This window comes from Sphingopyxis chilensis (genome assembly GCF_035930445.1).
Classification (GTDB): Bacteria; Pseudomonadota; Alphaproteobacteria; order Sphingomonadales; family Sphingomonadaceae; genus Sphingopyxis; species Sphingopyxis chilensis.
This window is the reverse complement of the sequence record NZ_CP142394.1, coordinates 3,559,555-3,781,924: the sequence shown is the minus strand read 5'-3', so window position 1 is coordinate 3,781,924 and position 222,370 is coordinate 3,559,555. Positions and strand designations below refer to the sequence as shown.

The following is a 222,370-nucleotide window of genomic DNA, read 5'->3' as shown; positions in this document are numbered from 1 at the left end:
ATGGAGGCGATGAAGCTGCTGCTCGAAGGCGCGACGCCGGCGCAGGTCGACAAGGTGCATGTCGAGTTCGGGATGCCGATGGGGCCGTTCCAGATGAGCGACCTTGCCGGCGTCGACATCGGCTGGCACCGCGACCCCAACCGCATCGAAAGCATCCGCGATGCGCTCGCCGCCGAAGGCCGCTGGGGCCAGAAGAAGCAGGCGGGCTTTTACGACTATGACGAAAAGCGCACGCCGAGCGAAAGCCCGCGCGTTGCCGAGATCATCGAGGAATTCCGCCAAAAGGCGGGGGTCGAGAAGCGCGAGATCACCGATCAGGAGATCATCGAGCGCACCCTCTATCCGATGGTCAACGAAGGCGCGCTGATCCTCGCCGAAGGCAAGGCGCAGCGCGCGAGCGACATCGATGTCGTGTGGATCTATGGCTATGGCTGGCCGGTCTATCGTGGCGGCCCGATGTTCTGGGCGGGGCTGGAAGGCACCGACAAGATCGTCGCGGCGCTCGAGAAACATGGTTTCGAAATCGCGCCGTTGCTGAAAGAGAAAGCGGAAGCGAAGTCGGGCTTCTAAGCCCCGTCCGCTTACGAAAAGCAGGCCGTCTGTCCCAGCGCGGGGCAGGCGGCCTTTCTTTTGCTTCGCGACCGCCACAGGTGCAACCGGAAACTTGCGATTCAGGGTTAAAGCGGTGGCAACACCCGCCGTTACGGCAGAATATGAACGCCATGTCCCTCCTCGCCGTCCTCCTGCTTTCCGGCAGCGTGCCGGCATCGGCCCCGGTGGCGGCGCCGAAGGCGACGGCGGTCGGGATTGCGCGGGCGCGCATCCTGTCGCCCGCCGAGGTGCGGCGCTTCGGGGACCGGATCGAGGTCAGGACCGGCGAGCGCAAGGCCCCGACGCAGGTGCATCGCACCGAACGCAGCGATGGCGGCGAGACGGCGGACTTTTACTGAACCCGATCCCCGTTGGATGAGGGCGTTAGCCCTGCAACGTCTTGATGATCGCCGAAAAGTCGCGGCCGTCCTTGTCGGCCTCGACAAAGGCTTCGTAGAGTTCGCGTGCCTTCGATCCCATCGGGACGTCGGCATCGACGCTCGCCGCCGCTTCCATCGCGAGGCGGAGATCCTTGAGCATCAGCGCCGCGGCGAAGCCGCCCTTGTAATCATTGTCGGCAGGCGTCGTCGGGCCGACGCCGGGGAGCGGCGCGTAGCTGGTCAGCGACCAGCATTGCCCCGACGACACGCTGGCGATGTCGAAAAATTTCTGCGGGTCGAGCCCGAGTTTCTGCGCGAGCGCGAGCGTCTCGCACGTCGCGACCATCGAGGCGCCGAGCAGCATGTTGTTGCAGATCTTCGCCGCCTGCCCCGCGCCCGCGTCGCCGGCGTGGATCACCGCCTTGCCCATTTTCGCAAGGATCGGTTCGGCGCGCGCGAAGCCCTCGTCGGTGCCGCCGACCATGAACGTCAGCGTGCCGGCATTGGCGGCGGCGATGCCGCCCGACACGGGCGCGTCGACGGCGACGAGGCCCGCGTTAGCGGCGGCTTCGATATTACTCCGCGCCGTCGCGACATCAATTGTTGAGCAATCGAGCAGGAGGGTGCCGTCGGCGGCGTGCGGGAAGACGTCGGCTTCATAGACCGACGCGACATGCTTGCCCGCGGGGAGCATCGTGACAACGGCTTCGGCGCCGGTGACGGCTTCCGCAGCGGAGGCAGCGCGCGAACAGCCCGCTTCGACGGCGCGCGCGAACGCCTCTTCGCTGAGGTCGAAGGCGCGGACCTCATGCCCTGCCTTCGCGAGGTTCGCGGCCATCCCGCCGCCCATATTGCCGAGTCCGATAAAAGCGATTTTCATGTCACCGTCCCTTCCAAACGCCTTCGCGCTTCTCGATGAAGGCAGCCATGCCTTCGGCCTTGTCCTCGGTCGCGGCGAGGATCTGGAACAGGCGGCGTTCGTAGATGAGGCCCTGGTCGAGTGTGGTTTCGAACGCGGCGTTGACCATATCCTTGTTCACCATCGCGGCCATCGGCGGCATCGACGCAATCGTCGTCGCGGTCTTGACCGCTTCGTCGACCAGCGTCGCATGTTCGACGACGCGCGCGACGAGGCCTGAGCGTTCGGCCTCCGCGGCATCCATCATCCGGCCGGTCAGGCACATTTCCATCGCCTTCGCCTTGCCGACCGCGCGCGTCAGCCGCTGCGACCCACCCATGCCAGGCGCGACGCCAAGCTTGATTTCGGGCTGGCCGAATTTCGCCTTGTCCGATGCGATGATGAAATCGGCCATCATCGCAAGTTCGCAGCCGCCGCCGAGCGCGAAGCCGTTCACCGCGGCGATCCACGGCTTGCGGACCTTTTTCACGAAGTCGCTCGTCCATTTCGAGAAAAAATCCTCAAGGTAGAAATCGGACGCGGGCTTGTCGGCCATTTCCTTGATGTCGGCGCCCGCGGCGAACGCCTTGTCGCCCGCGCCGGTGAGGACGGCGCAGCGCTGGCCGGGGTCGGCCTCGAAGGCGGCGAAGGCGGCGATCAGGTCGTCGAGAACGCCCGAATTGAGCGCGTTCAGCGCCTGTGGGCGGTTGAGCGTCACGAGCGTGACGGCGCCGCGCGTTTCGACGAGAAGGGTTTCGTAGGTCATTCGGCAATCTCCGGATTATCGTCATGCCGGACTTGATCCGGCATCCATCTCGCAGCGAGGCTATGGGCCCCGGATCAAGTCCGGGGTGACGAAGGATGGGCGGTAAAGTTCAGGTTAGAGGGGTCCATTTCTCATTCTCGGGCAGCGGCGCGAAGATCGCGTCGATCCAGTCTTCGGTCACCGCTTCGGGTTTGGCCGGATCCCATTTCGGGCTGTTGTCCTTGTCGATAATCAGGGCGCGGACGCCTTCGATGAAATCGTGCATCTGAACGACGCGGCTGCCGATCGCATATTCCTGGCGCATCTGCTCGGCGAAGTCGTGCATCTCGCCGCCCTCCTTGAGCTGGCGGAGCGCGACCTTGCACGTCTGCGGGCTTTTGGTGCGCAGCGTCGCGAGCTCCTTTTCGGCCCATTCGCCGCCGTCGGCTTCGAGCGCGGCGAGGATCTCCTCATAGGTGTCGCTCGCGAACAGGCGGTTGATCCGTTCGATATGCTGGGTGATCGCGGCGGGCGGCGCGGTAACCGACAATTCGCCCAGGATGCCGCCGATACGGGTCGGATCGACCGCGATGCGCGCCTTCGCCTCGGCGAGCTTTTCGGACGGGAGGTAATGGGTGGCGAGGCCGAGCGCCAAGCACTCCGCCCCGTCGAGCCGCGCGCCGGTGAGCGCGAGATAGGCGCCGACGCGGCCTTCGAGGCGCGGCAGGTACCAGCCGCCGCCGACGTCGGGGAACAGACCGATCCCCGTCTCGGGCATCGCGAAGCGCGTATGTTCGGTCGCGACGCGATATTTCGCCGGTTGCGAAATGCCGACCCCGCCGCCCATGGTGATGCCGTCCATGAAGGCGACGACCGGCTTGGGGTAAGTGAAGAGCAGGTGGTTGAGGCGGTATTCGGTGTGGAAGAACAGGCGTGCTTCCTTCCCGTCCTTCGCGCCGCTCTCCGCAAGCATGCGGATGTCGCCGCCAGCGCAGAAGCCGCGGCCTTCGCTATGATCGATGATCACCGCCTCGACCGCAGCGTTGCCCTGCCACTTCAGCAGCGCGTCGATCATCGCTTCGCACATGGCGAGGTTGAGCGCGTGGATCGCCTTGGGGCGGTTGAGCGCAATGTGCCCGACGCGGACGTCGGTCGAAATCAAAACATCGTCCGTCATTGGCGCAGCAGGTCCCTTCCGACGATCATCCGCATCACCTGGTTGGTGCCTTCGAGGATCGAATGGACGCGCAGGTCGCGCCAGAAACGCTCGATCGGATAATCTTTCAGATAGCCGTAGCCGCCGAACAGTTGCAGCGCGTCGTTGACGATCTTGCTGCCGCTGTCGGTCGCGAGCCGTTTCGCCATCGCCGAAAAGCGCGACTTGTCGGGGGCGTTCGCGGTGACCTTTGCTGCGGCCATGTAGAGCAGAGCGCGCGCGGCTTCGAGGTCGGTCGCCATGTCGGCGAGCATGAACTGGGTGTTCTGGAAATCGGCGATCGGCTGCCCGAACTGCTGGCGGTCCTTGGTGTAAGCGATTGCCTCGTCGAGGCAGCGCTGCGCGCCGCCCAGCGAGCAGGCGCCGATATTGAGACGGCCGCCGTCGAGCCCCGCCATCGCGAAGCGGAAGCCGTCGCCCTCGGCGCCGACGAGATTTTCGACCGGCACGCGGCAATCCTCGAAGATCACCTGCGCGGTGGGGGAAGCGTTCCAGCCGAGCTTTTTCTCGGGCGCGCCGAAGCTGAGGCCCGGCGTGTCCTTTTCGACGACGAGGCAGCTGATTCCCTTGGACTTTTCTTCGGACGTACGGACCATGCAGACATAGATGTCGTTGTAGCCCGCGCCCGAGATGAACTGTTTGGTGCCGTTGAGCACATAATGGTCGCCGTCGCGTTTTGCCGACGCCTTGAGCGCCGCGGCGTCGGACCCCGAGCCGGGTTCGGTGAGGCAATAGCTCGCGATCTTCTCCATGCTGACAAGCTCGGGCAGGAAGCGCGCCTTGATCTCCGCGCCGCCGAAGCGGTCGATCATCCAGGTCGCCATATTGTGGATCGAGATATAGGCGCTGGTCGCGGGGCAGCCATAGGCCATCGCCTCCATGATCAGCGCCGCCTCCATCCGGCCAAGCCCGATGCCGCCCGATTCCTCGGCGACATAAATCGCGCCGAAACCCAGCTCGCCCGCCGCCTTCCATACGTCGACGGGATAATGATTTTTTTCGTCCCATTCGGCCGCGAAGGGCGTGATGCGGTCGGCGGTGAATTTGCGCGCCATGTCCTGGATGGCGAGCTGGTCATCGGTAAGCTGGAACTGGTCGGTCATGGTCATTTCTCTAGAATCGCCTCCGCTTCGATTTCGACTTTCCACTCGGGGCGGATCAGCGCCGGGATGACGAGCATCGTCGCCGCCGGGCGGATATCGCCGAACACCGCGCCGTGGGCGCGGCCGACGAGGTCGGCGTCGGCCGCGTCGGTGATATACATGCGCGTGCGGACGACATCGACGAAGCTGCCGCCGAGCGCTTCGAGCGCCTCGCCGATGATCGTCAGGCAACGCGCCGCCTGTACCCCCGCATCGCCGGGAGTCGAGCTTCCATCGGGCTCGATCGGCGCGCAGCCGGCGACGTCGATGCGGCTGCCCACCCGAACCGCGCGGCTGTAGGCATAGACGGGTTCGAACGGGGAGGCCGAGCTATGATTGCGCCGGCTGGAATCAGCCACAAGTGACCTGCGTGATCTTGTAAGCGTCGTCGTACATGATGTTCACGCGGTCCTGACGATAGTCCATCGTCATCGCCGAGCGCGGCGGGCCCCAGCGAAGCGTGCGGGCACCCGATGCCTTGAGAATCGTACCGCCGAGCTCGGGGGTCGCGGTCTGCCCGACATAGGATTGCACCGCTTCCACCTTGCACGTCATTTCGGCTTCGGGCGGCGGCGGGGCCGATTCGACGGGGGGCCGCTCCTGCGTACAGGCGGCGAGGGGCAGGACGGCGGCGATTGCGAGCAGGCGAAAGTCCATCGTAAATCTCCCTTTCGAAAATATTATCCGGCGCAGCGCGTATAGCGCATCGCGTCCGCGGCGGCACCCTCACCCGAATCGCGGCGCACGAGCGTCTTGCCGCCGTCGGCGAGGTCGAGTTGCATCCGGCGATCCCATTCCTCGCCCTCGCCGCTGAACTTGTAATCGGCGACGATGCTGCCCGTGTCGCTTGCCTGAACGCGCGCGAGTTCGCCGTGCGATTCGAAGAAGCGCAGATTGGTCGCGTCGATCGTCAGCGCGGTCAGGTCGGTGCCCCGTCGTGCGGCGCAATCGGCGGCCTTGAGCGCCCAGCGGCCACGGATCGCGGGCGGGATTGTCTTGCCGTCGACCTTGTCGCCGGCTTCGGCCGTTGCCGGCGCCTTGACCTCGGCGTCCGCCTCGGGCGTTTCGGCGGGCGCCGGACGCTCGGCCTTTTGCAGCGGGCCGACATTCGAGCTGGCTTCGGGGCCCGATTCGTCGTCCTGACCGCCGCTGCACGCGGCAAGCAGCAAAAGCGCCGCAGGCATTGTCCATCGCATCATCGTCATTCTCCTTCGTGGGAGAAATGTTCGACCGGGCGCACTGGTTTCACTGGCGCGCCCGGTGAGCCCGTCAGCCCATCGTCGGGATGACGAAAGCGTTGCCGGCGTCGCCAGCCCCACCCACCCCGTCGGGCCAGCGCTGGGTGATCGTCTTGACCTTGGTCCAGAATTTCACGCCTTCCATGCCATGCTGGTTGGTGTCGCCGAACGCCGAGCGCTTCCAGCCGCCGAAGCTGTGATAGGCGACCGGCACCGGGATCGGCACGTTGATCCCGACCATGCCGACCTGCACGCGCGCGGCAAACTCGCGCGCGGCGTGGCCGTTGCGCGTGAAGATCGCGACCCCGTTGCCATATTGGTGCTTGCTGGGCAGTTCGAGCGCGGTTTCGAAATCGGGGGCGCGGACGATCTGGAGCACGGGGCCGAAGATTTCTTCCTTGTAGCTTTCCATGTCGGGGGTGACGTGGTCGAACAGGGTCGGGCCGACGAAAAAGCCCTTTTCGTGGCCCTGCAAGGTGAAGCCGCGGCCGTCGACGACGAGCTCGGCGCCTTCGTCGGCGCATTTGGCGATCCAGCCTTCGACCTTTTCCTTGTGCGCCTCTGTCACCACGGGGCCGTAATGCGCCTCGGCATCGGTCGACACGCCGACGCGCAGCGCCTCGATCGCCGGGATCAGCTTTTCGCGCAGGCGGTTGGCCGTGTCCTCGCCCACGGGGACGACGACGGGCAGCGCCATGCAGCGTTCGCCCGCCGAGCCGAAGGCGGCGCCGGTGAGGTCGTTCACGACCTGATCGAGATCGGCGTCGGGCATGACGATGCCGTGGTTCTTCGCGCCGCCCATCGCCTGCACGCGCTTGCCGTTCGCGACGCCGCGGTTGTAGACATCATGCGCGATGTCCGACGAGCCGACAAAGCTGACCGCGCCGATGTCGGGATGGTCGAGGATCGCGTCGACCATTTCCTTGTCGCCGTGGACGGTCTGGAAAATGCCCTCGGGCATACCTGCCTCAAGAAACAGTTCCGACAGCCGCACCGGCACCGACGGGTCGCGCTCGCTGGGCTTCAAAATGAAGGCGTTGCCCGTCGCGGTCGCGACGCCGCCCATCCACAGCGGGATCATCGCCGGGAAGTTGAACGGGGTGATGCCGGCGCCGATGCCGATCGGCTGGCGCATCGAATAGACGTCGATGCCGGGGCCGGCGCCCTGCGTATATTCGCCCTTCAGCACATGCGGGATGCCGCAGCAGAATTCGATGACTTCGAGGCCGCGCTGGATGTCGCCCTTTGAATCGGCGATCACCTTGCCATGTTCGGACGAGAGCATTTCGGCGAGCTGGTTCATATTCGCTTCGACGAGGCGCTTGAATTCGAACATCACGCGCGCGCGGCGCTGCGGATTGGTGGCGGCCCAGGCAGGCTGCGCGGCCTTGGCGGCAGCGACGGCGCGGTCGAGCAGCACACGGTCGCCGAGCGCGACCTGCGCCTGCACGCCGCCATTGTTCGGGTCGAAGACGTCGCCCTGGCGGGCGCTGCCGCCGGCACCGCCGACGATGTGATGGTCGATCTGTCGCATGTCCGAGTCTCCCGTAAAATCTTGCCGATGCAACAGCCCAACCGGCGGCCGATGGCAAGGGATAGACTTGCAGTCCGATACTGCATATTTGCAGCTTATGGACTGGGACAAGCTGCAATATTTCCTGTTCGTCGCACGCCACGGCTCGCTTGCGCGCGCCGGGGCGGCGCTCCACGTCGACGCAACGACGGTGAGCCGCCAGATCAGCACGCTCGAAACCGCGCTCCAGCAGACGCTCTTCGAACGCGCGACGACGGGTTTCGTTCTGACTGCGGCAGGCCGGGCGCTCGTTCCGCACGCCGAAGCGATGGCCGCAGCGGCGGCGCGCATCCACAAGGCTTCCGAAGGCGGGTCGGCGCTGTCGGGGCAGCTCCGCGTCAGCGTGTCCGAAGGCTTCGGCAACAGCTTCATCGCGCCGCGCCTCGCGGGTTTCGTGGCGGCGCACCCGGAGCTCGAGATCGACCTGGTCGCCTCGTCGGGTTTCCTCAATCCGTCGCGGCGCGAGGCCGATATGGCGGTGCTGCTCGCGCGCCCGCGCAAGGGCCCGCTGATCACGCGCAAACTGTCCGATTACAGCCTCGGCATCTACGCGCCCGCCGACCGCCCCGACTGGCACCAAGCGGTCGCCGCCGCGCCGCTGTCGCGCACCGGTATCCCGGTGATCGGCTATATGCCCGACATCCTCTACGCCCCCGAACTCGACTATCTGGGCGAGATCGAGCCGGGGCTTCGCGCGACGGTGCGCTCGTCGTCGATCCTCGCGCAGCGGCGGATGATCGCGGGCGGAGCGGGGGTCGGCGTGCTGCCCTGCTTCCTTGCGAGCGGCGATCCGGCGCTGGTGCGCGTGCGGGGCGAACAGACGGTCGCGCGTGCCTTCTGGCTCGCGCTCCACCGCGACGTCGCGCCGCAGCCGCGGATAAGGGCGTTCATCGACTGGCTCGACACCGAGGTGCGCGAGAGCCGGGGGCTGCTGGTTCCGACCTAGGCCGGCCGCCACTCCGACGCGATCAGACCATCTTCGCCGAACAGTTTTGCCATCGTATCCGGACCCGCCGCCGCTTCGCGTAGCTTGTCGGCGAGCGGATCGTCGATCGGGTGATCGCTGCGCAGGAAGGCGATCCATGCCGCGATCGCGGATTCGAGCGAGGAGCACCGCGCCCCGCGTTGCTGATGCCACGCCAGCGTCTCGAGCCAGCGCTGCGGGATCTTCTGACTGCCGTCCATCGCGATCTGGACCAGCCGATGGTTCAGCGCGGGATTGGCGAAGCGGTCGAGCAGCGCATCGGCATAGGCAGCGAGGTCCTGTCCCGGCGCCGCCGCGATCGTCGGCGCGGCCTCGGCGCGCATCAGCCGCTCGATCACCGGACGAACATCGGCGTCGGCGATCGCCTGATGGACATAGTCATGCCCCTTTCCAAGCCCGATATAGGCAAGTGCCGAATGCGCGCCGTTGAGCATCCTGAGCTTGGCGGTCTCATAGGGGGCGACGTCCGCGACAAGTTCGGCCCCGACATTTTCCCAGCGCGGGCGCGGGCCGGCGAAATCATCCTCGATCACCCACTGGCTGAAGCCTTCGGTGACCACCGCCCCGTCGTCGCGCGCACCGAGAGTGGCCTCGATGGCGGCACGGTCGGCGTCGGTCGTCGCGGGGACGATGCGGTCGATCATCGTCGAGGGAGCGCGGCATTCGCTGTCGAACCACCCAAGCACATCGGAATATTCGGCGGCGAGATACTGGCGCATCAGCGCCTTCAGCGCCGCGCCATTGCCGGCGAGATTGTCGCAGCTGAGCAGCGTCAGCCCGCCAAGCCCCGCTGCCTTGCGCGCGGCAAGTCCGGCGCCGACAAAGCGATAGAGGCTCGGCGCACCACGCGCGGCGGCGAGATCGAGCGTGCCATCGGCGCCGCGGAGATAACCCTTCTCGGTAACCGTGAAGCTCACGATATGCGTCGTCGGCGCGGCGATGGCGTCGATGACCGCCTGCGCGTCGTCGGCCGCGACGAGCACATGTCGCACCGCACCGACCACGCGCAGCCGCGTCCCGGCCGCGCGACGCGTCGCGACGGTGTAGAGCCCGCCTTGCGGGTTCAGCTGCGCCGCGACGCCGCCCGAGCGGAGCGACACGCCGATGATGCCCCAGTCGCGATCGCCCGCGTTCATCGCGTCGTCGGTGTAGACCGCCTGATGCGCGCGGTGAAAGGCGCCGATGCCGATATGGACGATGCCGGCCGCCTGGACGGCGCGGTCGTAGTCCGGCGCCTGCACCGACGCCGGGAGTGCCGTATCGGGGCCGAGCCTCACAGCTTGTACGCCGCCTTCGCGAGATTGTAGCTGAGGTCGGCCGCGAGCTCCGCCGCCTCCCATTCCTCGAGTCTGTGCTCGGCAACGAGCTGCGCGAGGAAGCCGCAATCGATACGCCGCGCGACATCGTGGCGCGCCGGGATCGACAGGAAGGCGCGGGTGTCGTCGTTGAAGCCGACCGTGTTGTAGAAGCCTGCGGTCTCGGTCATCTGGTTCCTGAAGCGGCGCATCCCTTCGGGGCTGTCGTGGAACCACCACGCCGGGCCGAGCTTCAGCGCCGGATAATGACCCGCAAGCGGCGCCAACTCTCTCGCGTAGCTCGTCTCGTCGAGGGTGAAGAGGATGATCGTCAGCGCGGCTTCGTTGCCATATTTGCCGAGGAGCGGACGCAGCGCGTGGACATAGTCGGTCGCCATCGGAATATCGGCGCCCTTGTCGCGGCCATAGTTCGCGAACAACCACGGATTGTGATTGCGGAACGCGCCGGGGTGGATCTGCATGACGAGACCGTCATCAAGGCTCATCCCCGCCATTACCGTCAGCATATGCGCGCGGAACAGCTCGGCATCGGCGGCGCTGACATCGGCGCCGGTGACGCGCGCGAACAGCGCCTCGGCCTCGGCCTCGGACAGGTTGGCGGTCGCCGCGGTCGGATGGCCGTGATCGGTCGAGGTCGCGCCCATTTCGGCGAAGAAGGCGCGGCGATTGCGGTGCGCGGCGAGATAGCCCGCATAGCTGAACGCATCCTCGCCCGAGAGGTCGGAGAAGCGCTGGAGGTTGCCCTGAAAGCCCTCGAACTCGGGATCGACCACGGGGTCGGGGCGATAGGCGGTGATGACACGGCCCGCCCATTCGCCGCTGGCGTTGGCGGCGCGGATGACGGCATGATGTTCGAGCGTGTCGAGCGGGCTTTCGGTCGTCGCGATCACCTCGATCCCGAAGCGGTCGAACAGCGCGCGCGGGCGGAAGGCGTCGGTCGCCAGCGCCTCGGTGATCCGGTCGTAATAGAGGTCCGACGTCTCGGCCGAAAATTGCACGTCGAAGCCGAAGGCCTCGGCGAACACCCAGTCCATCCACATGCGGCTCGGCGTGCCGCGGAAGAGATGGTAGTTCCAGGCGAACAGCCGCCAGCTTTCACGCGGATCGGCTTGCCCGTCGCGGATGCCGAGCGCGTCGAGGGATATGCCCTGCGAATAGAGCATCCGGAACACATAATGGTCGGGGTGGAGCAGCAGCTCCGCCGCATTGCCGAAAGGCGCGTTGCCCGCGAACCAGCTCGGGTCGGTGTGCCCGTGCGGGCTGACGATCGGGAGATTCGCGACCTCCGCATAGAGCCGGCGCGCGATGTCGCGCTGCGCCGGATCGGACGGAAAGAGGCGGTCGGGGGAGAGGCGCAGCGGGCGCGGCATGGAGCTATTTTCCGCTTTCCACGCTGACCGGCTCGAGGCGCGGGCTCAGGATATGGACCGCGAGCACCGCGAGGAAATAGACGGTCGTGCAGGCCGCGAAGATGACCGTGTAATTGCCCCCCGTCGCGTCGAGCACGAGCCCGGTCGACTTCGCCATGATCATGCCGCCGACCCCGCCCATGAAGCCGCCGAGCCCGATCACCGAGCCGACCGCGCGTTTGGGGAACATGTCGGGCGGGATCGACAGGATCGTCGACGAAAAGGCCTGGTGCCCGGCGAGCGCGATGCCGATCAGCACGACCGCGAGCCACATATTGGCAAGGCCCGTGACGAACAGCAGGGGCAGCACGCAAAGGCCCGCGCCAATCATCGTGACCTTGCGCGCGAAATTGACGCTGTGGCCCGACTGGATCAGCTTCGACGACACCCAGCCGCCGAAGATGCTGCCGACGTCGGAGAGCAGATACATGATGATCATTGGCAGCAGCACGATCTTCAAGTCGACGTCATAGGTGGTGCTGAAATATTTGGGCAGCCAGAAGAGCATCAGGAACCACACCGGGTCGGTCAGGAATTTGGCGATCGCAAAGGCCCAGGCCTCGCGCTTGGTGACGATCTTGCTCCAGCCGATGCGCTCGATCTTTTCGGGCGGATCATGTTCGATCCACGCGAGCTCGGCCTCGCTGACCTTCCCGCTTTCGCGCGGGTTGCTGTAGAGCCAGAGCCAGAGGAGCAGGAGCAGGAGGCCGAAAGCGCCGGTGTAGATGAAGGTTTCGCGCCAGTCGAAGCCCAGCACGCGCATGCACAAGGCGACCGTCGGCGCGGTGAGGATAACGCCGATCGTCGTCGCGCTGTTGACCCAGCCGATCGCGTAGGAGCGTTCCTTTTGCGGGAACCATTCGCTCGACGCGCGGACGACCGACGGAAAATGCCCCGCCTCGCCGACGCCGAGGATGACGCGCGCGAGCATGAAGGAGACGACCGACGAGGCGAAACCATGCGCGACATGGCCGATCGTCCAGATCGCAATGGCGATTCCGTAGCCGATCTTGGGACCGAAGCGGTCGATCAGCCAGCCCATGAGCAGGAAGCCCAGCGCATAGGCGAACTGGAAGGCGGTGACGATGTTGCCATAGTCGTTCTCGGTCCACTTCAGCTCGTCGCCGAGCGTCGGCGCGAGCAGGCCGAGCATGGTGCGGTCGATATAATTGACCGTGGTAGCGGCGAACAGCACCGCGACGATCAGCCAGCGGTAGCGCCCCGACCGAGGCACCGGCGCCGCCGTCCCTCCGTCCGCGAATGCCTGTGCCATAATCCTCTCCTGTTGTTGGCTTAATAGCCTTTGATCGAGCAGCCGACGCGGATTTTTCCGTCGAAGATTGCTTCGGCACGCTGGCCCGGCCTGATTTCATGAATACCGGTGATCGCACCGGCGGACACCCATGTTCCGGGTGGAATAGCTATGCCGCGCGCGCGCAGGATTTCGATCAGGAACAGCGCCGAGCCGAAGGGGCCGTCGAGCATCGCTTCCATCGTCGCGGCGCCGACCGGCGCGCCGTCGATGGACATTGCCACGGGCATGCGGATGAGGTCGGCGTTCTGCCAATCGGCGATCGGCGGGCCGAGGACCAGCCCCTTGTTGTTGCCATAGTCCGACGCGGTGACCGCGGGACCGTGGCGATTGATCTCGGGAAAGGGCGAACTCGCGATTTCGATTCCCGTGCGGACGTCGGCGATGCAGCCGCGCACACTGTCGATATCATAGGCGCGCGTACCGACGTCGCCGAAGCAGAGCAGCACCTCGGCCTCGGCCGCGGCAAAGCCGGCAGCATAGACCGGCATCTCCGGCCGGTGGGCAACGCCATCGACGATTTCATCGGCGAAGATGGGGCCGGTCAGGCGGTTGCCGCCATAGCGATCGACAAGTTCGGGGGCGATTCGCCCGACCTTCCATCCGCCGATGCGGCGGCCGTCGAACGCGATCGCACGATCCTGGATCGCATAGGCCTCTGCCATCGTCTGCGGCATCGCGCCGGGATAGATGGTAAGCGGTGTCTTTCCCGCACGCGCGTCGATCAGGGCACGCGCCACATTCTCTTGATCGCTTGTCGCCAGCATCTTTCTCATTTCCCTCTCACGCGATGAGGTGTAAGAGACACCGGTGTCAAAGGCAAGCGAATATCGGATGTATGACAAATCTCTTCACCGCGCCGGACGCTGAGCGGCGATGACCGGCGAGAATGGAATCGAGGCGGTGCGGGTCCATGGCGCCGACAATGTCGCGACCGCGATTGCCGACATCGCGGCGGGAAGCATCCTGTCCGCCGACGGCCGCCTTCGGGCCGCGGCCGCGGTTGGACGCGGGCACAAGATCGCGCTCGCGCCGATCGCGCGCGGCGCGGCGGTGATCAAATATGGCTTTCCGATCGGCATCGCGACCGCCGACATCGCTCCCGGCGAGCATGTCCACAGCCACAATCTGGCGACCGCGCTCACCAGCGAGGGCGACTATCGCTATGTCCCGGGCGCATCCGACACGAAGCCCGAGGCCCCGCCGGCGTGGACTTTTCGCGGCTATGTCCGATCCGACGGACGCGTCGGGACGCGCAACGAAATCTGGATCCTGCCGACCGTCGGCTGCGTCGGCAACCTCGCCGCGCGCGTTGCAAGAATCGCCGGCGAACGCCATGCGGGACGCGTCGATGGCGTCCACGCTTTCAAACACCCCTTCGGCTGTTCGCAGCTTGGCGACGATCTCGGTCACACGCGCGCGCTACTCGCGGCGCTCGCGCAGCATCCCAATGCCGGCGGGGTGTTGATCGTCGGGCTCGGATGCGAAAGCAACCAGCTCGGCGCGCTGCTCGACCTGATCCCGGACGAGCGCCGCGCGCATATTCGGACCCTGTCGGCGCAGGCGGTCGAGGATGACGAAGCCGCCTGCCTCGCGCTGGTCGACGAGCTGGCCCAGCGGTGCGCCGACCAGCCGCGCAGCGAGGTGCCGCTCGCAAAGCTGGTGCTCGGCGTCAAATGCGGTGGCTCCGACGGCCTCTCGGGCCTCACCGCCAACCCGCTCGTCGGGCGCATGGCCGATGCCGTGGCGGCGGCAGGCGGCAAGGTGGTGCTGACCGAAATACCCGAAATTTTCGGCGCCGAGCAGCTGCTGATGGACCGCGCGGTATCGCGCGACGTGTTCGACGACACCGTCGCGCTCGTTCGCGATTTCAAGAATTATTTCGTTCGCCACGGCGAACCGGTGAGCGAGAATCCCTCGCCGGGCAATGTCGCGGGCGGGATCACGACTCTCGAGGAAAAATCGCTCGGCGCGGTGCAGAAGGGCGGCAAGGTGCCGCTCGTCGATGTCCGGCGCTATGGCGGCGAAGCCATGCTGCCCGGCCTGACCTTGCTCGAGGCGCCGGGCAATGATGCCGTCTCTTCGACCGCGCTGACCGCGGCGGGCGCGACGATTATCCTGTTCACCACCGGCCGCGGCACGCCGCTCGGCTTTCCGGCGCCGACGCTCAAGATCGCCTCCAACAGCGCGCTGGCGCAGCGCAAGGCGGGGTGGATCGACTTCGATGCGGGACAGGTGCTCGTCGCAGGTTTCGATGCTGCGTCGGGCGCGCTGCTCGACCTCATCGCCGCCACCGCCTCGGGCGGAGCGACGAAGGCCGAAGCCAATGAGGAGCGCGATATCGCGATCTGGAAGTCGGGTGTGACGCTTTAATCGAGCGCCCTGAAGGTGAAGTTGCGGAAGCGCGCCTCGCCCTGCCCCGCCGAATAGAGGCCGGGGCGCAGCATCAGGAAGCCGCCGCGCACATTATGGTGATATCCCGACACCTCCATGCCGCGGTCGAAGCGAACCCATGTCTTTCCGCCGTCGCCGCTGGTGTCATAGGTGACGATATGGCGGTCGTTGGTGACACGCATCCGCATCCGCGTCCCATGCGGGTTGGCGGGCCGTGCGCGTTCGATGCCATATTGGTGGGTGACGAACCGCGCGCCATCGAAGCCGAGCCCGCAATAAAGCTTTTCGTCGTAGAAGAGGATGAGCCCTGCCGTGCCGCCCGGCGCGATCTCGATATCGCATTCGAACCGGTACGCCTGGTCGCCGGCGATCAGCAGCAGCGGCGAGGAATCGACCGGCGCCGTGCCGCGCGCTTTCAGAATGAGCGCCCCATCCTCGACGTGCGCGCGACCGGCTTCGTCCGGCGCCGGCTTGAAGAAATTCCATTTCGCGCCGAGCGCGAGGCCCGCGAAATCGTCCGACAGCGCCATGCCGTGCGGCCCTGCGACCGTGCCGCCTTTCGGTTTCGCGATCGGCCGCGACAGGTCGCCGCCTTTCATGCGCAGCCAGCCGTCATCGGTCCATTCTACGGGATCGAGCAAAGCCTGCCGCCCGAGCGTCCAGTAACCATTCTCATAGCCGTGATAGACGCTCCACCAGTCGCCCGCCGGTCCTTCGACGAGCGTCGCATGGCCGCGCGACCACCATTTTTCCACCGCCGATCTGGTGCGGACGAGCGGATTGGCGGGGCAATTTTCCCATGGACCGTGGATCGATTTCGACCGCGCCGCGATCACCATATGGCCCGTTGGCGGCCCCGCCGTGCCGCCGACCGCGGTGATCATGTAATAATAATCGCCGCGCCGCGTGATCTTCGGCCCTTCGGGCGCGAAGCCTTCGACAACCCAGTCGGAAGGATAGCGCCACGGATCATAGACATGCTCGGGCTCGCCGATGCGTTCGAGGCCATCGTCCGAGAGCCTTACCCTGTCGCCGCCCGACAGGAACAGCCAGCGCGAGCCGTCCTCGCCGACCGCATGGCCGGGGTCGATATGGTCGGGCAGCTTCAGGTCGATCGGTTCGCTCCACGGACCCTCGATCCGGTCGGCCCAGATCACCCAGCTCGTGTTCGGGCCCTTGGTCGGAATGTAGAGATAGAAGCGGCCCCCGTGCTTGCACAGTTCGGGTGCCCATACCGACCCGATATTCTTGCGTAGCGCGGGGCCGATCGGGCGCCAGTTCACCAGGTCGCGCGAATGCCAGATGACCAGACCCGGATAGCTGTCGAAGGTCGAAAAGGTCATATAATAGTCGGCGCCATCCTTCAGGATCGACGGATCGGGATGGTCGCCCGCCATGATCGGATTGAGGAAGCGCCCGTCGCCGAGGTCGGCCTTGCGCTGGCCGTCGAAGCCCTTCGCCCCCGCCGGCGCGGGGCCGGAGCGAGCCGGCGCTGCCGGTGCCCTTGCCAAGGCGGCGGGGGCACCGAAGCCCGAGAAACCTGTCCCCAGCAGCCCGGCTCCGGCCAGCTTGAGCATGTCGCGGCGATCGGTCACCTCTTTCTCCTGAAAAAAGAAAGGCCCGGTTCCCTGAAGACGGAACCGGGCCCCACCGGGACGAACCCTTCGCGTCAGATCTTGAACCGCGCCCCGAACAGGAAGGTGCGGCCGTAGTGGTTGTTCTCGTAATTGCGCTCGGCGAAAATATCGTTGAAGCGATAGCGATAATCGTCGGTCAGATTGGTGCCCTCGATCGACAGTTCGAGCTGCTCGGTCACCTGATAGCGGATCGAGGCATCGACGTTGAACGAGCTGCCATAGCCTTCGAAGATATTGTTGTTGCCGCTGGTGCTGTCGTTGTAGCCGCTGCGCCACGCCGCAGAGGTGCGGATCGAGAATTTGCCGTCGTCATAATAGACGGTGGCGTTCCACGCACGCTTGGCGAGCCCGAGCAGCGGCTGGGTATAGGTGTCCGCGGGTTGCGCTTCGAGCCGGTTGTCAGTCGGATCATAGGCCAGCGGACCGGGGACGGTGTAATCGACATCGCTCTTCACGAAGGTCGCGTTGCCGAGCACGCCGAAGTGGCGCAGCGAGTCCGAGAAGACCGAGAAGGGCAGCTGCAACGACAGTTCCACGCCCTTCAAATTGGCCCCCGGCCCGTTACCGGTCGTTCGATATTCGAATTCCCGGTTGGGATCGGCGCCGTCAACAACCGCAATATATGCCGGCGTTCCGGGCGTGAGCGGCGGCAACGGCACGGGGCTCGATGCGAAAGTGCCCTGGGTAGAGGTCCCGAGCGGGAAGCTCTCGATATCCTTCGCGAACAGCGCGACCGACGCAAGGGCGCCCGGCGCGAAATACCATTCGGCCGCGAGATCGAAGGTCGTTGCCCGATATGGTTCGATAAAGGGATTGCCCGTCGTGACGCGGAAGTTGAATTGATCGACCGACGCGCTGGGCGACAGCGTGCCCAGTGTCGGGCGCGTCATCACCTTCGCGATCGCTCCGCGCAGGATGATGGTCTCGGTCGGGTGGAGATTCACGTTGAACGACGGCAGCCAGTCGTCATAGCTGCGTTTGACGGTAACGAACGAGCCCCCGGTGAATCCCGACGACGACTGGTCGGTCTTGACGTAGCGCACCCCGGCGTTGCCGGTCAGGCGCATGCCGAGCAGGTCGGTTTCGAATTCGGTCATGAACCAGCCGCCATAGGTCTTTTCGGTGACCGCGCGCTGCTGCCCCTCCTGAAGCACGGCAGGACGACCATAAAGGTCGATCAGTGCGGTGCCCGCGTCGAGGTCGGGAACGACCCACGCGTTGGTGTTGCCGTCAGGCTGGCCCGCATCGCCGAGGTTGAAGATTTCGGCAATGTCCGATGTCACCGGCAGGCCGTTGGTACCCGGCGCGCAAGTGAAGGCCGCGCAATAGGTGCTGTCGCGGCTGAACTGGACGGTGTCGAAATCGAACTGACGATAGAAGCCGCCCGCGAGCAGCTTGAACCGGTCGGCGACGTCCCAGTCGAAGTCGGCGGCGAGGGTCTTGAACTTGTTCGTCTGGTACGAGGGGCGATCGCGGAATTCGGCAAGCTCGAACGCCGCCGGGTCCTCGATCCCGGGACCGAAGCTGAGCACCGGATATTTCATGTTGGAGTAGTCGAAACGGTATCCGGTCGCATCGCGATCGTCGAAGGCGAGCGTCGTTTCGACCGGAATATCGGCCTGCGACTTGGAGAAGCCCGCGAGCAGGTTCACCCCCAGCGTATCGGTCAGCCTTTGTTCCAGCCGGCCCGAGATCTGGTAGAATTCGGTCTCGCTCTGGCGCGAATAACGTTCGGTGCGGACATAGACATTGTCGAGGTCGGCCGCGATCAGATTGTTATTCGCATCGATCGTGTAGTTCGACAGGTCGATCGAGCGCTCGTTGCTGCGCAGCAACACTTCGCCCCAATATTCGTCGCGCGTTTCCTTGAACTTCGAATAGAGGCCGTCGATCGAAATGCTGGTGTTCTCACTCGGCTCGAACTGGATCGACGCCGTCGCGCCGAGACGCGAGCGGTCGTGGTGGACGAGGCCATAGCGCGGAATGCGCGGGTGAAAGGCTTCGGCGACCTCGATGCAGCCGTCCGAGGGATTGGCGACGAAATCGGAACCCGAAAGACAGGTCACGCCATCGACGCTGCGGAACGGCGCCTGCGCCCAGCGCACCGTGTTGTTGCCAAGCTCGTCCGTTCCATAGTCGGACCAGGCGATCGACGCCGACACGCCGAAGGTGCGATCGGCGTTCGTCCAGGCGATGAGGCCCGCGAGGCGCGGATCGACATCCTTGGTCAGATCATTGTAGCGCGCCTGCGCCGAGCCGACGAGCGTCAACCCTTCCTTGCCGCCGAGCGGATTGCCGGTGTTGAGATCGACGACGGCGCCCAGCGAACCCTCGTCGAGCGAGGCCGATGCCGTCTTGTGGACGACGAGCGAGGTGAACAGTTCGGAGGCGAAGACGTTGAAGTCGAACGCGCGATCGCGGTTCGCCGAGGCGCCGTCGGTCGAGGTCGCGATCGTTTCCATCCCGTTGAGACGGACGCGGGTGAATTGCGCGCCGAGCCCGCGCACGGTGATCGCACGGCCTTCGCCGGCGTCGCGCTGGATCGAGATACCGGGGATGCGCTGGAGCGATTCGGCGAGATTCTGGTCGGGGAATTTCGCGATATCCTCCGCGACGATGACATCGACCGCCGAAATCGAATCGCGCTTTTGATCGAGCGCCTTGTCGAGCGATGCGCGAAAGCCGGTGACGACGATCTCGTCTTCGCTCGCGACGGCCTCGCCGGCGGCGTCCTGCGACCAGGCCGGCCCGACGGTCAACGCCGCAAGCGATGCGCCGCACGCCAGCCGGGTCAAAGTGCGAATGCTCCGCATTGCATGAATAGCCATTATCATCCTCCCTTAATCGCCCCGGATCTCGCTCGTGCAAGAAATGACACCGGTTACTTTATTGGATGGAGCGATTTGGCGAATCGCGCCATCCTTTGATTTTTTCAGAGAGCGATGGCGGACGCCAACCAGTGTGGCGAACCGGATCAGACCCTCTCCCTTGGAAATATTTTCTCGTTGACCGATTGGGGTAACCGGTGTCAGGAAGATTGAAGGATACGGGCAGCCGTGTCAATACCCAAAGAAGAGGGAGAGAAATATGCGCCGGAAACCTTGGATTACTGCGCTTTTTCTGGCGCTTGCGATGCCGGGTGCGCCGGCATTGGCAACCGACGCCGCGCCATCGGCTTTCCCCAGCGCGGTCGGTCCGGCGGCGGCGACGGCGGGTGGGCGCGGCGGCAAGATCCTGCGCGTAACGACGCTGGCGCCCGATGGTCCGGGGTCGCTGAAGGCGGCGATTGAGACGCCGGGGCCGCGCATCGTCGTGTTCGAGGTCGGCGGCGTGATCGACATGGGCCGCAGGACGATCGACATCACCCATCCCTATCTGACGATCGCCGGCCAGACCGCGCCCGGCCCCGGCATCACCCTGATCCGCACCGGCATCGACGTGAAGACGCACGACGTCGTGATGCGCCATCTGCGCGTCTATACCGGCGCCGACGGCCAGCCGAAGCGCAGCGGCTGGGAGGCCGACGCCTTTTCGACCGTCGCGGCACAGAATGTCATCGTCGACCATTGCACCTTCCTGTGGGCGATCGACGAGAATATGTCGGCGTCGGGTCCGCGCTTCACCGGCAAGAATGTCGAGGAATGGCGCAAGGGGACGAGCCACAATATCACCTTTTCGAACAATCTCGCCGCCGAGGGACTCGCCGATGCGAGCCATCCGAAGGGCGAGCATAGCAAGGGATCGCTGATCCACGACAATGCGACGGGGATCGTCTTTTATCGCAATATCTGGGCGCATAATGTCGAGCGCGCGCCGCTGGTAAAGGGCGGGGCGCAGGTGTTGATGGTCAACAACCTGATCTATAACCCCAAACATCGCGCGGTGCATTACAACCTGATGAACCTCGAATGGGTCGGGCACGACTATGTGACGGGCGAGATCACCGCGATCGGCAATGTCATGCGCGGCGGCAACGACACCGACGAAGGCCTGCCCTTCCTGATGCTGGGCGGCGACGGCGACCTCGACTATTATGGCGAGGACAATCTGGCGGTCGATCGCCACGGCAATGCGCTTCCCGAATTCGGCCGCTATGGCGAGACGCAGGCGAAACTGATCCGCGCCAAGGCGCCGCTCGCGCCGGTCGATGGTTACAAGATCCTGCCGGTGCGCGATGTCGAGACCTCGGTGCTGTCGACCGCGGGCGCCCGGCCGTGGGCGCGCGGCGCCGAGGAGATTCGCGTGCTGTTCTTTGTCGCCGAAGGGCGCGGCGACATCATCGACGATGAAAGGGAAGTCAGCGCCTATCCCAAGGTCGAAGCGCCAGTACGCGCGCGCTTCGTCGAACAGGATTGGGATCTGGCGACGATGGAACCGAAATCGGGCCGCTACCCCGGCCAGACCGCGCCGATGCCGCAGGAACATCTGTCGGCGCGCGATCGCGAATCGCGCGGAGAGGCGCAATGAGCGCGCTGCTCGCGATCATGCTCGCAGGCGCCGCCCCCCCGGCAATGGTGGTGATCGACGAAGCGGCGACGATTCGCGAGGAAGCCCCGCCGCACGGGGCGATCGGCATGTCCACGGCATATCGGATCAGCGATGCGGTTCCCGCGCCGCGCAGCTTCGAATTCCGCAAGCGCGCGCTGCACGTCGGCGCCGCGATCGGCATCCACGCAATCGACCATGACGAGATCTATTATGTCCTGTCGGGCACGGGCGTCGTTCATTCGGACGGCGATGAAAGCGAATTGAAAACCGGGTCCGCGGCGTGGCTCTACAAGGGCGCGAAGGTCGGGATCCGCCAGACGGGCGGCGAGCCGCTGGTGCTGATCATCGCCTATCCGAACAAGGCGGGCGCACGATGAGCGTCGGTCGCCGCGCGCTGCTGACCGCCAGCCTTGCGTTGCCCTTCGCGAGCGCGGCCGCCCGCGAAGCGTGGACCCGCCCGGCCGGCCTCGCGCCCGATGCAAGCCTGTCGCTTTGGCCCGAGGGCCATATCGCGCCGCCCGCGGGCCTTGTCGAAAGGGTCGTGCAGCGGAGCGACGACGAGCGCGCGAGCGATCGGATGCTCGAAGGCATCACGCGCCCACGGCTCGACATCTTCCGCCCCGCAAAGCCCAATGGCGCGGCCGTGATCCTCGCGCCGGGCGGCGGTTATCGTTATGTCGTGGTCGACAAGGAAGGCTATGAGCTCGCGCGCTGGCTGAGCGCGCGCGGCGTTACCGTCTATGTGCTTTTCTATCGCCTGCCCGGCGACGGCTGGGCGAACGGGTCCGACGTCCCGCTCGCCGACGCGCAGCGCGCGGTGCGGCTGGTGCGCAGCCGCGCGGCGCTCGACGGCATCGACCCGGCGCGCGTCGCCTTTGGCGGATTTTCGGCGGGCGGGCAGGTCGCGACGAGCCTGCTCACGCGCTTCGACGCGAAGGTCTATGACCCGGTCGATGCGGCCGATGCGCTGTCGGGACGGCCCGACGCGCTCGCCGCCATCTATCCCGTCGTGTCGATGGCCCCGGCGATCGCGCATGCGATGAGCCGCGAGAAGCTGATCGGCGCGAGCCCCGACGCGGCGCGCGAAAAGCTCTACTCGCCCGAACGCAATGTCCGCGCCGACCAGCCGCCGGTCTGGCTGCTCCACGCCGAGGACGATGATGTCGTGAAGGTCGAAAACAGCGTGCGGCTGCGCGAGGCGACCCGCGGCATCGGGACGCCGGTCGAGGCGCATTTCTTCGAGCGCGGCGGGCATGGCTTCGGGCTGATGAAGACCGCGGGGCTGCCCGTCGCGATCTGGCCCGAGCTATTGTGGAACTGGCTAGGGTCGCACGGGATCGTCTAGCTGTCGTCATTGCGAGCGAAGCGAAGCAATCCAGGGTGGTTACCGCAGGCGCTGGATTGCCGCGCCGCCTTCGGCGCCTCGCAATGACGGAGTCCTATGTGCCCGGCTGGATATAGGGCACGCGCGCAAACAGCTCGCGCTCCCATTGGCGGGGATCGCTCTGGACGCGACTGCCCGTATCGAAGATCATCGTCCGTCGTTTATCGAGATCATAGGCCGGCCAGCCCGGATCGCCGGTGCGTGCGAAGCGCACGAAGGCGTCCATGACGCGGTCGCTCATCGCCTGTTGCGCGGGGCTTGGATCGGGCATCGTGCCGAAGCTGAGACCGATGTCGTCGGTGTGCTTCGCACGCTCGAAATCGAGCTGGTAGACGAAAGCGGGCGCGCCGGCGCGGGCGCGCGCCTCGGCTTCCTCTACCTGTCCGCGCCAGCTACGCGCGGCGGTAACGATGCGGTGGAAGAGTTCGAGCGGTTCCGCGTTCGGATAATGCGTGCGGAATCGTTCGACGACCCATGAGGGTTCGATATCGATCCGCATCTCGGGCGCGATGCGTGCGGCCAGATTGTCGAAGCCGAGACCCGCGAGTTGCTCGCCGTCCGGTGCATAGAAAGCGCGCGTTTCCATCACCGTATTGCCGAGCATCATGGGGATCCCGAGCGATTGCGGCGCGGCGTCGGGCCAGAAGGGGTGCCGCGTCAGATGCTTCATGTCGAGCACGGGGCCCATGTAGACGCTGCCCCCCAGGATCGGATCGGTCGCCGCCAGCGCGGCGGTCAGCTGCTCGACCGGCGCGGTCGCGGGATCGACGCCCCTGCCCAGCTGGCCCAGAAACGCCTGCGCGCGCTTCGTCGCGTTGAGCGGACCCGAGGCGGTGACCTGCTGCCCGCTCATCGTGATCGCTTTGTGGAACAGGCTCTTGGCTTCGGGCATCGCCATCAAGGTCGCGATCTTCGCGCCGCCGCCCGACTGGCCGAAGACGGTGACATTGCCCGGATCGCCGCCAAAGGCCGCAATATTCCGCTGAATCCATTGCAGCGCGGCGATCAGGTCGAGCTGCCCCGCGTTGCCACTGTCGGGAAAACGCGGATCGAGCCCGGCGAGATAGAGATAGCCGAGCGCGTTCAGCCGGTGGTTGACCGTAACGACGACGACATCGCCGCGCGCTGCGAGCGCCGCGCCATCGTTGACGGGATCGGTGACGCTGCCGGTCGAATAGGCTCCGCCATGGAAATAGACCATGACCGGGCATTTCGCCTTGCCCTCGACCGACGGCGTCCAGAGGTTGAGGAACAGGCAGTCTTCGGACTGCGGCCGATAGCGATCGCCGCGCTGCGGGCAGGCGGGACCGAAGTCGGCCAGCGCGATGCGATTGTCGAGCAGCGTGACGGGCGCTTCGAAACGCCTCGCCCTGCCATAGCGGATACCCTTGAACGTGCGAACCTCGCCGCCGGTCCGCGCGAGAAGCGGCGGCGCGAACATGGCGGCCGCGCTTGCCGTCATCATCGCGCGACGGGTCAGCTCAGCGCCGGACATCGAGCCCGCCGCCGTGAAAGGCGTCGATATCGGCTTGCCCGAACCGGCTCGCGTCGCCGGGAAGCGAATGTTTGAGCGCGGTCAGCGCGAGGCCGCTTGCCGCCATCGCCTGGGCATCGCCTCCTGCCAGGTGCGCGTGGAGCACCCCGGCGGCAAAGGCGTCGCCCGCGCCGATGCGGTCCACGATGCCGGTGACGTCGATCTCGTCGGTCTGGTGGCAAGAGTCGCGAAGATCGATGCGCGCCGCGATCCGGTGATGGTCCGCGGTGACCGTATGGCGCGCGGTCGAGGCGATCAGCTTGAGACCCGCGAAGGCGGCGAAGCCCGCTTCGGCCGCCTCGCGCCGCCGGTCCTCGCCCTCGCCGCCGAACTGCTGTCCGAGCACCAGCGACAGGTCGCGATGATTGCCGAAAAGGATGTCGGCGGTGCCGATCAGCTCGGAGAGAATGGCGCGCGGGTCGCTGTCCCATGCCTCCCACAGCATCGCGCGGTAATTGCCGTCGAAGCTGATGGGCACCCCGAGCCGTTTCGCCGCGCGCGCCGCGCTGAGCGCCGCCTCGGCCGAGCGCGGCCCGAGCGCGGGGGTGATGCCCGAGAGGTGGAGCAGGCCGGCACGCTCGAGCAAGCGGTCGAAATCATAATCCTCGGGACCGGTGGCGGCGAAGCTCGATCCGGCACGGTCATAGACGATTTCGGACGACCGCAGCCCGGCACCGACGCTGAGGAAATAAAGCCCCATGCGGCCCGCACCGGTGGTGACGGCGGTGCAATCGACGCCTGCGCCGCGCACCGCCGCCACTGCTCCGCGACCCAGAGCATTGGGTGGAATCCGGCTGACCATCGCGCAATCATGGCCCAGATGCGCAAGGCCGATCGCCACATTCGCCTCGGCCCCGCCGACGTGCAGCGCCAGCGACGGCGACTGCATCAGCAGTTCGTTGCCCGGCGCGGTCAGGCGGATCAGCAATTCGCCGAAAAAGACCAGCTTGCCTTGCGCCATCCCCAACTCCGTTTGCCCCGAGCTTGTCGAAGGGCCGTTCTTCTTGTGGACTCAAAAGGCAGAACGGTGCTTCGACAAGCTCGGCACGAACGGCTTTGAGACTGTTTATCGCGCGAGCCAACCGCCGTCGACGGCGAGGATATGGCCCTGCACATAGTCCGACGCCGATGACGCAAGGAAGACCGCGGCGCCGCCGATGTCGGCGGGATCGCCCCAGCGGCCCGCCGGGATGCGCTCCATGATCTGGCGGTTGCGCGTTTCGTCGGATTGCAGCGCGGCGGTGTTGTTCGTCGCGATATAGCCGGGCGCGATCGCATTGACCTGCACGCCCTTTGCCGCCCATTCGTTCGCGAGCAGCTTGGTGAGGCCGCCGACCCCCGATTTCGACGCGGTATAGCTCGGCACGCGGATGCCGCCCTGGAAGGTCAGCATCGAGGCGATGTTGATGATCTTGCCCGAGCCGCGCGCGATCATGTGGCGCCCGACGCTCTGACACAGGAAGAAGAGCGTCTTCAAATTGGTGTCCATCACCGCGTCCCAGTCTTCCTCGGTGAAGTCGACCGCGTCGGCGCGGCGGATGATGCCGGCATTGTTGACGAGGATGTCGATGCGGCCGAATTCGGCAAGCACCGCATCGACGAGCGGCTGCACCGCGCCGACGCTCGACAGGTCGGCGGCGAAATTCTCGGCCCGGCGGCCGAGCCCGCGCACCTTGCCGACGGTCTCGTCGGCGGGCGAGCGCCCCGCGGCGGCGATATCGGCCCCCGCTTCGGCGAGCGCGAGCGCGATCCCCTGCCCGATGCCGGTGTTGGCGCCGGTGACGAGCGCGACTTTTCCTGTGAGATCGAACATCGTCATCCTCTTACCCTTCGCCCTGCCGGATTTGATCCGGCATCCATTCCCGCCATGTCGTCTGGACCCCGGATCAAGTCCGGGGTGACGATAAGTGGATTACGAAAGCTGACAGATGTCGAGGACGTTCATGTCGGTATAGTCCTGATTCTCGCCCGCCATCGCCCAGATGAAGGCATAGGATTTCGTGCCCGCGCCCATGTGGATCGACCAGGGCGGGCTGATCACCGCCTCCTCATTCTGCATGACGATGTGGCGCGTCGCCTCGCCCTCGCCCATGAAATGCATGACGCGGTCGGTATCGACATTGTCGAGCTCGAAATAGAAATAAATCTCGCTGCGCCGCTCGTGGATGTGCGGCGGCATTGTGTTCCAGACGCTGCCTTCCTTGAGCACGGTCAGCCCCATGACGAGCTGCGCGCTGTCGCACACGCCCGGAATGACGAGCTGGAAGATCGTGCGCTCGTTCGATTCGGCGAGGCTGCCGCGGTCGAGCGCATTGGCGTCGGCGATGCCGAGCTTGCGCGTCGTGAACGCCTTGTGCGCCGGGCACGACGCCAGATAATAGCGCGCGCCCTGCCCTGCAAATTCGACGTCCTTCGCGCCCATCGTCACATAGAGGCAATCCTTGTTGCCGAGCGTGAAGCTCTCGCCGTCAACGGTGACGGTGCCTTCCACCGACGAGACGTTGACGATTGCGAGTTCGCGGCGCTCGAGGAACGGGTGGCCCGCGGCCGACGGTGGCTCGGTCTGCGCCGGCAGCTTGACCGGTGCGCCGCCCACCGCGACGCCGCCGATGACGAAGCGGTCGGCGTGGGTGTAATTGAGGACGCACTCCCCTTCACGGAACAGATTCTGGATCAGGTAGCGATCGCGCAATTCCGCATTCGACACTTCCTCCATCATCACGGGGTGGGTGGCGTAATAGGTCTTGGAAAACATGGGATCGCATCCTCGCTCGATATTTCTGGCTTGTCGCCTTGCTAGTTTTGATGGTAACCGGTGTCAAGAGGTGTTGGCACCCCGCCGGGCGTTGATTTTACGCGTCCGAGCGCCCATCAACACAGGAAAGCGCGGGCCTGGCCAGGGGCTTGCAGGGGAAAGACAGAATATGGCGGCACAAAACAAGGGGCCGGGGGGCAAACAGCCGACGATCAACGATGTCGCGGCGCTTGCGGGGGTTTCGAAAAAGACGGTGAGCCGGGTGATCAACCGCTCCGAATTCCTCACCGACAAGACGCGCGCCGCAGTCGAAAAGGCGATCGAGCAGCTCGGCTTCGTCCCCAATCCGCAGGCACGCGCGCTGGCCTTTCGGCGCAACTTCCTGATCGCCTTGCTCCACGACAATCCCAACGCACAGACGGTGCTCAATTTCCAGCGCGGAGTGCTCGACGCGATCAAGGACAGCGACCTTGCGCTGCTCGTCCGCCCGGTCGATCGCGGGTCGGACAAGATGCTCGAGGACGTGCGCACCTTCCTCGAGAAGCAGCGCCCGATCGGCGCGATGCTGTTGCCGCCGATTTCGGAGAATGACGATCTGGCCGCGCTCTGCGAGGACCTCGGCGTGCGTTACGTCCGTATCGGCTCGGCGCGGATCGACGATGCGAAGCACTGCATTTCGTCGAACGACCGCGAGGTCGTCGCCGAGGCGGTGCGCGGACTGATCGCGCTCGGTCATCGCCGCATCGGCTTCGTGCGCGGCCCGGTCGGCTTCCGCTCGGCCGCCGAGCGCGAAGAGGGGTTCCGCGAAGCGCTCGCCGAGGCCGGCCTCGACCTTCCGGCCGAACTCTATGCGCCGGGCAATTACCGCTACACCGCCGGCATCGATGCGGGCGAAGCTCTGCTCTCGCTCGCCGCGCCGCCGACCGCGGTCTTCTGCTCGAACGACGAGATGGCGGCGGGCCTGATGAGCGTCGCGCACGGCAAGGACATCAAGGTGCCGGGCGAACTGTCGATCATCGGCTTCGACGACAGCCCCACCGCGACGCATATCTGGCCCGCGCTCAGCACCGTTCGCTGGCCGATCCGTGAGATGGGTATCCGCGCCGCGCAAACGCTCGTTCCCGATTTCCTGGGGCCGGGCGCCAAGGGTGGGGCCGACGATAGCAATGTCCTCGCCTCGACCTTCGTCGAGCGCCAGTCGGTCACCGCGCCGCCGGCGGACTAGCCCCCGGCGCGCCGGCGCGCGAGCTGATATTCGTAGAGCGACGGCGCGGCATCGACCGCCTGCCCCGTGCCCTCGATATAGGGCGCCGGCGTGTAACTGACCGCGATCTTGCGGTTGGCGTGCAGGCCGACGATCCGCTCGCCCGGCCCTTCGAGCCCGCTCGAAATCATGACCGTCGCATCGGCAGGCACGCTTTCGGGCATCACCAGCCTCGCGTTCCAGAGCGTGTTGTAGAGCCCGTGCCCCGGCTTCCAATAGGGCGCGCCGCCGCCGACCCAGAGCTGATAGTGCCAGCCGTCCTTGCCCTGCTTCGGATCGATGTGCAGTTCGACCTGATCGAACAGATTCTGGTGGTTCGACCCGCTGTGCTGGTCGATCACCGCGTCGCGATCGACGACCGAGCGCAGAAACACCGAGCGTGTCGAGCGCGTGTTGATGCTGACCGGATGGACGACGGGGTTCGCGACCTGCAGATCCTTGACCAGCACATTGTGCACCGCGCCGACATGCACCGAATAATGCGCGCTGCGGTCGCCCGTCGTCGTGATATCGGCAATCGTCAGGCTGGCCGCATTGTCGGTGAGGATGCCGCTGTCCGCCCGGTCGATCGTCAGCCCGTTTATCCAGCCGTCGAAGACGCCGGTCATGTAAATGCCGTTGTAACCCTGCTCCAGATGATGGCCGAACGCCGGCGCCTGGGGAAATTGCAGCCGCAGATTCTGGATGCCGACGTTCGTCAGATGCCGCCAGTCGGCGACCACCGCGGGCTGGTCGGCGCGAACGTCGTGGAGCAAGGGGTCGCCGAGCGTCACCGTCTTTCCCCGGATCGCCGCGATGCGCGTTGCCTGCGCGACCACGGGCCGGTCCGGGAAGGTCCAGTGGTGCGAGCCGATCGGAAGATCGGTGTGACCGTAAAGCGACTTCAAAATCTGGCTCTTGGGCCCGTCGACCGAGAACCACTGGAGTTGCACGACATCGCCGGCCTTGAGCTTGGATGGATCGTCGACCGTCAGCGTGCGGGTGAACTGCTTGCCTGACACGCCGGCCGCGAGCACCGGGTCGCGCACATCCTTCGTCCCGTCGTAGGAGACGGGGCGGCTGCCCTCGGGCGCGACATAGATCATCCCGCCGGCCCAGGTATATTCGGTGAAGAGATAGTCGATATTATGCTGGGGCTCGACCTGCTGCTTCTTCTCGCGCACCAGATAGTCGCGCAGTTCGTCATAATCATGGCTCTTGTCGATCAGCTTCAGCGGGCGCGGGAACCAGAGCTCGCTGCCGCCCGGACCATCGCCCGCGCCGTCGAGAGTGATGTCGCTGCGCGTGATGCGCAGCACTTCGGTGATCTGCGTGCGCCCCTTGGGAAAACGCAGCGTTACCCTGCCCTTCACCGCATTGGCGGCGGCGAGCGCGCGCAACACCGCCTTGCTATCGTCGAGCCCGTCGTCGGGAATCGCACCATGGTCGGTGATCTCGATGATCGTTCCCGCGTCGGCGGGGATGGCGGCGAGGCCGAAGCCATAGCCCGCATAACTGAAGTCGGGCAGCGGATTCGCCGCCATTGTCGCGGCGTCCGAGAGAATTTCGGGCAATTTTGCAGGCTGCGCCTGAAGCGGGAAAGTCAGCGCCGCGCCCAGCGCCAGAACCGAAACAAGGCGCACACGCCGATCACCCGAAATCATAACCCGATAACTCCCTGCGGCTCTTTGGCATGGCGGCGCGCGACCAGTGAAAGGCGGGGCGCCGCCATGCCGGGGACCCGTTTTAAAACTTCGCGCGCACGCCGACCGAAAACCGCCGTTCGGACAGCGCATAGCTGTTGAGCGCGGTCGTGTTGAAATTGCTATACTCGGTCGTCGCCGATTTCTTCGGCAGCAGATTCTGCGCCTGCAGCGACAGCGCGATATTCTTCGTGATGTCGAGCCCGACCTGCGCGTCGAGCTGCGAGCGCGAGCCGACGAAGCTTGGGCGCCCCTGCGAAAATTCGAACACCGCCTCGTCGCGGTAATTATAGGCGAGGCGCGCCGAGAAGGGGCCTTTCTCGTAAAGGCCGACAACGTTGTAGCTGTTCTTCGACACCGCGACGAGCGGGAAGCCGGCGTTATCCTCGGCATCCGAATAGGTGTAGTTCGCGATCACACCGAAACCGTCGAGCGGCGACGGCAGGAAGTCCATGAACTGCTGGATACCGATCTCGAACCCCTTGATTTTCGCACTCGCAAGATTTTCGGGGCGCGAGAAGGTCAATTCGCGGCCTTGGTCGTCGAGATCGAGGTCGACGCCGGTGGTCACGAAGTTCGCGATGAAATTCTTGATGTCCTTGTAGAAAAGCGCGCCCGAGATCAGCGAGCTTTTCCCCGTATAATATTCGAAGCTGATGTCGGCCTGCGTCGCGATCGGCGGTTCGAGATTCACATTGCCGCCGGTGACCGACAGGTTCGTTGCGTTGAAGAAGGTCGATGGCGCAAGATCGGCGATCGAGGCGCGCTGCATCGTCTGCGAGCCCGAGACGCGGATCAGGAAATCGTCGGTGACGTTGAAGGCGATGTTCGCGCTCGGCAGCACATTGGTATAGCGGTTCTTGTCGGTGACCAGCGTGCTGACGGCGCCGACGTTGACATAGGAATCGACCGACAGGCGCGTCGAGGCGATGCGCACGCCGGCGTTCGCCTTGTATGGAATTCCGGCGATCTCGCCCTCTCCCGACACCATCAGATATCCCGCGACCGTCTTTTCGCTGAAGTCATAGTCGCGCTGGAGGTTGGGCAGCAACGTCGAACGCCCGTTCGGATCAGGGTTGGGTTCGGCCGCCTGCGCGCGCGTGAAAACATAGTCGAAGGTCGGCGCGGTGCTCAAAAAGCTGCGCGGGAAGGTGCCCGGGATGTCGGACAGGAAATCGCCCGCATCGACAAGCTTCAGATAGGGTTCGATCTCCTCACGCGTCGGCGTGACCTGGCTGCGGAAGGCGTTCGAGCGCGCGTGGAGGTCGGTATAGCGCACCCCCGCCGCGATCGTGACGCCGCCCGCGGTCTCGTAACCGACGTCGAGCTTGCCCGTCCATTCCTCGAGCAGGCCGCGCAGGCGGTTGCTGCGTACGCCGTTGTTCGCGGGATTGTACGAGACGTAATCGGTCGGGTCGAAGGTCACGCCGAGCGTCAGCGACGGGATGGTCTGGTCGCGGAAATCGAACGCGCCGGGCACGGCGGCGGTCCCCTGCAAGGTGATGATCTGGATCGTCTGGTCGATCGTGCCCTTGCTGTAATAGCCGTCGGCCTCGATCGTCAGCCCGTCGCTCTCATATTTTCCGTTGAGCCCGTAGAGGAAGCTTTCGGTCGGTTCGTTGCGGATCTGCCCCGCAGTGGTGACCGTTCCGTTTGCGTTGCCCGCGACGACCATGCCGTCCTCGACGACGGCACCCGTCACCGGATTGGCGCCGGTGGGCAGGCGGAAGGCGAAGAAATCCTGACGGCGCCCGGTCTTGAGCTTCGAGTAAAGCGCGTCGGCGGTGATCGTGAATTCGGGCGTTACCTCGAACTGGATCGCGCCGTTGAGGCCGAGCCGCGAGCGATCGACGGTGAATTGTTCATATTGGAGCAGCACCGGCGTCGGCTGGACGGTGGTCGTCCCGCCGGCGGTGTAATTGCGGTCGAGGAAATTGTTGCGCTCGAACGTCTGCGTCGTCGAGGTGCGCTTCTGATATTCGCCCGCGATCATGACACCGATGCGGCCGTCGGCGAATTTGGTCGTCGCGAAGCCCGTGATCGCGGGTTCGAACTTGTCCGAATTTTCCGAATAGACGCCCTGCGCGCGCACCGAAATCGTCGGCTCCTTGAACGACAGCGGCTTCGGGGTGACGAGATTGACCGTGCCGCCGAGCCCGCCTTCGGCCTGGCTCGCGAGCGGCGACTTGCGCACTTCGAGGCGACCGAACAGGCTCGACGGCACCGAATCGAGGCCCGACGAGCGGCCGAGCTGGTCGTTCTCGGGCGGCGACAGGCGCGCCGACCAGCCAAGCAACGTGCGGCCGTCGACCTCGACGCGCACCTGTTGCAGGCCGCGGACCGAGACCGACTGGCCTTCGCCGAAGACGCGGGTAATCTGGACCCCGGTGACACGTTGCAGCGCTTCGGCGACGTTCGCGTCGGGAAGCTTGCCGACGTCTTCTGCGGTGATGACGTCGAGCACCTGATCGGCCTCGCGCTTGATGTCGGCCGCCTGTTCGAGCGAAGCACGAATGCCGGTGACGACGATCGCATCCTCTTGGGCTGACGCTGTGGTGTCCTGCGCCCAAGCCGGCGCCATTGCCAGCGCGGCCAGCGATGCGCCGCCCGCGAGCTTCGCCAATGTTCCCGCACCCCATCTTGCCTGAATAGCCATTTCCATCCTCCCACCCGGCAACGGGCAAGTCGCCCGATCGCCCCTGATTTCCCACGGGGATGGCGTCTGACGGCCATTCCCTTGCGAGCCGGCCAACGCGCATCCATTTTCGGTTTCGTTGCCCGGAACTGGTAACCGGTGTCACGAATGATGCGGGAAACAGCGAGCGCGTGTCAAGCAAAAATTGTATGACAACTATCCCATTAGTATGACAACTTTCGCCCGCGGCGCGCGGGATCGCTGCCAACCGAAAAATTGTCGCAAATTGTCGCAACGCGCCCATTGGGCTTGCCAGCGGCGGGGCAATGGGTTGAATAGGCGTAAAACCTCCCCGTTCTGACTTGAAACGAGATTAATCCCTATGCTGGACAAGAGGCCGCTGCTTCGTGCCGGAGCCCTGTGTGCCATCGCCTTGTGTCTTGCCGCCTGTTCCGCCGAAGAGGAAAAGGGCGGACGTGGCGCGCCCGAGGTCGGCTATGTCAGCGTCGCGGTCCAGCCGGTGCCCGTCACCACCTCGCTCGGCGGACGCACGGTCGCCTATGAAACGAGCGAAGTGCGCCCGCAGGTCAATGGCCTGATCCGCCGCCGCCTGTTTACCGAGGGCGGTTTCGTCCGCGCGGGCCAGCCGCTCTATCAGATCGACCCCAGCCTCTATCGGGCCGGGGTCGATCAGGCCGCTGCGAACCTCGCCAGCGCGCGCGCCAGCGTGCAGGCGGCCGAAGAGCGCGCCCGCCGCCTCGAACCACTCGCCAAGATGCAGGCGGTCGCCGAGCAGGATTATACCGACGCACTTGCCGAGGCGCGGATGGCGCGCGCGGCGGTCGCGCAGAATAGCGCGGCGCTCGAAACCGCGCGGATCAACCTGCGCTTCGCGACGATCACCGCGCCGATCAGCGGCCGCATCGGCCGATCGCTCGTGACGCCGGGCGGGCTCGTCAGCGCGAGCCAGGCGACGCCGCTCGCGGTGATCCAGCAAACCGATCCGATGTATGTCGACATGCAGCAATCGAGCGCGGAGCTTACCACGCTGCGCCAGGCGATCGAAAGCGGCGGGGTCGATGCCGGCAGCACGTCGGTGCGCCTGCGCCTCGAGGACGGCAGCACCTATGGTTTTGCCGGGACGGTCCAGTTTTCCGACGTCACGGTCAACGAAGCGACCGGCACCGTGACGCTGCGCGCGCGCTTCCCCAATCCCACGGGAGTGTTGCTGCCCGGCATGTTCGTGACCGCGATGTTCGACCAGGCGGTGAACCCGTCGGCGATCCTGCTGCCGCAGGCCGCGGTCCAGCGCGATTTCGACGGTTCCGCCTTCGTCTATCTCGTCGGCAAGGATAACAAGGCGGTGCGGCGCAAGATCGTCGCCGACCGCACGTCCGGTGCCAACTGGGTCGTGACCGACGGGCTGAAACCCGGCGAGCGCGTGATCACGCAGGGAATCGGCAATCTGCGACAGGGCGCAGCCGTCCGCCCCGTGCCCGCGAGCAGCGCACAGCGGGTCGGAACGCCCAAGGGCAGCGGCGCCGGAACGAAGGGCGAATAGCGCCCCATGTCGCGTCTTTTCATCAACCGGCCGATCTTTGCCTGGGTGCTGGCGATCATCGTCATGCTCGGCGGCGTCGGCGCGCTCTTTTCGCTGCCGATCGAGCAATATCCCGACATCGCGCCGACGCAGGTCAATATTCGCGCGACTTATCCGGGCGCGTCGGCCGAGACGATCGAGAACAGCGTCACGCAGGTTCTCGAACAGCAGCTGACCGGGATCGACGGCCTGCTCTATTTCAGCTCGCAGTCGAGTTCGCGCGGACAGGCGAGTATCACCGCGATCTTCGAAAAAGGCACCGACCCCGACATCGCGCAGGTGCAGGTCCAGAACAAGATCCAGTCGGCGGTCTCGCGCCTGCCCCAGCAGGTGCAGCAACAGGGCGTGCGCGTCACCAAGTCCAATTCGGATTCGCTGCTGCTCGTCGGCGTCTACGACACCACCGACACACGCTCGTTCCAGGACGTGTCCGACTATCTGTCCTCCAACATCCAGGACCCTCTCTCGCGCGTCGAAGGCGTCGGCGACGTCAATGTCTTTGGATCGCCGCACGCGATGCGCATCTGGCTCAATCCCCAGCGGCTCGCCGCGGTGTCGTTGATGCCGAACGATGTTGTCGCGGCGATCACCGCGCAGAACAGCGAGGTCGCGGCGGGCGAGGTCGGCGGCCTCCCCGCGCCCGAAGGGCAGATGCTCAACGCGACGGTCACCGCCCAGTCGCGGATGCAGACCGCCGAACAATTCGAGAATATCGTGCTGAAAACGCTGCCCGACGGCGCGACGGTGCGGATCAAGGATATTGCACGGGTCGAGATCGGCGCCGAAAATTACAGCACGGTCGTGCGCATCAACGGCCATCCGGGCGCGGGCATGTCGATTTCGCTGTCGCCGGGGGCAGACGCACTGGAGACCGCCGACCGCGTCAAGGCGCGGATGACCGAGCTTGGCGCCGATTTCCCCGACGGCCTGACCTACAGCTATGCCAATGATTCGACCACCTTCATCAAGCTGTCGGTGAGCGAAGTGCAGAAATCGCTGTTCGAGGCGATCCTGCTCGTGATCCTCGTGATGTTCGTCTTCCTGCAAAGCTGGCGCGCGGTGCTGATCCCCGCGATCGCGGTGCCCGTCGTGCTGCTCGGCACCTTCGGCATCTTCTATATGCTGGGCTTCAGCATCAACACGCTGACCCTGTTCGGACTGACCCTCGCGATCGGCCTGCTCGTCGACGATGCGATCGTCGTGGTCGAGAATGTCGAGCGATTAATGGAAGAAAATCCCGGCATGTCGGCGCGCGAGGCGACGATCCAGTCGATGCAGGAATTGCAGGTCGCGCTGATCGCGATCGCGCTCGTGCTGTCGGCGGTGTTCCTGCCGATGGCCTTTTTCGGCGGATCGACCGGCGTCATCTATCGCCAGTTCTCGGTCACCATCGTCTCGGCGATGGCGCTGTCGGTGCTCGTCGCGCTGATCCTGAGTCCGGCGCTGACATCGACCCTGCTCAAGCCGAAGAATGGCGACGAGGGCAATGGCGGTCGCTTCCCGCGTGTCCACGCCTTTCTCGAGCGCGCCAAGACCGGCTTCAATACACGCTTCGATCGCTCGGTCGACCGCTATGTCGGCAGCGTCACGAAGGTCGTCGATCGCAAATGGCTGTTCCTTGCCATCTATGTCGTGCTGCTCGCAGCCCTCGCCTTCCTCTTCCTCCGTCTGCCGAGCGGGTTTTTGCCCAATGAGGATCAGGGGCGCGTTTCGGTCCAGTTCCGCCTGCCCGCGGGCGCGACGCAGGCGCGCACGCTCGAAGTGCGCGACATGGTCGAAAAATATATGCTGACCGAGGAAAAGGCGAATGTCGGGGCGCTGTTCCTTGTCGCCGGCGGGGGCGGGGGCGGCGGCGCTGTCGGCCAGAATACCGGACAGGGCTTCGTGAACCTAGTCCACTGGGACGAGCGCCCCGGCGAGGAGCGGAGCGCCGAGGCGATCGCGGGGCGCGCGCGCGCCGCGCTCTCCGGCGTGCGCGATGCACAGATATTCGCGCTCGTCCCCGGCGCGGTGCGCGGGCTCGGCGATTCGGCAGGCTTCACGATGCAGCTTCAGAACCGCAGCGGGATGAGCCGCGACGAATTCGTCGCCGCGCGCGAAAAGCTGCTCGCGATGGCGAACGAGAATCCGAAGCTGAGCTCGGTGCGCCTGTCCGACCTGCCCGACGTATCGACACTGAAGATCGACGTCGATACGCAGCGGCTGACCGCCTATGGCATCGACAATGGCGATGTGAACAACACGCTCGCGACCGCGTGGGGCGGGCGTTACGTCAACGACTTCATCGACAAGGGGCGCGTCAAGCGCGTCTATGTCCAGGGCGACGCGCCTTATCGGGCCAAGCCCGAAGACCTCAGCCAATGGTTCGTTCGCTCGACCGACGGGCAAATGTCGCCCTTCTCGGCGTTTGCCACCGTCGGCTGGTCGACGACGCCGAGCAGCAGTTCGCGCTTTCAGGGCGTCCCCGCCTTCGAAATCTCGGGCCAGCCCTCCCCCGGCACCAGCTCGGGCGAGGCGATGGACGAAATGGAGCGGATGGCGAACGAAATCCCCGGCACCAGCGTCGCCTGGTCGGGATCCTCCTATGAAGAACGCCTCTCTTCGGGGCAGGCGCCGTTGCTGTACGGCCTGTCGCTGCTCGTCGTCTTCCTCTGCCTCGCGGCGCTCTATGAAAGCTGGTCGATCCCGCTCGCGGTGCTGCTCGTCATCCCGCTGGGGCTGATCGGCGCGGTGTTCGCGGTGAACCTACGCGGGCTCGAAAACGACGTCTATCTCCAGATCGGCCTGCTTACGACGATGGGGTTAGCTGCGAAAAATGCGATCCTGATGATCGAATTCGCCGAGCAGGAAGAACGCAAGGGCAAACGCGTGATCGAGGCGGCGGTCGAGGCGGCGCGCATCCGCCTGCGTCCGATCCTGATGACGAGCTTCGCCTTCATATTCGGCGTGCTGCCGCTCGCGATCGCGACCGGTGCCGGCGCGAACAGCCGCGTCGCGATCGGCACCTCGGTGATCGGCGGCATGCTCACCGCCGCCTTCCTCGCCATCTTCTTCATCCCGCTCTTCTTCGTCCTCGTCCGCCGCGGCGTGCGCGACGGTCTCGCCGCGGCGCGCGCGCGGTTCAGCAAGAACAAGGGTGACGGCGCGGCGGAGGTTCCGGCATGATTCGCACCCGCGCCCTCCTGCTCGCGGGCACGCTCGCGCTCGCCGGCTGCTCGCTCGCGCCAAAGACAGTGCTGCCGACGCCGCCCGTCCCGCAAAGCTGGCCCGCCGGCGACGCCTATCTGTTGCAGAGCGAGGCGGCGCTGCCGATCCTTTCGTACAAAAGCGTCTTCACCGATCCACGACTCCAGTCGCTGACCGAGCAGGCACTCGCGAACAACCGCGACCTGCGCGTCGCTTACGCCAATGTCGCCGCCGCGCGCGCGCAGGTGCGGGTCACGCGGTCGGGGCAATTCCCCGAACTCGGGATCAGCGCGGGCGCCGGCTATTCGGATTCGAGCGGAAGCGGCACCAGCAGCGGCGCTGGAAGCGGCGGAGGCAGCGGCGATTTCTCGCTACGCGGCGGCATCACCGCCTTCGAACTCGACCTGTTCGGCAAGCTCGCCAATGCGACCGAAGCCGACCGCAACCGCGCGCTTGGAACCGAGGCGGCGTCGCGCACCGTCCGGCTCGCGCTGATCGCCAATCTCGCCGACGCGTGGGCGACCTATGGCGCCGACCGCGACCTGCTGAAAATCGCCGAGGACACCGCCGCCAATGCGCGCGAAAACGTGCGGCTGACCAAGGCGCGGCTCGACGGCGGCGTCGCGCCGCGCACCGACCTGCGCCAGGCCGAACAGATCCTTGCCACCGCCGAGGATTCGATCGCGCAGCAACGGACCGCGCTCGCGCAGGACGAGAATCTGATCCGCCTGCTCGTCGGCGGCGATATCGACCGCGCGCGGCTCCCCACCAGTCTGACCGAAGTCACGCCGTCGGTGGTGGCGCTCCCCGCCGGGGTCCGCTCCGAAATCCTGCTCCGCCGCCCCGACGTGATCGAGGCCGAATATGGCCTGCGCGCAGCCAACGCCGATATCGGCGTCGCGCGCGCACAGCTCTTCCCGTCGATTTCGCTCACCGGCCTGCTCGGCTTCGCGAGCAACGCGCTTTCCAGCCTGTTCGACAGCGGGTCGTTCAGCTGGTCGGCGGGCGGTGATGCCAGCGCGACGATCTTCGACGCGGGCGGCCGCCGCGCGGGGGTCGCGGTCAGCGAGGCGCAGCGCGACGCCGCGCTCGCGAGCTATGAAGGCGCGATCCAGACCGCGTTCCGCGAGGTCGCCGACGCGCTCGCGGTGCAAGGCACGATCGCCGAGCGGGTGCGCGCCGCGGCCGCGAATACGGAGGCTGCGGCCGATACGGCAACGCTCACCGATGCGCGCTACAAGGGCGGGGTCGACAGCTTCCTCTCGAGCCTCGACGCGCAGCGCAGCCTCTATTCGGCGCGGCGGAGCGAGATCGGGACGCAATTGCTGCTCGTCAGCACGCGAATCGCGCTGTTCCGCGCATTGGGCGGCGACAGCCGCGCGGGGATGGAAACGCCCTAACCCACCACATTCGTCATTCTCGCAAAAGCGGGAATGACGAGGTGTAGAGCCATCATCCTGACTCTTCTTGACAAGCGCGACCCCAAAAGCGCTAATAGAACATATCAGGAACAAATGATGCGCGAGTCGTCTTACCCTCTCGCCGGGCTGCGCCAACGCATCGCCCGGATAGCCGCCAGTGGCGGTTTCGAAAGCCGCCCGGCCGAGGGCTGGCTGAAGAGCGGACACGCATCCTTCGACGATGCACTGGGCGGCGGCCTCGCGGTCGGGCGGTGCCATGAATTTTTCGCCGCCGACGCGCTCGACGCGACGAGCGCCGCCGCCTTCGCCGCACTCCTCGCGCTGCGCACGCCGGGCAGGGCGCCGCTCGTCTGGCTACGCACAAGCGATGCCGGCAAGCGCAGCGGTCATATCTATGCCCCCGGCATCGCCGAACTCGGCGGCGACCCCGACCGGCTGCTTCTTGTCGAGACCCCCGATGCGAAGATGTTGCTCGCCTGCGCGAATGACGCGATCCGCTGCGCGGGGTCGGCGGCGGTGATCGTCGAAAGCTGGGGCAGATTCCCTTTATTCGACCTCACGGCGGGACGCCGCCTCGCGCTCGGCGCGCGCGATGCGGGCACGACGCTGCTGATGCTCCGGCTGAATGCAGCCCCGGCCCCGAGCGTCGCCGAAACGCGCTGGAGCGTCGCCGCCGCCGCCTCCCACGCCCTCGAAGCCAACGCCCCCGGCGCGCCCGCCTTCGACCTCGAACTGCTGCGCTGGCGCGGCGGCGGCGCCGGGATGCGCTGGCGACTGGACTGGAACCATGACGAACAAAGCTTCAGCCCAAATGCTGGCGACACGGCGCTATCTGGCACTCTTCTTTCCCTTCCTGCCCGCCGAGCGATGGCTTCGCACGGCGCCGAAGCGGCCTGACGCACCGCTCGTCTTTGCCGAGAAACAGCGCGGTGCGATGCGCCTCGCGAGCGTCGATGCGGCGGCGCTCGCGGTGGGGCTGCGCCCCGGCATGCCGCTCGCCGATGCGCGCGCTCAGGTAGGCGACCTTACGATCGTTTCCCACGATCCGGTGCTCGATCAGGACTGGCTCGACCGGCTCGCGCAGGGCTGCGCGCGCTACACCCCGCTCGTCGCGCTCGATGCCCCCGACGGGCTGATCCTCGACATCGCCGGCGCCGAACATCTTCTGGGTGGCGAGGCGGGCGTGATCACCGACATCGAGATGCGCTTCGCACGGCTCGGCATGACGCTGCGCCATGCACTCGGCCCCACCGCCGACGCCGCGCGCGCGCTCGCGCGCTATCAGGCGCGTCCCGCCCCCGACGAAGCCAGCGCGATCCGCCGCCTGCCCGTCGTCGCGCTCGAACTCGACGCCGAGGCGACGACCGCGCTCGTGCGGGCGGGGTTGAAGACGATCGGCGACCTTGCGAGTCGCCCGATGGCGAACCTCGCCGCGCGTTTCGGGGTCGACGCCGCGATGGCGCTGCGCCGCATATTGGGCGATGCGCCGAGCCCGCTCGATCCGCGCATCGCACCGCCGCCGGTCGTCGCCGAGCGCCGCTTCGCCGAGCCGCTGGGCAGCACGGCCCACGCGACCAAAATCCTCACCGAACTCGCCGCCGAAGCGATCGAGGACCTGGCCGAACGCGGCAAGGGCGGGCGCCATTTCCGCGCGACCTTCTTTCGCAGCGATGGCCTGGCGCGGACGATTGCGATCGAGACGGGGAATCCGACGCGCGACGCCGGCCTTGTCATGCGCCTCTTCGCCGAGCGCATGGATGGCCTCGCCGACCCGCTCGACCCCGGCTTCGGCTTCGACATGATCCGCCTCGCCGTGCCGCGGCTCGAGACGCTCGGCGCGAGCCAGCTCAAGCTCGAAGGCGGCGCGGTGAAGGACGCCGCGATCGACGAACTCGCCGACCGGTTGGCGACGCGGCTCGGGCGCGGGCGCGTGCGGCGCTTCCGACCCGCCGACACGCATATCCCCGAGCAGGCGCAGCTCGAGCTGCCCGCGATCGACGCCCCCGCGCCCCTGCCCTGGCAGGAACCCGATCCCGGCGAGCCGCCGACGCGCCCCTTCCACCTCTTTGACCCGCCGCAGCCGATCGAGGTGATCGCGGAGGTCCCCGACGGCCCGCCGCACCAGTTCCGCTGGCGTCGGCAGGCGCATGCGATCCGCCGTTACGAAGGCCCCGAGCGCATTGCCGCCGAATGGTGGCGGCGCCGCGACAATGGCGGGCTGACGCGCGACTATTACCGCGTCGAGGATGCGCAGGGCCGCCGCTTCTGGCTCTTTCGCCACGGCCTCTACGACGAAAAGCCCGACCCGCGCTGGTATATCCACGGAGTCTTCGCATGAGCGATGCGCCCGAAACCGGCCCCGAAACGGGCTTCGCCGAGCTGGTCGCCGCGACCAACTACAGCTTCCTGCGCGGTGCATCGCATCCGCATGAGATGGTGGCGGAAGCGATCGCCCTCGGCATGACCGGCATCGGCATCGCCGACCGCAACAGCGTCGCGGGGGTGGTGCGCGCGCTGACCGGGCTGCGCAAGCTGCGCGACGATGCCGCCGAAGACGGGATAGAGTTCCCCGACATAAAGCTCGTCGTCGGCGCCCGGCTGGTTTTCGACGACGGCACGCCCGACATCATCGCCTATCCGACCACGCGCCATGGCTGGGGCCGGCTAACGCGGATGCTGACCATCGGCAATCGCCGTACGACAAAAGGCGGCTGCGTGATGAAGCTCGAAAACCTGCTGATCCACTGCGAAGACATGATCCTGATCGCGATGGCGAGCGAGAAGGATGAAGCCAAGTTGCGCCGCCTCAAAGAGATCGCACCGGACTCGCTATGGCTCGGCGCGACGATGCCGAGGAGCGGCAGCGATCGTCGCCATCTCGCCCGCCTGTCATCCCTGGCCGACCGCGTCGGCATTCCGATGCTCGCGACCAACGACGCACTTTACGCGACGCGCGGGCAGCGACCACTCCACGACGTCGTCACCTGCATCCGCGAGGGCACGAACCTCCATGATGCCGGCCGCCTGCTGCGCGCCAATGGCGAACGTCATCTGAAGTCACCGCACGAAATGCGCCGTCTTTTCCGCTCCTGCCCCGAAGCGGTCGACGAGAGCGGAAAGATTCTCGATCGCATCACCTTTTCGCTGCGCGACCTGGAATATGAATATCCGCACGAACCGGTCCCCGAAGGCTGGGAGCCCCAAAGCTGGCTCGAACATATGGTGATGGAAGCCGCGAACAGGCTTCATCCCGATGGATTGCCCGACCGTTGGCAGGAGGTGCTCGACGAGGAGCTCTCGCTCATCCGCAAATGCAACTTCGCCTGCTATTTCCTGACCGTCCACGACATCGTCAATTTCGCCCGCACGCAGGACCCGCCCATCCTTTGTCAGGGGCGCGGATCGGCTGCCAATTCGCTCGTCTGCTATCTGCTCGAAATCACCTCGATCGACCCCATCGCGAACAATCTGCTCTTCACGCGTTTCCTGTCCGAAGAACGGCGCGAGCCGCCCGACATCGACGTCGATTTCGAACACGAACGGCGCGAGGAGGTGATGCAATATATCTATCGCCGCTACACACGGCGGCGTGCGGGCATCGCCGCAACGGTGATCCATTACCGGCCGCGCAGCGCGGTGCGCGAGGCCGGCAAGGCGCTGGGGCTCAGCGAGGATGTCACGCAGCGGCTCGCCGACACGACCTGGGGCAGCTGGGGCAGCGAGATGCCGGTCGAACGCTTTATCGAAGCCGGTCTCGATCCCGAGCTGGATGATATTGCGCGACTGCAGTGGATCGTCGCGCAACTGCTGACCTTCCCGCGCCATTTGTCGCAGCATGTCGGCGGCTATGTGCTGACCGAGGACCGGCTCGACGAGACGGTACCGATCCACAATGCCGCGATGGAAGACCGCACCTTCATCGAATGGGACAAGGACGACATCGACGAACTCAAACTGATGAAGGTCGACGTGCTCGCGCTCGGGATGCTGACCTGCATCCGCAAATGCTTCGACCTGATGCGGTTGCACGGTCTGGACGACCACGACCTCAAATCGGTCCCGCCGGAAGACCCGGTCGTTTATGGCATGCTTTGCAAGGGCGACAGTATCGGCGTCTTTCAGGTCGAGAGCCGCGCACAGATCAACATGCTGCCGCGCCTGCGCCCGCGCGAATTCTATGACCTTGTCATCCAGGTCGCGATCGTCCGGCCGGGACCGATCGAGGGCGATATGGTCCACCCCTATCTGAAGCGCCGCAATGGGGAAGAGGCGGTGGACTTTCCTTCCCCCGCGCCGCCGCACGACCCGCAGGAACTTTACAATCTGCTTCGCAGGACATGCGGCGTCCCCCTCTTTCAGGAACAGGCGATGAAGCTCGCCATCGTCGCCGCCGAATTTACCCCCGACGAAGCCAACGGCCTGCGACGCGCCATGGCGACCTTCCGCAATGCCGGTACGATCCACCAATATAAGGAGAAGATGATCGGCGGCATGGTGCGCCGCGGCTATGAAGCCGATTTCGCGGCCCGATGCTTCAAGCAGATCGAGGGCTTCGGCAGCTATGGCTTTCCCGAAAGCCACGCCCAATCCTTTGCCAAGCTCGTCTATGTCTCATCGTGGCTGAAATGCCACCATCCGGCAGTCTTCGCCTGCGGGATTTTGAACGCGCAGCCGATGGGCTTCTACGCCCCCGCGCAGCTCGTGCGAGACGCCCGCGAGCATGGGGTCGAGGTGCGCGCGGTCGATGTGAATGCGAGCTATTGGGACAACAGCCTCGAACGACGCGACGACGGCAGTCTCGCGCTGCGGCTCGGCTTCCGGCAGGTCGACGGGTTTCGCGAGGAATGGGCAAGGCAGATCGCCGATGCGCGATCCTCGTCCTTCGCCTCGGTCGAGGAACTCGCGCGCCGGGCGAACCTGCCATCGCGCGCGCTGCGCCTGCTCGCCGATGCCGATGCGTGCCGCTCGATGGGGCAGGACCGACGCCCGACGCTGTGGGACGCCCGACGGGTGCGGCAGGGGGTGTTGCCGCTGTTCGGCGCGGCCGAGGCGAACGAGCTGGGCTTCGAGGAGGATGCCGCGCTGCCGCCGACGCCGATGGTCGAAGATGTGCTCACCGATTACCAGACGACGCGCCTGTCGCTGAAAGGCCATCCGATGGCTTTTCTGCGCCGCGATTTCGAGCGCGAAGGCGTGCTGAGCGCCACCCAGGTCGCGGCGGCGAAGAACGGGTCGATCGTCCGCACCGCCGGCGTCGTGCTGATCCGCCAGCGCCCCGGCAAGGGCAATGCGATCTTCATCACGCTCGAGGATGAGGGCGGGATCGTCAACATCCTGCTCTGGGCGCGCCATTTCGAACGCCAACGCCGCGCCGTCATGGCGTCGCGGCTGATGCTCGCCGAGGGCGAAGTGCAACGGAGCAAGGAAGGCGTGATCCACCTGATGGCGACGCGCATCGTCGACCGCACGGCGATGCTCGATACGCTGGGGAGCGACCGGCGCTTCGACCCCGAAGTCTGCCGCGCCGACGAGGTCAGGCATCCGCAGCTGCCGCGCGGCCATGCGGCAAAGCACGGCCATCCGCGCAACGTCCGCATCTTGCCCAAGTCGAGGGATTTTCATTGAGGCGCGGCAGGTGACAAGCCGCGTCGCCCGCAGGCGCGTCGGCTCTGGGGTGGTGAACGGCGGTTTAAAGAAGGCGGGAGGGGATACGGAGCAACCGCAACCGGTTGTTTCCAGCCTTCGTCATCCCGGACTTGATCCGGGATCCATCGCAGCGCTGAAGTCATGGACCCCGGATCGAGTCCGGGGTGACGATGATGGGTGGGTCCGCAACCGGTCGAAACCGGCCGTGACGACCGATCGCCCGCCGATCGCCCAAAAAGAAGATGCCCCGGCTGTGGGGGCCGGGGCATCCAATCAGGCTATCTAAGGGACCAACCGAATATAGCCTGAAACTTGTTCGCTAAACTTAGCGGAGCAGGTTCATCACGCCCTGCGAGCTCTGGTTCGCCTGGGCGAGCATCGCGGTCGATGCCTGCGACAGGATGCCGGCGGCCGCGAGGTTCGTCGATTCGACCGAGAAATCGGCGTCTTCGATACGCGACTTCGATTCCGCCAGATTCGTGACGCTCGACGTCAAATTGTCGACAGCCGAGGTCAGGCGGTTCTGCTGCGCACCCAGGTTGGCGCGTTCAGTGGCGACCGTGTCGATCGCCGTGTCGAGCGTCGCTAGCCCGGCCGATGCACCCGCCGCGGTCGAGAAGTCGAGCGCGTCGACACCGAGAGCGGCGGCCTGAAGGTCGGCGACCGTGATGTTCACGACCTGGCCGGTATCCAGACCCGTCTGGATGTCGAAGCCCGCGGCAACGCTGCCGTTGAGCAGCACATTGTCGTTGAACGAAGTGCGGGTCGCGACGTCGCCGATCTGCGAGATCAGCGCATCGACTTCTTCCTGCACCAGCGTGCGGTCGTCGTCGCTCAGCGTGCCGGTCGAGGCCTGCATCGCCAGGTCACGCATACGGATGAGGATGTCCGAGATGCTACCGGCGGCGCTGTCGGCGGTCTGCGCGAGCGAAATGCCGTCGTTGGCGTTGCGGATCGCCTGGGTCAGGCCGCGGCCGGCAGCTTCCATCCGGGTCGCGATGGCGAGGCCGGCGGCGTCGTCCTTCGCGGCGTTGATGCGCTTGCCGCTCGACAGGCGTTCCATCGCCTGCGACTGCATTTGGCTGGCGACGCGCGAGTTGTTCTGGGCGCGAAGCGCGCTCACATTGGTGTTGATGACAGTCATCTTTGTTCCTTTCCGGCCTCGATGGCCATTCCCGTGATGTGAGGGCTCGAGGAGCGGTCACGAAGCCAGTAACGGCGGGCGGCGACGGCGCTTAAGCCCGGCGCGTCAAAAAAATGCCGAAAGCCGCCCGCCGCCCCAGCGGACTCCATATAAATCACTGATAACATTAGATAGATTTTTTTGGCACGGGCTTTGCATCCTTCTCTGTGCGTGCGGCAGACCGCCGCGCATCAGGACGGATGAAGAAGCAATGAGCACGATTGACCCGAGCCGGCTGCTGCAAATGCGCAGTTCGATCCTCAATCAGAACCAGGCGCTGCAGCGCGCCGCCGGCCGGGGCGGCATCGGCGCTGCCGAAGGCACCGAGGCAGCACCCGATTTCGGCGCCGCGATCAACAACGCCCTCCAGCAGGTCAACGCGCAGCAGGCGAAGGCGAGCCAGATCAGCGAAGCCTATGAACGCGGCGACACGCACGACATCGTCAGCGTGATGATCGAGCGCCAGAAAGCCTCGCTCGGCTTCGAAACCACCCTGCAGGTGCGCAACAAGCTGCTGTCCGCGTACCGCGACATCATGAACATGCCGGTGTAATCCATGGCTGAAGCACAAATCCTGACCCCTATCGACGACGGGTCCGCGAACCGCCTCGCCGCCCCCGTCCTGGGCGGCCGCCTCGCACCCTTCACGCAATTCGTCCGCCAGCCGGCGGTGCAACGCGCGCTGCCCGCGATCGCGATGACCTCGGCGATCGGCATCGCCGCGCTCGCCTATTTCACCATGCAGGCCGCGCCGCAGGCGCAGCTGTTCGCCGGGCTCGACGACGCCGACAAGGCGGCGGTCGCCGAGGCGCTGCGGTCGCAGGGCATTGCGCACAGCATCGATGGCTCGACCGGTGCGCTGACCGTCGATGCCGACAAGCTCCACCAGGCGCGCATCGCGCTCGCCGGACAGGGCCTGCCCAAGGCGGCGCCAAGCGGCGACAGCCTGATCGCTTCGCTCCCCATGGGGTCGAGCCGCGCGATCGAGGGCGAGGCGTTGCGCTCGGCGCGCGAGGCCGACCTGTCGCGGACGATCGAGACGATCGACGCGGTGAAGAGCGCGCGCGTCCACGTCGCCGCCGCCGAACCGAGCCTGTTCGTTCGCGACGACAAGCCCGCGACCGCATCGGTGATGCTGACGCTGCAGAACGGCCGCTCGCTCAGCGACGGCCAGGTGCAGGCGATCCGCTTTCTCGTCGCCTCGTCGGTCCCCGGGATGAACGCCGAGCAGGTGTCGGTGATCGACCAGCGCGGCGCGCTGTTGTCCGACACCGCGTCGGGCAGCGACATGAAGGCATTCCAGCTGCAATTGCAGGTCGAGGACCGCTTTCGCCGCGCGCTCGACACGTTGCTCGGCCCGATGCTCGGGGCGGGCAATTACACCGTCGAAGTCCACGCCGACGTCGACATGTCCGAAAGCCAGGCAACGCGCGAAAGCTTCCCCGAGAATGACCGCGCGCTGACCAGCGAACAGATCACCCGCTCGACCAGCGGCAGCACCGCTCCCGCCGTCGGCATCCCCGGCGCGCTGTCGAACCAGCCGCCGCAGGCGACGACGGTCACCGCCGAAGGTCCGCAGCCGGCGGCACCGGGCGCCCCGGCGCCGGGCATCGAAAGCAATGAAAACGCCGCCCGCGCCTATGAGGTCGGCCGCGAGATTTCGGTTACGCACTCGCCGCAGGGCAAGCTACGCCGCGTCTCGGTCGCCGTCGCGCTCAACCAGGGCAAGAAGGCGCTGACGCAGGCCGACCTGACCAAGATCGACAGCCTGGTGAAGGGCGCGATCGGTTTCGACGCGGCGCGCGGCGACCTCGTCGCGATCAACCAGCGCCCGTTCGTGGCGGTCGAAGACACGGCGCCCCCCTTCTACGACCAGGGCTGGTTCCTGCCGCTCGTCAAGCAGGTCGGCGCGATCCTCGCCGCGCTGCTCGCCTTCCTGTTCATCGGCCGCCCGATGATCCGCGCGGCGAAGGAACGCGCCGCCAAGCGCGCCGAACAGAATCAGGCGCTGGAGGAATCGCTGCTCGCCGCGACCGACCGCCCCGCGCTCGCCAGCGGTTCGAATCATCGCGAAATCACGCTCGAGATGATCGAACAGGCGCCAAGCTATGAAGCACGCGCCAACCTCGTCCGCGCCTTCGTCCGCCAGGATTCGGCGCGCGCCGCGCTCGTCGTCCGCCACCTGATGCAGGAGGGCGCCCGTGCCTGAAGTCGCCGAACTGGACAATTCGCCCGCCCTGCCGGCGATCGAAGGGTCGGCCGCCGCCGCGATCCTGTTGATGCTGCTCGACGAAAGCGAAGCTGCAACGATTCTGAAACAGCTCGACCCCGATGAGGTGCGACAGCTGGCGAAGGCGATGTTCGACACCGCCAACGCGAGCGAGCAGCAGATCGGACAGGCGCTCGACCGCTTCGTGACGCGCAGCCGCGACGTCAGCGCGCTCGCAATCGGCGCCGACACGCGCATCCGCACCGTGATCAACGAAGCCGTTGGCAACGTCCGCGCCGATAATATCCTCGCCGCCGTCGCGCCGCAGCGCAGCGCCGCGTCGCTCGAAATGCTGCGCTGGATGGACGTCGATGCGATCAGCGGCCTGCTCGCCAGCGAACATCCGCAGGTCGGCGCGCTGATCCTCTCGGTGCTCGTCCCCGACGTCGCCGCGCGCGCGATCGAAACGCTCGACGAACTGTTGCAAGCCGATCTGGTGCTGCGCGCCGCGATGCTGACCTCGGTCCCCGCCGCCGCGATCGAGGATCTCGAATCAGTGCTCGCGAGCGCCAATGTCGATGGCCAGCGCGTCGCCAAGCAGGCGATCGGCGGCCCGAGCGACGTCGCCAAGATCATGAAGAAGATGCCGAAGCAGCTCAGCGAGCGCACGCTCCGCTCGCTCAAGAAGCACGACCGCATCCTCGCCCAGACGATCGAGGAGGAAATGTTCATCTTCGAAAATCTGCGCGACCTCGACAAGAAGAGCCTCAGCGCCGTGCTGCGTTCGGTTGACGCCGCCCAGCTCGCGATCGCGCTCAAGGGCGCCGACGAGGACATGGTCGACATGTGCCTCGCCACAATGTCGCAGCGCGCCGCAGAAACGATCCGCGACGAAATGGCCGAGATGACGATGGTCAAGCGCGCCGACGTCGATGACGCGCAGAAGAGCGTGATGCAGATCGTGCGCCAGATGGCGGCGGCCGGCGAGATCATGATCGCCGGCGGAGGCGACGATTATGTCTGATCCCGCCGTCGAAACAGGCTTCGCACCCGTCCGCCTGGCCGATGCGATGGCGCGCCATGGCGGGTTTCGCCCGCTGTCCTTCGCACCCCCGCCGTCGGCCGCGCCCGAGGAGCCCGAAAACCTCGACCAAATCGACCTCGACGACCCCTTCGCGCTCGGTCTCGCCGAAGGCCAGCGCCTCGCCGAAGCGGCCTTCGTCGCCGAACGTCATCAGCTGCTCGCGCTGCTCGCCGGCGCCGAGGCGCTGCAGGACGAGCCCAGCGAAGAACTTGCACAGCTGATCGCGACGACCGTCGAACGCCTCGTCCGCCAGATCGTCGCCGCCGCGCCGATCGACGCCGAATGGCTGCAAGCGCAGGCCGAGACCGCCGCCGCGCTGGTCGCCGACGCCGACAAGGCGCGCACCTTGTGGGTTCACCCCGACGACGCCGCGCTGCTTGCCGATTGTCCGCTTACCCTCGCGATCGAAAGCGACCCGGCGATGATCCGCGGCACCGTCCGCCTCGAAACCTCGACCGGCTGGATCGAACATGGCCGCGCGGTCTATCTTGAGGAATTGCGCGCCGCGCTCGGCGAAAGCGAAGCCGCATGACGCGCCGCCTCGCCCTCTCGGCGCAGCAGTTGCTCGACCCCGTCGACCTCGCGCACGCCAGCCCGCGCCGCATCGGCACCCTCGTCTCGCACGAGGGCATCATGCTCGAAGTATCGGGCTTCCCGATGCCGCTCGGCAGCAACGTCCGGATCCGGTCGGCAGACAATGATTATGTTTATGGCGAGGTCGTCGGCTTTCGCGGCCACCGCAGCCTCGTCCTCCCCTTCGACACCAACAAGCCGCTCGTCACCGGCGCGCCCGTTGAACCGCATGGCGCGTCGAGCATGGTTGCGGTCGGCAAGACATTGCTCGGCCGCATCATGGACGCGCAGGGCAACCCGCTCGACGGCCGTCCGGCGATCAAGTCGCAGTTCCAGTGGCCGCTCGCGGGGCGGAAGGTCAATCCGCTGCGCCGCGGCCGCGTCACCCGCGCGCTCAACATGGGCGTGCGCGCGATCAACGGCCTGCTCACCGTCGGCGAAGGCCAGCGAGTCGCGATCATCGCCGGGTCGGGCGTCGGCAAGTCGGTGCTGATGGGCCAGATGATCGCGGGCACCGAATGCGACGTCATCGTCGTCGGGCTGATCGGCGAGCGCAGCCGCGAGGTCAGCGATTTCGTCGAAACAAAACTGCCCCCCGAGGTCCGCAAGAAGTCGGTCGTCGTCGCGGTTCCCGCCGACCATCCGCCCTTGCTCCGCCTGCGCGCCGCGATGCGCGCGACCGCGATCGCCGAGGCCTTTCGCGCCGAGGGCAAGAAGGTGCTGCTGCTGATCGACAGCCTGACGCGCGTCGCGCATGCGCAGCGCGAGATCGGCCTGACGCTGGGCGAACCGCCGACGATGAAAGGCTATCCGCCGTCGGTCTTCGCGCTCATCCCCTCGCTCTGCGAACGCGCCGGCATCGACCGCGAAACCGGCGGCTCGATCACCGCGCTCTACACCGTGCTCGCCGACGGCGGCGACATCGACGATCCGGTCGTCGACAGCGCGCGCGCGATCGTCGACGGCCATATCATCCTGTCGCGCGCCCTCGCCGAACAGGGGGTTTATCCCGCGATCGACGTCGCGCGCTCGCTGTCGCGCACGATGGTCGATTCGGTCGACCCCGAACATGCCGCCGCCGCGGCGCGCTTTCGCCAGCTCTGGTCGCTCTATGAAGAGAATCGCGACCTGATGCTGATGGGCGCTTACGTCGCCGGCGCCGACCCGGTGCTCGACATCGCGATCGCCCGTCACGCCGATCAGCTCGCCTATGTTTCGCAGCCCGCGAAAGCGCAGGTCGATTTCGACATTTCCCGCCAAACCCTGATTGAAGGATATTCCGCATGAACGCCCGTACCGCACGCCGCAAACGTATCATCCGCGTGCGCTCCGTCGAACATCAGATGGCGGAGGCCAATCTGGCGCGCGCCAATGGCGAGCTGGCGAACCTCGTCGAGCTGGCGAGGCGGCTCGAAACGCTGCGCGTCGACCTGGCGATGGCGAAGGGCGCGGTCGCCGGCGGCGCGCTCAACACGATCGGCGAGCTCGCGATGCGGCTCGACATCGCGCAGGAAAGCCTGACCGCGCCGCTCAGCAACGCGAGCCAGCGCCGCGACGAAATGGGCGCGCGCGCGCAGAGCGCGATGGCGAAGGAAGAATCGGCGGTGCGCCTTTATGAACGCAGCCGCAAATCGGCACAGGCCGAACAGGAACGCCGCGACGACGCGAACCGCCCGCACCGTCCGCGTGCCGGGATGCGCCTGCGCCTGATCGAAGGAGGCGCGGCATGATGAGCGCGCCCGCCCTTCCCACGCCGCAGGGCGCGATGCCCGCGGGCTTCGCGACCTTCCTCGCCAATATCGGCCAGCTGCCCGAGGGCGGCGGCGAAGGCGGCGGCTTCGACCAGCTGCTCGCCGCAGCGCCGGTCGCGGTGCCCCCCTCCGCCCATGCGGCCGCGACGATCAAGATCGATCCCGCAGCGCCGTCCGAAGCGGTGGCCCCGCAAATCGAGTCACCGCCGCTCAAGGATGCTGTGAGCGAAACCCCGGTCGTCAAAGCCGAGCCCGCCGAAACCGGCGCCGCGACGCTGGCCGCCAACCTGCTGATCGCGCTGGGCGGCAGCGCCCCCGTTCCGGCGCCCAAGCCCGGCAAACCGGTTCCGGCCGAAACCGAAACCGAAACCGAAACCGACGCCGCGCCCGGCACGGCGGAAACGGCAGACGCTGTCCCCGCCGCCCCCGCAACCGATCTGGCAGTGGTGGTCGCGGCCGCTATCCCGGCCGCCGCCACGAAGCCCGCCAAGCCGGCCGAAGCGCCTCCGGTCCGTGCCGACGCCGAAGCCCCGGAAGCGCCCCTCGCCGCGCGCCCGCGTGATGTCAGGGCGCCGTTACCGATGCTGACCAGCGCGGAACCACCGGTCGCGAAGGCCGTCGATCCCACGCCGTCGATGACGATCCTCTTCACCCAGCCGGCCGCGCAGGGCGCTGCCGCGGTCGCCGAAGCCGCTGCCCCCGTCCAGCTCGCCGAGCGCGTACTCGACATGGATAGCGACGGCGTATGGATCGACCAGCTCGCGCGCGACATCGCGGCGACCAAGTCGGACAGCGGCGACATCAGCTTTCGCCTGATGCCTCGCCACCTCGGCCGCCTCGACGTCGCGATGCACATGGGGGACGAGGGCGTCGCGCTGAAGCTCGACACGCATCACGAAGCGACCGCGACGATCGTTACCGCCGCGCAGGGCCGCCTCGTCGAGGAACTGCGCCAGCAAGGCGTCCGTGTCGCCGGCGCCGAAGTGACCTGCACCCCGGGCGAGGCCGGCCGCCAGTCGCAAGGCCACGGTCAGGGCCGCGCCGCCGCGCCCGACCCGGCGCATCTCATCGAAACCGCCACCGAACGCGCCGAACCGCGCGGCGAAGACCGCGCCGCGGACCGCCGCGGTCGCTTCGCCTGATCAGGAAGGGTCCCACCATGGCCAAGGATAATGTCGAAGGCGCCCCCAAGAAAAAGGGCAAGTTCAAGAAGCTGCTGCTGATCGGCGTCGCTGCGGTCGCGCTGATCGGCGCCGGCGCCGGCGCCGGCATCTATTTCGGCGCGCTGTCGGCGCATGAGGCGAAGCCCGAGGATAAATATCCGAAGCTCGTCCTGCGCAGCGAGGACGGCGCCGAACCCGCCGCCGAGGGCGAGGACAAGGAAGCGCCGCCGAAGGTCGGCACCGTGTCGGTCCCGAACGACAAGTTCAAGGTCGACCCGCGAAAGTATGAGATCACCTACTACCCGATCACCGAGAGCTTCACGACCAATCTCGCCGACGGATCGGGGTTCCTCCAGATCGGTATCAGCCTTTCGACCTTTTATGACGGCAAGGTTATCAATAATATCAAACGGCAGGCGGTGCCTATCCGCTCGGTCGTGCTAATGGTGCTCGCCGAACAGGATCCGGTTTTGCTCTCCACATCGCAGGGGAAACAGCGGCTGCAACGTCAGTTGACCGCCGTGATCAACGATGTGCTGCGCGAGAAGGAAGGTTTCGGGGGTATCGACAATGTCTATTTCACGAGTCTGGTGATCCAGTGACCACCAGTCCGAAAACCGTCAAGGCCGTGAGGGCGCCGGCCGCACCCGCGGCCACGCCCGCTGACAGCAAGGAATCCTTGCTGCTGCGCAAGGCTGCGGATGGTTACGCCTTTCCCGCGCTCGAGGGGGTAGCGAACCAGTTCGCACGCAGCTTGCGCGATCTCGTGCGCGCGCTCGGCGCGCCGACGATCCAGGTCGAGCGCGGCGGCGGCGAGCAGATGAGCTTTGCCGATTGGAGCGCGTCGGCCGTCCCGGCGATCTTCTGGCGCTATCACGCGCCGTCGTTCAAGGGGCCGATCCTGGTCGCCGCTCCGCGGACGCTGCTGCTCCAGCTCGTCGACATCTTCTATGGCGGCCGCGGCCAGCTCGCCGCCGAGCGCGAGGAACTGACCGATGCCGAGGATCGCTTCGCGGCGCGCCTCGGTCGCGACATCGGCTTGCAGCTTTCCGCCGCCTGGCGCGGCAAGCTGGCGCTCGAACCCGAACTCGACTGCGTCACGGCCGATCCGGCGAAGCTCGCCGCGGTCCGCGCCGACGACGAATTGTTTGTCCAGCGCTTCACGCTGCGCGGTGCGCCCTTCGACGGGCGCGTCATCCTGTGCGCCTATCCGGTGGCCGCGCTGCGCGGGATCGCCGGGGACGAGCTGCTTCCCGACACGCAGGCGCATGGCGGCGCCGACCCCGCCTGGTCGGGCGCGCTCGACAAGGCGCTGCGCGACGTGCGCATGCCGGTGCGCTCGGTGCTCGCGCGCCCCGAGATCAGCCTCGTCAAGCTGCTCTCGCTCGAGGTCGGCGACATCATCCCGCTTTCCATGCCGCGCCATGTGCCGGTGACCGTCGCCGGGCGCAGCTTTGCATTCGGCAGCATAGGCGAGGCCAATGGCAACGCCGCGATCATGATCGACCATATCGAAAAAGGACCGGACAATGACTGATATCGCCGAAGCCCCGAAGGCCGGGCGCGCCGACCGGCGCGACAAGAGCATCGCCGCCGCGCCCAATTTCGACCTGCTCGCCGGCGTCTCGCTGCGCGTGTCGGTCGAGGTCGGGTCGACGTCGATGACACTCTCCGAACTGCTCGCGCTGGGCGAAGGCAGCGTGATCGAGCTCGACCGCGCCGCGACCGACCTGCTCGACATCTACGCCAACGGCACCCTCATCGCGAAGGGCGAGATCGTCAGCATCGATGGCCGCTATGGCATCCAGGTCGCCGAAGTCGTCGCGCCGGCACGCGGGCTCGAAGGTTTCGAGCGGAGAGCCTGATGCTGGAATATATCCTCCGTCTCCTCATCCTGCTGCCGATCATCGGCGCGATGGCATGGGGTAGCCTGTGGCTGTGGAAGCGCGTCCAGATGGGCGTGCCGCTTGTCGGCGGCGCCGCCAAGACGCGCGCGATCGAGATGGTCGACGTGCTCCCGCTCGGCCCCGGATCGAAGCTCGCGGTGGTCGAATTTGCCGGGCAGCGGGTACTGATCGCGGTGTCGCGCAATGGCATTACGCGGATCGCCGACGACAGCCAGGGCGACTTCCATGCCGACTGATCGCCGTTTCTGGCTGCGCGCCGCGGCGCTCGCAGGCGGCGCCACGCTGCTCTGCGCCGCGCCTGCGGCCTATGCGCAGGCGGCCGATGGCCTCAGCCGCGCGGTGAGCGAGATCGGCGGCGACGGCCGGCCCTTGAGCCTCTCGCTCCAGATTCTCGTCCTGATGAGCCTGCTGACGGTGCTGCCGTCGCTGCTGCTGATGATGACCAGTTTCACGCGTATCATCATCGTGCTGTCGATCCTGCGCCACGCGCTCGGGCTGCAACAGACACCGCCGAACCAGGTGCTCGTTGGTTTGAGCCTGTTCCTTTCGCTGTTCGTGATGCAGCCGGTGATCAGCGAAGTGAACCGCGTCGCGATCGAACCTTATGGCCAAGAACAGATCGACATCGGCGAAGCGGTATCGCGCTCGGGCACCGCGCTCCACGGCTTCATGATGAAACAGACGCGCAAGACCGACCTGATGATGTTCGCCAAGATCGCCAAGGCGCCGAGCTATGCGAGCCCGAAGGACGTGCCCTTCTCGATCCTGCTGCCCGCCTTCGTCACCAGCGAACTCAAGACCGCGTTCCAGATCGGCTTCCTGATCTTCCTGCCCTTCCTCGTCATCGACCTGATCGTCGCGTCGGCGCTGATGTCGCTGGGTATGATGATGCTGTCGCCAACGATCATATCGATGCCCTTCAAATTGCTGCTCTTCGTGCTCGTCGACGGCTGGGCGCTGACGATGGGATCGCTCGCCTCCTCGTTCGTGAGTTAGGGCCCCGACGATGGAGACCGACTATTTCATCGGGGTGGCGCAGCAGTCGCTGTGGATCCTCGCCCTCGCCTCGGCGCCGCTGCTGTTGCCGGTGCTCGTCATCGGCGTGCTGCTCGGCATGGTGCAGGCGGCGACGTCGATCAACGAACAGACGCTGACCTTCGTGCCCAAGCTGATCGTCGCAGCGATCTGCCTCGCGATCTTCGGCGGCAGCATCCTCGTGCTGCTCACCGATTTCACTCGCGAACTGTTCGCGCAGATCCCGGCGCTCGTCCGGTAGGGCGATAGGGCGATAGTGAACCCCGCCGACATCCCGAATATCGAGGCGATGCTCCAGCTGTGGATGCTGGGAATGATCCGCCCCGGCGCCGCGTTCATCGCCGCGCCGGTATTCGGCGCGTCTAGCGTCCCGGTGCAACTGCGGCTGGTGATCGCGCTCGCGGTCGGGGTGCCCGCGGTGGCGGCGTCGGGCATGACGCTGCCGGCCGAAGGCATCGTGTCGGTCCCCGGCTTCTTATTCATCATTGGCGAGGTGGTGATCGGGCTCGCGATCGGCTTTGTCCTCCAGATGGGGCTCGCCGCCGCCTTGCTCGCGGGCGAAGTGATCAGCAACGCGATGGGCCTCGGCTTCGCGTCGATGGTCGATCCCTTGAGCGGCGCGTCGAGTTCGGCGATCGGCCAGTTCCTCTCGATGATGGCCACCGCGCTGTTTCTTGCCGCCGACGGTCACCTCGTGCTGATCGACATCGTCGTCGACAGCTATAGCGCGCTGCCCCCCGGCAACGCCTTTCCGTCCTGGGACGCGATCGGCGGCCTCATCCGTTTCGGCAGCCTGATGTTCGCGGCCGGGCTGACGATCGCGATGCCCGTGGGATTCGTGCTGATCCTCGTCCAGATCATCATGGGTGTCATCGGCCGCTCGGCGCCCGCGCTCAACCTGTTCGCGGTGGGCATCCCTGCGACTTTGCTGGCGGGGATCGTGCTGCTCGGCGTCGCGACCCCTGCGATGGCAGAGGCGATCGCGCGCATCCTTTCCGACGCGCTCGACGCCGCGCGCATGATGGCCGGGACCTGAACCGTGGCCGAAGGCAGCGACAAGGACCAGAAAACCGAACAGCCGACGGCGAAGAAGCTCGCCGATTCGGCGCGCGAAGGCGATGTGCTGATGTCGCGCGAGCTGGCGACCGCGCTGATGATGCTGGCCGCCGCGGGATGGATGGTCGCCGCGGGCGGCTGGTTCGTCCAGTCGGCGGGCGACCTCGTCCGCCGCGGGCTGACGCTGACCGCCGCCGACGTCGCCGATTTCGCACCCGCCGAGGCGCTGATGCGCAACGGGGTCGAAATCCTGCTTCCGCTCGCGAGCCTGTTCGCGCTGGCGATCGGCGCCGCGATCGCGGGGCCCGCGATGCTCGGTTCGATGGGCTGGCGCGGCAAGGCGCTCCACTTCAAGGGCAACCGGATCAACCCGCTGAGCGGGCTCAAGCGCATGTTCGGGATGCAGGGCGCGACCGAGCTCGGCAAGGCGATCGCCAAGGTGCTGCTGCTCGGCACGATCGGTTACTGGCTGGTCGCCAGCAGCCTGCCCGCGATCATGACGATGGCGCGGGTCGACCTGATCGCCGCGATCGGCCTCGCCGGAAAGGCGATCGGCCATGCGATGCTGACGCTCGCCGGCGGGCTCGTCGTCATCGCGCTCATCGACGTGCCGGTGCAATGGTTCCAGCGCAATAAAAGACTGATGATGAGCAAGCAGGAGATCAAGGAGGAGATGCGCCAGTCCGACGGCGCGCCCGAACTCAAGCAGGCGCAGCGCCAGCGCGCGCACGAGATTCTGAGCGGGTCGGCGCGCAAGGCGGTGTCCGAGGCGTCGGTCGTCCTCACCAATCCGACCCATTTCTCGGTCGCGCTGCGCTATCGCCCCGGTACCGATGCCGCGCCCGTCGTCGTCGCGCGCGGGCGCGGCGACGTCGCGCTGTCGATCCGCGAGTTGGCGCGCACCGCCAATGTCCCGATGCTCGAATATCCGCAGCTCACCCGAGCCATCTACTTCACCGCGCGCGCCGGCCGCGTGATCCCCGAAGAATTGTTCATCGCGGTCGCCACCGTGCTTGCCTTCGTCTTCCAGCTCGAGCGCGCCGCCGCCGACGGGCTCGCCCAGCCAGCGGTCGATATTCCGCCCTCGCACCGTTTCGATCCCGAAGGGCGCCGTCAGGCTTAATCTTCCGCGCGCGCCGCCGTTAAGCAGTGCGAAGGATATTTCGCCATGGTCAGCTCAATCGCCAACAGCCTCGGTTTCGGCTCCGGCCTCGACGTCAAACAGCTCGTCACCGACCTCGCGAACGCGTCGCGCGAGCCCAAGATCGCGCGCATGGCCGAGCTGACCCAGACGAACCAGACGCGGATCAGCGCGCTGTCGCAAGCCCGCGCCGATCTCGACGGGTTCGCCGATTCACTGAGCCAGATGGTCGCCGACGGAACGCTGCGCAGCACGCCGACCGTGTCCGACGAAAGCGTGCTCGGCGCCACCAGCCGCGCCGGCCTGTCGGCCGACAGCTTCGCCGCGACCGTCGTCGTAAACCAGCTCGCGCGCGCGCAGACCAATTATTCGGGGGTCGTCGCGGACAAGGCCGCCGCGATCGGCACCGGCACAATGACGCTGTCCGTCGGCGGCGTCGATACGACGATCACCATCGACGCCGCGAACAACAGCCTCGACGGGCTGGCCAATGCGATCAACGCCAGCGGCGCGGGCGTCACCGCCTCGATCATCGCCGACGAAGGCGGGCACCGCCTGATCCTGAAAGGCCCGACGGGCGAAGCCGGCGCCTTCACCCTCGCCGCCGACGCGGGCGCGGATCCCGGCCTCTCCGCCTTTGCGACCGGGGGTGGAATGACCGAGGGGCAAAGCGCCGCCAACGCCGAATTCACGATCGACGGCGTCGCCTTCAGCCGCGCCACCAATATCGTCGACGACGTCGTTCCGGGCATGTCGCTCACGCTAAAGAAAGCGGCGCCCGGCCAGCCGGTCGATATCGGCGCGAGCCGGCCGCTCGACATGATCAAGCAGACCGTCGGCGATTTCGTCGCGGTCTATAACCAGCTCAAGAAAAGCCTCGTCTCCGCCTCTAACCTGTCGGGTCCGACCAGCTCGCTCCGCGAACTCGAGCGCGAGCTTTCGGGCCTTCTTCACAAGGTGGTCTCAAGCCACGGGAGCATCAACAAGCTGTCCGATATCGGCATCACGTCGACGAAGGAAGGCCTGCTGGCGGTCGATAGCACCAAGCTCGACAAGGCGCTCGAAACCGACGCGGGTGCGGTCGAGGCGCTGTTCAACCCGCGCCGCGACGCGACTCACACGGAACAGAGCGACCCCGGCATCGCCTTCGCGCTCGACGCGATCCGCGACAAGGCGGTGGGCGCCAACGGCGCGATCGACCGCGTCTCGCAGTCGCTGACCGCGAAACAGGAAAGCCTCGCCGATCAGCTCGAGAAGATCGAGGAGCGCGAGGACGCCTATAAGGCGCGGCTCGAGAAGCAATATGGCGCGCTCGAAGCCAAGCTTGCGGCGTTCAAGGCGACGCAAAGCTATCTGGAACAACAGATTGAGCTCTGGACGAACCAGGGCAATAATTAGGGACCGCCGCCGTGACCGCTACCGCCTCGACCGTCCGGGCGACCGGGCTTTATCGCCGATTGCAGAATGAAAGCCGCGCCGCCGCCGCCGACCCCGTCGAGCTGGTGACGATGCTTTATGACGAGCTCGAAACCGCTGTCGGCGTCCTCGCCGCCATGGTGCGGCAGGGGCAGCGCATTTCGGCCACTGAACCCGCGCACCGCGCACGCGCGATCCTGATCGGTCTCGACGTCAATCTCGACCGCGACAAGGGCGGCGACGTCGCGACGGCGCTATCGCGCGTCTATCGCAGCATGCGCCGCAAGCTCGACGATGCCGTCGCGGCAAACAGCGCCGAAGGACTTTCCGAACTGCTCGAAGGTATCCTCACGATCAGCGCCGCCTGGCGGCAGCTCCGCTGACGCCCGCCGCGATGATCGCCGAATGACAAACGGCCCGCCCTTCGCAGGAAGGAGCGGGCCGATGCCGTTTATCAAGCGAGCCCGCTGGGTACCCGGCCGCCCGAGGTGGGGACGGACGGCCGGGTGGTGCGGGAGCGGACCAGAGCCCCCTTTTTCAGCGGGTGCTGAAACTTGTATCGCAAGCGCTGTCAGGCAGCCTGCTGGTGGACGCCATATTTGCGCATCTTTTCGATCAGCGTCGTGCGCTTCAGCGTCAAAAGGCGCGCGGCTTCCGAAATGATGCCGTCGGCAAGGTCGAGCGCGACGTGGATCTGTTCGAGTTCGATGGTTTCGATCTCGCGCTTCAGGTCGATCGGACGGCCCGGAGCCGGCGTCTTGGCCTGCGGCGCGGCCACGGCGAAAGGCGCTGCGGCAAAATCGTCCGCGCTGGCCTGCACCGCGGCAACGCTGCCAGGGACAGCGTACCGCGGCGCAAGCGCTGCGGTGGGGTTCAAAAGCATCGCGACATCGTCCGCGCCGAGCGTCTCGCCGCCATGGAGAACGCTGGCGCGTTCGACGAAATTCCGGAGTTCGCGCACATTGCCCGGCCACCCGTGCTGCATGAGCAGCGCCATCGCGGCGTCGTCATATCGGCATTTGGCATCGGCCGGCATCCGGCGCTGAAAGTGGCGGACGAGCGCCGGGATATCCTCGACGCGGCTGGCCAGGCTGGGGACCTGGAGCACAACCACGCCGAGCCGGAAGAACAGGTCTTCGCGGAATTTGCCATCGGCGATCGCGGCGCCGAGATCCTGGTGGGTAGCCGAAATGACGCGGACATCGACAGCCTTTACCTCGCTGCTGCCGACGCGGACGATCGTCCGGTCTTCGAGCACGCGGAGCAGTTTCACCTGCATGTCGAAACGCATGTCGCCGATTTCGTCGAGGAAGAGCGTACCGCCCTCGCTCGCTTCGAAATGGCCGATGCGGCGGGCATGGGCGCCGGTGAAGCTGCCCTTTTCATGCCCGAACAATTCGGATTCGATAAGTTCGCCGGGGATCGCGCCGCAATTGATCGCCGAAAAGGCCTTGCCCGCACGGGCGCCTTCGTCGTGGATCGCGCGGGCGACCAGTTCCTTGCCCGAGCCCGACGGGCCGCAAAGCATCACCGACGCATTCGAGCGCGCCACGCGCCGGATCATCTCGCGCAGCCGGCAAACCGCCGGGCTCGACCCGATGATCAGCGCTTCGAGCGCTGCATTGTTATTAAGCCCCAGTGTCATTTTGGTCTCCACCGCACCGCCCGCTCGGTGCCCCCTTCGATGGACTCAGGAATTGACGAAACTGGTAAACAAAAGCTTATCGCGCCTTCGCTAAGTCCTTCAAAATTAAGTGATATTGCCAGATTGGAAGTATCTGTGGCGCAAATGCGTTAACTACCTCCGATATGTTGCCAAACTGGCACTAATTATCGAACCCGCGCCAACCGAGGGTGATCGAGATGCGGCGATTGCGCGGATCGAATCGGTCGGAGGGGACATAGGGCTCGCGATCGGCGACTCCCTCGATTCGCGCGAAACGCTCCGACGCGATGCCGCGGAATTCCATATAATGGCGCGTCACTTCGGCGCGATCGACCGATAGTCGCCAATTGTTCGTCCCCGCCTTCGCCGACCATGGCGCGGCATCGGTGTGCCCGCGGACCATGACCTGGTTGGGCACCTCGGCGATCGTCGCCGCGACCTCCGCGAACAGTTTGGCGCCGGCGGGCGTGAGCTGGCTGGTGCCGATCGCGAACATCGAGACATCGGCGTCGTCGACGATGTCGATCCGCAACCCTTCGATCGTTTCGGTGAAGCGCAGGTTCCGCGCAAGGCGTCTGAGTTCGGCCCGACTCTGGATCCGGTCTTTCAGCGACTGGGCGAGCAGGTTGAATTTCTTCGATTCGGCTTCGCGCTCGCGGCCCGACGCCTCGCGCGGCCCGCCGACCGCGTCGCGCGGGATCGTCATCGCGCGCGTGCCGGTTTGCGCCGCGCCATGCGGATAGCGGTCGACCGACACCAGCGAGTCGCCCCCGAACAGGCCGGTCGATCCCGCGGTATCGGTTTGCGTCTGCACGATCGTCGGCGCGAAATAGTCGGCGAGCGCCTTGCGCTGCTTCTCGTTCGTCGCGCCGAGCAGCCACATGAGCAGGAAGAAGGCCATCATCGCGGTGACGAAGTCGGCATAGGCGACCTTCCACGCGCCGCCGTGATGGCCGCCATGCGCTTGCTGGATCACCTTCTTGACGATGACCGGCCGCGGCGGGGTGTTCGGACGCGCCGCCATCAGCGACCCCGCATTCCATCAAATACCTCGGCGAAGCTCGGCTGGTTATGATGGTCGACGCCCGAGCGCGCCGCCTCGATCACCAGCGGCTGCGGGTGGCCGTGGAGCGAGGCGATGATCAGTTGCTTTACCGTGTGATAGATGGCGCCGTCGCTTTCGATCACCGTCTTGGCGCGCGTCGCGAACGGGCCGACGAGGCCATATGCGAGCAGAACGCCGAGGAAGGTTCCGACCAACGCCGAGCCGATCATCGCGCCGAGGATTTCGGGCGGCTTGTCGATCGAGCCCATCGTCTTCACGACGCCGAGCACTGCGGCGACGATACCAAGCGCCGGGAGCGCGTCGGCGAGGCTCTGCAAGCCTTCGGCGGGTTTGAGGCTATGGTGGTGGTGGCTTTTCAGCGCATTGTCCATCACCTCCTCGACCGCGTGCGGGTCGAGCGTCCCCGAGGACACCACCACCAGGCGCAGCGTGTCGCAGATCAAGTGGACGAGCGTGTCGTCCTTCAAGAGCTTGGGATATTGCTGGAAGATCGTCGAATTCTTTGGATCCTCGATATGCGGTTCAACCGCGACCGGACCCTCGGTACGCATCATCTTCATCAGCGACGAGACGAGCAGGATGCAGTCGAGATAATCCTGCTTCTTGTACTGCGGCCCCTTGAACACCTTGCCGAGCCCGCCGGCCAGCGCCTTCAGATCGGCGCCCGAATTGCCGATGATCAGCGAGCCGAGCGCCGCGCCGCCGATGATCAGCATTTCGTGCGGCAGCGCGTGCATGACGGGGCCAAGATTGCCGCCGGTCAGCGCGAAGCCCCCGAAAACCAGCAGGATCAAGACGACGATGCCGACAACGGGAAACATGTGTGCGCAACTCCATTGGGGACCCGGCTGTCGAGGCCGGCCCCCGCGAACTCAGGGACGTCTTGATGTTTAACGGCAGCGGCGCCGCAAGATTGAGGGCCGTCAGGTCAAAATATCGAACAAGGTCTGCCGGTTGATCTTGGCGAAGGCCGCCTGCGCGGCCTGCAACGTCAGGTCCTGGGCGTGAAGCTGGGCGATCGCCTCTTCGAGGTTGGTATCCTCGACCACCGAGCGTTCGTCCTTGAGCGTGATCCCGCGCGACGCGAGGCTGTCGCCGATGCGTTCGAGGCGGCCGCCCGACAGGCCGATCTTGGCATGTTCGTCGGCGACGTGGCTGATCGCGGTCGCGAGCGCGTCGAGCGACGCGTTCATCGCCGTCTTGTCATTCGCCGCGACCGCCGCGGCGGCGTCGCGGATGCCCGTCGACAGGCTGTTGCCGCCGACGACGAAAACATCGGCCGCCGACGGGACGGGCGCGAAGGTGACGTCCGAATCGAAGCGCATCACGCGCGCGGGGCCGGTAGCGAATACCGGCTCGCCGTTCGAATCGCGGGTTGCCGCGAGCGCGTCGAGCTCATCGGCGATCGTCCCGAGTTCGGCGGCGATGGTGGCGCGGTCGGCAGGGTTCGCTGTATCGCTCGCGGCGGCGAGCGTCAGTTCGCGCGCGCGCGACATCAGGTCGCTCACCGATTTCATCACCCCGTCGGCTTGCGACACGAGCGCCGAGGCCGAATTGACGTTGGCCGACCAGGCGGTCATGCTCGCCTGTGTCGTGCCGATCGTCGCGATGCGCCGCGCCGCGACCGGGTCGTCGGACATGCGCAGCAGCTTCTTGCCGCCCGAGATCTGGATCTGCGTCCGCTCGAGCGCGTCGGCGAGCTTCTGTTGGCGCGCGATTTCGCGCGTCATGCGGTTGCCCACGGCATTGATCATGGTTTCGACCTTCCCTTAGAGCGAGCTCAGGAGCGTTTGCATTGTTTCGCGCGCGACCTGGATCGTGCGCGCGGCCGCCGAATAGGCCTGCTGGAAACGCAGCAATTCGGCCGCCTCGGTGTCGAGATCGACCTGGCTGACCCCGTCGCGCGCGGCGGCCGACGCGTCGGCGCGCGTCGCCGCAGCGGCATCCTGCGCGCGCGCCGACGCGACCGTCTGCGCCTGCGTCGCCATATGGCCCGACCAGCGCGCCTCGGGATCGTCCGCCCCGCGCATCGTGCCGAACGCCAGCATATTGCCGTTGCTGCCCGACGCGTCGGCGACGGCCACCTGATCGGGGGTCAGTGCAGCGGCGGTGAGCGTCGCCGCGCTGGTGCCCGTGAAGAGCGGCTGGCCCGGATTGCCGTCGGCATCGGTGCCCGCCTGGTGCGCGGCGTTGAGCTGGGCCGCGAAATCGGTCGCCATCGTATCGAGCGCGGTGCGCTGGTCGGCGACGTGATTGGCGCCCTCCGCCAGCCCCGCGAGCGAGCCGGTCGAGATCGCGAGCGCCCCCCCCCCGACGCTGTACGACAACCGCCCGTCCGGCGCGGCGGTCACCGAAATCGGGTTCACCACACCGCCGCCGACGAGCAGGTCGCCCGATCCCGCGGCGCGGAGCGTCACCGCGCCATTATTGTCGAAAGTCGCGCTGACGCCCGCCTGCGACGACAATTTGTCGAGCAGCCGGTCGCGCTCGTCGAGCAGGCTCGCCTCGTTCGTCGAGCCGGGGCGCGCCTTGCGCAACCCGATATTGATCTGTTCGAGCGCATCGAGGTTCGCGTTGAACGTATCGACCTCGCTCGCGGCGGCGCCCTCGATCCCCTCGCCCATCTTGTCGAGCTGGTCCGCGGCGGTGCGAAAGCCCGATGCGATATCGTCGACCGACTGCAGGAACTGCGCGCGCAGCGTCCGGTTCGAGGGGTCCGAGGTGAGCTGGTCGGCGGTCGTATAGAGGTTGGTGAGGCCGGTCTTGATGCCGTTCGTCTCGTCGCTCAATGCCGCTTCGACCTTGTCGAGCCAGCTGAGCTTCGTCGCCGCGCGCCCCGAATCGCCCGAGGTGATGCGCGAATCCTCGATCAGCCACGCGTCGACCGAACGGTCGAGGCCGCGGATATCGACGCCCCCCGGGTTGGTGTTGCCGCGATAGAAGATCGAATTGCCGCCGCCGACGGCTTCCATCATCTCGAGCCGGCGCCGCGCGTAACCGGGCGTCTGGGCGTTGGCGATATTGTCGCCGATCGTCGAAAGCGCGCGTGAATAGGCCTTGAGCCCGCTATAGCCGATGCCGAGCAGGTCGCTCATTGCACGCCTCCCCCGGAACCGCCGGCCGCCGCGCCGCCGGCGAGGCCGCGGAACTGGCGTTCGACCATGTCGGCGATGCCGAACTGGCGCATCGCGGCGAGGCTGTCGGCGGTGCGCGCGTCGGCCATTTCGCGGAAATTGTCGGTCGCGCTCGATCCGAGGATATCGTCGCCGAGCTTCGCCTGGCGCATCGACGCCATCAGCTGGCGCAGGATCACGGCCTCGAACGCCTCGGCCGCCTTGCGCAGCCCGCCGTCGCCGCCCCCCGCAGCCGCGGGGGTCGGCGTCGCCGAAACGGAAGAAATGGGGCTCGTCATATTATCACCAGTTCCGCAGTGAGCGCGCCGGCCTGGCTCAGCGCCTCGAGGATGGCGACGAGGTCGCCGGGAGGAACGCCCAGCCGGTTGATCGAATCGACCAGCTCGGAAAGCGAGGCATTGGGTTGCATCAGGAAGGCCGGACGATAGTCTTCGGACACCTCGATTTCGCTCGACGGTTCGATCGCGGTCTGACCGCGGCTGAACGGCGCGGGCTGGACGACCATCGGCGCTTCCTTGATCGAGACGGTGAGCTTGCCGTGGCTGACCGCTGCGGTGCCGACGCGGACCGCGCCGTTGATCACTACCGTGCCCGTGCGGGCGTTGACGATTACCTTCGCCGGCGGCTCCGAACGCGTGACGCCGAGATTCTCGATCTGCGACATCAGCCGCATCCGGTCGTCCCCGTTTCCGCCGGCGCGGATCGCGATGCTGGCGCCGTCGATCATCGACGCGGTGCCGGGGATCGCGGCGTTGATCGCGTCGGTGACGCGCTTGGCATTGGTCGCGTCGAACTGATGCAGGTTGAAGGTGAGGTAGCTCGCCGAGGCGAAGCCGGTGTCGACTGCGCGTTCGACCGTCGCACCGCCCGCGATGCGCCCGCTCGACGGCACATTGACCGTCAGCTTCGACCCGTCGGCGGCATCGACGCCGAGCCCGCCGATCACCAGATTGCCCTGCACCATCGCGTAAATCTGGCCATCGGCGCCATAGAGCGGCGCGAGCACGAGCGTGCCGCCGCGCAGGCTTTTCGCCTTGCCGATCGCCGACACGGTGACGTCGAGGCGCTGGCCGGGCTTGGCGAAGGGCGGCAGCTCGGCGGTGATCATCACGGCCGCAGCGTTTTTGAGCGCCGGGTTCACGCCCGGGGGCAAGGTCAGGCCGAAGCGCGATACCGCGCCGCGCATGCCCAGCGTCGAATAATCGAGGCTGTCGTCGCCCGTGCCCGCGAGCCCGACGACCAGGCCATAGCCCGTCAGCTGGTTCGCACGCAGGCCCTGGAACTGGCCCATATCCTTGATGCGCTCGGCGTGCGCGGGCGCCGCGAAGGCGAGGCTCGCGAACAGAAGCGCAAGAAAGGTGAACAGGGTCGGACGCTGGGTCACTTCAAATTCCTCGGTTAGAAGGGGCTGATGATCGAGAAGAAGCGCTGCAGCCAGCCTTGCCGGCTGGCGCGGGCGATCTCGCCCTTGCCGACGTAGCGGATGTTCGCATTGGCGACGCGCGTCGACAGGATGCGGTTGTCGGGGCTGATGTCGATCGCGCGCACGATCCCCGAAATCTGGACGCGCTCGTCGCCGCGATTGAGCGTCAGGAATTTCTCGCCCTTCACGAGCATCGTGCCGTTGGGATAGACGGCGGCGACAGTCACGCTGACCTCGCCCGACAGCGCGTTCGACTGCGACGCCTCACCCTTGCCCTTGAACTGCTGGCCGCCCCCCATCGCGATATCGCTGGGGTTGAAAAGCGACAGCGGACCGGTGGTCGGCGGGCTGAGGCCGATATCGCCGTCGCGCTGCGTACCCGCGGCGTTGCTCTTTGTCGCGGCGGTGCGCTCGACGAGCTGGATCGTGATGATGTCGCCGATGGCGCCCGCGCGCCCGCCCGAGGTGAGCGGCACATAGGCGCCTTGAAAGATCGAGCCGTTCGCGGGCGGCGGCGGCGGGGGCAGCGGCATCGACACCGCAAAGGCGTCGGGCGGCAGCTTGTCCTTCGCCTGCGCCCCCATGGGCGCAAGCGCGAGGGCCAGCAGCGCCAGCCTAGAGAGTCTGCGACGCATTTTTCATCATCTCGTCGGTGGCCGAAATCATCTTCGAATTGACCTCATAAGCGCGCTGCGTCTCGATCATGTCGACGAGTTCCTCGACCACATTGACATTCGATCCCTCGAGCATGCCGCCGCGCAAGGATCCGCGACCTTCCTCGCCCGCACCGCCGACGAGCGGGGCGCCCGAGGCCTGCGTCTCGACGAGCATGTTGCCGCCGATCGCCTGCAGCCCCGCCGGGTTGGCAAAGCGCGCGATCTCCATCCGGCCGAGCTCGAGCGCGGTGCCGTCGGCGGCGGTCGCCGACACGGTGCCGTCGAGTCCGATCGTCACATTGCTCGCGTCTTCGGGGATCTGGATCGCGGGGGTCAGCGGCTTCCCGTCCGAGGTCACGATCGTCCCGTCGGGCGAGCGGCCGAAATTGCCGGCGCGGGTATAGCCGATACGCCCGTCGGGCATTTCGACCTGGAAATAGCCGGCGCCGTCGATCGCGACGTCGAGGCCGTTGCCCGTCGTCTGGAAGCTGCCCTGCGTATCGATGCGCGCGGTGCCGTTCAAGGCGACGCCGGTGCCGAGGTTGAGCCCTGTCGCATAGCGGTTTTCGGCGGTCGATTGCGCGCCCGCCTGCGTCATCATCTGATAACTCAGCGTCTCGAAGCTCGCGCGGTCGCGCTTGAAACCCGTCGTGTTGACGTTGGCGAGGTTGTTGGCGATCACCTGCATCCGGAAGCCCTGGGCATCCAGACCGGTCCGCGCGACGTGCAAGGCACCGATACTCATTTCAAATTCTCCTTAACGGGGGAGCTGCATCAGATTGGCGGTCGCGCTGTCCATGTCGCGCACGTCGCCGATCATCTTCAATTGCGTGTCCCAGCTGCGGCTCGCCTCGATCATCTCGACGAGCGCGCTGGTGGCGGTGACGTTCGATCCTTCGATCGAGCGGGTGAGGAGGCGCGCTTCGGGATCGTCGGGCAGGATGCCGCCGCCCTTCACGCGGAACAGGCCGTCGAGCCCCTTGGCGATCTCCGACCCCGCCGGCGTCGCGAGCCGCAGCCGGTCGACTTCCTGCGGATTCTCGGCGTCGCCTCCCTGCGGCACGATCCACACACGACCTTCCTGGTCGATGGTGATCGCGTCGGCGGGCGGGATCGTCACCGGGCCCTGCGTGCCCTGGACGGGATTGCCGTCCCCGGTGGTCAAGAGCCCGCTCGGCGCGACCTGCAGGTCGCCGCGCCGCGTATAAGCTTCTTCGCCATCCTTCGCCTGCACGACCAGCAAAGCGTCGCCCTGCATCGCGATGTCGAGGTCGCGGCCCGTCTGGGTGACGGTGCCGGCGCGCATGTCGGCGCCGAGCACTTCTTCCGACGACATCGCGCGCGCGTCGAGCCCGCTGCCGTCGAGCCACAACGACTGGGCATTGGCCATATCGGCGCGGAAGCCGGGCGTCTGCGCGTTCGCCAGATTGTTGGCGATCGCCGTCTGCCGGGACATGCTGCCCCGCATCGCGGTAAGGCTGGTATAGATGAGGCGGTCCATCTGGATACTCCCGGCAGGCGGCGGTCAGGGCTGCGTCAGCGCATGCCGATGATCGTCTGGGTCAGCTGCGACGCGCCCTCGATCGCTTTGGCATTGGCCTGGAAATTGCGTTGCGCCGACATCAGCATCACCAGTTCCTCGGTGATATCGACGTTCGACCGTTCGAGCGCCCCCGAACGAACCGCGCCCATCGAGCCGCTGGTCGGACCGTCGATCGTCGGCGCGCCGCTTTCGCCCGTCGACTGCCAGTGCGCGTCGCCGGTCGGGCGCAGGCCCGACATCGTCGGGAAGGTTGCCATCGCGACCTTGCCGAGCATCTGGTCCTCGCCATTGGCGAAGGTCGCCGTGACGAGGCCGTCGAGGCCGATCGACACATTGACCAGCGACGAGGTCGGATCGGACGGCGCGCCCGTGGGCAGTTGCAGGTCATAGGCGCCGGCGAGCGTGTTGTTGGTGACGTTGCCGTTGGCGTCAACGGGCAGGAGCTGGAGCTTTGCGCCCGTCGTGTCGATGACATAGCCATCGGGCGTCGGTTCGAACGAACCGTTGCGCGTATAGGTGATCGCCTCGGTCGGGGGATTGCCCTTCACGATGAACATGCCCTCGCCGACGATCGCCATGTCGAGCGTCTTTTCGCTCGCTTCGTACGATCCCTGCGTGAACTGCTGGGTGATGCCATTGAGGCGCGTGCCCTGGCCCGCGATCGTCTTCGTCGACTGCGTCGGCGACGAAGCGAAAATGTCGCCGAACTGCGCCTTGCTGCGCTTGAAGCCGACCGAGCCCGCGTTGGCGATATTGTTCGAGATGACCGACATGTCGGTTTGCGAGGCCTTGAGGCCCGAAAGCGAGGTAAAGAATGACATGGACTTATCCTTCCTGGGTGGTGGGGGTCGAGGGCGTTGCGGCCTTGATGTCCTGAAGCAGCTGCGTCTGCGCGGCGAGCTGCTCCGAAATCTGCGCGAGCACCGTGTTGGTTTCGCTGATCCCCGCGAGGCTCGAGAATTGCGCCATCTGCGCGACCATCTCGGTGTTATCGACGGGGTTGAAAGGATCCTGCTGCGACAGCTGCGCGGTCATCAGGCGAAGGAAATCGCTCTGGTCCATCTGCTGACTGCTGCCTTTCGGCTGGATCACCGGATTGTTGTTCGTGATGCTGTAGACGCCCATCTTACTGTCCCATCCTGAGGGTTTCGTTGATCAGGCCCTTCGCGGTTTCGAGGACCTGGACATTGTTCTGATACTGGCGCGCGGTCTCGACCATCTCGACGAGCTCGGCGGCGCTATCGACCGCGGCTTCCCAGACGTTGCCGTCGGCGTCGGCGAGCGGGTTCGACGGATCGTGGCGCTTCGAAGGCGCCATTTTCGAGGTCGTGACCTGGTCGATCTGCACCGTCGCGCGGCCATGGTCGTCCATCACAGTGCGAAAGACGGGCTTCAGCGAGCGGAAGGCGCCCGCTTCGCTGCCCGCGACCGTCCCCGCGTTGGCGAGGTTCGAGGCGGTGGTGTTCAGCCGGACGAGCTGCGCCGACATGGCGCGACCGCTGATGTCGAAGACGGAGAAATTGCCGTTCATCGTCATTCGCCCTTCAGCGCGCGCGACAGCGTGTTGATGCGGCCGCTGAGGAAAGCGAGGCTCGAACGATAGGCGAGCGCGTTTTCGGCATAGGCGGTCTGCTCGGTCGCCATCTCGACGGTATTGCCGTCAAGCGACGCCTGGACGGGCACCCGGTACGACTCCGCGCTTTCGGTCGAGGCACCTTGCTGCGCGAGGTCCAGCGCCTTGGCGAAGTCGAGATCGCGCGCCTTGTAACCCGGCGTCGCGGCATTCGCGATGTTCGACGCGAGCATCATCATGCGCTGGCTGCGAAGCTGGAGTGCCGTCGCATGCAGGCCAAAGAGTTTCTCGGATGCCATCATCACATTCCTTCCATTTCCGCCATCCGGCGGCGGGCCTTCCAATCCCGCCATCCAGCGGCAGGCCTTCGGTTGCCGCCCTCCGGCGTCGGAGCCGTTCGCCGGGGTCCGGCCGGCTGGCACGGACGCGCGGAAAAACACCAAGGCATAATGCAATGGCCGTGCCAAACATGATTTTTCTCATTATTTCAGCTATTTATATAAGATCATGCAAACGACGCCGAGCGGCTCGTCAAAAATCTGACGACGCGCGGTCGCGTCCGGCGGAACCGCGCGTCAAACCGTGACTGGCACGCTTCCTGCACAATATCGGGCGAGCCTATCGGATCGAAGGAGATCGACCTTGTCCCGCAAAATTCTCGCCGGCCTCGCCGCCTGCGCCACCGTCGTCCCGCATATCGCCGGGGCCCAGCAGGCAACCGAGGACTGGCAATCGATCGATGCGCTGACCGCAACGATCGCCAGCGCCCTGGGTCGCACCGCGACCCCGATCGACCGCCGCATCAAGCTTGCGCGCTGTCCCGAACAGGCGTCGATCACCGCCATCGACGCGCGCACGCTCGCGGTGCGCTGCGCCCCGCTCGGCTGGCGCCTGCGCGTCCCGATGACGGGCCCCGCCGGCGCGGCCCCCGCGGCGGCAAACTATGCCCGTCCCGCGGCAAGCGCCCCGGTGATCCGCCGCGGCGACAATGTTCGCGTGACGATCGACACCGACAGCTATTCGATCAGCTATGCCGCGATCGCCGCCGAGGACGGGCGCGTCGGCGAAACGATCGCGCTCAAGGGCAACGACACCCGGTCGTCGCTCAGCGCCACCGTCACAGGCCCCGGACGCGCGGTGCTGCAAGACTGATTTTCGCCTGCTTACCCATCCACCGGGCCCGGGCTGTCGGCTTTCCGACGGCGCCGGGCCTTTCTTTTGTTTTTTGTGATCGGCGGCCTTAATCGCCGCGGATCGCGTCCGTTAAAGCCTTCGTGAACCGCGCCGTCACTTTTCTGACGGCACCGGATGGAGGCTTTTATGTCGGGTGACAGCAAGATCGGACCCGTTGGCGGCGTCGGCCGCACCGGCCCGTTGCGGCGGGTCGCCAGCGACAATGTCGCGGCGCGCGCGCCCGCGCAGCTCCAGCCGGCGCAGGAGAATCTACCGACCGCAAAGCTGACGCGCCTCGCTAACAGCCTGGCCGACCAGTCGCCGCCTGTCGATGTCGCACGCGTCGCCTCGCTGCGCACGGCGATCGCGAATGGCAGCTATGGCGTCCACCCGGCGATCATCGCGAGCGCCATGCTCGATTTCCACGGCCGCGGGACCGACTGATGCTGGCGCAGATGGACGAGGTTCAGTCGCGGCTCAACACGCTCGTCGGCGCGCTCGACGGCCACGACGCCGGCGCGATCATCGCGGCGACCGAAGAACTCGCCACTGCGGTAATCCTGTTTCGCGGCGCGGCGATCCCCGCGGGCAGCGAACATCGCGCGCGCGCGCTGATCGGGCAGACGCTGAACCAGCTTGAGGCCGCGGCGGTGCGCGTCAATATCTTGAAGAACTGGACGCGTCAGAGGATTGACAAGAATCACGAAATCCGCGGCACGCGACCGCGGGGTGCGGCTTTAAGCTACTGATAACCAGATAATTTTCCTAGACTTTCGAGAAATGGCACGATGATTGCTTTTGGTCTGCTGAACAAGCGGAACCAGAGCCATGAACGCAATCAACAATCCCCTAGGCGCCGGCCGCATCGCCGCACCCGTGCTCGATGCGGTGCAGAACGCGTCGGCGCGGTCGGGAATCGATTTCGACTATCTGTTCGACGTCGCCCGCGTCGAGAGCGGCTATAATCCGGCCGCGCAGGCCCAGACCTCATCGGCGCGCGGCCTTTATCAGTTCACCAGACAGACCTGGCTTGCAACGCTCGACCGCCACGGCGCGAACCATGGCCTAGCGTGGGCTGCCGATGCGATCGGCCGCGACGCGTCGGGCCGGCTGACCGTCGCCGACCCCGCGCTCCGCCAGCAGATTTTCGATCTGCGCGACGATCCGACGGCGTCTTCGAACATGGCGGCCGCGCTGACCGGTGACAATCGCACCTATCTCGAAAGCCGGATCGGCCGCGCCGCCGAGCCGGTCGATCTCTATCTCGCGCATTTCCTCGGGAGCGGCGGTGCCGCCAAATTCCTGACGGCGCTCGCAGCCAACCCCGACCAGCCCGGCGCATCGATGATGCCCGAGGCCGCCGCCGCCAATCGTTCGGTCTTTTACGCCGCCGACGGCAGCATGCGCAGCCTTGGCGAGATCCGCGAACGCTTTCGCGTGAAGCTCGAAGAGGGCGGCAAGGTCGAAAATATGAAACCCTTCCCCCCCTCGGGCTGGCACGCGCAGGCGAGCAGTTCGAGCGGGCTCGCGGGCGCCGGCGGAGGCCGTCCGCCGCTCCAGATGATGGATATCCAGCCCATGCCCAAGACGCTCTCGATGGGCTTTGCCGCCGATGCCTACCGGCGGCTCGCCTCGCTTTCGGGAGGCGCCGCATGACCGCGGACTTCAACCTCCGCAACGTCGCGCGTTTCGCCAGCATCTCGGCACTGCCGGCGGGGATGCTGATCCTCGTCGGGCTGATGGTGATCCCGGTCTCGCCGCTGATTCTCGACATCAGCTTCGTCGCGAACATCATGATCAGCCTCCTGATCCTGATGGTCGCGCTGCAGGCCTCGAAACCGCTCGATTTCTCGGCCTTCCCGACCGTGTTGCTCCTCGCGACGCTGTTCCGGCTCGCGCTCAACGTCGCCTCGACACGCGTCGTGCTCGTCCACGGCCACGAGGGCACCTCAGCGGCAGGCCATGTCATCGAGGCGTTCGGCCAGGTCCTGATCGGCGGCGACTATGTCGTCGGCCTGTTCGTCTTTTTCGTGCTGATGATCATCAATCTGATCGTGATCACCAAGGGCGCGGGCCGCGTGTCCGAAGTGTCCGCGCGCTTCACCCTCGACGCGCTTCCCGGCAAGCAGATGGCGATCGACGCCGACCTCAACGCCGGGCTGCTCACCCCTGAAGAGGCCAAGGCGCGCCGCGTCGAGGTCGGCACCGAAGCCGATTTCTACGGCTCGATGGACGGTGCATCGAAATTCGTGAAGGGCGACGCAGTCGCGGGGCTGCTCATCCTGTTCGTCAATATCATCGGCGGGCTGATTCTCGGCATCTTCAGCCACGGGCTCAGCCTGTCCGAAGCCGGCAGCACCTATATCACGCTCGCGATCGGCGACGCGCTCGTCGCGCAGATCCCGGCGCTGCTGCTATCGATCGCCGCCGCCGCGATCGTCACCCGCGTCGCCTCGCCCTTCGACCTCAGCGGCCAGATCGGCAGCCAATTCTCCTCGCCCGTGATCTGGATGGCGGTCGGCGGCATCCTCCTCATCCTCGGCCTCGTCCCCGCGATGCCGCAGCTCTTGATCCTGCCCGCGTCCGCGCTTGCCTTCGCGATCGGCTGGCAGCTCCGCCGCGCCGAGGCGGCGGTCGCCGACCTGCCCGAGCCCGTAGCCCCCGCGCCCGACCCGTCGCATATCGAATGGTCCGATGTCAGCGACGCGAGCGCGTGCCAGCTCGAGATCGGCTATGCGCTCGTCACCCTCGTCGACGAACGCAAGGGGTCGCCGCTGATGACGCGCATCACCGGCATCCGCCGCCAGTTGTCGAAGGAACTCGGCTTCGTCGTTCCGCCCGTGAAGGTCAGCGACGACCTTTCGCTCCCCGGCAACGTCTATCGCATCTCGGTCGCCGGGGTGATCGTCGGCGAGGATGAGGTCTTTCCCAACGAAATGCTCGCGCTCGATTCGGGCGACCTCGTCACCAAGGTCGTCGGCCGCCCGTGCAAGGATCCGACCTTCGGCCTCGACGCGCTGTGGATTCCGAAGGCGATGCAGAATGACGCGATCGCGGCGGGCTATACCGTCGTCGATCCCGCCACCGTCGTCGCGACGCACCTCAACAACAGCATCGTCGGTTCGGCCGCCGAGCTGTTCGGCATCGACGACGCGCAGGCGCTGATCGACAATCTCAAGACCCGTTATCCGCAGCTGGCCCAGAATCTGAGCCCCCAGGGCTATGCGCTGCCGCGCGTCGCGAGCCTCTGCAAATCGTTGCTCGTCGAGCGCGTGCCGCTGCGCGATTTCCGCAAGATCGCCGAAGCGATGGTCGCGCTGGCGGCGCAGCAGCTCGGCGAGATCGACCTTGTCGAAGCGGTGCGCCAGCGCATCGGCGCGCTGATCGTCCAGACGATCGTGCCGAGCCGGATGCCGCTGCCCGTCGTCACCTTCAGCCCCGAGATCGAGATGCTGCTCAATCAGGCGGTTCGCGCCAATCCCGCCGCCGAATGGCCGTTCGAACACGGCCTGGCGATGACGATCATCGAACAGGTCGGTCAGGCGGTCGAACCGCTGCTGCTCCAGACGCGCAGCTTCGCGCTCGTCGCCTCGCCGATCTGCCGCTCCGCCCTCTCGCGCCTCGTGCGCGCCACTTTCCCCGACGTCGCCGTCATCTCCTATCTCGAGATTCCGGCGACCAAGCAGACCGAAATTGTCGCGACGATCGGCGCCGAAGTGCCGCGCCTCGCGGCCGGGCCGGTAGCCCATATGGAGGACCAACCGCATGAGAATTGAGCCCGCCGAGCAGTTTGCCGCGAGCGGCGGCCGCGCGCCGCGAGCGCGCGGCTATGGCGAGAGCGCCGAGGCGCTGGTCGAGGAATATGCGCCGCTGGTGCGCAAGATCGCCTGGCAGGTCTTTTCGCGCGTGTCGCGGACGAGCGAGCTCGACGACCTGATCCAGACCGGGTTGATCGCGCTGATCGAAGCAAGCCGCCATTATGAGGAGCGCGGATTCGCCTTTGCGACCTATGCCACGACGCGCATCCGCGGCGCGATGATCGACCAGCTGCGCCGCGAAGCCGACGTCGGCCGTTCGGCGATGGTCGCCGCGAAGCGGATCCAGGCGATGCGCAGCACGCTCGAACAGCAGCTGATGCGCGCGCCGACCACGGCCGAGATGGCGGTCGCCTTCGACATGTCGGCGGAGGATTATTTCGCGCTCGAACGCAATGCGACGCACGGCCGCTCGACCTCGCTCGACGAGCTGACCGATATCGGCGCCTTCCTTGCGGCTGATGAGGATGCCGGCGCCGACGATCGCTGCGAGCAGGAAGATTTGATGGGCGCGCTGCGCCAGTGCGTCGGCCGCCTGTCCGAGCGCGAGCAGATGGTGCTCCAGCTCTATTTCTTCGAAGAGCTCAACCTGCACGAAATCGGGCTGACGCTCGACGTCAGCGCGGCGCGCATCTGCCAGATCAAGCGCGAGGCGATGGCCAAGGTCGATCGCATGATGAAGGACATGACCGAATAGGCGATTGGCGCAACTAGGCTGCCAGCTGCAGCATGGCCTGACGGACGCCGCCGACCCTTTCGAAATAGCTGGCCATGCGCTCGGTCCCGTGGTCGCTCAGCCGCACGATCGTGCGGCGGCGATCACGCTCGTCGATCGAGCGATGCACCAGCCCGCGCCGTTCGAGCGATGCGATCATGCGCAGCCCTGACGACAGCGGAACCCCCGCGCCGGTCGCGAGATCGCTGGCGCTGAGCACGCGGCCGTGCGCGCCCGCGAGCATCAGGTCGAGCATCATGTCCCAGACGGGTCCCGATATTTCGGTGTCGCCGAAATGGCTGCGGCGGATGCGCCTGATCTGGATGCTGAGCGACAATTGGTCGAGCAGCCCGGCATCGGACGGAGCGCTGTCGCGCGCCGCCTCGACTCCGCGCACGGCGGCGGGCGGCGATTCCTCGCCGCGGCTCGCGAGCAGTTCGTGGATCTGATCGACCCGCGATTTCAGCTCGGCAATTTCTTCGTTCGAAAACGGCTGCATGTGACGATGCCCCTGGGGAGCCACATTTCAGGCCGTGACGTCATTCCGCCGACTGTAGGATCCCGATGCGTAGATGATCAGCAACAGGATCGGATAGGATATATACACCGAGAGCAGCGAATAGGGCCGCGCCAATATCTCCGAGAACATGAGCTTCTGGATATGCCCGAAAATGGCGATCAGCTGCCATCCGGTGATCCAGTAAGGCCAGAAACTCTGCGTCCGCATGGCGATGAACCAGAAGCTCATCAGAACCAGCACGTCGATGATGAAGATATTGACCTCGATGTTGGTCCAGGTCGGAAAAGGCGTCACGGCCGTCGTGAGGACCGAGGCGATCAATGCCGTATAGGCTGCCCAGCGTTCAAACGGTCCGCCGCGTCGGATCGCGACGGCCACGGTGATGAGCAGAACGGCATAATAGATCGCCACGGACCACATTGTGGCAGTCAACCTTTCTTGCGGATCAACCGGCCTTCGCGAACGTCGGCGCGTCTGCGCCCTGACGGTCGTTGCTGCCTTCGTCGACCAGCTTCGCAGCGGCCGGCTTCACGCCCGCGCCGAACATGCGCGTGCCGAGGCCGACTTCCTTCTGCGTCACCGTCAGCGCCAGATGCGCGTCGGTGAGGAGCTGGCGGACATCGCCGGCGGCGGCCAGCGCCTGTGCGACCTTCGCCATCGCTTCCTGGCCGACGATCGCGGACATGTTCGTCTCGCGGCGCGCGGTGGGCAGCGTCGCGGCGAGCTGGGCGATGCGGATCATCACTTCGTCGATGGCGTCTTCGGCCAGATGCAGCTCGGAAGCGATCTTCTTCGCCGCAGAAACTCGTTGATTCAGCATTATCTTTTTCCTTGAAAAAGAATGCTACCGGTTCCCCCCCGCAGCATTCGTTCGAACATCAGGTCAGAACGCGACCAAGTCCGACAAGGATCGAATAGAGGGCGGAGAAAGCCAAAATCGTCGCGAACGCGATCAGGATTGGCCAGATTATCCTTTCCATCAACCCATGCCGGTTGGCCGGCTGGGACGCGGTAGGAAATGGCGAACCAATATCGAAAATTCGCCGAAACGAACTGCGCCCCGCTTCGGCATCGGCGGGCGGAGCAACGTCGCCTAGGTCGATCAATTGATATGTCAAAGGCTGATAAGGGGTAACATCATCGAAGACACCGTTAACCGCCAGGATTCGCGCTGCCTCTATCCTGTTCGAAACATTAAGCTTTTTCAAAACCCGCCGAACCCGTTCATCGACCGTGTGCGGTGAAACGTTCATCAGGCGGGCGATCTGCTTGGAATTTTTGTGCTCGTAAACGTGCCGCAACGTTTCAATCTGCGCGGCGGACAGCAGGCTGAGGTAATTGTCGGGGTCGCCTTGCACGGGGTTGGAATAGAGCATCACGAGTCGAAATCAAGGTCGGTAGCTAGCTAATTTCCTGCCTGACCCACATTCGGCCATCCCCTCTGCGTCCGATTCGCCCCGCTATCGGCTCTCCTTCAGACCGCGATAGCGCTGGATCGACTTTTCGATGTGCCGGCGCGCGGCGCGGCGCGCGGCGACCGGATCGCCCGCCTCGATCGCGACGACGATCGCTTCATGGTCGCGGTTGATCGTGTGCGCGTAGCGCTGGTGCCGGACCGGATCGTCGCCCTGCAGATAGAGCCGCCGCGATGGCACGAGCCGGACGCCGAGAAACTGGGTGAACCGCAGGAAATAGGGGTTGCCGGTCGCGCTGGCGATCGCGGCGTGAAAGGCGGCGTCGGCGGCGACCGACGCATCGACGTCGCGGCTTTCCTCCATCGCGTCGAGCGTGCGGCGCAGCGCCGCAAGGTCGGCGTCGGTCCGCCGGCGCGCGGCGAGATCGGCCATCTCGGCCTCGAACCCCATGCGCATTTCGAGGAGCCTCAGCACATCGTCGATTTCGCCGATTTCCTCGGCGGTAACCTGAAAGGCGCGATATTGCGCGCCGTCGGGAACATAGGCGCCCGATCCGCGCCGCGAGACCAGAAGGCCGCGCGCCGCGAGCCGCGAATAGGCCTCGCGCACGACGGTGCGGCTGACGCCGAACGTCTCGGTGATGTCCTTTTCGGTCGGAAAACGCGATCCGACGGGCATTTCGCCCGTCTCGATCTGTTCCTCGAAACGCTGGACCAGATCGTCTGCCAGCGATGCCGCCTTGGTTACCGCCATGGATGCTGCGTTATCATCGCGCCGCGAAGCTGGCTAGGGTCAAGGCCTCGGGCCGGAAATCGGGGCGCTGTGCATCGACATAGCGATTCCAGTCGGCCTCGGTCGCAAAATCGCCACCCTTGTCCCATGCCGCGCCGCTGTAATAGACGAAGGGCCGCCCCGGCTGGACGCGAACGAGGATCAGATAATTGTCGGCGTCCTCGGCGAAACCAGCAAAGGCCGCCGGATCGACGATCACCGCCGCCGCCATCCGCCCCTTGTCGCCGTCGGCGGGCCCCCACCAGCTCATGCGGGCCGCCGCTTCGTCCTTCCTGATGTCACCCAGCTTCGCGCCCCCGATCGGCCGCTTGGAGATGCCGATGCCGACGATCAGCTCGGCATCGCTGCTCGACATGATCGTCGAGTTCAACCGCGTGAAATTCGTGCCCGCGGGCAAGGTGAAGCGTCGCGTCTCGCGCACCGTGCGCTGCGTATCAACGGGCCAGGGTTCGTAATCGACGGCGAAGTCGGCGACGTCCGGTCCCGATCGCAGGATGCGCGGCCGCACATAGTTGCGCGAGGTCCACAGCTTGTTGTCGTGCCAGATGCCAAGCCCGCCAGCGCCGCGCCCCGTGCCGACATTATAGAAATCGACCCCCTCGCCATGGTCGGCATGCTGGTCGCCGGTGCGCAATTGCCGGTCCATATAAGGCCAGCGCACGCGCTTGCCCCACGCGTCGATCCCCGACGACGACGGCGGTTCGGCCGCCTCCAGCGCGCGGCCATAGATGCGAAACGCGATCCGGTCATTTTCCCAGAGCAGGTCGTCGAAACGATAGTCCGCGATCGTGACCGCGGCGCGCGCGCCTTGCTCTTCGACGGTGGCGGGGCGGATCGGCTTATGCTCCTGCGCGCCCGCCGGGGTCGCGAACAGGGCAAGAACAAGAAATAGGTTTCGCATCACCAGCTCCACATTGTGCCGTCCTCAAGCCGATTCACCGGCAGAAAGGCACGGGTATAAGGAAAGGTTCCGGCGAGCGCCTCGTCGATATCGACGCCGAGACCGGGCGCGTCGCCGGGATGAAGCATGCCGTCAGCAAAGCGATAGGCATGCGGGAAGACCGCGTCGGTCTCCGCCGTGTGGCGCATATATTCCTGGATTCCGAAATTGGGAATGGCGAGCCCCAGGTGCAGCGCCGCGGCCATCGTCACCGGCGACAGGTCGGTCGCGCCGTGACAGCCGGTGCGGACCTGGTGCAGGTCGGCGAGCGAAGCGATCTGGCGCATATGGGTGATGCCGCCCGCGTGGAGCACGGTCGCGCGGATATAGTCGATCAGCCGGTTTTCGATCAGCGCCTTGCAGTCCCACACCGACGAGAAGATTTCGCCGACGGCGAGCGGCGTCGTCGTATGCTGGCGGATCAGGCGGAACGCATCCTGATCTTCCGCCGGGGTCGCATCCTCGATCCAGAAGGGGCGGTAAGGCTCCAGATCCTTGCCGAGCCGCGCCGCCTCGATCGGGGTGAGCCGGTGATGGATGTCGTGGAGCAGATGGACGTCCCAGCCGAGCGCCTCGCGCGCCGCAGCGAATAATTCGGGGACGACGCGCATATATTTCGCCGTCGACCAGACATTCTCGGTCGGCAGGTCATTGTCGGCAGGCTCGTAGAAGTAGCGGTCCTTGCTGACGCCATAGGTCGACGCCATCCCCGGCACGCCGCATTGCAGGCGAATCGCCTTATATCCCTGCCGCTGGTAGTCGAGCGCCGCCTCGATCGTATCGGCGATCGTCGCCCCGTTGGCATGGCCATAGACCATGCAGCCCTCGCGCGCCGCGCCGCCGAGCAATTGATAGACCGGCAGCCCCGCGACCTTGCCCTTGATGTCCCACAACGCCATGTCGACCGCCGCGATCGCCGTCATCGTCACCGGGCCGCGCCGCCAATAGGCGCCCTTGTAGAGAAATTGCCAGATATCCTCGATCCGGTGCGCGTCGCGCCCGATCAGGCAGGGGGCGACATGCTCGGACAGATAGTGCGCGACGGCCAGTTCGCGGCCGTTGAGCGTCGCATCGCCAACGCCGGTCGTGCCGTCGTCGCATTCGATCTTCAGCGTCGTGAAATTGCGGCCCGGCGACGTCGATATCACCCGGGCTGACACGATCTTCGGCATTCCATCCCCTCTGGCCAATATGGGCTAGTTGTGTGACAACATTATTGACACTTGCGAGAAAAGGAAAGAGGTATGTCACCGGTGTCAAGGCGAAAAGCCGGGCCGGCTTGAAAGGGAGAGGATATGCCATGTCGCTGAGCCTGTTTTCCATGATGATGACGGCGCCCGCCGCGGTGGCGGCGCCCGCCCAGCCCGCGATGCCGCAGCCCGCCGCGATCCTCGCCGAAACGCGCCGCGTCGCGGACTGGCAGCTCGCGAACCGAACCAACTGGGCGACGATGCCCGCCGCGCGCAAGAGCGTGCAGGAGGTGCGCGACTGGCAGCAGGCAACCTTCTGGGTCGCGCTCACCGAACTTGCGAATCGCGACAGGCGATACGCCAAACCGCTGCTCGATCTCGGCCGCGCCGAGAAATGGCAGATGGGCGACCTTCCCTTCCACGCCGACGACCAGCTGATCGGGCAGGCGTGGCTGTGGGCGGCGCAAAATGGCGCTGGCAGGCAGGCCATCACGCCGATGCGAACCTATTTCGACCATGTGCTCGCCAACCGCCCGACGATCGGGCTCGAATTCATTCCCGTCGCGCCGGGCAAGGGCACATCGACCTGCACCGACCGCTGGTGCTGGTGCGACGCCTTGTTCATGGCGCCCCCGACCATGCTGCGCCTCGCCAAGGCGACGGGTGACAAGCGTTATGCCGATTTCGTGCACGAGGAGTGGAAGGCGACGACCGATTATCTCTTCGACCCGTCGGAGCAGCTCTATTTCCGCGACAGCCGCTTTTTCGACATGCGCGACGCCAAGGGGCGCAAGCTGTTCTGGAGCCGCGGCAATGGCTGGGTGATGGGCGGGCTCGTCCGCGTGCTGCAGGTGCTCGACGAAAAGGACCCCGAGCGCCCCTATTACGAGAAGCTGTTCAAGAACATGGCCACGAAGCTGGTGACGCTGCAAAAGGCCGACGGATACTGGCCCGCCTCGCTGCTTGACGATGATCGCGGCACGCCGCCCGAATCGAGCGGCACCGCCTTCTTCACCTATGCCTTTGCGTGGGGGGTCGACAATGGCTTGCTCGACCGCGCGACTTACGAGCCCGCCGCGGTGCGCGGCTGGGCTGCGCTCGGCCGCGCGGTGCAGCCCGACGGGATGCTCGGCTGGGTTCAGCAGGTCGGCGACCGTCCCGACAGCGTGTCGGCGAAGGAGACGCAATTCTATGGCAGCGGCGCCTATCTGCTCGCCGGGACGGCCATGTACGACTTGGCGAGAAAACGCGGAAGGTCTTGATATCTGGCGGATATACTCCACCGGACCGACCCGCCACGCGAACGATTGACTTCCCCCATCAAAGTTGTAATACATTTCATAAGTTGTATGACATCTAAGATTGACACCGGTATCAACCGGGTCATCGCCGCAGATCAGGGGCGGCAGGAAAAGGAGAGGGAAAATGAAGTCATCATCGGTCTTGCCGACTCGCGCCGCGTTGCTGGCGTCGGCCGCGCTGTTCGCCGCCACGCCCCTGTGGGCACAGGAAGCGCCCGCCGACATCGAAGGCGAGCAGGTTCCGGCGGTCGATGGCGATGACGAAATCCTCGTCACCGGAACGCGCGCGACGCAGCGCAGTTCGATCGAGTTCAAGCGCGCCGCCGACGTCGTCGTCGACGGCCTTGTCAGCGACGAGATCGGCGCCACGCCCGACAATTCGGTCGGCGACACGCTCGAACGCATCGCCGGCGTTTCGGCCGACCGCTTCAAGGGCAATGCCAACGAGCTGTCGGTACGCGGCCTCGGGCCGACGCTCAGCTTCTCGACCTTCAACGGCCGCGAGGTGTCGACGGCGGGACCCGACCGTTCGGTCGCCTTCCAGCAATTCCCGTCGGAGCTGGTGAACGGCGTCCTCGTTTATAAATCACAGCGCGCCGACTTCCTCGAAGGCGGCGTCGGCGGGGTGATCGAACTCCGCTCGATGAAGCCCCTCGACTATGGCAGGCGGCGCATCCAGTTCGAGGTGCGCGGCGATTTCCAGCCGCAGGACAACGATGTCTATCAGCACGACGGGCTCGGCTATCGCGCCAATTTCGCCTATACCGACCAATATGAAACCGGGCTCGGCGACATCGGCGTGTCGATCGGTTACCAGCGGCAGGACACAAGCGCGCCCGAGGATTATTACAACGGCAATTCGACCTTTCAGCTCTGCAACACGTCGGCCGACAATCCCTGGCAGCTGACCGGCAATGCCGCGGCGCAGGCCGCCGCCGGCGCCAATATCAACTGCACCTTCGCCGAGGGACCGCGCACCGCCAATGGCGTCACCGTCGGCGAGACGATCGGCGACACTTATTTCCCGACCTCATCGCGCAGCTTCCGCACCCAAAAGACGTCGGAAGTGCGCGACGGGCTGATCGGCTCGATCCAATGGCGTCCATCGCCCGAATTCGAGGTCGCGATCGACGGCCAATATTCGAAGCGCCGCAGCCGCGAGGACCGCAATGTGCTGGGCATTCCCGAAAGCCTGCGCGGACTCGAGCCGCTGATCATCGGCGACGGCAGCAATGGCTACTCACCCGGCGCGCTGATCAGCTATCGCGGCAATTCGAATATCGAGAACCAGCTCGAAACGCGCCAGCGCAACGAAACCTACAAGGGCGGGGGCCTGGGCCTGATCTGGACGCCCGACCGCTGGACGGTCAGCTTCGACGGCTCCTATTCGGACAGCCACCGCACCGAGACGCAGAAAGCGACGCGCATGCGTTCGAACCGCCGCGTCGGCTATACGCTGACCTATCTGGACGACGATGTCGTGCCGAATGTCGAGTTCGAGGATTTCGACATCACCGACCACGACCTGTTCCTGACCACCGCGCCCAATTCGGTCTATGCGCGCAACCGCTTCGTCACCGACCGCCGCGACCGCATCTGGGCCGGACGGCTCGATATCGAGCGCGAACTCGACGGCTTCATCACCTCGGTCAAGGTCGGCGGCCGCTATTCGGACCATCACCGCACCAACGACAATGCGCGCAACAACGACCTCAACACGCTCGCTGAAATCGACGGCGCTACCCCAGCCGAGCTGATCGCGCAGGCGAACCAGCTATGCCGCGTGCCCTTTACCACCACCAGCTACATGCAGGGCATGGGCACCAACGTCACGCGTTGGGCGACCTTCGACAACGACTGCCTGTTCCGCACCTTCACCGGCGGCGACGATGCGCTTCCCTATCCAACCGACGGGCGCGATCCGAGCGACATCGACGTCACCGAGCGCATCTATGCGCTCTACGGCCTCGCCAATTTCGAATCGCAGGCGGGCAGCGTGCCGTTCAGCGGCAATATCGGGCTGCGCTGGGTCAAGACCGAGATCACCTCGATCGGCTATCGCCAGCCCTATGTGATCACGATCGACACCGCCGGCGACAGCTATAGCGTCGACCCCGACCCGAATGGCGAACTCCAGACGAACCGCGCCAAAGGCAGCTATAATTACTTCCTGCCGAGCGCGAATATCGCGTTCGACCTGTTGCAAGAGGTCAAGTTGCGCTTCGCCGCCTATCGCGCGATCGCGCGGTCGGGGATCGAAAGCTTCGGCGCGGGCATCCGGCTCAACCCCTCAGCGGGGACCGGGCTCGACAATATCATCTTCGACGCCACCACCGGCAACCCGAACCTCAAGCCGCTACGCGCGTGGAACCTCGACGCGAGCCTCGAACTTTACGCTTCGCAAGATACGCTGCTCTCGATCGCGGGCTATTATAAATGGGCGAAGGGCACGGTGATCAGCGCCGAGGAGCCGATCCCGACCGATGTCACGATCACGACGATCCGCGACGGCGGCGCGCCGGTAACCGAGACCGTCACCATTTCGCCGGTGGCCCCGACGAACGACAGCGAGACGCGGCACCTCTACGGGATCGAGGCGACCGCGAGCCACGCCTTCACCTGGCTTCCCGACCCGCTCGACGGGCTCGGCATCCAGGGGTCGGTCAACCGCGCCTTCGCCAATTTCGAATATCCCGACACCTCGCCGATCGCCGACTATGTCAACCCGGCGAACCTGATCGGCCTGTCGAAATGGACCGCGAGCGGATCGGTATGGTTCGAGAAATGGGGCCTCTCGCTGCGCGCCAACCTCCGCTACCGCTCGGGCTATTACAAGCCGAACAGCGGCACCAATCGCGAGATTCGCGGCGCCACCTACGTCAATCTTTCGGCGCAGTACAACCTGACCGAGAATGTCCAGGTGAAGCTGCAGGCGCTGAACGTCACCGGCACGAACGACGTCATGTACAAGGGCGGATACGACAGCATCGCCGAGGTGTCGCGCAGCGGCACGCAATATTTCTTCGGCTTCCGGGTCCGCCTGTGACGCCATCGAGTTTAGCCCGACTCCCTTGGGCTATCCTGGCCGCCGCCGCGACTCCGTCCGCGGCGGCGGCTTTTTCCCTGTCCCCGGCGGCGCCCGTCTGCGACGCGAGCGAAGGCTATTCGGCTTCGTTCGACGGTCGCCGCACCTTCGCGTTGCGCCCCGCCGATCTCGAAGCGATCAAGGCGGCGCTGCCGACCAACCCCGCGATCGGCGCCGCATATCGCGACCTGACCGTCCGCGCCGACAAGGCGCTTGCGGCGAAACCCGGGTCGGTGATCGACAAGCGCAGCACCCCCGTGTCGGGCGACCGCCACGACTATGTCAGCCTCGCGCGCTATTGGTGGCCCGATCCCGCGAATCCGAGGGGTCCCTATCGGCGCCGCGACGGCGACACCAACCCGGACATTGAAAGCGACCGCTTCGACCGCGCCGCGCTCGCGCGCATGGTGCGCGACGCCGATACGCTCGCGCTCGCTTATTATTACAGCGGCGAGCGATCATATGCCGACGGCGCCGCGCGCGCCATCCGCGCGTGGTTTCTCGACCCCGCGACGCGCATGAACCCGAACATGAACTTCGCGCAGGCCGTGCCCGGCGTGTCGAACGGCCGCGCCGAAGGCGTGCTCGACGGCGCCGGCTTCATCGCGGCGATCGACGCCGTCGGCCTGATCGCACCCTCGGGCGCGCTGACGCCCGCCGAGACAGAGGCGCTCGAAAGCTGGTTTTCGCGCTACACCGACTGGATGCTGACAAGCCCGAACGGCAGGGCCGAAGGCAAGGCATCCAACAATCACGGTCTCTGGTACGATGCGCAGGTCGCGCGTTTCGCGCTGTTTGCGCGGCGCCCCGATGTCGCGCGCCGGATCGTCGCCGCCTTTCCCGCGAAGCGCCTCGCGCGACAAGTCGATCCATCCGGCGCGCTACCGAAGGAGCTGACCCGGACGCGCAGCTTCCATTATTCGCTCTATGCGCTCTCCGCCGCCTACACAGTCGCCGACAGCGCGGCATGCCTTGGCAGCGACCTTTATCACGTCGAGGAAAAGGGCCGCTCGCTGCGCAAGGCGACCGATTATGTCGCCGCCTTTCGCGGGCGCGCGTCCGACTGGCGCTATCGGGAGCGGGGCTGGCCCGCCGCCATGCTGGACGAACTGCTCGTGCGCGCCGACGACGCGTGGGGTCCGGGCGCCTATCCGCGCGCTGTCGACGGCGACCTGTTGCTGCGCCACCGCATCGCCGTAAAGGACGAACGATGATCGCCCGCCGCACCCTGCTCCTCGCCACGCTTCTCGCCGCGCCTGCGGCATGGGCGCGGCCGGGCGCCACGACGATCGATGTCCGTGCGATCGAGCGCCGCCGCCTGCTGCCGCAGGCCGAAGCGCTGCTCGCCGCCGAACCGCGCACCGTCGCCGCGGTCCCGGCGCCGCGCAGTCCCGCCGGGCGGCAGGATTATTATTCGGAGGGCGATTATTGGTGGCCCGACCCGGCGAGCCCCGGCGGCCCCTATGTCCGCCGCGACGGCCGCTCGAACCCCGACAAGTTCGACGGCCACCGCGACGCGCTGATCGCGTTCGGGCGTACCGTCCCCGCGCTCGCGGCGCTGTGGAACCTCACCGCCGACGCGCGCTTTGCCGATGCTGCGATGCGCCACCTCCACGCATGGTTCGTCGATCCGAAAACGCGAATGAATCCTAACCTCGACCATGCGCAAGCGATCATCGGCGTCAACAGCGGCCGCGCGATCGGGGTGATCGACACGCTGCAGATCGTCGAGGTCGCGCGCGCCGCGACGCTGTTCGCGCGGCGGAACGCGCCGGGCTATGCCGCGATCCGCACCGACGTCGAGGACTGGTTCGCATCCTATCTGGGCTGGCTCACCACCTCACCCTTCGGCATCGAGGAACGCGACGAGAAGAACAACCACGGCAGCTGCTGGCTGCTGCAGGCGGCGAGCTTCGCCGCGCTGCTCGGCCGCGCCGACATTCTCGCCGACGCCCGAACCCGGCTCAAGACGATCATCGTCCCGACACAGATCGCCCCCGACGGTCGCCAGCCGCTCGAACTCGCGCGCACCAAGCCTTATGCCTATTCGCTCTTCAACCTCGACGTGCTCGCGGCATCGGCGTGGCTGCTCGGCGGCGGCGAACTGATCGGCTGGAAGACCGCCGACGGTCGCTCGATCGCCGGCGCGATCGCATGGATGGCCCCCTATATCGCCGGCAAGGGTAAATGGCCGCGCGCGCCCGATGTCGAATATTGGGACGGCTTCCCGGTGCGCCAGCCGAACCTGCTCTTCGGCGGTCTCGCGCAGCAACGCGGCGACTGGCTGACCCTCTGGCAAAGGCTCGACCCCGATCCCGTTGTCGGCGAGGTCGTGCGCAACTTTCCCGTGCGCCAGCCTTTGCTCTGGCTCTAGTTTCGCCCTTCGATCAGCCCGCGCGCGATCACCTGCGCCTGAATCTCCGCCGCGCCCTCGAAGATATTGAGGATGCGCGCATCGCACAGCACGCGGCTGATTTCATATTCGAGCGCATAGCCGTTGCCGCCGTGGATCTGCAGGCTGGCGTCGGCGTTCGACCAGGCGGCCCGCGCACCGAGCAGCTTCGCCATGCCCGCCTCGATGTCGCAGCGCTTGCCGCTGTCCTTGGCGCGCGCGGCGGCATAGCTCAGCTCGCGCGCCACGACGAAATCGACGAGGCTCATCGCGAGCTTGTCGGCGACGCGCGGGAAATGGACGATCGCCTTGCCGAACTGCTTGCGGGCGAGCGCATAGTCGAGCCCGAGTTCGAGCGCGCGCCGCGCGACGCCGACCGCGCGCGCGGCGGTCTGTATGCGCGCGCCCTCGAAGGTCCGCATCAATTGCTTGAAGCCCTGCCCCTCCTCGCCGCCGAGCAGCGCGTCGGCGGGCGCCGTCATGCCGTCAAACTGCAACGCATATTCGCGCATCCCGCGATAGCCGAGCACTTCGATCTCGCTGCCGCCCATGCCCGCCGCCGGAAAGGGATCAGCGTCGGTCCCGCGCGGTTTCGGGACGAGCAGCATCGAGAGGCCGGCATAGCCCTTCGCGTCGGGGACGGTGCGCGCCAGCAGGGTCATCAGGTCCGAGCGCGCGGCGTGGGTGATCCAGTTTTTCGCGCCGTCGATCACCCAATGATCGTCGGCGCGCCGCGCGCGCGTCTGGAGCGAGCCGAGGTCCGACCCGACGTCGGGTTCGGTGAACACGGCGGTCGGCAACACCTCCCCGCTTGCGATCTTCGGCAGCCATTCCGCCTTTTGCGCGTCGGTGCCGCCCATCGCGATCAGCTCGCCTGCGATCTCCGACCGCGTGCCGAGCGACCCCGCGCCGATCCAGCCGCGCGACAGCTCCTCGGTGACGATGCACATGACGAGCTTACCGAGGCCCAGCCCGCCGAACGCTTCAGGGATGCAGACGCCGAAGGTGCCGAGGTCGGCCATCGCCCGAACGGTGACATCGGGGATCAGCGCGTTGGCGAGGTGCCAGCCATGCGCATGCGGAATGATCGCGGCGTCGGTGAAGCGGCGATATTGATCGCGGATCGCGTCGAGGTCGGCGTCGTGGAGCGTCTCGCTCGGCCAGTGACCCCCGGCGAGCGCAGCGGCGACCTCGGCGCGGGTTGCCGCGTGGTCGGCGTCGAGCAAGTCGGCGCAGGCATTGGCAAGGTTGCACCCGGCGGCGGCAATGCCGAGGTCGGCGGGGCGGAAAATCTCGTTCTGCCCCATCGGCAGCCCGCCGGCGAGCTGTCCGATCCCTTCGGCGAAGGCGAGCGTGGCGATCTTCGCATCGAGCGGGTTCGAGTCCCGGCCGGACTCGCACCAGTCCAGCGTCGCTTCGAGCGCCGCGACCGTCGTCGCGACCCACGCGAAACCGTGCGCCGCGCGCTGCTCGGCGTCGATCGGCCGCGACGCCAGCCGCTCGCCGAGCGCCGTTTGCGCGGCGCCGCGATAGCTCCGCGCGGCGGCGAGGGCCTCCCGCAAATCGGCCATGCTCAGGCGGCGCGCTCGAAGATCGCGGCGATGCCCTGCCCGCCGCCGATGCACATCGTCTCAAGCCCGTAACGGCCGTCGCGGCGCACCAGCTCGCGCGTCAAATTGGCGAGAATACGCCCGCCGGTCGCGCCGATCGGGTGACCGAGCGAGATGCCCGACCCGTTGACGTTCAAAATCTCGTTCCGGCTGTCGTCTTCCGACCAGCCCCAGCCCTTCAACACCGCGAGTACCTGCGGCGCGAAGGCTTCGTTGAGCTCGACGAGGTCGATGTCGCCCCAGCCGAGCCCGCTGCGCGCGAACAGCCGCTCGGCCGCGGGCACCGGGCCGATCCCCATCCGGCTCGGGTCGCAGCCCGCCGCCGCCGCGCTGTGATACCAGGCGATTGGCTCGAGCCCGAGTTCTTCGAGCTTGTCCTCGGCGACGACGAGGCACGCCGCCGCGGCATCGTTTTGCTGGCTCGCGTTGCCCGCCGTCACGACCCCGCCTTCGAGTGGACGCAGCTTGCCGAGCGATTCCATCGTCGCGTCGGCGCGATAGCCCTCATCGTGCGCGAAGATCACCGGATCGCCCTTCTTCTGCGGCACGCTGACCGGCACCAGCTCGTCGTCGAACAGCCCCTTCGCCCACGCCGCCGCCGCGCGCTGGTGGCTCTGCACCGCATAGGCGTCGGCCGCCTCGCGCGTGATGCCATAGTCCTTCGCCAGATTTTCGGCGGTCTCGATCATCCCGGTGATGACGCCGAAGCGTTCGACCGGCTGCGACATCAGCCGGCCGCGCGTCAGCCGGTCGTGGAGCGTGAGGTTGCCCGCGCGAACCCCTTTGCGAATATCGGTCGAATAATGTTCGACGTTCGACATCGACTCGACGCCCCCCGCGACGACGACGTCGGACATGCCCGTCTGCACCATCATCGCGGCGTTGATCACCGCCTGCAGCCCCGATCCGCAGCGGCGGTCGAGCTGGTAGCCTGGCACCTCGAGCGGCAGGCCCGCGGCGAGCCACGACCAGTGGCCGATGCTCGGCGCCTCGCCATTGCCATAGCCCTGCGAAAAGACGACGTCGTCGACGCGCGCCGGGTCGATCTTCGTCCGCTCGACCAGCGCCTTCAATATCACCGCGCCAAGCTCGCCCGCGGTCATTGACGAAAGCGCGCCCCCGAACTTGCCGACGGCGGTGCGGATCGGGGCGACGATGGCGGCGCGGCGCAGGGTCATTGTTCAATCTCCACTTTTGGCGACGCCGACGATACCGGCATCGATCAGGCGGGCAAGCTCGGCGCTCGAAAGCGACAGGCGGTCCGCCAATATTTCCTCGCTATGCTCGCCGTTGCGCGGCGCGGTGCGCGGCGGCCGGCGCTCCTGCTGCGGCAACGTCGCAAAGGCGCCTGCGGCGGGATAGGCGAAACCGCTGGGGTTGTCGGCGCTCCCGAAGATCGGATTGTCGGCGACGAGCGCCGGGTCCTGCACCGCTTCATACATGGTGCGATAGGGCGAATGGACGATCCCGCCGGCGTCGAAAGCCGCGGCGAGGTCTGCATGGTCGCGCTTCGCGATCGCCGCCTCGAACAGCGGATAGAGCGCATCGCGGTGGTCGAAGCGGAGCCCGTCGTCGGCCGCGAAGGACACGCCGCGCGCCGCCTCGATTCGTGCGACCGCCTCGCCGAGGCCGAGCGCGGCGACGAGGTTCGCCCATTGGCGCGGGGTCACGACGACGATCATCGTTCGCTGTCCGTCGCGCGTCACGAAATCGCGCCCGAACAGCCCGTAAACCGCATTGCCGAGCCGCGGCCGGTTCGCGCCCGAATAGAGCATCTCGGCGACCCCGCCCAAATTGGCGACGGTCCCGATCGCGACGTCGGAAAGCGGAATCCGCACCTCGCCGCCTTCGCCGCTCGCGCTCCGCCGCTGGATCGCCGCGAGCAACGCGAAAGCGGCATAGGCGCCGGTGAGCAAGTCCCACGCGGGCAGCACATGATTGACCGGGTCGGGGCCCGCGCCGGTCAGCATCGGATAACCGACGCTGTTGTTCACCGTATAATCGAGCGCGGGCGAGCCATCGGCCCAGCCCATCACGCGCACGGTGATCAGGTCGGCGCGCCCGTCGGCGAGCTTTTCGTGCGACAGGAAGCCGCCCACCGGGAAATTGGTGATGAACTGCCCCGTCGCGCGCACCAGTTCCTGCAGGATTTCGCGCCCTTCGGGCCGGCCGAGATCAAGCGCGACCGACTTTTTCGCGCGGTTCAGATTTTCCCAATAGAGTGAGTCATTGGCCGCGGTCACCGGCCAGCGCCGGAAATCGGGGCCGCCGCCGATCTGATCGACGCGGATCACCTCGGCGCCCATTTGCGCGCAATAGAGCCCGGCGGTTGGAGAGGCGACGAAGGAGGACGCTTCGATCACCGAGAGGCCGGCCAGCAGGTCGTACATCTGGCGCCTGTCTCCCGCGAAGTCCCGGCGTCTTCCGCCGCAGAATTCTATCTGGCGCACCCGAAGGGATTCGAACCCCTGGCCTCTGCCTTCGGAGGGCAGCGCTCTATCCAGCTGAGCTACGGGTGCTGATAGAGCGCGGCCTCTAGCAAGCCCGCGCCGCGCCAGCAATGGCCTATCGACCGGGGCGCACGGATATGCGAAGCGGGCCCCGCAACGAGGACGGGGAATGTTGGTGAAACCATCCGAACAGAGCTGGCCGATGGCTGCCGACCTTTATGGCGAGATGCAGCTCGAGGCGAACCCGCCCGCGCGGCATCGCTGGCAGGCCTATTTCCCCGGTGTTCTCGTTACCGCGATCGCGGCGCTCGCGGCGGGCTGGCTGGCCGATCATTATGCCGTGCCGATCGTGTTGATGGGGCTGCTGATCGGCCTTGCCCTTTCCTTTCTATCGCAGGACCGGCGCACGCATGCCGGGCTCGACCTGATGTCGCAGACCGCACTCCGCACCGGCATCGTTCTCATCGGCGCGCGGATCACGGCGCAGCAGCTCGCCGACCTTGGCCCCCTGCCCTTCGCTTTGCTGGCGCTGATCATGGTCATGGTCATCCTGATCACGGTCGCGAGCGCGAAGCTGTTCGGGCAAAGCCGCGACGCGGGCCTCCTTGCGGGCGGCGCGACCGCGATCTGCGGCGCCAGCGCAGCGCTCGCGCTCTATTCGCTGATCGGCGACAAACGCGTCGATCAGGCGCGTTTCACCTTAACGCTCGTCGGCATCACCGTCGCGAGTGCGCTCGCAATGACGCTCTATCCGGTGCTCGCCGCGCAATTCGGACTGTCGGATGCGCAGGCGGGGTTCCTGATCGGGGCGTCGATCCACGATGTCGCGCAGGCGATCGGCGGCGGCTTTTCCTATTCGCCTGCCGCCGGCGAGGTCGCAACAATTGTCAAACTGACGCGCGTCACCCTGCTGGCGCCGATGCTGATGCTCGTCGCGCTCTGGCTCGGCCGGAGCGGCGAGGCCGAAAGCAAGACCCGTATTCCGCTGCGCCTGCCCTGGTTCATCCTCGGCTTCCTCATCGTTGCCGCGATCAATTCGCTGGTTGCCGTTCCGAAGCCGGTCGACGATGCGGCTGCTACCGCCGCCTCGGCCCTGCTCCTCCTCGCCATCGTTGCCACCGCGATGAAAGCGCGACTCCATCTGCTGCTCGACCAGGGGTGGCAAAGCTTCGCGCCGATCATCGTGGCGACGCTGACCAGCTTCCTGTTGTCGCTGGCGGCCGCGCTCTGCTTGTGACGCCGTGGCGTCACCTCAATAGATTGTAAATTCAGCCTTTTGGTAGCGCCCAGCTCACCGTCAGCTGCGTCGCGCGGCGCGGAATGTCGAGCTTCGCCTCGCTGAAGTTGACCTTTTCATTGGGCGGCAGCATCCGCACCGGCGGCTTGATCGTCCAGCTGTAGACGATGGTCCCCTGCGCATCGCGCAGTTCGGCGAGGATCGGCGGCACGCGCTGTTCGCGGTCGGTCGGGTTGATGATCACCCCCGACGCCGCGAAATAGATGGTGCCGTCGGCCAGCTCGCGGTGATCCTGATTCGGCGGCAGCTCGATCACCAGGTCGGGCTCGTCGACCCCGCCCGGCAAGCCCAGCCCCTGCGCCCATCCCGGCAGGCCGAAATAGACAAGCCCCGCCGTCGCGGCGATCATCAGCACGGCGGCGCTCGCGGCAATCGCCGTCCAGCGTTTCGCGGGATTGCGCCGCGGGCGGCGGAACGGCAACGGCGCGTCGGCAGCGGCGGGCGTCGCGCGCGGCGCCGGCTCCGCGGCGGCGGCAAAGGCCGGCGGCGCCGGCGCGGGCTCGGGCGAAGTCTCCGTAATGTCCGGATAACCGGGCGTGGAAACTGGTGCAGGGGCAGGCTCGGCCGCCGGCGTCGGCACCGTCGCGGACGGCGCAGACGGCGCAGACGGCGCGATCGGCGCGGCGGATGCCGCCGCGGGTTCCTGAAACCAGCTATGGCGGCAATTGGCGCAGCGCACCGTGCGCCCCGTCGGTCCGATCGCCGTATCGGGCACGACATAGCGGGTGTGGCAGGACGGGCAGGCAAGGATCATGGCGTCCTCTAAACACGCTGATTCGCGGTGTTGCAAGCGCCGCGTTCCACTCGCACCTTGTCCTTGGTGCATAGCCGTGCGACAGGCAGGCGGATGAGCGGACCAGCGCCCCTGTTCCCAGGCCCCGTGCAGGCACATGGCTGCCCATGCGTGAAGCCATGACGGATCCCGCTCCCGCGCGCCCCGGCGGGGCGATGGTCGAATTCGACGGCGTCGGCCTGCGCTACGGCCCCGATGCCGAGATACTCTCCGACATCAGCTTCAACCTCCAGCCCGGCAGCTTCTATTTCCTCACCGGCGCGTCGGGCGCCGGCAAGACCTCGCTTCTGAAGATGCTCTACCTCGCGCAGCGCCCGAGCCGCGGCATCGTTCGCCTGTTCGGCGAGGATCTCGTCGCGATGCCGCGCCACCGCCTGCCCGGCTTTCGCCGCCGCATCGGCGTCGTCTTCCAGGACTTCCGACTGATCCCGCACTTGAGCGCACGCGACAATATCGCGCTGCCGCTGCGCATCGCGGGGGTCAGCGAAGAGGATCTCGCGGGCCCGGTCGGCGAGATGCTGAGCTGGATCGGGCTCGGCGACCGCGCCGAGGCGCGCCCGGCAACGCTGTCGGGCGGCGAACAGCAGCGCGTCGCGATCGCGCGCGCGGTGATCGCGCGCCCGCAACTGCTCGTCGCCGACGAGCCGACGGGCAACGTCGATCCCGAAATGGCGATGCGTTTGCTGGGACTGTTCGAGGCGCTCAATCGCCTGGGCACCACCGTCGTCGTCGCGACCCACGACATCCACCTGATCAGCCGCATCGAAAATGCGCAGATGATGCGCCTCGAAAAGGGGCGCCTCTCCGACCCCACCGGCGCGCTGCGCTATCCGCCGGCGAACAGAGCGTGATGGGCCGGGCATGATCATCCCGCGCGTCCCCGTCCAGCACCGCCGTCTGCTGCCCGATCGCCGCCTGTCGGGGCCGACGCCGTGGGTCGTCGCGATCCTGATGATGCTGACCCTGCTCGCCGCCGCCGCCGGCGTCGGGCTCGCGCGGTCGGCGAATGCGATCGGCGAAGCGATCGCAGGGCGCGTCACCGTCCAGATCGTGACCGCCAACCCGGTGACACGCGCCGAGCAGGCGGCCGCCCTCCGCCGCGCGGCCGCCGCGCAGCCCTTTGTGCGGTCGGCGCGTTCGGTCGAACGCGAGGAATTGCAGGCGACGCTCGGCCAGTGGTTCGGCAGCGAGGGGAGCGACCATGGGGGCGACGACCCGGTGCTGAAATCGCTTCCTCTGCCGGCACTGGTCGATGTGGATTTCGTCGGCGAGGATCGCGCCGGCCATATCGAGGCGCTCGGCGCCCTCGTCGCGCGCGAGGCGCCGGGCGCGCGGATCATCCCGCACGCCGAATGGCTGGGTCCCGTCGCGCGGCTCATCCGCTCGCTCGCGTGGATCGCAGGCGGACTCGTGCTGCTGATGGCGGCGGCGAGCGCCGCGGTGGTGATCATGACGGCGCGCGCCGCGCTCGCCACCCATTTTCCGACGATCGAGATGCTCCACCTGATCGGCGCGACCGATCGCCAGATCACGCGACTGTTCCAGCGCCGGATCGCGATCGACACCGCTTATGGCATCGCGCTCGGCAGCACGGTCGCCGCGGCGATCCTGCTGCTGATCGGTTGGCAATGGTCGGGGGTCACCGCCGGTCTGGCCGCAACCGCGTCGCTCGGTCCTGCGGGCTGGGCGCTCTTGCTGGCGCTGCCGCTATTGGCTATCGCGCTGGCTGCCCTGACCGCGCGGCAGACCTTGCTCGCGGCGCTCAAGAAGATTTTATGATCAAGCGCCTGATTTCCCTGTTGTTTCTGGCCTGGGTTCTCGGCTTCGCATGGTTTGCGCTGCTGTTGCCGCTGCCCGCCGAAGCGCAAAAGACCGACGCAATCGTCGTGCTGACCGGCGGGCCCGGCCGCATCGACCGCGCGCTCGAACGGCTCGAGGCCGGCGACGCCAAGCGCCTGCTGATCAGCGGCGTCGCGCGCGAGGTGAAGCCGCGCGAGCTCGCCGCCGAATATAAACGTCCCGTCAGCCTGTTCGACTGCTGCATCGCATTGGGGTTCGAGGCCGAGGATACGCGCTCGAACGCGACCGAGGTCGCGACTTGGGCAGAGCGCCGCAAATATAAGAGCATCCGGCTGATCACGACCGACTGGCACATGCGCCGCGCCGAATATGAAATCGGCCGCGCGGTCGGCGACACGGTGACGATCCTGCCCGACGCGGTACGCAGCCAGCCCAATTTCGCGACGTTGTTCCGCGAATATCATAAATATCTCGCGGGACTGGCGGGCGGCGTTCTGGGTCTCTAAGACCAGCGCCCATGCGCTACGCCGTCGCCCTTGTCCGCTCGATCCTTTTTTGGCTGCTGTTCGTCCTGATGAGCAGCATCAGCTCGATCGGCGCGGTGATCTCGCTGCCGCTCTCGCATCGCGTGACAATCTGGTTCGTGCGCATCTGGGCGCAGTCCCACCGCCTGTTTTGCCGCTTCGTCCTCGGCCAGCGGATCGTCGTAGAGGGCAAGATGCCCGACGCGCCGGTACTCTACGTCTTCAAGCATGAATCGGCGTTCGAGACGATCGAGCAGCCGATGCTGTTCAAACATCCCGCCGTGTTCGCGAAGGAAGAACTGTTCTCGATCCCCGTCTGGGGACAGGCGGCTCGTTTCTACGGGCTGATCCCCGTCGACCGCGACGGCGGCGGCAAGGCGATGCGCGCGATGCTCGGCGCGGCGAAGGCGGCGCTCGCGGTGGGGCGGCCCTTGTGCCTCTTCGCCGAAGGCACGCGCGTCCCGCATGGCCAGGCGCCCGAACTGCGCCCCGGCTTTGCCGGCATGTACCGCTTGTTGGGAATCGATGTGATCCCGGTCGCGGTCGACAGTGGCATCGCCTATCCGCCGCGCCGCTGGGTCAAATGGCCCGGCACGATCACCTACAAGGTCGGCGAAACCATCCCCGCCGGCCTGCCACGCGAAGAGGCCGAGGCACGCGTGCGCGCCGCGATCAACGCGCTGAACCCTCCCGAAGCGCTGCTGGAAGGCTGACTCCCCCATCGAGGGGAGAGGTTGGAATTCAGTGCTTGCGCCCGAAATCGGGCGCGGCATCATCCTGGCCCTGTTCGATGATCGACCGCCGGATCGCGCGCGTGCGCGTGAACCAGTCCTCGAGCTTTGCGGCGTCGCCGCGGCGGATCGCCTGCTGGAGCACGGTCAGGTCTTCGTTGAAGCGCTGCAGGGTCGCGAGCACGGCGTCCCTGTTCGACAGGAACACATCGCGCCACATCACCGGATCGCTCGCCGCGATGCGCGTGAAGTCGCGGAAACCGCCCGCCGAATATTTGATCACCTCGCTCTCGGTCACCTCCTCGAGCTCGCTCGCGGTTCCGACGATCGTATAGGCGATCAGATGCGGCAGATGGCTGGTCACCGCGAGCACCATGTCGTGATGCGCGGCGTCCATCGTCTCGACCCGTGCGCCGAGCGCCTGCCAGAAGGACGTCACCACCGTCACGGCGTCTTCGGACGCGCTTGCATCCGGCGTGACGATGCACCAGCGGCCCTCGAACAGCGTCGCAAAGCCCGCTGCCGGTCCGCTATTCTCGGTCCCCGCGACCGGATGCGCTGGAATGACGACGTGATCGGGTAGCGCCTTTGCCAGCGCGTCGGCCACCCCGGCCTTCGACGAGCCGACGTCCGAAATGATCGCCTCCGCCTTTAGCCCCGGCGCGATCGCCGCAGCCGCGTCGGCCATGCGCCCGACGGGCACGGCGAGGATGACAAGGTCGGCGTCCGCCACCGCGCCGGCCGGGTCGCCGACAATCGCGTCGCAAAAATCGAGTTCGCGCGCGATGTCGCGGACCTCGGCCTTGGAGTCATGGCCGGTGACCGCCACCTGCGGCAGCCGTTCCTTGATCGCGCGCGCAATCGACGAGCCGATCAGGCCCAGTCCGATAATCGCGACGCGTTCTATTCCCATCAGCCGTTCAGCGCGCCGCGGATCGCCGCGGCCAGCCCGCGGGTTTCGTCCTCGGTGCCGATCGTCATACGCAGCGCATTGGGAAGCCCCTGCCCCGGCAGCCAGCGCACGATATAGCCGGCCTCCATCAGACGGTTATAGACCGTCTCGGCGCTCACATCGCCCTCGAACAGCACGAGCAGGAAGTTGCACGCCGACGGCACGACGCGCACGCCATGATTGCCCAGGCTTTCGAGTTCGCCCGCCAGCCAGGCGCGCCATTGGGCATTATGCTCGCGGCTGTGCTTCACGAAATCCTCGTCGCCTAGCGCCGCGACCGCCGCCGCCTGGCCCGCGCGGGTGACGTTGAACGGCAGGCGGATGCGGTGCAGCGCCGAAATCACCTCGGCGGCGGCATAGCCCCAGCCGATGCGCTCGGCGGCAAGCCCGTGGATCTTCGAAAAGGTGCGCGTGATGAACACGTTCGGCTGTGTCTTCGCGAGTTCGAGCCCTCCGTCATCCTCGGCTTCGGACAGATATTCGCTATAGGCTTGGTCGATCACGAACAGCACAGTCCTCGGCAGCCCGGCATAGAGCCGCGCGACTTCCTCGCGCGTTGCGAGCGTGCCGGTCGGATTGTTCGGGTTGGCAAGATAGACGACGCGCGTCTTGTCGGTCACCGCCGCGAGCAGCGCATCGACGTCCGTCGCATAGTCGCGATCATCGGCCTCGACCGGCACCGCGCCGACCCGGCGCGCCGCGATCTCGTAGACCGCAAAGCCGTAGCGAACATAGAGAATCTCGTCGCCGACGCCCGCGTAGGTTCCCGCCGCGAGATGGAGCAGCTCGTCCGACCCGTTGCCGCAGATGATCCGCGCCGGATCGAGCCCGAACTTCGCCGCGATCGTCTCGCGCAATTCGACCGAACCCGGATCGGGATAACGCGACAACGCGTCGGCCGCGCCCTGCGCCGCCGCGAACGCCGCGCGCGCCTTTTCGCCGGTTCCGAGCGGATTTTCGTTCGCACTCAATTTGATCAGCGGACGCCCGTCGGCGCCGGCGGACTTGCCGGGCACATAGGGGGCGATGCCGCTGATCCAGGGCTTGGGGGCGAGAGTGGCGCTGGTGTCGGTCATGCCGCGCCGTTTAACGGCTGGGACGCGCGAGTCCAGCACGTTGACACGCCCCGCGCACCCGCTTAGCCCCGCGCGCACCATGGCGAGCCTTCTCCACCAGATCCAACACCAGAGCGTCACGATCGCGAAGCCGCTGCCGCTCGACAGCGGGCAGGCGTTGCCGTCGGTGACGATCGCCTGGCAAAGCTATGGCGCGCTCGACGCCGACAAGTCGAACGCGGTGCTGATCTGCCACGCGCTCACCGGCGACCAATATGTCGCGAGCGACCATCCGGCGACGGGCAAGCCCGGCTGGTGGGCGCGCATGGTCGGCCCCGGCAAGCCGATCGACACCGACCGCTTCCACGTGATCTGCGCCAATGTGCTCGGCAGCTGCATGGGGACGAGTGGCCCCGCCACCCCCGACGCCGCGACCGGCGCGCCACTCGGCATGGCCTTTCCCGTCATCACCATCACCGACATGGTCCGCGCGCAGGCGATGCTGCTCGACCATCTCGGCATATCGCGGCTTCACGCCGTCGTTGGCGGTTCGATGGGCGGGATGCAGACGCTCGCCTGGGCGACGACTTATCCGGATCGCCTCGCCTCGGCGCTCGTCATCGCCAGCGCGGCGCGCCATTCGGCGCAGAATATAGCATTCCACGAGGTCGGGCGACAGGCAATCATGGCCGACCCCGACTGGCAGGACGGCCAATATTATGGCAGCGCGCGCGCGCCCACCAAGGGCCTCGCGGTCGCGCGCATGGCGGCGCATATCACCTATCTGTCCGAGGAAGGGCTGACCGAGAAATTCGGCCGCCGCCTGCAGGCGCGCGACATCAAGAGCTTCGGCTTCGACGCCGATTTCCAGGTCGAATCCTATCTCCGGCATCAGGGGCTCGCCTTCACCGACCGCTTCGACGCCAACGCCTATCTCTATATCACGCGCGCGATGGACTATTTCGACCTCGCCGACCCGCACGACGGCCGCCTTGCCGGCGCGTTTGCGGCGGCGAAGGACGTGCGCTTCACCCTCGTCAGCTTCGACACCGACTGGCTCTATCCGACGTCCGAATCGCGGCGTGTCGTTCAGGCGCTGCAAAGCGTCGGCGCGGCGGCGAGCTTCGTCGAACTGTCAGCGCCCTTCGGCCACGACAGCTTCCTGCTCGACGTCCCCGCGCTCGACCGGCTCGTTGCGGGCGCGCTCGGATCGGGTTTCTGATGGCGCTGCGTCCCGACCTTGCGATCATTGCCGATGCCGTGCCGGCGACGTCACGCGTCCTCGACGTCGGCTGCGGCGACGGCGAGTTGATGGTTGCGCTGCGCAACAAGGGCGTCGATGCGCGCGGGCTGGAAATCGACCCGGCGAACGTCACCGCGGCGATCGCGCGCGGCCAGTCGGTGGTGCAGGGCGATGCGAACCACGACCTCGCCGACTATCCCGACGACGCGTTCGACTATGCGATCCTGTCGCAGACGCTGCAGACGACCGAGCGTCCGGACAAGATTGTCGATGAACTGCTGCGCATCGCCCCGCGCGCCTTCGTCAGCTTCCCCAATTTCGCGCATTGGCGCGTCCGGCTAGACCTGCTGTGGGGCGGACGGATGCCGGTGACGCGGCTGCTCCCCGTCGCGTGGTATGAAACGCCCAACATCCACCATGTCACGGTCAGCGATTTTCGTGACTTGCTGCGCGCCAAGGGGATTGCCGTCGAGGCGGCCTGGTATCTGTCGGGCGACAAACCGACCAGCGCCGCCGCCGCAACCTGGCGCGCCGAACATGCGATCTTCTTGATCGCGCGGGGCTGATCCACCAGATTTGCGACCGCTAACGGAAAGCAGCCAACAAATTCTCGTCGCGCCGGACTTGATCCGGGGGTCCATGATTTCAGTGCCGAAGTGGGTCGCGGATCAAGTCCGGAAAGACGAAAGTAGGAACCGCCCGCCCAACACGGTAAAAGGCCATCAATCCGGCTTTTTCAGCCCATTCGCCAGAAAGTCATTCGCAATCCGCGCAATTTCGGAAATGTCGCTGTCGGTATCCCACAACCCATAACGCATCCCGAGAAACACGTTCATCCCGCCGATCGCCCAAGCGTGGATCTCGCTGACGTCATCGCGGATTTCACCGCGCGCCGCGCCGCCCTCGAGCCGCTGGCGCACGCGCGCGACGGTCGTTTCATAGTGGCGGCGATAGCTTGCGTAATCGACGAACTCGGCCTCGTCGATGATGCGGTAAATCTCCTTATGCTCGCGCACGAAACCGAGATAGGATTCGAGCCCGATGCGTTCGGCGCTGATCTCGTCGGGCGCGGCCTGAACCAGCGGCGTGACATGGTCGCGCAATTGCTCGCTCATATAGCGAACGAGCGCCTGGAAGATTTCCTCCTTCGAATCAAAATAGGTGTAGAAGCTGCCGAGCGCGGTTCCGGCGCGGCGGGTGATCGCGCTGATCGAGGCTTCGTGGAAACCCCGCTCGCCGAATTCGACCGCCGCCGCGTCGAGCAGCTTGCGCAGCGTTCGCCGCCCGCGCTCGGTGCGCGGCGTCTTGTCGCGCGCGTCGCCGGCGCCCGCCCCCATATCGTCTTGGGCCTCTTCGCCCTGCCCCGTGTCGGTTTGCGGCTGATCCATGGCTGCCCTTCCGTCTCCCCCTCCGTCCGGCTCCGCCTGCATCGTGGCATTTCCGCACCACTGGCAAGCAAAAAACGACGAAGCCAACTTCCAAGTTGAAACTTGGTTCACCTTTCATTATTGGAAGCGGCGCGGCTTGGCAAGCACCGGCCCAAGAAAAGCAAACAGGGCGGCGAGGGGTCGCCCATCACATGGGAGAGTTTTCATGCGTCCTTTCGCCCGTCCGCTGCGCCGTGCCATCCTTGCCACCAGCGCGCTTTCGATGATCGCCTTTGCCCCGCCCGCCCTTGCGCAGGAAGAGGGTGTCACCGACGCCGGCGATAACGAGATCATCGTGACGGCACGCCGCCGCGACGAGCGGCTGATCGACGTCCCCGTCGCGATCACCGCTTACTCGGGCGAAGCGCTCGAAAAGGCCGGCGCAATCGACATCACCGACATCGGCGCGACGACGCCCAACACGACACTCGAAGTGTCGCGCGGCTCGAACTCGACGCTGAGCGCCTTCATCCGCGGCGTCGGTCAGCAGGATCCGGTGTCGGGCTTCGAACAGGGCGTCGGCATCTATCTCGACGACGTCTATCTGAACCGGCCGCAGGCAGCGGTGCTCGACATCTACGACGTCGAGCGCATCGAAATCCTGCGCGGGCCGCAGGGCACGCTTTACGGCCGCAACACGATCGGCGGCGCGGTCAAATATGTGACCAAGCCGCTGCCGGAGGAATTCTCGCTCAAGATCAAGGGCACGCTCGGCACCTATGACCAGGCCGACCTCGTCGTCACCGCGAGCGCGCCGATCGGCGACCTCGTGCGCGTCGGCGGCTCGGTCGCGCGCCTGTCGCGCGGCGGTTTCGGCGACAATCTCACCACCGGCACCGAAAATTACAACAAGGACGTCTGGGCCGGCCGCGGCACCGTCGAGCTCGGCGGTTATGACGCCCCCGTGCTGATCCGTATCACCGGCGATTATTCGAAGGACAAGAGCGATCCGCGCGGCGGCCACCGCCTGATCCCCTCGCTCGCCACCGGCGCCCCCGTCCTTGACGACGTCTTCGATTCGCGCGGCGGTCTCAACGACCCGAAACAGGATATCGAGGCCTATGGCCTCGCGATGAACGTCACCGCCGAGCTCAGCGACACCGTGACGCTCCGCTCGATCAGCGCGTGGCGCAAGGACAAGTCGGCCACACCGATCGATTTCGACGCGCTGCCCGCGGTCGACGTCGATGTCCCCGGCTTCTACTTCAACGAGCAGATCAGCCAGGAATTCCAGCTGCTGTACGAAGGCGACCGGCTCAAGGGCCTGCTCGGCTTCTATTATCTCGATGCGACCGCCGATACGCTCTTCGACGTCCGCATCTTCAACACCTTCGCCGGGCTGACCGCCTTTACCGAAGCCGACGTCGATACCACGACCTTTGCCCTGTTCGGCGATGCGACCTTTGACTTCACCGACCGGCTCAGCCTGTCAATCGGCGGCCGCTATACCTGGGACAAGCGGGAGGCCTCGATCCTGCGGCAGAATTATCTCGGCGGCGGGTCGCCGGTATTCGGCGGCGCCGGCGTGCCCTTCGGCGCGCCGGGCACCGATTTCGAGGGTAGCCGCAGCTTTGAAAAATTCACGCCGCGCGCTTCGCTGTCGTTCAAGCCGACGCCCGACCACACGCTCTACGCAAGCTATTCGCAAGGCTTCAAGGGCGGCGGATTCGACCCGCGCGGCGTCGGCGTCAACGCGCCCGCCACAACCCCCGGCATGCCGTCCGATGACGAGGTTGCCGCCTTCCTGAGCTTCCGTCCCGAACAGGTCGACAGCTATGAAATCGGCTATAAAGGCAGCCTGCTCGACGGCGCGCTCAATGTCGCGCTCGCGGGCTTCTACGCCGATTATACCGACGTCCAGATCCCCGGCTCGGTCGCCTGCACGGTGCAAGGCCTGCCGAGCTTCTGCGGCGTCGTGTCCAACGCGGGCAAGGCGACCTTCAAGGGCATCGAGTTCGAAGGCCGCGCGCGGCTGGGCGAGGATATCGCCGCCGTCGGCGACCGGCTGACGCTGTCGACCGCGCTGGGCTATATCGACGCCGAATATAGGGAATATATCACCAATATCGGTGGGGTGCCGACCGATGTCGCCGATTTCCGCGAGGTGCAGAACACACCGAAATGGACCGCCAGCGGAACGCTCGCCTATTCGACCCCCGTCGGCGACGGCGACCTCAGCTTCGCGACGACGCTCTCCTATCGCAGCAAGACCTATCAGTTCGAAATTCCGAACCCCTATATCGACCAGAAGGGCTTTGCGCTGTGGGACGCGAGCATCGTTTACACCGCGCCCGACGACCGCTGGAGCCTGGGGGTGTTCGGCAAGAACATCCTCGACAAGGAGTATAAGACCTCCGGCTATACGTTCATCGTCGTCGACCCGGTCACCGGCGTCCCCGCGCTCGGCGCCAACGGCCTGCCGGTCTCGGCGCTCGGCACCGAGGGCACGCTGACCGCCTTCTACGGCAACCCGCGCCAGGTCTTCGTCACCGGAACGGTCAAATTCTGATCTGAGACAAAGGGGGGGAGAAGGGGCGTCCGCTGCGGCGCCCCTTTTCTATGCGCCCAGCGGCGGCGCCCCCGTGCGCGCAACCATGCGCTCCCCGTCGATGACGATCGGGCTCGCGACGCCGTCGATCGACGCGCCTTCGGGGCGAAAGCGCATCCCGCGCGCAATCACCTGCGGGTCGGCGAATACCTGCGCGAGGTCGTTGATCGGCCCCGCGGGCACGCCCTCGGCCTCGAGCGCCAGCGCCAGCGGCTGCGCGTCCCATGCGGCGATCTTCGCCGCGAGCAACGGGATCAGCTCGGCGCGGTTCGCGAGCCGCGCGGCATTGTTGACGAAACGCGGATCGTCCGCCCATTCGGGCACCCCCAATATGCCGCAGAGCTTGCGGTATTGGCGGTCATTGCCGACCGCGATCACCAGCTGGCCGTCGGCGGTCGCAAACACCTGATAGGGGACGACATTGACATGCGCGTTGCCCATCCGCTTCGGCGCGACGCCGCTCGCCAGATAATTGGCCGCCTGGTTGGCGAGCACCGCAACCTGCGAATCGAGCAAGGCCATGTCGATATGCGCGCCGCCACCCTTGTCGTCGCCCGTGACGTCACGACGTCGCAGCGCGGCGAGGATCGCGACCGCCGAATACATGCCGGTAAAGATATCTGCATAGGCGATTCCCGCCTTTTGCGGGGCCCCGTCGGGCTCGCCGGTCAGCGACATGAAGCCGCTCATCGCCTGCACGATATAGTCATAGCCGGCGCGATGCGCATAGGGCCCGGTCTGACCGAAGCCGGTGATCGAACAGACGACCAGCCGCGGAAAATCGGCGCGCAGCCGCGCCGGGTCGAGCCCATATTTGGCGAGACCCCCGACCTTGTAATTTTCGATCACGACATCGGCGTCGGCGAGCAGCGCGCGCACCTTCGCCTGCCCATCCGGGCTGGCGATGTCGATCGCGATGCTGCGCTTGCCGCGATTGCAGCTATGATAATAAGCCGCGCCCAGATTGTCGCCTTGAGGGCCCGTCACGAAGGGCGGCCCCCATTCGCGCGTATCGTCGCCCGCACCCGGTCGCTCGACCTTGAACACCTCGGCGCCCAGATCGGCGAGCAATTGCCCGCACCACGGCCCCGCGAGCACCCGCGCCAGTTCGACGACGCGGATGCCTTCCAAGGGCCTAGGCAAAGGCGCTGATGCCTGTAATTGCGCGGCCGAGGATCAGCGCATGGACGTCGTGCGTGCCCTCATAGGTGTTCACCGTTTCGAGGTTCACCGCATGGCGGATCACATGATAGTCGGCCGAAATCCCGTTGCCGCCGTGCATATCGCGCGCGACGCGGGCGATATCGAGCGCCTTGCCGCAATTGTTGCGCTTGAGCAGGCTGATCGCGTCGGGAATGAGCCGGCCTTCATCGATCAACCGGCCGACGCGCAGCGCCGCCTGCGTGCCCAGCGCGATTTCGGTGAGCATGTTGGCGAGCTTCAATTGCACGATCTGGTTTGCCGCGAGCGGACGCCCGAATTGCTTGCGCTCGCCGGTGTAATTGCGCGCCGCCTCATAACAGAATTCGGCCGCGCCCATCGCGCCCCAACCGATGCCGTAACGCGCGCGGTTGAGGCAGCCGAACGGCCCTTTCAGCCCCGACACATGCGGCAACAGCGCGTCCTCGCCAACCTCGACGCCGTCCATCACAATTTCGCCGGTGACCGAGGCGCGCAGGCTCACCTTGCCCTCGATCTTCGGCGCCGACAGCCCCTTCATCCCCTTTTCGAGCACGAATCCGCGGATCGCGCCGTCATGCGCGTCCGATTTCGCCCACACGACGAACACGTCGGCGATCGGCGAATTGGTGATCCACATCTTCGCACCCTTGAGGCGATAGCCGCCTTCGATCTTTTCGGCGCGCGTGCGCATCCCGCCCGGGTCGCTGCCCGCGTCGGGCTCGGTCAGGCCGAAACAGCCGACGAGTTCGCCCGACGTCAGCCCGGGCAGAAATTTGCGCTTCTGCTCCTCGCTGCCATAAGCGTTGATCGGGTGGATCACGAGGCTGCTCTGCACCGAACAGGCCGACCGGTATCCCGAATCGATGCGCTCGACCTCACGCGCGATCAGCCCGTAGCTGACATAATTTAGGCCAGCGCCGCCATATTCGGGATCGATCGTCGCGCCGAGCAGGCCGAGCGCGCCCATTTCCGACATGATCTCGCGGTCGAAACGCTCGTCGAGAAACGCCGAGGTCACACGCGGCAACAACGCATCGGTCGCATAGGAGCGCGCCGTGTCGCGCACCATCCGCTCCTCTTCGCTCAGTTCGGCGTCGAGCTGGAGGGGATCGAGCGGGTCGAGCGCTTCGATGCGCTGCGGATCGGCAAGGGCCATGGGTCAGCTTTCTTCAAGAAGCGACCCATGGGCCCGGGTCGCTAAGGGGTCTCTTCGGCCGTTTTGCGGGCCAATGCGGCAGCCGGGCTGTCGCGCGGCTCCAATATCGCCGCCGTCTCGATCAGGTCAAGCGCGCGCCGCGCCTCATGATAGCGCCGTGCATCCATGAGCCATTCGCTCGCGATGTCCGACCCCGGCATCGCTTCGACCTCGGCGATCGCCTGGTCGGCCTGCCCCGCCGCGAGGTAGCGCCGCGCGCGGTCGAGCCGTTCGGACGCGCGCGGCGACTTGGTGCCGGCCGCACGCACGACGAACAATTCGCCCAGTTCGCGACGAAGCCCGGTCCACAGGCTGCCATCTCCTTCGCCGTTCCGCCCGACGAGTTGCGGTGCCATCGCGTCGAGTTCGGTGCGAAGCCGTTCGAGCGTCACCGGGTCGCGCGACGTATCGATGATCGTCTTGACCGCGTTCGGCTGGTCGTCGCCGAAGCGTAGCCGCAGCTGCGCGTCGAGATAGCCGAGCGACAACCCGCGATCGAGCGCGCGGCGCACCGCGAAGGCGACGAGCAGCCCTTCGGCGCGCGAGGCGTTGCCCGACGCCGATTCGGCCTGAAGCGTGATCCGCGACAGTCGCTGTTCGAGCTCGGCGACGCGCGCCGCGAGCGCGTTCGCACCGTCGACCGGCGCCACGACCAGCGGGGCCGCCGCGGCGGCCCCCTTCGCCGTCCCGTCCGTCAGCAACGGGCTGGCAGTGCCGCCCGGTGCCGTGACCGTCTTGGCGGGCGGCGGCACATTGCTGCCGGTCAGCCAGCGGTTCACCGCCCATCCGCCGCCGACGATCCCGATCAGCAGCAGCAGGAAGGCCCCGATGACGAGGGCGCGGAACGATAGCCCCTTCGCCGGGACCGCCCCGTCCGCAGTCGGGGAGGTTTCGAAGCTGTCGATTGCCATGTTTCTCTTTCGAACGACCCTATTTCGTACCCTTGTGCCACAAAGCACGCGCCTGTGCCAATATGGCGACATCGTCGGGCCGTTCCGCTACCGCGACTTCGCGCCACCCCTCCCCCGCCGCCGCCGCTACAGCAGGGCTGATCGCGGCGAGTGACAGGTGTGCGCGCGCCGCGCCGACGAGGCTCGCCAGGCGCGTTGCCGCGCGCGGGGAGTGCGCAAGCAGCACTGCGGGCGCGGCGATCAGTTCGGCCCATCCCGCCGGCGGCGGAACGGGATCGACGGCATAGCAGGGCAATGGCACGATGGCCGCGCCGCGCGCGTCGAATTCCGACCGTTCGCGGCCGCAAAGCCACAGAATCCGGCGGATATTCGCTGACGTCATGGCATCAAGAAGGCGCTGCGCATCCGCCGTTCCGGTCATCGCCACCGTCAAGCCTGCCGCCCCGGCGGCGCGCGCGGTCGCGGCGCCCACCGCATAGACGGGGAGGGCGGAAAGGCCGGCAATCCCCGCCCCGGCGAGCCGCGGGGCGAAGGCGCTGGTCAGCAGCAGGGCATCGAAATCTCCGGCCGCCGGAGCGCGCCACTCGACCGGACGCGCCGCGAAAAGCGGCGTTGCATGGACATCGAACCCCATCGCCGTTGCACGCTCGACCGTTGCGGCATTTCCCGGTTCGGGCCGAGTGACGATCAGCGGCAATCCGCCCGTCATGGTGCGAACAATGCCCGGACGCCGTCCGGTGCGTCGGCGAGCAGCCGGCGCGCCAGCGCGGCGGGCGCTTCGGGCTGCGTCACGATCACATGCCCGGCGGCATGCTCCGCCCCGTCCTCCGAAAAAATCTCGGCGTCGAGGCGCAGCGCGCCATCCTCCTGCCAGCGGGCATGCGCCGCCACCGGCGAGCGGCAATCGCCGCCCAGTGCGGCGAGGAAGGCGCGCTCGGCGGCCACCGCGCAGTGCGTCGGCGCATGATCGACCGCGCCGATCAGCGCGATCGCCCTGGCATCGTCGGCGCGGCATTCGATCCCGATCGCGCCCTGCGATGCCGCCGGAAGCAGCAACGCCGCGTCCTGCACCGTCCCGACATCGTGCATCCCGAGCCGTTCGAGCCCTGCGGCGGCGAGCAGCGTCGCATCGGCGTCGCCCCCCGCGATCTTCGCGAGCCGCGTCGCGACATTGCCGCGCAGCAGCACGGTTTCGAGGTCGGGGCGGATCCGCTTCACCTGCGCCGCGCGGCGCGGGCTGCTCGTACCCATCCGCGCGCGCCGGGGCAGGTCGGCGATCGTCGCAGCCTCGATCCCCTCGCGTACCACCAGCCGGTCGCGCGGATCGGCGCGGTCGAGCATCGCTCCCAGGAAAAAGCGCGCATCGCGCAGCGTTTCGACGTCCTTCAGCGAATGAACCGCGATATCGATCCTCCCCGCGTCGAGCGCGGCGTCGAGCTCGCGCGTCCACAGCGCCTTGCCCCCGACCTCGGCGAGCGCGCGGTCCTGGATCCGGTCGCCGGTCGCGGTCATCGGCACAATTTCGAGCGCCGCCACATCGATGCCGTGGGTAGCAATCAGCGCCGCCATCGCCATATGCGCTTGGGCCATCGCCAGCGGCGAGGCACGCGTGCCGATGCGAAACGGGTTTTCGGGGGTCGGGAGTTCAATCATCGCCGCGGTGCTAGAGCATTTCCGGAAAAAGTGGGAACCGGTTTTTCGACCGGAAATGCTCAAGACATCACAAGGAGCCGTTTCCAAGGCTCCGCTGCGGCTTGCCCTGTCGATAAAGGGGCGGGTAAAGGAGCGCGCAATAAATGACCCTGATCCTCGGCCTTGAATCGAGCTGCGACGAAACCGCGGCGGCGCTCGTCGACAGCGAGCGGCGCATTTTGGCGCATCGCGTCGCGGGGCAGGAGGCCGAGCACAGCCCCTATGGCGGCGTCGTCCCTGAAATCGCCGCGCGCGCGCATGTCGACCGGCTTGCGCCGATCGTCGAGGGCGTGCTCGCCGACGCCGGCGTATCGCTCGCCGATGTCGACGCGATCGCTGCGACCGCGGGCCCCGGCCTCATCGGCGGGGTCATGGTCGGGCTCGTCACCGGCAAGGCGCTCGCGCACGCGGCGAACAAGCCGCTGATCGCGGTCAACCATCTCGAGGGTCATGCGCTCAGCCCGCGCCTCACCGATGCGACCCTGGCCTTTCCCTATCTGTTGCTGCTCGTCTCGGGCGGCCATTGCCAGCTGCTGCTGGTCAAGGGCGTCGGCGACTATCGCCGCCTCGCCACCACGATCGACGATGCCGCGGGCGAAGCGTTCGACAAGACCGCGAAGCTGCTCGGCCTCGGCTATCCCGGCGGCCCCGCGGTCGAGCGCGTCGCGCAGGATGGCGACGGCCAAGCCGTTCCGCTCCCCCGCCCGCTCGTCGGCAGCGCCGAGCCGCATTTCTCGTTCGCCGGCCTGAAAAGCGCAGTCGCGCGCGCCGCCGCAAGTGGAGAGCACAGCATTCCCGACCTCGCGGCATCCTTTCAGCACGCGGTCGTCGACTGCCTCATCGACCGCAGCCGCATCGCGCTCGCCGCGTGTCCCGATGCGACCGCCTTCGTCGTCGCGGGCGGCGTCGCGGCCAATGGCGCGATCCGCGCCGCGCTCACCGAGCTCGCCGCGCGCTTCGACAAGGCCTTTGTCGCGCCGCCGCTCTGGCTCTGCACCGACAATGGCGCGATGATCGCATGGGCGGGCGCCGAACGCTTTGCCGCGGGGCTGACCGACCCGCTTGACACGCCCGCCCGCCCGCGCTGGCCGCTCGATCCGGCAGCCGAGGCGGTGCGCGGAGCCGGAGTGAAAGCATGACGTCATACAAGCAATTCGGCGTTGTCGGCGGCGGCGCCTGGGGCACCGCGCTGGCGCAGCTTCTGGCCGCCGACGGCGCGCCGGTGCGCCTCTGGGCGCGCGAACCCGACGTCGTCGCCGCGATCAACGCCGAGCATCGCAATCCCGCCTTCCTCCCCGGCGCGATCCTCTCGCCCTCGCTGACCGCGACCGGTTCGCTGGCCGAAATGGTCGCTCTCGACGCGCTGCTCGTCGTCGTCCCCGTCCCCTTCCTGCGCGCGGTGCTTGGCGAGCTGCCTGCGGGCGACGCCCCGCTGATTTTCTGCAGCAAGGGCATGGAGGCGGACAGCTTCGCCTTCCCGATCGACATGGCACGCGATCTGGCGCCGCGGCGCCCGCACGCGGTGCTCTCGGGTCCCACCTTCGCGCACGAGGTCGCCGCCGGGCTACCGACCGCGATCACCCTCGCCGCCGCCGATGCGGACGTCGCCGGTGACCTCGCGCGCGCGCTCGCCCGCCCGCATTTCCGGCCCTATGTCTCGACCGATGTGATCGGCGCGGAGGTTGGCGGCGCGGTCAAGAATATCCTCGCGATCGCGTGCGGAATCGTCGACGGCGCCGGGCTCGGGCTCAACGCGCGCGCGGCGCTGATCAGCCGCGGTTTCGCCGAAATGACGCGATTCGGCCTCGCCCGCGGCGCCCAAGCCGAAACGCTCGCCGGGCTCGCCGGGCTCGGCGACCTCGTGCTCACCTGCACCTCGTCCAATTCGCGCAATTTCGCGCTCGGCCAGGGGCTCGGCCGCGGCGAAGCGGCGGAGACTCTGATGGCCGATCGCCGCACCGTCGCCGAAGGCGCCTTCAGCGCGCCGGTCGTCGCCGCCGCCGCACGCGTCGACGGGATCGACATGCCGATCACCGATACGGTCGCGCGCCTCGTCGCCGGCGAAGTGCGCGTCGCCGACGCCATTCAGGCCCTGCTCAGCCGTCCGCTGCGATCCGAAGGACGATGAATTGCCGCACACGATTGCCTGCTCCCCCGGGCCGCGCTAAACTGCGCATCAAGGCAAAGCAGAAGGGGCGCCAGGCTTGAGCCAAACCGACAGCGCGGCTGCGCCCCCATTACCCGGCCCATCGCCCGACGCACCCTCGCACGATGCCGACACGGCGGCGCTTGCCAAGGGCGGTCGTACCAATTTCTTCGGATTCATCCTCCGCCTCGTCGCGCGCCTGCCCTTCCTCTATGTGGCGGGCCGCTGGTACGGGCCCGAGGCGGTCGGCCGCTTCGCCTTTGCCGTGCTCGTCATCGAACTCGTCGCGCAGCTTGCGACCTTGGGCCTCAAGCGCGGCCTCGCCGAGCAATTGAGCGCGCCCGAAGCCGACCAGCGCATCGTCGTATGGGACGGCATGTTCGTCGCCTTCGTCGTCTCGGCGGCGGGATCGGCGCTCCTCTTCTTCTTGCCGCAGCTGATGTATCCGGCGGGTGGCGTCGACAGCGCCGATCGCTGGATGGCGCTGCTCGTCTTCGCGATCGCGGGGACCGACATCGCGCTCGCCGCTTGCGCCTATAAATTCGACGTCGGCGCGACGGTGCGCGCGCGCGCGATCGTCGAGCCCTGGGTGATCAGCGTCGCCGCCGCGGGTTTCTGGTTCGTTTCGGCGCGCGACGGGCTGATGCTGTCCTATGCCGCCGCGATGGTCGGCGCCTTTCTCACCGCGCTCGTTCCGATGATCCGCCATTATGGCGGCCCCGGCGTATGGCGCCCGCATCCGGCGCACCTGATCCTGCTCGCCCGGCGCAACGCCCCGCTCGCCGCCGCCGACGCGATCGAATGGGGCACGCGGCGGCTCGACCTCTTCATCCTCGGCCAGTTCACCTCGCCGACGATCTACGGCATCTATTATATGGCGCAGCAGGTCGCCTCGCTGCCGCAAAAGCTGAAGACCAGCTTCGAGCCGATCCTGGGTCCGGTGATCACGCGCAACCTTGCCGAAAAGCGGCTTGGCGCCGTGGCGGCACAGGTCAGCCAGGTCGGTTTCTGGATCATCGCGGCGCAGGCGGGCGTCGCGCTCGCGCTCGGTATTCCGGGCGAGGCGGTGATGGGCCTCGTCGGCCCCGAATTCGTCAGCGGCACCGCCGCGCTCGCCTTCCTGCTCGCCGCCGAAGTCGTCGCCGCAACCGCCGTCGTCAGCGAAGCGGCACTTGTCTATGTCGCGCGCCACCGCAACCTGCTGATCAGCATGGCGACACTCGCGCTCCAGGCGGTCCTCAGCGTCGCGCTGATCCTGATCGCGCAATCGATGGGCTTGCCGACGATCTATTACGCCGCCGCAGTCGCGCTCGCGCTGCTGCTCGCGCTCGGTTTCGCCTCGCTCGTCAAGGCACGGCTACTCGCGCATATCCTCGGCGCCCCGGTGAACAGCCTGCGCTGGGCGCTCGTCTGGGCGACGGCGGGCGCCGCGGTGCTCGGCTGGGGCGCGACGCAGCTGCCCGAATGGGCCGAGCTCTTGATCGGCGTGCCCTTCATCCTCGGCATCTATGGCTGGCTGATCTGGACGCGCGGTTTCGGGCCCGCCGACCGCGAATTGTTCCGGAGGCACCCCGATCCGGCGGCTGCGAACTGACGCCTAATCGACCGCGCGCTGCGCCGCGTCGCCGACATCCTGCGCGGCATCGCCGACCTGCTGCGCGGCTTCGGTGATCGCACCGCTTTCCGCCTTTTCGCTCGCAAGGAATTGAAAGGCGAAAAAGGCCGCGACCAGGATCACGACGAGGAAGATCAGCCCCATGCCGATCCCGCCGCCGCGGCGCGGTTCGCGGTCGATGACCGTAGTGGTATGCGTGGTCCCGTCGGGATCGCGCGTCGTGTGGACTTCGTCGGCCATAAGAATCTCTCCCATGCTGATGGCGCATAGGACGCTTCAACGCCGGCGAAAGTTCCGGCACCGATCCGCTCCCCCACGAAAGCGGAAAAGGATCGCTACGCGAGGCGCGCCGCGACCTTCGCCTTGAGGTCGGTCTGCGCGCGCGGGCCGACCTGCGCGATGATCTCGCGCGCGCACACCGCGCCCATCGTCAGGCAGTCACGCATCGACCGGCCTTCGGCGTGCCCCGCAAGGAAGCCCGCGGCGAACAGGTCGCCCGCGCCGGTGGTGTCGACGACCTGGTCGATCGGCTCGGCGCCGACCTCGGTGCGTTCACCGCCCTCGATCGCGAGCGCGCCATGCGCGCCGCGGGTGACGACGAGCAGCGGCACCTTGGGCGCGATGCCCGCGACCGCCGCCTCGAAATCGTCGGTTTCGGCGAGCGCCCGGATCTCGACCTCGTTCGCGAACAGGATATCGAACAGCCCTTCGGCGATCAGTTGGCGGAAATCGGCGCCGTGGCGTTCGATGATGAAGGCGTCCGACAGGGTGAAGGCGACCTTGCGCCCCGCCGCGCGCGCCACGTCGATCGCGCGCCGCATCGCCGCGCGCGACAGCTCCGGATCCCACAAATAGCCTTCGAGATAGAGGATTTCCGAATCGGCGATCCATGCCTCGTCGATCATCGCCTGTTCGAGCAGGTGGCTCGCCCCCAGAAAGGTGTTCATCGTGCGCTGGCCATCGGGGGTGACGAGGATCAGGCAGCGCGCGGTCGGCGCGCCTTCCTTCAGCGCCGGGGTCTCATAGGCGACGCCCAACGCGCGCAAATCGTGCGTGAAGACATGGCCGAGCTGGTCGTCGGCGACCTGCCCGATGAAGGCGCAGCGTTCGCCGAGCGCCGCCATGCCCGCCAGGGTGTTCGCCGCGCTGCCGCCCGACACTTCGACCGCCGGGCCCATCGCGGCATAGAGTCGCTCGGCCTCTTCGGCGTCGATCAGCCGCATCGCCCCCTTGGTCAGGCCTTCGGCCTCGATCAGCGCATCGTCGGCGCGGGCAAGAACATCGACGATCGCATTGCCGATGGCAACGACATCGAAACGGGCGGTGGAGGCCATGGATAATCCTGTGCTGGGTGGAAAAAGCTGCGCGCGCTTTAGGGACGGCGGCGCGCCAAGGCAAGCGTGGGCGCTTGACGCGGGACGCGGCGACCCACATCCCCGCTCCATGACCCGCGCCGCCCACGCCTTCCTGCTCGCGCTGCGAGACCTGCCCCACCCGCGCGTCCTGCGCGTGCTCGCGCAAAGCCTCGCGCTCACACTGCTGCTGCTTGCCGCCTCGGGGGCCGCGATCTTTTTCGCCGCACGCTGGGCGCTCGCCCATTGGCAATGGCTGGACGGAGCGCCGCTCGACATGGCTGGCGTCCTGATCGTCCTCCTCATCGTCGCGGGAAGCTGGCTGCTCTTTCGCGCCGTCGCGATCGTCGTGATCGGCCTCTTCGCCGACGGCATCGTCGCCGATGTCGAAGGGCGCCACTATCCCGCTGCCGCGCGGCGCGCCGTCGATGTCGGCTGGCCGCAGAATATCCGCCTCGCCCTCGCCTCGCTCACCCGGCTGATCGGCGGCAACCTGCTCGCGCTCCCCGTCTATATCGTGTTGCTCGTCACCGGGATCGGCACGCCGATCTTCGCGCTCCTCGTCAACGCGTTGCTGCTGGGCCGCGACCTCGAGGCGATGGTGCTTGCGCGCCACCCGGACCACCCGCGCCTCGACCGGCCGGCGCGCTGGTCGCTCGGGCTGCTGTCCGCCGCAAGCTTCGTGGTGCCCGTCGCCAATTTGTTGGCGCCGATATTGAGCGCCGCTATGGCGGTCCACATGCTGCATCTCGGCAAGGGGGACCCCGAAACATGATCGATAACCGCCGCCTCGGCGCCATTGCGCTGCTCGGCCTGACGCTCGGCGCCTGCGCCGGTCCCGCGATTCCGCGCGCGACACCCCCGCGGTCCACCGCGCCCCCGCCGACGGTCGTGCGACCGGTGCAGAATAATGCGCTGATCGGGAATAGCGCCGACGCGATCGGCCGCATGTTCGGCAAGCCGCGGCTTGACGTCACCGAAGGCGCCGGCCGCAAGCTGCAATATGCCGGGTCGAGCTGCATCCTCGACGTCTATTTCTACGCCCCGCGCGCGGGCGCCGACCCGGTCGCAACGCATGTCGATGCGCGCACCCCCGACGGCCGCAACGCCGAGGTGAACAGCTGCGCGCAGGCGCTGCGGCGTTAGGCTGAGCGGGACCGGCCCGCTTCCCCGACAAACGACGTCACGACGCCAGTTCTTCGAGCCCCCATAAAGCCGCATCGGCGACCATCGGCGATTCATCCGTCGCCAACCTTTCGAGCGCCGGAACGAACGCCCTGTCCCCGCTGTTCCCCGCCGCGATCGCGGCGTTGCGCACCATCCGCCCGCGCCCGATCCGCTTGATCGGCGACCCGGCAAAGACCTGCCGGAACCCCGCATCGTCGAGGTCGAGCAGGTCGCCGATCGATGGCGCCGCCAATTCGGCGCGCGGCAGAAAGGCGCGGTGCGTATGCGCGGTGTCGGCGAATTTGTTCCACGGGCAGGCGGCGAGGCAATCGTCGCACCCATAGACGCGGTTGCCGATCCCGCGCCGCAGCGCCACCGGGATCGGGCCGTTATGCTCGATCGTGAGGTAAGAGATGCAGCGCCGCGCATCGAGCCGGTACGGCGCGGGGAAGGCGTCGGTCGGGCACGCATCCTGGCACGCCGAGCAGCTGCCGCACGTATCGCGCCCCGCCATCGACGGCGCTAGGTCGAGTGTCGTGTAAATCGCGCCCAGGAACAACCAGCTGCCATGTTCGCGGCTGACGAGGTTGGTGTGCTTGCCCTGCCAGCCGAGCCCCGCCGCTGCCGACAGCGGCTTTTCCATCACCGGCGCGGTGTCGACGAACACCTTGACCTCGGCGTCTTTCGCTTCGCCCACCAGCCATCGCGCGACGGCCTTCAGCGCCTTCTTGACGACGTCATGATAGTCGCCGCCCTGCGCATAGACCGAAATCCGCCCGCGGTCCGGATGCTCGGCCAGCGCCAGCGGATCGAGCGCCGGCGCATAGCTCATCCCCAGCGCGATCACCGATTTTACGTCGGGCCACAGTCCTTTGGGCGATCCGCGCTGCTCGGCGCGGCTCTCCATCCAGATCATGTCGCCGTGGCGCCCCTCGGCAAGCCACTGGTTCAGCCGCGCCGCCGTCCGCGGCGCCGCATCGGCATTTGCGATCCCGAACGCCGCGAACCCATGCGCGCGCGCGACGGCTTCGAGGCGTTCTTCCAGCGGAGGCAAGGCTTCGGCAACCATTGGCGCTCTATACGCGAGCCGCCTCGCCGTGCCATAGCTTGGTATGCGAATGATTGGGGACCAGGGTTTGAGCGATTACAGCGTCGAGGCGAACGGCCTCACCAAATATTTCGGCGATTACAAGGCGGTCGATCATGTCAGCCTCGCGGTGCCGGCGGGCAGTATCTATGGCGTGCTCGGCCCCAATGGCGCAGGGAAGACGACCAGCCTCCGCATGACGCTCGGCATCATCGATCCGGATGAAGGGACGAGCCGGTTGCTCGGCGGGCACAAGCCGCAGAGCGTGCGCAGCCGCATCGGCTACCTTCCCGAGGAGCGCGGCCTTTATCCGGGCATGAAGGCGCGCGAGGCGATCGCCTTCATGGGCGCGCTGCGCGGGCTCGACTGGTCCGAAGGGCGCCGCCGCGCCGCGACCTTCATGACCGAACTCGGGCTCGAACGCGTCATCGACGCAAAGATCCGCAAGATGTCGAAGGGCATGGCGCAGATGGTCCAGCTGATCGGTTCGATCGTCCACGCCCCCGACCTGATCGTCCTCGACGAGCCTTTCTCGGGGCTCGACCCCGTCAATCAGGAGCGGCTCGAAACGCTCGTCCGGCGCGAGCAGGAGCGCGGCGCGACGATTCTCTTTTCGACGCATGTGATGGCGCATGCCGAGCGTCTCTGCGACCGCATCGCGATCATCGCGCGCTCGGCGCGGCGCTTCGAGGGCACGGTCGACGAGGCGCGCGCGCTGCTGCCGATGCAGGTGCGCTACACGCCGCGCGACGCCAGCGACCCCGCCGCGGTCGCCGCGAATCTGCCCGCGGGCGCCGAATTGCGCGGCGACGCGTGGCATTTCGCGATCGAGGACGGCGGCGTCGAACCGTTGCTCGCGCGCATCACCGCGAGCGGTCATGGCGTCACCGGCCTGTCGATCAGCCGCCCGGCGCTCCACGACGCTTTCGTCCATATCGTTCGCCAGGTCGACGCCGGCTTCGACGCCGACGCTACCGAGGATGCCGTCGAGGAGGCAAGCGCATGACCCCTTTCGTCCGGAACATGTTCGTGATTGCGCGGCGCGACTTTCTCGCGATCGTCGCGACGCCGACCTTCCTGCTCTTCCTGCTCGCGCCGCTGTTCATGATCGGCATGGGGCTCGCGGGCGGCATGGGCGCGTCGCAGCTCGCCGACAGCGCGCGCGGCGCCGGCCGCATCGTCGCGGTTGCCGATCCCGCCGATATCGAGGCATTGCGCTCCGCCGATACACGGCTGCGCGCGGTCATGCCTCGCGAGCCCGCGCTGCTCGAACTCCGCGTCGCCACCCCCGCCATCGATCCGATCGCCGTCGCGCGCGAAAAGGGCGCCGACACCTATGCCGTGATGAGCGGCGACCTCGCCGCGCCGCGCATCGTCGAACGTGAAAAGGACAGCGGTTCGGGCCGCTATCTCGCCTTGCTCGCGGGCGAAGTGCAACGCGCGCGCGCGGCGGGACCGCTCCCGCCCGTCGCCCCCCGTTTCGAGGCCTTGTCGAGCGGCGGCACCAGTATCGCGGTACAGCAGTCGCTGGGGTTCGGCGCGGTGTTCGTCATCTTCCTCCTCACCCTGCTCCTTGCGGGCCAGACGGTGAGCTCGCTCGCCGAGGAAAAGGGCAACAAGGTCATCGAAATCCTCGCCGCCGCGGTTCCGCTCGAAAGCGTCTTCCTGGGCAAGCTGCTCGGCTTCCTCGGCGTCGCGGTGCTGTTCATCGCCTTCTGGGTCGCGATGGCGGTCGGCGGCGGGCTCGCCGCGGCGATGCTGTCCGATCCCGCGGCGCTGACCTCCACCGAAGGCGCGAGCAAGGCGGCGGCGGCGCTCGCTGCGATGCCGGCGACCGGCTGGCCCTTCTTCCTCGGCATCGGCTTCGTCTATTTCGTCCTCTCCTTCCTGCTGCTCGGCGCCGTCTTCCTCGGCGTCGGCGCCCAGGCGGCGACGGTGCGCGAGATCCAGATGCTCAGCCTGCCGATCACCATTTTCCAGGTCGGCATGTTCAGCTTGTGCGCCGCCGCCGCGAGCGCGCCCGAAAGCAGCCTCGCCCGCTTCGCGCAAATCTTCCCCTTCTCGTCACCGCTCGCCATGGCGGCGCGCGCCGCGACCGACGATGCGAAAGCGATCCATCTGCTCGCGATCGGCTGGCAGGCACTCTGGGTCGCGCTCGTCATCTGGATTTCGGTGCGCCTGTTCCGCGCCGGCGTGCTCAGCAGCGGCAGCGGCTGGAAATTCTGGCGCCGCGCAAGAGGCGCTGCGGCCACCGCGGCTGTCGCCGAAGCTGCTTCATCCCAGCCTCATTGACAAAGCTGTAAACAGTGGCATCCTGCAACTGATCTGGCCGACGGCGGCAAACGCTGCGGCGAGTCCCTTTTGAGGAGGAGGATGCCGATGGCGACCGCAGCTGCGCCCCAGCCCGTCACCGACCGTTATGACATGAGCCCCGCCGCCATCTATTCGGAGGATCGCTGGCAAGCGCCTTTCGCCGAAATCCGCAAAGCCGGCGGAATCGTCAAATGCGAGGACAGCGTCCACGGACCCTATTGGAATATCGCCAGCCATCAGGCGATCCAGCATGTCGAGGCGTTGCCCGACATCTACAGTTCGTCGTGGGAATATGGCGGCATCACGATCCTCGAACGCGACGAGGATGAGGATTTCCGCCTGCCGATGTTCATCGCGATGGACCGGCCGCAGCACACCGACCAGCGCCGCACCGTCGCCCCCGCCTTCACTCCCGCCGAAATGACGCGCCTTTCGGACGACATCCGCCGCCGCACCGGCGAGGTGCTCGACGGCCTGCCGTGGGGTCAGAAGTTCGACTGGGTCGATCGCGTTTCGATGGAACTGACGACGCAGATGCTCGCCTTGCTCTTCGATTTTCCGTGGGAGGACCGGCGCAAGCTCACCGAATGGTCCGACTGGATGGGCGACGTCGAACTCGCGCAAAAGGTCGAGCTCAAGGAACAGCGCCGCGCGGTGCTCGAAGAGGCGTTCGTCTATTTCCAGAAATTGTGGATGGAAAAGCTCGACCAGCCACCCACGCCCGACCTGCTCTCGATGATGCTGCACAGCGAAGCGATGCGGAACATGGACAAATATGAGTTCATCGGGAACCTCGTCCTCCTCATCGTCGGCGGCAACGACACCACGCGCAACACCATGTCGGGGCTCGCATACGGACTCGACAAATTTCCCGAAGAGCGCGCCAAGCTCGAAGCCGATCCGTCTCTGATCCCCAATGCGGTGAGCGAGATCATCCGCTGGCAGACACCGCTCGCGCATATGCGCCGCACCGCGCTCGCCGATGCCGACCTGTTCGGGCACCAGATCAAGAAGGGGGACAAGCTCATCCTCTGGTACCTGTCGGCAAACCGCGACGAGAGCGTCTTCGACGATGGCGATGCGCTGCGGCTCGACCGCGAGAATGCGCGGCGGCACCTCTCCTTTGGCTATGGCGTCCACCGCTGCGTCGGCGCGCGCCTCGCCGAGCTGCAGCTGCGCATCCTGCTCGAGGAGATGGCGGCGCGGCGGATGCGCGTGACGGTCACGGGCGAGCCCGAACGCGTCCACGCCTGTTTTGTCCACGGCTTCCGCGCGTTGCCCGTACAGATCGAGAAATATTGACGCGGTCTTGTAACCCGCGGGCCACGGCATACGTATCGAAGACATGATCGAACGTCGCTACCTTCTCGGCGGACTCGCGCTCGGCGGCGCCATCATCGGCGCGCCGATGCTCTTCGCCAAATCGGGGCGGCCCAAGGCGCAGGCGGGCTGGCAGCTTTCCGACGCCGAATGGAAAAAGCGCCTGTCGCCGCTCCAATATCGCGTGCTTCGCGAGGCGGCGACCGAACGCCCCTTCACCAGCCCGCTCGACAAGGAAAAGCGCGCCGGCATTTTCGCCTGCGCCGGCTGCGCGCTGCCACTCTATTCGAGCAAGACCAAATATGACAGCGGCACCGGCTGGCCGAGCTTCTGGGCGCCTTTGAAGGGCGCGATCGGCACCTCGACCGACCATGACCTCGGATATGCGCGCACCGAAGTCCATTGCCGGCGCTGCGGCGGCCACCTCGGCCATGTCTTCAACGACGGGCCGAAGCCGACGGGAAAACGTTATTGCATGAACGGCGCCGCGCTCAGCTTCCGCGCCGCCTAGGCCCTACTCGGGCTTCACCCGCCACACCGCCAACCCCGCGCGCGATCTGATCGGCACCGTTTCGAGCCAGGCGGGCGGCGTTCCGGCATAGAGCTGCGCCGCCAGCCCGTCCTTGCGCGCGCGGCGATATTTGGTGAAATCATTGGCGGTGCGGCAAAAGACGACCAGCGCCGTCTGCTGCCCGCGCACCAGCGCCTCGGCCTTGGCCGGATCGCCCGCAAAGGCGCGAATCGTATCGGCCATCGCGTACCTGTTGCGATGATGCGGCGTCGCCACCAGGCTGTGCCGCGTCCAGAAAACCAGCGGCGCGCCGAGGTCTATCGGCGTCAGCAGCGTCGTCGCCGGCAGGCGATCAAGGTCGGCGATCGCCGCCGGGTCGAGGCAGTTCGCCTTGTAACGATTGGCCTCGGCCTTCTCGGTGGCCGCCCTTTTCTCTTCGTCCCTGAGCGCGGGGATAACCGGCGTCAGCGCTGCGGCGACCGCCATGCTGCCGAGCAGCGGCAGCGTGAGCGCCGCCATCGCCGACGCGAGGATACGCGGCACGGTCGAGGCGATGGTGCGCGCCCATGCCCATGCGCGGAGGCCCAGCCAGGCGCAGCCTGGCAAGGCGAAGAGGTGGGCGGTCGAGACGGCGCGGAACACGAGCAGCGACAGCGCCGCCGCACCGGCGAGTGCGACGATGACCGTCGCCCAATTCCTTCGATCGGTCGCCTCGATCGAACCGCGCCACGCAAGGAGCGATCCGACGAGACCGACGAGCGACGGCACGAGCACATGCACCATGTCGTGCGGCTTCGCGGCCCACAAGGGCTGGCCTTCGAGGACATTGCGATACCAAAATTGCACGACGATCGGGTCGAGCGTGGCAAAGGGCCCGTTCGCGCATTGCGGTTCGGTCGCCACCAGCGCGCCCGCCGCCGCCACGCCAGCGAGCGCGAGCAGCGTAAAGCGGACCCATACCGCCGCCGGATTGGCGCGCGCCGACGCGAACACGACCGCCGCCGCCACGACGAACGCCGCCATATAGGGGGCCGAGAGCGAATCGCACCAGCTTCCGGTGAGGCCCACCGGGCCGCGGGTCGCGAACTGGAAGAGGATCGCGCCGCCCGCGAGCGCGCCCAGATAGCCGCACAGCCGCGCGCGGTCGTCGCCGCCGCGCCCGAGCGCCCAGCGCAGCGCCGCGAGGCCCGCGAACAGCGCGACGATGGGCAGGCCCTCGATCGACACCGCAAGCAGCGCCGCCGCGAACAGCCCGCCGAGCAGCCCCGCGTGCCAGCTTGCGGGACGCAGCGCCTGCGCCATCACCAGCATCGCAAGGAAGATCTGCCAGCCATGATGGTCGACGCGAAGCGGCCGGAACTGGACGAGGATATAGCCCGACATGATCAGGAACAGCGGCACGATATAGGCGATGCGGCGGTCGGAGAGGTTGCGATAGCCGAGCGCGCACGCGACGCTCAGCCCCGCGCCGAGCAGCGGCGGCCACAGCGCCATCACGATCCGTTCGGCCATCGCCTGCCCGAACAGCGGCTTCAGCAACAGGATGCCCACCGCCAATGGCGCATCGACGATGCGCGACCAGTGCATCAGCACGCCGCCGCCCGCCGGATTGACGCGATATTGGGAAAGATCCCACCAGCCCTGCCCCGCCAGAAGGTCGCGCACCTGCGCCATGCGCATCGCATCGTCGGTGTCGGCAAGGTCGAGCGCCCCGATCGCCTGCCAGTTGGCGACGATCGCGATCAGGCTCATCAATCCCCAGACGATCAGCGCGATTCGCGCCGGCGTGAACCAGGGGCTGAGCTGGATGCCGTCCGAATCCGAAACGGATGGCGGCGCCGCTTCGTTCATGCCGCGGCGGCCCGAAATACGATATGGCGGCGCAGCAGATAGGTCGTCTGGAAGCTCACGACGATCGCCGCGAGCTTCGCGAGCCGCGGGTCGAGCCCCAGCGAGCTGCCGCCGCCGACGATCGCGGTCGTGACCGCAAGGCCGACGAGCGCCGACCCGACGAAGAGCAGTTTCTGGCGGTGGCGTTCACCCGTGCCGCGCGCCGCGGCGCCGTCGGCGAAGACGAGCCGGCTCGAAATCACCCAGTGGACAAGGATACCCGCGCAATAGCCGGTCGCCGACGCCGTCACCGGCGACAGTCCCGCGTCTAGCAACAGCAGAAACAGCCCCGCATCGCTGCCGAGCGCGAGAACGCTCGCGAGCAGGTAGTTGAGCCATCGAATTTCGCCGCGCCGCACCGACGCGATCAATTTGGTGATGGGTTGCATCGCACCGATCCCCCGGACGGGCCCTGCCTCAGGCGGCCTTCGCGACGCGCGACGGCACGTTGCGGACCGACGCCAGCGCCGCCTGTTCACCCTCGGTGCCGCTTTCATGATATTCGGCGTCCTCGTTGACGCCCCAGATGTCGTAGAGCTTCTCGCCCGCCGCGATGTTGCGCACGGTCAGCATCGCGGTCATCATCGCATGATCCTGGTTGTTATAGCGGTGCATGCCGTTGCGCCCGACCATGTGCAGCGTCGGGTAACGCGCCTCGAGCTCCGACCGCATCGTGTCGACATGCGCGGCATAAACATCGTCGTAAACCGGATAGGCCTTTTCCTGCCGCACCACCGCGCCGCCGACCACATCTTCCGGATCGCAAAGACCCAGGATTTCCATTTCCTTCGTCGCGAGCGCAACCAGTTTTTCGTCGCTCGACGCCCAGAGCCCGTCGCCCTCGAAACAGAAATATTCGAGGCCGACGCATGCAATCGCCGGATCGGGCACCATTTCGGGCGACCAGCTGCGGAAATTCTGCACCCGGCCGACCTGCACCTTGCTGTCGTGGATATAGATCCAGTTGTCGGGGAACAGGTCCTCGGAGCGAATCTTGAGCGCAACGGTCAGGAAGTCGCGATATTTGAGGTTCGGCGCGGCGTTCAGTGCGCACGCGGGCAGCGGATGAATACGCGCCGCCAGCTCGCGCATCGGCGCCGAGCTGATGACATGCGCGGCATCAATCACGACATCGCCGTCGGGGCCGGTCGCGGTCATCCGCCAGCGGCCCGTCTTCTGGTCCTGCGTCAGCTGCTTGAAGCTGTGGCCCATCAGCACATGGTTGCCGCCCGCGACAACCTTGTCGCGCGCTGCGTCCCACATCATGCCGGGACCAAGCCGCGGATAACGGAAGGTTTCGAGCAGGGTCTTGGTCGCCATGCCGTCATTGGGGCGCTTGTTGAGCCCGAGGCTGCGCTTCAGGCCGTCGATCACCGCACCGCCGAGACTCAGCCCCTTGATGCGCTGCGCCGCCCAGTCGGCCGACATTTCGTCGCACGGCATGCCCCACACCTTCTCGGTATAGGTCTTGAAAAAGATCGAATAAAGCTTCTGCCCGAACTGGTTGATCGTCCAGTCCTCGAAGCTGCGCACCGTCTTTTTGGGCAGCAGCTTCGCCTTGGCATAGCTCACCATGCACAGCGTCGAACGCACGATGCCGAGATTCCACAGCGCCTCGAACGCACGCAAAGGATAGGAATAGAATTTGCCCTCATAATAGATGCGGCTCATCCGCGGGCGCTCGATGAAATCATGCGGAAGAATCTCGTTCCACAGGTCGACGACTTCGCGGCTCTTCGAAAAGAAGCGGTGCCCGCCGATGTCGAAACGAAAGCCCTCATGCTCGACCGTGCGGCTGATCCCGCCGACATAGACCGGGTCCTTCTCGATCACCGTCACGCTATATCCCTGCTGGGTCAGCAGATAGGCGGCGGTCAGACCCGCGGGCCCCGCGCCGATGATGGCGACGTCGGCACTCGTCGGACGGCTTTTCGAACCAGAGGCTTCGGACATTATGATTATTCCCCACAGGCAAATTCATGCTCGCTACCCCTGTGGCCAATCATGGATAAAAACTGGTTAACACCGCATCGGGATTCTGTCGGTAACGCCGCTTCGCGCCTTGGGAAGCCGGCCATATTGCTGTAAACCGGCACAGGCCAAGGAGGCGCACGGCATGGCAGGCGGTCTGGCAATCGTATTGAGCGGCGGCGGCGCGAAAGGCGCATTCCAGGTCGGCGTCGTCCACGAACTCGTCGTCAATCGCGGTGTCCGGCTCGACATCGTCGCCGGCGTATCGACCGGCGCGATCCAGGCGCTCGGCGTCGCACAGGACGATGTGCCCGGCCTGCTCGACGCCTGGCTCGGCATCCGCGGCAACAGCTCGATCTATAAATCGCGCCCGCTCGGCGTCGTCGGGGGCTTGCTCGGCGAGGACGCGCTCTACGACACCGGGCCCCTCAAACGCCTGCTCAAGGGCTTCGCGAACGAAGCGAAACTGGGCGCCAGCGGGCGCAAATTGCTGCTCGGCGTCGTCAATCTCGGTACCGGCACCTATCGCACGATCGACGAAAGCGTGCCCGGCATCCACAATTGGGTCTATGCCAGCTGCGCAATGCCGCTCTTCTTCGATCCGCTCAAAACGCGCGCGAGCGACGGGACCGAAGAACAATGGGTCGATGGCGGGGTGCGCGATGTCACCCCCTTGAGCTCGGCGCTCGAAATGAACCCGCGCGGCGTGATCGCGGTGCGCGCCTCGCCCGCACCGCGGCCGGGCGCGGTGCGCACCTTCCCCAACCTCATCAAGATCGGGCTGCGCGCGGTCGACATATTGCAATCGGAGGTTTCGGCGAACGACCTGTCGGGCGCCGCGCTGATCAACGACCTGATCGCCGCGCGCGAGGGCCAGCTTCGCGCGCTCCAGAATGAAGGCATCGGCGGGGCGCAGGCGGCGCGCATCCTCCGCCCGCTCGACGTCCAGATCGCGCGCTACCGCTTCGCGCCGATCCGCATCATCGAACCCGAGGAAGAAGTCGCCGAAACGCTCGAATTCAACCCGGCCAGGATCCGTGCCGCAATCGACGCCGGCCGCCGCGCCGTCGACCGCGAATGGGACGCGCTGGAGCCGCTGCTGAGCTGAGGCGGGCGGAACGTCCGCTTTCTTTCGACCGGAAGGTGCCTTCCACAAACTCGTCAGCCCGGCGAAGGCCGGGACGACGGATAAGGGAACGTCCACCCCACCCTTAAACCGTCATTCCCCACCAGCCCGCCATCGCCCCGCCCGCCACGACCACGGGCGTCACCCACGCGCCCTTGACGCGCCACGCCACCACCAGTGCCCCGGCAAAGAGTAATGCCGCAAACCATGGCTCCGCGACCCGCTCGGCCGTCGCCTGGCCCAGCTGCACGAAAGTCGCGGCGATAATCCCCACGACCGCGGCGGCAACGCCCGAAAGAAGACGGTGCAACGCCGGATTCTCCACGATCGCCTCCAACCGCTCGAACAGGATCAGCGAGAAGGCGAAGGCAGGCAGGAACATCCCCGCGGTGATCGCCAGCGCGCCGCTCGCGCCGCCCGCCACATAGCCGACGAAGGTCGCGAAAATGACGAGCGGCGCCGGGATCACCCCTGCGAGCGCAATACCATCAAGGAACGTCCCGTCGCCGATCCAGCCGCGCCCGACCGTGTCCGCGCGGACATAGGGGATCGCGGTGTAGGCGCCGCCGAAAGTGAGCAGCCCACCCTTCAGCCCGGCGACAAACAAGGCGGCGAGCGTGACGGGTACCGCCGCCATCGCGGCAGGCCCGGAATCAGTTGGACTCAGCGCCAGATGGATCGTCGTCGCCAAGCCGAGGGCTACCACCACGATCAGGATCGCAGCCGCGGGACGATGCGAAACGGCATAGGCCAGCCCGCCGGCGACAAGCGGAATCCAGAAGGGCACGCCCGCAATCGTCGCGAGCAGGCTCGCGGCGGCGACGAATGCGAGGTGCCGGTCCTCGACGATATGCTCGCCGATCCGCACGACGGCGCGCAGGATGATCGCGAGCACCGCGACCTGCACGCCGAGCAACACGCCGGCGAGCCCGGCCTTGCCCGCGACCCAGCCGACATAGAGCCAGCCTGCGATCAGCATCAGCGCGAGCCCCGGCAGCATGAACCCCAGCCCCGCGAGCAGGCCACCAATCCGCCCGCGCGCGACCATCCCCAGATGCACGCAAAGCTCGTGCGCTTCGGGCCCGGGCAGCACTTGCAGCACCGCGAGAAGGCGGTTGAAACGCGCCGGGTCGATCCAGCGCTCCTCGTCGATGAGCGCCTGCCGGATCATCGCGATCTGCGCGACCGGGCCACCGAAAGCGAGAAAGCCAAAGCGCAGGAATTTCAGGAACAGCGCCGTCAGGCTGAGGTCCGACGGGCGGGTCTGGTAGAGGTCGGGATTCATGATAACGCTCCGGGCGCCGCGAGAATGCGGCTGATGGAGCGGAACTTGGGCGGAAGTCCCGCCTGAACGGGCGTCCGCGCCGGCCCGTTGCCGCCGATATCATCCGAAGCCGGAACGAAGTCAATCGCGACCGGAGCGTGGTCGAATTGGGTTGAAACATCATTTTTCATAGCTCGTCATCCCGGCGAAGGCGGAGACGACGATTCAATCCGCAATGATCGCGCCCTTGAGTCCGTCGCTGCTTCTCCTTCGCCCGGAGGCCCACGCGGACTGTTGCCATGCGGCGACGGTCCGCCTTGCGCGACCACATCGCGCCGCAGCGGCTTCGGCACCAGCGTCCCCAGCCGCACGCGCGGCGTCGCCCTGCCGGGCGCCGCGTTCACCGCAAAATCGCCGTCGAGCCGCAGCGCCGCCGCCGACGCCTTGTCCAGCCGCACCGTGTAGCGCGCGTACGCCACGCCTTCGAACAGGAAATAGCCGTCGAATTCGGTCTGCGTCGTCGCACGCACGCGGCCTTCGGCGTCGACCAGCTCGACGCGCAGCCCCTCAACCGGATTGCCGCCGTCGCGTCGCACTATTCCCTCGATCTCGCCCGCCGCGACCATCGGTAGTGCAATGCGCGTCGCTACCCCGGGCCGCGGCGCGACCACAACTCCCGGCAGTGCGGGTTGGACATAGGGATCGGGCAGGCTGCCCGCGTCGATCCCGATCATCACCGGCCGGAAGGGTTCCAATCCATCGATCGTTCCGCGCCCGTCCACGTCGGTCGCCGCATCGACAAAGGCGTTGCCTGCGGTCAGCGGCACATCGGGCAGCGCGGCCTCGTCCGGCTGGCGCACCCCGTCGCCATTCTCGTCCATCCAGACATCGGCGATCACCTGGCCGCGGCTCGCGAGCTTTTCGCTCGACACCCGCCAGCCGCCGCCCGCCTTGGGCCCGAAGCTGAAGGCGAGCGCGAGCGACGCCGCGAGCGACCCGTCGCTCGCGACCTCGCCGAATCCCGTCAACTGTAGCCTGTTGAAACGGCGCGTATATCCGAGGCCCGCGCGCGCGCGATCGAGCCCGCGATCATAGCCGAGCTCGCTTCGCCATTCCGCATTGCCCTTCCCCGCCCATTCGCCGATCAGCGTCATGCGCGTGTCGCTATTATCGCCCGACAGCGCGAAGCGCGCCTCGCCGCGGACGCGGACGCGACCGATGCGCGCGTTGGCAAGCAGGGCCGCGGAGAAATTGTCGGGCGGGTCGGGGCCGGCGGGGACCTTGGTCCGGCTCCAGTCGAGCTGGCCGGTGAAGGTCAGCGCGCGGAAACTTGCCGATGCGCGTGCGCTGGCTTCCAGACTGTCGACGCCCGACCAGCGCTCAACGTGGCGCACATCGAAATGGAGCGGCAGGATCGTCTGCCCCAGCTTCACCGACTGGTCGACCGAGACCGACGTGATGCCGTTGATATTGCCGATCAGGCGGTCGGAAACGAACCCGCCCCAGCCGCGCATCGCATCGGCACGGACATAGGTTTCGCCGAACGCCGCAAGCCAGCTCGCGCGCGCCGCGACACCGCCCCCGCCACCTCTTGAAGCGTCCGCGTAGGAGCCTCCCACCTCCAGCAGGGTCGGCCCGATCGATCGCCGCAGCGCGACTTCGCCATAATTATATCGGACATTCTCGATCAGCAGGCTGTGCAGATAAGCGGCCGCCGACGTGCGCGTGTCGAGCCCGCGCTCGATTCCCGCGGTGCCGCGCCAACCGCGCCGGAACGCGCCGCCGCGCCGCCCCCCGAATTCGATCAGGTCGGCATTTTCCTGCGCGAACCCCGCCCAATACCAGGTCTGCTGCGGCGGGATCGAATCCATCCCCACCTGCACCTGCCGGATTTCGCGCCTGATCTGCCCCTGCGGCCCGTACAGCACGATCTCGAAGCGGTTCGCGCCATATTGCAGCGGCACATCGATGAATTCATAGCGCCCGTCGCCATTGGGGCTCGTGAAGGCGAGCAGCTGCCCGTTGCGATAGAGCTCGGCGTCCCAGCCCGCGGGCAAATCGCCGCGAAAGGTCGTTTTGTCGAAGGCGTCGGGCCGCTCGACCGGGCGATTGGTCAGCACCGCCCCGCGCCCCGGCGCCGACGCCGCGACGATGCCCGTCGACAGCAGGCTGACGTCCCCGGCGCCATAATGCGTCGCTTTCAGCGGCCCGAGCAGCCGCCCCTCAGGGTCGGTTCGATAGAGCCGCATCCGCAAGCTGTCGGGCACCCCTTCATTGTCCGACGACAGCCGCGCGTCGAAACTCTGCGCCAGCGCCTCGCCCGCGGCGAAAATCTCGTAACGCCCCTGGACATAGGAGCCGCCGCGCCTGTCCGACACGACCCCGGCCGAGGCGACGACATCGACCGACGGCGTCGCCCACGCCTGATAGGGCCGCACCGCTTGCGGCAGGGTCGCAAGGTCGAACTGGCCTTGCGGGCGGATCGACGCCCCGCGCGCGCGCCGTTCGGCGGCGAGCTGGAACGGCAGCTTCTCTTTCGCATCGACGCGCAGCACGGCGTTCGATAGATCGGCCGCCAGCGGAACGCCCAGCCACGCGTTCAAACTGTCCAGATCAACGCACCAGCCCGCGGCGGTGTCGCGGATCGTCGTCGCGCCCAGGCGGAAAGCCTGGCTCCCCGCGCGCACCTCGCCCGCGTCGCGATCGATCGTCAGGCTGCGCCGTTCGTCGAACACCCAGCCGGTTGCGCGGCGCAACTTCCGGTCGACGCGCACCGCCAGATCGAGCGCGAGCACGACATCGCCCAGATCGACGCAAATCCCCTGCGGCGTCTGATAGCCTCGCACCCCGTCGCCGAGCCTATATTGCCCCGACCGCACGTCGAACAGCCAGCTATCGTCCTCATTCGGCGCCCAATTGTCGGCGACCGCGACCGGCTTTTTCTCGACGGCTTCGGCGCCGGCGGGAAGCATCCCCGCCAGCGCCAGCCCCGCGAGGATCGCCGCCCCCCATCGAAAAAGCGCCGCGCGGATCATTGCCCCGACCGCCTCGCTTCGGCCTATGCCGTCATTTCACCATCCGCTCGGCCTCGTCGATCGTCCCGCCGCCGATTTCGCGGTCCTCGCTATACCGTATACGCACCGGGCCCTTGAGCTTCGCCGCAACCTCGCCGGGCACGCGCAGCGAAACGTTACGCTTGCTCACCTCGGAATAGACCGCGATTCCGCGCGCGACGAGCAGCGGCTCGGCGACGCCGGGCCGCGTCACTTCGATATCGCCATAGACCGAGCGGTTTCCCGTGCGCGAAAGGCCGAAATTGAACGCAGGCCCGTCGGCCCCCTCGCTCACCCACGCCGCGCCGATCGACGCGTCGGCGCCCAGGTCGCCGACGCGCACGATAACCGGGATGGTGATGCCATAGATCGGCGTCAGCGCGATCGACACGCCCGTGCTCGCGGGCTTCGTCCCGGCCGCGCCCGCCGGCGCCGCATCGGGAACCGAGCGGAACAGCATGTGCGCGCGATATTCGCCCGGCGGCAACCCCTCGGGCACGCGCACGCCGACGCGCACGACCTGCGGCTGGTTGGGCGGCAAGATCACACGCCGAGGGCTGAAGACGATCATGTCGAGCGCCGCGCGTTCCGCCGGCGTGACATTGTCCTCGGCGATCTCGTCGAGCCCGCCATCGACGGTCATTCGCTTGATCTCGAGGCTGATGCGATAGGTCGCGGGCTCGCTGCCGATATTGTTGAGCACCACTTCGGTGCCGCGTGAGCCGTCGAGGATGACGCGCGTCGGCGCGACGAGCAGGTCGCCCGCGGCATGGGCGGGAGCGGACAGCGCGGCGAGCGCCGCCACGGCGAGCAGGCGGAAAGGCTTTGAAAAGCGCAGCATCGGTACGATCCCCACAATCGTTGGATGTCGGGAGCTGGCTGGTCCTCGCCCCCGCGGTTGGTCGTCTCCTGCCTGCGCCAACATGGTTGAGATTTCGCTAACCATCGAGGGCGTCGGCGCAAAAAAAGGGCCGCCGGACGCGCGCCCGACGACCCCATTTTCACGGCTGGCGGATCTCGGCCCGCCAGGCCCCCCAATTCTTACTGGTAATTGGCGGTGACGTTGAACGTCCCCGAATAGTCGCCCGACGCCTGGTTGGCGCCGACGCTCAGCGTGCCGCCGACCTGGAAGCTGCCGCCGGTGGCGCCCAGCGTGATGCTCGGCGCCGAATAGGTCAGCGTCGACGTCATCGTGCCGCCGAGCGAACCGTTGAGCGTGACGCTCGAATCGCCGCCGACGAGTACCACCGCGCCGCTCGTTCCCTGGACGTCATAGCTGCCCGAGGTCGTCGTGCCCGTGCAGGTCAGCCCCGCGCCGCAGGTCACGCCGCCCGCGGTCGACACGGCGACGGTCGATGCGGTCGCGCCGCTGATGATCGTCGCATATTGCAGGTCGCTGGTCTTGGTGAGCGTGATCTGGCGCAGGATCTTGGCCGTCGCCGTTCCCGTGGCCGTCGCCGCCTGCGTCGCCGAAGCGTTCATGGCGAGGGCAGCAATCGCGGCGCCCAGAAAGGCGCGCTTCATTCCATAGTTGCGCATATGATTTGGTCCCTTGAATTCGGTCAAAATTCGAATGGAAATCCCACCCCATTCGCCGACCTGTTTACGCGGGGACCTGTTCAGGTTTTGCCAGCAAGCTTGGTTAACAGCGCGATAGGAACTGGCCCGGATGGCCGGTTATTATCTTTTAAAATCATATATTTATACATAATATAGGCGGGTCTTCGTGACCGACCATCCCTCCTCGACGGCCCAGGCTGACACAATATACGGCCGTGCCTCACCGATTCGCCGGCTGAGAAATCTTGCACGCAGAGACCGAATTCTCTGCGGCCTCTGCGCGAATCAAAGGAAGAACAAGCGGGGCGGCAACGCGAATCGTTTCCGGCGTCGCCAGCAAAAGGATCAGATCCCTTCGCCCGAGAGCCGCTGGCAGATCATATCGAGCTGGTCGAGCGACGCGAATTTCAGCGTCAGCGCCCCCTTGCCCTCGCCGGCATATTGAATCGCGACCCCGATGCCGAGCAATTCGGAAAGGTGGCGTTCAACCGCGACAATGTCGGGGTCACGCCCGCCGTCCATGCTCTTATATTCGAGCGGCCCCTTGCGCGGCGCATCGCCGCCCTTTGCGGCGCGGACAAGCGCCTCGACGGTGCGAACCGACAGGCCCTCCTTCGCCACGCGGCGCGCGATCGCTTCGGCATCAGCCGCGCCGATCAGCGCGCGTGCATGCCCCATCGCCAGCGATCCGTCGCCGACGAGCTCCTGCACGCTTTCGGGCAGGTCGAGCAGGCGCATCAAATTCGCGACATGGCTGCGCGACTTGCCGACCAGCTTCGCAAGCGCTTCCTGGTTATGGCCGAAATCCTCGATCAACCGGCGATAGGCGCTCGCCTCTTCGATCGCGTTGAGGTCCTGCCGCTGGATATTCTCGACCAGCGCGATCTCATAGGTCGCGGCATCGTCCAGTTCGCGCACCAGCGCGGGAATCTGGTGCAGCCCCGCGCGCTGCGCCGCGCGCCAGCGCCGTTCGCCCGCGACAAGCTGGTACCCGTCGCCATCGGGCGACCGGCGCACGATGATTGGCTGCAGCAATCCGCGCAGCCCGATCGAATCGGCCAGCTCGGCAATGGCATTTTCGTCGAAATGGCGCCGCGGCTGGCCGGGAAGCGGGCGAATCGATCCGACGCCGACATGCTGCACCGCGTCGCCCGATACCGGCGTGGCCTTCGTCGCGCTGCCGGGCGTCGCGAGCACCGGCGCCTCGACCGCGACGTCGCCGAACAGGGCGTTCAGCCCGCGCCCGAGCCCCGACGGCCGCTTGCGCGCAGGCGTCGGATCTGGTTGCTTTTCGTCTTTATTATCAGCCATTTATGCCGCCTTGCGGATTTCGGGGAGCCGGTCGATCAATTCGCGCGCGAGCGCAATATAGGCCGCCGATCCGGCGCAGCGATGATCGTAGATCAGCGCCGGCAGCCCATGGCTCGGCGCTTCGGATAGCCGCACGTTGCGCGGTATCACCGTGTCGAACACCACCGGGCCCAACACTTCGCGCACATCGTCGGAAACCTGGTCGGTCAGCCGGTTACGCCGGTCGAACATGGTCAGCGCTACGCCGAGGATCGACAATTTCTGGTTGAAGCGCTCACGCACACGTTCGACCGTGGTGAGCAGCTGGCTGAGCCCCTCGAGCGCGAAAAATTCGCATTGCAGCGGCACGATGAGCGATTCGGCGGCGATCAGCGCGTTGAGCGTCAGCATGCCGAGCGACGGCGGACAGTCGATCAGGCAGATATCCCACTGTCCGGCCTCGGTGCTCGACAAGGCCTGCTGCAGCCGGTGCAGCCGGTCCTGAAATTCGATCAATTCGATCTCGGCGCCCGACAGATCGACCGTCGCCGGTACGATATCGAGCCGCGGTACCGCGGTCGGAATCGCGCATTCGGCGACGCCCGCGTCACCGCGCAGCAATTCATAGCTCGAAAATTCGCGCTGCGATTGCTTGATCCCGAGCCCCGTCGAGGCGTTGCCCTGCGGATCGAGATCGATGATCAGCGTCCGCCAGCCCGTCGCCGCGAGCGCGGTCGCCAGATTGATCGCGGTCGTCGTCTTGCCGACCCCGCCCTTCTGGTTCGCCACGGCAATGCGGATCATCGCTTTCCTCGCTGTTTTGCCGCGATTTTTCCGGTGCCGACCAAAATCTGGCTGTCGGCATCGGTGCGGCTCTGTTCCACGTGGAACATTCTCTGCCATGGCTGCGGCAGCAATGCCAGTTCCTTAACCGCGTTTCGTCCCTTTGGCAGCAGCCAGTGCGTCGATTCGGTGGAAAAACGCGCGGATAAGTCGAACAGCCGGTCGAGTGGCGCAAAGGCGCGCGCGCTGATCGTCGCCGCGGGCCGCGTCTCGACGCGCTCGAGCGGCGCCTCGGCGACCTCGACGTGCTTCAGGTCCAGCTCGGCCGCAACCGAGCGCAAAAAGTCACAGCGCTTCTTTCGCGATTCGACAAGCAGCATCGGCCGCGCACTCAGGATAGCGACGACCAGCCCCGGCAACCCCGGCCCGCTGCCCAGGTCAATCCAGAGCCCGTCGCCATGGCGCGTATCGAACGACAGCAGCTGCGCGCTGTCGGCGATATGCCGCACCCATAGCGTCGGAATCGTCGACGCAGCGATCAGATTCTGCCGCGCATTTTCGGCGATGAGCATCGCCGCAAAACTGTCGAGCCGCGCCCATTGCGCGGCGGTCGGCGCAAACGCCGCGCCAATCCAGGCGCGCGCGGCCTCTTCGCTCATCAGAACCCCGTCATCCACCGTCGCCACCTCAATCTCGTCATTCCCGCGAATACAGCTATCCCGACCCCTCCCCAATGCCTTTCGTCTCTGCGCGAGATTTCGAAATCGTCACGCAAAGGCGCAAAGAAGAAGATGCCATTTCACTTTGACGGCCAGACCCCGACACCGGTGTTGCCATGCAGCCTCCCAATTCCGTTCGCATCCTCGCCGCTCTGCGTGAACCTTTGCCTTCCATCTTCTGCGATCTCTCCGCGAAAATCATTCAGAACATGTCAGCGGCCTACCCAAATCGACGACCTGCGGGCCTCAACAAACTTAGCCGGCGCGGCTCGATTCAAGCCGCGCGTCGCCGGCTGTGCACCATGATCGCGGTCAGCGCCGCCGGCGTCACCCCGTCGATCCGCGCCGCCTGCCCAAGTGTTTCGGGCCGCGCCCTGGTCAGCCGCTCGACCATCTCGCGCGACAATCCGCCGATCGCCGCATAATCGAGCGCGGGATCGAGCATGATCGCTTCGTTCGCCGCGAGCGCGCGCAATTCGGCCTCCTGCCGGGCGATATAGGGTGCATAATGCGCGTCCTCGGCGACCTCCGAGAGAATTGCACCGTCGATCGTTTCGAGCTCGGGCGCGAGTAGCGCCAGCCGCGACATCGTCACGTCGGTATAGCGCAGCAGGTCGATCCGGCGCCGGGGGATCCCGTCGCCCGGCAGCCCGAGCCCGATCACGGCATAATCGGCGGTCGCCACCGGCGCATCGAGCAAGGCTTCCGCCCGCGCGCGCTCATCCTGCCGCGCTTCGAACAGCCCCGCGGTTGGCGGCCGCACGAGCCCCAATGCGATGCCCTTCGGCGTTAGCCGCGTCGCGGCATTGTCGGCGCGCAGCCGCAGCCGATATTCGGCGCGCGCGGTGAGCATCCGATACGGCTCGGTCACGCCCTGCAACACCAGGTCATCGACCATCACCCCGATATAGGATTCGCCGCGGTCGAGAATCAGCGCTTCGCGTCCCTGCACCGCAAGCGCGGCATTGGCGCCCGCGACCAGCCCCTGCGCCGCGGCTTCCTCATATCCCGTCGTCCCGTTGATCTGCCCCGCGCACCAGAGGCCACCGATTTCACGCACCTGCAACGTCCGATCGAGCGCGCGCGGATCGATGTGATCATATTCGACCGCATAGCCCGGCACGACCATCTCGACCGTCTCGAGCCCTTCCATCGTGCGCAGCATCGCGAGTTGCACATCGGCGGGGAGCGAAGTCGAAATGCCGTTGGGGTAGACGAGGAAGGAATCGAGCCCCTCGGGTTCGAGAAACACCTGGTGCCCGTCGCGATCGGCGAATCGGTGGATCTTGTCCTCGATCGACGGGCAATAGCGCGGCCCCGCCGCGCCAATTGCGCCGGTGAACAGCGGAGAGCGGTCGAGATTCGCCGCGATGATCGCATGGCTTTCGCGGTTGGTGCGCGTGATCGCGCAGAAAATCTGCGGGACCGTCCGCTCGCTGTTCCACGTGGAACAGGTCCAGGTCGCGCCTTCGGCGCTGTCCGAGGCCTGCTCGTCCAGCCGCGCCCAGTCGATCGTCCGCCCGTCGAGCCGCGGCGGCGTCCCTGTCTTGAGCCGCGCCATCGGCAGGTTGGCGGAGCGAAGCTGCTGCGCCAGCCGGTGTGCGCCCGCTTCGCCGATACGCCCTCCCGCCATTCGCTCCTCGCCGCGGAAAAGCCGGCCGCCGAGAAAGGTTCCGGTCGCGAGCACGACGGCGGATGCTGCCAGCCGCGACCCATCGCCGAGCTCCAATCCTTCGACGCGCGATCCATCGGCCGAAAGCACCAGCGCTGCCGCTTCGCCTGCGACGACCGAGATGCTATCCTCGGCGGCAAGAAAATCCTGGATCGCGTCGCGGTACAGTTTCCGGTCGGCCTGGATCCGCGGCCCTTGCACCGCCGCGCCTTTCGACGCGTTGAGCATCCGGTAATGGATCGCCGCTTTGTCGGCCGCGCGCGCCATCCATCCGTCGAGCGCGTCGACTTCGCGCATCAGATGGCCTTTGCCGAGCCCGCCGATCGCCGGGTTGCACGACATCGCCCCGATCAGCGCGGGATCGAAACTGACGAGCGCAACGCGAGCGCCCAAACGAGCCGCCGCGGCGGCCGCCTCGGTCCCGGCGTGCCCACCGCCGACGACGATGACATCGTAAATCACTGGATCCTGCATGATTGGGGCGCCTTTAGCGCAAAGCGGCCAGCGAATCCACCGCGTCGCGCATCCTGCGATGTTTCACGTGGAACATCATTTCCCGATGCAGAAACGCCCGAACAACGCGTCGAGCATCTCCTCGACTCCCGCCCGCCCGGTGATCTGGTCGAGCGCCGTCCCCGCGAGCCGCAGACGCTCGGCGAGCAGGATCAGGTCGCGCGCCTCGCGCGAACCCGTCTCGATCTCAAGCCATTGTTTTGCCTCGGCAAGCGCGGCGCGCTGACGCTGGCGCAGCGCCGCCTCGCCTTCGCGCGGCAACAAGGTCCGCGCCATCTCGACGATATAGCGGTGGAGCTTCTCCATCCCCTCGCCCGTCGCCGCCGACAGGGCGATATCGGCAAGCGCCGCTTCGGCTTCGGCCGCTGCATCGCCCCGCCAGCGATCGAGCTGCGCCGCGATCAGGATCGCGCGCGGATGGTCTGGCGCTTCCTTGGGCGGCCCGAGCCACAACAATATATCGGCCCTCTCGACCGCCGCCTTCGCGCGGTCGATGCCGATGATTTCGATATCGTCGGTACTTTCGGCGCGCAGCCCGGCGGTGTCCGAAAAGCGCATCGCGATCCCATCCAGCGCCAGCGGGGTTTCGATCACATCGCGCGTCGTTCCCGCGACGGGCGACACGATCGCCAGCTCACGCTGCGCCAAGGCATTGATCAAGGTCGATTTTCCGGCATTCGGCGGTCCCGCGATCACGACCGACAACCCCTCGGCGATTACCTCCGCCGCCGGCCGCGCCAGCCATTCGCCCAGCTCGCCCGCGAGCGCGCCCATCCCCGAAATCAGACGCCGCGCGACATTGTCGCCAGTTTCGACATCGTCCTCGTCGGCGAAATTCAGCTCGGCCTCGGCCCCCGCCATCAGCCCGAGCAATCGATCCCGCCATCCCGCCACCGCGCGCGACACATGCCCGCTCGCCATGCCCAGCGCCTGCACGCGCTGGCTCTCGGTCTCTGCGGCGAGCAGGTCGGCGAGCCCCTCGGCCTCGGCGAGATCGATCCGCCCGTTCTCGAACGCCCGCCGCGTAAATTCGCCCGGCTCCGCGCGCCGCAGTCCCGGCATCGCCCCGAGCGACGCCTCGACCGCCGCGACCACCGCCCGGCCGCCGTGCAGATGCAGCTCGGCCAGATCCTCGCCCGTCGCCGTCGCCGGTCCCGGAAACCAGAAAATCAGCGCCCGGTCGAGCGCCGCGCCGTCGACGTCCTTCAAGTCCGCGAGCGACGCCCGGCGCGCTTTGGGCACCCGCCCCGCAAGCGCGTGCAACGCCTCGCGGGCCCCGGGTCCGCTCACGCGCACGACGCCGATCGCTGCCGGCGGCATCCCGCTCGACAACGCAAAAATCGTATCTCTTACAACGGCTTGGTTCAGCTCTTGCGTCCCTTGGCGGGCTTGTCGTCATCGGCCGCGTCGCTCGATTTCGACGTCCCGCCCATCAGCCCGCCGCCGAACTGGCCGAGCAACGACTGGACGAGTTCGAGCCCGCTGCCGCCCATCGGCACCCAGGTCTTGACCATCGACTGGACGAGGTCGGGGGTGATCCCCTTCGCCATCAGCTCCTTGACGCGGTCGAGGTAGATATCGTGCAGCGGCTCGAGGTCGGGAAGACCGAACAGGCGCCGCGCCTCTTCGGGGGTGCAATCGATCTCGATATTGAACTTCATCGCCTGTCTCCGCCCCGAAATGCCCGTTAGCCGCTTGAGCCATGCTCGCAGCCCCGCTAGCTTCGCGCTTTCACAGCAAAGAAGCAAGAGACAGGAGAGCTCCCCGCATGGCCGCGACGAACACCGATATCCCGACGCTCGACGGCGCCAGCACCCTTCCCGCCTATGTCGCGCGTCCCGATGCCGACAGCACTGGCGCGATCATCGTCATTCCCGAAATCTTCGGCGTCAACGAAGGCATCCGCAAGAAATGCGACGACTGGGCGGCCGAAGGCTATCTCGCCATCGCGCCCGACATCTTCTGGCGTTTCGCCCCCGGGATCGAACTCAATCCCGACGTCGAAGCCGAACTGCAGGAGGCCTTCGGCTATTTCGGCCAATATGATGCCGACGACGGGGTCAAGGATATCGAAGCGGCGATCCGCTGGCTCCACGGCCAGGGCGCGACGAAGGTCGGCGCAGTCGGCTTCTGCCTCGGCGGGCGGCTCGCCTATATGACGGCCGCACGCACCGATATCGACGCGTCGGTCGGCTATTATGGCGTGATGATCGACCAGATGCTGAACGAGAGCCATGCTATCGCCCGGCCGCTGATGCTCCACATCCCGACCGAGGATCATCTCGTCGACCATGATGCGCAAAAGCGGATCCACGAAGGGCTCGACCCGCATCCCAAGGTGACGCTCCACGACTATCAGGGCCTCGACCATGGCTTTGCCGCGACGATGGGCAACCGCCGTGACGAAGAGGGCGCCCGGCTGGCCGACAGCCGCACGCGGGCCTTCTTCGCCGAGCATCTTTCATGAGCGGGCATCCGGGGCTTGCCGCCTGGCACGCCTATATGGCGGACGGCGGCGACCCGCAGGCGCTCAGGGACCTGCTCGCCGCCGATGCGGTGTTCCATTCGCCCGTCGTCCACACGCCGCAGGAAGGACGCGACAAGGTCTTCGCCTATCTCCACGCCGCAAGCCATGTTCTCGGCGGCGACGATTTCCGCTATCTGCGCGAGATCGTCGACGGCGATCAGGCCTGCCTCGAGTTCCAGAGCAATCTCGACGGCATCCAGATCAACGGGGTCGATATCATCCGGTGGGATGAGGATGGAAAAATAAGTGATTTCAAGGTGATGATCAGGCCCTTGAAGGCAATCAACAAAGTCTGGGAAAAAATGGCCGAGATGCTCGCGGCACAGGCCGCGCGCTAGATCAGGCTCAGCCCGGCGAGTTCGCGGTAGAGTTCGGGCGGCAATTCGCCGATGCCGCTGGCATCGTCGACGCCCTTGGGCGCATCGGCGTCGGTCAGGTAGCGCCACCCCTGGTGCGCCCGCTTCGGCTGCGGATGCACGCGTTCGAGCTGGGCGACGCACACGATATCGACCCGCCCGTCGCTGCGATCATCGAAGCGCAGGATCTCGACGCGCGCGACGAGCGTGTGCTTGACGATGAAATGCAGCTTGCCGCCGACCAGCTCGTCGGCCCGCTTGGGCCGAAAGCGCGTCGCAAATCGGATCTCGCCATCTTGGGCATAATTTTCGATCCGCGCTTGCAGCGCCGGATAATCGGAACAACCGACGGCAACGCGGGTCATGTGGAGCTGAGGCATGATCGCGAGATGGGAAGCCGATACGAAAAAGCCAGCCCCCCGGGGGACTGGCTTTTTTGTTTCGAGGCAAGAAAAATCGATTAGCCGAACAGCGTTCCGATCCCGACGCTCTGATCGACCCAGCCTTCGTAAATCATCTTGACCGCGACATAGATAATCACGGCGAGGCCGAGATAGGCGATCCAGCGATAACGCTCGATATATTTGGCGATGATGTTTGCCGCGACGCCCATCAGCGCGACGGCAAAGATCAAACCGACGATAAGGATGCCGGGGTGCTCGCGCGCGGCACCCGCGACCGCGAGCACATTGTCGAGGCTCATGCTGACGTCGGCGACGGCAACCGCCCAGGCGGCACCTGCGAAACTTTTGGCAGGCTTCAGACCCGAATGTTCATCGCCCGCAATCTCGGGCGAACCCTGCGACTGGCCCGTGTGACGCAATTCGCGCCACATTTTCCATGCGACCCAGATCAGGAGCAGCCCGCCGACGAAGATCAGTCCGACAATCTGCATCAGCTGTGTCACAACGAGCGCGAAGGCGATTCGAAGCACAAGCGCCGCGAGCACGCCGATCAGGATGACCTTCTTGCGCTGGTCGGCGGGCAGCCCCGCGGCAAGCGCGCCGACGACGATCGCATTGTCGCCCGCGAGGACGAGGTCGATCATCAGCACCTGCAGGAACGCCGCGAAGGCGGCGGGCTCGGTAATGTTCGAAAAATCCTTGACGATCGCATCCCACATTCCGGCGGGACCGCCGAAACCGCCGGCGTGCGCCGCGGCCTGAGTCAGAAATTCCAAAATCACAGCGGCTCTCCGAAATAGCTGACCTCTGGCATAGGGTCATAAAAGCGATGCAGCAACGCCCGCCACTGCCGATAGCGATCCGATTGCCGGAAGCCGTCGCGGTGATCCGCAATCGACCTCCACTTTACCAAAAGCAGATAGGGCTGTCCGGTTGCCGTCGGGCGGAAAATTTCGAGGAAAATAAAGCCCGGTGAGGCTTCGATCAGCGGTCTGGCTTGGACCATGGCCGCCTCGAACGCCTCTTCGCCGCCCGCCCTGACGGGTAGCAAGGCGTGTTCGAGGATAGCCATGGCGCTGGCTTATTGGTTCATGCTGTCGAAGAAATCCTCGTTGGTCTTCGAATCCTTGATCTTGTCGAGCAGGAATTCCATCGCGTCGATGGTGCCCATCTGCATGAGGATGCGGCGCAGCACCCACATTTTCGACAGCTTGTCCTTTTCGACGAGCAATTCTTCCTTGCGGGTGCCCGACTTGCCGACGTCGAGCGACGGGAAGATGCGCTTGTCGGCGACCTTGCGGTCGAGCACGATTTCGGAGTTACCCGTGCCCTTGAATTCTTCGAAGATGACCTCGTCCATGCGGCTGCCGGTATCGATCAGCGCGGTCGCGATGATCGACAGCGAACCGCCTTCTTCGATGTTACGCGCGGCGCCGAAGAAGCGCTTCGGGCGTTGCAGCGCGTTCGCATCGACACCGCCGGTCAGCACCTTGCCCGACGAGGGAACGACGGTGTTGTAGGCGCGGCCGAGGCGCGTGATCGAATCGAGCAGGATGACGACATCCTTCTTGTGCTCGACGAGGCGCTTGGCCTTTTCGATCACCATTTCAGCGACCTGGACGTGGCGCGTCGCGGGTTCGTCAAAGGTCGAGGAGACAACCTCGCCCTTCACGCTGCGCTGCATGTCGGTGACTTCCTCGGGCCGTTCGTCGACGAGGAGGACGATCAGATAGACCTCGGGATGATTGTCGGTGATCGCCTTGGCGATATTCTGCAGCAGCACCGTCTTACCCGTGCGCGGCGGCGCGACGATCAGCGCGCGCTGGCCCTTGCCCTGCGGGCTGACGAGGTCGATGACGCGCGCCGACTTGTCCTTGACGGTCGGGTCGACGGTATCCAGCGACAGCTTCTGGTTCGGATAGAGCGGCGTGAGATTGTCGAAATTGACGCGGTGACGCACCGCCTCGGGATCGTCGAAATTGACCTTGATCAGCTTGGTCAGCGCGAAATAGCGTTCGCCGTCGCGCGGCGCGCGAATCTCGCCCTCGACCGTGTCGCCGGTGCGCAGGCCATATTTGCGGACCTGGTTCGGCGAAACATAGATGTCATCGGGACCCGCGAGATAGTTCGCGTCCGACGAGCGCAGGAAACCGAACGAGTCGGGGAGAACCTCGATCGTCCCAGATCCAATGATTTCCTCGCCCTCTTCGGCGAGTTCCTTGAGGATCGAGAACATCAGGTCCTGCTTGCGCAGCGTCGATGCGCCTTCGACGCCCAGTTCTTCCGCCATTTCGACAAGCTGGGCGGGCGCTTTGGTCTTGAGTTCTTTGAGATGCATGGGATGGATTCCGGGTAGAAAATCAGGGAGAAATGAAACGAATTCGTTGCACCGCTGGGGTGCCCTATCCGGCCGTGGGACGACCGTTAAAGATAGCGTCGGCGCGGGGACGCGCCGCCCACATGAAGCGGGGTTGATCGGCCCCTATATCCGGGTCGGGTCCAAGTCAATCGGGCTGCGTCTGGAGGCGCGGATTCTACGGGCGGACGACGACGAGGATGACGATGATCGCCGCGGCGATGCCGGGAACCTCGTTGAGCATGCGCAGCTGTTTTTCGGTGAGCGGACGCTCGCCCTTCTTCAGCTTCTTGAAATAGCCGATCATCCAGCCGTGATAGCCCGACAGCCCGACCACGAGCAGCAATTTGGCGATGAACCAGCCCTCGCGCCAATAATCGCCGTTGAAGGCGAGCATCAGCCCGAAAATCCAGACGATGATCAGCGACGGGTTCAGGATGATCCGCCGCAGCCGATCCTCGCGCTCGATCCACGTCCTGTCCTCGTCGGATCCGACCGGCGCCTGGTGGTGATAAACGAAAAAGCGCGGCATCATGAAGAGGCCGGCCATCAGGAAGATCACGAAAATAATATGCGCGGCTTTGACCCAAAGCATCGTCGCCCCCAGAAAACCAGCCAGTTCCATAGATTATCCGCCGCGAACGCGTTTGATGAGATGTTCGACATGCGCGATCGGCGTGTCGGGCACGATGCCATGGCCGAGATTGAAGATATGGGGACGCGACGGGAAAGCCGCAAGGATGCGGTCGATCGCCGTATCGAGCGCCTCGCCCCCGGCGACGAGCGCGAGCGGATCGAGATTGCCCTGCACCGGCAGATGTGACGGCAAGGCGGCATCGGCCCATGCCGGGTCGACCGTCTCGTCGAGTCCTATCGCATCGATCCCGGTCTCGTCGGCATAGGCGCGAAGCTTGCCGCCCGCGCCCTTTGGAAAGCCGATTACCGGCGTATTGGGGTGAAGCGCCTTCAATCGCCGCACGATCTCGGCATTGGGCGCGATCACCCATTGCTCATATTGTGCGGGGGACAGGCTCCCGGCCCAGCTGTCGAACAATTGCACGGCGTCGACGCCATTTTCGATCTGCCCCGACAAATAGGTGACGCTGAGGTCGATGATCGCATCGACGATCGCCTGAAAGGCAGCCGGATCGCCGAAAGCCATGCGCCGCGCCAGCGCCTGGTCCTTCGACCCCTGCCCCGCCACCATATAGGTCGCGACCGTCCAGGGGCTTCCTGCAAAGCCGAGGAAGGTCGTCTCGGGCGGTAGCGATGCTGCAACGCGTACGACAGTCGCATAGATGGGGTCGAGCCGCTGCGGTGCCGCTTCGAGCGACGCCAATGCGCCATCGACGAGCGGCGGCGCGAGCCGCGGCCCCTCGCCCGCCTCGAACCACAGATGCTGGCCGAGCGCGTGCGGGATGACGAGAATGTCGGAAAAGAGGATCGATCCGTCGAAACCGAAGCGGCGGATCGGCTGCAACGTCACTTCGGCCGCGGCCTCGGGATCATAGCAAAGCTCGAGGAAACCGCCTTTGGTTTCCCGAAGCGCGCGATATTCGGGCAGATAGCGTCCCGCCTGGCGCATCAGCCATAGCGGCGGGCGCTCTTGCTGCACTCCGCGCAGCGTGGCGAGCAAGCTCTTCGGTGACGCCTTCACGCGGCCCTTCTTTCTCTCTTCATATATATTTAATTATAATTGTGGTGGTTTGTTGGTCGGCGGACAAGGCGGCTTTAGGCCGGAGCGCCCCTTTTGCCAACAGCTTGACTCCCGTGACGGCAAGCCAGCAGGCAGAGTCGCACCCGGCTTTCCCCCTAATTCACAGCCTGTGGATAAGATTCATCCCGTGTGGATAAGCGGTGGAGCGGAATCGACACGGCGGGGGACGAATCTTTCCTGCCCAATCCGTCCCTGCGCTTATGCCAAACTTGTCCACAGGGCGTTTTTCGTCGGCGCGGGCCTGATCCGGCATTGCCTTTTTTCGCCGATTCCCGCCATGGTGGCGCGATGGGCCGGCTTCACCTCCACCTCATATCCGATTCCACGGGCGAGACGCTCGAAAATATCGCGAAGGCGGCGATCGCGCAGTTCGACGATGTCGAGGTCGTGCGCCATTTCTGGCCGATGGTCCGGTCGGAATCGCATCTCGACCGGATCATGGCCGAGGTGCAGGCGAGTCCCGGCATGATCCTCTTCACCCTCGTCAACGGTGAGCTGCGCGCCAGCCTCGAACGTCGCGCGAGCGCGCACGCCCTTCCGACCGTCGCCGCGCTCGACGCGGTGACCGACGCGCTGTCGCGGATGCTCGGGCAGGAAGCGAAGGCGCGTCCCGGCCGCCAGCATGTCCTCGACGCCGCCTATTTTGCGCGCGTCGAGGCGATTCAGTTCACCGTCGCGCACGACGACGGCATCGGCTGGGAAAATTGGGAACAGGCCGACATCGTCCTCGCGGGCGTGTCGCGCACCTCGAAAACGCCGACGAGCATCTATCTCGCCAATCGCGGCTTCAAGACCGCAAACATCCCGATCGTCCCCGAATCGCCGCCGCCGAACGCGCTGTTCAATCTGAAGCGCCCGATGATCGTCGGGCTGACGACCGGGCTCGACCGGCTCGTTCAGGTTCGCCGCAACCGGCTGCTTTCCTTGAATCAGGCGCCCGAAACCTCTTATGTCGACGACGAACGCGTCAAGGCCGAGCTCGCTTATGCGCGGCGGATGTTCGCCGACAACGGCTGGCCGGTGATCGACGTGACGCGCCGCTCGATCGAGGAAACCGCCGCCGCCGTGATCAAGCTCGTCGAAGACCGCTCCGCCGCAGCATGACCTTGCTCCTCGCCTCGCAAAGCAGTGGCCGCGCCGCGATGCTCCGCGCCGCCGGCCTCGATTTTGAAACAAGCGCCGCGCATGTCGACGAGGAGGCACTGACCGCTTCGCTCCTTGCGGCCGGCCAGACTCCGCGCAACATCGCCGACGCGCTCGCCGAGGCGAAAGCCGTCAAAATCTCGTCGCGCCTTCCCGGGGTCACCGTGCTCGGTGCCGACTCCACGCTTGCGCTCGACGATGGCGCGATGCTCTCGAAACCCGCCACGCCCGAAGAGGCGGCCGAGCATCTCCGCCGCATGGCGGGCGCGCGCCACCGCCTGTTCAGCGCCGCGGTCGCCGCGCGCGATGGCGCGCCGGTATGGCGCGCGATCGGTGAGGCGAAGCTGTGGATGCGCCCCTTGTCGGACGCCTTCATCGCCCACTATGTCGCGCAAAACTGGGACAGCATCCGCTGGACCGTCGGCTGTTACGAAATCGAGGGAGCGGGCGTGCAATTGTTTGAAAAGGTCGAGGGCGATCCCTGGACGATCATCGGCATGCCGATGCTGCCCCTGCTGGCGTGGCTGCGCACCACCGGATTGGCGCCGCAATGAGCACGCCTTTCGCAGAAGTCATCGGCGACCCGATCGTCCAGTCCAAATCGCCACTGATCCACGGCTTCTGGCTCGACGCGCTCGGGCTGCCGGGCGATTACCGCCGCGCGCATGTGAAATCCGAAGAGCTCGCCGCCTATATCGCCGAGCGGCGCATTGATCCCGACTGGCGCGGCTGCAACGTCACCATGCCGCACAAGGCCGCAGTGATGGGTCTTGTCGACGACCCCGGCGACATTCGCGGCACGATCGGCGCGATGAACACCATCGTCCGCCAGCCCGACGGTGCGCTGATCGGCACCAACACCGACGCCGCCGGCTTTTATTCGCCGCTCGCCGAACTCGATCTCGAGGGCGCCCCCGTCGCGGTGGTCGGCGCCGGCGGCGCGGCGCGCGCGGTGCTGTTTGCGCTGGCCCGCGCGAACGTCGGCTCCGTCACCATCCTCAACCGCAGTCCATTGAAAGCGATGGGCCTGCTTGCGACCTTCGGGCTCAGGGGCGATGTCGTGGCGCTCGATGCACAGCTCCCCCCCGTATCTCTGCTCGTCAATTCGAGCAGCCTCGGCATGGCGGGCCAGCCGCCGCTCGATCTCGACCTGTCGCCGCTCCCCGACGACGCGATCGTCTACGACCTCGTCTATTCGCCGCTCCAGACGAGGCTCCTCAAAGCCGCGGCGGCGCGCGGCCTCGACACCGTCGACGGGCTCGACATGCTGATCGGCCAGGCTGCGCTCGCCTTTGAACTCTTCTTCGGCGCCACCCCGCCCGAGGGCCGCGACGAGGAATTGCGCGCGCTGCTGGTGGCCGGATAATCGCGTGACCCACCGCCCGCGCCCCGGCTCGCGGCTCCGCCGACCGTTCATTCTCGGGCTCACCGGCTCGATCGGCATGGGCAAATCGACCGCGGCGGCGATGTTCGAGCGTGAGGGCGCCCCCGTCTTCGACGCCGATGCCGAAGTGCACCGGCTGCAAGGCCCCGGCGGCGCGCTCGTCGCCGCGATCGAGGCGCGTTTTCCCGGCACCACGGGCCCGAACGGCGTCGACCGGCAGAAACTCGGCGCGCGCGTGATCGGCAATACCCATGAACTCGCCGCGCTCGAAGCGATCGTCCATCCGGCGGTCGGCAAGGCCCAGAAACGCTTTCTCGCGCGCCACCGCGCGCGCGATTTCGTCGTGCTCGACATCCCTCTGCTCTTCGAAAAGGGCGGCTGGCGCAAGGTCGGCGCGATCGCGGTCGTTTCGGCGCCCGCGTGGATGCAGCGCAAACGCGTGATGCGGCGCCCCGGCATGACGACGGCGAAATTGAAGGCGATCCGCCGTCTGCAGGTTCCCGACCGGGTCAAGCGGTCGCGCGCCGATTTCATCATCGAAACGGGCCGCCCCAAAAGCGAGACGCACCGCCAAATTCGTTTCATCACCTCTTGTTTCCACGCCCGATAGGGTCCAGATTGAACCTTCGATGCGCGAGATTATTTTCGATACCGAAACCACGGGTTTCGATCCCAGAAGCGGGGACAGGCTGGTCGAAATCGGATGTGTCGAGTTGATCGGCCGCCGTGAAACCGGCGTCACCTTCCACGCCTATTTCAATCCCGAGCGCGATATGCCCGCCGCGGCCGAAGCGGTGCACGGGCTGTCAATCCAATTCCTTTCGGACAAGCCGCTCTTTGCGACGCGCGTCGACGAACTGCTCGAATTTCTCGGCGATGCGCCGCTCGTCGCGCACAATGCCGCGTTCGACTTCGGATTCGTCAACGCCGAGCTGGCGCGCGCCGGCCGGCCCGCGCTCGACATGGCGCGCATGTGCTGCACGGTGCAGATGGCGCGCAAGCTCCACCCGGGCGCCAAGCACAGCCTCGATGCGCTCTGTACGCGCTACGGCATCGACCGCAGCCACCGCGTCAAGCATGGCGCGCTGCTCGACGCCGAGCTGCTCGCCCATCTCTATATCGAAATGACCGGCGGCCGGCAGATCGGCCTCGGCCTCGGCCTCGGAGCCGCTTCGGCGGTATCGGGGTCGATCGACCTCCCCTCGCCCGCGGCATCGCGCGGTCCCGGCCGCCCCTTTCGCGAACCCCGTCCCCATATGGCGTCGGCCGCCGAACTCGCGCGGCACGCCGAATTTGTCGCAGGGCTGAACCAGCCGCTGTGGCTCGATACGGTGTAACGACTCTCCCATTGTCGTCGCACCGGCCAAGAAGGAGAAGAAAAATGGAAATCCGCGTCTCTGGACACCAGATCGAAACCGGCGAAGCGCTGCAGGCGCATGTGTCGGACCGGATGAACGCGATTGCCGACAAATATTTCTCGCGCGCGATCGGGGCACATGCGACCTTCGGGAAAGGTCCGCACGACAGTTTCCAGTGCGACATCGTCGCGCATGTGATGCAGGGGCTCGTGCTCAAGGGCCATGGCCAGGCGCAGGACGCGCATGTCGCGTTCGAGGGGGCGGCCGAACGCATCGAAAAGCAGCTCAGGCGCTACATGCGCCGGTTGAAGGATCACAATAATGGCGTCGCCGCGCCGTCGCCGACTGTCGACGAGATCGAGGACAATGCAGGCTATACCGTGTTCGATCCTGGCAGCGAGGAAGACGCGGGCGATGCGCCGGCGATCATCGCCGAAACGCGCGTCGATATCCCCAGCAGCAGCGTGTCCGACGCCGTGATGATGCTCGACCTTCGGAACACCAACGCGCTGCTCTTCGTCAACAGCAAGACCGGCGCACACAACATGGTCTATCGCCGCGACGACGGGACAATCGGCTGGGTCGAACCACGATAGGGCTGGCTTTTCTTCGCCATCCGGCTTAAGGGCCGCGCCCAACGATGCCCGAAGCCGGGATGGCGGGGGGCCTGCCACGACAGATCCGCGACCGTTTGCCAGCCCAAGTTCCTGGCGGCGTCCGGCGTTTAACAAGATTTGGCCAGACGATGAATCTTTCTTCCCTTCTCTATCCGGCGACCGTGCGCGCGCATGTTCAGCTCGATTCGAAAAAGGCGCTTTTCCCCTTTGTCGGTGATCTCGCCAGCCGTTCGCTCGGCCTCGACGCCGGCGAAGTCAGCGAGGCGCTGCTCGAACGCGAGCGTCTGGGCTCGACCGGGTTTGGCCGCGGGATCGCGCTTCCGCACGCCAAGATGGCGGACCTCGGCGGGGTGCGCGGCCTGTTCCTGCAACTCGCCAAGCCGATCGACTTCAACGCAGTCGACGGCCTGCCCGTCGATCTGCTCTTCATCCTGCTCTCGCCGCTCGACGCCGGTGCCGACCATCTGAAAGCGCTCGCGGGCGTGTCGCGGATGCTGCGCAACGAGGCGATCGCCGACCGGCTGCGCGGCGCGAAGAACGACGAGGCGCTCTATGCGCTGCTCGCCGACACCGAAACGCGTGACGCGGCCTGATAAAAGATCAGCCGTGCCCCTGCGAAGGAGGGGCCCATCACCTGCCGTCGCGATTTCCACCACCGTCTGTTGATGACGGTGCCTTCGGTGATTGGCCCCTGCCATCGCAGGGGCACAAGCTGATATGACCCGCCTCAAAAGCCGTTTCCTTGTCGATCTGCTGCTTCGTCGCACCGAAGCGGCCGGCGGCTTTGCGACCGTGCTCGCCAAGGGCGACGAAAATTCAGGCATCATCCTTGTCCAGTGCAGCGACCGCGGCCAGCCCGGGCCGCTGCTCGAGCGGCGCTTTGGCGCCGATGGCCACTATATCTGGGAGGCGGTCGGCCCGAGCGATCCAAATGATGGGGAATCGCGCGCAAACTATCAGGAACGGCGGCGAAAGGCCGATCCCGATCTGTGGCTGATTGAACTGGATATCGCAGATGCGCCACAACTCGTCGCGGAGTGGGCGGCGTTAACTTGACTCTGTTGCGGCGCACAATAACTCGCGCCCATTCGATAACGCGTAGGTCGATCCGCGGGTTGCACAGCTTTTGGCAACGCACCCGGCAAACCGGTTTGGACACGCAGTCGGACGATGACCGCAGGCGGCGATACAGGACCATAGTCCCCCGCCTGGTTTGAGAGGTTCGGTTCATCGGCCGCACTTTTGACGGACACTATGAGTCGCATTTTGAACGTAGCCGGCATGGCTGCCGTCGGCATGACCGCTGCCTCCATGCTGCTTCTGGCGGAACCGGGCTTTGCAAGCGATCTTGCGGCCGACGCCAATATCCCCGCCATCATCCTCCCGGGCGCCGACACGCCGGCGGTCGAGGAAAGGGCGGACCTTCCGACCGAAATCGAAACCCCGGTCGAAGACAGCAACCAGATCGAAGCCGAAGCCGACCCCGCGCCGATCTCGCCCCCGGTGACGGCCGCTTCGCTCGCCGAACTCGTCGCCGCGACACCCAGGCCGGCCGAAATCGATCCCGAACTGCGCTGCCTTGCCGGTGCGGTCTATTTCGAATCGCGCGGCGAATCGCTGCCCGGCCAGCTCGCGGTCGCGCATGTCGTGATCAACCGCGCCAATTCGGGCCGTTTCCCGAAAAGCCTGTGCGGCGTCGTCCACCAGAAAAGCCAGTTCAGCTTCGTGCGCGGCGGCCGGATGCCCGCGATCCGCCAGGGCGCCCAGTGGAACAATGCCGTTGCGATCGCCCAGATCGCGCGCGACGGCACGTGGAAGAACCACGCCCCGGGCGCTCTCTTCTTCCACGCGCGCTATGTCTCGCCGGGTTGGCGCAAGACGCGCATCGCGCAGATCGACAATCATATCTTCTATCGCTGATTGCTTGGACGGGGTGCGCAGGCATCCCGTTCATTGCCAAGCCATAAATGCTGGCGCATGATGCGCCGATGACGCGTCCTCATTCCGCCGCCCTGCTCTGCGCAGCGGCGTTCGCCCTGGCTGGCTGCGCGACGGCGGTGCCGCCGGTCGAAGTCACCCGTTTCCACACCAATGCGGTCGCCGGCTGGGCGACGGGAACGCGCTACGCCATCGCGACCGCGCCGCTCGATGGTCCGGCGACCGATGTTCCGGGCGTAGCGCCGGGGACGGCGATGCCCTCGCTCGAATGGAACAGCTATCGCACCGCGGTCGACCAGCAGCTCCAGCGGCAGGGGCTTGTCGCGGCGGGAGTGGGCGAACGCGCGCCGCTTCTCGTCCGCATTGCCTTCGACCGCTCCGAACAGTTGCCCGAGGGCCGCCGTTCGCCGGTGTCGGTCGGCGTTGGCGGGTCTACCGGCAACTACGGCTCGGGCGTGGGGCTCGGCATCGGAATCAATCTCGGCGGCGGACCGAAACGGATGGCCGACCTTCAGCTGTCGGTGCGCATCGACGATGCCGCGACGGGTCAGGCGTTGTGGGAAGGCCGCGCGCTGACCGCGGTTCCGGTCAAGGCGCCCGCGAACCAGCCGAGCCTCGCCGCAGCGAAATTGGCCGAAGCCTTATTCAAGGACTTCCCCGGCGAATCCGGACGCACTATCAGCGTCAAATGACCATCAGCATCAACGCCGCTTTCGACAGCGGCAATATCGTCGTGGAAAATGTCGACGGCACGTCGGCGCGCCTTTCGATTCGCAAGGACCGCGAATCGGACTTTTTCCAGTGGTTCCACTTCCGCGTCGCGTGCCACGTCGGCGACGCGCTTGAACTCGCGATCGGCGGGCTGGCGGAATCGGCCTATCCCGACGGTTGGCCGGGCTATGCCGCATGCGCGAGCACCGACCGCGAACACTGGTTCCGTCTCGACACGGCGTATGACGCCAAAACGGGCGGCGGCACGCTGACGATCCAGCACACCGCCGAAAGCCCGATCCTCTATATCGCCTATTTCGCGCCCTATTCGATGGAACGCCATCACGACCTGATCGCCTCGGTCGCCGAGTGCGAGGGCGTCACCTACCGCTGCCTCGGCACCAGCCTCGAAGGTCAGCCGGTCGACTGCCTCGAAATGGGCAGCGGCGACACGCAGGTGTGGCTCTATGCGCGCCAGCATCCCGGCGAGAGCATGGCCGAATGGTGGATGGAGGGCGCGCTCGAAAAGCTCACCGATTCAGCCGACCCGCACGCACGCTCGCTGCTGCAGAAATGCCGCTTCCATATCGTACCGAACATGAATCCCGACGGATCGCGTCGCGGGCATCTGCGCACCAATTTCGCCGGCGTGAACCTCAACCGCGAATGGGAGAATCCAACCGCCGAGCGCAGCCCCGAAGTGCTCGCAGTTCGGAACGCGATGGACGAAAGCGGCGTCGACTGGGCGATGGACGTCCATGGCGACGAGGCGATCCCCGCGGTCTTCCTCGCGGGTTTCGAGGGCATTCCCTCGCTGAAGGCCGAGCAGGCCGAAAAATATAAGGCGTTCGAGGCCGCGCTCGCGTCGAACACCCCCGATTTTCAGGTCGACCTCGGCTATACCGAATCGGCGCCGGGGCAGGCGAATCTCTCGATGTCGACGACGCAGCTCGCCGAACGCTTCGGCGCGGTGTCGATGACGCTCGAAATGCCGTTCAAGGACAATCGCGACCTGCCCGATCCGGTTCAGGGCTGGTCGCCCGAGCGCTCGAAGCTGCTCGCGCACGCCTGCCTCCAGACGCTGGACCAGATGCTGTGAGTGCCGCCTGGCGGATCGTCGAGGACGATCTGTCGGGCGCGCCCGTCCGCGCGCTGCTCGAGGTGCATTTCGCGGGCATGCTCGCGAACTCACCCGCGGGCAGCTGCCACTTCCTCGATTTCGACGGACTGCGCGCGGGCGACGTGACCTTCTGGTCGATCCACCGGGGTGACGAGCTTGCCGGCTGCGGCGCTTTGAAGATGCTCGATAGCGCGCACGGCGAAATCAAATCGATGCGCACCGCCGAGGCCTTTCTGCGGCAGGGTGTCGCGGCGCATATGCTCGACCATATCATCGATGTCGCGCGCGAACGGGGTCTCGAACGCCTCAGCTTGGAAACCGGGTCGAGCGGGTCGTTCGAGCCTGCCTTCGCGCTGTATCGGCGTTACGGCTTCACCGAGTGCGCGCCCTTCGCCGACTATAAGCCCGACCCGTTCAGCCGCTTCATGACGCGCGCGCTCTGAACGAAAACGGGGCCCGGAAGGGACTCCGGACCCCGCATCATTCAAGTCAGGCTCGCCGGTGCTTACGCGGCCTTCTTGTCCTCGATCACCGGTTGGGCCGTGCCACCGATCGCGATCTTGTGCGGCTTCATCGCCTCGGGCACTTCGCGCACCAGGTCGATGACGAGCAGCCCGTCGGCGAGGTCGGCGCTGGCGACCCGCACGAAATCGGCGAGCTGGAAGCGGCGCTCGAACGCGCGCGTCGCGATGCCGCTATAGAGGAGCTGGCGCCCCTCGCCCTCGGCCACCGGCGCCTTGCGGCCGCTGACGGTCAGCATGTTCTGCTGCGCGGTGATGTCGATTTCGTCGCTCTTGAATCCCGCGACGGCCACCGTGATGCGGAAATGGTCGTCGGCGACCTTTTCGATGTCGAACGGCGGGTAATTTTCCGCGCCCGAACCGCTGGTTTCAAGGAAATCGAACAACCGGTCGAAGCCGACGGTCGAACGGCGATAGGGGGTCCAGTCAAAGCTGTTACGCATGAGTCATTCCTTCCTTTCAAAGCGAAGCAAAGGGACCGCGGGCTCGGCCGCGATCGCCACCCGGCCCCGTATCGGCGGCCGGACGATCCAAATCTGGGTGCAGCCGAAACCATTTCAAGAGGGCGGTTGGCGTTCGGTGAAAAGCCGCGCTAAAGGGCGGCGACTCTCCTCCAGCGCAAGGATCCGAAATGCCCCAGCTCATCCTCATCCGTCACGGCCAGTCGCAGTGGAATCTCGAAAACCGCTTCACCGGCTGGTGGGATGTCGATGTCACCGAAAAGGGCGCGGCCGAAGCCTGGGCGGCGGGCGAGCTGATGAAGGCGAAGAGCGTCGCCCCCGACACCTGCTTCACCTCGGTCCAGACGCGCGCGATCAAGACATTGAACCTCGCGCTCGAGGCGATGGGACGTTTGTGGCTCCCTGTCACCAAGGACTGGCGCCTCAACGAGCGCCACTATGGCGGCCTCACCGGGCTCGACAAGGCCGAGACCGCGGCGAAGCATGGCGACGAGCAGGTCAAGATCTGGCGCCGCAGCTTCGACATTCCGCCGCCGCCGCTCGAAGCCGGCTCCGAATGGAATCTCGCGAGCGACCCGCGCTACGCCGGCATCGCGATCCCGGCGGCCGAGAGCCTCAAGGATACGATCGAACGCGTGCTTCCCTATTATGAAGCCGCGATCGTCCCCGAACTCGCCGCGGGCAAGACGGTGCTGATCTCGGCGCACGGCAACAGTTTGCGCGCGCTCGTCAAGCATCTCTCGGGCATTTCGGACGCCGACATCACCGGGCTCGAAATCCCGACCGGCCAGCCGATCGTCTACGAATTGAACGACGACCTCAGCGCGCGCGAACGCTATTATCTGAGCGAGCGGTAAACGCGGTTCCCCGGCGAAAGCCGGGCTCCATGTCGTGCGTCAGTCGCGCAGCAGCTCGTTGATCCCGGTCTTGGCGCGCGTCTTGGCATCGACGCGCTTGACGATCACGGCGCAGTATAGCGACGGCCCCGGGGTTCCGTCGGGCAGCGGCTTGCCGGGCAGCGATCCCGGCACGACCACCGAGTAAGCGGGAACTTCGCCCATGAAAACCTCGCCCGTCGCGCGGTCGACGATCTTGGTCGACGCGCCGAGATAGACGCCCATCGACAGCACCGCGCCCTCGCGCACGATCACGCCCTCGGCGACTTCGGCGCGTGCGCCGATGAAGGCGCCGTCCTCGATCACCACCGGCCCCGCCTGCAGCGGCTCCAATACGCCGCCGATCCCGGCGCCGCCCGACAGGTGGACGTTGGCGCCGATCTGGGCGCAGCTGCCGACGGTGGCCCAGGCATCGACCATCGACCCCTCGCCGACGTACGCGCCGATGTTGACGAAGCTCGGCATCAGCACCGCGCCCTTGCTGATAAAGGCGCCGCGGCGCACGATCGAGCCGGGAACGGCGCGGAAGCCCGCGTCGCGAAAGCGGTTCTCGCCCCAGCCGGCGAATTTCGACGGCACCTTGTCCCACCAGGTCGCGCCGCCGGCGCCGCCCTCGATGATCTCCATGTCGTTGAGGCGGAACGACAGCAGCACCGCTTTCTTCAGCCACTGGTTGACCTGCCAGGCGCCGCCCGCATCGCGCTCGGCGACGCGATAACTGCCGTCGTCGAGCCCCGCCAGCGCCGTCTCGACTGCGTCGCGCACCGCGCCGGTCGTGGTAAGGCCCAGCGTGTCGCGCGTATCCCACGCGGCTTCGATCGTGCTCTGGAGGTCGGTCGTCATGAAATTCCCCAAGGTGAAGGCAAGGTATCGAGCCAGTCGGCGATGTCGGTCGCGTGGAAATCGACATGGCCCGGCAGGTGGTCGCGATGGCCGCTTTCGCTGCCATTGTCCAGCCACACGGTCGTCATGCCGAGCGCTTTGGCGGGTGTCAGGTTGCGCGCCATATCCTCGACGAACAGGCTTTTCGCTGGATCGATGCCGAGGTGCGCGACCATCATATCATAGGCCGCCGCATCGGGCTTGGGCGTGTAGCGGGTGACGCGAATGTCGCAGATGCCGTCGAACAGGTCGGCGATCCCGCGCGCTTCGAGCACGCGCGCGGCATAATCGGCGTCGGCGTTGGTGAACACCAGCCTGCGCCCCGGCAGCCGCTCGAGCCCGGCGCGCAGCCGCGGGTCGATCGTCAGCCGGTCGAGCGCGATATCATGGACATCGATCAGGAAGGTTTCGGGATCGACGCCGTGATGGCGCATCAGCCCCGCCATCGTCGTACCATGATCATGGAAATATTGCTTCTGCACCCGCCGCGCGTGGGCCGCGTCGACGTCCAGCAACCGCATGATGAAGGCACCCATGCGTTCGTCGATCAGGTCGAACAGCTTCGCCGACGGCGCGTAAAGCGTGTTGTCGAGATCGAAGATCCAGCTGTCGATATGGTCGAGCGCGGGGGGCATGATGGCCGGGCGCATAGGGGTTGGGGTTCGTCGAGGCAAGGCGAACGAAAGATCCTCCCTGTGCCGAATTCACGGGGAGGTGGCAGCGGAGCAGCCGCTGACGGAGGGGCGATGGCGCGGCGCCGCAGCCCCTCCACCATCCTGCGGATGGTCCCCCTCCCCACCGCTTCGCCGCAGGGAGGATCGCAAACCCGCAATTAACCGCAAGATACTATTGCCAAGCCCTCCGCCGCGCTAAAAGCTGGCTATCAGGGCAAAGGGGAACGGCGATGGCCGACGCACACCGACGCAGCCGCATCCAACGGATGGCGCCGCGCCCTTTGCCCCTGTTGCTCGCCATCGCGGGGCTCGCGCTTTCGGCGTGTGGCGGCGGTGGCGGCGGTACCCGCCCCTCGCCGACCCCGGCGCCTCCCCCCGCTCCCGCGCCGGCGCCGGCGCCGACCCCCACGCCGACCCCCACGCCGACGCCCACCCCGCCGCCGACCGGCAATTTCGATACCGCCGAAACGCGCATGTCCGACGGCGTCAATTTCCACGGCGCGATCACCGCCTATCAGGCGGGGGCCACCGGCCAGGGCATATTGGCGGGCGTGATCGACGACGGCATCGACCAGGACAGCCCCGAATTTGCCGGGCGAATCTCGTCGCAATCGATCGACCTTGCGGGATCGCGCGGGATCGATGGCGAAGGGACGCACGGCACCAATGTCGCGCAGCTTCTGCTCGGCGGAAAGAATGACGCCGGCACCTTCGGCATCGCCTTCGACGCCAGCCTGCTCGTGCTGCGCGCCGACCGGCCGGGCAGCTGCGCGACCGAGGATCCATCGAACGATGAAAGCGGCTGCCGCTATCCCGAAACGGCGATCGCCGCAGGCCTCGACCGCGCGGTGAGTGCGGGCGCGCGCGTCGTCAACATTTCGCTCGGCGGCGAAGACCCGCCCGGCGCGACCCTGCGCGCCGCCGTCTCGCGCGCCACCGCGGCGGGGATCATCGTTGTCGTGGCGGCGGGCAACGATGGCGATACGACCGCGAACGGCAACGACCCGAACAACCCCGATCCTTTTGCGCAGGGGCTGCGCGATGCCGGCGGCGGGCTCGTCCTCATCGCGGGGTCGGTCGATGACGGCGGCGCGATCTCGCCTTTCAGCAACCGCGCGGGCGCCTATGCCAGCTCCTATCTCGCGGCGCTGGGTGAGGGTGTGTGCTGCGCCTATGAAAATGGCGCGCTCAAGACCGAAGGCAATTTCGTCTTTGTGCTCAATGGCACCAGCTTCGCGGCGCCGCAGGTTGCGGGCGCGGTCGCGCTGATCGCAGAGGCCTTTCCGAATCTTTCGAGCCAACAGATCGTCTCGCTCCTCCACCAGTCGGCGCGCGATGCGGGTGCCGCCGGCGCCGATGGCGTCTATGGTCAGGGCATCCTCGACATCGCGCGCGCCTTTCAGCCGATAGGCGCGACCGCGCTCACCGGGACTTCGACCGCCGTCGCGCTCGATGCGCCGCTCGGTATGCTCGGCGGTCCGATGGGCGATGCGGGCGGTGCGGGGACGATCGGCCTTGTCACCGACGGCTTCGGCCGCGCGTTCAACGTCGATTTCGGCGGATCTCTCGGTCTGCGCCGTCCCGACTTCAAACTGTCGGGTGCGATCGGCGGCCTCGTCCGCCAGCAAAGCGCCGCCAGCCAGTCGCTCGCGCTCTCGCTCGTCACCACGCCGGGCGCGGGCGGCAGCGACGCGCTCGCGGGCCTCTCCTTCCACGACGCGCAGCGCGCGCGCACCCTCGCCGCCTCGGCGATAATGCGCCTCGACGCGCACACGCGTATCGGCTTCGCCGCGGGGCGCGGCACCGGCGGCCTGCTCGCGGGCGAGCGCGGCGAAAGCGGCCGGGCGATGCTGATCGGCGACGCCGCGCACGAGGGGCTCGGCTTCGCCGCCAGCCCTGGCGTTGGCACGCTCATACGTCATACTATAAAGCAAAACCAATATGTTAACATATATGCCGAAAGCGGCTGGGTCTCGGGCTCGCGCTGGCAGGACGATCCCCTCCTCCGCTACCGCTCGCGCCGCGACAGCCGCTACCAGCGCTTCGGTGCCGGCTGGGACGGCCGCTTCGGCGCCGTCCGCGCCGCGCTCGACGCCAGCTGGCTCCGCGAATCGGACAGCCTGCTCGGCGCGCGCCTCGGCCCCGTCTTCGGCTCCGGCGGCGCGACCAGCCTGGTCGGCGACGCAAGCCTCACCCTCGATATGCGCAACGATTGGCAAATTGCCGCCGCCTGGCGACAGATGCGGACGCGCCCCGACCGCGCCGGGCTGGTCGCGGGTGGCGCGCTCTGGTCGACCGCATTCTCCTTCGACATCGCCAAGGCCCATCTGCTCCGCCCCGGTGATCGCGCCGCGCTCCGCTTTGCGCAGCCACTACGCGTCGCGCGCGGCGGCATCGACCTCATTCTTCCCGTTGCGCACGATTATGCCACCGGCCGGACCGACTTCGCCCGTCGCACCTATAATCTCGCGCCGACGGGCCGCGAACTGGTCGCGGAGGCGAGCTATGCCCTCTCGCTGTTCGGCGGCGAGCTTATCGCCAACACATGGTGGCGCCGCGATCCCGGTCACATCGCCGCGATGCCCGACGACCGGGGCGCGGCGCTCCGCTTTACGGCCGGCTTCTGATCGGCTTTAACGCTCCCCAGTTCAAAAACAGGGGATGCAGACATGAAGCCGCTTTACGTCCTTCCGCTCGCGCTGGTCGGCGCGTCGCTCGCGGCGCCGCTCGCCGCAGAGGCGCCCGCGCGCACCGTCATCCACGCCGGGCAATTGCTCGCCGAACCCGGCAAGCCGGTGCGCGGCGCTTCGACGATCGTCGTCGAGAGCGGCAAGATTCTGAGCATCGCCGACGGTTTCCAGCCCGCCGATCCCGGCGCAACGCTGATCGACCTCAGGGACAAATATGTTCTCCCCGGCCTCATCGACAGCCATGTCCATCTGACGAGCGATGCGGGCGGCATCGCCGGACAGCTCGAGGAAATCACGCTCAGCCCCGCGGCGCAGGCCTTCAATGCCGAGGCCAATGGCATGAAGACGCTGCGCGCCGGCTTCACCACCGTGCGCAACCTCGGCGATGGCGACGGCGCGACGCTGGCGCTCCGCGACGCGATCCTCGCGGGCAAGGTGCGGGGGCCGCGCATCGTCGATGCCGGCGCCAGCATTTCGGGCAGCGCCGGGCATATGGACGGCTCGCTTGGCTATCGCGACGAGCTTCGGCCTTTCTTTGCGGGCGCGGGCAACACCTGCAACGGCGCCGATGATTGCCGCCGCGCGGTGCGGCTGCAGATCGGGCGCGGTGCCGACGTGATCAAATTCGCCTCGACCGGCGGGGTCAACAGCCGCATCGGCGCCGGCCTGGGCAAGCAGATGTTCGACGATGAAGCCAAGGCGATTGTCGAGACGGCGCATATGTTCGGCAAGAAGGTCGCGGTGCACGCGCACGGCGCCGACGGCATCCGCCTCGCGATCGAGGCCGGCGCCGATTCGATCGAGCATGGCACGATCCTCGACGACGCGACGATCGCGGCGTGGGCGAAGTCGAAGACCTATTATGTTCCGACGCTTTCGACCGTGAATGGCTACAAGGAACGCCTCGCCGCCAATCCCGACGCTTATGAACCCGACGTGCTGGCGAAGATCAAATGGCGCATCTCGATCACCGGCAAAAGCCTCGAAACGCTCGTGCCCAAAGGCGTGCGCATCGCCTTCGGTACCGATGCCGGCGTATCGAAGCACGGCCGCAACGGCGACGAATTCGAACTGATGGTCCAGCACGGCATGGCTCCGGTCGAGGCGATCAAGGCCGCAACGGTGAACGCCGCCGACCTGCTCGGCCTGTCGGACCAGATCGGCAGCATCGCGCCAGGCAAGAGCGCCGACCTCATCGCGGTCGCGAGCGATCCTGTCGCCGACGTGCGCGTGCTCAAGAAAGTCGATTTCGTGATGGCACGGGGCGAAGTCGTCGACTGATCATAGCGCGCTGCGGAGCGCGAGCCAGCGATCGAGCTTCGCCGCGAAGCCGATCGTATGCGCCGCGCTGCTCGACGGCAGGTCGACCACAGCGACGCCTTCGAGTGGCGGCAATTGCCTTCGCCCGATCGCCGCGGCCTTGCCGCCGTTGAAGGCGATCATGCGAAGGTCGGGCAGATCGGCCATCAGCGCCGCGAGGTCGTGCGCCTCGGCCTCGCGGATCAGCGAGTCGCTGCTGGTGTGTCGCTCGGCGCTGCGGATCACGTCCCAGAGTCCGACCTTAGCCTCGCGCAGCACCGTCAGCCGGTCGTCATAGGGCAGGTCTGCCAGCGGCTGCTCGATAGCCTCGCCCAGCAGGCGCCAGAACTGGTTCGTCGGATGCGCATAATATTGGCGTTCGGCAAGCGAACGCGCGCCGGGCAGGCTTCCCAATATCAGCAACCGCGTGTCGGGCGCGACATGCGGGGCGAAGCTGGCGTGGCGGACGGCGGGCATGACTCGCGATAGCCCGCTCCGTCCGGCGCAACAATATTGCCTGCCTCTTGACCACCGGAGGAATCGGGTCTAGGGGCGCGCTCGACCGAAAAGGGCGGTTTGCTGCCTCTTTCAGTTGCAACAGCGCTTGAACATTGCTGGCGCGGATGGAGCCTCCGGACGATCTTGCAGGTCTGCCGGGGTCTTTTGCTGTTATCAGGTCGGTCGTTTTTCGCCCTTTTTGGCGGGATTGCGGCCGGAGCTTCATCCACCGCAGTACAGTAACCGTTCGCTTTGATGGGCGGACAATTAAAGGTGAAGCATTCATGCCCACGATCAACCAGCTGGTCCGCAAGGGCCGGACTCCCCAGAAGGTGAAGTCCAAGGTCCCGGCGATGGACGCAAACCCGCAAAAGCGCGGCGTTTGCACCCGTGTCTACACGACGACCCCGAAAAAGCCGAACTCGGCGCTCCGCAAGGTTGCGAAGGTCCGCCTGACCAACAGCCGCGAAGTCATCACCTATATCCCCGGCGAAGGTCACAACCTCCAGGAACACAGCGTCGTGCTGATCCGCGGCGGTCGTGTCCGCGATCTTCCCGGTGTGCGTTACCACGTCCTGCGCGGCGTGCTCGATACGCAGGGCGTGAAGGACCGCAAGCAGAGCCGTTCGAAGTACGGCGCGAAGCGTCCGAAGTAAGGACCGCTTTTTCGGCTATTTGATCATCCCGCTGCGCGTCGCGCCGGGATGCTGTTGTAAAGGAATAACCCATGGCTCGTCGTCGTCGTCCTGAACGCCGCGAAATTCTGCCCGATCCCCGTTTCGGTGATACGGTGCTGTCGAAATTCATGAACAGCGTCATGCTGGACGGGAAGAAGTCCGTCGCTGAAAACATCGTTTACGGTGCGCTCGAATCGGTCGAAGCCCGTGCCAAGAAGGAACCGCTCGGCGTGTTCCACGAAGCGCTGGCGAACATCCGTCCGAACATCGAAGTGCGCAGCCGCCGCGTCGGCGGTGCGACCTATCAGGTTCCCGTCGAAGTCCGTCCGGACCGCGCGCAGGCGCTCGCAATCCGCTGGCTGATCACCGCGGCGCGCAACCGCAGCGAAACCACGATGGCCGCGCGTCTGTCGGGCGAGCTCCTCGATGCCTCGAACAACCGCGGCAACGCGGTGAAGAAGCGCGAAGACACGCACCGCATGGCCGAAGCCAACCGCGCCTTCAGCCACTACCGCTGGTAAGCGAAGGCGGGTCATTGGCCCGTCTCGCAATCGCAACAAAACTTCCTATATCGGGGGCGGCTCCAAAAGCTTCCCCCCAAGTCCAAGGAAAAGACCATGGCACGCAGCCATCCGCTCGAACGCTATCGCAATTTCGGTATCATGGCGCACATCGACGCCGGCAAGACCACGACGACCGAGCGCATTCTCTATTACACCGGCAAGTCCTACAAGATCGGCGAAGTCCATGACGGCGCCGCGACGATGGACTGGATGGAGCAGGAGCAGGAGCGCGGCATCACGATCACGTCGGCTGCGACCACCTGCCTGTGGAAGGCCGAAGAGGGCAACGGCCCCGAGCATCGCCTGAACATCATCGACACCCCCGGACACGTCGACTTCACGATCGAAGTCGAACGCAGCTTGCGCGTCCTCGACGGTGCGATCACCGCGTTCGACGGCGTTGCCGGCGTCGAGCCGCAGTCGGAAACCGTGTGGCGTCAGGCGGACAAGTACAAGGTTCCGCGGATGTGCTTCATCAACAAGCTCGACCGCACCGGCGCCGATTTCTATTATTGCGTCCAGACGATCATCGATCGTCTCGGGGCGACCCCGGCTGTCCTCTATCTGCCGATCGGCGCCGAAGGCGGCTTCAAGGGCCTCGTCGATCTCGTCAACGAGCGTGCGATCATCTGGAAGGATGAAAGCCTCGGCGCCGAATTCTTCTATGAGGAAATCCCCGCCGACCTCGCCGACAAGGCGGCCGAATATCGCGAAAAGCTCGTCGAACTCGCCGTCGAACAGGACGACGATGCGATGGAAGCCTATCTCGAAGGCACCGTTCCCGATGTCGCCACGCTCAAGAAGCTGATCCGCAAGGGGACGCTGGCACAGGCGTTCGTTCCGGTGCTCTGCGGCTCGGCGTTCAAGAACAAGGGTGTTCAGACGCTGCTCGACGCAGTCGTCGATTACCTGCCTTCGCCGCTCGACATTCCCGACGTCCAGGGCATCAACCCGGACAACGACCAGCCCGACTCGCGCGAGACGTCGGACTCGGCGCCGCTGTCGCTGCTCGCCTTCAAGATCATGAACGACCCGTTCGTCGGTTCGCTCACCTTCGCCCGCATCTATTCGGGGACCCTGAACAAGGGCACGTACCTGAACTCGGTGAAGGACAAGAAGGAAAAGGTCGGCCGCATGCTGCTGATGCATGCGAACAGCCGCGAAGACATCGAAGAAGCCTATGCGGGCGACATCGTTGCGCTTGCCGGCCTCAAGGAAACCACCACCGGGGACACGCTCTGCGCGACCAACGCGCCGATCATCCTCGAACGGATGGAATTCCCCGAGCCGGTCATCGAGCTGTCGGTGGAACCGAAGACCAAGGCCGACCAGGAACGTATGGGCATCGCGCTCAACCGCCTGGCCGCCGAGGATCCCTCGTTCCGCGTGTCGACCGACCATGAATCGGGCCAGACGATCATCAAGGGCATGGGCGAGCTTCACCTCGACATCCTCGTCGATCGCATGAAGCGCGAGTTCAAGGTCGAGGCGAACGTCGGCGCGCCCCAGGTGGCGTACCGCGAATCGCTCGCGAAGGCTGTCGACGTCGACTACACCCACAAGAAGCAGTCGGGCGGCTCGGGCCAGTTCGGCCGCGTCAAGGTCAGCGTCGCCCCCGGCGAACGCGGCGCGGGCATCACCTTCGTCGACGAGATCAAGGGCGGCAACATTCCGCGCGAATATATCCCGTCGGTCGAAAAGGGCATGCGCGAGTCGGCCGAAAATGGTCACATGATCGGCTTCCCGATCATCGATTTCGAAATCCGTCTGACCGACGGTGCGTATCACGACGTCGACTCGTCGGCGCTGGCGTTCGAAATCGCGGGCCGTGCGGCGATGCGCGAAGTGGCGGCGAAGGCCGGCATCAAGCTGCTCGAACCGGTGATGAAGGTCGAAGTCGTGACCCCTGAGGAATTCATGGGCGACGTGATCGGCGATCTCAACAGCCGTCGCGGGCAGATCCAGGGCACCGACAGCCGGGGCATCGCCCAGGTCGTCGAGGCGATCGTTCCGCTGGCGAACATGTTCGGCTATGTGAACCAGCTGCGCAGCTTCAGCCAGGGCCGCGCCAGCTATTCGATGCAATTCTCGCATTACGAAGAAGTGCCGACCAACGTCGCCGAAGAAGTGAAGGCCAAGATGGCCTGATAGGTCGAAGCCGCGCGGGCTTGCACCGCGCGGCAAGACCCTCTAAGGGCGGCGCCTGATTCAGCAGGCGCGTCCAGGACTGATCAACGCAAACATCGAACAAGAAGGTTGTTACATCATGGCCAAGGCTAAATTTGAGCGGACGAAGCCGCACTGCAACATCGGCACCATCGGTCACGTCGACCATGGCAAGACCTCGCTGACCGCAGCGATCACCAAGATTCTGGCGGAAAACGTCGCGGGTAACGCCGCCGTCGATTTCGCGAACATCGACAAGGCGCCCGAAGAGCGCGAGCGCGGCATCACCATTTCGACCGCCCACGTCGAATATGAAACCGAAGGCCGCCACTATGCGCACGTCGATTGCCCGGGTCACGCCGACTATGTGAAGAACATGATCACCGGTGCCGCCCAGATGGACGGCGCGATCCTCGTCGTGTCGGCCGCTGACGGCCCGATGCCCCAGACGAAGGAGCACATCCTGCTCGCGAAGCAGGTCGGCGTTCCGACCATGGTCGTCTTCCTCAACAAGGTCGACCAGCTCGACGATCCCGAACTGCTCGAACTCGTCGAACTCGAAATCCGTGAAGAACTTTCGAAGCGCGACTTCGACGGCGACAATATTCCGATCATCGCCGGTTCGGCGCTCGCCGCGCTCGAAAGCCGCGACGACAACATCGGCAAGGATGCGATCCTGAAGCTGATGGCTGCCGTCGACGAGTGGATCCCGCAGCCGGAACGCCCGCTCGACAAGCCCTTCCTGATGCCGATCGAAGACGTGTTCTCGATCTCGGGTCGTGGTACCGTCGTTACCGGCCGCGTCGAAACCGGCATCGTCAAGGTTGGTGAAGAAGTCGAAATCGTCGGCATCAAGGACACCAAGAAGACCGTCGTCACCGGCGTCGAAATGTTCCGCAAGCTGCTCGACCAGGGCCAGGCCGGCGACAACATCGGTGCGCTGATCCGCGGCGTCGGCCGTGAAGAAGTCGAGCGTGGCCAGGTTCTGGCAAAGCCCGGCTCGATCACGCCGCACACCGAGTTCACCTCGGAAGTGTACGTCCTGTCGAAGGACGAAGGCGGCCGTCACACGCCGTTCTTCGCGAACTATCGTCCGCAGTTCTACTTCCGCACCACCGACGTCACCGGCGAGGTCATCCTCCCCGAGGGCACCGAGATGGTCATGCCGGGCGACAACGTCCAGCTGTCGGTCAAGCTGATCGCCCCGATCGCGATGGACCCGGGTCTCCGCTTCGCAATTCGCGAAGGCGGCCGCACGGTCGGCGCAGGGGTTGTGGCAACCGTCACAAAGTAATATAGGGCCGCGAGCCGCGCGATTCGGAGTGATTCGCGCGGCTCGTAGCTTAAAGGTTTTTGATGGCCGATCCGGCTTCCCCACGGAAGTCGGAGCAGGCCATTTCGGCTCTTTCGCATCGTTAGACGGGATTCGACTGGAACAGTCATGGAAACGCAGAATATTCGCATTCGCCTGAAGGCCTTTGATCACCGCGTGCTCGATCAGGCCACCACCGACATTGCCGATACGGCACGTCGTACCGGAGCGCTTATTCGCGGCCCGATCCCGCTTCCGACGCGTATTGAAAAATTCACCGTGAACCGCGGCCCGCATGTCGACAAAAAGTCGCGCGAGCAGTTCGAGGTGCGTACCCACAAGCGGCTGCTCGACATCGTGCAGCCCACCCCGCAGACGGTTGATGCGCTGATGAAGCTCGACCTCGCCGCGGGGGTGAACGTTGAGATCAAGCTGGCCTGAGCCAGCGACGCCCCGGTGAAAACCGGGGTCTCTATCGGCAGCCACCTTGGTGACTGCATTGTCCGGAGCGATCCGGATCGACGATAGGGTGGATACCGCCGGTCGCTTTCTCCGGAAGGCATATACGACCGGGCTGCGTCCCCCGTCTCGCCGCCAACCCACGGGAAGGCGGCACCTCAGCCCGGACGGGGCGATGTATCGAAATTTTGGGCTGGGAGGGTTCCGTCGAGGCTTGCCTTGATGGGTCCCGCAAGCCGTGCGGAATGGTCCGCCCGGCCTCTGTTTAGGAGTATGGATCATGCGGACTGGCGTGATCGCGAAGAAAATGGGGATGACCCGCCTGTTTCAGGACGACGGCCGCCACGTGCCCGTCACCGTCCTGAGCCTCGAAGGCTGCCAGGTTGTCTCCGTGCGCGATAAGGAACGCGACGGCTATGTCGCCGTTCAACTGGGTGCTGGCTCGGCCAAGGCGAAGAATGTCGCCAAGCCGCAGCGTGGCGCCTATGGCAAGGCCGAAGTCGAGCCCAAGGCGAAACTCGTCGAGTTCCGCGTCGCCGACGACGCGACGCTCGACGTGGGCGCCGAACTGTCGGCCGACCACTTCGTCGCCGGCCAGATCGTCGACATCCAGGGCGTGACCCAGGGTAAGGGCTTTGCCGGTGCGATGAAGCGCTGGGGTTTCGGCGGTATGCGCGCGACCCACGGCGTTTCGATCAGCCACCGTGCGCATGGTTCGACCGGTAACCGCCAGGATCCGGGCCGCGTCTTCAAGAACAAGAAGATGGCCGGCCACATGGGCGCGCGCAACCGCACCCAGCAGAATCTCGAAATCGTCCGCACCGACGTCGAGCGCGGCCTTCTCTTCGTCAAGGGTTCGGTCCCTGGCTCGAAGGGCGGCTGGCTGCTCGTCCGCGATGCGGTGAAGCTGCCGCGCCACCCCGAAGCCCCCTATCCGGCGGGCATCAAGAGCGCGGCCAACAGCAACGAAGCCCCGGCTGACGCGCCGGTCGAAACGCCGGTTGAAGAAACCGTCGTCGACACCGCGGCCACCGACGGCGCACAGGAGTCCTGATCATGAAGGTCAAGGTTCAGACCCTCGACGGCAAGGCCGGCACCGACATCGATCTCAATGACGATGTGTTCGGCGTCGACGCCCGCGCCGACATCCTGCACCGCGTCGTTGCCTGGCAGCTCGAAAAGCGCCGCGGTCCGGCTCGCGCCGCCCGTGAACGCAGCGATGTGTCGCGCACCGGCAAGAAGTTCGGTCGCCAGAAGGGCGGCGGTACGGCTCGTCACGGCGACCGCAAGGCACCGATCTTCATCGGCGGCGGCAAGGCGCACGGCCCGCGTGCCCGCACCTTCGGCCACTCGCTGAACAAGAAGATTCGCACCCTCGGCCTGAAGATGGCTTTGAGCGACAAGGCGAAGGGCGGCAAGCTCGTCGTCATCGACACGCTCGAACTCAAGGACGCGAAGACCAAGGCGCTCGCCGGCAAGCTCGGCAAGCTCGAGCTCGGCAACCGCGCGCTCTTCATCGATGGCGACGCGGTGCACGAAAGCTTCGCGATGGCTTCGGCCAACCTCATCGGTGTCGACGCGCTGCCGGCCATCGGCGCCAACGTCTATGACATCATCCGAGCCGACACGCTGGTCCTGACCCGCGCGGCGGTCGAAAAGCTGGAGGCCCGCTGCAATGGCTAAGGCAAAAACCATCGACGCGCGTCACTATGACGTGATCCTCGCTCCGGTGATCACCGAAAAGTCGACGCTGCTCAGCGAAAATGACGCCGTGGTGTTCAAGGTCGCGAACGACGCGACCAAGCCCGCCATCAAGGCCGCCGTCGAGGCGCTGTTCGATGTCAAGGTCGTGAGCGTGAACACGCTCGTCACCAAAGGCAAGACCAAGCGCTGGAAGGGCAAGCCCTACACCCGCAGCGACGTGAAGAAGGCGATTGTTCGCCTGGCCGCAGGCCAGACGATCGACGTCACGACCGGCGTCTGATTGTAGGAAGAGGCAGAGAAAATGGCACTTAAATCCTATAATCCGACCAGCCCCGCACAGCGCGGCCTGATCCTCGTCGACAAATCGTCGCTGTGGAAGGGCAAGCCCGTCAAGGCGCTGACCGAAGGCAAGAACAAGACCGGCGGCCGCAACAACAAGGGTCATGTGACCTCGCGCGGCATCGCCGGCGGCCACAAGCAGAAGTACCGCTTCATCGACTTCAAGCGTCGCAAGTGGGACATGCCGGCCACCGTCGAGCGGCTGGAATACGACCCCAACCGCACGGCCTTCATCGCACTGGTGAAGTATGAGGACGGCGAGCAGACGTACATCATCGCGCCGCAGCGTTTGGCGGTGGGCGACACCGTCGTCGCCGGCAAGAAGACCGACGTGAAGCCGGGCAATGCGATGGAATTGTCGCAGATGCCGGTCGGCACGATCGTCCACAATATCGAGATGAAGCCGGGCAAGGGCGGCCAGATCGCCCGTTCGGCTGGCACCTATGCGCAGGTCGTCGGTCGTGACCGCGGTCTCGTGATCGTGCGTCTCGGTTCGGGCGAACAGCGTTACATCCGTGGCGAATGCATGGGCACGGTCGGTGCGGTGTCGAACCCCGACAACCAGAACACCAACCTCGGCAAGGCCGGCCGCAATCGCTGGCTCGGCAAGCGCCCGCTGACTCGCGGTGTCGCGAAGAACCCGGTCGATCACCCGCACGGCGGTGGTGAAGGCCGCACCTCGGGTGGCCGTCATCCGGTTACTCCGTGGGGCAAGCCGACCAAGGGTGCTCGTACCCGTCACAACAAGTCGACCGACAAGATGATCATCCGGTCGCGTCACGCGAAGAAGAAGAGGTAAGCCATGGCTCGCTCGGTCTGGAAGGGTCCCTTTGTGGACCTCCATCTCCTCAAGAAAGCCGAAACGGCCCAGGAAGGCAGCAGCTCTGCGCCTATCAAAACCTGGTCGCGCCGGTCCACCATCCTGCCGCAGTTCGTCGGGCTGACCTTCAACGTCTACAACGGCCGCAAGTTCGTGCCGGTGTCGGTCAATGAAGACATGGTCGGCATGAAGCTGGGTGAATTCGCGCCGACGCGCTTCTTCCCCGGCCACGCGGCTGACAAGAAGGGCAAACGCTAATGGGCAAGGAAAAGTCCCCCCGCCGCGTTGCGGATAATGAGGCATTGTCCGTGGGCACGCAGATCCGCGGCTCGGCGCAGAAGCTGAATCTCGTCGCCGCGCTGATCCGCGGCCGCAAGGTCGAAGACGCAATGAACGTCCTCGCTTTCTCGAAGAAGGCGATGGCCGTCGATGTGCGCAAGGTGCTCGCCAGCGCGGTCGCCAATGCGGAAAACAATCACAACCTCGACGTCGACGCACTCGTCGTCAAGGAAGCGAGCGTCGGCAAGTCGCTCTCGATGAAGCGCTGGCACGCGCGTGGCCGCGGCAAGTCGACCCGGATCGTCAAGCCGTTCAGCCGCATCCGCATTGTCGTGCGCGAACAGGAAGAAGAGGCGTAAGATGGGCCAGAAGAGCAATCCGATCGGCCTGCGCCTGCAGGTCAACCGCACCTGGGACAGCCGCTGGTTCGCCGAGGGCCAGGACTATGGCCGCATGCTTGTCGAGGATCTGAAGATCCGCAAGTTCGTGTTCAAGCACCTGCCGCAGGCCGCGATCTCGAAGGTCGTGATCGAGCGTCCGGCGAAGCTGTGCCGCGTGTCGATCTATGCCGCCCGTCCGGGCGTCATCATCGGCAAGAAGGGCGCGGACATCGAAAAGCTGCGCAAGAAGCTGGGTGAGATGACGGGCAGCGACGTGTCGCTGAACATCGTCGAGATCCGCAAGCCCGAAGTCGACGCCAAGCTCGTCGGCCAGGGCATTGCCGACCAGCTCGAACGCCGCGTCGCGTTCCGCCGCGCCATGAAGCGCGCCGTTCAGTCGGCGATGCGTCTCGGCGCCGAGGGCATCCGCATCAACTGCGCCGGCCGTCTCGGCGGCGCGGAAATCGCGCGCACCGAATGGTATCGCGAAGGCCGGGTGCCGCTGCACACGCTGCGCGCCAATGTCGACTATGCCGAGGCCGAAGCGCACACCGCTTACGGTGTCTGCGGCATCAAGGTCTGGATTTTCAAGGGCGAGATCCTTGGTCACGACCCGATGGCGACCGACCGTCTGATGCTCGACGCGCAGACGACCGGTGTCCGTCCGGCCCGTGAAGATCGCCGCTAAGGACTGCTGACATGCTGCAACCGAAAAAAACCAAGTTCCGCAAGGCCTTCAAGGGCCGCATCCATGGCAATGCCAAGGGCGGTACCAGCCTGAACTTCGGCTCCTACGGGCTGAAGGCGATGGAACCCGAGCGCATCACCGCGCGCCAGATCGAAGCGGCTCGCCGCGCGATCAGCCGCGCGATCAAGCGTCAGGGCCGCCTGTGGATCCGCATCTTCCCCGACGTCCCCGTGTCGTCGAAGCCTGCCGAAGTCCGCATGGGTAAGGGCAAGGGTTCGCCGGAATTCTGGGCCGCGCGCGTGAAGCCGGGTCGCATCCTGTTCGAACTCGACGGCGTCCCCGGCCCGGTGGCCGCGCTGGCGTTCGAACGCGCCGCGATGAAGCTGCCGATCAAGACGAAGGTTATCGCCCGCCTCGGCGACACCTCGCACCTGGAGGGTTAAGGACATGGCCAAGACCGAAGATTTCAAGGCCAAGACCGACGACCAGCTCGCCGAACAGCTTGGCGAACTGAAGCGCGAGGCGTTCAACCTCCGCTTCCAGGCGGCCACCGGCCAGCTTGAAAAGGCCTCGCGCGTCAAGGAAGTGCGGCGCTCGATCGCCCGCATCAAGACGCAGCAGACCGAGCGTTCGCGCTCGGCCGCGAAGTAAGGAGACTATCGATGCCGAAGCGCATTCTGACCGGCACGGTGGTGTCCGACAAGGGCGACAAGACCGTCGTGGTGAAAGTCGAACGGAAGGTGAAGCACCCTCTGTACGGCAAGATCATCCGCCGTTCGAAAAAATATCACGCCCACGATGAGGACAACGCCATCAAGGCCGGCGAAACCGTCCGTATCGAGGAAACGAAGCCGATTTCGAAGCTGAAGACCTGGAAGGTGCTCGACAAGGTCGACACCCACAGCAAGCCCAAAACGGCTGCTGACGCCTGAAGCTGAGTTTCACGGAACCGCCGGGGCATCCCGGTAGGCCAAGGAAGAAGGAAATGCATCGATGATCCAGATGCAGTCACAATTGGAAGTCGCCGACAACAGCGGCGCGAAGCGCGTCCAGTGCATCAAGGTGCTCGGTGGCTCGAAGCGTCGTACCGCCGGCGTGGGCGACGTGATCGTCGTGTCGATCAAGGAAGCCCAGCCGCGCGGCAAGGTGAAGAAGGGCGACGTGCATCGCGCCGTCATCGTCCGCACCGCCAAGGACGTCCGCCGCGCCGATGGCTCGGTGATCCGTTTCGACAGCAACGCCGCCGTGCTCGTCAACAAGAATGAAGAGCCGATCGGCACGCGTATCTTCGGCCCCGTCGTCCGCGAACTGCGCGGCCGCGGCTACATGAAGATCATCAGCCTGGCGCCGGAGGTGCTCTGACCATGGCGAACAAGATCAAGAAGGGCGACACGGTCGTTATCCTGTCCGGCAAGGACAAGGGCAAGACCGGCGAAGTGACGCAGAGCCTGCCGAAGGACGGCAAGGTCGTCGTCGCGGGCGTCAACGTCATCACGCGCCACCGCAAGCCGAGCCAGACCAACCCGCAGGGTGGTCTCGAGCGCAAGGAAGCGCCGCTGTTCGCAAGCAAGGTTGCGCTCGCCGATCCCAAGACCGGCAAGCCGACGCGCGTTCGTTTTGAAACCAAGGACGGCAAGAAGGTCCGTGTGGCCGTGAAGTCCGGGGAGACGATCAATGGCTGATAACTACACCCCGCGCATGCGCACGCGCTACGACGATGTGATCGTCAAGGCGATGACCGAAAAATTCGGTTACAAGAATGCGATGGAAGTGCCGAAGATCGAAAAGATCGTGCTCAACATGGGCGTCGGCGAAGCCACGCAGGACAAGAAGAAGGTCGAAGCGGCCGCTGCCGAGATGGAACTCATCGCCGGCCAGAAGCCCGTCGTGACCAAGGCGAAGAAGTCGATCGCACAGTTCAAGCTGCGCGAAGGCATGCCGATCGGCTGCAAGGTCACCCTGCGCCGCGAACGCATGTATGAATTCCTCGACCGGCTGATCACGATCGCAATGCCCCGCATCCGCGACTTCCGCGGCGTGTCGGCGACCAGCTTCGACGGCCGTGGCAACTATGCCATGGGCCTGAAAGAGCAGATCATCTTCCCCGAGATCAACTATGACCGCATCGACCAGGTGCGCGGCATGGACGTGATCGTCACCACCACCGCCCGTACGGACGAGGAAGCCCGCGAACTGCTCAAGCTGTTCGGCTTCCCCTTCCCGATCGAAGCGCAGGAAAAGGAAGCCGCCTGATCCCGCAAGGGACCAGGCAGGCTCTTTCAAGAAGGAAAGAGAACTTAAGTCATGGCGAAACTGAGTTCGGTAAACAAGAACGAGCGTCGCAAGCAGCTGGTGAAGAAATATGCCGGCCGCTACGCGAAGCTGAAGGCGATCGCGGCGGACACGTCGCTCGACGAAGGCGAGCGTCTGATCGCGCGCCTCAAGATGGCGGAAATCCCGCGCAACGGCAATCCGACCCGCATCCGTAACCGGTGCGAGCTGACGGGCCGCCCGCGCGCTTATTATCGCAAATTCCGGCTGTGCCGTATCCAGCTCCGCGATCTGGCCAACAAGGGCCTGATCCCCGGTGTTGTGAAGTCGAGCTGGTAAGGGACTGACAAGATGGCAATGACCGATCCCCTGGGTGATATGCTCACCCGCATCCGCAACGGCCAGCAGGCGAAGAAGGACAGCGTCCTCACGCCCGCCTCGACGTTGCGCGTCCGCGTTCTCGATGTTCTCCAGCGCGAAGGCTATATCCGCGGCTACAGCGAAGAAGCGCTGGGCGCGAAGGGCCAGCACAAGGGCATCCGCATCGAGCTCAAATATTTCGAAGGCCAGCCGGCGATCCGCCATGTGGCCCGCGTCTCGAAGCCTGGCCGTCGCATCTATTCGGGTTCGAAAGAACTGCCGATCGTGCGCAACGGCCTGGGCATCACCATCGTGTCGACCCCGCGCGGCGTCCTTTCGGACGCCGAAGCCCGCGAACATAATGTCGGCGGCGAAGTGCTGGCGGAGGTGTTCTGATGTCGCGCATTGGTAAAAAGGCAGTAGCGATCCCCGGCGGTGTAACCGCCGCGATCGACGGCGGCGAGCTGTCGGTGAAGGGTCCGAAGGGCACGCTGGCGATGCCGCTGTCCGACCTCATCAAATATGAAGTCGGCGAAGGCAGCATCTCGGTCCAGCCCGCGAACGATACCCGCGAAGCGCGCGCCTTCTGGGGCATGCAGCGGACGCTGGTGCAGAACCTGATCACGGGTGTGACCGAAGGCTTCACCAAGGTGCTCGAAATCACCGGTGTCGGCTATCGCGCCAACTCGCAGGGCAAGACGCTGAAGCTGCAGCTCGGCTACAGCCATGATGTCGATTTCGCGGTGCCCGAAGGCATCGAGATCAAGACGCCGGACAACACGACGATCGAGATCAGCGGCATCGACAAGCAGCAGGTCGGCCAGGTCGCGGCGGAAATCCGCCGTTGGCGCAAGCCCGAGCCCTACAAGGGCAAGGGTATCAAGTATCGCGGCGAGTACATCTTCCGCAAAGAAGGCAAGAAGAAGTAAGCCATGGCACATCTTACCCCTTTCCAAAAACGTCGCCAGCGCGTCCGTACCGCGCTCCGTCAGCGCGCCGCCGGGCGTCCGCGCCTTTCGGTGCACCGCTCGGGCCGTCACATCTATGCGCAGCTCATCGATGACGCCGCCGGCACCACGCTGGCCGCGGCCTCGACGCTCGACAAGGATGTCCGCGGCAAGACCGGCGCGACGACCGCGGCCGCGGCCGACGTCGGTTCGCGCCTCGCCGCTGCCGCCAAGAAGGCGGGCGTGACGCAGGTCGTGTTCGACCGCGGCGGCTTCCTGTTCCACGGGCGCATCAAGGCGCTGGCCGACGCGGCTCGCGAAGGCGGATTGGAGTTTTAATGATGGCTGAAGAAAACAGCACCGGTCCGGGCAACCAGCCCGAAGCGACCCTGGCTCCCGAGGCCACCAACGCCGAAGTCACGAACCAGGCTCCGCGCCGCGGCCGTGGCGGCGGCGGTGGTCGCGATGGTGGACGTGGCGGTCGTGACGGTGGCCGTGGCCGCCGCGACGATCGTCGTCCGCGCGACGAGGATGGCGGCGAAGAGCTGATCGAAAAGCTCGTCCACATCAACCGCGTCTCGAAGACCGTGAAGGGCGGCAAGCGCTTCGGTTTCGCCGCGCTCGTCGTCGTCGGCGATGGCAAGGGTCGCGCCGGTTTCGGCCATGGCAAGGCGCGCGAAGTGCCCGAAGCCATTTCGAAGGCGACCGCTGCCGCGAAGAAGGCGATGATCCGCGTTCCGCTGCGCGACGGCCGCACGCTGCACCATGATGGCCGCGGCCATTTCGGCGCCGGCAATGTGACGCTGCGTTCGGCCCCCGCCGGTACCGGCATCATCGCCGGTGGCCCGATGCGCGCCGTGTTCGAATCGCTGGGCGTTGCCGATGTGGTGACCAAGTCGGTCGGCACCTCGAACCCCTACAACATGATCCGCGCGACTTTCGAGGCGCTCGGCGAACAGACCAGCCCGAAGTCGGTCGCGCAGCGTCGCGGCAAGAAGGTTTCGGACCTGATCAAGCGTGGCGGCGCGTCCGACCGCGCAGCCGAGGCGGAAGCCGCGGCGGTGACGGAGTAAGACAATGGCCGACAAGAAGATCAAGATCCGCCAGATCGGTTCGCCGATCCGTCGTCCGAAGAGCCAGCGCGCTATCCTGACCGGCCTCGGCCTGGGCAAGATGCACCGCGAGGTCGAACTGGTCGACACCCCGGAAGTGCGCGGCATGATCCGCAAGCTTCCGCATATGGTGGAAGTCGTCGAGGGCTAAACGGCAGTGAAGCTCTACCGTGTGTTGACCGGTCCCGATGACAGCGCGTTCTGCGCGCGCGTCGAAGGACTGCTCAACCGGGGGTGGCAGCTTCACGGCAGCCCCTCGATCACCAATGTCGATGGCCGCGGCTATGTCGCCCAGGCCATCGTGATGGAGAAGGCCGGGCCCTATCCCGGTTTTCAGCCGTCGAGTGAAATCGAACCGGACTGAAACCAGTCCATAGCGCGAACACAGCGAAAGCGAGTGCAACCATGACTATCAAGCTTAACGAACTTCGTGACAACAACGGCGCCCGCAAGGGCCGCATGCGCGTCGGACGCGGCATCGGCTCGGGCAAGGGCAAGACCGCCGGCCGCGGCCAGAAGGGCCAGAAGGCGCGCAGCGGCGTTGCGATCAACGGCTTCGAGGGCGGCCAGATGCCGCTCCACATGCGCATCCCGAAGCGCGGCTTCAACAACATCTTCGGCAAGGACTTCGCGATCGTCAATCTGGGCATGATCCAGAAGCTGGTCGACGCGAAGACGCTCGACGCCAAGGCCGTGGTCGATCACGCCGCGCTCAAGGCCGCCGGCGTTGCCCGCGGCGGCAAGGACGGCGTCCGCCTCCTCGCCAAGGGTGAACTCACCACCAAGCTGAACTTCTCGGTCGCTGGCGCGTCGAAGGGCGCGATCGAAGCGGTCGAAAAGGCTGGCGGCAAGGTCGAACTGCCCGAACCCAAGGCCGAAGGCGAAGGCAAGAAAGCCAAGCGCAAGGCCGAAGCGGCAGCCAAGAACTAATGCACTTGGGGGCGGGTCGGCGACAGGTCGATCCGCCCCCGACGCATCTGAATTCGGGCCTTTGCCCTTGCGCTTCGTGACTGGCGAACGCACATAGGCGCCGGGTCGCGGGGGCGCGGTCCGCCACTCGAGGAAAGATCACCATGGCCTCTCGCGCCGACCAGCTTGCATCCAACCTGAACTTTTCGAAGTTCGGTCAGGCGACCGAACTCAAGAACCGCATCTGGTTCACGATCGGCGCGCTGATCGTCTTCCGTTTCCTGTCGTTCGTGCCGCTTCCCGGGGTCGATCCCGTCGCGCTGTCGAACCTTTATTCGCAGGCGGCGTCGGGCGGCGTCCTCGACATCTTCAACACTTTCTCGGGCGGCAGTCTCGAGCGCATGAGCATCATCGCGCTCGGCGTCATGCCCTATATCACGGCGTCGATCGTCGTTCAGCTGGCGGCCGCCTTGTCGCCCAGCCTCGCCGCGCTCAAGAAAGAGGGCGAAAGCGGACGCAAGAAGCTCAACCAGTATACGCGCTACGGCACCGTCGCGCTGACCGCGATCCAGGGTTATTTCATCGCCGTCGGGCTCGAAACGCTCGGCGCGAGCCAGGGCATCGCCGCGGTCGTCGACCCCGGCATGATGTTCCGCGTCGGCGCGGTCATCTCGATCGTCGGCGGCACGCTCTTCCTGATGTGGCTCGGCGAGCAGATCACCAGCCGCGGTATCGGTAACGGCGTTTCGCTGATCATCATGGCGGGCATCCTCGCGCAGTTGCCGCGCAGCTTTGCGCAGATGTTCACGCAGGTCCGCGAAGGTTCGATGGGCGGCGGCACGATCTTTGCCGTCATCGGCGGCGCGATCGTGATCATCGCTTTCATCAGCTTCATGGAACGCGCGCAGCGCCGCGTCCTCGTCCAGTATCCGAAGCGCGCGACGCAGCGCGGCGTGATGCAGGCCGACCGCAGCCACTTGCCGCTCAAGGTCAATACCGCCGGTGTCATCCCGCCGATCTTCGCCTCGTCGCTGCTGCTGATGCCGTTGACGGTGACGCAGATGATGGGGCAGAATGTCCAGGGCGACACTGCAACCGGCGATTTCCTGATCACGCTCAACCAGTATCTCGCGCACGGCCAGCCGCTCTATATGGCGCTTTATGCCGCGGGCATCATCTTCTTCTGCTTCTTCTACGTCGCGGTCGTCTTCAACCCCGAAGAAACCGCCGACAATCTCAAAAAGCAGAACGGCTTCATCCCCGGCATCCGCCCGGGCAAGAATACCGCGACCTATCTCGACTTCGTGCTGACGCGCATCACCGTGCTCGGTGCGGCCTATCTGGCGGCGATCTGTCTGATTCCCGAATATTTCATCGCGCAGTCGGGCCTGCCGTTCCAGCTCGGCGGCACCAGCCTGCTGATCATCGTCAACGTCACGATCGACACGATCAGCCAGATCCAGAGCCACATGCTCGCGCATCAATATGGCGACCTCATCAAGAAGGCCAAATTGAAGGGCGGCGTTGCGCGGCGCTAAGGCGCCCGCTACGGCACTTGCGACACGGTAGGGCAAACAGGGGTCCCCATGACGCTGAACATCATTTTGCTGGGTCCGCCGGGGGCGGGCAAGGGAACGCAGGCGTCGCGCCTCGAGGACGAGCATGGCATGGTCCAGCTTTCGACGGGCGACATGCTGCGCGCCGCGGTCAAGGCGGGAACCCCGATCGGCCTCCAGGCCAAGGCGGTGATGGATGCGGGCGAACTCGTCTCCGACGCGATCGTCTCGGGCCTGATCGGCGAGCGGCTCGATCAGCTCGGCCCCGACGTCTCGGTGATCTTCGACGGCTATCCGCGCACCGCGGCGCAGGCCGACGCGCTCGACACGATCCTCTCGGATCGTGGCCGCAAGCTCGACCATGTGATCGAGCTGCGGGTCGAGGAAGACGCGCTCGTCGACCGCATCACCGGCCGCTTCAGCTGCGCGAAGTGCGGCGCGGGTTACCACGACCGCTACAAGCTCCCCAAGGTGGAGAATGTTTGCGACGTTTGCGGCTCGACGGAATTCAAACGCCGTCCCGACGACAATGAGGAAACGGTCCGCACGCGCATGGCCGAATATCGGGCCAAGACCGCGCCGATCCTGCCGATCTACGAAGCGCGCGGCATCGTGACGCATGTCGACGGCATGGCGCCGATCGACGAGGTCAACGACGCGATCGAAACGATCCTCGCGGGCTGAGTCTAGCCAGTTTCCCCGGCGCCGGTTATTGAGACGCAAAGGGGGGACGGGCTGATGGCGATTTCGGGATATTCCACGGGTGCGGCGCTGGCGGGAGCGCTTGTCTTCGCACCGGCGGCACACGCCAAGATCATAGATCAGGGCGATATCGGCTTTACCGTCGCGCATACGGCGCAGGTCGCCGCGACGCCGGCCGACGTCTGGAAAATGCTCCGCATGCCGCAGAACTGGTGGTCGAAGGAGCATAGCTGGTCCGGCGATGCTGCCAACTTCTGGCTCGATTCGCAGGCGGGCGGCTGTTTTTGCGAAAAACTGCCCGACGCCGGATCGGGTGTCGGCAGCGTCCAGCATGCGCGCATCGTCTTTGCGAAACCGAACGAACTGCTCCGCCTCTCAGGCGCTTTCGGCCCGCTGCAGGGCGAGGCGCTCGCCGGGACGCTGACGATCCAGGTCAAGGAGACGCCGACGGGGAGCGCGCTGCGCTTCGACTATGTCGTCGGCGGCTACATGCGCTTCAAGGTCGCCGACATCGCGCCCGCGGTCGACAAGGTGATCGGCGAGCAATTGCTTGGGCTCACCAACGCGCTCGGCGGGGCGTTACCGCCGACGCGCGACGAAAAGGCGGCCGAGAAACCGGCCGCAGAACCCGCTGCGAAAGAAGAGCCCGGGCTCGACGCCGCAGTCGCCGACCTGGTCGAAGAAGAAGCGAAGCCAGCGCCCGACGAAGGCCGCTAGGCGCCGGGCTTTCCGCGCAGCTTCGCGAGCGCCGCGAACGGCCCCGCCGCTGCCTCGCTGAGCACACCCTTCTCGGCAAGGATGCGCTCGGCGTCGGGATGGCGCGGGAAGGGATCGAGCGCGAGCGAGAGCGTCTGCACCGCCGCTTCGCCAAGGTCGATCCGGTCGCCTTCGAGGGGTAGCAGGTCAAGGTCCTCACTGCCGATCTCGATCTCCTCATCCTCGCCGACCGGCGCATCGACATCGCGCAGGAAGCGGAGGTCGAACGGCTCGGCGATCGTCCCGGGAACGGGCAGGTCGGTCGCGGCGCACGCCTGCACGACGTCGGCTTGGACTTCGCCTCTCGCAGCGATCCCGCCCGCGATCGCGCGGACATCAGCGGCGAGCGCAAAGCGGTCGAGTGCGACGAGACCGAGGCGCCGGGCGATGGCTGCGCGTGCGTCGGCGTCGGCCTCGACCGCAATCGCGCGGCCGTGCGCCGCATCGGCGAGCGTCACGATCAGGGGGAATTCGGGGGCCGTCACGGCCGCACGCCGTCCAACCTGTCGGCCAAGACCAGATCGGAAACCGGCGTTGCCGCCAGCGCCGCACGGAGCGTAGTCACTTCCGCCAGCACATGCGCCAATCCTGCTTCGTCGGGCGCTTGGCCGCGCCACAGGTTCCGGACCAGCGCCTCGCGCAGTTCCGCCGAGCCGTCGGCGGCGCGATAGGCGCCGAGCCGTCCGCCAAGCGCGCTCATCATCCGGCCGACCTGTTTGCCGACGACCATGTCGCCAAAGCCGATCTGACGCATCTGGCCGTCCATGTCGTTCACGAACAATTCGGTGAGCTGGACCCCGGCGAGTCCTCGTTCCGGATCCTCGTCGATCCGGTGCAGCACAAGCGCGAGTATAAGGCTGATCATGTCGAAGCGACCGTCGAGCGTGTCGGGCACCCCGCCCACGGCATACCAGTGCGGCGCGCGCGCCGTCGCGACGACCGCGTCCCACAGCGGGCGCCGCGCTTCGCGCGGATCGGGTTCGGACCGGAACAATTTGCGAAGTGAAGAAAACATGCCGCAACGCTTAGGCCGAATCGACTGGATGGAAAAGGGGCGCTGGCGCTGACTCTCCGAGTTCAGTCAGCTTGGCGCAAGCTTTGCCGCGGCATAAGCCGCTTGTGCGCGCCGACCGCTTGCGGTTAAGAGGCGCGATTGCCAGCGCCCAATACAAGCGGCGCAACGGAGATATGTTGATGCCGACCCATTACCCGAAGCTTCCCGCCCGGCCCGTGCGCCTGATCGTCGCCGGGCTGGCGCTCGCGCTGACGGCCGGTGGCTGCGCGCAGCTCAAGGGGCGGCAGGGCTATGTCGTCGATCCGATGCTGACCGAAGCGATCACGGCCGGGGTCGATAATCGCGAATCGGTCGAAAAGACACTCGGCCGACCGACGTTCGTTGGCCAGTTCGGTACGGACGAATATTATTATGTTTCGCGCGAAACGCGCCAACTCGCTTTCGCGCGACCGCGCCCGATCGATCAGCAGGTGTTGCGGGTCCGCTTCGATTCTGCAGGCAATGTTGCCGCGGTCGATCGTACCGGCCTTGAACTGGTGAGCAAGATCAGCCCTGAAGGCGACAAGACTCCGACGCTCGGCCGTCATCGCAGCTTCTTCGAGGATATTTTCGGCAATATCGGCGCGGTCGGCGCTCCGGGCGCGGGGGCGCCGGGCGGACAGTAAACCTGTAGTCGCCTCCACGAAGGCGCCGCCGCGGGGAACCAAATGCCCCCCGCCTAAGCGGGGGGCGACGTCTTTCCTATATTATTGTGCGATTCCACCGGCTGCGAGCACCGCCAGCGTCACGAGGTCGGACGCGGTCGAGGCCATCGTTGCGACCTGAACCGGATTCTCCATACCGACCAGCATCGGGCCGATCACCGCGCCGCCGCCCAGTTCGCGCAGCAGCTTCGCCGACAGGTTCGCCGATTGCAGCCCCGGCATGACCAGCACGTTCGCCGGCCCCGACAGGCGGCAGAAGGGATAATTTTTCATCACCTTCTCGTTGAGCGCGACGTCGGGCGCCATCTCGCCTTCATACTCGAAGGCGGGCTTCCGCCGGTCGAGAATCGCCACCGCTTCGCGGATGCTCTCGAGCCAGCTTCCCTCGGGGTTGCCGAAGGTCGAATAGGAAAGGAAAGCGACGCGCGGTTCGTGCCCCATCCGCCGCGCGACCTGGGCTGTGCGTTCGGCGATGTCGGCCAGCATTTCGGCGGTCGGCCGTTCGTTGACCGTCGTATCGGCCATGAAGATGGTGTGATGCTGGTCGACGAGGACGTGGATGCCGAACGGCGTCTTTCCCTCGGCATGATCAATCACCCGCCGGATTTCGCGCATCGACTGCGAATAGGTTCGCGTCGTGCCGGTGATCATCGCATCGCCGAGCCCCATCTTGAGCAGCAGCGAACCGAAGATGTTGCGGTCGCGGTTGACCATACGCTCGACGTCGCGGCGGAGATAGCCGCGCCGCTGCAGGCGCTCGTACAGCATGTCGACCATCTGCGGGACATGCGGCGAATTGACGCTGTTGTGGACCTCGAAGCTTTCGGCGTCGGCGACGCCCATCGCGCGGAGCTTGTCGTGCAGTCCCTCGCGCCCGACGAGTACCGGGATGCCGTATCCGCCGTCGCGGAACTGGATCGCGGCGCGCAGGACCACTTCCTCTTCGCCTTCGGCAAAGACGACGCGCTTCGGATTGTTGCGCGCGGCTTCATAGGCAAGCGTCAGGACCGAGGTGGTCGGGTTGAGGCGCGCGCGCAGCTGGGTGCGATAGTCGTCGAGATTCTCGATCGGCCGTTGCGCGACGCCGGTCTTCATCGCCGCTTCGGCGACCGCCGCGGGCACGATTTCCATCAGGCGCGGGTCGAAAGGCGAGGGGATGATATATTCGGGCCCGAAACTCGACGCGCGTCCTCCGTAAGCGGCCGCGACTTCCTCGGGCACCTGCTGGCGTGCGAGGTCGGCAATCGCATAGGCCGCGGCGATCTTCATCTCCTCGTTGATCGCGGTCGCATGGACATCGAGCGCGCCGCGGAAGATGAAGGGGAAGCAGAGGACGTTGTTGACCTGGTTGGGGTAGTCCGAGCGCCCCGTGGCGATGATCGCGTCGGGCCGCGCCGCCCGCGCGTCCGGGGGCGAAATTTCGGGGTCGGGGTTCGCCATCGCGAAGATGATCGGCGCGGGCGCCATGTCCTTGACCATCTCGGGCTTCAGCGCGCCCGCGGCCGACAGGCCGAGGAACACGTCGGCGCCGACGAGCGCTTCGGTCAGGTCGCGCGCTTCGGTCGGCACCGCATGCGCCGACTTCCACTGGTCCATGCCGTCGGTACGGCCCTGATAGATGGTGCCCTTGCGGTCGCACATGATAACATTTTCGTGCCGGACGCCCATCGCCTTGATCAGTGCGGTGCACGCAATCGCCGCAGCGCCGGCGCCGTTGACGACGACCTTCACCGTCGAAAGGTCGCGGCCCGTCAGATAACAGGCGTTTATCAGGCCGGCGGCGGTGATGATCGCGGTGCCATGCTGGTCGTCATGGAACACCGGAATGTTCATGCGTTCCTTCAGCGCCGCTTCGATGATGAAGCAATTGGGCGCGGCGATATCTTCGAGGTTGATACCGCCAAAGCTTGGTGCGAGCAGCTCGACTGCCTCGATGAAGCGCTGGGGATCTTCGGTATCGACCTCGAGGTCGATCGAATCGACGTCGGCGAAGCGCTTGAACAGTACCGCCTTGCCTTCCATCACCGGCTTCGAGGCGAGCGCGCCAAGGTTGCCGAGCCCGAGGATCGCGGTGCCGTTCGAAATCACCGCAACCAGATTGCCCTTGATCGTATAATCATAGGCCTTCGCCGGATCCTCGGCGATCGCGTTCACCGGAACCGCGACGCCGGGCGAATAGGCAAGGCTGAGGTCGCGCTGCGTGGCCATCGGTTTCGATGCGACGATCTCGATTTTCCCGGGCCGGCCATATGCGTGGTAAAGCAGGGCCTCGCGGTCCGAAAACTGCACCTTGCTGCCGCTGTCCATTCTTTGTCCTCTCGAAATATCCACAAGATGCGCGCCCGAATATTTCCCCTAGCGCCGCCTCGCGAAAATGTAACCGGCAATGTTGCACGCCCGTGGCAGCGTATGACTGGACCATATCGCCGCTTCGGACGCGATATGGCTTCGGCGAAATATGACCCTATATCTCCAGTCCAGATGGAGAACAGGATGGCCGGGCAAAGCCAGTATCAGCTTTTCGAAACCGCAGTGGGGGTTGCGGGGATCGGCTGGACCGGTGCCGGCATCACAGCGCTGCGTCTGCCCGCAGCGACCGCGCCCGAAGCCGCTCGCGCCATGCTGCGCCGTCTGCCGGACGCGGTCCGCGGCCCGCCGCGGGCCGAAATCATGGCGGTCATCGACGCGGTGGTTCGCTATTATGCCGGCGAACGCATCGAGTTTTTCAGCGTCGCGATCGATTTGGGCGACCGGCCGCCCTTTTTCGCCCGCGTCTATGACCATGTGCGCAAGCTTGGCTGGGGCGAGACAACGACCTATGGCGCGGTAGCGCGCGCACTCGACGCGGGCCCCGAACATGCCCGAGCGGTCGGGCAGGCGATGGCGACCAATCCCGTTCCGCTGATCATCCCCTGCCACCGCGTTCTGGCCGCGGGCGGTGCGATCGGGGGGTTTTCGGCACCGGGCGGCGCGCTGTCGAAGGCGCGCATGCTCGAACTCGAAGGCGTGCCGGTCGCGCCGGTCCAGCAAGGGTTCGATTTTCAGAGCGGGCCCTAGGCGGCCACGGCTTCTTCGCTCCGGCTGGCGGCGGCTTCGAGCAGGCGCTTTTCCAGCGATTTCACGCGCGCCGCGCTGTCGATCTTGTCGCCGATCAGGTCGGTGACGTAGAAGGTGTCTACCGCGCGTTCGCCATAGGTGGCGACATGCGCGCTGTGTACGGTCACCTTTGACTGGAAGAGCGCATAGGCAAGCTGGTTGAGCAATGCGGGCCGGTCCTGCGCATTAACCTCGATCACCGTAAACCGATTGGATGCCTTGTTATCGACGAAGACGCTGGGGGCGATCCGGAAGGCTTCGGCGCGCGTGCGCGGGAGCGCGCGCGCCTCTAGCTTGGGGAGCAGTTTCTGGCGGTTGGCGAGCGCGTCCTCGATCGCGCGGGTCAGGCGCGCGATCTGTCCCGACTCCGCAAAAGGGCGCCCGAGCGGGTCCTGAACGAGGAAGTTGTCGAGTGCGAGCCCGTCACGCGTCGTATGGATGCGCGCGTCGATGATGTTGCCGCCGGCGAGGTGGATGCCGCCAGCCATGCGATAGAAGAGTCCCGGATGGTCGGCGGCGATAACCATGACGAGCGTCGCGCCGCGATCGTTGTCGGGTACCGCGGTGATGTGCAGCGGCGCGTCTCCCGCGTCCCGGATGTGGCGGAGATTGGCGACGATCACCTCGACCGGCTCGGCGATCCAGTAGCTTTCGGGAAGCGGCCTGATGAGTTTGGCGAACGCCTTTTCATCGAGGCCGAGCAGCGTTGCGGCGGCTTCCTTCTTCGCCTCGATCCGCGCCTCGCGTCCCTTTTGCTTGTGGCCGAGGCGCAGCACTTCCTCGGCCGCATCGTAAAGTTCGGTGAGCAGCTGCCGTTTCCAGCTGTTCCACACGCCCGGCCCGACCGCGCGAATGTCGACGACGGTGAGGACGAGTAACAGCCGCAGCCGTTCGGGGCTTTGCACGATCTGCGCGAAGTCGAGGATCGTCTTGAAATCGGCGAGATCGCGCTTGAACGCCGTCGCCGACATCAGGAGGTGATAGCGCACGAGCCAGGATACGGTTTCGGTCTCGGCCGCGCTGAGGCCGAGGCGTGGGCAGACGCGCAGCGCGAGTTCGGCGCCGAGCACACTATGGTCGCCGCCGCGCCCCTTGGCGATGTCGTGGAGAAGCACCGCGACATAGATGACGCGCCGCGAATGGATCTGGTCCATGATCGCGGTCGAGAGCGGATGATCTTCCTTGAGCCGGCCCTGCTCGATGTCGGCGAGGAGCCCGATCGCGCGGATCGTATGTTCGTCGACGGTGTAATGGTGATACATGTCGAACTGCATCTGCGCGACGACGCGGCCGAAGTCGGGGACGAAACGGCCGAAGACGCCCGCCTCGTTCATCCAGCGCAGCACCGTTTCGGGATCGCGCGGGGAGGTCAGCACGTCGAGGAACAGCTCGTTCGCCCGCGCGTCGCGGCGCACCGCCTGCGTCTCGATCAGCTTGGCATCGTGCCGCGCCTGCCGCATCGCCTGCGGATGGATTTCGAGGCCATGCTTGTCGGCGAGCGCGAAAATCTCGACGAGCCGCATCGGATCCTGTTCGAAAAAATCGCCCGAGGGCAGCGCAAGCCGTCCGCGGTCGAGCACGAAGCCATGGAGCTTTCCCGGCCGCCGCCGGATCGTCGGCAGGAAGCGCCGCCCGCGCGCCGCCATCTGGTCGTCGAGATGTGCGAGGAACGTGCCGGTGACGTCGCCGACACTTTTGGCATGGAGGAAATAGAGCTGCATGAACCGTTCGACCGCGCTCTTGCCGGGGCGGTCGGCGAATTTCATGCGGCTCGCGATCTCGCGCTGGAAATCGAAGGTCAGCCGGTCCTCGGCGCGCCCCGCGAGAATGTGGAGGTGGCAACGCACCGCGAGCAGGAAATTTTCGGCGCGTTCGAACTGGCGAAGCTCGCGTGCCGACATCAGCCCCGCATCGACCAGTTCGGGCACGGTGCGCACGCGGTGGATGAACTTGCCGATCCAGAAGAGCGCGTGGAGGTCGCGCAGCCCGCCCTTGCCTTCCTTCACATTGGGCTCGACGACATAGCGCGAATCGCCCATGCGCCTGTGCCGCTCGTCGCGTTCGGCGAGCTTCTCGGCGACGAAAGCCCGTGCGTTACCCGCGACGACCTCGGCGTCGAAGCGCGCCGACGCCTGGTCATACAGATCGCGGTCGCCCCAGATGAAGCGCCCTTCGAGCAGCGCGGTGCGGATCGTCAGATCCTCCTTCGCCGCGCGCACCATCTCGTCTAGCGAGCGCGAACTGTGTCCGACCTTCAGCCCCAGATCCCAGAGCGTATAGAGCTGCGCCTCGATCACCTGCTCGGTCCAGCTCGTCTGCTTGAACGGCGTGAGAAAGCCGATGTCGATGTCGCTGTGTGGCGCCATTTCGCCGCGGCCATAGCCGCCGACCGCGATCAGCGTGATGCGCTCGCCCGCCGAACGGTTGGCGGATGGATAGAGGTATCCGACGGTGAAATCATGGCTGAGACGGATGATCTGGTCGATCAGGAACGCGGTCGCATTCGCCGCGACGCGCCCCGACGAGGGCCGTTCGAGCAGACGCCGTTCGATCTCGCCGCGCCCGGCGTCGAGTGCACCCTTGAGCAGCGCGACCATCGCGCGGCGGCGCGTGCCGGTGTCGCCGCTTTCGGCAGCGATCATATCGAGCTGCGCCGCAAGGTCGCGGCGATCGATGATCGCGCGCCGCTGGTCGAGATTGTCGAACAGCTTGCTCATGCCTCGTCGGCCATCAGGCGCTTGAGCGTGTAGAGCGCATCGAGCGCCTCGCGCGGGGCGAGGGCATCGGGATCGATCGCCGCGAGGGCTTCGCGCAGCGCATCCTTCGCGGCGGCGGGGGCCTCGGCGAGCGTCGCGGCGAAGAGCGGCAAATCGTCGAGCCCCGCCGCGAGCCCCCCGGTCTTCTCGCGCCCCGCCTCGAGTTTCGCGAGGACTGCCTCGGCGCGCTTGACCACCCCGGCGGGAACCCCTGCAAGTCGCGCGACGGCAAGGCCGTAGCTGCGATCCGCCGGGCCTTCGGCAACTTCGTGGAGCAGTACCAGGTCACCCTGCCACTCGCGTGCGCGGACATGGTGGAGCGAGAGCGCGTTCAGCGTTTCGGCGAGCCGCGTCAGTTCATGATAGTGCGTCGCGAAGAGGCAGCGGCACTTGTTCACCTCGTGCACCGCCTCGACCACCGACCAGGCGAGCGCGAGCCCGTCGTAGGTCGATGTGCCGCGCCCGACCTCGTCGAGGATAACGAAACTTTGCGGCGTCGCCTGCGCAAGGATCGCGGCGGTCTCGACCATCTCGACCATGAAGGTCGAACGTCCGCGCGCAAGATTGTCGCTGGCGCCGACGCGGCTGAACAGCCGGTCGACGAGGCCGAGCTTTGCCGTGGCGGCGGGCACGAATCCGCCCGCCTGCGCGAGCACGACGATTAGTGCGTTCTGGCGAAGGAAGGTCGATTTACCGCCCATGTTCGGGCCGGTGACGAGCCAGAGCCGGTCGGCCTCGGACAGCGCGACGTCATTGGGAACAAAGCGCTCGCCTGATTTTGCGAGCGCCGCCTCGACGACCGGATGGCGGCCGCCGCTGACGTCAAGGCACGGCGTGTCAGCGAGTTCGGGGCGGCACCAGTTATGGCTCATCGCATGGTCGGCGAGCGCGGCGGCGACGTCGATCCGCGCGAGCACGTCGCACGAGGCGGCAATCGCTTCGCGGCGGCCGATCGCGGCGTCGGTGAGCGCCTCAAGATGTGCCGCCTCGGCGGCAATCGCGTGAACGCCCGCTTGCGTGACGCGGCTCGCGGCTTCGTGGAGGTCGGACGAATTGAAGCGTACGACCCCCGCAAGCGTCTGGCGGTGCGTGAAGCCCGATTCGGGCGCCATCAGCGCATCGGCATGCTTCGCGGGCACCTCGACATGATAACCGAGTACGCCGTTATGCCGGATCTTGAGCGAGGCGATCCCGGTGCGGTCGCGATATTGGGCTTCGAGCGCGGCGATCGCCTTGCGCCCGTCGCGCGCGGTTTCGCGCAGCGCGTCGAGCGCATGATCATAGCCTTCGGCGACATAGCCACCCTGCGCCGCATCGACCGGCGGCGTCTCGATCAGCGCGCGGGTGAGTTCGTCGACGAGCGCGCCATGGCCGTCGAGCCCGGGAAGCAGGCGCGCGAGCAGGGGCGGCAGGTCGGTGCGGCGCGCGAGATGTTCGCGCAACAGGCGGGCACCGCCGAGCGCATCGCGGAGCTGCGCGAGGTCGCGTGGCCCGCCGCGCCCCGCAACGAGGCGGCCCAATGCGCGCCCGGCGTCGGGCAGCGCGCGCAGCGCCGCGCGCAGCTCACCGCGCCACAAGGCATCGCGCGCAAGCGCGTCGACGAGGTCGAGGCGGTCGAGGATCGCCGCCTTGTCGGTGAGCGGGCTTGCGAGATCGTCGGCGAGCAACCGTGCGCCTGCTGCCGTCACCGTGCGGTCGATCGTCCCCAAGAGGCTGCCCTCGCGCGTTCCCGCCATCGTGCGGACGAGTTCCAGGCTTTCGCGCGTTGCCGCGTCGATGGCCATCCGTCCCGATGCGAGATGCCGCACCGGCGGCTGGAGGAAGGTCGGCCCGCCGGTGCCGACATGCTCGAGATAGGCGACGAGTGCACCCATCGCAGCGATCTCGCCGCGGCCGAACTGGCCGAAGCCGTCGAGCGTCTGGACGCCGAAGAAGCTTTCAAGCCGCTTTTGCGCGCCCGTGCTTGCAAAGTCCGACGAAGGCCGACGCACGACCTGCCGCGCCGAGGTGATCGGCAGTTCCCCGGCGCTCTCGCTCAGCAGCAACTCCGATGGCGCGAGCCGCGCGAGTTCGGCGTCGATCGCCGACGCGGGCACGGCAACCACCTCGAATCGTCCGGTCGAGATATCGGCGGCGGCGATCGCGAACTCACCTTCGTTCCCCACCTGCGCCAGTGCGGCAAGCCGGTTCGCGCTGCGCCCTTCGAGCAGGCTTTCCTCGGTCAGCGTCCCCGCGGTGACGAAGCGCACGATATCGCGCGCGACGAGCGCCTTCGACCCGCCGCGCGCTTTCGCCTCGGCCGGGGTTTCGACCTGCTCGGCGATCGCGACGCGGTGCCCGGCGCGAATCAGCCGCGCGAGATAGGATTCGGCCGAATGGACAGGGACGCCGCACATCGGGACCGGTTCGCCGCCATGTTCGCCGCGCGAGGTGAGCGCGATGTCGAGCGTGGATGCCGCGGCCTTCGCATCGTCGAAGAAAAGCTCGAAGAAATCGCCCATCCGATAGAAAAGCAGGCAGTCGCCCGCCTTGTCCTTGAGCGACCAATATTGCGCCATCATCGGCGTCGCGGCGGGGGCGGCGGTGTTGCTGTTGGCGGGTCGGGGAGCGGTGGCGGCCATCCGCCCCTGCTTAGTCATTGAGGGCGGCAAGGCAAGGACGAGCGGTGCAATGGCGGCATCGGGTGGATAGGCGACAGGCAGCTTTGCACCAACATCCATTCGAAAGCGGACATTCGCGATGCGCGTCATCCAACGTGGATGGGCTCGACGGACCCCTTGGCCAAGCGCCATATTACGTCTTGGGGAACGGGCAAACCGAGAGCGTCTTCCTTGTCCAGATCAAGATACGCTCTTCGAATGAGGCGGCCGATTAATCCATGGGAAACGGCCCCTTCGGTCGCTACCGGCCGTCATCCGAAACGCGCGGTCCATTCAGGCGCTCGACGGCCCCGTCATCGCCGCGGCCGCCGCCAGCAACCCGCCATTGAAGCGCTGCGACAGCGCGGCATCGGGAATTGCGTTGAATGCGTGGATCGCGCCGGCATAGCTGTGCAGGTCGACGGGCACGCCCGCTGCGACGAGCCGGCGTGCATAGTCGAGATTCTCGTCAAAGAAGAGGTCGAGACTCCCCGTCGCGATATAGGCGGGGGGCAGGGCGGTCAGGTCCTCGGCCAGGCTCGGCGAAAACCAGCCGCGGCGGTGGTCGTCGGCCTTGTAATCGCCCTGCAGCGCGCGCCAGCCGAAGCGGTTGCTCGCGCGCGTCCAGATGAACTCGCCGGTCGTCGGATTGGCATAGGGACAGGCATCGCCGCCCGTCCGGTGGTCGAGCATCGGATAGGTGAGAAGCTGGCCCGCGATAGCCGGTCCGCCAAGGTCGCGCGCCATGATCGCGAGCGCCGCCGCGAGCCCCCCGCCCGCGCTTTCGCCGGCGACGACGATCCGGCCCGCGTCGAAACCCAACCCCCGCGCCTGTCCTGCAAGCCATGCGAGCGCCGAATGGCAATCTTCCTGCGGCGCGGGAAAGGGATGTTCGGGGGCGAGGCGATATTCGACCGACGCGACCGGCACACCCGCGGAGGCCGCGAGCAGCGCGGGTCCGGCCTGCATCTGTTCGACCGACCCCATCACCATGCCGCCGCCATGGATGTGCAGGATCGCGCCGCCGCCGGGGCGTGTTTGGGCGGGACGGTAGAGGAATACCGGGATGTCGGGTCCGCCGTGAATCGACGGCACGGTCAGTCGTTCAGGGGAGATCACCGGCGGGGGCAGGATCGAATAGGTCTCCGCCGCCTTGGCGCGAATCTGCGCGATCGGCGCCGCGTCGAGGTCGACCCGTGGAAACAGGTCGATGATCGGCGCGATCTCGCGATCGACAAGGTGGCGGGTGTCCATATCAAATGCTCCCTTTCATCCTGCCGAGCGGGCGGATCATCCTCGCAGCGTTGCTCCCACCTTCGCCGCCGCGGCGACCAGCTTGTCGGCGATCGCCTTCAATTCGGCATCGGTGAAGCTTTTCTCGGTCGGTTGCAATTCGACCTCGACCGCCAGGCTCACCTGCCCCTCGGGCACGCCTGGCCCGGCAAAGCGGTCGAACAGCCGCGCATCGACGATCGCCGCCTTGTCGGCGCCGCGGATCGCGCGCACCAGCTCGGCGGCGGTCAGGCCCGTGGCTGCGAGGAAGGCGAAGTCGCGGCGCACCGATTGCAATGCCGGGGGTGCGAAGGCGGCGCGGGCGGGGCCGCTCGCGCGCTTCGCGGGAATCGCATCGAGGAAAATCTGCACCGCAATCACCGGGCCGTCGACGTCGAAGGCGCGAGTCAGCGCGGGGTGGAGCGCGCCGAATTCGGCGAGCACCGCCTTGGGACCGAGCCGCAGCGTCGCCGACTGGCCGGGGTGCCAGATGTTGCCGATCGCGACGGCTTCCATCACCTGCAGCCGGTCGGCGGGCGCGCCCGCGGCTTCGAGCAGCGCCAGCGCTGCGGTCTTGGCGTCGAACGCGTCGAACGGCGCGGCCTTGCCCGCCTGCCAGCCGCGCGCGCGCTTGTTGCCCGCCATCAGGATCGCCAGCGTGGGATGTTCGGCGCCCGTCAGGTAGCGTCGCCCGATCTCGAACAGGCGGATGCTCTCCGCGCCGCGGTTCTGGTTGCGCGCCGCCGCGCCGAGCAGGCCGGGCAGCAGCGACGGGCGCATGACTTTCAGATCTTCACTGATCGGGTTGGCGAGGCTCCACGCGCCGCCGCCGAAGGGCGCCGCATCGGCCTCGCTGATGAACGACCAGGTGACGGCTTCGTGGAAGCCCGCGGCGGCGGCGCCGCGGCGCAGGCGGCGTTCGGTCAGCTGTTCCGGGGTCGCGGTCGGCTTTGCCACCCCGTCGGCGCGCGGCAGCGGCACCGACGCAATCGCGTCGAAGCCCGTGATGCGTGTGACTTCCTCGACAACGTCGGGCGCACCGTCCATGTCGCGGCGCCAGCTCGGCACCGACACCAGCCAGCGGCCGCCCTGCTCGATCACGCCGAAGCCGAGCGCGGCGAGGATGTCCTTCTGCCGCTCGGGCGCGATGGCGATGCCGCCCAAAGTCGCCGACAGCGCGGGGTCGTAATCGATCGTCCTGACTTCGGCCGGCGGGGTGCCCGCGCGCGTCACCGTCGACGGATTGCCGCCGCAGATATTCAGGATATGCGCCGTGACGATCGCGGTCGCATCGTCGAGGAAGGCCGGATCGACCCCGCGTTCGAAACGGCTGCGCGCATCGCTGGTCAGGCCGAGCGCCTGGCCCGTCAGCGCGATGCGCTCGGGGGTGAAATAGGCAATCTCGATGAGGACGTCGGTCGTCGTCTCGCTGCATCCCGAATGTTCGCCGCCCATGATGCCGGCGATGTCGTGGACCTCGCGCTCGTCGGCGATCACCGTCATCGTGTCGGTGAGCACATATTCCTTGCCGTTCAGCGCGGTGACGGTCTCGCCGTCCCTCGCGCGCCGGGCGACGAGCGCGCCGGTCAGCTTGGCGCGATCATAGATATGGTTCGGGCGGCCGAGGTCGAACATCACATAATTGCTGATATCGACGAGCGCCGAGATCGAGCGCTGGCCGACCGCTTCCAGACGGCGGCGCATCCATTCGGGCGCGGTGCCGTTGGTGACGCCGCCGATCGTGCGGCCGAAGAAGGCGGGGCAGGCTTCGACATCGTCGGTCCGGATTTCGGTCGCGGGGGCGCTTGTCCCGATGATCGTCGGGACCTCGAGCGGTTTCAGCGCGCCGAGCCCGGCGGCGGCGAGGTCGCGCGCGATCCCGCGCACGCCCATGCAGTCCTGCCGGTTCGGCGTGATCGAGATGTCGACCACCGGATCGCTCGCGCCCGCATAATCGGCGAAGGGCGTGCCGACCGGCGCGTCGTCCGGCAGCTCGATGATCCCGTCATGGTCGTCGCCGAGCTCAAGCTCGCGCGTCGAGCACATCATGCCGTTCGATTCGACACCGCGCACGGCGGCGACCTTCAACTCCATGCCGTTCGCCGGCACGACCGCGCCGGGCAGGCCAAGCACGCCGATCAGGCCTGCGCGCGCATTGGGGGCCCCGCAGACGACGGTGAGCGGCACGCCGTCGCCGCTATCGACGGTCAGCACCTGCAGCTTGTCGGCCTGCGGATGCTTCTCGGCGGTCAGCACCTTCGCGACGCGGAAGCCGGCCAGCTTCTCGGCCGGATTCTCGACGCCTTCGACCTCGTGGCCGATGCGATTGAGCGTCGCGACGACGTCGGCGACCGAATAGTCGCCGTCCAGATGTTCGCGGAGCCAGTCGAGGGTGATCTTCATGCCGAAATCCCCCCGCTGAGCGTGGGGACATTCAGCGCGCCGAACCCGTAGTGCGCGAGCCAGCGGAGATCGCCGTCGAAGAAGGCGCGCAGGTCATCCATGCCATATTTGAGCATCGCGAGCCGATCGACGCCGACACCGAAGGCGAAGCCCTGCCATTCGTCGGGATCGAGCCCGCAATTGGCAATCACGCGGCGGTTGACCATACCGCTGCCAAGCAGCTCCATCCACGCATGGCCCTCGTCGTCGCCATTGCCGCCGACGATGCGGCGGCCCTTTTCCTGTTTATAGCCGACATCGACCTCCGCCGACGGTTCGGTGAAGGGGAAATAGCTCGGGCGCAGCCGCAGCACGATGTCGTCGCGCTCGAAATAGGCCTTCAGGAACGTCTCAAGCGTGTATTTGAGGTGCCCCATATGGACGTCGCGATCGATGACGAGACCTTCGACCTGATGGAACATCGGCGTGTGCGTCGCATCGCTGTCGCTGCGATAGACGCGGCCGGGCGCGATGATGCGGATCGGCGGCTCCTGCGACATCATCGTGCGGATCTGCACCGGCGAGGTGTGCGTGCGCAGCAGCATCGCGCGGCCTTCGGCGTCCTTGTCGGGGAAATAGAAGGTGTCGTGCATCGCCCGCGCCGGATGCGTCTCGGGGATGTTGAGTGCGGTGAAATTGTGCCAGTCGTCCTCGATTTCGGGGCCGGTGGCGACGGCGAAACCCATGTCGGCGAAGATTTCGGCGAGTTCATCCATGACCTGCGAAACCGGATGGACGCTGCCGCGCGGGCCCGCCTCGGCGGGGAGCGTCATGTCGATCGCTTCGGCGGCGAGCTTGACGTCGAGCGCCTCGGCGTCGAGCACTGCTTTGCGCGCGGCGAGCGCGGCGGTGACGCTCTCGCGCAGGCCATGGATCGCCGGTCCCTGCACCTGCCGTTCCTCGGAGCTCATGCCGCCGAGCGTCTTGAGCAGCCCCGTGATGCTTCCCGCCTTGCCGAGCGCGGCGACGCGCAGCGCCTCGACCGCGCCCACGTCGGCCGCGGCTTCGATGTCGCCCAGCAATTGGGTCTGGATGGCCTCGATATCGCTCATCGTCATTCGTCCTGTTCCGGCGGCGCTGCCGCTGCCGGCCTTGTCTTTCCCTGGATTCGGTGGATAGGCGGCTGGCCGCGCGTCCGTCGTCCGCCGCTTGCACCGAAGGCGCCGCGCGGGTCAAGCCCGTTGGCGGAAAAGCGGCCCGCGCTAGCGCGCTCGCGCCGCCTGGTGCGCAATATCGGTCATCAGCTTGCGGAACAGCACGCCGCCTGCGGTGCCCGAGGTCTTCAGCGCGCGCTCGCAGTCGAGCAGGCGGCTCATCAGCCGCGCGATGCGCACCGAATCCCAGATATGAAGCTGCGCGGTTACCGCGTCGCGCTCCTTCCAGAAAATGCCGCTCGACCGCGCCGAGACAACGGTCGCGGGGTGCGCGCCGCCGTCGACTTCAGCGCGCAGGCGTGCCAGTGCGAGCGCACGGATCGCCAATGCGCGGATGATGCGGATTTCGGCGACGCCGACCGCCGCCGCCTTGGCGAGCATTTCGGGCAGGTCGCGCAGCTTCCCGCCGAGCGCGACGTTGATGCATTCGCTGACATCCTCCTCGTGCGTCGCGGCGCCCAGCGCAGCGATGTCGGCGGGTGTGACCTGCCGCTGGCGGTCGGGTCCGGCGTCGAGATAAAGCGCGATCTTCTCGATCTCGCGCCGCATCAGGGCCTGGTCGCCCGAAACGAGGTCGACGAGCAGTTGCACCTCGCCGTTCGCGATCCGGAGCCCCTGCTCCTGCGCCGCCGCCATCGCGATGCCGATGAGCGCGCGCCGGTCGGGCTGGTAGCAGATCGCCGCGACGGCATGGTCCGACCCCTCGACCAGCTTGACGAGTTTGGACTTCGCGGTGACCGACGCGCCCGTCGCGACGACCGGGTTGATCGCGGTTTCGGCAGCGAGCAGCGCCTCGACCGCGGCGAGGCTGTCGTCGCCGCTGCCCGAAAGTTCGAGCTTGATGATACGTGCGGGCGAAAAGAGCGACATCGACGCCGCTTCGGCAGCAAGTAGCGAGGGATCTTGCGCGAGCTGCGATCCGGTCAGGTCGAGCCGTTCGGCATCCTTGCCCGCAAGACCGATGAGGCGGCTTGCGACGGCTTCCATCGTGGCTTCGTCCGGGCCGGTAAGGAGCGTGAAGCGGACCGCGGGGTCGAGGCGCGTCTGGCGTTCGAGTTCGGCGGGCTTGACGCTTTTCATTGCCCGGCGGGTGCGGGTGTCGGCGCGGCTGGCTCGGCCCCCGGCTGGCCGCCACCGCGGTTCGCATAGACTGCGAGGCGCGCGACGATCTGGTCGGCGACGCCCGAGGCGAGTCGTTCGAGCGCGGTCGATTCGGCGGCGATCGTCGCATATTCGCTGCCGACCACGTCGATTCCCGCGTCCGAAAAGGCGGTGGCATCGAGCATCACCTGGCCCGATGCCGAATCGACGAGCTGATAGCGCGCGCGCAAGGTGCGCCGTTCGCGCGTCACCGTATCGTCGGCGCGGACGCCGAAGCCGGTGATCGAATCCTCGAGCCGGACATCAAGGCGGAGGCGCTTGCCCGCGCCCTCGCCGCCCTGCGTCGCCTGCAGCCGGTCGCGCAGCGCGTTGCGGACGAGCCAGCCTTCATGCCCCTCGATCGGCGCGACATCGACGTCGGCGAGAATCTGCGCCACCGCGCCCTTGCTGCCGTTCGCGTATAACGGACGCAGCCCGCAACCGCCGATGGTGAGCGAAGCGGCCGCGAGGCAGGAGACGAGAAGCAAGCGCATCAGGGTACGATATTCACCAAACGGTCGGGCACCACAATCACCTTCTTCGGCGCCGCTCCCGCGAGCAGCTCGACGATGCGCGGGCGCGAGAGCGCCGCAGCTTCGGTCGCCTGCCTGTCGAGCCCCTTGGCGATGGTCATCGTATCGCGGAGCTTACCCGCCATCTGGATCGCGATTGTCACCTCGTCATCGACGAGCAGTGCCGGATCGGCGACGGGCCATGCGGCATCGGCGATCATCGCGGCCGTGCGCTGGCTTGCCGGAAGCGCCGCCCACGCCTCTTCGGCGAGGTGCGGCATCATCGGCGCGACGAGCAGGATCAAGGTGCGGCACGCCTCGGCGCGCGTCGCCGAGGGCTTTGCCTTTTCGATCTCGTTCGCGAGCGCGTGAATCTTTGCCACCGCCTTGTTGAAGCCCAGCGATTCGATGTCGGCGGCGACGCCAGCGATCGCCTGGTGCAGCCTGCGCGCGAGGCCCTTGTCTTCGCCGCCGTCACCGACATTCTCGGTGTCGCCGAACAGCCGCCACAAGCGCTGGACGAAGCGCCACGCGCCCTCGATGCCCGCCTCGCTCCATGGCAGGTCGCGCTCGGGCGGGCTGTCGGACAGCATGAACCAGCGCGCGGCATCGGCGCCATATTGGTCGAGGATGGCGTCGGGATCGACGACATTCTTCTTAGACTTCGACATCTTGATCACGCGGCCGATATCGACCGGCGCGCCGTCGGCGATCAGCGTCGCGCGGTCGGCGCCGCGCTCGACCTCGTCGGGAGTAAAGAAGAGCGACGGCAGGCCTTCGCCCTGGGCGCGGCTGTAGGTTTCGTGCGTCACCATGCCCTGCGTGAACAGGCTGGCGAAGGGCTCCTTGATGTCGATCATGCCCAGCTTGTTCAGCGCGCGCGTCCAGAAGCGCGCGTAGAGCAGGTGGAGGATCGCATGCTCGATGCCGCCGATATATTGATCGACGGGCAGCCAGCGGCGGATGACCTCCGGATCGAAGGGCTTGTCCGCCGGCGCCGACGCGAAGCGCAGGAAATACCAGGAGGAATCGACGAAGGTGTCGAGCGTGTCGGTCTCGCGCACCGCCTCGCCGCCGCACGACGGGCACGCGACATGCTTCCATGTCGGATGGCGGTCGAGCGGATTGCCGGGGACCGAGAAATCGGCGTCCTCGGGCAGCACGACGGGGAGCTGGCTCTTCGGCACCGGCACCATGCCGCACGCCGGACAGTGGACGAAGGGGATCGGCGTGCCCCAATAGCGCTGGCGCGAGACACCCCAGTCGCGCAGGCGCCACACGGTCGTGCCCTTGCCCCAGCCCTCATGCTCGGCGCGCGCGATGATCGCGGCCTTGGCCTCGTCGATGCTCATGCCGTCGAGGAAATGGCTGTTCACGAGGCGGCCCGGGCCGGTATAGGCCTCGGTTCCGGTGAAATGCTGCGCGGTCTCGTCGCCATCGGCGATCACGCGATGGACGGGCAGCTCATATTTGTGCGCGAAATCGAGATCGCGCTGATCGTGCGCCGGGCAGCCGAAGATGGCGCCGGTACCATAGTCCATCAGCACATAATTGACGACCCAGACGGGCAGATGCAGCGCCGGGTCGAGCGGATGCTCGACCGACAGGCCGGTGTCGAAGCCGAGCTTCTCGGCGGTGTCGAGCTGTTCGGCGGCCGTGCCCTGCCGCCGGCACTCTTCGATGAACGCCGCGAGTTCGGGCGAATCCTTGGCGAGCTTCTCCGCCAGCGGATGATCGGGCGAAATCGCGGCGAAGCTCGCGCCATAGAGCGTGTCGGGGCGCGTCGTGAACACGTCGAACCCCGGCGCGCCGCCGGCCAGCCTGAACGAGAATTCGAGTCCCTGCGACTTGCCGATCCAGTTTTCCTGCATCAGCCGCACCTTGTCGGGCCATTTGTCGAGGCTTTCGAGCCCTTCGAGCAGTTCGTCGGCGAAGTCGGTGATCTTCAAGAACCACTGCGACAATTTCTTCTTTTCGACCAGTGCGCCCGAACGCCAGCCGCGACCGTCGATCACCTGCTCGTTCGCCAGCACCGTCATGTCGACGGGGTCCCAATTGACGTAGCTTTCCTTGCGCGCGACGAGCCCCGCGGCGAACAGGTCGAGGAACAGCGACTGTTCCTGCCCGTAATAATCGGGCTCGCATGTCGCGAGTTCGCGGCTCCAGTCGATCGCGAGGCCGAGGCGCTTGAGCTGGCCGCGCATCGACGCGATATTGTCGCGCGTCCAGCCGCCGGGGTGGACGCCCTTTTCCATCGCCGCGTTTTCCGCCGGCATACCGAAGGCGTCCCATCCCATCGGGTGGAGGACGTCGTGCCCGGTCATCCTTTTGAACCGGGCCAGCACGTCGCCCATCGCATAGTTGCGGACATGACCCATATGGATGCGCCCCGAGGGATAGGGGAACATCTCGAGGATATAGGCCTTGGGCCTGCCAAAATCCTTGGCGCCACTGTCGGTCGTGGCAAAGCTGTTCGCCGCCTCCCACGCCTGTTGCCAGCGGGCGTCGGCGGCGAGGGCGCCAAAGCGCGGTTCGCGGGTCATTCGTCGGTTACCCCGTTAGTCTGTCTGGGCGAGCGCGCGTCCGCGCCGCCGGATTAGTCCCTGAAGGCGCTGCGACGCAGGTCGCGGGCGCGGGTGAGGATGATTTCCTCGAGCTTCTGCACCGTCGCCGCCTGCACCGGCGCATCGACCCAGGCGCCGCCCTGCGACACCTGCCGCGACGCCGCGACGCGAAGCGCGTCGGCGCGCAGGTCCTGGTCGAGGATCGACACGGTGACCTTCATCCGCTCGCCCGGATTCGACGGGTTGGCGTACCAGTCGGTGATGACCACGCCGCCCGAGCTATCGGCCTGGAGCAGCGGCATGAACGACAGCGCGTCGAGCGAAGCGCGCCACAAATAGCTGTTCACGCCGATCGTCGTCACCTGGCTGGCGGCGAGGTCGGCGCGCGGCCGGTCCTTGTTCGCGCACGCCGAAAGGCCGAGCGCCGCAAGTCCGAGCAGCGCGAGCGTGGCCGGACGGCGACCGATCGTGACGCCGAGCTTGGCAGGGACGGAAAGCTGGGACATGCGGATAACACCTTATCTCTTTGAGCTCGTCCGAATACAGGAAAATCGGCCGCGCATAACGGAATTGCCAGCGTCTCTATCGCCCTTGCCGCCACCCTGCAAGCGCGGCAATTTCGGCCGCTCCGCCGTTCAGATTCTGGTCAGATTCGAAACGCACTGTGACGATCGCGCAACAATTTCGGCAAAAAGCGGAATCGTTGCAAAGATTTGGCGGGATTCGCTGGCATTATCGGGTCGGCGGTCCTATTTGACGAGTCGATTGGGGTTGGAGTCGCAGAGCAATGGCGCGGACGTCGCGACATTTTTGGAAAGCAGGTCTCACCGCTTTGGCGGTGGTTTCGCTTGCGCTGCCGCCGGCCCTTGCCGCGATGTCGAACGCCGACCGCATTCGCGACACTGCGCTTTCGGAAACATTGTTGGGCCAGTTCACCCCGGCATCGGGCGACGAGCGGCTGATCGCGCGCTATAACAAGATGTCGGCCGAACAGCGCGGCAATTTCAGCTTTACGCCCGCGCTGCCCGATCGGGCCCGTGAGAACCGCGCGATCACCGTCGTGATCCGCGCCCGCGACGATGCCTCGAGCGCCGCGCGAACCTCGGCGCTGGCGGCGGGACGTACCGCGCCCGTCGCGATCGCCCCGGTCAAATATAATCTCGGCGCGTCGGTCGGCTTCGAGAAGTTCGTCACGCCGTCGCTGCCGCGCGGCACCGATCTGCGCAACCTGCCGGTCGCCAAGGCGCCCGAACAGGACGAGAAAAAGTCACGCTTCGCCACGCGAATGGTGAACCGCCCAAGCGACCCGAGCGGGGCAACCGATCGCGTCACCGCTCCCGGCGAGGCGTCCGCGGTCGATGTCGTCAGCAGCTATCGCCTGACCAAGAATATCGATGTCACGGCGGGCGTGCGCTACAGGAGCGACGACCGCGTCGAGCCGCTCACCGATTCGCGGCGCGACAGCCAGGCGGTCTATATCGGAACCGCCTTCCGCTTCTGACGCACTCGGCGCTTCGTCGCCTTTTCATCCCATGCATCGATCGCCGCCCAGCCGGTTGCCATGTTGCTTGCGCGATTGAGCGCGCGCGCGCGGCGCGCGGTCATCCCGCCGAGTGCGATCGCCTGCGTCCCGGACAGGCGCGCCAGCCGCAACCACACCGCCCGGCCGAGCGCGGACGCGCCGGGATGCGAGCGGGTCGCATGCAGCGGCGAGATGAAGACGGCGTCGGCCCCGGCGCGGCCCGCGCGTCGCGCCTCGCGGGAATCGTGGACGGGCATCGTCACCCGAAGTCCCAGGCGGCGGGCTTGCGCCGCCGCCCATGCGGCGTCACGCTGGCGGAGGTGGACGCCCCCGGCACCCCAGCGCCACGCCCTGTCGGGTGTTCCGGCAAGCAAGACGACAAGCTTTCGCGCCCGCGCGGTGTACATCAGCCGCCGGAGCAGGCGCCAGCGCGGCCCGGACGCCAGCCCGTCGTGCCGGAAAACGACGCCGCTGCCAGGAGGAATCAACGCAGCCAGTTCGGCCAGACCCGTCTGCGCCCGTTCGTCACTGAACAGCCATTGCTTCGGCAATTTGCGGGGCAGGGGGTGGCGCGGGCGCATCACGCTTTCTATAGGCGCGTCGCGAGCGCGCGCAACGCGCGGGATGGAATGAGACGATGAGCGAAGCAGCCGACCGGTTGGCCGAAGTGCAGGAACATATCGCCGATGCGGCGAAGCGCGCGCAGCGCGAGGCCCGCGAAATCCGCCTGATCGCGGTGTCGAAGATGCACGACGCGCAAGCGATCCGCCCGCTGATCGCGGCGGGTCAGCGCCATTTCGGCGAGAATCGCGTGCAGGAGGCCGCCGCCAAATGGCCCGAGCTGCGCGCCGAAACGCCGGGCATTACGCTGCATCTGATCGGCCAACTGCAATCGAACAAGGCCGAGGAAGCGGTGGCATTGTTCGACGCCATCCATTCGGTCGACCGTTCGTCGCTCGTGCAGGCGCTCGCCAAGGCCTGCGAAAAGGCTGGCAGGCAACCGCAGCTGTTCGTCCAGGTCAATATTGGCGATGAGGAGCAGAAGGGCGGCTGCGCGGTCGCCGACCTGCCCGCGCTGCTCGCCGAGGCGAGGGAAGCCGGGCTGACGATCGACGGCCTGATGGCGATCCCCCCCGCCGACATCGAGCCTGCCCCCTTTTTCGCGCTGCTCGACGAACTCGCCATGCGCAACGGCCTGCCGCTCCGCTCGATGGGGATGAGCGGCGATTACGAGACGGCCGTGATACTCGGCGCGACGCATGTGCGCGTCGGCACGGCGCTGTTCGGGGCGCGGGGTTGAGGGGCCGCTAGCGACCGGCGGTTACCCGCAAAGATGTGTGCCCGGGCTTTCGGCGGGGTGCACTAGAGGGCGCTTCTGACTCCAAAGCGTTTCCTCCCTACTGATACTCCACCGTCACCGGGATCCGGCCCCGATAATCACCGTCGTCGAGCGCCGCGACTTGCAACCGGCCACCGAAGCGAAACCGCAACCGGCCGTCGGCGCCAAGGCGTGGCGCGGCCGACAGGTCGGTGACAAGGCCGGTGACGCGCGCGGTGCGGCCGTGGCCGCCTTCGAGGTCGACGCTCGCGGGCAGGATCACGCGCACCTCGGCGCCGGGTTCGCCGCGCACGGTCACGACACCGGTCAGCGCCAACCCGCCCAGATCGACGACATCGCCGCGCACGCGCCGCGCGCCAGACACCGGATCGAGCTCGACCTCGCCGCCCATCGCGCCGACGGCGAGGCGGCCCATGTCGAGCCGGGTTTCGACTTCGATACGCAGCGGCGCTTCGGTCTTGGCCGCCCCGCCGCTCGCCGCCTTGTCCTGTGTGCAGAGCAGGCATTGCGCGCCCGCGGAGGGCGCAATGCCGAAAGCCAGTGCAAAGCCAAAGAAAAGACGCAATTTCACATCCATCAGGATAGCCTCGACATGGTTAAGCGGCGGTAAAGCGAAGGCGGCGCTAATCGCTGGCCTGTTTCCCGCTTTTCGGCCACATGTGCGCGATGATCACACCCCTGCCGTGCCCCCGGCTGAACGCCCTCGCCACCGCGGTTCCGGGGCATGACATCCATCAAGCCTTTATCGAATGGGCGACGTCGCGGCTGGGCGACGAGCGTGTGCGCGCGATCTTTATCCGGATGGCGGCGCGGTCGGGGATCGACCATCGTTGGTCGGTGCTGCCGCCCACCGGAGCGGGCGGGTCGCCTGTAGCGGCGGACGGTTTCTACGACGTTCCCGGCCTGCCGCCCACATCGGTCCGTATGGCCGCCTATGCCGAACATGCGCCCGACCTCGCGATGCAGGCGATCGCGGGCCTCGGCGATGCGCTCGATCCGGCGCGCGTCACACATCTGGTCGTCGCGAGCTGCACCGGCTTCGTTGCCCCCGGCATCGACCAGATCCTCGCGCGGCGGCTGGGGCTTTCCGCGACGGTCGAGCGCGTTCTGATCGGCTTCATGGGTTGTTATGCCGGGGTCACCGCGCTGCGCACGGCGCGGCATATCGTGCGATCGGAGCCGGGCGCGGTCGTTCTGGTCGTGAGCGTCGAATTGTCGACGCTGCACCTCAGCCTGGCCGACGCGCCCGAACCGCTGCTTGCGATGCTGCAGTTCAGCGACGGCGCGGCGGCGGGAATCGTATCGGCGGCGGCGAGTGGTCTCGAACTGGGCGAAGGCCGCAGCCTTGCGCTGGATGATAGCGAAGAGCTGATCCGCTGGGACATCGGCGACAAGGGTTTCGAGATGACGCTGTCGGGTGAAGTGCCGGGACGGCTGCGCGAAACGCTCGCCCGTCCGGACGTCCAGCGCGAATTGTTCGGCGATGCCGGCGCGCCGCCGTTGCTCGCGGTCCACGCCGGCGGCCGGTCGGTGCTCGATGCGGTCGAACATGCGCTGGCGGTCGCGCCGGAGGCGCTCGGCGATAGCCGCGCGGTGCTCGCGCGTTTCGGCAATATGTCGTCGGCGACGATCTTGTTCGTGCTCACCGACATGATGGCGCGCGGCGCGCGCGGCGACGGACTTGCGATCGCTTTCGGCCCTGGCCTCGCCGCCGAGGCGATCCGGTTCCGGGCATGAACCCCTTCGCCAGCCTCGTGCAGCCGATCGCGCGCGAGGAGGAGATGGACGCGGCCGAGCTGTCGCCCGAACGCTATGCGAAGGTGCTTGCCGACCTGTCGCGGATCAACGCCCTGACGCTGGCGCCGCGCCCGACGCTGGGCTTCCTCGAACGGGTCCGCGCGCGCGGCATCGGCGCCCGGCCATGGCGAATCCTCGACGTCGGCTTCGGTGCGGGTGACATGCTCGCGCGGATCGCGCGCTGGGGCGAACGCCGGGGCATTGGCCTCGATCTCGCCGGGGTCGACCTCAACCCGAACAGCGAGGCCGTCGCCCGGGCGCGGCTTGGCCGGCGGGCGCGGCTCATCTCCGGCGACTATCGCGATCTGGCCGGACAGGGATGGGACATGATCATGTCGAGCCTCGTCAGCCATCATATGACACCCGTGCAGCGGACCGAATTTCTGCGCTTCATGGAAAGCGAGGCGGCATGCGGCTGGCTGGTCAACGACCTTCACCGCCACCGCCTGCCCTTTGCCGGCTATCCTTTGCTCGCGACGCTGGCGCGGGTTGATCCGATCGTGCGGCGCGACGGGCAATTGTCGGTCGGCCGCGGTTTTCGCCGCGCCGAATGGGCGGCGATGCTCGCCGGCGCGCTGCCTGACGTTGCAGGCGAATGCCGCATCTTCCGCAGCTTTCCCTGGCGCCTCTGCGTCGAGCGCATCCGATGACCGGGACCGACGCGATCATCATCGGCGCAGGCCCCGCCGGGTCGGCGGCGGCAATCGGGCTGGCGCGCAGCGGCGCCAAGGCGCTGCTGATCGAACGCGCGCGCGAAACGGGCGATGCGCTGTGCGGCGGTTTCCTGAGCTGGCAGACGCTGGCGCGGCTCGATGCGCTCGGGATCGGCGGGGTATCGCTGGGCGGGCAGGCGGTTCGGCGCGTTCGCCTGTTCGCAGGCCAGCGGCGGAGCGAAACGATGCTGCCGGGCGCGGCGCTTGGGGTGTCGCGTCATCGGCTCGATAGTCTGTTGCAGACCGCCGCGGTGGCCGCGGGCGCGGGGCTCGAACGCGGAGTTCATGCGACGGCGATTGGCGAAGGCGCCGTGCAGACGCGCGACGGCGGGATGCTGGCGGCGCCGTCAATCTTCCTCGCGACCGGCAAGCACGGCTTTCGGAGCTTTCCGCGCGAGCCCGCCCAATGGCAGCGAGGCGACCCCGTGATGGGGTTGCGGCTGCGGTTGCCCGCGCATCCCGGGCTCGAGCGGCTGGTCGGCGATGCGGTCGAGCTGCATCTGTTCGACCGCGGTTATGCAGGGCTGGTACGGCAGGAGGACGGCAGCGGCAATCTGTGCCTCGCGGTCCACAAATCGCGGCTCGATCAGGCCGGCGGCGATCCGGCCGGCTTGCTCCGGGCGCTGGGCGATACGCTCCCGCAGCTTGGCGAGCGGCTGGCGCACGCCGACTGGTCGCAAGACATCGATGCGATCGGCCATGTCCCCTATGGCTGGCGGACCGGCGAGACGGCGCGCGGCCTGTTTCGGCTCGGCGACCAGGCGGGCGTGATCCCCAGCCTCGCGGGCGAGGGCATGGGGCTCGCCCTGGCCAGCGCCGATGCCGCAGTGGCGGCGTGGCATCACGGCGCCGTCGATGCCGCGCCCCTGTTCCAGCGGCGTCTCGCCGCAGCAATGAAACGGCCGTTCGCGCTCGCCGACATCGTCTGGCGGCTCGGCGAAAACCGGAACACGGCCGGGGTCGTGACGAGCCTGGCGTCACTTTTCCCGTCGCTGGTGCGAATGACATCGCAAGCGACGCGCATCGGCTCGCGCTGATCGCCACCCCCTTGCGGTCGGGCCGCGCGTCACCGATATTGGCGACAATGGCGATGGCCGGACACGAGCCGTCCGAAGGAGATCCTCCATGACCGACCCGAAAACCGAAAAGACCCTCGACCCGATGGCGCATCATGTGCTGCGCGAAGGCGGCACCGAACGGGCGTTTACTGGCAAATATACCGACCACAAGGGCGACGGCGTTTATCGCTGCGCGGGATGCGGCACGCCGCTGTTCGACAGCCGCACCAAATATGACAGCGGGTCGGGATGGCCGAGCTATACCGCTCCTGCCGGCGAGGCCGCGGTCAGCGAGCATCATGACATGAGCCACGGCATGATCCGCACCGAAGTGCGCTGCGCGAAGTGCGAAGGCCACCTCGGTCATGTCTTTCCCGACGGCCCCGGGCCCGAAGGGCTGCGCTATTGCATCAACAGCGCGGCGCTTGACTTCGCGGACCGTGGGCAGGATGAGGCGTCAACCGGCGAAGATTGAACCCCTTCCCGGACTGACGCATCTGGGGCGCAGTGAGGGAAGGAATACGGGCTTTGCGCCGCGAGAGACAGCAGGCTTCGTCGAATAAATCGTCATCGTCCAGCAAAGGCCGCGGCCCGGCACGCGGCGCGCCGCCGCGCTGGCGCCTTTGGCTGCGCCGCGCCTTCCGCTGGGGCCTCGGCCTCGCGGTCGTCGGCCTCGTCGCGCTGGGCGTCGCGGTCGGCATCGCGGTGCAGCGGATGCCGAGCTTCGAAGAGCTCAAGAAATCGCCCGCAGGGCAGACGATCCGCGTCCGCGCCGCCGACGGCACGGTCTTCCTGTCGCTCGGACCCAATTACGGCCGCTGGTTGACCCTGCGCGAAACGCCGCAGGTGATGCAGGACGCGATGGTGGCGGTCGAGGACCGGCGTTTTCGTTATCATCCGGGCGTCGATCCCGTCGGCATGGCGCGCGCCGCGGCGTTTGCCGTCGAAAATTACGGCACCGGGCGCCGGATGCAGGGCGCGTCGACGATCACGCAGCAGCTCGCGCGCAACATCTTCCTGTCGAACAGCTATACTTGGGCGCGCAAGATGCGCGAGATGATCCTGTCGCTCGCGCTCGAATGGAAATTCTCGAAGGACCAGATCCTCGAACTCTATCTGAACAAGGTCTATTTCGGCGGCGGCAGCTATGGCATCGACGCCGCGTCGAACAGCTTCTTCGGCCATAGCGCCACCGAAATGTCGCTGTCGGAGGCCGCCGTCGTCGCCGGGCTCGTCAAGGCGCCGTCGCGCTATTCGCCGACCGCCGACGCGCAGGCCGCTTTGGGTCGCGCCGGCGTGGTGCTCGACGTGATGGTTGACGCGGGCGTGATCACCCGCGCACAGGCCGACGCCGCCGAACCGGCCAATGTCCAGCTCGCCAAGGAAACCGGGCAGAACAGCGCGCGCTATTTCAGCGACTGGGCCTTGCCGCAGCTCGACATGCTGATCGACGAAGGCAGCGAGGCATTGGACGTCTACACGACGATCGACCTCGGCATGCAGCGCGCGGCGACCGCGGCGATCCAGGCCGACACGCCGAAGGGCGTGCAGGGCGCGCTGGTGTCGCTCGACCGCGACGGCGCGGTGCGCGCGATGGTCGGCGGCACCGACTATGTCACCTCAAACTATAACCGCGCGACGCAGGCGCTGCGTCAGCCGGGATCGGCGTGGAAATTGTTCGTCTATATGGCGGCGCTCGAGGCGGGGTATAAGGTCAATGACCCGGTCGTCGACGAGCCCGTCACGATCAACGGCTGGAGCCCGCGCAATTCGTCGGGCCGTTTCGCGGGCACGATGGATCTGCGCAGCGCCTTTGCCTATTCGGTCAACACCGTCGCGGCTAAACTGGGCGACGAAGTCGGATTTTCGGCGGTCGCGAACATGGCGCGCCGCTTCGGCATCACCACCCCCGTCAACACGCACCCCTCGATGGTGCTCGGCAGCGCCGAAGTCCGCGTCATCGACATGACTGCGGCCTTTGCCGCGGTATCGCGCGGCGGCGTGTCGGTACAACCCTATGGCATCACCAAGGTGACCACGGCGAGCGGCGAACTGCTCTATCAGCGCCCTGCCGAGCGCGGAGCCACGCTGGTCGACCATTGGGTCGCCGCGGGGATCACCGACCTTTTGCAAACCGCGGTGAACACCGGCACCGGCCGGGCGGCGCAGATCGGTCGTCCCGTCGCGGGCAAGACGGGAACGACGTCGAGCAACAAGGACGGCTGGTTTCTGGGCTTTTCGAGCGGCATCACCACCGGCGTGTGGATGGGCCGCGATGATGCGAAGCCCGTCGGCGGTCTGCAGGGGGGACGCGCCCCGGCACAGGCCTTCGCCGATTATATGCGCGTCGCGGTCGCGCGGCGACCGGTCGAACAGTTCGATACCGAAGTCGTGTTGCCCGAATGGCAGCTCGAGGACGAGGGCGAAGCCTATATGGGAGAGCCCGGCGAAGAAGGATTCGTCGATGAAAATGGCATGCCGATCGAGCTGCCCTATGACAGCCGGCCGCCCGAACCGACGGGACCGATACCGCCGCCCGCCGACGAAGGGCCCGTGCTCGACCAGCAATGGATCGAGGAGCAGACCGGACGGCGCCCGCCCGCCGACAATGGCGCGGCCCCCAGGAACGGCGGCCAGCCCAAGATCATCACGGTGCCGAAAATCGTCCCGCCACCGACGACGAGACCGCCGCCACAGCGGCCGTCGTCGGAGCCTTCCGAATAGCTCCTGACCCTAGGGTCGCGTCCCGAACCGCTCAGGCTGTGAAGCGATAGCGGTGGAGCATACGCCCTTCGCGGCGCAGCCAGCCGCGCGCCGCCGCGACGTCGCCGTCGTGCAGTTCGTCGACAAGCGCGTGGAATCCCGCGCCATGGTCCATGTGCCGCAGGTGCGCGACCTCGTGCGCGACGGTTGCGCGGCGGACATGGTTCGGCGCCATCACCAGCCGCCAGCTGTAGCGCAGGTCGCCGTCGTGGGTGCAGCTTCCCCAGCGGCTGCGCGGATCGCCGACGCCTACGCGCCCAACCGCAAGCCCCGCGACGGCTGCGATTTCGCGGCTCTCGCGTTCCATCAGTTCGAGAGCCTGCGCCTTCAACCAGCGTTCGAGGCGCCGCCCGAGCGTTTCGACCGGGCCACCGACGTGCAGCCTGTCGTCCTCCAGGCGGATCGCGCGCGGTGCGGCCGGCGCCCAGTCAATATGGCGTTCGATCCCGCGGAACGGCAGCACTGAGCCTGGTCCGACCATGATCGGCACCACCGCCTTGCCCGCCTGTTCGGCGAGCCAGGCCTGCTGTTCGCCGGCCCATTTGAGCGCAGCGCGCTCACTGGCGCGATACGGCACCGTCAGTCGCAGTTCGCCGCGCGCGCCATCGAAAACCAGGCGATAACGGCGCGACTGCGCATGGCGGACGACGCGCACCGGCCAGGCGTCGTCCCCGACCCGGATGTGCGGCCGGTCGGTCGACGGATCAAATGATGCGTTCGACAAGATGATTCTCGAGCGGCCCCGCGACATCCTCGCCGACCGTCCAGCCGACGATCGACTGTCCCGCGCGATGCACCGCTTCGCGATCGCCGCAGACGAGATAATGCCAGTCGGGCAAGGGTTCACCCTCCGCGCGCAAGCGATAGGCGCAACTCTGCGGCAGCCATTCGAGGTCATCGACCTTCGCTTTGGTCAGCGTCAAACAGTCCGGAACGTGCCGGCGGCGATGCTTGTAATCGCCGCAGCGCGCGGACGAAAGATCGAGTAGGCGGCACGCGACATTGGTGGGATAGATGCGCCCCGTATCCTCGTCTTCCAGCTTGTGCAGGCAGCATTTGCCGCAGCCGTCGCACAAGGCCTCCCATTGCCCGGCGTCGAGGCTGGCTAGCGGCGCTTCCCAGAAGGGGCGCTCCGATGTCGCCCCCGTCATCGCTATTTGACCCATTTCGCCAGCTCGGCAGCGACCTTGTCGGGCGCGCCCTCGTCGACATCGGTCGAAGGGTCGTCGAGGGGCAGCAGGGCGAGCGGCTTGCCGTCGGGATCCATCAGGAAAGCGAGCTGGCTGTGCGCCATCAGATAGCGGTCGGGTGCCGAGCCCGGCACCTTGTTATATGTGACGACATAGGCCTTGGCGGCCGCGGCGATCTGTTCGGGCGCGCCGGTCAGGCCGAGCAGGTGCGGGTGGTAGCGCGCGACGAAGGGCTTCAGCGCCTCGGGCGTGTCGCGTTCGGGATCGACGGTGATGAAGAGCGGCACGACCTTGGCGCCGCGCGTCGCGTCGGCTTTTTCGAACTGCGACAGGCCGCGCATCAGCTTTTGCAGGTCGACCGGGCAGATGTCGGGGCAGAAGCTGTAGCCGAAATAGACGAGCCGATATTGGCCCGCGAAATCGGTATCGCGGACGGTATTTCCATTCTGGTCGATGAGCGTGAACGGGCCGCCGATCCGCGCACCCTCGAGCGGAGGCTTGGCGGGCGCGTTATCCGCCGTGCCATTGCATCCTGCGAGCGCCGCGCCGAAAGCGAGGATCAGACTTGCACGAACAAGCCTTTGTCCCATATTTGCGATATTCATCATGCGGCCAGCCTTGGTCGGCTAGCCGCCGAAAATCAACCATTGTCGTCGCGGTGCGCGGCGGACAAATTGCCCCAGGGGGTTGCCCGATCATGTTTCGACGCGCGGAGTTCCGCCTCGCCTCTTCCCTCATGCTGCTCGCGGTTGCGGGGCTCGTCCACCCGGCGCAGGCGCAGTTCCGCGGCGGCTATGCCTTTTTGCAGGCGGTCGACAACCGCGATGGAACCAAGGCGACCGAAGCGCTGAAGGACGATCCCTCGTTCGTCAACACGCGCAACCCCGACACGGGCGAGACCGCGCTGATCATCGTCGCCAAGCGGCGCGATATCAGCTGGCTGCGTTTCCTGCTCGCCAAGGGCGCTGATCCGTCGATCGGCGATCGCCAGGACGTGACTCCCTTGATGCACACCGCGCTTATCAACTTCACCGACGGCGCCGAAGAGCTCCTCGACAGGAAGGCGCCCGTCGACCAGACCAACCGGCGCGGCGAAACCGCGCTGATCCTCGCGGTGCAGGCAAAAAATGCCGCGATGGTGCGCCTGCTCGTCAAGCGCGGGGCGAATCCCGACAAGGCCGACCATATCGCGGGCATGTCGGCACGCGATTACGCCAAACGTGACGATCGCAGCGGACGAATTGTCGCCTTGCTCGAAGCCAAGGCCGATGCGCCAGCGCGCGAGTTCGGTCCGACCTTCGGCCCGCAATGACCAGTGGAATGTGATGTATGAATTGACAATCACATTATGATGTGAGACATCGGCATTATGTCTACACAGCTCATCGATCGGATCCGCTCTATCGTCGACGACGGGACGATGTCCCGCTCGGGCCTCGCGCGCGCCGCCGGTCTTCACGCCAACAGCCTGCGCGACCTCGATTCGCCCGGCTGGAACCCCACCGCCGAAACGCTGCGCAAGCTCGAAAACTGGCTGGCGAACGGCAGCGACCTGTCGCCGATGGCCAGCCCCGAGGAAATTATCGCCGAGGCGCGCAACGGCCGCATGTTCATCCTCGTCGACGACGAGGACCGCGAGAATGAGGGCGACCTCGTCATTCCCGCGCAGATGGCGACCCCCGACGCGATCAACTTCATGGCGACGCACGGCCGCGGCCTTATCTGCCTGACGCTGACGAAAGCGCGCGTCGATACGCTCGGGCTCGAACTGATGAGCCGCCAGAACGGTACGCGGCACGAAACCGCCTTTACGACCTCGATCGAGGCGCGCGAGGGCGTCACCACCGGGATTTCGGCGGGCGACCGCGCGCGCACTGTCGCGGTCGCGATCGACGCTGGCAAGACGCGCGACGACATTGTCACGCCGGGCCATATCTTTCCGCTGATCGCGCGTGACGGCGGCGTGCTCGTGCGCGCCGGCCACACCGAGGCATCGGTCGATATCGCGCGGCTCGCCGGGCTGAACCCCTCGGGAGTGATCTGCGAGATCATGAACGACGACGGGACGATGGCGCGCCTCGACGACCTCATCCCCTTCGCGCGGCGCCACGGGCTGAAGATTGGTACGATCGCCGACCTGATCGCCTATCGCAACCGCAGCGACCGGCTGGTCGAATGCGTGTCCGACGAACCGTTCGAATCGGATTATGGCGGCGACTGGCGGCTCAAATCCTATCGCAACAAGATCGACGGCACGGTCAATCTGGTGCTGCAGAAAGGACCGGTCGATCCCGAGGGCGTGACCCTGGTGCGCATGCATCCCGTCTCGATCTTCGACGATATCATGGGCCGGCCGGGCCCCAAGAAGCGCCGCCTGCAACGCTCGATGGACGCGATCGGCGAAGCGGGCGCCGGCGTGATCGTCATGCTGATGCGCCCGCTCCCCGGTTCTGCCGATGCCGACGCGCTTCCACCGCCCACGGGCGGCATGGATCTTCGCACTTACGGGATCGGCGCGCAGATCCTCGCCGACCTCGGCGTCCACGCGATGGAACTGCTCACCCCCACCCACAGCAATATCGTCGGGCTCGAGGGCTATGGCCTGTCGGTCGTCGGCGAACGCCCCATTCCCGGAGAAGCCTGATGGCGCACGTCCTGATCGTCGAAGCCCGTTTCTACAGCCGTTTGAACGACATGCTCCTCGACGGCGTGCGCAGCGCGCTCGAGGCCGAGGGGCACAGCCACGAGACGGTAACCGTTCCCGGCGCATTGGAAGTGCCCGCCGCGATCTCGCTCGCAGCCGACGCCGGACGCTTTGACGCCTATGTCGCGCTCGGCGTCGTGATCCGCGGCGAGACCTATCATTTCGAGGTCGTGTCAAACGAAAGCGCGCGCGGCATCATGGCGCTGACGCTCGACGGGCTGGCGATCGGCAACGGCATCCTGACGGTCGAGAATGAGGAACAGGCGCTTGCGCGCGCCGACAAGACGCGCAAGGATAAGGGCGGCGAAGCGGCCAAAGCCGCGCTCGCGATGCTGGCCCTCAAGGAACAATTCGGTATTGGTTGATCGCCCGCCCCCCAGCCGCCTCTTCGTCGTCGAACGCGGCGGGCGGCTGGTGGTGATCGACCGGGAAACCGGTCAGACGCCGCCGACGGCGGCCGAGCGGATGGATGCCCATGACCGCAATCTCGGCATCGAACCGATCCGGCCCGCCAAGACGCCACCCAAAACGAGCGCGTCCCCCGACATGTCCGCCGCGGCGCGTGCCGAATCGGGATTGACCGCCCGGCCGGCGCCGGTGCCCAAGCCGGCGGCGCGGCCGACCGCGGCGCATGACAGGAAAGAGCGCGCCGACGTCGCGACCACCGGGCGCAACAAGCCATGGAGCCGGCAACCGACCGATCGCTCCGCGCCGCAAGCTGCCCCCGCGCGAATCGCGAGCAACCCCCCGCTCGCAGGCGGTGGCGCCCGCAAGTCGATCGTGACCAAATGGTGGGACGCGAAGGGACCGCGGACGATCGAACTGGGCCCCAAGGGTCAGACCGAACTCACCGGCGGTTTCATGGCCGTCTTTTTCGGACTGGTCATCGCGGCGATCATCGCGCTCTTCATAGAGCCGCTGCTGCTGTTCGTCGGCGCCTTCGTGCTGTTTCGCTTCGGCGGTAACCTCGTCGGCCCGGTCGGGGCGAGGATCGTCGACAAGGCGCTCGCGGAAAAGGGATGATCCGGACGGCGGGAGCCGCCCGGATCGTCAACCTCTTACGCCGGCTGCAACACCGGATAGTCGATGTAGCCCACCGGCCCCGGCGCATACCAGGTCTGCGGATCGTCCGCCGCCCAGTCGGCGCCCGTGCGAATGCGCTCGACGAGGTCGGGATTGCCGATGAAGGGGCGGCCGAAGGCGATCGCATCGGCGGCGCCGTTTGCAAGGGCGTCTTCGGCCAGCGCCACCGTATAATCGCTGTTGAGGATCAGCGGGCCCTTGAAGGCCTGACGGATCGCGGGCGATTGTTTGGGCACATCCGTCCTGCCGAACGTGCCGTCGGGGCCGGGTTCGCGCAGTTCGAGGAAGGCGATGTCCAGCTCGTTCAGCGCCGCCGCCGCCGCCGGGAACAGCCTTTCGGGCGCGCTGTCGTCGACGCCCTGCGTGTCGCCATTGGGCGAGAGGCGCACGCCGACGCGGTCAGCGCCCCAGACCGCGATCAGCGCCTCGGTTACCTCGCGGAGCAGGCGGATGCGGTTTTCGACCGGACCGCCATAATCGTCATCGCGCAGGTTCGACCCATCGCGCAGGAACTGATCGATCAGATAGCCGTTGGCGCCGTGCAGCTGGACGCCGTCGAAACCGGCGCGCTTCGCATTTTCGGCGGCCTTCGCATAATCGGCGATGACGCGCGGGATTTCGCCGAGCTCGAGCGGGCGCGCGACTTCATATTCAAGCCGGCCGACGGGGGTGTGCGCCTTGCCGGGTGCCTGCGTTGCCGAAGCCGAGACCGGCGGCTTGCCGTCGTTGAACACCGAATGGACGACGCGGCCCATATGCCAGAGCTGCGCAACGATGCGTCCGCCCGCCTCGTGCACCGCATCGGTCACCGGCTTCCAGCCTTCGACCTGTGCGTCGGTCCACAGGCCCGGCGCACTGGGCCAACCGAGCCCTTCCTGCGAAATGCCGGTGGCCTCGGAAATGATCAGCCCCGCCGAGGCGCGCTGGCTATAATATTCGCGCGCGAGCTCGTTGGGCACAAAGCCGGGTCCGGCGCGGCCGCGCGTCAGCGGCGCCATGATGATGCGGTTCGGCGCATCGATCGCGCCCAGTTTGATCGGATCGAACAGTGATACGGCCATGGTTCCTCCACGTTTCACTTTTGTCAGCGACGACCCCTGCGGCCGCCGCCCTGACCCGCGAAGCTATGGACGCAGCGGGGCCGGCACAATGGTGAGTAGCAAAAGAAAATCTAAATGACAGCCAAGAAGGCGCGCCTCGACGCACCGGATGGCGATCCGGTTGCCGAACCGCGCGGTCCGGCCTATCTGGGGCCTATGGCTTCGATCCTTCCCGCCGACCCGACCCTCGAAGAAATTCGCGCCGCGCTCGCGCCGCTGATTGCTGCATCGGCGGCCTTCGACGGATTCGGCGACGCCGCGCTGGCCGACGCTGCGGCACGCGTCGGGATCGATACCGACGTTGCACGGCTCGCCTTTCCGGGCGGGGCACGCGACATGGTCGATGCCTGGTTCGCCGATATCGACGCGGCGATGGAGGCACGCTGGCCGGCCGAAAAACTCGCGAAGCTGAAGATTCGCGAGCGGATCACGACGCTGGTTGAAACGCGCATCGACCTCTTGGCGCCGCACCGCGAATCGCTGCGCCGGGCATTGGCGTTGCTCGCGCTGCCGACAAACGCGCCGCACGCCGCGAAGCTCGGCTGGCGCGCCGCCGACCATATGTGGCGCCTCGCGGGCGACACCGCGACCGACTATAATCATTACAGCAAGCGCGCGATTCTCGGCGCGGTCTACGGTTCGACGATGGCGGTGTTCCTGAACGACGAAAGCGAGGGTTTCGCCGACACGCGCGCCTTCCTCGCGCGCCGCATCGATCAGGTCATGCGCTTCGAAAGCTGGAAGCATCGCCGCGCGGCGCGCGGCGTCGAACGGCCCAGCCTCGCGCGTTTCGTCGGACGATTGCGCTATCCGGGACGCTGAGCGCCCAAGATAAAGGACTGGCGCTGGGCGAGTGTTATTGATAATCGCTCGCAAATGACTGCTTTGCTCGACAAATCGCCTTTGGGCGTGATGGTGCGGATCGCCCGTATCGACTGGAATGCAATGTCCGACGACGAGGGGCGGCGGTTGCGCGAATTCGGCCTGATGGAAGGATGCGAAGTCACCCCGCACCATCGCGGCAGCATCTTCTCGCGCGATCCGCTCGCGCTCACCGTCGGTCGCATGAAGGTGATCATCCGGGCCAGGCAGGCGGCGGCTATCACCGTCGAGCCCGCGGCATGACCGGCGCCATTCCTTCGATCGCACTCGTCGGCAATCCCAATGCGGGCAAGTCGAGCCTGTTCAACGCGCTGACCGGCGCGCGGCAGAAGATAGCCAATTATCCCGGTGTCACCGTCGAGCGGAAGGCGGGCCATGCCAGCTTCGCCGACGGCCGACCGCTGTCGCTGATCGACCTTCCCGGCACCTACAGCCTCACCCCTGCGAGCCTCGACGAGGCGGTGACGCGCGACGTCGTGCTCGGCAAACAGGAAGGCGAGACGCGCCCCGACGCGCTGATCGTCGTGCTCGATGCCGCGAATCTCGACAATCATCTCTGCTTCGCGCTCGAACTGCTCGCGCTGAACCTGCCGACCGTCGTCGCGCTCAACATGGTCGACCTTGCGGCGCGCGACGGGCTCACGCTCGACGCCGACCGCCTGTCGAAGGAATTGGGCGTGCCGGTCGTTCCGACGGTGGCGGTGCGCAAGCGCGGGCTGACCGACCTGCTCGCCGCGGTCGACGGCGCGATCCGGTCGCATGCGGCCGGTCGCACGGCCCCTCCGGCCGAAGCCAATGACGCGTCGCTCCACCAGCGCGCCCGCGCGATCGCGAAGGCCGCGATCGTCAGCGAAACCCCGGTGCGCCGCTGGACGCAGCGCGTCGACAATGTGGTGCTGCACCCGGTGGCCGGCATGATCATCCTGCTCGCGCTGATGTTCGTGATGTTCCAGGCGGTCTATGCCTGGGCCGGGCCTCCCGCCGACGCGCTCGAAGCGCTGGTCGGGACAATGCAGGCGTGGGTGGTCGATAATATTCCGCAGAATTTCCTGCGCGACCTCGTCGTCGAAGGGCTGCTTGCCGGCGTCGGCGCGGTCGTGGTCTTCCTGCCGCAGATTCTCATCCTCTTCCTCTTCATCCTGCTTTTGGAAGCGTCGGGCTATATGACGCGCGCCGCCTTCCTGATGGACGGGCTGATGGGCAAGGTCGGCCTGTCGGGGCGCGGTTTCATCCCGCTCTTGTCGAGTTTCGCCTGCGCGGTGCCGGGCATCATGGCGACGCGCGCGATCCCCGATGAAAAGGACCGGCTGACGACGATCCTGATCGCGCCGCTGATGACCTGTTCGGCGCGGCTTCCCGTCTATGCGCTGATCATCGCCGCCTTCATTCCCGACCGCGGCGTCGGCGGCACGGGCGTCGGGCTCCAGGGGCTGGTGCTGTTCGGCCTCTATCTCGCGGGCATCGTCGGCGCGCTCGTCGTCGCCTGGGCGCTGCGCCGCACGGTGGCGAAGGGCGCGGGTGCCGGCTTCATGATGGAAATGCCGCGTTACCAGATGCCGCAGTTGCGCGACGTCCTCCTCGGCCTGTGGCAGCGCGCGTGGATATTCCTGCGCCGCGCCGGCACGATCATCGCGATGACCACGGTCGTCCTGTGGCTGCTGCTGACCTTCCCGCAGGCGCCCGAGGGCAAGAGCCAGGTCGAATATAGCGTCGCGGGCCGCATCGCGAGCGGGCTCGAGGTCGTCGTCGCGCCGATCGGTTTCAACCACGACATCGCGCTCGCGCTGATCCCCGCGATGGCGGCGCGCGAGGTTGCGGTGTCGGCGATGGCGACCGCGAACGCGATCGATGCCGATGGCGATGAGGATGCGATGGCGCAATCGCTGGGCGAACGGCTGCAGGGCAAGTGGAGCCTTGCCACCGCGCTCGCTTTCCTCGCCTGGTTCGTCTTTGCGCCGCAATGCATTTCGACGATCGCGATCACGCGCCGCGAGACCAATGGATGGAAATGGCCGATGTTCATGGTTGGCTATTTGTTCCTGCTCGCCTATGCCGCTGCTGGTATCACTTACTGGACGGCCGTCGCCTTCGGACTCGGCTGATCCTTCCAACTTTCAAGCGGAGCGGAGCGGCGGATGGCTGGCAGCGTCAACAAGGTAATTCTCATCGGCAACCTCGGCGCCGACCCCGAAATCAAGTCATTCCAGAATGGCGGCAAGATCGCCAACATCCGCATCGCGACCAGCGAGCAGTGGAAGGACCGGATGACCGGCGAGCGCAAGGAGCGCACCGAATGGCATAATGTCGTAATCAACGGCGAAGGGCTGGTCGGCGTGGTCGAGCGTTTCCTGAAGAAAGGCTCGAAAGTCTACATCGAAGGCAGCCTGCGCACCCGCAAATGGCAGGATCGCGACGGCAACGACCGTTACACGACCGAAATCGTGATCGCGGGCATGGGCGGCACGCTGACGATGCTCGACGGCGCGCCGGGCGGCGGTGGTGGCGCACGCAGCGGCGGCGACTGGGGCGGCGGCGCTTCGTCGAGCGGCGGCAGTTGGGATCAGGGCGGCAGCGCCTCCGGGGGCGGCTCGGGCGGCGGCTGGAACCAGGGCGGCGGCAGCGCGGGCGGCGGGCGCCCGCCGTTCGACGACGATCTGGACGACGACGTCCCGTTCTGAGGCTTTTTGAGCGATGGCAACCGACCTGCTGACCGCCGCGGACGTCGCGCGCGGGGTATGCCGGCTGTTCGCGCAGGCGGGGCTGGTCGCGATCCCCGAAGTGCCGCTCCCCAATGGGCGGCGCACCGACCTCACCGCGATCGACGCCAAGGGCCAGATCACGATCGTCGAGATCAAGGTCAGCCGCGCCGACCTCCACGGCGACGGCAAATGGCCCGACTATTGCGACTGGTGCGACCGTTTCTACTGGGCGCTCGCGGCGGGGCTCGACCCAGCAATCCTCGACACCCCCGATTATCGCCCCGAAAGCTCGGGCCTGATCGTCGCCGACCGCTATGGCGCGGCGGTGGTGCGCGAAGCCGCAAGCTGCAATCTCGCCCCCGCGCGGCGCAAGGCCGAGCTGCTGCGCATCGGGCGCCTCGCGATGCGGCGGTCAATGGTGGCAGCCGACCCCGAACTGGCGATGGGGTGGAACGAAGGTTAGTCGCTATCTATCCGGGCTGAATCAAAGCCTGCTTCATATTGCGGCGCCGAATCGGCGATGCAGACCCAAGGCGCTTTCGAGCCGACGAAAATATGCGCCGCATAACCCCGGAAGCCCGGATCGTCGTCGAGCAGGCCCGCCGGCACAAAGAAGAATTTCCCGTTTGCGTCGCTATGCGGCGTCGGGCTGCCACATGTTCGGCAAAAAAAGGCCGACCAACTCGTGTCACCCGGGACAGGGAACCGCTCGATAAGCTGCTCGCCGTCCAGCCAGCGAAAGCTGGCAGCCGACGTATAGAAAACGGCGTTTCCGTCGGTGCCCGATACTTTGCGGCATTTCGAGCAATGACACTGCCCTGCCGGTCCGGTTTTTCCGTCGATTTCGAATCGAATCCCGCCGCAAAGGCACGATCCCCGTATTGGACCCGTCTTCGGCGCCGTCCGCTCCGCCGCGCTTTCGGGGATCCGGTTCATCCCCGCGCCTGCATTCGCGCAAGATAGCGCGCGAGGATATCGATCTCCAGATTGACCGGGCGGCCCTCCGCAGCTTCGCCCAGCGTCGTCATCTCCTGCGTGTGCGGGATGATGTTGAGCGTGAAATGCGCCTCGCCGTTCGGCTGATCGGTCACTTCGTTGACGGTGAGCGACACGCCGTCGACGGTGATCGAGCCTTTAGGGGCGATATGCGGCGCGAGCGACGCGGGGGCGACAACGGTCACCGTCACGCTGTCACCCACTGGCTCGACCGACACGATGCGGCCGATATCGTCGACATGGCCGGTGACGATATGCCCGCCGAGTTCGTCGCCGATCTTGAGCGCGCGTTCGAGGTTCAGGCGGCGCCCCGCGTCCCACATGCCGGGCGCCGTGCGCGCGAGCGTTTCGGTGCTCGCGTCGATCGCGAACCAGCCGCCGGGCCCGTTGCTGTCCGCGTCGATGCCCTTGTCCACGACGGTCAAACATGCGCCCGAGCAGGCGATCGATGCCCCGATGTCGATGCTGCCGACGTCATAGGCGGTGCCGATGACGAGCCGCGCGTCGCCGCGGTCCTCGCGGCTGCGGATGGTGCCGATGTCGGTGATGATGCCGGTGAACATATGCGTCCTCAAATAATCCTGATGCGCTCGTAGACGTCGAGCCGGTCGCTGCCAAGCATCCGGCTGTCGGCGAGGCGCCAGCGGCCGTGGGCATCGGCAAGATCGGCAAGGCCGATATCGCCGAGCGCGGCTTTGCCGCCGCCGATCAGGATCGGTGCACGGTAGAGCAGAAGCCGGTCGACACGGTCGGCGGCGAGGAAGGCCGACGCAGCGCCCGCGCCGCCCTCGACCAGCAGCGAGTCGGCATGATCGATCGATTCGGGTGACGCGACGCCCGTCCAGCCTTCGGGTGCGAGGCCGCGGGTCAGCAGGAGTTTTGCGGGGCCGCGATCTTCGAGTCCGGGCAGGCGGACGTCCAGCTTTGGTGCGTCGGCGTCGAACGTGCCGCGTCCGACGAGGATCGCCTGATGCCGCGTACGTTCAAGATGGCCGTGCGCACGCGCGCGGTCGCCGGTAATCCAGCGGCTCGCCCCGTCGGCCATTGCGATGCAGCCGTCGAGCGAGGTCGCGAGCTTGAGCGTGACGAACGGTCGCCCCTCGGCCCGCCGCGTCCACCAGGGCGCCATCGCGGCGCGCGCTTCGGCGGGAAGGACGTTAAAGATGACCTCGACCCCCGCCGCCTGCAACCGCGCAATGCCTTTGCCGTCGGTGCGCGGGTCGGGGTCCTCCGCCGCGATCACGACACGCGCGACGCCCGCCGCGATCAGCAGGTCGCTGCACGCAGGTCCGCGCGCGCTCGCGTGCGCGCATGGTTCGAGCGTGACATAGGCGGTCGCGCCGCGCGCGGCCTCTTTCGCCGCGGCGAGCGCCATCGCCTCGGCATGCGGGCGGCCTCCGGCCTGCGTCCAGCCGCGTCCGATCAGCCTGCCCCTCGCCTGCGCGGGGGTAGGCTGGACGATCAGGCAACCGACGTTGGGATTGGGTGCAGACGCCGGTTGACCGCGCCGCGACAGCGCGATGGCAGCCGCCATCCAGTCGGCGTCGGCGGGCGGCCGCTGCATCGGGTCAGTCGGCGGCTTGGGGTCGCGCGCCGCGCGCCGCGCGCTCGGCGAGCGTCGAGCGCAGCTGCGCCGGTTCGGGCTTTTCCTTCGCCGCTGCCGCTGCTTCTTCGCCCAGCGTTTCGCGCGTCACCTCGTCGGCCTCGCTCGAATCATATTCGATGCCGAGGCTGTCGGCGAAACGCTGATATTCGGCGCGCTTTTCAGCGTTGCGGCGCGTCGTCTCCTTCGCGCGCGCCACCCAGTCGGCGCGAATCTCGTCGGCGCTTCGGTTCGCCGTCCAGTTCTCGAAATAGATGATCTGCGCTTTCGGCTTCTCATAGGGGATCAAATATTGCTCGATCCCGTGGAAAATGAGCCAGGTCAGCGCAAGCGCGACGCCCCAGATCGCCCAGCGATGCGGGCGCGGTTCGCGAATATAGGACCAGAAATCGGACAGGCCGCCGCCGAGATCGACTTTGTTGAACATTCCCATCGGCCCAATTTAGGCGATGTCGTGCAGATTTGCGAGAGGAAGCGGCAACACGCTTGGATTGCGCCGAATGGCGGCTGGGAACGTTCTCGATTGCAAAAAATGCAAGTGCGGATGCTCTTTTCGCAGTTGCAACATTCATTGTGCACTGCAATATCACACTTGCCTTTTAGGCATCCTCTCCCAAAACTTTCACGGGCCACCCTCGGGTGGCCCTTTTTTTTCGACTTTTTTGGTTGAGAGGGCCGATTCGGCACATCTGAATCAGTCCTGGACTGGCATCCGCGCTTCGAATCGCCGCACTTCGGCGATAAAGCTTCCCGGCAGCGGGGTTGGCTTTCCGCTATCGGTATCGAGATGGGCATAGCTAATCTCGATGTCGGTCAGCCTCTCGTTTCCGCGAAAAATCCCGCAATGAAGCGTGAAACTGGTCCGGCCGAACCGATTGATTCGCGCGGCTATCGTGATCAGTTCGTCGAGCCGCGCGGGGGCGTGATAGTCGATCTCGCAATGCGTTTCGCGAATGTCTGTACCATATTGGTTAAAATATGGACCGGGCTGCCCTTCGCCGATCGCGCGGAAATATTCGGTCACGCCGATGTCGGCGTAGACGAGATAATTGGCGTTGAAGACGATATTCTGCCCGTCGATCTCGTTGAAGCGCACGCGCACGCGCTCCTGCACGCGGAAATCGGCGAGCGGCACGTTGCTGCGATGCTCGGTCATGCGGGCGCTCAGGCAGCGAGCGCGGCGGGCGCGCGGTCGAGCGGCGCGCAGGCCGCTTCGAGCCAGTCGCGCTCCTCGCCCGCCATTCCCGCGCCGAGCTTTTCCAACACCTCGGCATGATAGGCGTCCAGCCAGTCTGCCTCGGCCGCCGACAGCAGCGACGCATCGACAAGATTTTGTGCGATCGGCGCAAAGGTGATCGTCTCGAACCCCAGCATATCCTCTTCGGCGCCGTCGATGCGGACCGGGGTGACGACGACCAGATTCTCGATGCGGATGCCGAAAGCGCCCGCCTTGTAATAGCCGGGCTCGTTCGAGAGGATCATGCCGGCGTGCAGGGGCTCCTCGGTACCCGCCTGCCCGCCCGCCGGTTTGGCGATGCGCTGCGGCCCTTCGTGGACCGCCAGGTACGTGCCGACGCCATGCCCGGTGCCATGCGCATAATCGACCCCGTCGGCCCACAGATACTGGCGCGCGAGAATGTCGAGTTGGCTGCCGCGCGTCCCCTTGGGGAAGCGCGCGGTCGCGAGCGCGATATGGCCCTTCAAGACTTGCGTGAAGCGACGGCGCATCTCGGCGGTCGGAATGCCGATCGCGATCGTGCGGGTGATGTCGGTCGTGCCGTCGGCATATTGCCCGCCCGAATCGACGAGGTAGAGCGTCCCGGTCTCGATCGCGCGGTTGGTTGTCGCGTCGACCTTGTAATGCGGCAGCGCGCCGTTGGGGCCGGCGGCCGAGATGGTGTCGAACGACAAATCCCTGAGGACGCCGCTTTCGTCGCGATATTCGCGCAGCTTCGCGGCGGCGCTGAGCTCGTCGAGTCCGCCCTGGGGCGCGACCTCTTCCATCCATTTGAGGAAGCGCGACACCGCGACGCCATCGCGGACATGCGCGGCGCGGGTGCCGTTCAGCTCGACATCGTTCTTGATCGCCTTGGGCAGCACCGCGGGGTCGCGGTGACGCGCGACCCTCGCGCCCGCGCCTTCGAGCGCGGTAAAGATCGCCGCGACCGCGCGGTCGGGATCGACGGCGACCTTCTTGCCCGCGAGGTTAGCGAGCGCGGCTTCGAAAGCGTTACGGTCGTGTATACGCACGCTGTTGCCAAGATGCGTGCGCACCGCGTCGGTGATCTTTTCGGGGGCGATGAACAGGTCGGCGGTCGCGTCGGCGTGAAGAAGCGCGAAAGCGAGCCCGACCGGCGTGTGGCTGACGTCGGTACCGCGCAGGTTGAAGGTCCAGGCGATCGAATCGAGTGCGGTCATCACCGTCGTGTCGAGCCCCTGCGCCTTGAGCCAGTCGGCGATGATCGCGCGCTTCTCGACGGCGCCTTGCCCCGCCAGCGCGGCGTCGTGGACCGTCACCACCGCGTCGCTCGGCGCGGGCTGGTCGTTCCATGCCGCGTCGATCGGGTTGCTTGCCACCGCGACGAGGCTCGCGCCCTTCTCCGCCAGCGCCTTTTCGAGCCCGCGCGCCCAGTCGATGCCGTGGAGCCACGGGTCGTAACCGATCTTCTGCCCCGCGCTGACGTTCGCGCCCAGCCATTCGGCGACGCTCGACTGCGGCACGCCGACATAGTCGAAAAGCGAACCATCGACCTGGTCGCGTACCTGCACCGTATAGCGCCCGTCGACGAACACTGCTGCCTTTTGGGGCAGCACCGCAGCGGTCCCCGCCGAGCCGCCGAAGCCCGTCAGCCACGCCATGCGCTGCGCATATTCGCCGACATATTCGCTCATATGCTCGTCGCTGATCGGCACGACGAAGCCGTCGAGGCCTTGGCGCTCGAGTTCGGCGCGGACGCGGGCGAGACGTTCGGCGTAAATGGTTGCGGGGACGGGGCTGGACATGGTCGCTTCCTTGTTCCTACATCGGCTGATCCCGCCCATAGGGGCGGCACCGCGGGGGATTTTGTGATGCGCGCTATTTGGATGTTTCTGGCAGCAATTGCCACCCCGCTTGTCGTATCGCCGCCCCTGTTCGCCAAAGAGAAAGATGCCGCATTGACCAACCCCACGCCCGCCCTGCCCGCCGCCCCCGTCGCGGAAAAGCGCCCGCACGAAATGACGCTGCACGGCAAGACGCTGTCCGACCCGTACCACTGGCTGAAGGACGAGAGCTATCCGGTGATCGATGACAAGGATGTGCTCGACTATGTGAAGGCCGAGAACGCCTGGTTCGACGCCGCGATGAAGCCGCACGCTGCATTGGTCGAAACGCTGTTTCAGGAGATGAAGGGCCGCATCAAGGAGGCCGATTCGAGCGTGCCGCAGAAGGATGGCGACTGGGTCTACTGGGTCGAGTTCGAAGAAGGCGCCGAATATAAGAAATGGTACCGGAGGCCGGCGTCAGGCTCCGGCGACGCGCAGCTGATCCTCGATGAGGTCGCGATGGCCGCGGGCAAGGATTATTTCCGCCTCGCCGAGGTGTCGGTGAGCCCGAACGGCAAGCTGATGGCCTATTCGTTCGACGACAATGGCTCCGAACGGTTCGAGGCGCGCATCCGTAACCTCGAGACGGGCGAATTGTTGCCCGATACGATCCCCGGCACCTTGTCGTCGCTCGTCTGGACCTCGGGCAACGACGCGATCCTCTATGGCCTCGCGAACGAGAATTGGCGCACCGACAATGTCCGGCTGCACAAGCTCGGTACGCCGGTGAGCGAAGACAAATTGCTCTACAAGGAGCCCGACATCGGCTTCGGCGTCGGCATCGGCAAGACCGCGGCCGACAATTATATCGTCATCGCGACGGGCGATAACGAGACGAGCGAAGTCTACCTGCTCCCCGCCGACAATCCCGAGGCCCCGAT

At 66.4% G+C, this 222,370-nt stretch carries 228 protein-coding genes and 1 tRNA gene (2 of these 229 running past the window's edge); 124 read left to right on the top strand and 105 right to left on the bottom strand.

Translation table 11 applies throughout. From position 1 onward, the window contains the following. A protein-coding gene (locus VSX79_RS17875; RefSeq protein ID WP_179497925.1) for a 3-hydroxyacyl-CoA dehydrogenase NAD-binding domain-containing protein crosses the window boundary here: on the top strand, positions 1–570 show its 3' portion. The gene continues 1,464 nt to the left of window position 1, outside the view; 570 of the gene's 2,034 nt are visible here — the last part of the coding sequence; the start codon falls outside the window, past its left edge; the stop codon is at positions 568–570. Positions 571–713: 143 nt separating this feature from the next. Further along, entirely contained in the window at positions 714–950 is a 237-nt protein-coding gene (locus VSX79_RS17870; RefSeq protein ID WP_179497924.1) for a hypothetical protein, read from the top strand. A gap of 25 nt (positions 951–975) precedes the next feature. Here the strand turns inward: VSX79_RS17870 and mmsB are convergent, their stop codons facing one another. The 8 genes from mmsB to VSX79_RS17830 form a co-directional block, all read right to left on the bottom strand. Beyond that, positions 976–1,851, bottom strand: a complete 876-nt coding sequence (gene mmsB / locus VSX79_RS17865; RefSeq protein ID WP_326913997.1) for a 3-hydroxyisobutyrate dehydrogenase — start codon at positions 1,849–1,851, stop codon at positions 976–978. Position 1,852: 1 nt separating this feature from the next. Then, positions 1,853–2,635 (bottom strand): enoyl-CoA hydratase-related protein, encoded by a 783-nt coding sequence (locus tag VSX79_RS17860; RefSeq protein ID WP_326913996.1) that lies wholly within the window; start codon positions 2,633–2,635, stop codon positions 1,853–1,855. 109 nt (positions 2,636–2,744) lie between these two features. After that, the gene (locus VSX79_RS17855; RefSeq protein ID WP_326913995.1) at positions 2,745–3,791 is read right to left on the bottom strand and encodes an enoyl-CoA hydratase/isomerase family protein; all 1,047 of its coding nucleotides are present in this window, start codon (positions 3,789–3,791) and stop codon (positions 2,745–2,747) included. Continuing rightward, positions 3,788–4,933, bottom strand: a complete 1,146-nt coding sequence (locus VSX79_RS17850; RefSeq protein ID WP_326913994.1) for an acyl-CoA dehydrogenase family protein — start codon at positions 4,931–4,933, stop codon at positions 3,788–3,790. Before VSX79_RS17850 ends, VSX79_RS17855 begins: the two co-directional genes overlap by 4 nt. A gap of 2 nt (positions 4,934–4,935) precedes the next feature. Next, positions 4,936–5,331, bottom strand: coding sequence for a RidA family protein (locus tag VSX79_RS17845; RefSeq protein WP_326913993.1), 396 nt, complete (start codon positions 5,329–5,331; stop codon positions 4,936–4,938). Then, positions 5,324–5,629, bottom strand: a complete 306-nt coding sequence (locus VSX79_RS17840) for an I78 family peptidase inhibitor (protein WP_326913992.1) — start codon at positions 5,627–5,629, stop codon at positions 5,324–5,326. Before VSX79_RS17840 ends, VSX79_RS17845 begins: the two co-directional genes overlap by 8 nt. Positions 5,630–5,652: 23 nt before the next feature. Further along, positions 5,653–6,171 (bottom strand): hypothetical protein, encoded by a 519-nt coding sequence (locus tag VSX79_RS17835; RefSeq protein ID WP_326913991.1) that lies wholly within the window; start codon positions 6,169–6,171, stop codon positions 5,653–5,655. Positions 6,172–6,241: 70 nt separating this feature from the next. Next, positions 6,242–7,744, bottom strand: coding sequence for a CoA-acylating methylmalonate-semialdehyde dehydrogenase (locus VSX79_RS17830; protein WP_326913990.1), 1,503 nt, complete (start codon positions 7,742–7,744; stop codon positions 6,242–6,244). A gap of 97 nt (positions 7,745–7,841) precedes the next feature. Between VSX79_RS17830 and VSX79_RS17825 the strand changes: the two genes are divergently transcribed. Next, positions 7,842–8,729, top strand: a complete 888-nt coding sequence (locus tag VSX79_RS17825) for a LysR family transcriptional regulator (protein WP_326915275.1) — start codon at positions 7,842–7,844, stop codon at positions 8,727–8,729. On the opposite strand, the gene VSX79_RS17820 is transcribed toward VSX79_RS17825, so the two are convergent. Genes VSX79_RS17820 through VSX79_RS17805 form a run of 4 tightly spaced genes read right to left on the bottom strand, consistent with a single transcriptional unit; the run spans position 8,726 to position 13,581 of the window. Beyond that, a complete protein-coding gene (locus tag VSX79_RS17820; protein WP_326913989.1) occupies positions 8,726–10,045 on the bottom strand; it encodes a mannitol dehydrogenase family protein in 1,320 nt (439 codons plus the stop codon). The genes VSX79_RS17825 and VSX79_RS17820 overlap by 4 nt on opposite strands. Further along, positions 10,042–11,454 (bottom strand): glucuronate isomerase, encoded by a 1,413-nt coding sequence (uxaC, locus tag VSX79_RS17815; protein ID WP_179497912.1) that lies wholly within the window; start codon positions 11,452–11,454, stop codon positions 10,042–10,044. Before uxaC ends, VSX79_RS17820 begins: the two co-directional genes overlap by 4 nt. A 4-nt stretch (positions 11,455–11,458) precedes the next feature. Further along, a complete protein-coding gene (locus VSX79_RS17810) occupies positions 11,459–12,766 on the bottom strand; it encodes an MFS transporter (protein ID WP_179497910.1) in 1,308 nt (435 codons plus the stop codon). 20 nt (positions 12,767–12,786) lie between these two features. Next, positions 12,787–13,581, bottom strand: coding sequence for a 2-keto-4-pentenoate hydratase (locus VSX79_RS17805; protein ID WP_306455583.1), 795 nt, complete (start codon positions 13,579–13,581; stop codon positions 12,787–12,789). Positions 13,582–13,681: 100 nt separating this feature from the next. On the opposite strand from VSX79_RS17805, the gene VSX79_RS17800 reads away from it, so the two are divergent. After that, the gene (locus tag VSX79_RS17800) at positions 13,682–15,178 is read left to right on the top strand and encodes a UxaA family hydrolase (protein WP_326913988.1); all 1,497 of its coding nucleotides are present in this window, start codon (positions 13,682–13,684) and stop codon (positions 15,176–15,178) included. Here VSX79_RS17800 and VSX79_RS17795 read toward each other — a convergent pair. Further along, positions 15,175–16,776 carry a family 43 glycosylhydrolase gene (locus tag VSX79_RS17795; protein ID WP_407697290.1) on the bottom strand — a complete coding sequence of 534 codons (1,602 nt, stop codon included), beginning with the start codon at positions 16,774–16,776 and terminating at the stop codon, positions 15,175–15,177. The genes VSX79_RS17800 and VSX79_RS17795 overlap by 4 nt on opposite strands. 92 nt (positions 16,777–16,868) lie before the next feature. Then, entirely contained in the window at positions 16,869–19,664 is a 2,796-nt protein-coding gene (locus tag VSX79_RS17790) for a TonB-dependent receptor (RefSeq protein WP_326913986.1), read from the bottom strand. Positions 19,665–19,923: 259 nt separating this feature from the next. Between VSX79_RS17790 and VSX79_RS17785 the strand changes: the two genes are divergently transcribed. Genes VSX79_RS17785 through VSX79_RS17775 form a run of 3 tightly spaced genes read left to right on the top strand, consistent with a single transcriptional unit; the run spans position 19,924 to position 22,669 of the window. Continuing rightward, positions 19,924–21,303 (top strand): pectate lyase family protein, encoded by a 1,380-nt coding sequence (locus VSX79_RS17785; RefSeq protein WP_407697230.1) that lies wholly within the window; start codon positions 19,924–19,926, stop codon positions 21,301–21,303. Then, the gene (locus tag VSX79_RS17780) at positions 21,300–21,701 is read left to right on the top strand and encodes a cupin domain-containing protein (RefSeq protein WP_326913985.1); all 402 of its coding nucleotides are present in this window, start codon (positions 21,300–21,302) and stop codon (positions 21,699–21,701) included. Before VSX79_RS17785 ends, VSX79_RS17780 begins: the two co-directional genes overlap by 4 nt. Continuing rightward, positions 21,698–22,669, top strand: coding sequence for an alpha/beta hydrolase (locus VSX79_RS17775; RefSeq protein ID WP_179497899.1), 972 nt, complete (start codon positions 21,698–21,700; stop codon positions 22,667–22,669). Before VSX79_RS17780 ends, VSX79_RS17775 begins: the two co-directional genes overlap by 4 nt. 94 nt (positions 22,670–22,763) lie before the next feature. Here VSX79_RS17775 and VSX79_RS17770 read toward each other — a convergent pair whose 3' ends face one another. The 4 genes from VSX79_RS17770 to kduI all read right to left on the bottom strand — a co-directional run bounded on the left by VSX79_RS17770 (position 22,764) and on the right by kduI (position 26,997). Beyond that, positions 22,764–24,203, bottom strand: coding sequence for a carboxylesterase/lipase family protein (locus VSX79_RS17770; protein WP_326913984.1), 1,440 nt, complete (start codon positions 24,201–24,203; stop codon positions 22,764–22,766). Continuing rightward, positions 24,190–25,203: a sugar kinase gene (locus tag VSX79_RS17765; protein WP_326913983.1), complete on the bottom strand. Its 1,014-nt coding sequence runs from the start codon at positions 25,201–25,203 to the stop codon at positions 24,190–24,192. The genes VSX79_RS17770 and VSX79_RS17765 overlap by 14 nt, the downstream gene beginning before the upstream one ends. Positions 25,204–25,308: 105 nt before the next feature. Continuing rightward, positions 25,309–26,061 (bottom strand): 2-dehydro-3-deoxy-D-gluconate 5-dehydrogenase KduD, encoded by a 753-nt coding sequence (gene kduD / locus VSX79_RS17760; protein WP_326913982.1) that lies wholly within the window; start codon positions 26,059–26,061, stop codon positions 25,309–25,311. Between the two features lie 93 nt (positions 26,062–26,154). Next, positions 26,155–26,997 (bottom strand): 5-dehydro-4-deoxy-D-glucuronate isomerase, encoded by an 843-nt coding sequence (kduI, locus tag VSX79_RS17755; protein WP_326913981.1) that lies wholly within the window; start codon positions 26,995–26,997, stop codon positions 26,155–26,157. A 169-nt stretch (positions 26,998–27,166) separates the two neighbouring features. Here kduI and VSX79_RS17750 point away from each other — a divergent pair, with 169 nt between their 5' ends. After that, a complete protein-coding gene (locus tag VSX79_RS17750; RefSeq protein WP_179497888.1) occupies positions 27,167–28,222 on the top strand; it encodes a LacI family DNA-binding transcriptional regulator in 1,056 nt (351 codons plus the stop codon). Here VSX79_RS17750 and VSX79_RS17745 read toward each other — a convergent pair. Both VSX79_RS17745 and VSX79_RS17740 read right to left on the bottom strand, forming a co-directional pair. After that, entirely contained in the window at positions 28,219–29,904 is a 1,686-nt protein-coding gene (locus tag VSX79_RS17745) for a hypothetical protein (RefSeq protein ID WP_326913980.1), read from the bottom strand. The genes VSX79_RS17750 and VSX79_RS17745 overlap by 4 nt on opposite strands. A gap of 82 nt (positions 29,905–29,986) precedes the next feature. Continuing rightward, positions 29,987–32,599 carry a TonB-dependent receptor gene (locus tag VSX79_RS17740; protein WP_326913979.1) on the bottom strand — a complete coding sequence of 871 codons (2,613 nt, stop codon included), beginning with the start codon at positions 32,597–32,599 and terminating at the stop codon, positions 29,987–29,989. Between the two features lie 361 nt (positions 32,600–32,960). Between VSX79_RS17740 and VSX79_RS17735 the strand changes: the two genes are divergently transcribed. The 6 genes from VSX79_RS17735 (at position 32,961) to VSX79_RS17710 (ending at position 44,410) form a co-directional block, all read left to right on the top strand. Continuing rightward, the gene (locus VSX79_RS17735) at positions 32,961–34,139 is read left to right on the top strand and encodes an efflux RND transporter periplasmic adaptor subunit (RefSeq protein ID WP_179497882.1); all 1,179 of its coding nucleotides are present in this window, start codon (positions 32,961–32,963) and stop codon (positions 34,137–34,139) included. A gap of 6 nt (positions 34,140–34,145) precedes the next feature. Next, positions 34,146–37,343, top strand: coding sequence for an efflux RND transporter permease subunit (locus VSX79_RS17730; protein ID WP_179497880.1), 3,198 nt, complete (start codon positions 34,146–34,148; stop codon positions 37,341–37,343). Continuing rightward, complete coding sequence (locus VSX79_RS17725) at positions 37,340–38,764, top strand: efflux transporter outer membrane subunit (protein ID WP_179497878.1); 1,425 nt, start codon at positions 37,340–37,342, stop codon at positions 38,762–38,764. The genes VSX79_RS17730 and VSX79_RS17725 overlap by 4 nt, the downstream gene beginning before the upstream one ends. 117 nt (positions 38,765–38,881) lie before the next feature. Then, positions 38,882–39,682 (top strand): ImuA family protein, encoded by an 801-nt coding sequence (locus VSX79_RS17720; RefSeq protein ID WP_326913978.1) that lies wholly within the window; start codon positions 38,882–38,884, stop codon positions 39,680–39,682. Further along, the gene (locus VSX79_RS17715; protein ID WP_257018257.1) at positions 39,597–41,123 is read left to right on the top strand and encodes a Y-family DNA polymerase; all 1,527 of its coding nucleotides are present in this window, start codon (positions 39,597–39,599) and stop codon (positions 41,121–41,123) included. Before VSX79_RS17720 ends, VSX79_RS17715 begins: the two co-directional genes overlap by 86 nt. Further along, positions 41,120–44,410, top strand: coding sequence for an error-prone DNA polymerase (locus VSX79_RS17710; protein ID WP_326913977.1), 3,291 nt, complete (start codon positions 41,120–41,122; stop codon positions 44,408–44,410). Before VSX79_RS17715 ends, VSX79_RS17710 begins: the two co-directional genes overlap by 4 nt. A gap of 346 nt (positions 44,411–44,756) precedes the next feature. Here VSX79_RS17710 and VSX79_RS17705 read toward each other — a convergent pair whose 3' ends face one another. Next, on the bottom strand, positions 44,757–45,575 hold the full coding sequence (locus tag VSX79_RS17705; RefSeq protein WP_179497870.1) for a flagellin N-terminal helical domain-containing protein: 819 nt from the start codon (positions 45,573–45,575) through the stop codon (positions 44,757–44,759). 250 nt (positions 45,576–45,825) lie between these two features. Here VSX79_RS17705 and fliE point away from each other — a divergent pair, with 250 nt between their 5' ends. Genes fliE through VSX79_RS17620 form a run of 17 tightly spaced genes read left to right on the top strand, consistent with a single transcriptional unit; the run spans position 45,826 to position 59,332 of the window. After that, the gene (gene fliE, locus VSX79_RS17700; RefSeq protein WP_179497868.1) at positions 45,826–46,167 is read left to right on the top strand and encodes a flagellar hook-basal body complex protein FliE; all 342 of its coding nucleotides are present in this window, start codon (positions 45,826–45,828) and stop codon (positions 46,165–46,167) included. A 3-nt stretch (positions 46,168–46,170) separates the two neighbouring features. Next, positions 46,171–47,823: a flagellar basal-body MS-ring/collar protein FliF gene (gene fliF, locus VSX79_RS17695; protein WP_326913976.1), complete on the top strand. Its 1,653-nt coding sequence runs from the start codon at positions 46,171–46,173 to the stop codon at positions 47,821–47,823. Next, positions 47,816–48,847 carry a flagellar motor switch protein FliG gene (gene fliG / locus VSX79_RS17690; protein WP_179497864.1) on the top strand — a complete coding sequence of 344 codons (1,032 nt, stop codon included), beginning with the start codon at positions 47,816–47,818 and terminating at the stop codon, positions 48,845–48,847. The genes fliF and fliG overlap by 8 nt, the downstream gene beginning before the upstream one ends. After that, the gene (locus tag VSX79_RS17685; protein WP_179497862.1) at positions 48,840–49,439 is read left to right on the top strand and encodes a FliH/SctL family protein; all 600 of its coding nucleotides are present in this window, start codon (positions 48,840–48,842) and stop codon (positions 49,437–49,439) included. Before fliG ends, VSX79_RS17685 begins: the two co-directional genes overlap by 8 nt. Further along, the gene (locus tag VSX79_RS17680) at positions 49,436–50,767 is read left to right on the top strand and encodes a FliI/YscN family ATPase (protein ID WP_179497860.1); all 1,332 of its coding nucleotides are present in this window, start codon (positions 49,436–49,438) and stop codon (positions 50,765–50,767) included. Before VSX79_RS17685 ends, VSX79_RS17680 begins: the two co-directional genes overlap by 4 nt. After that, positions 50,764–51,210 (top strand): hypothetical protein, encoded by a 447-nt coding sequence (locus VSX79_RS17675; protein ID WP_179497858.1) that lies wholly within the window; start codon positions 50,764–50,766, stop codon positions 51,208–51,210. Before VSX79_RS17680 ends, VSX79_RS17675 begins: the two co-directional genes overlap by 4 nt. Then, a complete protein-coding gene (locus tag VSX79_RS17670; protein ID WP_326913975.1) occupies positions 51,207–52,373 on the top strand; it encodes a flagellar hook-length control protein FliK in 1,167 nt (388 codons plus the stop codon). Before VSX79_RS17675 ends, VSX79_RS17670 begins: the two co-directional genes overlap by 4 nt. Before the next feature lie 17 nt (positions 52,374–52,390). After that, a complete protein-coding gene (locus VSX79_RS17665; RefSeq protein WP_179497854.1) occupies positions 52,391–52,996 on the top strand; it encodes a flagellar basal body-associated FliL family protein in 606 nt (201 codons plus the stop codon). After that, positions 52,993–53,931 (top strand): FliM/FliN family flagellar motor switch protein, encoded by a 939-nt coding sequence (locus VSX79_RS17660; protein WP_326913974.1) that lies wholly within the window; start codon positions 52,993–52,995, stop codon positions 53,929–53,931. The genes VSX79_RS17665 and VSX79_RS17660 overlap by 4 nt, the downstream gene beginning before the upstream one ends. Further along, the gene (gene fliN / locus VSX79_RS17655) at positions 53,924–54,259 is read left to right on the top strand and encodes a flagellar motor switch protein FliN (RefSeq protein ID WP_179497850.1); all 336 of its coding nucleotides are present in this window, start codon (positions 53,924–53,926) and stop codon (positions 54,257–54,259) included. Before VSX79_RS17660 ends, fliN begins: the two co-directional genes overlap by 8 nt. After that, complete coding sequence (locus VSX79_RS17650; RefSeq protein WP_179497849.1) at positions 54,259–54,537, top strand: flagellar biosynthetic protein FliO; 279 nt, start codon at positions 54,259–54,261, stop codon at positions 54,535–54,537. Before fliN ends, VSX79_RS17650 begins: the two co-directional genes overlap by 1 nt. After that, the gene (fliP, locus tag VSX79_RS17645; RefSeq protein ID WP_257018256.1) at positions 54,527–55,297 is read left to right on the top strand and encodes a flagellar type III secretion system pore protein FliP; all 771 of its coding nucleotides are present in this window, start codon (positions 54,527–54,529) and stop codon (positions 55,295–55,297) included. The genes VSX79_RS17650 and fliP overlap by 11 nt, the downstream gene beginning before the upstream one ends. 10 nt (positions 55,298–55,307) lie before the next feature. Further along, positions 55,308–55,577: a flagellar biosynthetic protein FliQ gene (locus VSX79_RS17640; protein ID WP_179497847.1), complete on the top strand. Its 270-nt coding sequence runs from the start codon at positions 55,308–55,310 to the stop codon at positions 55,575–55,577. A gap of 15 nt (positions 55,578–55,592) precedes the next feature. Further along, positions 55,593–56,372 carry a flagellar biosynthetic protein FliR gene (gene fliR, locus VSX79_RS17635; protein ID WP_326913973.1) on the top strand — a complete coding sequence of 260 codons (780 nt, stop codon included), beginning with the start codon at positions 55,593–55,595 and terminating at the stop codon, positions 56,370–56,372. A 3-nt stretch (positions 56,373–56,375) separates the two neighbouring features. Continuing rightward, positions 56,376–57,515 (top strand): EscU/YscU/HrcU family type III secretion system export apparatus switch protein, encoded by a 1,140-nt coding sequence (locus VSX79_RS17630; RefSeq protein WP_179497843.1) that lies wholly within the window; start codon positions 56,376–56,378, stop codon positions 57,513–57,515. 45 nt (positions 57,516–57,560) lie between these two features. Next, entirely contained in the window at positions 57,561–58,931 is a 1,371-nt protein-coding gene (gene fliD, locus VSX79_RS17625; protein ID WP_326913972.1) for a flagellar filament capping protein FliD, read from the top strand. 11 nt (positions 58,932–58,942) lie between these two features. Further along, the gene (locus VSX79_RS17620) at positions 58,943–59,332 is read left to right on the top strand and encodes a flagellar export chaperone FliS (protein WP_136172969.1); all 390 of its coding nucleotides are present in this window, start codon (positions 58,943–58,945) and stop codon (positions 59,330–59,332) included. 188 nt (positions 59,333–59,520) lie between these two features. Here VSX79_RS17620 and VSX79_RS17615 read toward each other — a convergent pair whose 3' ends face one another. The 14 genes from VSX79_RS17615 to VSX79_RS17550 form a co-directional block, all read right to left on the bottom strand. Further along, entirely contained in the window at positions 59,521–60,594 is a 1,074-nt protein-coding gene (locus tag VSX79_RS17615) for a sigma-54 interaction domain-containing protein (RefSeq protein WP_179497839.1), read from the bottom strand. Between the two features lie 181 nt (positions 60,595–60,775). Further along, entirely contained in the window at positions 60,776–61,639 is an 864-nt protein-coding gene (locus VSX79_RS17610; protein WP_326913971.1) for a flagellar motor protein MotB, read from the bottom strand. Continuing rightward, the gene (motA, locus tag VSX79_RS17605; protein WP_179497836.1) at positions 61,639–62,502 is read right to left on the bottom strand and encodes a flagellar motor stator protein MotA; all 864 of its coding nucleotides are present in this window, start codon (positions 62,500–62,502) and stop codon (positions 61,639–61,641) included. The genes VSX79_RS17610 and motA overlap by 1 nt, the downstream gene beginning before the upstream one ends. A gap of 102 nt (positions 62,503–62,604) precedes the next feature. Further along, positions 62,605–63,435, bottom strand: coding sequence for a flagellin N-terminal helical domain-containing protein (locus tag VSX79_RS17600; protein ID WP_179497834.1), 831 nt, complete (start codon positions 63,433–63,435; stop codon positions 62,605–62,607). A gap of 15 nt (positions 63,436–63,450) precedes the next feature. Then, entirely contained in the window at positions 63,451–64,776 is a 1,326-nt protein-coding gene (flgK, locus tag VSX79_RS17595; RefSeq protein ID WP_326913970.1) for a flagellar hook-associated protein FlgK, read from the bottom strand. Then, positions 64,773–65,093: a rod-binding protein gene (locus tag VSX79_RS17590; RefSeq protein WP_326913969.1), complete on the bottom strand. Its 321-nt coding sequence runs from the start codon at positions 65,091–65,093 to the stop codon at positions 64,773–64,775. Before VSX79_RS17590 ends, flgK begins: the two co-directional genes overlap by 4 nt. Next, on the bottom strand, positions 65,090–66,199 hold the full coding sequence (locus tag VSX79_RS17585) for a flagellar basal body P-ring protein FlgI (protein ID WP_179497828.1): 1,110 nt from the start codon (positions 66,197–66,199) through the stop codon (positions 65,090–65,092). The genes VSX79_RS17590 and VSX79_RS17585 overlap by 4 nt, the downstream gene beginning before the upstream one ends. 14 nt (positions 66,200–66,213) lie before the next feature. Continuing rightward, positions 66,214–66,771, bottom strand: coding sequence for a flagellar basal body L-ring protein FlgH (locus VSX79_RS17580; RefSeq protein WP_407697289.1), 558 nt, complete (start codon positions 66,769–66,771; stop codon positions 66,214–66,216). Positions 66,772–66,853: 82 nt separating this feature from the next. Continuing rightward, positions 66,854–67,639 (bottom strand): flagellar basal-body rod protein FlgG, encoded by a 786-nt coding sequence (gene flgG / locus VSX79_RS17575; protein WP_179497824.1) that lies wholly within the window; start codon positions 67,637–67,639, stop codon positions 66,854–66,856. Between the two features lie 12 nt (positions 67,640–67,651). Further along, on the bottom strand, positions 67,652–68,395 hold the full coding sequence (gene flgF / locus VSX79_RS17570; RefSeq protein ID WP_179497822.1) for a flagellar basal-body rod protein FlgF: 744 nt from the start codon (positions 68,393–68,395) through the stop codon (positions 67,652–67,654). Between the two features lie 35 nt (positions 68,396–68,430). Next, positions 68,431–69,258 (bottom strand): flagellar hook-basal body complex protein, encoded by an 828-nt coding sequence (locus VSX79_RS17565; RefSeq protein WP_179497820.1) that lies wholly within the window; start codon positions 69,256–69,258, stop codon positions 68,431–68,433. Positions 69,259–69,262: 4 nt separating this feature from the next. Continuing rightward, positions 69,263–69,562, bottom strand: coding sequence for a flagellar hook assembly protein FlgD (locus VSX79_RS17560; protein ID WP_179497818.1), 300 nt, complete (start codon positions 69,560–69,562; stop codon positions 69,263–69,265). Between the two features lies 1 nt (position 69,563). Beyond that, a complete protein-coding gene (gene flgC / locus VSX79_RS17555; protein ID WP_037512556.1) occupies positions 69,564–69,974 on the bottom strand; it encodes a flagellar basal body rod protein FlgC in 411 nt (136 codons plus the stop codon). After that, on the bottom strand, positions 69,971–70,312 hold the full coding sequence (locus tag VSX79_RS17550; RefSeq protein WP_179498870.1) for a flagellar basal body rod protein FlgB: 342 nt from the start codon (positions 70,310–70,312) through the stop codon (positions 69,971–69,973). Before VSX79_RS17550 ends, flgC begins: the two co-directional genes overlap by 4 nt. 340 nt (positions 70,313–70,652) lie before the next feature. On the opposite strand from VSX79_RS17550, the gene VSX79_RS17545 reads away from it, so the two are divergent. The 6 genes from VSX79_RS17545 to VSX79_RS17520 all read left to right on the top strand — a co-directional run bounded on the left by VSX79_RS17545 (position 70,653) and on the right by VSX79_RS17520 (position 75,695). Further along, positions 70,653–71,162: a flagella basal body P-ring formation protein FlgA gene (locus VSX79_RS17545; RefSeq protein WP_179497816.1), complete on the top strand. Its 510-nt coding sequence runs from the start codon at positions 70,653–70,655 to the stop codon at positions 71,160–71,162. Positions 71,163–71,330: 168 nt separating this feature from the next. Beyond that, a complete protein-coding gene (gene flgM / locus VSX79_RS17540) occupies positions 71,331–71,627 on the top strand; it encodes a flagellar biosynthesis anti-sigma factor FlgM (RefSeq protein ID WP_179497814.1) in 297 nt (98 codons plus the stop codon). After that, positions 71,627–71,932 (top strand): hypothetical protein, encoded by a 306-nt coding sequence (locus tag VSX79_RS17535; protein WP_179497805.1) that lies wholly within the window; start codon positions 71,627–71,629, stop codon positions 71,930–71,932. Before flgM ends, VSX79_RS17535 begins: the two co-directional genes overlap by 1 nt. 79 nt (positions 71,933–72,011) lie before the next feature. After that, positions 72,012–72,839 (top strand): transglycosylase SLT domain-containing protein, encoded by an 828-nt coding sequence (locus VSX79_RS17530; RefSeq protein ID WP_179497803.1) that lies wholly within the window; start codon positions 72,012–72,014, stop codon positions 72,837–72,839. Beyond that, positions 72,836–74,959, top strand: coding sequence for a flagellar biosynthesis protein FlhA (gene flhA, locus VSX79_RS17525; protein ID WP_326913968.1), 2,124 nt, complete (start codon positions 72,836–72,838; stop codon positions 74,957–74,959). Before VSX79_RS17530 ends, flhA begins: the two co-directional genes overlap by 4 nt. After that, the gene (locus VSX79_RS17520) at positions 74,949–75,695 is read left to right on the top strand and encodes a sigma-70 family RNA polymerase sigma factor (RefSeq protein WP_326913967.1); all 747 of its coding nucleotides are present in this window, start codon (positions 74,949–74,951) and stop codon (positions 75,693–75,695) included. The genes flhA and VSX79_RS17520 overlap by 11 nt, the downstream gene beginning before the upstream one ends. A 13-nt stretch (positions 75,696–75,708) precedes the next feature. On the opposite strand, the gene VSX79_RS17515 is transcribed toward VSX79_RS17520, so the two are convergent. The 7 genes from VSX79_RS17515 to manD all read right to left on the bottom strand — a co-directional run bounded on the left by VSX79_RS17515 (position 75,709) and on the right by manD (position 80,552). Continuing rightward, complete coding sequence (locus VSX79_RS17515) at positions 75,709–76,212, bottom strand: MarR family winged helix-turn-helix transcriptional regulator (protein WP_179497797.1); 504 nt, start codon at positions 76,210–76,212, stop codon at positions 75,709–75,711. Positions 76,213–76,239: 27 nt separating this feature from the next. Continuing rightward, positions 76,240–76,653, bottom strand: coding sequence for a hypothetical protein (locus VSX79_RS17510; RefSeq protein ID WP_179497795.1), 414 nt, complete (start codon positions 76,651–76,653; stop codon positions 76,240–76,242). 25 nt (positions 76,654–76,678) lie between these two features. After that, positions 76,679–77,053 carry a hypothetical protein gene (locus VSX79_RS17505; protein WP_179497793.1) on the bottom strand — a complete coding sequence of 125 codons (375 nt, stop codon included), beginning with the start codon at positions 77,051–77,053 and terminating at the stop codon, positions 76,679–76,681. Positions 77,054–77,111: 58 nt separating this feature from the next. Next, entirely contained in the window at positions 77,112–77,609 is a 498-nt protein-coding gene (locus VSX79_RS17500; protein ID WP_218844563.1) for a response regulator transcription factor, read from the bottom strand. Between the two features lie 84 nt (positions 77,610–77,693). After that, positions 77,694–78,401, bottom strand: coding sequence for a FadR/GntR family transcriptional regulator (locus VSX79_RS17495; RefSeq protein ID WP_179497789.1), 708 nt, complete (start codon positions 78,399–78,401; stop codon positions 77,694–77,696). A gap of 13 nt (positions 78,402–78,414) precedes the next feature. Beyond that, positions 78,415–79,341: a DUF4861 family protein gene (locus VSX79_RS17490; protein ID WP_179497787.1), complete on the bottom strand. Its 927-nt coding sequence runs from the start codon at positions 79,339–79,341 to the stop codon at positions 78,415–78,417. Then, complete coding sequence (manD, locus tag VSX79_RS17485; RefSeq protein ID WP_179497785.1) at positions 79,341–80,552, bottom strand: D-mannonate dehydratase ManD; 1,212 nt, start codon at positions 80,550–80,552, stop codon at positions 79,341–79,343. The genes VSX79_RS17490 and manD overlap by 1 nt, the downstream gene beginning before the upstream one ends. Before the next feature lie 128 nt (positions 80,553–80,680). On the opposite strand from manD, the gene VSX79_RS17480 reads away from it, so the two are divergent. The 4 genes from VSX79_RS17480 (at position 80,681) to VSX79_RS17465 (ending at position 87,330) form a co-directional block, all read left to right on the top strand. After that, positions 80,681–81,832 (top strand): glycoside hydrolase family 88/105 protein, encoded by a 1,152-nt coding sequence (locus tag VSX79_RS17480; protein ID WP_179497783.1) that lies wholly within the window; start codon positions 80,681–80,683, stop codon positions 81,830–81,832. A 163-nt stretch (positions 81,833–81,995) separates the two neighbouring features. Further along, complete coding sequence (locus VSX79_RS17475) at positions 81,996–84,917, top strand: TonB-dependent receptor (RefSeq protein WP_326913966.1); 2,922 nt, start codon at positions 81,996–81,998, stop codon at positions 84,915–84,917. Between the two features lie 152 nt (positions 84,918–85,069). Further along, a complete protein-coding gene (locus tag VSX79_RS17470) occupies positions 85,070–86,170 on the top strand; it encodes an alginate lyase family protein (protein WP_179497779.1) in 1,101 nt (366 codons plus the stop codon). Next, positions 86,167–87,330: an alginate lyase family protein gene (locus VSX79_RS17465; protein WP_326913965.1), complete on the top strand. Its 1,164-nt coding sequence runs from the start codon at positions 86,167–86,169 to the stop codon at positions 87,328–87,330. The genes VSX79_RS17470 and VSX79_RS17465 overlap by 4 nt, the downstream gene beginning before the upstream one ends. Here the strand turns inward: VSX79_RS17465 and VSX79_RS17460 are convergent. From VSX79_RS17460 to VSX79_RS17445, 4 genes are all read right to left on the bottom strand, one after another. Beyond that, a complete protein-coding gene (locus tag VSX79_RS17460; RefSeq protein ID WP_179497775.1) occupies positions 87,327–88,919 on the bottom strand; it encodes an acyl-CoA dehydrogenase family protein in 1,593 nt (530 codons plus the stop codon). The genes VSX79_RS17465 and VSX79_RS17460 overlap by 4 nt on opposite strands. Before the next feature lie 2 nt (positions 88,920–88,921). After that, positions 88,922–90,136, bottom strand: coding sequence for an acetyl-CoA C-acetyltransferase (locus tag VSX79_RS17455; RefSeq protein ID WP_326913964.1), 1,215 nt, complete (start codon positions 90,134–90,136; stop codon positions 88,922–88,924). 3 nt (positions 90,137–90,139) lie between these two features. After that, entirely contained in the window at positions 90,140–91,348 is a 1,209-nt protein-coding gene (locus VSX79_RS17450; RefSeq protein ID WP_179497770.1) for a CoA transferase, read from the bottom strand. A 52-nt stretch (positions 91,349–91,400) separates the two neighbouring features. Continuing rightward, positions 91,401–91,477 (bottom strand) — tRNA-Arg (locus VSX79_RS17445). A 100-nt stretch (positions 91,478–91,577) separates the two neighbouring features. Here VSX79_RS17445 and VSX79_RS17440 point away from each other — a divergent pair. Beyond that, positions 91,578–92,645 (top strand): YeiH family protein, encoded by a 1,068-nt coding sequence (locus tag VSX79_RS17440; protein ID WP_218844519.1) that lies wholly within the window; start codon positions 91,578–91,580, stop codon positions 92,643–92,645. A gap of 31 nt (positions 92,646–92,676) precedes the next feature. On the opposite strand, the gene VSX79_RS17435 is transcribed toward VSX79_RS17440, so the two are convergent. Continuing rightward, on the bottom strand, positions 92,677–93,459 hold the full coding sequence (locus tag VSX79_RS17435; protein WP_326913963.1) for a zinc-ribbon domain-containing protein: 783 nt from the start codon (positions 93,457–93,459) through the stop codon (positions 92,677–92,679). Positions 93,460–93,617: 158 nt separating this feature from the next. Between VSX79_RS17435 and ftsE the strand changes: the two genes are divergently transcribed. The 4 genes from ftsE to VSX79_RS17415 are packed head-to-tail and all read left to right on the top strand — an operon-like array spanning position 93,618 to position 96,535. Continuing rightward, positions 93,618–94,349: a cell division ATP-binding protein FtsE gene (ftsE, locus tag VSX79_RS17430; protein WP_179497766.1), complete on the top strand. Its 732-nt coding sequence runs from the start codon at positions 93,618–93,620 to the stop codon at positions 94,347–94,349. Between the two features lie 10 nt (positions 94,350–94,359). Then, positions 94,360–95,277: a cell division protein FtsX gene (locus VSX79_RS17425; protein WP_326913962.1), complete on the top strand. Its 918-nt coding sequence runs from the start codon at positions 94,360–94,362 to the stop codon at positions 95,275–95,277. Continuing rightward, the gene (locus VSX79_RS17420) at positions 95,274–95,804 is read left to right on the top strand and encodes a YdcF family protein (protein WP_326913961.1); all 531 of its coding nucleotides are present in this window, start codon (positions 95,274–95,276) and stop codon (positions 95,802–95,804) included. Before VSX79_RS17425 ends, VSX79_RS17420 begins: the two co-directional genes overlap by 4 nt. Positions 95,805–95,815: 11 nt before the next feature. After that, entirely contained in the window at positions 95,816–96,535 is a 720-nt protein-coding gene (locus VSX79_RS17415; protein ID WP_326913960.1) for a lysophospholipid acyltransferase family protein, read from the top strand. A gap of 28 nt (positions 96,536–96,563) precedes the next feature. On the opposite strand, the gene VSX79_RS17410 is transcribed toward VSX79_RS17415, so the two are convergent. Both VSX79_RS17410 and hisC read right to left on the bottom strand, forming a co-directional pair. After that, complete coding sequence (locus VSX79_RS17410) at positions 96,564–97,469, bottom strand: prephenate/arogenate dehydrogenase family protein (protein ID WP_326915273.1); 906 nt, start codon at positions 97,467–97,469, stop codon at positions 96,564–96,566. Beyond that, positions 97,466–98,581, bottom strand: coding sequence for a histidinol-phosphate transaminase (gene hisC, locus VSX79_RS17405; RefSeq protein ID WP_326913959.1), 1,116 nt, complete (start codon positions 98,579–98,581; stop codon positions 97,466–97,468). The genes VSX79_RS17410 and hisC overlap by 4 nt, the downstream gene beginning before the upstream one ends. Positions 98,582–98,660: 79 nt before the next feature. Here hisC and metX point away from each other — a divergent pair, with 79 nt between their 5' ends. Both metX and metW read left to right on the top strand, forming a co-directional pair. Continuing rightward, positions 98,661–99,782, top strand: coding sequence for a homoserine O-acetyltransferase MetX (gene metX, locus VSX79_RS17400; RefSeq protein ID WP_179497756.1), 1,122 nt, complete (start codon positions 98,661–98,663; stop codon positions 99,780–99,782). After that, a complete protein-coding gene (metW, locus tag VSX79_RS17395) occupies positions 99,782–100,369 on the top strand; it encodes a methionine biosynthesis protein MetW (protein ID WP_326913958.1) in 588 nt (195 codons plus the stop codon). The genes metX and metW overlap by 1 nt, the downstream gene beginning before the upstream one ends. A 156-nt stretch (positions 100,370–100,525) precedes the next feature. On the opposite strand, the gene VSX79_RS17390 is transcribed toward metW, so the two are convergent. Continuing rightward, a complete protein-coding gene (locus VSX79_RS17390) occupies positions 100,526–101,191 on the bottom strand; it encodes a TetR/AcrR family transcriptional regulator (protein ID WP_373562799.1) in 666 nt (221 codons plus the stop codon). Positions 101,192–101,453: 262 nt separating this feature from the next. On the opposite strand from VSX79_RS17390, the gene VSX79_RS17385 reads away from it, so the two are divergent. Then, the gene (locus VSX79_RS17385) at positions 101,454–103,739 is read left to right on the top strand and encodes a TonB-dependent receptor (RefSeq protein WP_373562814.1); all 2,286 of its coding nucleotides are present in this window, start codon (positions 101,454–101,456) and stop codon (positions 103,737–103,739) included. Between the two features lie 48 nt (positions 103,740–103,787). Here VSX79_RS17385 and VSX79_RS17380 read toward each other — a convergent pair whose 3' ends face one another. The 5 genes from VSX79_RS17380 to hemC are packed head-to-tail and all read right to left on the bottom strand — an operon-like array spanning position 103,788 to position 108,719. Then, positions 103,788–104,921, bottom strand: a complete 1,134-nt coding sequence (locus tag VSX79_RS17380; protein ID WP_179497750.1) for a CaiB/BaiF CoA transferase family protein — start codon at positions 104,919–104,921, stop codon at positions 103,788–103,790. Beyond that, on the bottom strand, positions 104,914–106,116 hold the full coding sequence (locus VSX79_RS17375) for an acyl-CoA dehydrogenase (RefSeq protein WP_179497748.1): 1,203 nt from the start codon (positions 106,114–106,116) through the stop codon (positions 104,914–104,916). The genes VSX79_RS17380 and VSX79_RS17375 overlap by 8 nt, the downstream gene beginning before the upstream one ends. Before the next feature lie 41 nt (positions 106,117–106,157). Further along, on the bottom strand, positions 106,158–107,066 hold the full coding sequence (locus VSX79_RS17370) for a mitofilin family membrane protein (RefSeq protein WP_326913957.1): 909 nt from the start codon (positions 107,064–107,066) through the stop codon (positions 106,158–106,160). Positions 107,067–107,085: 19 nt separating this feature from the next. Continuing rightward, positions 107,086–107,775: a uroporphyrinogen-III synthase gene (locus VSX79_RS17365; protein ID WP_326913956.1), complete on the bottom strand. Its 690-nt coding sequence runs from the start codon at positions 107,773–107,775 to the stop codon at positions 107,086–107,088. Further along, positions 107,772–108,719: a hydroxymethylbilane synthase gene (gene hemC / locus VSX79_RS17360; RefSeq protein ID WP_179497742.1), complete on the bottom strand. Its 948-nt coding sequence runs from the start codon at positions 108,717–108,719 to the stop codon at positions 107,772–107,774. Before hemC ends, VSX79_RS17365 begins: the two co-directional genes overlap by 4 nt. A 143-nt stretch (positions 108,720–108,862) precedes the next feature. On the opposite strand from hemC, the gene tsaD reads away from it, so the two are divergent. The 3 genes from tsaD (at position 108,863) to VSX79_RS17345 (ending at position 112,498) form a co-directional block, all read left to right on the top strand. Further along, positions 108,863–109,897: a tRNA (adenosine(37)-N6)-threonylcarbamoyltransferase complex transferase subunit TsaD gene (gene tsaD / locus VSX79_RS17355; protein ID WP_179497740.1), complete on the top strand. Its 1,035-nt coding sequence runs from the start codon at positions 108,863–108,865 to the stop codon at positions 109,895–109,897. After that, complete coding sequence (locus VSX79_RS17350) at positions 109,894–110,886, top strand: NAD(P)H-dependent glycerol-3-phosphate dehydrogenase (protein WP_179497738.1); 993 nt, start codon at positions 109,894–109,896, stop codon at positions 110,884–110,886. Before tsaD ends, VSX79_RS17350 begins: the two co-directional genes overlap by 4 nt. Positions 110,887–110,962: 76 nt before the next feature. Beyond that, complete coding sequence (locus VSX79_RS17345) at positions 110,963–112,498, top strand: lipopolysaccharide biosynthesis protein (protein WP_179497736.1); 1,536 nt, start codon at positions 110,963–110,965, stop codon at positions 112,496–112,498. A gap of 3 nt (positions 112,499–112,501) precedes the next feature. Here VSX79_RS17345 and VSX79_RS17340 read toward each other — a convergent pair whose 3' ends face one another. Further along, positions 112,502–112,759, bottom strand: coding sequence for a hypothetical protein (locus VSX79_RS17340; RefSeq protein ID WP_326913955.1), 258 nt, complete (start codon positions 112,757–112,759; stop codon positions 112,502–112,504). 95 nt (positions 112,760–112,854) lie between these two features. After that, positions 112,855–113,853, bottom strand: coding sequence for an adenosine kinase (locus tag VSX79_RS17335; RefSeq protein WP_326913954.1), 999 nt, complete (start codon positions 113,851–113,853; stop codon positions 112,855–112,857). A 109-nt stretch (positions 113,854–113,962) separates the two neighbouring features. Here VSX79_RS17335 and VSX79_RS17330 point away from each other — a divergent pair, with 109 nt between their 5' ends. Both VSX79_RS17330 and VSX79_RS17325 read left to right on the top strand, forming a co-directional pair. Next, positions 113,963–114,646 carry an EI24 domain-containing protein gene (locus VSX79_RS17330; RefSeq protein ID WP_179497730.1) on the top strand — a complete coding sequence of 228 codons (684 nt, stop codon included), beginning with the start codon at positions 113,963–113,965 and terminating at the stop codon, positions 114,644–114,646. Next, the gene (locus VSX79_RS17325) at positions 114,643–115,017 is read left to right on the top strand and encodes a hypothetical protein (RefSeq protein ID WP_179497728.1); all 375 of its coding nucleotides are present in this window, start codon (positions 114,643–114,645) and stop codon (positions 115,015–115,017) included. The genes VSX79_RS17330 and VSX79_RS17325 overlap by 4 nt, the downstream gene beginning before the upstream one ends. A gap of 37 nt (positions 115,018–115,054) precedes the next feature. Here the strand turns inward: VSX79_RS17325 and queG are convergent, their stop codons facing one another. Further along, positions 115,055–116,107, bottom strand: coding sequence for a tRNA epoxyqueuosine(34) reductase QueG (gene queG / locus VSX79_RS17320; protein ID WP_326913953.1), 1,053 nt, complete (start codon positions 116,105–116,107; stop codon positions 115,055–115,057). A gap of 49 nt (positions 116,108–116,156) precedes the next feature. Between queG and VSX79_RS17315 the strand changes: the two genes are divergently transcribed. The 4 genes from VSX79_RS17315 to msrB (VSX79_RS17300) all read left to right on the top strand — a co-directional run bounded on the left by VSX79_RS17315 (position 116,157) and on the right by msrB (VSX79_RS17300) (position 120,269). Continuing rightward, positions 116,157–117,131: an ABC transporter ATP-binding protein gene (locus VSX79_RS17315; RefSeq protein ID WP_326915272.1), complete on the top strand. Its 975-nt coding sequence runs from the start codon at positions 116,157–116,159 to the stop codon at positions 117,129–117,131. Beyond that, the gene (locus VSX79_RS17310; protein WP_179497722.1) at positions 117,128–118,417 is read left to right on the top strand and encodes an ABC transporter permease; all 1,290 of its coding nucleotides are present in this window, start codon (positions 117,128–117,130) and stop codon (positions 118,415–118,417) included. The genes VSX79_RS17315 and VSX79_RS17310 overlap by 4 nt, the downstream gene beginning before the upstream one ends. Before the next feature lie 87 nt (positions 118,418–118,504). Further along, on the top strand, positions 118,505–119,740 hold the full coding sequence (locus tag VSX79_RS17305) for a cytochrome P450 (protein ID WP_179497720.1): 1,236 nt from the start codon (positions 118,505–118,507) through the stop codon (positions 119,738–119,740). Positions 119,741–119,846: 106 nt separating this feature from the next. Next, positions 119,847–120,269 carry a peptide-methionine (R)-S-oxide reductase MsrB gene (gene msrB / locus VSX79_RS17300; protein ID WP_373562813.1) on the top strand — a complete coding sequence of 141 codons (423 nt, stop codon included), beginning with the start codon at positions 119,847–119,849 and terminating at the stop codon, positions 120,267–120,269. Between the two features lie 3 nt (positions 120,270–120,272). Here msrB (VSX79_RS17300) and VSX79_RS17295 read toward each other — a convergent pair whose 3' ends face one another. Genes VSX79_RS17295 through VSX79_RS17285 form a run of 3 tightly spaced genes read right to left on the bottom strand, consistent with a single transcriptional unit; the run spans position 120,273 to position 124,112 of the window. Continuing rightward, complete coding sequence (locus VSX79_RS17295) at positions 120,273–122,120, bottom strand: hypothetical protein (RefSeq protein WP_326913952.1); 1,848 nt, start codon at positions 122,118–122,120, stop codon at positions 120,273–120,275. Further along, a complete protein-coding gene (locus tag VSX79_RS17290; RefSeq protein ID WP_179497714.1) occupies positions 122,117–122,548 on the bottom strand; it encodes a GtrA family protein in 432 nt (143 codons plus the stop codon). Before VSX79_RS17290 ends, VSX79_RS17295 begins: the two co-directional genes overlap by 4 nt. A 28-nt stretch (positions 122,549–122,576) precedes the next feature. Continuing rightward, the gene (locus VSX79_RS17285; RefSeq protein ID WP_326913951.1) at positions 122,577–124,112 is read right to left on the bottom strand and encodes an NAD(P)/FAD-dependent oxidoreductase; all 1,536 of its coding nucleotides are present in this window, start codon (positions 124,110–124,112) and stop codon (positions 122,577–122,579) included. A gap of 163 nt (positions 124,113–124,275) precedes the next feature. On the opposite strand from VSX79_RS17285, the gene VSX79_RS17280 reads away from it, so the two are divergent. After that, positions 124,276–125,238 (top strand): patatin-like phospholipase family protein, encoded by a 963-nt coding sequence (locus VSX79_RS17280; protein WP_326913950.1) that lies wholly within the window; start codon positions 124,276–124,278, stop codon positions 125,236–125,238. Between the two features lie 103 nt (positions 125,239–125,341). On the opposite strand, the gene chrA is transcribed toward VSX79_RS17280, so the two are convergent. From chrA to VSX79_RS17230, 10 genes are all read right to left on the bottom strand, one after another. After that, the gene (gene chrA / locus VSX79_RS17275; RefSeq protein WP_179497707.1) at positions 125,342–126,541 is read right to left on the bottom strand and encodes a chromate efflux transporter; all 1,200 of its coding nucleotides are present in this window, start codon (positions 126,539–126,541) and stop codon (positions 125,342–125,344) included. A 176-nt stretch (positions 126,542–126,717) separates the two neighbouring features. Further along, positions 126,718–129,555, bottom strand: a complete 2,838-nt coding sequence (locus tag VSX79_RS17270) for a carboxypeptidase-like regulatory domain-containing protein (protein ID WP_326913949.1) — start codon at positions 129,553–129,555, stop codon at positions 126,718–126,720. Between the two features lie 31 nt (positions 129,556–129,586). Next, on the bottom strand, positions 129,587–130,414 hold the full coding sequence (locus VSX79_RS17265; RefSeq protein ID WP_179497703.1) for a fimbrial biogenesis chaperone: 828 nt from the start codon (positions 130,412–130,414) through the stop codon (positions 129,587–129,589). Between the two features lie 200 nt (positions 130,415–130,614). Beyond that, positions 130,615–131,112, bottom strand: a complete 498-nt coding sequence (locus VSX79_RS17260; protein WP_326913948.1) for a DUF4402 domain-containing protein — start codon at positions 131,110–131,112, stop codon at positions 130,615–130,617. Positions 131,113–131,478: 366 nt separating this feature from the next. After that, positions 131,479–132,444, bottom strand: a complete 966-nt coding sequence (locus tag VSX79_RS17255) for a ParB/RepB/Spo0J family partition protein (protein WP_326913947.1) — start codon at positions 132,442–132,444, stop codon at positions 131,479–131,481. Next, positions 132,445–133,227 (bottom strand): ParA family protein, encoded by a 783-nt coding sequence (locus VSX79_RS17250; protein WP_179497697.1) that lies wholly within the window; start codon positions 133,225–133,227, stop codon positions 132,445–132,447. It lies immediately after the preceding gene. Next, positions 133,224–133,865 carry a 16S rRNA (guanine(527)-N(7))-methyltransferase RsmG gene (gene rsmG, locus VSX79_RS17245; protein WP_326915271.1) on the bottom strand — a complete coding sequence of 214 codons (642 nt, stop codon included), beginning with the start codon at positions 133,863–133,865 and terminating at the stop codon, positions 133,224–133,226. The genes VSX79_RS17250 and rsmG overlap by 4 nt, the downstream gene beginning before the upstream one ends. A gap of 334 nt (positions 133,866–134,199) precedes the next feature. Further along, positions 134,200–136,071 (bottom strand): tRNA uridine-5-carboxymethylaminomethyl(34) synthesis enzyme MnmG, encoded by a 1,872-nt coding sequence (gene mnmG, locus VSX79_RS17240; protein ID WP_326913946.1) that lies wholly within the window; start codon positions 136,069–136,071, stop codon positions 134,200–134,202. Between the two features lie 75 nt (positions 136,072–136,146). Next, entirely contained in the window at positions 136,147–137,430 is a 1,284-nt protein-coding gene (mnmE, locus tag VSX79_RS17235) for a tRNA uridine-5-carboxymethylaminomethyl(34) synthesis GTPase MnmE (RefSeq protein WP_326915270.1), read from the bottom strand. Positions 137,431–137,474: 44 nt separating this feature from the next. Continuing rightward, positions 137,475–137,771 carry a DUF6489 family protein gene (locus tag VSX79_RS17230; RefSeq protein WP_179497691.1) on the bottom strand — a complete coding sequence of 99 codons (297 nt, stop codon included), beginning with the start codon at positions 137,769–137,771 and terminating at the stop codon, positions 137,475–137,477. A 107-nt stretch (positions 137,772–137,878) separates the two neighbouring features. Here VSX79_RS17230 and VSX79_RS17225 point away from each other — a divergent pair, with 107 nt between their 5' ends. Further along, positions 137,879–138,577 carry a dienelactone hydrolase family protein gene (locus VSX79_RS17225; protein ID WP_326913945.1) on the top strand — a complete coding sequence of 233 codons (699 nt, stop codon included), beginning with the start codon at positions 137,879–137,881 and terminating at the stop codon, positions 138,575–138,577. After that, entirely contained in the window at positions 138,574–138,975 is a 402-nt protein-coding gene (locus VSX79_RS17220; protein WP_179497687.1) for a nuclear transport factor 2 family protein, read from the top strand. The genes VSX79_RS17225 and VSX79_RS17220 overlap by 4 nt, the downstream gene beginning before the upstream one ends. On the opposite strand, the gene VSX79_RS17215 is transcribed toward VSX79_RS17220, so the two are convergent. From VSX79_RS17215 to hemE, 6 genes are all read right to left on the bottom strand, one after another. Next, entirely contained in the window at positions 138,972–139,358 is a 387-nt protein-coding gene (locus VSX79_RS17215) for a DUF1489 domain-containing protein (RefSeq protein WP_326913944.1), read from the bottom strand. The two genes, VSX79_RS17220 and VSX79_RS17215, sit on opposite strands and share 4 nt — an antisense overlap. A gap of 95 nt (positions 139,359–139,453) precedes the next feature. Continuing rightward, positions 139,454–140,116: a TerC family protein gene (locus tag VSX79_RS17210; RefSeq protein ID WP_218844561.1), complete on the bottom strand. Its 663-nt coding sequence runs from the start codon at positions 140,114–140,116 to the stop codon at positions 139,454–139,456. Between the two features lie 59 nt (positions 140,117–140,175). Beyond that, positions 140,176–140,469: an antibiotic biosynthesis monooxygenase family protein gene (locus VSX79_RS17205; RefSeq protein ID WP_179497683.1), complete on the bottom strand. Its 294-nt coding sequence runs from the start codon at positions 140,467–140,469 to the stop codon at positions 140,176–140,178. Between the two features lie 9 nt (positions 140,470–140,478). Further along, positions 140,479–141,735: a transcription termination factor Rho gene (rho, locus tag VSX79_RS17200; protein WP_179497681.1), complete on the bottom strand. Its 1,257-nt coding sequence runs from the start codon at positions 141,733–141,735 to the stop codon at positions 140,479–140,481. 196 nt (positions 141,736–141,931) lie between these two features. Next, positions 141,932–142,348, bottom strand: coding sequence for a CopD family protein (locus VSX79_RS17195; RefSeq protein ID WP_373562798.1), 417 nt, complete (start codon positions 142,346–142,348; stop codon positions 141,932–141,934). A gap of 33 nt (positions 142,349–142,381) precedes the next feature. Further along, entirely contained in the window at positions 142,382–143,410 is a 1,029-nt protein-coding gene (gene hemE / locus VSX79_RS17190; protein ID WP_326913943.1) for a uroporphyrinogen decarboxylase, read from the bottom strand. A gap of 348 nt (positions 143,411–143,758) precedes the next feature. Here hemE and VSX79_RS17185 point away from each other — a divergent pair, with 348 nt between their 5' ends. From VSX79_RS17185 to VSX79_RS17130, 12 genes are all read left to right on the top strand, one after another. Further along, positions 143,759–144,574, top strand: coding sequence for a pyruvate, water dikinase regulatory protein (locus VSX79_RS17185; RefSeq protein WP_179497675.1), 816 nt, complete (start codon positions 143,759–143,761; stop codon positions 144,572–144,574). Next, the gene (locus VSX79_RS17180) at positions 144,571–145,167 is read left to right on the top strand and encodes a Maf family protein (RefSeq protein WP_179497673.1); all 597 of its coding nucleotides are present in this window, start codon (positions 144,571–144,573) and stop codon (positions 145,165–145,167) included. The genes VSX79_RS17185 and VSX79_RS17180 overlap by 4 nt, the downstream gene beginning before the upstream one ends. Continuing rightward, positions 145,164–145,979 (top strand): shikimate dehydrogenase family protein, encoded by an 816-nt coding sequence (locus VSX79_RS17175; RefSeq protein ID WP_326913942.1) that lies wholly within the window; start codon positions 145,164–145,166, stop codon positions 145,977–145,979. The genes VSX79_RS17180 and VSX79_RS17175 overlap by 4 nt, the downstream gene beginning before the upstream one ends. A 76-nt stretch (positions 145,980–146,055) precedes the next feature. Further along, positions 146,056–146,607 carry a dephospho-CoA kinase gene (coaE, locus tag VSX79_RS17170; RefSeq protein WP_326915269.1) on the top strand — a complete coding sequence of 184 codons (552 nt, stop codon included), beginning with the start codon at positions 146,056–146,058 and terminating at the stop codon, positions 146,605–146,607. A 19-nt stretch (positions 146,608–146,626) separates the two neighbouring features. Further along, positions 146,627–147,334, top strand: a complete 708-nt coding sequence (dnaQ, locus tag VSX79_RS17165; RefSeq protein WP_179497667.1) for a DNA polymerase III subunit epsilon — start codon at positions 146,627–146,629, stop codon at positions 147,332–147,334. Between the two features lie 44 nt (positions 147,335–147,378). Continuing rightward, positions 147,379–147,951, top strand: a complete 573-nt coding sequence (hpf, locus tag VSX79_RS17160) for a ribosome hibernation-promoting factor, HPF/YfiA family (RefSeq protein WP_179497665.1) — start codon at positions 147,379–147,381, stop codon at positions 147,949–147,951. Between the two features lie 149 nt (positions 147,952–148,100). After that, a complete protein-coding gene (locus tag VSX79_RS17155) occupies positions 148,101–148,565 on the top strand; it encodes a PTS sugar transporter subunit IIA (RefSeq protein ID WP_326913941.1) in 465 nt (154 codons plus the stop codon). Positions 148,566–148,689: 124 nt separating this feature from the next. Next, positions 148,690–149,028 (top strand): DUF1491 family protein, encoded by a 339-nt coding sequence (locus VSX79_RS17150; protein ID WP_326913940.1) that lies wholly within the window; start codon positions 148,690–148,692, stop codon positions 149,026–149,028. A gap of 198 nt (positions 149,029–149,226) precedes the next feature. Further along, complete coding sequence (locus VSX79_RS17145; RefSeq protein WP_407697229.1) at positions 149,227–149,892, top strand: cell wall hydrolase; 666 nt, start codon at positions 149,227–149,229, stop codon at positions 149,890–149,892. Between the two features lie 68 nt (positions 149,893–149,960). Further along, on the top strand, positions 149,961–150,602 hold the full coding sequence (locus tag VSX79_RS17140) for a DUF4136 domain-containing protein (RefSeq protein WP_326913938.1): 642 nt from the start codon (positions 149,961–149,963) through the stop codon (positions 150,600–150,602). Further along, a complete protein-coding gene (locus VSX79_RS17135; RefSeq protein WP_179497655.1) occupies positions 150,599–151,720 on the top strand; it encodes a M14 family metallopeptidase in 1,122 nt (373 codons plus the stop codon). The genes VSX79_RS17140 and VSX79_RS17135 overlap by 4 nt, the downstream gene beginning before the upstream one ends. Beyond that, a complete protein-coding gene (locus VSX79_RS17130; RefSeq protein WP_326913937.1) occupies positions 151,717–152,184 on the top strand; it encodes a GNAT family N-acetyltransferase in 468 nt (155 codons plus the stop codon). The genes VSX79_RS17135 and VSX79_RS17130 overlap by 4 nt, the downstream gene beginning before the upstream one ends. A gap of 62 nt (positions 152,185–152,246) precedes the next feature. Here the strand turns inward: VSX79_RS17130 and VSX79_RS17125 are convergent, their stop codons facing one another. Then, the gene (locus tag VSX79_RS17125; RefSeq protein WP_179497651.1) at positions 152,247–152,705 is read right to left on the bottom strand and encodes an Hsp20 family protein; all 459 of its coding nucleotides are present in this window, start codon (positions 152,703–152,705) and stop codon (positions 152,247–152,249) included. A 188-nt stretch (positions 152,706–152,893) separates the two neighbouring features. Here VSX79_RS17125 and gpmA point away from each other — a divergent pair, with 188 nt between their 5' ends. Further along, complete coding sequence (gpmA, locus tag VSX79_RS17120; RefSeq protein WP_179497649.1) at positions 152,894–153,580, top strand: 2,3-diphosphoglycerate-dependent phosphoglycerate mutase; 687 nt, start codon at positions 152,894–152,896, stop codon at positions 153,578–153,580. A gap of 39 nt (positions 153,581–153,619) precedes the next feature. Here gpmA and dapD read toward each other — a convergent pair whose 3' ends face one another. Both dapD and VSX79_RS17110 read right to left on the bottom strand, forming a co-directional pair. Then, positions 153,620–154,462: a 2,3,4,5-tetrahydropyridine-2,6-dicarboxylate N-succinyltransferase gene (gene dapD, locus VSX79_RS17115; protein WP_179497647.1), complete on the bottom strand. Its 843-nt coding sequence runs from the start codon at positions 154,460–154,462 to the stop codon at positions 153,620–153,622. Further along, positions 154,459–155,136, bottom strand: coding sequence for a pyrimidine 5'-nucleotidase (locus VSX79_RS17110; protein WP_179498858.1), 678 nt, complete (start codon positions 155,134–155,136; stop codon positions 154,459–154,461). Before VSX79_RS17110 ends, dapD begins: the two co-directional genes overlap by 4 nt. A 269-nt stretch (positions 155,137–155,405) precedes the next feature. Between VSX79_RS17110 and VSX79_RS17105 the strand changes: the two genes are divergently transcribed. Then, complete coding sequence (locus VSX79_RS17105; protein WP_326913936.1) at positions 155,406–157,802, top strand: S8 family peptidase; 2,397 nt, start codon at positions 155,406–155,408, stop codon at positions 157,800–157,802. A 42-nt stretch (positions 157,803–157,844) separates the two neighbouring features. Continuing rightward, positions 157,845–159,146 (top strand): metal-dependent hydrolase family protein, encoded by a 1,302-nt coding sequence (locus VSX79_RS17100; protein ID WP_326913935.1) that lies wholly within the window; start codon positions 157,845–157,847, stop codon positions 159,144–159,146. Here the strand turns inward: VSX79_RS17100 and VSX79_RS17095 are convergent, their stop codons facing one another. Then, positions 159,147–159,641 carry a DNA-deoxyinosine glycosylase gene (locus VSX79_RS17095; protein ID WP_179497641.1) on the bottom strand — a complete coding sequence of 165 codons (495 nt, stop codon included), beginning with the start codon at positions 159,639–159,641 and terminating at the stop codon, positions 159,147–159,149. Between the two features lie 305 nt (positions 159,642–159,946). On the opposite strand from VSX79_RS17095, the gene rpsL reads away from it, so the two are divergent. The 29 genes from rpsL (at position 159,947) to VSX79_RS16950 (ending at position 177,623) form a co-directional block, all read left to right on the top strand. Beyond that, on the top strand, positions 159,947–160,318 hold the full coding sequence (gene rpsL, locus VSX79_RS17090; protein ID WP_058805196.1) for a 30S ribosomal protein S12: 372 nt from the start codon (positions 159,947–159,949) through the stop codon (positions 160,316–160,318). Positions 160,319–160,389: 71 nt separating this feature from the next. After that, a complete protein-coding gene (gene rpsG / locus VSX79_RS17085; RefSeq protein ID WP_179497639.1) occupies positions 160,390–160,860 on the top strand; it encodes a 30S ribosomal protein S7 in 471 nt (156 codons plus the stop codon). A 96-nt stretch (positions 160,861–160,956) separates the two neighbouring features. After that, positions 160,957–163,050, top strand: a complete 2,094-nt coding sequence (fusA, locus tag VSX79_RS17080; RefSeq protein ID WP_179497636.1) for an elongation factor G — start codon at positions 160,957–160,959, stop codon at positions 163,048–163,050. Between the two features lie 118 nt (positions 163,051–163,168). Further along, a complete protein-coding gene (gene tuf, locus VSX79_RS17075) occupies positions 163,169–164,362 on the top strand; it encodes an elongation factor Tu (protein ID WP_179497634.1) in 1,194 nt (397 codons plus the stop codon). 147 nt (positions 164,363–164,509) lie between these two features. Beyond that, on the top strand, positions 164,510–164,821 hold the full coding sequence (rpsJ, locus tag VSX79_RS17070; RefSeq protein WP_003042199.1) for a 30S ribosomal protein S10: 312 nt from the start codon (positions 164,510–164,512) through the stop codon (positions 164,819–164,821). A 298-nt stretch (positions 164,822–165,119) separates the two neighbouring features. Further along, positions 165,120–165,893 carry a 50S ribosomal protein L3 gene (gene rplC, locus VSX79_RS17065; protein ID WP_054590453.1) on the top strand — a complete coding sequence of 258 codons (774 nt, stop codon included), beginning with the start codon at positions 165,120–165,122 and terminating at the stop codon, positions 165,891–165,893. Between the two features lie 2 nt (positions 165,894–165,895). After that, positions 165,896–166,522: a 50S ribosomal protein L4 gene (gene rplD / locus VSX79_RS17060; protein WP_093509983.1), complete on the top strand. Its 627-nt coding sequence runs from the start codon at positions 165,896–165,898 to the stop codon at positions 166,520–166,522. Further along, positions 166,515–166,823 carry a 50S ribosomal protein L23 gene (locus tag VSX79_RS17055; RefSeq protein ID WP_179497632.1) on the top strand — a complete coding sequence of 103 codons (309 nt, stop codon included), beginning with the start codon at positions 166,515–166,517 and terminating at the stop codon, positions 166,821–166,823. Before rplD ends, VSX79_RS17055 begins: the two co-directional genes overlap by 8 nt. Positions 166,824–166,844: 21 nt before the next feature. Continuing rightward, on the top strand, positions 166,845–167,681 hold the full coding sequence (rplB, locus tag VSX79_RS17050; RefSeq protein ID WP_179497630.1) for a 50S ribosomal protein L2: 837 nt from the start codon (positions 166,845–166,847) through the stop codon (positions 167,679–167,681). Positions 167,682–167,684: 3 nt separating this feature from the next. Next, positions 167,685–167,960: a 30S ribosomal protein S19 gene (rpsS, locus tag VSX79_RS17045; RefSeq protein WP_166945010.1), complete on the top strand. Its 276-nt coding sequence runs from the start codon at positions 167,685–167,687 to the stop codon at positions 167,958–167,960. After that, positions 167,960–168,340: a 50S ribosomal protein L22 gene (gene rplV, locus VSX79_RS17040; RefSeq protein ID WP_011543083.1), complete on the top strand. Its 381-nt coding sequence runs from the start codon at positions 167,960–167,962 to the stop codon at positions 168,338–168,340. The genes rpsS and rplV overlap by 1 nt, the downstream gene beginning before the upstream one ends. Before the next feature lies 1 nt (position 168,341). Continuing rightward, positions 168,342–169,049 carry a 30S ribosomal protein S3 gene (rpsC, locus tag VSX79_RS17035; protein ID WP_037556371.1) on the top strand — a complete coding sequence of 236 codons (708 nt, stop codon included), beginning with the start codon at positions 168,342–168,344 and terminating at the stop codon, positions 169,047–169,049. 11 nt (positions 169,050–169,060) lie between these two features. Continuing rightward, a complete protein-coding gene (rplP, locus tag VSX79_RS17030; RefSeq protein ID WP_037515653.1) occupies positions 169,061–169,492 on the top strand; it encodes a 50S ribosomal protein L16 in 432 nt (143 codons plus the stop codon). 4 nt (positions 169,493–169,496) lie between these two features. Beyond that, positions 169,497–169,700 carry a 50S ribosomal protein L29 gene (gene rpmC, locus VSX79_RS17025; RefSeq protein ID WP_054589693.1) on the top strand — a complete coding sequence of 68 codons (204 nt, stop codon included), beginning with the start codon at positions 169,497–169,499 and terminating at the stop codon, positions 169,698–169,700. 11 nt (positions 169,701–169,711) lie between these two features. Continuing rightward, positions 169,712–169,981 (top strand): 30S ribosomal protein S17, encoded by a 270-nt coding sequence (rpsQ, locus tag VSX79_RS17020; RefSeq protein ID WP_039578283.1) that lies wholly within the window; start codon positions 169,712–169,714, stop codon positions 169,979–169,981. A gap of 61 nt (positions 169,982–170,042) precedes the next feature. Further along, complete coding sequence (rplN, locus tag VSX79_RS17015; protein WP_011543078.1) at positions 170,043–170,411, top strand: 50S ribosomal protein L14; 369 nt, start codon at positions 170,043–170,045, stop codon at positions 170,409–170,411. A gap of 2 nt (positions 170,412–170,413) precedes the next feature. Then, the gene (gene rplX, locus VSX79_RS17010) at positions 170,414–170,731 is read left to right on the top strand and encodes a 50S ribosomal protein L24 (protein WP_037556376.1); all 318 of its coding nucleotides are present in this window, start codon (positions 170,414–170,416) and stop codon (positions 170,729–170,731) included. Next, complete coding sequence (gene rplE, locus VSX79_RS17005; protein ID WP_179497628.1) at positions 170,724–171,302, top strand: 50S ribosomal protein L5; 579 nt, start codon at positions 170,724–170,726, stop codon at positions 171,300–171,302. Before rplX ends, rplE begins: the two co-directional genes overlap by 8 nt. A 51-nt stretch (positions 171,303–171,353) precedes the next feature. Then, complete coding sequence (gene rpsN, locus VSX79_RS17000) at positions 171,354–171,659, top strand: 30S ribosomal protein S14 (RefSeq protein ID WP_179497626.1); 306 nt, start codon at positions 171,354–171,356, stop codon at positions 171,657–171,659. Positions 171,660–171,671: 12 nt separating this feature from the next. Then, on the top strand, positions 171,672–172,076 hold the full coding sequence (gene rpsH, locus VSX79_RS16995) for a 30S ribosomal protein S8 (protein ID WP_037556380.1): 405 nt from the start codon (positions 171,672–171,674) through the stop codon (positions 172,074–172,076). After that, on the top strand, positions 172,076–172,609 hold the full coding sequence (gene rplF, locus VSX79_RS16990; protein WP_179497618.1) for a 50S ribosomal protein L6: 534 nt from the start codon (positions 172,076–172,078) through the stop codon (positions 172,607–172,609). Before rpsH ends, rplF begins: the two co-directional genes overlap by 1 nt. 3 nt (positions 172,610–172,612) lie before the next feature. Beyond that, the gene (rplR, locus tag VSX79_RS16985) at positions 172,613–172,966 is read left to right on the top strand and encodes a 50S ribosomal protein L18 (protein ID WP_179497616.1); all 354 of its coding nucleotides are present in this window, start codon (positions 172,613–172,615) and stop codon (positions 172,964–172,966) included. Between the two features lie 2 nt (positions 172,967–172,968). Continuing rightward, a complete protein-coding gene (gene rpsE / locus VSX79_RS16980) occupies positions 172,969–173,700 on the top strand; it encodes a 30S ribosomal protein S5 (RefSeq protein WP_257018294.1) in 732 nt (243 codons plus the stop codon). A gap of 4 nt (positions 173,701–173,704) precedes the next feature. Beyond that, complete coding sequence (gene rpmD, locus VSX79_RS16975; RefSeq protein ID WP_037515666.1) at positions 173,705–173,890, top strand: 50S ribosomal protein L30; 186 nt, start codon at positions 173,705–173,707, stop codon at positions 173,888–173,890. Positions 173,891–173,896: 6 nt separating this feature from the next. Next, positions 173,897–174,103 (top strand): DUF1737 domain-containing protein, encoded by a 207-nt coding sequence (locus VSX79_RS16970; RefSeq protein ID WP_179497614.1) that lies wholly within the window; start codon positions 173,897–173,899, stop codon positions 174,101–174,103. Between the two features lie 41 nt (positions 174,104–174,144). After that, the gene (gene rplO, locus VSX79_RS16965; RefSeq protein ID WP_326913934.1) at positions 174,145–174,669 is read left to right on the top strand and encodes a 50S ribosomal protein L15; all 525 of its coding nucleotides are present in this window, start codon (positions 174,145–174,147) and stop codon (positions 174,667–174,669) included. 143 nt (positions 174,670–174,812) lie between these two features. Beyond that, on the top strand, positions 174,813–176,186 hold the full coding sequence (gene secY / locus VSX79_RS16960) for a preprotein translocase subunit SecY (RefSeq protein WP_179497610.1): 1,374 nt from the start codon (positions 174,813–174,815) through the stop codon (positions 176,184–176,186). A 48-nt stretch (positions 176,187–176,234) separates the two neighbouring features. After that, entirely contained in the window at positions 176,235–176,888 is a 654-nt protein-coding gene (locus VSX79_RS16955) for an adenylate kinase (protein ID WP_179497608.1), read from the top strand. Positions 176,889–176,942: 54 nt separating this feature from the next. After that, positions 176,943–177,623 (top strand): SRPBCC family protein, encoded by a 681-nt coding sequence (locus VSX79_RS16950; protein WP_179497606.1) that lies wholly within the window; start codon positions 176,943–176,945, stop codon positions 177,621–177,623. On the opposite strand, the gene VSX79_RS16945 is transcribed toward VSX79_RS16950, so the two are convergent. Together VSX79_RS16945 and VSX79_RS16940 are read right to left on the bottom strand one after the other, a co-directional pair. Continuing rightward, positions 177,620–178,147: a YceD family protein gene (locus tag VSX79_RS16945; protein WP_326913933.1), complete on the bottom strand. Its 528-nt coding sequence runs from the start codon at positions 178,145–178,147 to the stop codon at positions 177,620–177,622. The two genes, VSX79_RS16950 and VSX79_RS16945, sit on opposite strands and share 4 nt — an antisense overlap. Next, positions 178,144–178,677 carry a ubiquinol-cytochrome C chaperone family protein gene (locus VSX79_RS16940; protein ID WP_326913932.1) on the bottom strand — a complete coding sequence of 178 codons (534 nt, stop codon included), beginning with the start codon at positions 178,675–178,677 and terminating at the stop codon, positions 178,144–178,146. Before VSX79_RS16940 ends, VSX79_RS16945 begins: the two co-directional genes overlap by 4 nt. A gap of 179 nt (positions 178,678–178,856) precedes the next feature. On the opposite strand from VSX79_RS16940, the gene VSX79_RS16935 reads away from it, so the two are divergent. Beyond that, entirely contained in the window at positions 178,857–179,342 is a 486-nt protein-coding gene (locus VSX79_RS16935) for an outer membrane protein assembly factor BamE (RefSeq protein WP_179497600.1), read from the top strand. Positions 179,343–179,423: 81 nt separating this feature from the next. Here the strand turns inward: VSX79_RS16935 and VSX79_RS16930 are convergent, their stop codons facing one another. After that, entirely contained in the window at positions 179,424–181,688 is a 2,265-nt protein-coding gene (locus tag VSX79_RS16930) for an NADP-dependent malic enzyme (RefSeq protein ID WP_326913931.1), read from the bottom strand. Between the two features lie 186 nt (positions 181,689–181,874). Here VSX79_RS16930 and VSX79_RS16925 point away from each other — a divergent pair, with 186 nt between their 5' ends. After that, positions 181,875–182,438 carry a methylated-DNA--[protein]-cysteine S-methyltransferase gene (locus tag VSX79_RS16925; protein WP_326913930.1) on the top strand — a complete coding sequence of 188 codons (564 nt, stop codon included), beginning with the start codon at positions 181,875–181,877 and terminating at the stop codon, positions 182,436–182,438. Here the strand turns inward: VSX79_RS16925 and VSX79_RS16920 are convergent. The 9 genes from VSX79_RS16920 to VSX79_RS16880 form a co-directional block, all read right to left on the bottom strand. After that, positions 182,435–185,194, bottom strand: coding sequence for a [protein-PII] uridylyltransferase (locus tag VSX79_RS16920; RefSeq protein ID WP_179497594.1), 2,760 nt, complete (start codon positions 185,192–185,194; stop codon positions 182,435–182,437). The genes VSX79_RS16925 and VSX79_RS16920 overlap by 4 nt on opposite strands. Continuing rightward, positions 185,191–187,854, bottom strand: coding sequence for a DNA mismatch repair protein MutS (gene mutS / locus VSX79_RS16915; protein ID WP_326913929.1), 2,664 nt, complete (start codon positions 187,852–187,854; stop codon positions 185,191–185,193). The genes VSX79_RS16920 and mutS overlap by 4 nt, the downstream gene beginning before the upstream one ends. Before the next feature lie 312 nt (positions 187,855–188,166). After that, the gene (locus VSX79_RS16910; RefSeq protein WP_326913928.1) at positions 188,167–189,126 is read right to left on the bottom strand and encodes an alpha/beta hydrolase; all 960 of its coding nucleotides are present in this window, start codon (positions 189,124–189,126) and stop codon (positions 188,167–188,169) included. Between the two features lie 36 nt (positions 189,127–189,162). Beyond that, positions 189,163–191,547, bottom strand: coding sequence for a phenylalanine--tRNA ligase subunit beta (gene pheT / locus VSX79_RS16905; RefSeq protein ID WP_326913927.1), 2,385 nt, complete (start codon positions 191,545–191,547; stop codon positions 189,163–189,165). Continuing rightward, entirely contained in the window at positions 191,544–192,638 is a 1,095-nt protein-coding gene (pheS, locus tag VSX79_RS16900) for a phenylalanine--tRNA ligase subunit alpha (RefSeq protein WP_326913926.1), read from the bottom strand. The genes pheT and pheS overlap by 4 nt, the downstream gene beginning before the upstream one ends. A gap of 150 nt (positions 192,639–192,788) precedes the next feature. Then, positions 192,789–193,820, bottom strand: a complete 1,032-nt coding sequence (gene holA, locus VSX79_RS16895; protein WP_326913925.1) for a DNA polymerase III subunit delta — start codon at positions 193,818–193,820, stop codon at positions 192,789–192,791. Then, positions 193,817–194,374, bottom strand: a complete 558-nt coding sequence (gene lptE, locus VSX79_RS16890; RefSeq protein ID WP_179497588.1) for an LPS assembly lipoprotein LptE — start codon at positions 194,372–194,374, stop codon at positions 193,817–193,819. Before lptE ends, holA begins: the two co-directional genes overlap by 4 nt. Then, complete coding sequence (gene leuS / locus VSX79_RS16885; RefSeq protein WP_326913924.1) at positions 194,374–196,935, bottom strand: leucine--tRNA ligase; 2,562 nt, start codon at positions 196,933–196,935, stop codon at positions 194,374–194,376. Before leuS ends, lptE begins: the two co-directional genes overlap by 1 nt. 53 nt (positions 196,936–196,988) lie before the next feature. Further along, entirely contained in the window at positions 196,989–197,462 is a 474-nt protein-coding gene (locus VSX79_RS16880) for a DUF3576 domain-containing protein (protein WP_179497585.1), read from the bottom strand. A gap of 332 nt (positions 197,463–197,794) precedes the next feature. Here VSX79_RS16880 and VSX79_RS16875 point away from each other — a divergent pair, with 332 nt between their 5' ends. Then, a complete protein-coding gene (locus tag VSX79_RS16875; RefSeq protein ID WP_326915268.1) occupies positions 197,795–198,457 on the top strand; it encodes a hypothetical protein in 663 nt (220 codons plus the stop codon). Here the strand turns inward: VSX79_RS16875 and VSX79_RS16870 are convergent. Next, a complete protein-coding gene (locus VSX79_RS16870; RefSeq protein ID WP_326913923.1) occupies positions 198,430–199,059 on the bottom strand; it encodes a thiamine phosphate synthase in 630 nt (209 codons plus the stop codon). The two genes, VSX79_RS16875 and VSX79_RS16870, sit on opposite strands and share 28 nt — an antisense overlap. A gap of 56 nt (positions 199,060–199,115) precedes the next feature. On the opposite strand from VSX79_RS16870, the gene VSX79_RS16865 reads away from it, so the two are divergent. Beyond that, positions 199,116–199,778: a YggS family pyridoxal phosphate-dependent enzyme gene (locus VSX79_RS16865; RefSeq protein WP_179497579.1), complete on the top strand. Its 663-nt coding sequence runs from the start codon at positions 199,116–199,118 to the stop codon at positions 199,776–199,778. 97 nt (positions 199,779–199,875) lie between these two features. Here VSX79_RS16865 and VSX79_RS16860 read toward each other — a convergent pair whose 3' ends face one another. Then, a complete protein-coding gene (locus tag VSX79_RS16860) occupies positions 199,876–200,382 on the bottom strand; it encodes a DUF4402 domain-containing protein (protein ID WP_326913922.1) in 507 nt (168 codons plus the stop codon). Positions 200,383–200,474: 92 nt separating this feature from the next. Between VSX79_RS16860 and VSX79_RS16855 the strand changes: the two genes are divergently transcribed. The 5 genes from VSX79_RS16855 (at position 200,475) to VSX79_RS16835 (ending at position 206,109) form a co-directional block, all read left to right on the top strand. Then, entirely contained in the window at positions 200,475–201,554 is a 1,080-nt protein-coding gene (locus tag VSX79_RS16855; protein WP_326913921.1) for a type III polyketide synthase, read from the top strand. After that, positions 201,551–202,264, top strand: a complete 714-nt coding sequence (locus tag VSX79_RS16850) for a methyltransferase domain-containing protein (protein WP_326913920.1) — start codon at positions 201,551–201,553, stop codon at positions 202,262–202,264. Before VSX79_RS16855 ends, VSX79_RS16850 begins: the two co-directional genes overlap by 4 nt. Further along, entirely contained in the window at positions 202,261–203,364 is a 1,104-nt protein-coding gene (locus VSX79_RS16845; RefSeq protein ID WP_326913919.1) for an NAD(P)/FAD-dependent oxidoreductase, read from the top strand. Before VSX79_RS16850 ends, VSX79_RS16845 begins: the two co-directional genes overlap by 4 nt. Positions 203,365–203,452: 88 nt before the next feature. Next, entirely contained in the window at positions 203,453–203,860 is a 408-nt protein-coding gene (msrB, locus tag VSX79_RS16840; protein WP_179497571.1) for a peptide-methionine (R)-S-oxide reductase MsrB, read from the top strand. A 53-nt stretch (positions 203,861–203,913) separates the two neighbouring features. Then, positions 203,914–206,109, top strand: coding sequence for a transglycosylase domain-containing protein (locus VSX79_RS16835; protein WP_218844511.1), 2,196 nt, complete (start codon positions 203,914–203,916; stop codon positions 206,107–206,109). 31 nt (positions 206,110–206,140) lie between these two features. On the opposite strand, the gene VSX79_RS16830 is transcribed toward VSX79_RS16835, so the two are convergent. From VSX79_RS16830 to VSX79_RS16820, 3 genes are read right to left on the bottom strand one after another with little or no spacing between them, the layout of a single operon-like run. Next, positions 206,141–206,872, bottom strand: a complete 732-nt coding sequence (locus VSX79_RS16830) for a M48 family metallopeptidase (RefSeq protein WP_326913918.1) — start codon at positions 206,870–206,872, stop codon at positions 206,141–206,143. After that, the gene (locus tag VSX79_RS16825) at positions 206,853–207,299 is read right to left on the bottom strand and encodes a YcgN family cysteine cluster protein (protein WP_179497563.1); all 447 of its coding nucleotides are present in this window, start codon (positions 207,297–207,299) and stop codon (positions 206,853–206,855) included. Before VSX79_RS16825 ends, VSX79_RS16830 begins: the two co-directional genes overlap by 20 nt. Before the next feature lie 2 nt (positions 207,300–207,301). Continuing rightward, positions 207,302–207,946 (bottom strand): SCO family protein, encoded by a 645-nt coding sequence (locus tag VSX79_RS16820; RefSeq protein WP_179497561.1) that lies wholly within the window; start codon positions 207,944–207,946, stop codon positions 207,302–207,304. Between the two features lie 89 nt (positions 207,947–208,035). On the opposite strand from VSX79_RS16820, the gene VSX79_RS16815 reads away from it, so the two are divergent. The 4 genes from VSX79_RS16815 to VSX79_RS16800 are packed head-to-tail and all read left to right on the top strand — an operon-like array spanning position 208,036 to position 211,065. Next, on the top strand, positions 208,036–208,650 hold the full coding sequence (locus VSX79_RS16815) for an ankyrin repeat domain-containing protein (RefSeq protein WP_179497559.1): 615 nt from the start codon (positions 208,036–208,038) through the stop codon (positions 208,648–208,650). A gap of 57 nt (positions 208,651–208,707) precedes the next feature. Beyond that, positions 208,708–209,982, top strand: a complete 1,275-nt coding sequence (gene ribB, locus VSX79_RS16810; RefSeq protein WP_326913917.1) for a 3,4-dihydroxy-2-butanone-4-phosphate synthase — start codon at positions 208,708–208,710, stop codon at positions 209,980–209,982. After that, positions 209,982–210,407, top strand: coding sequence for a 6,7-dimethyl-8-ribityllumazine synthase (gene ribH / locus VSX79_RS16805; protein ID WP_179497555.1), 426 nt, complete (start codon positions 209,982–209,984; stop codon positions 210,405–210,407). Before ribB ends, ribH begins: the two co-directional genes overlap by 1 nt. Beyond that, the gene (locus VSX79_RS16800; RefSeq protein WP_326913916.1) at positions 210,400–211,065 is read left to right on the top strand and encodes a hypothetical protein; all 666 of its coding nucleotides are present in this window, start codon (positions 210,400–210,402) and stop codon (positions 211,063–211,065) included. Before ribH ends, VSX79_RS16800 begins: the two co-directional genes overlap by 8 nt. Positions 211,066–211,100: 35 nt before the next feature. On the opposite strand, the gene VSX79_RS16795 is transcribed toward VSX79_RS16800, so the two are convergent. Further along, the gene (locus VSX79_RS16795) at positions 211,101–212,186 is read right to left on the bottom strand and encodes an alkene reductase (protein WP_326913915.1); all 1,086 of its coding nucleotides are present in this window, start codon (positions 212,184–212,186) and stop codon (positions 211,101–211,103) included. A gap of 195 nt (positions 212,187–212,381) precedes the next feature. On the opposite strand from VSX79_RS16795, the gene VSX79_RS16790 reads away from it, so the two are divergent. Genes VSX79_RS16790 through VSX79_RS16770 form a run of 5 tightly spaced genes read left to right on the top strand, consistent with a single transcriptional unit; the run spans position 212,382 to position 216,269 of the window. Next, positions 212,382–213,047, top strand: coding sequence for a COQ9 family protein (locus tag VSX79_RS16790; protein ID WP_326915267.1), 666 nt, complete (start codon positions 212,382–212,384; stop codon positions 213,045–213,047). A gap of 54 nt (positions 213,048–213,101) precedes the next feature. After that, complete coding sequence (locus VSX79_RS16785) at positions 213,102–213,350, top strand: FeoA family protein (RefSeq protein WP_179497549.1); 249 nt, start codon at positions 213,102–213,104, stop codon at positions 213,348–213,350. Further along, positions 213,347–215,209, top strand: coding sequence for a ferrous iron transporter B (gene feoB, locus VSX79_RS16780; protein WP_326913914.1), 1,863 nt, complete (start codon positions 213,347–213,349; stop codon positions 215,207–215,209). The genes VSX79_RS16785 and feoB overlap by 4 nt, the downstream gene beginning before the upstream one ends. A gap of 33 nt (positions 215,210–215,242) precedes the next feature. Next, entirely contained in the window at positions 215,243–215,785 is a 543-nt protein-coding gene (gene ssb, locus VSX79_RS16775) for a single-stranded DNA-binding protein (RefSeq protein ID WP_179497545.1), read from the top strand. 13 nt (positions 215,786–215,798) lie between these two features. After that, positions 215,799–216,269: an MmcB family DNA repair protein gene (locus VSX79_RS16770; RefSeq protein ID WP_326913913.1), complete on the top strand. Its 471-nt coding sequence runs from the start codon at positions 215,799–215,801 to the stop codon at positions 216,267–216,269. Here the strand turns inward: VSX79_RS16770 and VSX79_RS16765 are convergent. From VSX79_RS16765 to VSX79_RS16740, 6 genes are all read right to left on the bottom strand, one after another. Next, the gene (locus VSX79_RS16765; protein ID WP_326913912.1) at positions 216,266–216,742 is read right to left on the bottom strand and encodes a GFA family protein; all 477 of its coding nucleotides are present in this window, start codon (positions 216,740–216,742) and stop codon (positions 216,266–216,268) included. The genes VSX79_RS16770 and VSX79_RS16765 overlap by 4 nt on opposite strands. Then, the gene (locus VSX79_RS16760; RefSeq protein ID WP_179497539.1) at positions 216,739–217,365 is read right to left on the bottom strand and encodes a riboflavin synthase; all 627 of its coding nucleotides are present in this window, start codon (positions 217,363–217,365) and stop codon (positions 216,739–216,741) included. The genes VSX79_RS16765 and VSX79_RS16760 overlap by 4 nt, the downstream gene beginning before the upstream one ends. Positions 217,366–217,373: 8 nt before the next feature. Beyond that, on the bottom strand, positions 217,374–218,336 hold the full coding sequence (ribD, locus tag VSX79_RS16755) for a bifunctional diaminohydroxyphosphoribosylaminopyrimidine deaminase/5-amino-6-(5-phosphoribosylamino)uracil reductase RibD (protein WP_326915266.1): 963 nt from the start codon (positions 218,334–218,336) through the stop codon (positions 217,374–217,376). A 34-nt stretch (positions 218,337–218,370) separates the two neighbouring features. Beyond that, positions 218,371–218,832, bottom strand: a complete 462-nt coding sequence (locus VSX79_RS16750; protein WP_257018243.1) for a hypothetical protein — start codon at positions 218,830–218,832, stop codon at positions 218,371–218,373. A 267-nt stretch (positions 218,833–219,099) separates the two neighbouring features. Further along, positions 219,100–219,561, bottom strand: a complete 462-nt coding sequence (locus VSX79_RS16745) for an acyl-CoA thioesterase (protein WP_326913911.1) — start codon at positions 219,559–219,561, stop codon at positions 219,100–219,102. An 8-nt stretch (positions 219,562–219,569) separates the two neighbouring features. Then, entirely contained in the window at positions 219,570–221,408 is a 1,839-nt protein-coding gene (locus VSX79_RS16740) for an aminopeptidase P family protein (protein ID WP_326913910.1), read from the bottom strand. Between the two features lie 81 nt (positions 221,409–221,489). On the opposite strand from VSX79_RS16740, the gene VSX79_RS16735 reads away from it, so the two are divergent. Beyond that, positions 221,490–222,370, top strand: partial view of a S9 family peptidase gene (locus VSX79_RS16735; RefSeq protein ID WP_407697288.1) — the start only. The gene runs 1,270 nt beyond the window's last position; only the first 881 of its 2,151 coding nucleotides appear in the window; its start codon is at positions 221,490–221,492; its stop codon lies beyond the right edge, outside the window.

Excerpts from the sequence above, each read along its gene's own strand:
- VSX79_RS17870 (WP_179497924.1), top strand. The coding sequence starts at position 714 with ATGAACGCCATGTCCCTCCTCGCCGTCCTCCTGCTTTCCGGCAGCGTG.
- mmsB (WP_326913997.1), bottom strand. The coding sequence starts at position 1,851 with ATGAAAATCGCTTTTATCGGACTCGGCAATATGGGCGGCGGGATGGCC.
- VSX79_RS17860 (WP_326913996.1), bottom strand. The coding sequence starts at position 2,635 with ATGACCTACGAAACCCTTCTCGTCGAAACGCGCGGCGCCGTCACGCTC.
- VSX79_RS17855 (WP_326913995.1), bottom strand. The coding sequence starts at position 3,791 with ATGACGGACGATGTTTTGATTTCGACCGACGTCCGCGTCGGGCACATT.
- VSX79_RS17850 (WP_326913994.1), bottom strand. The coding sequence starts at position 4,933 with ATGACCGACCAGTTCCAGCTTACCGATGACCAGCTCGCCATCCAGGAC.
- VSX79_RS17840 (WP_326913992.1), bottom strand. The coding sequence starts at position 5,629 with ATGGACTTTCGCCTGCTCGCAATCGCCGCCGTCCTGCCCCTCGCCGCC.
- VSX79_RS17835 (WP_326913991.1), bottom strand. The coding sequence starts at position 6,171 with ATGATGCGATGGACAATGCCTGCGGCGCTTTTGCTGCTTGCCGCGTGC.
- VSX79_RS17830 (WP_326913990.1), bottom strand. The coding sequence starts at position 7,744 with ATGCGACAGATCGACCATCACATCGTCGGCGGTGCCGGCGGCAGCGCC.
- VSX79_RS17825 (WP_326915275.1), top strand. The coding sequence starts at position 7,842 with ATGGACTGGGACAAGCTGCAATATTTCCTGTTCGTCGCACGCCACGGC.
- uxaC (WP_179497912.1), bottom strand. The coding sequence starts at position 11,454 with ATGCCGCGCCCGCTGCGCCTCTCCCCCGACCGCCTCTTTCCGTCCGAT.
- VSX79_RS17810 (WP_179497910.1), bottom strand. The coding sequence starts at position 12,766 with ATGGCACAGGCATTCGCGGACGGAGGGACGGCGGCGCCGGTGCCTCGG.
- VSX79_RS17805 (WP_306455583.1), bottom strand. The coding sequence starts at position 13,581 with ATGAGAAAGATGCTGGCGACAAGCGATCAAGAGAATGTGGCGCGTGCC.
- VSX79_RS17800 (WP_326913988.1), top strand. The coding sequence starts at position 13,682 with ATGACCGGCGAGAATGGAATCGAGGCGGTGCGGGTCCATGGCGCCGAC.
- VSX79_RS17795 (WP_407697290.1), bottom strand. The coding sequence starts at position 16,776 with ATGCTCAAGCTGGCCGGAGCCGGGCTGCTGGGGACAGGTTTCTCGGGC.
- VSX79_RS17790 (WP_326913986.1), bottom strand. The coding sequence starts at position 19,664 with ATGGCTATTCATGCAATGCGGAGCATTCGCACTTTGACCCGGCTGGCG.
- VSX79_RS17785 (WP_407697230.1), top strand. The coding sequence starts at position 19,924 with ATGCGCCGGAAACCTTGGATTACTGCGCTTTTTCTGGCGCTTGCGATG.
- VSX79_RS17780 (WP_326913985.1), top strand. The coding sequence starts at position 21,300 with ATGAGCGCGCTGCTCGCGATCATGCTCGCAGGCGCCGCCCCCCCGGCA.
- VSX79_RS17775 (WP_179497899.1), top strand. The coding sequence starts at position 21,698 with ATGAGCGTCGGTCGCCGCGCGCTGCTGACCGCCAGCCTTGCGTTGCCC.
- VSX79_RS17770 (WP_326913984.1), bottom strand. The coding sequence starts at position 24,203 with ATGTCCGGCGCTGAGCTGACCCGTCGCGCGATGATGACGGCAAGCGCG.
- VSX79_RS17765 (WP_326913983.1), bottom strand. The coding sequence starts at position 25,203 with ATGGCGCAAGGCAAGCTGGTCTTTTTCGGCGAATTGCTGATCCGCCTG.
- kduD (WP_326913982.1), bottom strand. The coding sequence starts at position 26,061 with ATGACGATGTTCGATCTCACAGGAAAAGTCGCGCTCGTCACCGGCGCC.
- kduI (WP_326913981.1), bottom strand. The coding sequence starts at position 26,997 with ATGTTTTCCAAGACCTATTACGCCACCCACCCCGTGATGATGGAGGAA.
- VSX79_RS17750 (WP_179497888.1), top strand. The coding sequence starts at position 27,167 with ATGGCGGCACAAAACAAGGGGCCGGGGGGCAAACAGCCGACGATCAAC.
- VSX79_RS17745 (WP_326913980.1), bottom strand. The coding sequence starts at position 29,904 with ATGATTTCGGGTGATCGGCGTGTGCGCCTTGTTTCGGTTCTGGCGCTG.
- VSX79_RS17740 (WP_326913979.1), bottom strand. The coding sequence starts at position 32,599 with ATGGCTATTCAGGCAAGATGGGGTGCGGGAACATTGGCGAAGCTCGCG.
- VSX79_RS17735 (WP_179497882.1), top strand. The coding sequence starts at position 32,961 with ATGCTGGACAAGAGGCCGCTGCTTCGTGCCGGAGCCCTGTGTGCCATC.
- VSX79_RS17730 (WP_179497880.1), top strand. The coding sequence starts at position 34,146 with ATGTCGCGTCTTTTCATCAACCGGCCGATCTTTGCCTGGGTGCTGGCG.
- VSX79_RS17725 (WP_179497878.1), top strand. The coding sequence starts at position 37,340 with ATGATTCGCACCCGCGCCCTCCTGCTCGCGGGCACGCTCGCGCTCGCC.
- VSX79_RS17720 (WP_326913978.1), top strand. The coding sequence starts at position 38,882 with ATGCGCGAGTCGTCTTACCCTCTCGCCGGGCTGCGCCAACGCATCGCC.
- VSX79_RS17715 (WP_257018257.1), top strand. The coding sequence starts at position 39,597 with ATGCTGGCGACACGGCGCTATCTGGCACTCTTCTTTCCCTTCCTGCCC.
- VSX79_RS17710 (WP_326913977.1), top strand. The coding sequence starts at position 41,120 with ATGAGCGATGCGCCCGAAACCGGCCCCGAAACGGGCTTCGCCGAGCTG.
- VSX79_RS17705 (WP_179497870.1), bottom strand. The coding sequence starts at position 45,575 with ATGACTGTCATCAACACCAATGTGAGCGCGCTTCGCGCCCAGAACAAC.
- fliE (WP_179497868.1), top strand. The coding sequence starts at position 45,826 with ATGAGCACGATTGACCCGAGCCGGCTGCTGCAAATGCGCAGTTCGATC.
- fliF (WP_326913976.1), top strand. The coding sequence starts at position 46,171 with ATGGCTGAAGCACAAATCCTGACCCCTATCGACGACGGGTCCGCGAAC.
- VSX79_RS17685 (WP_179497862.1), top strand. The coding sequence starts at position 48,840 with ATGTCTGATCCCGCCGTCGAAACAGGCTTCGCACCCGTCCGCCTGGCC.
- VSX79_RS17680 (WP_179497860.1), top strand. The coding sequence starts at position 49,436 with ATGACGCGCCGCCTCGCCCTCTCGGCGCAGCAGTTGCTCGACCCCGTC.
- VSX79_RS17675 (WP_179497858.1), top strand. The coding sequence starts at position 50,764 with ATGAACGCCCGTACCGCACGCCGCAAACGTATCATCCGCGTGCGCTCC.
- VSX79_RS17670 (WP_326913975.1), top strand. The coding sequence starts at position 51,207 with ATGATGAGCGCGCCCGCCCTTCCCACGCCGCAGGGCGCGATGCCCGCG.
- VSX79_RS17665 (WP_179497854.1), top strand. The coding sequence starts at position 52,391 with ATGGCCAAGGATAATGTCGAAGGCGCCCCCAAGAAAAAGGGCAAGTTC.
- fliN (WP_179497850.1), top strand. The coding sequence starts at position 53,924 with ATGACTGATATCGCCGAAGCCCCGAAGGCCGGGCGCGCCGACCGGCGC.
- VSX79_RS17650 (WP_179497849.1), top strand. The coding sequence starts at position 54,259 with ATGCTGGAATATATCCTCCGTCTCCTCATCCTGCTGCCGATCATCGGC.
- fliP (WP_257018256.1), top strand. The coding sequence starts at position 54,527 with ATGCCGACTGATCGCCGTTTCTGGCTGCGCGCCGCGGCGCTCGCAGGC.
- VSX79_RS17640 (WP_179497847.1), top strand. The coding sequence starts at position 55,308 with ATGGAGACCGACTATTTCATCGGGGTGGCGCAGCAGTCGCTGTGGATC.
- fliD (WP_326913972.1), top strand. The coding sequence starts at position 57,561 with ATGGTCAGCTCAATCGCCAACAGCCTCGGTTTCGGCTCCGGCCTCGAC.
- VSX79_RS17615 (WP_179497839.1), bottom strand. The coding sequence starts at position 60,594 with ATGACACTGGGGCTTAATAACAATGCAGCGCTCGAAGCGCTGATCATC.
- VSX79_RS17610 (WP_326913971.1), bottom strand. The coding sequence starts at position 61,639 with ATGGCGGCGCGTCCGAACACCCCGCCGCGGCCGGTCATCGTCAAGAAG.
- motA (WP_179497836.1), bottom strand. The coding sequence starts at position 62,502 with ATGTTTCCCGTTGTCGGCATCGTCGTCTTGATCCTGCTGGTTTTCGGG.
- VSX79_RS17600 (WP_179497834.1), bottom strand. The coding sequence starts at position 63,435 with ATGATCAATGCCGTGGGCAACCGCATGACGCGCGAAATCGCGCGCCAA.
- flgK (WP_326913970.1), bottom strand. The coding sequence starts at position 64,776 with ATGAGCGACCTGCTCGGCATCGGCTATAGCGGGCTCAAGGCCTATTCA.
- VSX79_RS17590 (WP_326913969.1), bottom strand. The coding sequence starts at position 65,093 with ATGACGAGCCCCATTTCTTCCGTTTCGGCGACGCCGACCCCCGCGGCT.
- VSX79_RS17580 (WP_407697289.1), bottom strand. The coding sequence starts at position 66,771 with ATGCCGCTGCCCCCGCCGCCGCCGCCCGCGAACGGCTCGATCTTTCAA.
- flgG (WP_179497824.1), bottom strand. The coding sequence starts at position 67,639 with ATGAGTATCGGTGCCTTGCACGTCGCGCGGACCGGTCTGGATGCCCAG.
- flgF (WP_179497822.1), bottom strand. The coding sequence starts at position 68,395 with ATGGACCGCCTCATCTATACCAGCCTTACCGCGATGCGGGGCAGCATG.
- VSX79_RS17565 (WP_179497820.1), bottom strand. The coding sequence starts at position 69,258 with ATGTCATTCTTTACCTCGCTTTCGGGCCTCAAGGCCTCGCAAACCGAC.
- VSX79_RS17560 (WP_179497818.1), bottom strand. The coding sequence starts at position 69,562 with ATGGGCGTCTACAGCATCACGAACAACAATCCGGTGATCCAGCCGAAA.
- flgC (WP_037512556.1), bottom strand. The coding sequence starts at position 69,974 with ATGACGATGAACGGCAATTTCTCCGTCTTCGACATCAGCGGTCGCGCC.
- VSX79_RS17550 (WP_179498870.1), bottom strand. The coding sequence starts at position 70,312 with ATGATGGCATCCGAGAAACTCTTTGGCCTGCATGCGACGGCACTCCAG.
- flgM (WP_179497814.1), top strand. The coding sequence starts at position 71,331 with ATGTCGGGTGACAGCAAGATCGGACCCGTTGGCGGCGTCGGCCGCACC.
- VSX79_RS17535 (WP_179497805.1), top strand. The coding sequence starts at position 71,627 with ATGCTGGCGCAGATGGACGAGGTTCAGTCGCGGCTCAACACGCTCGTC.
- VSX79_RS17530 (WP_179497803.1), top strand. The coding sequence starts at position 72,012 with ATGAACGCAATCAACAATCCCCTAGGCGCCGGCCGCATCGCCGCACCC.
- flhA (WP_326913968.1), top strand. The coding sequence starts at position 72,836 with ATGACCGCGGACTTCAACCTCCGCAACGTCGCGCGTTTCGCCAGCATC.
- VSX79_RS17520 (WP_326913967.1), top strand. The coding sequence starts at position 74,949 with ATGAGAATTGAGCCCGCCGAGCAGTTTGCCGCGAGCGGCGGCCGCGCG.
- VSX79_RS17515 (WP_179497797.1), bottom strand. The coding sequence starts at position 76,212 with ATGCAGCCGTTTTCGAACGAAGAAATTGCCGAGCTGAAATCGCGGGTC.
- VSX79_RS17510 (WP_179497795.1), bottom strand. The coding sequence starts at position 76,653 with ATGTGGTCCGTGGCGATCTATTATGCCGTTCTGCTCATCACCGTGGCC.
- VSX79_RS17505 (WP_179497793.1), bottom strand. The coding sequence starts at position 77,053 with ATGCTGAATCAACGAGTTTCTGCGGCGAAGAAGATCGCTTCCGAGCTG.
- VSX79_RS17500 (WP_218844563.1), bottom strand. The coding sequence starts at position 77,609 with ATGCTCTATTCCAACCCCGTGCAAGGCGACCCCGACAATTACCTCAGC.
- VSX79_RS17495 (WP_179497789.1), bottom strand. The coding sequence starts at position 78,401 with ATGGCGGTAACCAAGGCGGCATCGCTGGCAGACGATCTGGTCCAGCGT.
- VSX79_RS17490 (WP_179497787.1), bottom strand. The coding sequence starts at position 79,341 with ATGCGAAACCTATTTCTTGTTCTTGCCCTGTTCGCGACCCCGGCGGGC.
- manD (WP_179497785.1), bottom strand. The coding sequence starts at position 80,552 with ATGCCGAAGATCGTGTCAGCCCGGGTGATATCGACGTCGCCGGGCCGC.
- VSX79_RS17480 (WP_179497783.1), top strand. The coding sequence starts at position 80,681 with ATGTCGCTGAGCCTGTTTTCCATGATGATGACGGCGCCCGCCGCGGTG.
- VSX79_RS17475 (WP_326913966.1), top strand. The coding sequence starts at position 81,996 with ATGAAGTCATCATCGGTCTTGCCGACTCGCGCCGCGTTGCTGGCGTCG.
- VSX79_RS17465 (WP_326913965.1), top strand. The coding sequence starts at position 86,167 with ATGATCGCCCGCCGCACCCTGCTCCTCGCCACGCTTCTCGCCGCGCCT.
- VSX79_RS17460 (WP_179497775.1), bottom strand. The coding sequence starts at position 88,919 with ATGGCCGATTTGCGGGAGGCCCTCGCCGCCGCGCGGAGCTATCGCGGC.
- VSX79_RS17455 (WP_326913964.1), bottom strand. The coding sequence starts at position 90,136 with ATGACCCTGCGCCGCGCCGCCATCGTCGCCCCGATCCGCACCGCCGTC.
- VSX79_RS17450 (WP_179497770.1), bottom strand. The coding sequence starts at position 91,348 with ATGTACGACCTGCTGGCCGGCCTCTCGGTGATCGAAGCGTCCTCCTTC.
- VSX79_RS17440 (WP_218844519.1), top strand. The coding sequence starts at position 91,578 with ATGTTGGTGAAACCATCCGAACAGAGCTGGCCGATGGCTGCCGACCTT.
- VSX79_RS17435 (WP_326913963.1), bottom strand. The coding sequence starts at position 93,459 with ATGATCCTTGCCTGCCCGTCCTGCCACACCCGCTATGTCGTGCCCGAT.
- ftsE (WP_179497766.1), top strand. The coding sequence starts at position 93,618 with ATGACGGATCCCGCTCCCGCGCGCCCCGGCGGGGCGATGGTCGAATTC.
- VSX79_RS17425 (WP_326913962.1), top strand. The coding sequence starts at position 94,360 with ATGATCATCCCGCGCGTCCCCGTCCAGCACCGCCGTCTGCTGCCCGAT.
- VSX79_RS17420 (WP_326913961.1), top strand. The coding sequence starts at position 95,274 with ATGATCAAGCGCCTGATTTCCCTGTTGTTTCTGGCCTGGGTTCTCGGC.
- VSX79_RS17415 (WP_326913960.1), top strand. The coding sequence starts at position 95,816 with ATGCGCTACGCCGTCGCCCTTGTCCGCTCGATCCTTTTTTGGCTGCTG.
- hisC (WP_326913959.1), bottom strand. The coding sequence starts at position 98,581 with ATGACCGACACCAGCGCCACTCTCGCCCCCAAGCCCTGGATCAGCGGC.
- metX (WP_179497756.1), top strand. The coding sequence starts at position 98,661 with ATGGCGAGCCTTCTCCACCAGATCCAACACCAGAGCGTCACGATCGCG.
- metW (WP_326913958.1), top strand. The coding sequence starts at position 99,782 with ATGGCGCTGCGTCCCGACCTTGCGATCATTGCCGATGCCGTGCCGGCG.
- VSX79_RS17390 (WP_373562799.1), bottom strand. The coding sequence starts at position 101,191 with ATGGATCAGCCGCAAACCGACACGGGGCAGGGCGAAGAGGCCCAAGAC.
- VSX79_RS17385 (WP_373562814.1), top strand. The coding sequence starts at position 101,454 with ATGATCGCCTTTGCCCCGCCCGCCCTTGCGCAGGAAGAGGGTGTCACC.
- VSX79_RS17375 (WP_179497748.1), bottom strand. The coding sequence starts at position 106,116 with ATGGCCCTTGCCGATCCGCAGCGCATCGAAGCGCTCGACCCGCTCGAT.
- VSX79_RS17370 (WP_326913957.1), bottom strand. The coding sequence starts at position 107,066 with ATGGCAATCGACAGCTTCGAAACCTCCCCGACTGCGGACGGGGCGGTC.
- VSX79_RS17365 (WP_326913956.1), bottom strand. The coding sequence starts at position 107,775 with ATGACGGGCGGATTGCCGCTGATCGTCACTCGGCCCGAACCGGGAAAT.
- hemC (WP_179497742.1), bottom strand. The coding sequence starts at position 108,719 with ATGATTGAACTCCCGACCCCCGAAAACCCGTTTCGCATCGGCACGCGT.
- tsaD (WP_179497740.1), top strand. The coding sequence starts at position 108,863 with ATGACCCTGATCCTCGGCCTTGAATCGAGCTGCGACGAAACCGCGGCG.
- VSX79_RS17350 (WP_179497738.1), top strand. The coding sequence starts at position 109,894 with ATGACGTCATACAAGCAATTCGGCGTTGTCGGCGGCGGCGCCTGGGGC.
- VSX79_RS17340 (WP_326913955.1), bottom strand. The coding sequence starts at position 112,759 with ATGGCCGACGAAGTCCACACGACGCGCGATCCCGACGGGACCACGCAT.
- VSX79_RS17335 (WP_326913954.1), bottom strand. The coding sequence starts at position 113,853 with ATGGCCTCCACCGCCCGTTTCGATGTCGTTGCCATCGGCAATGCGATC.
- VSX79_RS17330 (WP_179497730.1), top strand. The coding sequence starts at position 113,963 with ATGACCCGCGCCGCCCACGCCTTCCTGCTCGCGCTGCGAGACCTGCCC.
- VSX79_RS17325 (WP_179497728.1), top strand. The coding sequence starts at position 114,643 with ATGATCGATAACCGCCGCCTCGGCGCCATTGCGCTGCTCGGCCTGACG.
- queG (WP_326913953.1), bottom strand. The coding sequence starts at position 116,107 with ATGGTTGCCGAAGCCTTGCCTCCGCTGGAAGAACGCCTCGAAGCCGTC.
- VSX79_RS17315 (WP_326915272.1), top strand. The coding sequence starts at position 116,157 with ATGATTGGGGACCAGGGTTTGAGCGATTACAGCGTCGAGGCGAACGGC.
- VSX79_RS17310 (WP_179497722.1), top strand. The coding sequence starts at position 117,128 with ATGACCCCTTTCGTCCGGAACATGTTCGTGATTGCGCGGCGCGACTTT.
- VSX79_RS17305 (WP_179497720.1), top strand. The coding sequence starts at position 118,505 with ATGGCGACCGCAGCTGCGCCCCAGCCCGTCACCGACCGTTATGACATG.
- msrB (WP_373562813.1), top strand. The coding sequence starts at position 119,847 with ATGCTCTTCGCCAAATCGGGGCGGCCCAAGGCGCAGGCGGGCTGGCAG.
- VSX79_RS17295 (WP_326913952.1), bottom strand. The coding sequence starts at position 122,120 with ATGAACGAAGCGGCGCCGCCATCCGTTTCGGATTCGGACGGCATCCAG.
- VSX79_RS17290 (WP_179497714.1), bottom strand. The coding sequence starts at position 122,548 with ATGCAACCCATCACCAAATTGATCGCGTCGGTGCGGCGCGGCGAAATT.
- VSX79_RS17285 (WP_326913951.1), bottom strand. The coding sequence starts at position 124,112 with ATGTCCGAAGCCTCTGGTTCGAAAAGCCGTCCGACGAGTGCCGACGTC.
- VSX79_RS17280 (WP_326913950.1), top strand. The coding sequence starts at position 124,276 with ATGGCAGGCGGTCTGGCAATCGTATTGAGCGGCGGCGGCGCGAAAGGC.
- chrA (WP_179497707.1), bottom strand. The coding sequence starts at position 126,541 with ATGAATCCCGACCTCTACCAGACCCGCCCGTCGGACCTCAGCCTGACG.
- VSX79_RS17270 (WP_326913949.1), bottom strand. The coding sequence starts at position 129,555 with ATGATCCGCGCGGCGCTTTTTCGATGGGGGGCGGCGATCCTCGCGGGG.
- VSX79_RS17265 (WP_179497703.1), bottom strand. The coding sequence starts at position 130,414 with ATGCTGCGCTTTTCAAAGCCTTTCCGCCTGCTCGCCGTGGCGGCGCTC.
- VSX79_RS17260 (WP_326913948.1), bottom strand. The coding sequence starts at position 131,112 with ATGCGCAACTATGGAATGAAGCGCGCCTTTCTGGGCGCCGCGATTGCT.
- VSX79_RS17255 (WP_326913947.1), bottom strand. The coding sequence starts at position 132,444 with ATGGCTGATAATAAAGACGAAAAGCAACCAGATCCGACGCCTGCGCGC.
- VSX79_RS17250 (WP_179497697.1), bottom strand. The coding sequence starts at position 133,227 with ATGATCCGCATTGCCGTGGCGAACCAGAAGGGCGGGGTCGGCAAGACG.
- rsmG (WP_326915271.1), bottom strand. The coding sequence starts at position 133,865 with ATGAGCGAAGAGGCCGCGCGCGCCTGGATTGGCGCGGCGTTTGCGCCG.
- mnmG (WP_326913946.1), bottom strand. The coding sequence starts at position 136,071 with ATGCAGGATCCAGTGATTTACGATGTCATCGTCGTCGGCGGTGGGCAC.
- mnmE (WP_326915270.1), bottom strand. The coding sequence starts at position 137,430 with ATGCCGCCGGCAGCGATCGGCGTCGTGCGCGTGAGCGGACCCGGGGCC.
- VSX79_RS17230 (WP_179497691.1), bottom strand. The coding sequence starts at position 137,771 with ATGAAGTTCAATATCGAGATCGATTGCACCCCCGAAGAGGCGCGGCGC.
- VSX79_RS17225 (WP_326913945.1), top strand. The coding sequence starts at position 137,879 with ATGGCCGCGACGAACACCGATATCCCGACGCTCGACGGCGCCAGCACC.
- VSX79_RS17220 (WP_179497687.1), top strand. The coding sequence starts at position 138,574 with ATGAGCGGGCATCCGGGGCTTGCCGCCTGGCACGCCTATATGGCGGAC.
- VSX79_RS17215 (WP_326913944.1), bottom strand. The coding sequence starts at position 139,358 with ATGACCCGCGTTGCCGTCGGTTGTTCCGATTATCCGGCGCTGCAAGCG.
- VSX79_RS17210 (WP_218844561.1), bottom strand. The coding sequence starts at position 140,116 with ATGTGGGATGCGATCGTCAAGGATTTTTCGAACATTACCGAGCCCGCC.
- VSX79_RS17205 (WP_179497683.1), bottom strand. The coding sequence starts at position 140,469 with ATGGCTATCCTCGAACACGCCTTGCTACCCGTCAGGGCGGGCGGCGAA.
- rho (WP_179497681.1), bottom strand. The coding sequence starts at position 141,735 with ATGCATCTCAAAGAACTCAAGACCAAAGCGCCCGCCCAGCTTGTCGAA.
- VSX79_RS17195 (WP_373562798.1), bottom strand. The coding sequence starts at position 142,348 with ATGCTTTGGGTCAAAGCCGCGCATATTATTTTCGTGATCTTCCTGATG.
- VSX79_RS17185 (WP_179497675.1), top strand. The coding sequence starts at position 143,759 with ATGGGCCGGCTTCACCTCCACCTCATATCCGATTCCACGGGCGAGACG.
- VSX79_RS17180 (WP_179497673.1), top strand. The coding sequence starts at position 144,571 with ATGACCTTGCTCCTCGCCTCGCAAAGCAGTGGCCGCGCCGCGATGCTC.
- VSX79_RS17175 (WP_326913942.1), top strand. The coding sequence starts at position 145,164 with ATGAGCACGCCTTTCGCAGAAGTCATCGGCGACCCGATCGTCCAGTCC.
- coaE (WP_326915269.1), top strand. The coding sequence starts at position 146,056 with ATGGGCAAATCGACCGCGGCGGCGATGTTCGAGCGTGAGGGCGCCCCC.
- dnaQ (WP_179497667.1), top strand. The coding sequence starts at position 146,627 with ATGCGCGAGATTATTTTCGATACCGAAACCACGGGTTTCGATCCCAGA.
- hpf (WP_179497665.1), top strand. The coding sequence starts at position 147,379 with ATGGAAATCCGCGTCTCTGGACACCAGATCGAAACCGGCGAAGCGCTG.
- VSX79_RS17155 (WP_326913941.1), top strand. The coding sequence starts at position 148,101 with ATGAATCTTTCTTCCCTTCTCTATCCGGCGACCGTGCGCGCGCATGTT.
- VSX79_RS17150 (WP_326913940.1), top strand. The coding sequence starts at position 148,690 with ATGACCCGCCTCAAAAGCCGTTTCCTTGTCGATCTGCTGCTTCGTCGC.
- VSX79_RS17145 (WP_407697229.1), top strand. The coding sequence starts at position 149,227 with ATGAGTCGCATTTTGAACGTAGCCGGCATGGCTGCCGTCGGCATGACC.
- VSX79_RS17140 (WP_326913938.1), top strand. The coding sequence starts at position 149,961 with ATGACGCGTCCTCATTCCGCCGCCCTGCTCTGCGCAGCGGCGTTCGCC.
- VSX79_RS17135 (WP_179497655.1), top strand. The coding sequence starts at position 150,599 with ATGACCATCAGCATCAACGCCGCTTTCGACAGCGGCAATATCGTCGTG.
- VSX79_RS17125 (WP_179497651.1), bottom strand. The coding sequence starts at position 152,705 with ATGCGTAACAGCTTTGACTGGACCCCCTATCGCCGTTCGACCGTCGGC.
- gpmA (WP_179497649.1), top strand. The coding sequence starts at position 152,894 with ATGCCCCAGCTCATCCTCATCCGTCACGGCCAGTCGCAGTGGAATCTC.
- dapD (WP_179497647.1), bottom strand. The coding sequence starts at position 154,462 with ATGACGACCGACCTCCAGAGCACGATCGAAGCCGCGTGGGATACGCGC.
- VSX79_RS17110 (WP_179498858.1), bottom strand. The coding sequence starts at position 155,136 with ATGCCCCCCGCGCTCGACCATATCGACAGCTGGATCTTCGATCTCGAC.
- VSX79_RS17105 (WP_326913936.1), top strand. The coding sequence starts at position 155,406 with ATGGCCGACGCACACCGACGCAGCCGCATCCAACGGATGGCGCCGCGC.
- VSX79_RS17100 (WP_326913935.1), top strand. The coding sequence starts at position 157,845 with ATGAAGCCGCTTTACGTCCTTCCGCTCGCGCTGGTCGGCGCGTCGCTC.
- VSX79_RS17095 (WP_179497641.1), bottom strand. The coding sequence starts at position 159,641 with ATGCCCGCCGTCCGCCACGCCAGCTTCGCCCCGCATGTCGCGCCCGAC.
- rpsL (WP_058805196.1), top strand. The coding sequence starts at position 159,947 with ATGCCCACGATCAACCAGCTGGTCCGCAAGGGCCGGACTCCCCAGAAG.
- rpsG (WP_179497639.1), top strand. The coding sequence starts at position 160,390 with ATGGCTCGTCGTCGTCGTCCTGAACGCCGCGAAATTCTGCCCGATCCC.
- fusA (WP_179497636.1), top strand. The coding sequence starts at position 160,957 with ATGGCACGCAGCCATCCGCTCGAACGCTATCGCAATTTCGGTATCATG.
- tuf (WP_179497634.1), top strand. The coding sequence starts at position 163,169 with ATGGCCAAGGCTAAATTTGAGCGGACGAAGCCGCACTGCAACATCGGC.
- rpsJ (WP_003042199.1), top strand. The coding sequence starts at position 164,510 with ATGGAAACGCAGAATATTCGCATTCGCCTGAAGGCCTTTGATCACCGC.
- rplC (WP_054590453.1), top strand. The coding sequence starts at position 165,120 with ATGCGGACTGGCGTGATCGCGAAGAAAATGGGGATGACCCGCCTGTTT.
- rplD (WP_093509983.1), top strand. The coding sequence starts at position 165,896 with ATGAAGGTCAAGGTTCAGACCCTCGACGGCAAGGCCGGCACCGACATC.
- VSX79_RS17055 (WP_179497632.1), top strand. The coding sequence starts at position 166,515 with ATGGCTAAGGCAAAAACCATCGACGCGCGTCACTATGACGTGATCCTC.
- rplB (WP_179497630.1), top strand. The coding sequence starts at position 166,845 with ATGGCACTTAAATCCTATAATCCGACCAGCCCCGCACAGCGCGGCCTG.
- rpsS (WP_166945010.1), top strand. The coding sequence starts at position 167,685 with ATGGCTCGCTCGGTCTGGAAGGGTCCCTTTGTGGACCTCCATCTCCTC.
- rplV (WP_011543083.1), top strand. The coding sequence starts at position 167,960 with ATGGGCAAGGAAAAGTCCCCCCGCCGCGTTGCGGATAATGAGGCATTG.
- rpsC (WP_037556371.1), top strand. The coding sequence starts at position 168,342 with ATGGGCCAGAAGAGCAATCCGATCGGCCTGCGCCTGCAGGTCAACCGC.
- rplP (WP_037515653.1), top strand. The coding sequence starts at position 169,061 with ATGCTGCAACCGAAAAAAACCAAGTTCCGCAAGGCCTTCAAGGGCCGC.
- rpmC (WP_054589693.1), top strand. The coding sequence starts at position 169,497 with ATGGCCAAGACCGAAGATTTCAAGGCCAAGACCGACGACCAGCTCGCC.
- rpsQ (WP_039578283.1), top strand. The coding sequence starts at position 169,712 with ATGCCGAAGCGCATTCTGACCGGCACGGTGGTGTCCGACAAGGGCGAC.
- rplN (WP_011543078.1), top strand. The coding sequence starts at position 170,043 with ATGATCCAGATGCAGTCACAATTGGAAGTCGCCGACAACAGCGGCGCG.
- rplX (WP_037556376.1), top strand. The coding sequence starts at position 170,414 with ATGGCGAACAAGATCAAGAAGGGCGACACGGTCGTTATCCTGTCCGGC.
- rplE (WP_179497628.1), top strand. The coding sequence starts at position 170,724 with ATGGCTGATAACTACACCCCGCGCATGCGCACGCGCTACGACGATGTG.
- rpsN (WP_179497626.1), top strand. The coding sequence starts at position 171,354 with ATGGCGAAACTGAGTTCGGTAAACAAGAACGAGCGTCGCAAGCAGCTG.
- rpsH (WP_037556380.1), top strand. The coding sequence starts at position 171,672 with ATGGCAATGACCGATCCCCTGGGTGATATGCTCACCCGCATCCGCAAC.
- rplF (WP_179497618.1), top strand. The coding sequence starts at position 172,076 with ATGTCGCGCATTGGTAAAAAGGCAGTAGCGATCCCCGGCGGTGTAACC.
- rplR (WP_179497616.1), top strand. The coding sequence starts at position 172,613 with ATGGCACATCTTACCCCTTTCCAAAAACGTCGCCAGCGCGTCCGTACC.
- rpsE (WP_257018294.1), top strand. The coding sequence starts at position 172,969 with ATGGCTGAAGAAAACAGCACCGGTCCGGGCAACCAGCCCGAAGCGACC.
- rpmD (WP_037515666.1), top strand. The coding sequence starts at position 173,705 with ATGGCCGACAAGAAGATCAAGATCCGCCAGATCGGTTCGCCGATCCGT.
- rplO (WP_326913934.1), top strand. The coding sequence starts at position 174,145 with ATGACTATCAAGCTTAACGAACTTCGTGACAACAACGGCGCCCGCAAG.
- secY (WP_179497610.1), top strand. The coding sequence starts at position 174,813 with ATGGCCTCTCGCGCCGACCAGCTTGCATCCAACCTGAACTTTTCGAAG.
- VSX79_RS16955 (WP_179497608.1), top strand. The coding sequence starts at position 176,235 with ATGACGCTGAACATCATTTTGCTGGGTCCGCCGGGGGCGGGCAAGGGA.
- VSX79_RS16950 (WP_179497606.1), top strand. The coding sequence starts at position 176,943 with ATGGCGATTTCGGGATATTCCACGGGTGCGGCGCTGGCGGGAGCGCTT.
- VSX79_RS16940 (WP_326913932.1), bottom strand. The coding sequence starts at position 178,677 with ATGTTTTCTTCACTTCGCAAATTGTTCCGGTCCGAACCCGATCCGCGC.
- VSX79_RS16935 (WP_179497600.1), top strand. The coding sequence starts at position 178,857 with ATGCCGACCCATTACCCGAAGCTTCCCGCCCGGCCCGTGCGCCTGATC.
- VSX79_RS16930 (WP_326913931.1), bottom strand. The coding sequence starts at position 181,688 with ATGGACAGCGGCAGCAAGGTGCAGTTTTCGGACCGCGAGGCCCTGCTT.
- VSX79_RS16925 (WP_326913930.1), top strand. The coding sequence starts at position 181,875 with ATGGCCGGGCAAAGCCAGTATCAGCTTTTCGAAACCGCAGTGGGGGTT.
- VSX79_RS16920 (WP_179497594.1), bottom strand. The coding sequence starts at position 185,194 with ATGAGCAAGCTGTTCGACAATCTCGACCAGCGGCGCGCGATCATCGAT.
- mutS (WP_326913929.1), bottom strand. The coding sequence starts at position 187,854 with ATGGCCGCCACCGCTCCCCGACCCGCCAACAGCAACACCGCCGCCCCC.
- VSX79_RS16910 (WP_326913928.1), bottom strand. The coding sequence starts at position 189,126 with ATGGACACCCGCCACCTTGTCGATCGCGAGATCGCGCCGATCATCGAC.
- pheT (WP_326913927.1), bottom strand. The coding sequence starts at position 191,547 with ATGAAGATCACCCTCGACTGGCTCCGCGAACATCTGGACGGCGACTAT.
- pheS (WP_326913926.1), bottom strand. The coding sequence starts at position 192,638 with ATGAGCGATATCGAGGCCATCCAGACCCAATTGCTGGGCGACATCGAA.
- holA (WP_326913925.1), bottom strand. The coding sequence starts at position 193,820 with ATGAAAAGCGTCAAGCCCGCCGAACTCGAACGCCAGACGCGCCTCGAC.
- lptE (WP_179497588.1), bottom strand. The coding sequence starts at position 194,374 with ATGCGCTTGCTTCTCGTCTCCTGCCTCGCGGCCGCTTCGCTCACCATC.
- leuS (WP_326913924.1), bottom strand. The coding sequence starts at position 196,935 with ATGACCCGCGAACCGCGCTTTGGCGCCCTCGCCGCCGACGCCCGCTGG.
- VSX79_RS16880 (WP_179497585.1), bottom strand. The coding sequence starts at position 197,462 with ATGTCCCAGCTTTCCGTCCCTGCCAAGCTCGGCGTCACGATCGGTCGC.
- VSX79_RS16870 (WP_326913923.1), bottom strand. The coding sequence starts at position 199,059 with ATGCGCCCGCGCCACCCCCTGCCCCGCAAATTGCCGAAGCAATGGCTG.
- VSX79_RS16865 (WP_179497579.1), top strand. The coding sequence starts at position 199,116 with ATGAGCGAAGCAGCCGACCGGTTGGCCGAAGTGCAGGAACATATCGCC.
- VSX79_RS16855 (WP_326913921.1), top strand. The coding sequence starts at position 200,475 with ATGTGCGCGATGATCACACCCCTGCCGTGCCCCCGGCTGAACGCCCTC.
- VSX79_RS16850 (WP_326913920.1), top strand. The coding sequence starts at position 201,551 with ATGAACCCCTTCGCCAGCCTCGTGCAGCCGATCGCGCGCGAGGAGGAG.
- VSX79_RS16845 (WP_326913919.1), top strand. The coding sequence starts at position 202,261 with ATGACCGGGACCGACGCGATCATCATCGGCGCAGGCCCCGCCGGGTCG.
- msrB (WP_179497571.1), top strand. The coding sequence starts at position 203,453 with ATGACCGACCCGAAAACCGAAAAGACCCTCGACCCGATGGCGCATCAT.
- VSX79_RS16825 (WP_179497563.1), bottom strand. The coding sequence starts at position 207,299 with ATGACGGGGGCGACATCGGAGCGCCCCTTCTGGGAAGCGCCGCTAGCC.
- VSX79_RS16820 (WP_179497561.1), bottom strand. The coding sequence starts at position 207,946 with ATGATGAATATCGCAAATATGGGACAAAGGCTTGTTCGTGCAAGTCTG.
- VSX79_RS16815 (WP_179497559.1), top strand. The coding sequence starts at position 208,036 with ATGTTTCGACGCGCGGAGTTCCGCCTCGCCTCTTCCCTCATGCTGCTC.
- ribB (WP_326913917.1), top strand. The coding sequence starts at position 208,708 with ATGTCTACACAGCTCATCGATCGGATCCGCTCTATCGTCGACGACGGG.
- ribH (WP_179497555.1), top strand. The coding sequence starts at position 209,982 with ATGGCGCACGTCCTGATCGTCGAAGCCCGTTTCTACAGCCGTTTGAAC.
- VSX79_RS16795 (WP_326913915.1), bottom strand. The coding sequence starts at position 212,186 with ATGGCCGTATCACTGTTCGATCCGATCAAACTGGGCGCGATCGATGCG.
- VSX79_RS16790 (WP_326915267.1), top strand. The coding sequence starts at position 212,382 with ATGGCTTCGATCCTTCCCGCCGACCCGACCCTCGAAGAAATTCGCGCC.
- VSX79_RS16785 (WP_179497549.1), top strand. The coding sequence starts at position 213,102 with ATGACTGCTTTGCTCGACAAATCGCCTTTGGGCGTGATGGTGCGGATC.
- feoB (WP_326913914.1), top strand. The coding sequence starts at position 213,347 with ATGACCGGCGCCATTCCTTCGATCGCACTCGTCGGCAATCCCAATGCG.
- ssb (WP_179497545.1), top strand. The coding sequence starts at position 215,243 with ATGGCTGGCAGCGTCAACAAGGTAATTCTCATCGGCAACCTCGGCGCC.
- VSX79_RS16770 (WP_326913913.1), top strand. The coding sequence starts at position 215,799 with ATGGCAACCGACCTGCTGACCGCCGCGGACGTCGCGCGCGGGGTATGC.
- VSX79_RS16765 (WP_326913912.1), bottom strand. The coding sequence starts at position 216,742 with ATGAACCGGATCCCCGAAAGCGCGGCGGAGCGGACGGCGCCGAAGACG.
- VSX79_RS16760 (WP_179497539.1), bottom strand. The coding sequence starts at position 217,365 with ATGTTCACCGGCATCATCACCGACATCGGCACCATCCGCAGCCGCGAG.
- ribD (WP_326915266.1), bottom strand. The coding sequence starts at position 218,336 with ATGGCGGCTGCCATCGCGCTGTCGCGGCGCGGTCAACCGGCGTCTGCA.
- VSX79_RS16750 (WP_257018243.1), bottom strand. The coding sequence starts at position 218,832 with ATGTTCAACAAAGTCGATCTCGGCGGCGGCCTGTCCGATTTCTGGTCC.
- VSX79_RS16745 (WP_326913911.1), bottom strand. The coding sequence starts at position 219,561 with ATGACCGAGCATCGCAGCAACGTGCCGCTCGCCGATTTCCGCGTGCAG.
- VSX79_RS16740 (WP_326913910.1), bottom strand. The coding sequence starts at position 221,408 with ATGTCCAGCCCCGTCCCCGCAACCATTTACGCCGAACGTCTCGCCCGC.